The organism is Streptosporangium sp. LJ11, from assembly GCF_051918945.1.
Taxonomy (GTDB): Bacteria; Actinomycetota; Actinomycetes; order Streptosporangiales; family Streptosporangiaceae; genus Streptosporangium.
Window position 1 is genome coordinate 169,650 of sequence record NZ_JBPXMB010000002.1, and the last position, 230,686, is coordinate 400,335.

General features: G+C 72.2%; 171 protein-coding genes, 1 tRNA gene, 2 pseudogenes and 1 riboswitch (1 of these 175 running past the window's edge). Of the genes and pseudogenes, 110 read left to right on the forward strand and 64 right to left on the reverse strand.

Going from position 1 to position 230,686, the window contains the following annotated elements; translation table 11 throughout:
• Positions 1–141 precede the first annotated feature (141 nt).
• The 8 genes from ACTOQ3_RS03340 (at position 142) to ACTOQ3_RS03375 (ending at position 11,085) form a co-directional block, all read left to right on the forward strand.
• Complete coding sequence (locus tag ACTOQ3_RS03340) at positions 142–2,301, forward strand: primosomal protein N' (protein WP_440081931.1); 2,160 nt, start codon at positions 142–144, stop codon at positions 2,299–2,301.
• A 64-nt stretch (positions 2,302–2,365) separates the two neighbouring features.
• Positions 2,366–4,009 (forward strand): hypothetical protein, encoded by a 1,644-nt coding sequence (locus tag ACTOQ3_RS03345; protein ID WP_440081932.1) that lies wholly within the window; start codon positions 2,366–2,368, stop codon positions 4,007–4,009.
• Positions 4,010–4,049: 40 nt separating this feature from the next.
• Positions 4,050–5,426, forward strand: coding sequence for a hypothetical protein (locus ACTOQ3_RS03350; RefSeq protein WP_440081933.1), 1,377 nt, complete (start codon positions 4,050–4,052; stop codon positions 5,424–5,426).
• Between the two features lie 225 nt (positions 5,427–5,651).
• On the forward strand, positions 5,652–6,200 hold the full coding sequence (gene def / locus ACTOQ3_RS03355) for a peptide deformylase (RefSeq protein WP_440081934.1): 549 nt from the start codon (positions 5,652–5,654) through the stop codon (positions 6,198–6,200).
• A gap of 5 nt (positions 6,201–6,205) precedes the next feature.
• Complete coding sequence (fmt, locus tag ACTOQ3_RS03360; protein ID WP_440081935.1) at positions 6,206–7,135, forward strand: methionyl-tRNA formyltransferase; 930 nt, start codon at positions 6,206–6,208, stop codon at positions 7,133–7,135.
• A gap of 5 nt (positions 7,136–7,140) precedes the next feature.
• A complete protein-coding gene (locus ACTOQ3_RS03365; RefSeq protein ID WP_440081936.1) occupies positions 7,141–8,745 on the forward strand; it encodes an RsmB/NOP family class I SAM-dependent RNA methyltransferase in 1,605 nt (534 codons plus the stop codon).
• A gap of 156 nt (positions 8,746–8,901) precedes the next feature.
• The gene (gene asnB / locus ACTOQ3_RS03370) at positions 8,902–10,755 is read left to right on the forward strand and encodes an asparagine synthase (glutamine-hydrolyzing) (RefSeq protein ID WP_440081937.1); all 1,854 of its coding nucleotides are present in this window, start codon (positions 8,902–8,904) and stop codon (positions 10,753–10,755) included.
• A gap of 105 nt (positions 10,756–10,860) precedes the next feature.
• Positions 10,861–11,085: a twin-arginine translocase TatA/TatE family subunit gene (locus tag ACTOQ3_RS03375; protein WP_440081938.1), complete on the forward strand. Its 225-nt coding sequence runs from the start codon at positions 10,861–10,863 to the stop codon at positions 11,083–11,085.
• 84 nt (positions 11,086–11,169) lie between these two features.
• Here ACTOQ3_RS03375 and ACTOQ3_RS03380 read toward each other — a convergent pair whose 3' ends face one another.
• Both ACTOQ3_RS03380 and ACTOQ3_RS03385 read right to left on the reverse strand, forming a co-directional pair.
• Positions 11,170–11,931, reverse strand: coding sequence for a hypothetical protein (locus tag ACTOQ3_RS03380; RefSeq protein ID WP_440081939.1), 762 nt, complete (start codon positions 11,929–11,931; stop codon positions 11,170–11,172).
• Entirely contained in the window at positions 11,928–12,101 is a 174-nt protein-coding gene (locus ACTOQ3_RS03385) for a hypothetical protein (protein ID WP_440081940.1), read from the reverse strand. The genes ACTOQ3_RS03380 and ACTOQ3_RS03385 overlap by 4 nt, the downstream gene beginning before the upstream one ends.
• Before the next feature lie 270 nt (positions 12,102–12,371).
• Between ACTOQ3_RS03385 and ACTOQ3_RS03390 the strand changes: the two genes are divergently transcribed.
• The gene (locus ACTOQ3_RS03390; RefSeq protein WP_440081941.1) at positions 12,372–12,641 is read left to right on the forward strand and encodes a hypothetical protein; all 270 of its coding nucleotides are present in this window, start codon (positions 12,372–12,374) and stop codon (positions 12,639–12,641) included.
• 780 nt (positions 12,642–13,421) lie between these two features.
• Positions 13,422–14,078, forward strand: coding sequence for a ribulose-phosphate 3-epimerase (rpe, locus tag ACTOQ3_RS03395; RefSeq protein ID WP_440081942.1), 657 nt, complete (start codon positions 13,422–13,424; stop codon positions 14,076–14,078).
• A 196-nt stretch (positions 14,079–14,274) separates the two neighbouring features.
• On the opposite strand, the gene ACTOQ3_RS03400 is transcribed toward rpe, so the two are convergent.
• The 5 genes from ACTOQ3_RS03400 to ACTOQ3_RS03420 all read right to left on the reverse strand — a co-directional run bounded on the left by ACTOQ3_RS03400 (position 14,275) and on the right by ACTOQ3_RS03420 (position 20,263).
• Positions 14,275–15,333, reverse strand: a complete 1,059-nt coding sequence (locus ACTOQ3_RS03400; RefSeq protein ID WP_440081943.1) for an ABC transporter ATP-binding protein — start codon at positions 15,331–15,333, stop codon at positions 14,275–14,277.
• Positions 15,330–16,340 (reverse strand): ABC transporter ATP-binding protein, encoded by a 1,011-nt coding sequence (locus tag ACTOQ3_RS03405; RefSeq protein WP_440081944.1) that lies wholly within the window; start codon positions 16,338–16,340, stop codon positions 15,330–15,332. The genes ACTOQ3_RS03400 and ACTOQ3_RS03405 overlap by 4 nt, the downstream gene beginning before the upstream one ends.
• A 5-nt stretch (positions 16,341–16,345) precedes the next feature.
• Positions 16,346–17,326, reverse strand: coding sequence for an ABC transporter permease (locus tag ACTOQ3_RS03410; RefSeq protein WP_440081945.1), 981 nt, complete (start codon positions 17,324–17,326; stop codon positions 16,346–16,348).
• Positions 17,327–17,449: 123 nt separating this feature from the next.
• Entirely contained in the window at positions 17,450–19,243 is a 1,794-nt protein-coding gene (locus tag ACTOQ3_RS03415; RefSeq protein WP_440081946.1) for an ABC transporter substrate-binding protein, read from the reverse strand.
• 18 nt (positions 19,244–19,261) lie between these two features.
• Positions 19,262–20,263, reverse strand: coding sequence for an ABC transporter permease (locus tag ACTOQ3_RS03420; protein WP_440081947.1), 1,002 nt, complete (start codon positions 20,261–20,263; stop codon positions 19,262–19,264).
• 342 nt (positions 20,264–20,605) lie between these two features.
• Between ACTOQ3_RS03420 and ACTOQ3_RS03425 the strand changes: the two genes are divergently transcribed.
• From ACTOQ3_RS03425 to ACTOQ3_RS03450, 6 genes are all read left to right on the forward strand, one after another.
• Complete coding sequence (locus ACTOQ3_RS03425; protein WP_440081948.1) at positions 20,606–21,421, forward strand: oxygenase MpaB family protein; 816 nt, start codon at positions 20,606–20,608, stop codon at positions 21,419–21,421.
• Positions 21,422–21,553: 132 nt separating this feature from the next.
• Positions 21,554–21,684, forward strand: a riboswitch (FMN riboswitch).
• Positions 21,685–22,099: 415 nt separating this feature from the next.
• Positions 22,100–22,744 carry a riboflavin synthase gene (locus ACTOQ3_RS03430; protein WP_440081949.1) on the forward strand — a complete coding sequence of 215 codons (645 nt, stop codon included), beginning with the start codon at positions 22,100–22,102 and terminating at the stop codon, positions 22,742–22,744.
• A 143-nt stretch (positions 22,745–22,887) separates the two neighbouring features.
• Positions 22,888–24,105, forward strand: coding sequence for a bifunctional 3,4-dihydroxy-2-butanone-4-phosphate synthase/GTP cyclohydrolase II (locus ACTOQ3_RS03435; RefSeq protein ID WP_440081950.1), 1,218 nt, complete (start codon positions 22,888–22,890; stop codon positions 24,103–24,105).
• Between the two features lie 46 nt (positions 24,106–24,151).
• Positions 24,152–24,622, forward strand: coding sequence for a 6,7-dimethyl-8-ribityllumazine synthase (gene ribH / locus ACTOQ3_RS03440; RefSeq protein ID WP_440081951.1), 471 nt, complete (start codon positions 24,152–24,154; stop codon positions 24,620–24,622).
• A 137-nt stretch (positions 24,623–24,759) separates the two neighbouring features.
• Positions 24,760–25,218 (forward strand): PH domain-containing protein, encoded by a 459-nt coding sequence (locus tag ACTOQ3_RS03445; protein WP_440081952.1) that lies wholly within the window; start codon positions 24,760–24,762, stop codon positions 25,216–25,218.
• Between the two features lie 331 nt (positions 25,219–25,549).
• Positions 25,550–27,778: a glycoside hydrolase family 9 protein gene (locus ACTOQ3_RS03450; RefSeq protein WP_440081953.1), complete on the forward strand. Its 2,229-nt coding sequence runs from the start codon at positions 25,550–25,552 to the stop codon at positions 27,776–27,778.
• 276 nt (positions 27,779–28,054) lie between these two features.
• Here ACTOQ3_RS03450 and ACTOQ3_RS03455 read toward each other — a convergent pair whose 3' ends face one another.
• Together ACTOQ3_RS03455 and ACTOQ3_RS03460 are read right to left on the reverse strand one after the other, a co-directional pair.
• The gene (locus ACTOQ3_RS03455) at positions 28,055–28,723 is read right to left on the reverse strand and encodes a potassium channel family protein (protein ID WP_440081954.1); all 669 of its coding nucleotides are present in this window, start codon (positions 28,721–28,723) and stop codon (positions 28,055–28,057) included.
• Positions 28,716–30,056, reverse strand: a complete 1,341-nt coding sequence (locus ACTOQ3_RS03460) for a TrkH family potassium uptake protein (RefSeq protein ID WP_440081955.1) — start codon at positions 30,054–30,056, stop codon at positions 28,716–28,718. Before ACTOQ3_RS03460 ends, ACTOQ3_RS03455 begins: the two co-directional genes overlap by 8 nt.
• Positions 30,057–30,257: 201 nt before the next feature.
• Here ACTOQ3_RS03460 and ACTOQ3_RS03465 point away from each other — a divergent pair, with 201 nt between their 5' ends.
• From ACTOQ3_RS03465 to ACTOQ3_RS03480, 4 genes are all read left to right on the forward strand, one after another.
• Positions 30,258–31,154, forward strand: a complete 897-nt coding sequence (locus ACTOQ3_RS03465) for an AAA family ATPase (RefSeq protein WP_440081956.1) — start codon at positions 30,258–30,260, stop codon at positions 31,152–31,154.
• 133 nt (positions 31,155–31,287) lie between these two features.
• Positions 31,288–32,358, forward strand: coding sequence for a vWA domain-containing protein (locus ACTOQ3_RS03470; RefSeq protein WP_440082175.1), 1,071 nt, complete (start codon positions 31,288–31,290; stop codon positions 32,356–32,358).
• On the forward strand, positions 32,351–33,457 hold the full coding sequence (locus ACTOQ3_RS03475; RefSeq protein ID WP_440081957.1) for an XdhC family protein: 1,107 nt from the start codon (positions 32,351–32,353) through the stop codon (positions 33,455–33,457). Before ACTOQ3_RS03470 ends, ACTOQ3_RS03475 begins: the two co-directional genes overlap by 8 nt.
• A gap of 134 nt (positions 33,458–33,591) precedes the next feature.
• A complete protein-coding gene (locus tag ACTOQ3_RS03480; protein ID WP_440082176.1) occupies positions 33,592–34,209 on the forward strand; it encodes a nucleotidyltransferase family protein in 618 nt (205 codons plus the stop codon).
• On the opposite strand, the gene ACTOQ3_RS03485 is transcribed toward ACTOQ3_RS03480, so the two are convergent.
• Positions 34,189–35,082, reverse strand: a complete 894-nt coding sequence (locus tag ACTOQ3_RS03485; protein WP_440081958.1) for an endonuclease/exonuclease/phosphatase family protein — start codon at positions 35,080–35,082, stop codon at positions 34,189–34,191. The genes ACTOQ3_RS03480 and ACTOQ3_RS03485 overlap by 21 nt on opposite strands.
• Positions 35,083–35,284: 202 nt before the next feature.
• Between ACTOQ3_RS03485 and ACTOQ3_RS03490 the strand changes: the two genes are divergently transcribed.
• From ACTOQ3_RS03490 to ACTOQ3_RS03520, 7 genes are all read left to right on the forward strand, one after another.
• Positions 35,285–36,325, forward strand: a complete 1,041-nt coding sequence (locus ACTOQ3_RS03490) for an LLM class F420-dependent oxidoreductase (protein ID WP_440081959.1) — start codon at positions 35,285–35,287, stop codon at positions 36,323–36,325.
• 222 nt (positions 36,326–36,547) lie between these two features.
• On the forward strand, positions 36,548–37,696 hold the full coding sequence (locus tag ACTOQ3_RS03495) for a M24 family metallopeptidase (protein ID WP_440081960.1): 1,149 nt from the start codon (positions 36,548–36,550) through the stop codon (positions 37,694–37,696).
• A gap of 25 nt (positions 37,697–37,721) precedes the next feature.
• The gene (gene efp / locus ACTOQ3_RS03500) at positions 37,722–38,282 is read left to right on the forward strand and encodes an elongation factor P (protein ID WP_362848715.1); all 561 of its coding nucleotides are present in this window, start codon (positions 37,722–37,724) and stop codon (positions 38,280–38,282) included.
• Positions 38,282–38,692 carry a transcription antitermination factor NusB gene (nusB, locus tag ACTOQ3_RS03505; protein ID WP_362676410.1) on the forward strand — a complete coding sequence of 137 codons (411 nt, stop codon included), beginning with the start codon at positions 38,282–38,284 and terminating at the stop codon, positions 38,690–38,692. Before efp ends, nusB begins: the two co-directional genes overlap by 1 nt.
• 457 nt (positions 38,693–39,149) lie before the next feature.
• A complete protein-coding gene (locus ACTOQ3_RS03510) occupies positions 39,150–39,908 on the forward strand; it encodes a class I SAM-dependent methyltransferase (protein WP_440081961.1) in 759 nt (252 codons plus the stop codon).
• Positions 39,909–39,945: 37 nt separating this feature from the next.
• Positions 39,946–41,184 (forward strand): DNA polymerase IV, encoded by a 1,239-nt coding sequence (locus tag ACTOQ3_RS03515; RefSeq protein WP_440081962.1) that lies wholly within the window; start codon positions 39,946–39,948, stop codon positions 41,182–41,184.
• Between the two features lie 147 nt (positions 41,185–41,331).
• Positions 41,332–41,745 carry a DUF3040 domain-containing protein gene (locus tag ACTOQ3_RS03520; RefSeq protein ID WP_344747391.1) on the forward strand — a complete coding sequence of 138 codons (414 nt, stop codon included), beginning with the start codon at positions 41,332–41,334 and terminating at the stop codon, positions 41,743–41,745.
• A 266-nt stretch (positions 41,746–42,011) separates the two neighbouring features.
• Here ACTOQ3_RS03520 and ACTOQ3_RS03525 read toward each other — a convergent pair whose 3' ends face one another.
• The 3 genes from ACTOQ3_RS03525 to ACTOQ3_RS03535 are packed head-to-tail and all read right to left on the reverse strand — an operon-like array spanning position 42,012 to position 46,680.
• Positions 42,012–44,453: a transglutaminase family protein gene (locus ACTOQ3_RS03525; protein WP_440081963.1), complete on the reverse strand. Its 2,442-nt coding sequence runs from the start codon at positions 44,451–44,453 to the stop codon at positions 42,012–42,014.
• A complete protein-coding gene (locus ACTOQ3_RS03530) occupies positions 44,450–45,706 on the reverse strand; it encodes a DUF58 domain-containing protein (protein WP_440081964.1) in 1,257 nt (418 codons plus the stop codon). The genes ACTOQ3_RS03525 and ACTOQ3_RS03530 overlap by 4 nt, the downstream gene beginning before the upstream one ends.
• Positions 45,703–46,680, reverse strand: coding sequence for an AAA family ATPase (locus ACTOQ3_RS03535; RefSeq protein ID WP_362676400.1), 978 nt, complete (start codon positions 46,678–46,680; stop codon positions 45,703–45,705). The genes ACTOQ3_RS03530 and ACTOQ3_RS03535 overlap by 4 nt, the downstream gene beginning before the upstream one ends.
• A gap of 490 nt (positions 46,681–47,170) precedes the next feature.
• On the opposite strand from ACTOQ3_RS03535, the gene mraZ reads away from it, so the two are divergent.
• The 18 genes from mraZ to ACTOQ3_RS03625 all read left to right on the forward strand — a co-directional run bounded on the left by mraZ (position 47,171) and on the right by ACTOQ3_RS03625 (position 69,070).
• Complete coding sequence (mraZ, locus tag ACTOQ3_RS03540) at positions 47,171–47,602, forward strand: division/cell wall cluster transcriptional repressor MraZ (protein WP_362848730.1); 432 nt, start codon at positions 47,171–47,173, stop codon at positions 47,600–47,602.
• A 226-nt stretch (positions 47,603–47,828) separates the two neighbouring features.
• Positions 47,829–48,821, forward strand: a complete 993-nt coding sequence (rsmH, locus tag ACTOQ3_RS03545) for a 16S rRNA (cytosine(1402)-N(4))-methyltransferase RsmH (RefSeq protein ID WP_362848776.1) — start codon at positions 47,829–47,831, stop codon at positions 48,819–48,821.
• Between the two features lie 43 nt (positions 48,822–48,864).
• Positions 48,865–49,335, forward strand: coding sequence for a hypothetical protein (locus tag ACTOQ3_RS03550; RefSeq protein WP_440065092.1), 471 nt, complete (start codon positions 48,865–48,867; stop codon positions 49,333–49,335).
• Positions 49,336–50,273: 938 nt separating this feature from the next.
• Entirely contained in the window at positions 50,274–52,109 is a 1,836-nt protein-coding gene (locus ACTOQ3_RS03555; protein WP_440081965.1) for a peptidoglycan D,D-transpeptidase FtsI family protein, read from the forward strand.
• 40 nt (positions 52,110–52,149) lie between these two features.
• Positions 52,150–53,694 carry a UDP-N-acetylmuramoyl-L-alanyl-D-glutamate--2,6-diaminopimelate ligase gene (locus ACTOQ3_RS03560; protein WP_440081966.1) on the forward strand — a complete coding sequence of 515 codons (1,545 nt, stop codon included), beginning with the start codon at positions 52,150–52,152 and terminating at the stop codon, positions 53,692–53,694.
• Positions 53,695–53,706: 12 nt separating this feature from the next.
• Positions 53,707–55,317 carry a UDP-N-acetylmuramoyl-tripeptide--D-alanyl-D-alanine ligase gene (locus tag ACTOQ3_RS03565; RefSeq protein WP_440081967.1) on the forward strand — a complete coding sequence of 537 codons (1,611 nt, stop codon included), beginning with the start codon at positions 53,707–53,709 and terminating at the stop codon, positions 55,315–55,317.
• Entirely contained in the window at positions 55,314–56,372 is a 1,059-nt protein-coding gene (gene mraY, locus ACTOQ3_RS03570; RefSeq protein WP_440081968.1) for a phospho-N-acetylmuramoyl-pentapeptide-transferase, read from the forward strand. Before ACTOQ3_RS03565 ends, mraY begins: the two co-directional genes overlap by 4 nt.
• Before the next feature lie 40 nt (positions 56,373–56,412).
• Positions 56,413–57,825 carry a UDP-N-acetylmuramoyl-L-alanine--D-glutamate ligase gene (gene murD, locus ACTOQ3_RS03575; protein ID WP_440081970.1) on the forward strand — a complete coding sequence of 471 codons (1,413 nt, stop codon included), beginning with the start codon at positions 56,413–56,415 and terminating at the stop codon, positions 57,823–57,825.
• The gene (gene ftsW / locus ACTOQ3_RS03580; RefSeq protein ID WP_440081971.1) at positions 57,822–59,156 is read left to right on the forward strand and encodes a putative lipid II flippase FtsW; all 1,335 of its coding nucleotides are present in this window, start codon (positions 57,822–57,824) and stop codon (positions 59,154–59,156) included. Before murD ends, ftsW begins: the two co-directional genes overlap by 4 nt.
• A 14-nt stretch (positions 59,157–59,170) precedes the next feature.
• Positions 59,171–60,259 carry an undecaprenyldiphospho-muramoylpentapeptide beta-N-acetylglucosaminyltransferase gene (murG, locus tag ACTOQ3_RS03585; protein WP_440081972.1) on the forward strand — a complete coding sequence of 363 codons (1,089 nt, stop codon included), beginning with the start codon at positions 59,171–59,173 and terminating at the stop codon, positions 60,257–60,259.
• 122 nt (positions 60,260–60,381) lie between these two features.
• Entirely contained in the window at positions 60,382–61,788 is a 1,407-nt protein-coding gene (murC, locus tag ACTOQ3_RS03590; protein WP_440081973.1) for a UDP-N-acetylmuramate--L-alanine ligase, read from the forward strand.
• A 40-nt stretch (positions 61,789–61,828) separates the two neighbouring features.
• A complete protein-coding gene (locus tag ACTOQ3_RS03595) occupies positions 61,829–62,497 on the forward strand; it encodes a cell division protein FtsQ/DivIB (protein ID WP_440081974.1) in 669 nt (222 codons plus the stop codon).
• 235 nt (positions 62,498–62,732) lie between these two features.
• Positions 62,733–64,139, forward strand: coding sequence for a cell division protein FtsZ (gene ftsZ / locus ACTOQ3_RS03600; protein ID WP_440081975.1), 1,407 nt, complete (start codon positions 62,733–62,735; stop codon positions 64,137–64,139).
• 90 nt (positions 64,140–64,229) lie between these two features.
• The gene (locus ACTOQ3_RS03605; protein ID WP_440081976.1) at positions 64,230–64,934 is read left to right on the forward strand and encodes a YggS family pyridoxal phosphate-dependent enzyme; all 705 of its coding nucleotides are present in this window, start codon (positions 64,230–64,232) and stop codon (positions 64,932–64,934) included.
• A 120-nt stretch (positions 64,935–65,054) separates the two neighbouring features.
• Entirely contained in the window at positions 65,055–65,558 is a 504-nt protein-coding gene (locus ACTOQ3_RS03610) for a cell division protein SepF (RefSeq protein WP_329093101.1), read from the forward strand.
• 82 nt (positions 65,559–65,640) lie between these two features.
• Positions 65,641–65,928: a YggT family protein gene (locus ACTOQ3_RS03615; RefSeq protein WP_440065077.1), complete on the forward strand. Its 288-nt coding sequence runs from the start codon at positions 65,641–65,643 to the stop codon at positions 65,926–65,928.
• A 49-nt stretch (positions 65,929–65,977) separates the two neighbouring features.
• The gene (locus ACTOQ3_RS03620; protein ID WP_440081977.1) at positions 65,978–66,835 is read left to right on the forward strand and encodes a DivIVA domain-containing protein; all 858 of its coding nucleotides are present in this window, start codon (positions 65,978–65,980) and stop codon (positions 66,833–66,835) included.
• A 42-nt stretch (positions 66,836–66,877) separates the two neighbouring features.
• Entirely contained in the window at positions 66,878–69,070 is a 2,193-nt protein-coding gene (locus tag ACTOQ3_RS03625) for a hypothetical protein (RefSeq protein ID WP_440081978.1), read from the forward strand.
• Positions 69,071–69,265: 195 nt separating this feature from the next.
• Here the strand turns inward: ACTOQ3_RS03625 and ileS are convergent, their stop codons facing one another.
• Entirely contained in the window at positions 69,266–72,424 is a 3,159-nt protein-coding gene (ileS, locus tag ACTOQ3_RS03630; protein ID WP_440081979.1) for an isoleucine--tRNA ligase, read from the reverse strand.
• Positions 72,425–72,905: 481 nt separating this feature from the next.
• Between ileS and ACTOQ3_RS03635 the strand changes: the two genes are divergently transcribed.
• Genes ACTOQ3_RS03635 through ACTOQ3_RS03645 form a run of 3 tightly spaced genes read left to right on the forward strand, consistent with a single transcriptional unit; the run spans position 72,906 to position 74,867 of the window.
• Positions 72,906–73,325: a TraR/DksA family transcriptional regulator gene (locus tag ACTOQ3_RS03635; RefSeq protein ID WP_362842902.1), complete on the forward strand. Its 420-nt coding sequence runs from the start codon at positions 72,906–72,908 to the stop codon at positions 73,323–73,325.
• Complete coding sequence (locus ACTOQ3_RS03640; RefSeq protein WP_440081980.1) at positions 73,289–73,945, forward strand: signal peptidase II; 657 nt, start codon at positions 73,289–73,291, stop codon at positions 73,943–73,945. Before ACTOQ3_RS03635 ends, ACTOQ3_RS03640 begins: the two co-directional genes overlap by 37 nt.
• A complete protein-coding gene (locus tag ACTOQ3_RS03645; protein ID WP_440081981.1) occupies positions 73,938–74,867 on the forward strand; it encodes an RluA family pseudouridine synthase in 930 nt (309 codons plus the stop codon). The genes ACTOQ3_RS03640 and ACTOQ3_RS03645 overlap by 8 nt, the downstream gene beginning before the upstream one ends.
• A gap of 137 nt (positions 74,868–75,004) precedes the next feature.
• On the opposite strand, the gene ACTOQ3_RS03650 is transcribed toward ACTOQ3_RS03645, so the two are convergent.
• From ACTOQ3_RS03650 to ACTOQ3_RS03680, 7 genes are all read right to left on the reverse strand, one after another.
• Positions 75,005–76,606 (reverse strand): protein kinase domain-containing protein, encoded by a 1,602-nt coding sequence (locus ACTOQ3_RS03650; protein ID WP_440081982.1) that lies wholly within the window; start codon positions 76,604–76,606, stop codon positions 75,005–75,007.
• 43 nt (positions 76,607–76,649) lie between these two features.
• Positions 76,650–78,026: an acetyl-CoA carboxylase biotin carboxylase subunit gene (locus ACTOQ3_RS03655; protein ID WP_440081983.1), complete on the reverse strand. Its 1,377-nt coding sequence runs from the start codon at positions 78,024–78,026 to the stop codon at positions 76,650–76,652.
• Positions 78,023–78,541: an acetyl-CoA carboxylase biotin carboxyl carrier protein gene (locus tag ACTOQ3_RS03660; protein WP_440081984.1), complete on the reverse strand. Its 519-nt coding sequence runs from the start codon at positions 78,539–78,541 to the stop codon at positions 78,023–78,025. Before ACTOQ3_RS03660 ends, ACTOQ3_RS03655 begins: the two co-directional genes overlap by 4 nt.
• Positions 78,534–80,219 carry an acetyl-CoA carboxylase carboxyltransferase subunit alpha gene (locus ACTOQ3_RS03665; RefSeq protein ID WP_440081985.1) on the reverse strand — a complete coding sequence of 562 codons (1,686 nt, stop codon included), beginning with the start codon at positions 80,217–80,219 and terminating at the stop codon, positions 78,534–78,536. Before ACTOQ3_RS03665 ends, ACTOQ3_RS03660 begins: the two co-directional genes overlap by 8 nt.
• Positions 80,216–80,554, reverse strand: coding sequence for a TcmI family type II polyketide cyclase (locus ACTOQ3_RS03670; RefSeq protein ID WP_440081986.1), 339 nt, complete (start codon positions 80,552–80,554; stop codon positions 80,216–80,218). The genes ACTOQ3_RS03665 and ACTOQ3_RS03670 overlap by 4 nt, the downstream gene beginning before the upstream one ends.
• Before the next feature lie 280 nt (positions 80,555–80,834).
• Positions 80,835–81,509, reverse strand: a complete 675-nt coding sequence (locus tag ACTOQ3_RS03675; protein ID WP_440081987.1) for a response regulator — start codon at positions 81,507–81,509, stop codon at positions 80,835–80,837.
• A complete protein-coding gene (locus ACTOQ3_RS03680) occupies positions 81,488–82,342 on the reverse strand; it encodes a sensor histidine kinase (protein ID WP_440081988.1) in 855 nt (284 codons plus the stop codon). Before ACTOQ3_RS03680 ends, ACTOQ3_RS03675 begins: the two co-directional genes overlap by 22 nt.
• Before the next feature lie 647 nt (positions 82,343–82,989).
• Between ACTOQ3_RS03680 and ACTOQ3_RS03685 the strand changes: the two genes are divergently transcribed.
• The 9 genes from ACTOQ3_RS03685 (at position 82,990) to ACTOQ3_RS03725 (ending at position 90,208) form a co-directional block, all read left to right on the forward strand.
• A complete protein-coding gene (locus ACTOQ3_RS03685; RefSeq protein ID WP_440081989.1) occupies positions 82,990–83,343 on the forward strand; it encodes a SchA/CurD-like domain-containing protein in 354 nt (117 codons plus the stop codon).
• Entirely contained in the window at positions 83,340–84,086 is a 747-nt protein-coding gene (locus ACTOQ3_RS03690) for an SDR family oxidoreductase (protein ID WP_440081990.1), read from the forward strand. Before ACTOQ3_RS03685 ends, ACTOQ3_RS03690 begins: the two co-directional genes overlap by 4 nt.
• Entirely contained in the window at positions 84,083–84,481 is a 399-nt protein-coding gene (locus ACTOQ3_RS03695) for an antibiotic biosynthesis monooxygenase family protein (RefSeq protein ID WP_440081991.1), read from the forward strand. The genes ACTOQ3_RS03690 and ACTOQ3_RS03695 overlap by 4 nt, the downstream gene beginning before the upstream one ends.
• Positions 84,478–85,644, forward strand: a complete 1,167-nt coding sequence (locus tag ACTOQ3_RS03700) for an FAD-dependent monooxygenase (protein WP_440081992.1) — start codon at positions 84,478–84,480, stop codon at positions 85,642–85,644. The genes ACTOQ3_RS03695 and ACTOQ3_RS03700 overlap by 4 nt, the downstream gene beginning before the upstream one ends.
• Positions 85,641–86,510 (forward strand): SAM-dependent methyltransferase, encoded by an 870-nt coding sequence (locus tag ACTOQ3_RS03705; RefSeq protein ID WP_440081993.1) that lies wholly within the window; start codon positions 85,641–85,643, stop codon positions 86,508–86,510. Before ACTOQ3_RS03700 ends, ACTOQ3_RS03705 begins: the two co-directional genes overlap by 4 nt.
• A gap of 123 nt (positions 86,511–86,633) precedes the next feature.
• On the forward strand, positions 86,634–86,879 hold the full coding sequence (locus ACTOQ3_RS03710) for a phosphopantetheine-binding protein (RefSeq protein ID WP_440065052.1): 246 nt from the start codon (positions 86,634–86,636) through the stop codon (positions 86,877–86,879).
• 16 nt (positions 86,880–86,895) lie between these two features.
• Complete coding sequence (locus ACTOQ3_RS03715; RefSeq protein WP_440081994.1) at positions 86,896–87,732, forward strand: cupin domain-containing protein; 837 nt, start codon at positions 86,896–86,898, stop codon at positions 87,730–87,732.
• Positions 87,729–88,991, forward strand: coding sequence for a beta-ketoacyl-[acyl-carrier-protein] synthase family protein (locus ACTOQ3_RS03720; protein ID WP_440081995.1), 1,263 nt, complete (start codon positions 87,729–87,731; stop codon positions 88,989–88,991). Before ACTOQ3_RS03715 ends, ACTOQ3_RS03720 begins: the two co-directional genes overlap by 4 nt.
• Positions 88,988–90,208, forward strand: a complete 1,221-nt coding sequence (locus tag ACTOQ3_RS03725) for a beta-ketoacyl synthase N-terminal-like domain-containing protein (protein ID WP_440081996.1) — start codon at positions 88,988–88,990, stop codon at positions 90,206–90,208. The genes ACTOQ3_RS03720 and ACTOQ3_RS03725 overlap by 4 nt, the downstream gene beginning before the upstream one ends.
• A 76-nt stretch (positions 90,209–90,284) precedes the next feature.
• Here ACTOQ3_RS03725 and ACTOQ3_RS03730 read toward each other — a convergent pair whose 3' ends face one another.
• On the reverse strand, positions 90,285–92,468 hold the full coding sequence (locus tag ACTOQ3_RS03730) for an MMPL family transporter (protein WP_440081997.1): 2,184 nt from the start codon (positions 92,466–92,468) through the stop codon (positions 90,285–90,287).
• Between the two features lie 121 nt (positions 92,469–92,589).
• Between ACTOQ3_RS03730 and ACTOQ3_RS03735 the strand changes: the two genes are divergently transcribed.
• Both ACTOQ3_RS03735 and ACTOQ3_RS03740 read left to right on the forward strand, forming a co-directional pair.
• Entirely contained in the window at positions 92,590–93,276 is a 687-nt protein-coding gene (locus ACTOQ3_RS03735) for a response regulator transcription factor (RefSeq protein WP_440081998.1), read from the forward strand.
• Positions 93,276–94,454: a sensor histidine kinase gene (locus ACTOQ3_RS03740; protein ID WP_440081999.1), complete on the forward strand. Its 1,179-nt coding sequence runs from the start codon at positions 93,276–93,278 to the stop codon at positions 94,452–94,454. Before ACTOQ3_RS03735 ends, ACTOQ3_RS03740 begins: the two co-directional genes overlap by 1 nt.
• A gap of 42 nt (positions 94,455–94,496) precedes the next feature.
• On the opposite strand, the gene ACTOQ3_RS03745 is transcribed toward ACTOQ3_RS03740, so the two are convergent.
• From ACTOQ3_RS03745 to ACTOQ3_RS03775, 7 genes are all read right to left on the reverse strand, one after another.
• Positions 94,497–94,808, reverse strand: a complete 312-nt coding sequence (locus ACTOQ3_RS03745) for an AzlD domain-containing protein (RefSeq protein WP_440082000.1) — start codon at positions 94,806–94,808, stop codon at positions 94,497–94,499.
• On the reverse strand, positions 94,805–95,485 hold the full coding sequence (locus ACTOQ3_RS03750) for an AzlC family ABC transporter permease (RefSeq protein ID WP_440082001.1): 681 nt from the start codon (positions 95,483–95,485) through the stop codon (positions 94,805–94,807). The genes ACTOQ3_RS03745 and ACTOQ3_RS03750 overlap by 4 nt, the downstream gene beginning before the upstream one ends.
• A gap of 23 nt (positions 95,486–95,508) precedes the next feature.
• Positions 95,509–96,345, reverse strand: coding sequence for an AraC family ligand binding domain-containing protein (locus ACTOQ3_RS03755; protein ID WP_440082002.1), 837 nt, complete (start codon positions 96,343–96,345; stop codon positions 95,509–95,511).
• The gene (locus ACTOQ3_RS03760; protein ID WP_440082003.1) at positions 96,342–98,399 is read right to left on the reverse strand and encodes a protein kinase domain-containing protein; all 2,058 of its coding nucleotides are present in this window, start codon (positions 98,397–98,399) and stop codon (positions 96,342–96,344) included. The genes ACTOQ3_RS03755 and ACTOQ3_RS03760 overlap by 4 nt, the downstream gene beginning before the upstream one ends.
• 44 nt (positions 98,400–98,443) lie before the next feature.
• Positions 98,444–100,990, reverse strand: a complete 2,547-nt coding sequence (locus tag ACTOQ3_RS03765) for a protein kinase domain-containing protein (protein WP_440082004.1) — start codon at positions 100,988–100,990, stop codon at positions 98,444–98,446.
• A gap of 589 nt (positions 100,991–101,579) precedes the next feature.
• On the reverse strand, positions 101,580–102,188 hold the full coding sequence (locus tag ACTOQ3_RS03770; protein ID WP_440082005.1) for a hypothetical protein: 609 nt from the start codon (positions 102,186–102,188) through the stop codon (positions 101,580–101,582).
• Between the two features lie 98 nt (positions 102,189–102,286).
• Entirely contained in the window at positions 102,287–102,610 is a 324-nt protein-coding gene (locus ACTOQ3_RS03775) for a PadR family transcriptional regulator (RefSeq protein WP_440082006.1), read from the reverse strand.
• 169 nt (positions 102,611–102,779) lie between these two features.
• On the opposite strand from ACTOQ3_RS03775, the gene dnaE reads away from it, so the two are divergent.
• Positions 102,780–106,301 carry a DNA polymerase III subunit alpha gene (dnaE, locus tag ACTOQ3_RS03780; RefSeq protein WP_440065035.1) on the forward strand — a complete coding sequence of 1,174 codons (3,522 nt, stop codon included), beginning with the start codon at positions 102,780–102,782 and terminating at the stop codon, positions 106,299–106,301.
• A gap of 134 nt (positions 106,302–106,435) precedes the next feature.
• Here dnaE and ACTOQ3_RS03785 read toward each other — a convergent pair whose 3' ends face one another.
• Positions 106,436–107,191 carry an SDR family oxidoreductase gene (locus tag ACTOQ3_RS03785; protein ID WP_440082007.1) on the reverse strand — a complete coding sequence of 252 codons (756 nt, stop codon included), beginning with the start codon at positions 107,189–107,191 and terminating at the stop codon, positions 106,436–106,438.
• 680 nt (positions 107,192–107,871) lie between these two features.
• On the opposite strand from ACTOQ3_RS03785, the gene ACTOQ3_RS03790 reads away from it, so the two are divergent.
• The 3 genes from ACTOQ3_RS03790 to ACTOQ3_RS03800 all read left to right on the forward strand — a co-directional run bounded on the left by ACTOQ3_RS03790 (position 107,872) and on the right by ACTOQ3_RS03800 (position 111,390).
• Positions 107,872–108,582 (forward strand): sensor histidine kinase, encoded by a 711-nt coding sequence (locus ACTOQ3_RS03790; RefSeq protein ID WP_440082008.1) that lies wholly within the window; start codon positions 107,872–107,874, stop codon positions 108,580–108,582.
• 28 nt (positions 108,583–108,610) lie between these two features.
• A complete protein-coding gene (locus ACTOQ3_RS03795; RefSeq protein ID WP_440082009.1) occupies positions 108,611–109,819 on the forward strand; it encodes an ATP-binding protein in 1,209 nt (402 codons plus the stop codon).
• 320 nt (positions 109,820–110,139) lie between these two features.
• Positions 110,140–111,390 (forward strand): serine hydrolase domain-containing protein, encoded by a 1,251-nt coding sequence (locus ACTOQ3_RS03800; protein ID WP_440082010.1) that lies wholly within the window; start codon positions 110,140–110,142, stop codon positions 111,388–111,390.
• A gap of 94 nt (positions 111,391–111,484) precedes the next feature.
• On the opposite strand, the gene ACTOQ3_RS03805 is transcribed toward ACTOQ3_RS03800, so the two are convergent.
• Together ACTOQ3_RS03805 and murA are read right to left on the reverse strand one after the other, a co-directional pair.
• Complete coding sequence (locus ACTOQ3_RS03805) at positions 111,485–113,791, reverse strand: transglycosylase domain-containing protein (protein WP_440082011.1); 2,307 nt, start codon at positions 113,789–113,791, stop codon at positions 111,485–111,487.
• Positions 113,792–113,843: 52 nt separating this feature from the next.
• Entirely contained in the window at positions 113,844–115,160 is a 1,317-nt protein-coding gene (murA, locus tag ACTOQ3_RS03810; RefSeq protein WP_440082012.1) for a UDP-N-acetylglucosamine 1-carboxyvinyltransferase, read from the reverse strand.
• Between the two features lie 107 nt (positions 115,161–115,267).
• Between murA and ACTOQ3_RS03815 the strand changes: the two genes are divergently transcribed.
• On the forward strand, positions 115,268–115,819 hold the full coding sequence (locus ACTOQ3_RS03815; protein ID WP_440082013.1) for a hypothetical protein: 552 nt from the start codon (positions 115,268–115,270) through the stop codon (positions 115,817–115,819).
• A gap of 30 nt (positions 115,820–115,849) precedes the next feature.
• Here ACTOQ3_RS03815 and ACTOQ3_RS03820 read toward each other — a convergent pair whose 3' ends face one another.
• Positions 115,850–117,238 (reverse strand): amidase, encoded by a 1,389-nt coding sequence (locus tag ACTOQ3_RS03820; protein ID WP_440082014.1) that lies wholly within the window; start codon positions 117,236–117,238, stop codon positions 115,850–115,852.
• A 136-nt stretch (positions 117,239–117,374) separates the two neighbouring features.
• Positions 117,375–117,875: a Cys-tRNA(Pro) deacylase gene (ybaK, locus tag ACTOQ3_RS03825; protein WP_440082015.1), complete on the reverse strand. Its 501-nt coding sequence runs from the start codon at positions 117,873–117,875 to the stop codon at positions 117,375–117,377.
• A gap of 99 nt (positions 117,876–117,974) precedes the next feature.
• Between ybaK and hisD the strand changes: the two genes are divergently transcribed.
• The 8 genes from hisD to hisF all read left to right on the forward strand — a co-directional run bounded on the left by hisD (position 117,975) and on the right by hisF (position 123,957).
• Positions 117,975–119,282 (forward strand): histidinol dehydrogenase, encoded by a 1,308-nt coding sequence (gene hisD / locus ACTOQ3_RS03830; protein ID WP_440082016.1) that lies wholly within the window; start codon positions 117,975–117,977, stop codon positions 119,280–119,282.
• Positions 119,283–119,491: 209 nt separating this feature from the next.
• Complete coding sequence (locus ACTOQ3_RS03835) at positions 119,492–120,562, forward strand: histidinol-phosphate transaminase (protein WP_440082017.1); 1,071 nt, start codon at positions 119,492–119,494, stop codon at positions 120,560–120,562.
• A 5-nt stretch (positions 120,563–120,567) separates the two neighbouring features.
• A complete protein-coding gene (gene hisB, locus ACTOQ3_RS03840) occupies positions 120,568–121,188 on the forward strand; it encodes an imidazoleglycerol-phosphate dehydratase HisB (RefSeq protein WP_362842915.1) in 621 nt (206 codons plus the stop codon).
• A gap of 49 nt (positions 121,189–121,237) precedes the next feature.
• Positions 121,238–121,393, forward strand: a complete 156-nt coding sequence (locus ACTOQ3_RS03845; RefSeq protein WP_440065022.1) for a hypothetical protein — start codon at positions 121,238–121,240, stop codon at positions 121,391–121,393.
• Positions 121,390–122,025 carry an imidazole glycerol phosphate synthase subunit HisH gene (gene hisH / locus ACTOQ3_RS03850; protein ID WP_440082018.1) on the forward strand — a complete coding sequence of 212 codons (636 nt, stop codon included), beginning with the start codon at positions 121,390–121,392 and terminating at the stop codon, positions 122,023–122,025. Before ACTOQ3_RS03845 ends, hisH begins: the two co-directional genes overlap by 4 nt.
• Positions 122,026–122,107: 82 nt before the next feature.
• Positions 122,108–122,449, forward strand: coding sequence for a hypothetical protein (locus tag ACTOQ3_RS03855; RefSeq protein ID WP_440065021.1), 342 nt, complete (start codon positions 122,108–122,110; stop codon positions 122,447–122,449).
• 4 nt (positions 122,450–122,453) lie between these two features.
• Positions 122,454–123,176 carry a bifunctional 1-(5-phosphoribosyl)-5-((5-phosphoribosylamino)methylideneamino)imidazole-4-carboxamide isomerase/phosphoribosylanthranilate isomerase PriA gene (priA, locus tag ACTOQ3_RS03860; protein WP_362842794.1) on the forward strand — a complete coding sequence of 241 codons (723 nt, stop codon included), beginning with the start codon at positions 122,454–122,456 and terminating at the stop codon, positions 123,174–123,176.
• Positions 123,177–123,186: 10 nt separating this feature from the next.
• Complete coding sequence (gene hisF, locus ACTOQ3_RS03865; protein WP_362676280.1) at positions 123,187–123,957, forward strand: imidazole glycerol phosphate synthase subunit HisF; 771 nt, start codon at positions 123,187–123,189, stop codon at positions 123,955–123,957.
• A gap of 24 nt (positions 123,958–123,981) precedes the next feature.
• On the opposite strand, the gene ACTOQ3_RS03870 is transcribed toward hisF, so the two are convergent.
• Positions 123,982–124,389 (reverse strand): nuclear transport factor 2 family protein, encoded by a 408-nt coding sequence (locus ACTOQ3_RS03870; RefSeq protein WP_440082019.1) that lies wholly within the window; start codon positions 124,387–124,389, stop codon positions 123,982–123,984.
• A gap of 498 nt (positions 124,390–124,887) precedes the next feature.
• Between ACTOQ3_RS03870 and ACTOQ3_RS03875 the strand changes: the two genes are divergently transcribed.
• From ACTOQ3_RS03875 to ACTOQ3_RS03895, 5 genes are all read left to right on the forward strand, one after another.
• Entirely contained in the window at positions 124,888–126,051 is a 1,164-nt protein-coding gene (locus tag ACTOQ3_RS03875) for a ricin-type beta-trefoil lectin domain protein (RefSeq protein WP_440082020.1), read from the forward strand.
• A 472-nt stretch (positions 126,052–126,523) separates the two neighbouring features.
• On the forward strand, positions 126,524–128,086 hold the full coding sequence (locus tag ACTOQ3_RS03880) for a protein kinase domain-containing protein (RefSeq protein ID WP_440082177.1): 1,563 nt from the start codon (positions 126,524–126,526) through the stop codon (positions 128,084–128,086).
• Positions 128,083–130,938: a BTAD domain-containing putative transcriptional regulator gene (locus tag ACTOQ3_RS03885; protein ID WP_440082021.1), complete on the forward strand. Its 2,856-nt coding sequence runs from the start codon at positions 128,083–128,085 to the stop codon at positions 130,936–130,938. The genes ACTOQ3_RS03880 and ACTOQ3_RS03885 overlap by 4 nt, the downstream gene beginning before the upstream one ends.
• A 76-nt stretch (positions 130,939–131,014) precedes the next feature.
• Complete coding sequence (locus ACTOQ3_RS03890) at positions 131,015–131,650, forward strand: hypothetical protein (protein ID WP_440082022.1); 636 nt, start codon at positions 131,015–131,017, stop codon at positions 131,648–131,650.
• Entirely contained in the window at positions 131,634–132,194 is a 561-nt protein-coding gene (locus ACTOQ3_RS03895) for an OmpA family protein (RefSeq protein ID WP_440082023.1), read from the forward strand. Before ACTOQ3_RS03890 ends, ACTOQ3_RS03895 begins: the two co-directional genes overlap by 17 nt.
• Before the next feature lie 834 nt (positions 132,195–133,028).
• Here the strand turns inward: ACTOQ3_RS03895 and ACTOQ3_RS03900 are convergent.
• The 3 genes from ACTOQ3_RS03900 to ACTOQ3_RS03910 all read right to left on the reverse strand — a co-directional run bounded on the left by ACTOQ3_RS03900 (position 133,029) and on the right by ACTOQ3_RS03910 (position 135,725).
• Positions 133,029–134,426, reverse strand: coding sequence for a glutamine synthetase family protein (locus ACTOQ3_RS03900; protein WP_440082024.1), 1,398 nt, complete (start codon positions 134,424–134,426; stop codon positions 133,029–133,031).
• Positions 134,427–134,520: 94 nt separating this feature from the next.
• Positions 134,521–135,144: a putative Ig domain-containing protein gene (locus ACTOQ3_RS03905; protein WP_440082025.1), complete on the reverse strand. Its 624-nt coding sequence runs from the start codon at positions 135,142–135,144 to the stop codon at positions 134,521–134,523.
• A gap of 419 nt (positions 135,145–135,563) precedes the next feature.
• Positions 135,564–135,725 carry a hypothetical protein gene (locus ACTOQ3_RS03910; RefSeq protein ID WP_362676260.1) on the reverse strand — a complete coding sequence of 54 codons (162 nt, stop codon included), beginning with the start codon at positions 135,723–135,725 and terminating at the stop codon, positions 135,564–135,566.
• Positions 135,726–136,282: 557 nt separating this feature from the next.
• Here ACTOQ3_RS03910 and ACTOQ3_RS03915 point away from each other — a divergent pair.
• Complete coding sequence (locus tag ACTOQ3_RS03915) at positions 136,283–136,576, forward strand: hypothetical protein (RefSeq protein WP_440082026.1); 294 nt, start codon at positions 136,283–136,285, stop codon at positions 136,574–136,576.
• Between the two features lie 168 nt (positions 136,577–136,744).
• Here ACTOQ3_RS03915 and ACTOQ3_RS03920 read toward each other — a convergent pair whose 3' ends face one another.
• Positions 136,745–137,374 carry a TIGR03085 family metal-binding protein gene (locus ACTOQ3_RS03920; RefSeq protein ID WP_440082027.1) on the reverse strand — a complete coding sequence of 210 codons (630 nt, stop codon included), beginning with the start codon at positions 137,372–137,374 and terminating at the stop codon, positions 136,745–136,747.
• A 152-nt stretch (positions 137,375–137,526) separates the two neighbouring features.
• Between ACTOQ3_RS03920 and ACTOQ3_RS03925 the strand changes: the two genes are divergently transcribed.
• The gene (locus tag ACTOQ3_RS03925) at positions 137,527–139,335 is read left to right on the forward strand and encodes an ABC transporter ATP-binding protein (protein WP_440082178.1); all 1,809 of its coding nucleotides are present in this window, start codon (positions 137,527–137,529) and stop codon (positions 139,333–139,335) included.
• 94 nt (positions 139,336–139,429) lie between these two features.
• Complete coding sequence (locus ACTOQ3_RS03930; RefSeq protein WP_362676254.1) at positions 139,430–141,202, forward strand: ABC transporter ATP-binding protein; 1,773 nt, start codon at positions 139,430–139,432, stop codon at positions 141,200–141,202.
• On the opposite strand, the gene ACTOQ3_RS03935 is transcribed toward ACTOQ3_RS03930, so the two are convergent.
• From ACTOQ3_RS03935 to ACTOQ3_RS03950, 4 genes are all read right to left on the reverse strand, one after another.
• Positions 141,199–141,672 carry a GNAT family N-acetyltransferase gene (locus ACTOQ3_RS03935; RefSeq protein WP_440082028.1) on the reverse strand — a complete coding sequence of 158 codons (474 nt, stop codon included), beginning with the start codon at positions 141,670–141,672 and terminating at the stop codon, positions 141,199–141,201. The genes ACTOQ3_RS03930 and ACTOQ3_RS03935 overlap by 4 nt on opposite strands.
• Positions 141,673–141,821: 149 nt before the next feature.
• On the reverse strand, positions 141,822–142,820 hold the full coding sequence (locus ACTOQ3_RS03940; RefSeq protein WP_440082029.1) for an ABC transporter substrate-binding protein: 999 nt from the start codon (positions 142,818–142,820) through the stop codon (positions 141,822–141,824).
• Between the two features lie 79 nt (positions 142,821–142,899).
• Complete coding sequence (locus tag ACTOQ3_RS03945) at positions 142,900–143,664, reverse strand: amino acid ABC transporter ATP-binding protein (RefSeq protein ID WP_440082030.1); 765 nt, start codon at positions 143,662–143,664, stop codon at positions 142,900–142,902.
• A complete protein-coding gene (locus ACTOQ3_RS03950) occupies positions 143,661–144,740 on the reverse strand; it encodes an amino acid ABC transporter permease (RefSeq protein WP_440082031.1) in 1,080 nt (359 codons plus the stop codon). The genes ACTOQ3_RS03945 and ACTOQ3_RS03950 overlap by 4 nt, the downstream gene beginning before the upstream one ends.
• 364 nt (positions 144,741–145,104) lie before the next feature.
• Here ACTOQ3_RS03950 and ppk2 point away from each other — a divergent pair, with 364 nt between their 5' ends.
• From ppk2 to ACTOQ3_RS04020, 14 genes are all read left to right on the forward strand, one after another.
• A complete protein-coding gene (gene ppk2 / locus ACTOQ3_RS03955; RefSeq protein WP_440082032.1) occupies positions 145,105–146,061 on the forward strand; it encodes a polyphosphate kinase 2 in 957 nt (318 codons plus the stop codon).
• Positions 146,062–146,127: 66 nt separating this feature from the next.
• Positions 146,128–146,475: a phosphoribosyl-AMP cyclohydrolase gene (gene hisI, locus ACTOQ3_RS03960; RefSeq protein WP_440065001.1), complete on the forward strand. Its 348-nt coding sequence runs from the start codon at positions 146,128–146,130 to the stop codon at positions 146,473–146,475.
• Positions 146,472–147,074, forward strand: coding sequence for a TIGR02234 family membrane protein (locus ACTOQ3_RS03965; protein WP_440082033.1), 603 nt, complete (start codon positions 146,472–146,474; stop codon positions 147,072–147,074). Before hisI ends, ACTOQ3_RS03965 begins: the two co-directional genes overlap by 4 nt.
• Before the next feature lie 141 nt (positions 147,075–147,215).
• A complete protein-coding gene (locus ACTOQ3_RS03970; RefSeq protein WP_440082034.1) occupies positions 147,216–147,662 on the forward strand; it encodes a DUF4190 domain-containing protein in 447 nt (148 codons plus the stop codon).
• Positions 147,663–147,837: 175 nt separating this feature from the next.
• Positions 147,838–148,269: a DUF2752 domain-containing protein gene (locus ACTOQ3_RS03975; RefSeq protein WP_440082035.1), complete on the forward strand. Its 432-nt coding sequence runs from the start codon at positions 147,838–147,840 to the stop codon at positions 148,267–148,269.
• Between the two features lie 170 nt (positions 148,270–148,439).
• Positions 148,440–149,249, forward strand: a complete 810-nt coding sequence (trpC, locus tag ACTOQ3_RS03980; RefSeq protein WP_362676234.1) for an indole-3-glycerol phosphate synthase TrpC — start codon at positions 148,440–148,442, stop codon at positions 149,247–149,249.
• Positions 149,250–149,276: 27 nt separating this feature from the next.
• Positions 149,277–150,497 (forward strand): tryptophan synthase subunit beta, encoded by a 1,221-nt coding sequence (gene trpB / locus ACTOQ3_RS03985; RefSeq protein ID WP_440082179.1) that lies wholly within the window; start codon positions 149,277–149,279, stop codon positions 150,495–150,497.
• A gap of 66 nt (positions 150,498–150,563) precedes the next feature.
• Positions 150,564–151,358: a tryptophan synthase subunit alpha gene (gene trpA, locus ACTOQ3_RS03990; RefSeq protein ID WP_440082036.1), complete on the forward strand. Its 795-nt coding sequence runs from the start codon at positions 150,564–150,566 to the stop codon at positions 151,356–151,358.
• A gap of 205 nt (positions 151,359–151,563) precedes the next feature.
• On the forward strand, positions 151,564–152,097 hold the full coding sequence (locus tag ACTOQ3_RS03995; protein ID WP_362676230.1) for a MauE/DoxX family redox-associated membrane protein: 534 nt from the start codon (positions 151,564–151,566) through the stop codon (positions 152,095–152,097).
• Positions 152,097–152,861 carry a DsbA family protein gene (locus ACTOQ3_RS04000; RefSeq protein ID WP_440082037.1) on the forward strand — a complete coding sequence of 255 codons (765 nt, stop codon included), beginning with the start codon at positions 152,097–152,099 and terminating at the stop codon, positions 152,859–152,861. Before ACTOQ3_RS03995 ends, ACTOQ3_RS04000 begins: the two co-directional genes overlap by 1 nt.
• Before the next feature lie 26 nt (positions 152,862–152,887).
• On the forward strand, positions 152,888–154,276 hold the full coding sequence (lgt, locus tag ACTOQ3_RS04005) for a prolipoprotein diacylglyceryl transferase (protein WP_440082038.1): 1,389 nt from the start codon (positions 152,888–152,890) through the stop codon (positions 154,274–154,276).
• A 148-nt stretch (positions 154,277–154,424) separates the two neighbouring features.
• Positions 154,425–155,144 carry a VIT1/CCC1 transporter family protein gene (locus ACTOQ3_RS04010; RefSeq protein WP_440082039.1) on the forward strand — a complete coding sequence of 240 codons (720 nt, stop codon included), beginning with the start codon at positions 154,425–154,427 and terminating at the stop codon, positions 155,142–155,144.
• Complete coding sequence (locus ACTOQ3_RS04015) at positions 155,141–155,983, forward strand: hypothetical protein (protein ID WP_440082040.1); 843 nt, start codon at positions 155,141–155,143, stop codon at positions 155,981–155,983. Before ACTOQ3_RS04010 ends, ACTOQ3_RS04015 begins: the two co-directional genes overlap by 4 nt.
• A gap of 218 nt (positions 155,984–156,201) precedes the next feature.
• Complete coding sequence (locus ACTOQ3_RS04020) at positions 156,202–156,816, forward strand: hypothetical protein (RefSeq protein WP_440082041.1); 615 nt, start codon at positions 156,202–156,204, stop codon at positions 156,814–156,816.
• Here ACTOQ3_RS04020 and ACTOQ3_RS04025 read toward each other — a convergent pair.
• Positions 156,791–158,596, reverse strand: a complete 1,806-nt coding sequence (locus ACTOQ3_RS04025; protein WP_440082042.1) for a bis-aminopropyl spermidine synthase family protein — start codon at positions 158,594–158,596, stop codon at positions 156,791–156,793. The genes ACTOQ3_RS04020 and ACTOQ3_RS04025 overlap by 26 nt on opposite strands.
• Positions 158,597–158,870: 274 nt before the next feature.
• Between ACTOQ3_RS04025 and gltB the strand changes: the two genes are divergently transcribed.
• The 8 genes from gltB to ACTOQ3_RS04065 all read left to right on the forward strand — a co-directional run bounded on the left by gltB (position 158,871) and on the right by ACTOQ3_RS04065 (position 176,055).
• The gene (gltB, locus tag ACTOQ3_RS04030; RefSeq protein WP_440082043.1) at positions 158,871–163,376 is read left to right on the forward strand and encodes a glutamate synthase large subunit; all 4,506 of its coding nucleotides are present in this window, start codon (positions 158,871–158,873) and stop codon (positions 163,374–163,376) included.
• A gap of 118 nt (positions 163,377–163,494) precedes the next feature.
• On the forward strand, positions 163,495–164,973 hold the full coding sequence (locus ACTOQ3_RS04035) for a glutamate synthase subunit beta (protein WP_440082044.1): 1,479 nt from the start codon (positions 163,495–163,497) through the stop codon (positions 164,971–164,973).
• Between the two features lie 390 nt (positions 164,974–165,363).
• A complete protein-coding gene (locus ACTOQ3_RS04040) occupies positions 165,364–167,139 on the forward strand; it encodes a S8 family peptidase (RefSeq protein ID WP_440082045.1) in 1,776 nt (591 codons plus the stop codon).
• A 158-nt stretch (positions 167,140–167,297) separates the two neighbouring features.
• Positions 167,298–168,728 carry a pyruvate kinase gene (pyk, locus tag ACTOQ3_RS04045; RefSeq protein ID WP_362842710.1) on the forward strand — a complete coding sequence of 477 codons (1,431 nt, stop codon included), beginning with the start codon at positions 167,298–167,300 and terminating at the stop codon, positions 168,726–168,728.
• Positions 168,729–168,922: 194 nt separating this feature from the next.
• On the forward strand, positions 168,923–169,321 hold the full coding sequence (locus tag ACTOQ3_RS04050) for an acyl carrier protein (protein ID WP_440082046.1): 399 nt from the start codon (positions 168,923–168,925) through the stop codon (positions 169,319–169,321).
• On the forward strand, positions 169,318–174,189 hold the full coding sequence (locus ACTOQ3_RS04055) for an amino acid adenylation domain-containing protein (RefSeq protein WP_440082047.1): 4,872 nt from the start codon (positions 169,318–169,320) through the stop codon (positions 174,187–174,189). The genes ACTOQ3_RS04050 and ACTOQ3_RS04055 overlap by 4 nt, the downstream gene beginning before the upstream one ends.
• A 64-nt stretch (positions 174,190–174,253) precedes the next feature.
• A complete protein-coding gene (locus ACTOQ3_RS04060) occupies positions 174,254–175,039 on the forward strand; it encodes a thioesterase II family protein (RefSeq protein ID WP_440082048.1) in 786 nt (261 codons plus the stop codon).
• Positions 175,018–176,055 (forward strand): LLM class F420-dependent oxidoreductase, encoded by a 1,038-nt coding sequence (locus tag ACTOQ3_RS04065; protein WP_440082049.1) that lies wholly within the window; start codon positions 175,018–175,020, stop codon positions 176,053–176,055. Before ACTOQ3_RS04060 ends, ACTOQ3_RS04065 begins: the two co-directional genes overlap by 22 nt.
• A 189-nt stretch (positions 176,056–176,244) precedes the next feature.
• Here the strand turns inward: ACTOQ3_RS04065 and ACTOQ3_RS04070 are convergent, their stop codons facing one another.
• Positions 176,245–177,624, reverse strand: a complete 1,380-nt coding sequence (locus tag ACTOQ3_RS04070; protein ID WP_440082050.1) for an FAD-binding oxidoreductase — start codon at positions 177,622–177,624, stop codon at positions 176,245–176,247.
• A 42-nt stretch (positions 177,625–177,666) separates the two neighbouring features.
• Entirely contained in the window at positions 177,667–178,218 is a 552-nt protein-coding gene (locus ACTOQ3_RS04075; protein ID WP_440082051.1) for a dihydrofolate reductase family protein, read from the reverse strand.
• A gap of 155 nt (positions 178,219–178,373) precedes the next feature.
• Here ACTOQ3_RS04075 and ACTOQ3_RS04080 point away from each other — a divergent pair, with 155 nt between their 5' ends.
• Entirely contained in the window at positions 178,374–178,796 is a 423-nt protein-coding gene (locus ACTOQ3_RS04080; protein WP_440082052.1) for a MarR family winged helix-turn-helix transcriptional regulator, read from the forward strand.
• 277 nt (positions 178,797–179,073) lie between these two features.
• On the opposite strand, the gene ACTOQ3_RS04085 is transcribed toward ACTOQ3_RS04080, so the two are convergent.
• The gene (locus tag ACTOQ3_RS04085) at positions 179,074–179,439 is read right to left on the reverse strand and encodes a hypothetical protein (RefSeq protein WP_440082053.1); all 366 of its coding nucleotides are present in this window, start codon (positions 179,437–179,439) and stop codon (positions 179,074–179,076) included.
• A 65-nt stretch (positions 179,440–179,504) separates the two neighbouring features.
• On the opposite strand from ACTOQ3_RS04085, the gene ACTOQ3_RS04090 reads away from it, so the two are divergent.
• Complete coding sequence (locus tag ACTOQ3_RS04090) at positions 179,505–179,660, forward strand: hypothetical protein (protein ID WP_440082054.1); 156 nt, start codon at positions 179,505–179,507, stop codon at positions 179,658–179,660.
• A gap of 108 nt (positions 179,661–179,768) precedes the next feature.
• On the opposite strand, the gene ACTOQ3_RS04095 is transcribed toward ACTOQ3_RS04090, so the two are convergent.
• Complete coding sequence (locus tag ACTOQ3_RS04095; RefSeq protein WP_440082055.1) at positions 179,769–179,966, reverse strand: DUF397 domain-containing protein; 198 nt, start codon at positions 179,964–179,966, stop codon at positions 179,769–179,771.
• Between the two features lie 23 nt (positions 179,967–179,989).
• The gene (locus ACTOQ3_RS04100; protein WP_440082056.1) at positions 179,990–180,847 is read right to left on the reverse strand and encodes a helix-turn-helix domain-containing protein; all 858 of its coding nucleotides are present in this window, start codon (positions 180,845–180,847) and stop codon (positions 179,990–179,992) included.
• Between the two features lie 126 nt (positions 180,848–180,973).
• Here ACTOQ3_RS04100 and ACTOQ3_RS04105 point away from each other — a divergent pair, with 126 nt between their 5' ends.
• A complete protein-coding gene (locus ACTOQ3_RS04105; RefSeq protein ID WP_440082057.1) occupies positions 180,974–181,276 on the forward strand; it encodes a hypothetical protein in 303 nt (100 codons plus the stop codon).
• Positions 181,273–181,725, forward strand: coding sequence for an ATP-binding protein (locus tag ACTOQ3_RS04110; RefSeq protein ID WP_440082058.1), 453 nt, complete (start codon positions 181,273–181,275; stop codon positions 181,723–181,725). Before ACTOQ3_RS04105 ends, ACTOQ3_RS04110 begins: the two co-directional genes overlap by 4 nt.
• 81 nt (positions 181,726–181,806) lie before the next feature.
• On the opposite strand, the gene ACTOQ3_RS04115 is transcribed toward ACTOQ3_RS04110, so the two are convergent.
• Complete coding sequence (locus ACTOQ3_RS04115; RefSeq protein ID WP_440082059.1) at positions 181,807–183,933, reverse strand: alpha-L-fucosidase; 2,127 nt, start codon at positions 183,931–183,933, stop codon at positions 181,807–181,809.
• Between the two features lie 564 nt (positions 183,934–184,497).
• Between ACTOQ3_RS04115 and ACTOQ3_RS04120 the strand changes: the two genes are divergently transcribed.
• Positions 184,498–188,919, forward strand: coding sequence for a molybdopterin-dependent oxidoreductase (locus tag ACTOQ3_RS04120; protein WP_440082060.1), 4,422 nt, complete (start codon positions 184,498–184,500; stop codon positions 188,917–188,919).
• Between the two features lie 86 nt (positions 188,920–189,005).
• Here the strand turns inward: ACTOQ3_RS04120 and ACTOQ3_RS04125 are convergent, their stop codons facing one another.
• The 14 genes and pseudogenes from ACTOQ3_RS04125 to ACTOQ3_RS04190 all read right to left on the reverse strand — a co-directional run bounded on the left by ACTOQ3_RS04125 (position 189,006) and on the right by ACTOQ3_RS04190 (position 228,219).
• The gene (locus ACTOQ3_RS04125; RefSeq protein ID WP_440082061.1) at positions 189,006–189,815 is read right to left on the reverse strand and encodes a maleylpyruvate isomerase family mycothiol-dependent enzyme; all 810 of its coding nucleotides are present in this window, start codon (positions 189,813–189,815) and stop codon (positions 189,006–189,008) included.
• Positions 189,816–189,997: 182 nt separating this feature from the next.
• Complete coding sequence (locus ACTOQ3_RS04130) at positions 189,998–191,404, reverse strand: MFS transporter (RefSeq protein WP_440082062.1); 1,407 nt, start codon at positions 191,402–191,404, stop codon at positions 189,998–190,000.
• Positions 191,385–192,698 carry a thioesterase domain-containing protein gene (locus ACTOQ3_RS04135; protein WP_440082180.1) on the reverse strand — a complete coding sequence of 438 codons (1,314 nt, stop codon included), beginning with the start codon at positions 192,696–192,698 and terminating at the stop codon, positions 191,385–191,387. The genes ACTOQ3_RS04130 and ACTOQ3_RS04135 overlap by 20 nt, the downstream gene beginning before the upstream one ends.
• 165 nt (positions 192,699–192,863) lie before the next feature.
• Positions 192,864–194,108 (reverse strand): annotated as a pseudogene (locus ACTOQ3_RS04140) (AMP-binding protein); the annotation flags it as partial.
• Positions 194,085–195,332, reverse strand: a pseudogene (locus tag ACTOQ3_RS04145) (condensation domain-containing protein); the annotation flags it as partial. The pseudogenes ACTOQ3_RS04140 and ACTOQ3_RS04145, both read right to left, overlap by 24 nt.
• Positions 195,329–202,156 (reverse strand): amino acid adenylation domain-containing protein, encoded by a 6,828-nt coding sequence (locus tag ACTOQ3_RS04150; protein WP_440082063.1) that lies wholly within the window; start codon positions 202,154–202,156, stop codon positions 195,329–195,331. The pseudogene ACTOQ3_RS04145 and the gene ACTOQ3_RS04150, both read right to left, overlap by 4 nt.
• 184 nt (positions 202,157–202,340) lie before the next feature.
• Entirely contained in the window at positions 202,341–205,631 is a 3,291-nt protein-coding gene (locus ACTOQ3_RS04155; RefSeq protein WP_440082064.1) for a non-ribosomal peptide synthetase, read from the reverse strand.
• On the reverse strand, positions 205,628–205,837 hold the full coding sequence (locus tag ACTOQ3_RS04160) for an MbtH family protein (protein ID WP_440082065.1): 210 nt from the start codon (positions 205,835–205,837) through the stop codon (positions 205,628–205,630). The genes ACTOQ3_RS04155 and ACTOQ3_RS04160 overlap by 4 nt, the downstream gene beginning before the upstream one ends.
• Positions 205,834–211,395 carry an SDR family NAD(P)-dependent oxidoreductase gene (locus ACTOQ3_RS04165; RefSeq protein ID WP_440082066.1) on the reverse strand — a complete coding sequence of 1,854 codons (5,562 nt, stop codon included), beginning with the start codon at positions 211,393–211,395 and terminating at the stop codon, positions 205,834–205,836. Before ACTOQ3_RS04165 ends, ACTOQ3_RS04160 begins: the two co-directional genes overlap by 4 nt.
• Positions 211,396–211,715: 320 nt before the next feature.
• The gene (locus tag ACTOQ3_RS04170; RefSeq protein ID WP_440082067.1) at positions 211,716–216,812 is read right to left on the reverse strand and encodes an amino acid adenylation domain-containing protein; all 5,097 of its coding nucleotides are present in this window, start codon (positions 216,810–216,812) and stop codon (positions 211,716–211,718) included.
• 308 nt (positions 216,813–217,120) lie between these two features.
• Positions 217,121–220,381 carry a non-ribosomal peptide synthetase gene (locus ACTOQ3_RS04175; RefSeq protein ID WP_440082068.1) on the reverse strand — a complete coding sequence of 1,087 codons (3,261 nt, stop codon included), beginning with the start codon at positions 220,379–220,381 and terminating at the stop codon, positions 217,121–217,123.
• A complete protein-coding gene (locus tag ACTOQ3_RS04180; RefSeq protein ID WP_440082069.1) occupies positions 220,382–227,038 on the reverse strand; it encodes an amino acid adenylation domain-containing protein in 6,657 nt (2,218 codons plus the stop codon).
• Between the two features lie 146 nt (positions 227,039–227,184).
• Positions 227,185–227,787 carry a GNAT family N-acetyltransferase gene (locus ACTOQ3_RS04185; RefSeq protein ID WP_440082070.1) on the reverse strand — a complete coding sequence of 201 codons (603 nt, stop codon included), beginning with the start codon at positions 227,785–227,787 and terminating at the stop codon, positions 227,185–227,187.
• A 355-nt stretch (positions 227,788–228,142) separates the two neighbouring features.
• Positions 228,143–228,219: transfer RNA gene (locus ACTOQ3_RS04190), tRNA-Leu, on the reverse strand.
• A gap of 113 nt (positions 228,220–228,332) precedes the next feature.
• On the opposite strand from ACTOQ3_RS04190, the gene ACTOQ3_RS04195 reads away from it, so the two are divergent.
• From ACTOQ3_RS04195 to ACTOQ3_RS04205, 3 genes are all read left to right on the forward strand, one after another.
• Positions 228,333–228,935 (forward strand): ANTAR domain-containing response regulator, encoded by a 603-nt coding sequence (locus ACTOQ3_RS04195; protein ID WP_440064950.1) that lies wholly within the window; start codon positions 228,333–228,335, stop codon positions 228,933–228,935.
• 354 nt (positions 228,936–229,289) lie between these two features.
• A complete protein-coding gene (locus tag ACTOQ3_RS04200) occupies positions 229,290–230,444 on the forward strand; it encodes a branched-chain amino acid ABC transporter substrate-binding protein (RefSeq protein WP_440082181.1) in 1,155 nt (384 codons plus the stop codon).
• A 160-nt stretch (positions 230,445–230,604) separates the two neighbouring features.
• Positions 230,605–230,686: the start of a branched-chain amino acid ABC transporter permease gene (locus ACTOQ3_RS04205; protein WP_440082071.1), read on the forward strand. It continues 887 nt past the right edge of the window; only the first 82 of its 969 coding nucleotides appear in the window; the start codon lies at positions 230,605–230,607; its stop codon lies off the right edge, out of view.

Sequence of the window (230,686 nt, forward strand, 5' to 3'; positions counted from 1 at the left end):
GCGTTCTCGAGCTCCACCTGATCCGTCAGACCGGCTGCGGCGGCGATCCCGCCGGAGCCGCCCCCCGTCTTCCCGGCCCGGGAGCCGGCCACCTCGCCCGCCGTCGTCTGGGCGGGTGCCCGGGTCTGGTAGGACAGGTGGGTGACCCACGCCAGCCCCTCGCCGGACGACGACGCCCTGCTGCCGCTCGACGCCGTCCGTGAGCGGTCCGCGCCCGGCGGTCCGGCGAGGGCGCGGGGCGGCGCCGTCAGGTCCGGCAGGACCTCCAGAGTCGTCAGGGCCGCCGGGACGGCCAGGACGGCCGGGGTGGCCGAGCCGGTCAGGGGGGTGCCGAAGCCGGCCGCCGAGCTTCCGGTCGCCCGGGTCGTCGTCGACACGCCGCTGCCGCACCTCGACCGGTTGTTCGACTATCTCGTCCCCGCGCCCCTGGACGCCACCGCCGTGCCGGGGGTCAGGGTCCGCGTCCGGTTCGCGGGCAAGCTCGTCGACGGCTTCCTGCTGGAACGGGCGGAGAGCACCGAGCACGAGGGCAGGCTGACCCGCCTGGAGAGGGTCGTCTCCGCCGAGCCCGTGCTCACCCCGGAGATCGTCGCGCTGGCCCGCGCCGTGGCAGACCACTACGCCGGGACCATGGCCGACGTCCTGCGCCTGGCCGTCCCGCCCCGCCACGCCAGGGTCGAGGCGGAGGCCCCCGCCCCGGTCCCCACGGACCCGGCACAGCCGGTGGGGGCGGGACCGGGACCGTGGGCGGACTATCCGGAAGGGGAGACTTTCCTGGCCGCCCTGGCGAAGGGAGGTTCCCCCCGCGCGGTGTGGACCGCCCTGCCGGGAACCGGCGAGGGCGGGCCGGGGTGGCCGGAGGCGGTCGCCGTCGCCGTACGGGAGACGCTGCGCGGGGGCAGGGGCGCCCTCGTGGTGCTTCCCGACGGCAAGGACGTGGCCCTGCTCGACGCGGCCCTGAGGGACGTCCTGGAGCCCGGCGCGCACGTGGCGCTCACGGCCGACCTCGGGCCCGCCGAGCGCTACCGGCGGTGGCTGCGGGTGGCCAGGGGGCAGGTACGGGTCGCGGCCGGGACCAGGGGCGCGGCGTTCGCCCCGGTCAGGGACCTCGGGCTCGCGATCATCTGGGACGACGGCGACGACCTGCACTCCGAGCGGCTCGCCCCCTACCCCCACGCCAGGGAGGTCCTCGCCCTGCGCGCCCACCGGGCGCGGGCGGGCCTGCTCATCGGGGGGTACGCCCGTACGGCGGAGGCCACCCAGCTCATCGCGGCGGGCTGGGCCGGGCCCATCGTCGCGGCCCGCGGGACGGTCAGGACCAGGGCGCCGAGGGTCCGCCCGGCGGGGGAGGACGCGGAGCTGGCCAGGGACGAGGCCGCCAGGGCCGCCCGGCTGCCCAGCCTCGCCTGGCGGACCCTGCGCGCCGGCCTGGAGAGCGGTCCCGTGCTGGTGCAGGTCCCCCGGCGGGGCTACCTGCCCGCGCTGGCCTGCCAGAGCTGCCGGGCCCCCGCCCGCTGCGGGCACTGCGGCGGCCCGTTCGCGCTGCGCGCCGGCCACGTGGCCCCGTACTGCCGCTGGTGCGGCCGGATCGCCGGCGAGTGGCGCTGCCCGTCCTGTGGCGGTGCCCGGGTGCGGGCCCAGGTGGTCGGCGCCCGGCGCACCGCCGAGGAGCTGGGGCGGGCCTTCCCCTCGGTGCCGGTCAGGACGTCGGGCAGGGACGGGGTGCTCGCCACGGTCGGCGCGGGCCGTGCCCTGGTGGTGGCCACCCCGGGGGCCGAGCCGGTGCCCGAGGGAGGGTACGCGGCGGCGGTGCTGCTGGACGGCTGGGCACTGCTCGGCAGGCCCGACCTGCGCGCCGCCGAGGAGACGCTGCGCCGGTGGATGAACGCGGCGGCCCTGCTGCGGCCCTCGGCCGAGCTGGTCGTGCTGGCCGACTCCTCGCTCGCCGCCGTACAGGCTCTGCTGCGCTGGGATCCGGTCACCCATGCCGAGAGGGAACTAGCTGACAGGACAGAACTCGGTTTCCCCCCGGCGGTGAAAATGGCGACGCTCACCGGATCCCCGGCCGCGGTCAGGGAAATGCTCGGCGAGATGACCCTGCCACCGGAGGCACAGGTGCTCGGTCCCGTCCCGGTGGCCGCTCCCAAGGGGGATCAAGTGCGGGAACGCGCCATGGTGCGGATCGCGCGGGGCTCCGGATCGGCACTGGCCGCGGCGCTGAAAGGGGCCGCCGGAGTACGCTCCGCGCGCAAGGCTCCGGAGGTGGTCAAGGTATGCATTGACCCTCTAGATGTGATTTGAGTAGTTTCCCCGATTCGCGGTGCTGGCAGTAAGCCGTTAATTTTCCCCTGTGTCGATCGAATGGGTGAATCGGGCCGTAGACGACCTGCGCGCGTGGGGGCGTGCGCACGGCCTTGACGTTGACGTGGACGAGGTACGGCTGCTCTGCGACTACGCGAGTGACTATCTGGACGTGAACGAGCTGGGTGACTTCACCCCTGTCGCCTTCGAGGAGCTGCTGCTCAACATCTATCCGCGCAAGGTCATCGCCCCCCCGGAGAGCGCGCCGGAGACCGTCGCCGCCGCCCGTACCCTGGTCGACTTCCTGCTCGCCACCGAGGAGATCGGCGGCAAGATGGCGGTCCGGATGAGGAGCGTCCTCGACCGGATCGAACCCGAGATGCCCATCGCCCTCGCCGACACCTCCCGGTTCGGCATGGCCAAGAGCCTCTTCAGCGCGATGGGCGCCGACTCGCTGGAGCAGGACGCCGGAAGCGCGATCCTCTCCGTCTCCGCGGTTCAGGAGGAGCCCGCCGTCGAGCACTGCGACTGCCCCGGCTGCTCGCCCCTCCCCGCCGTGCGCCTGGCCCCCCGCGAGGTGCTCGCCCGGAGCGCCCTGCGGGTGCCGCTGATCACCGACGCGCGCAGGCTGGTCCAGTGGATGCTCGCCGGGGGCCGCACCCCGACCGTCAAGGGCCGGCTCAGGGTCCGCGACGCCGCCGAGGCGACCGCCCAGCTCTCGGTGACCGACCCCGGCCTGCTGTGGGAGCTCGCGGTGCACACCGGCCTGGTCACGGTCGAGGGCACCGCCATCTTCGACGGCGAGGACTTCGACCCGCTCGACATCTGGGCCGCGACGGTCGAGTTCGTCGTCGAGAAGGAGACCGGCGGCGCCGTGACGGGCGACGTCTCCCTCGACGAGGAGCTCTACGGCCTGTGCGACATGCTCTACCGCCTCCAGGCCCCCGTGCCGATCCCCCTCGTCAAGGAGTACATGGAGGAGATCGGCCTGGTCGAGGGAGGCGAGATCGACATCCCCGAGGCCGTCAGGCGGCTCGCCTACTGCGGGATGGCCGAGCCGGGCGAGGAGCTGCTCGAGCTCACCCCGCTGGCCCTGTGGGGACTGCACGAGCTCTACACCGACCTGGGCATCGAGGCGCCCGAGGCGCCCGACCTGACCACCGCCGACGCGCCCGAGCTCATCGAGGGGCTGCTCTCCGGCATGCCCGCCGAGATGGCCGAGGCCGACATCGGGGGCTGGCTGGAGAACAGGACCCCGGCGCAGGCGGTCACCGAGCTGCTCGGCTCCGTCTCCGGCGCGCCCTCGGTCGCCAGGGGCGTCGCGGTGACGATCGTCGACCGCCTCGGCCCCGACGCCGAGGAGGCGGTGCGCGCCTTCCTGGAGGAGCCGGAGCTGCGCCCGCACGCCATCCACTGGCTGAGCACGCGAGGCCTGGCGGCCCCCGCCCTCACCCAGGAGGAGGTGCTCTGGATGAGCGTGGACATGCTCGCCCTGGCCATGCCCGCCGCCGAGGAGGATCCGGAGACGTTCGCCGAGAACATGTCAGCCTCCGGCCCCCCGTCACACGTGATCGAGGAGATGTGGCGGGTCGACCATCCCGAGGTCGTCGACGTCCTTGAGCTGCTCGGACGCTCTCTGAGAGATCACGGAGCGGCCAAGGCGGCCCGCAAGGCGGCTTTCAAGGCGCGTTCCCGCGCCATCGGCTGAGCCGTGTATGCGTGAGGCGCGAGTGCAGTAAGTTTCACGGGTGGCAAAGAGCGGGAACAGTGGGAACGTCTTCGACATCGGCGAACTGCGCAGGCTGGTCGACGAGCTGGGAACGGCACCCCGCGAGCTGCGGGCGGCCGTTCTGGAGGAGTCCGTCACCGCCACGGGCCGCGAGTGCCCCCCGCGCGGCGACGCGCTGAGCTTCCCCCCCGTCGACCTCGCCGCCGACACGGAGCTGGCCGCGCTGGTGCCGCACGTGCCGCTGGTGATCGACGCCCGGCGCCTGGCCGCCTGGACCGGCACCCGCCAGGTGACCCCCGAGGGCCTGCTGCCCGACCCGTTCGCGCCGTGCGCCGAGCTCGGCCTGCCCGGCCCCGCCCGGCTGCACCTGCTCTGGGTGGTCGCCGTCAACACCGGCATGCTCCGCATCTCCCGGGGCCGGGTGACGCCCGGCCCGCTCGTGCTCTCTCCCGACCTGCCGCCCCGGGCGCTGCTGGGGTTCTGGGACGGAGTGGTCATGGACGTCCTCGACCGCGCCGACGACGACCTCACCGGGTCCCCGGTGATCGACGACCACCTGGCCGAGATGCTCGCCACGCTGTACGCCGTGCGCGAGGGTCTGTCCACCGCGACCCTGGTCAAGGGCATCCTGCAGTCGCACCAGGTGGCCTGCGGGGCCCGCCAGGCGGAGATGCGGGTGCTGGCCCGCGCGCTCCCGGCCCAGCTGGAGTCGGCCCTGTCGCTCCTGGGCTACTGCGGGCTGGTCGAGACCTCGGAGGAGGGCCGGCCCCGGCTGACCCCGCTCGGCATGTGGGCCGTCCGCCAGGACCTGATGCGCGAGGGCCACGACGCGCCGACGGGCGCCGAGGTCGCCGTCTTCACCGACCTCGGCGCGGCCGAGCTGGTCGAGGCGATCATGAAGGGCTCCGCCGCGCCCAGTGCCGTCACCGTGTGGCTGGAGTCCCGCCATCCCGAGGCCGCCGCCCGCGAGCTGGTCAAGGTCGCCGCCTCGGGCACGGCCGGCCGCCGCGGCGCCGCGGGCACGATCCTGGAGGAGCTCGGCCCCGAGGCCGAGGCCCCGCTCAGGGAGGCGCTCTCCGAGCCCGCCATGTGGCGCTACGCCGCCTCCTGGCTGCACATCCGGGACCTGCCCGCGCCCGCCCTCACGCCCGCCGACAACACCTGGCTGGCGGTCGACTCGCTCGCCTCGCTCCTGGAGCGCGGCGACGCCTCCGAGGCGATCTGCGAGTTCGACGCTCTCGAACCCGGCGAGGACCTCGTCCGCGTGATCGAGGAGATGGCCATGGTGGACCACCCCGACACCTTCGCCGTCCTGGACCTGCTGGGTTCCCGCCACGGCGACGCGGCGGTGGCCAAGTCCGCACGCAAGGCCGCCATGAAGGCCCGCTCCCGCTGACCTGACCGGGTCTCCTCCCGCTCCCGGCGGCGGCCCGCCGGGCCGGTCCCGTGCCCGCTCCGGGAGGAGATCCGGGGCCGGTCCAGGTGGAGGCCCGTGCCCGCTCCGGGTGAAGGCTCGGGGCCGATTCTGGAGAGAGCCCGCGCCCGGTCCGGGTGAAGGCCCGGGGGAGGCGGCCGCCGCCCTTAGACTGGGGCAATCCCCTGAAGCGTGAGGAGATCCCTGTTGGCCATTCAGCCGATCCGCCTTTTCGGCGACCCGGTACTGCGCACCGCGGCCGAGCCGGTCAAGGACTTCGACAAGGAGCTGCGCAAGCTCGTCAAAGACCTCACCGACACGATGATGGACGCGCCGGGAGCCGGTCTGGCGGCGCCGCAGATCGGAGTCGGGCTGCGGGTCTTCACCTACTACGTGGACGACCAGCTCGGGCACCTGATCAATCCCGACCTCGACCTGTCGGACGACAAGGACGAGGAGGGCGAGGAGGGCTGCCTGTCGTTCCCCGGCCTGTCCTTTCCCACGCCCAGGTCGATCCGGGCCGTGGCGACCGGTTTCACCATGCACGGCGAGCCGGTGACCATCGAGGGCACCGACCTGATGGCCCGCTGCTTCCAGCACGAGACCGATCACCTGGACGGCGTGCTGTTCATCGACCGGCTGGACCTCAAGCAGCGCAAACTCGCCATGAAGGCGATCCGCGAGGCCGACTGGAACGGGGGGTCGGCCCCCGCGTTCAAGATCTCCCCGCACCCCACCCAAGGGAAGGCTCTGTAGGAACCTTGCGCCTGGTCTTCGCCGGAACCCCGGACACCGCCCTGCCCTCGCTGCGGGCCCTGATCGACTCGCCTCGCCACGACGTCGTCGCCGTCGTCACGCGCCCGGACGCCCAGTCGGGCCGGGGCCGCAAGGTCCATCCGAGCCCCGTCGCCGAGCTCGCCGAGGAGGCGGGCATCGAGGTGCTCAGGCCGCCCAAGGCGGGTGACCCGGAGTTCCTCGACCGGCTCAGGGAGCTCGGCCCCGACTGCTGCCCGGTGGTCGCCTACGGCGCGCTCCTGCCGCAGGCAGCCCTGGACATCCCCCGGTACGGCTGGGTCAACCTCCACTTCTCGCTGCTGCCGGCCTGGCGCGGCGCGGCACCGGTGCAGCACGCCGTGCTCCACGGTGACGCGATCACCGGCGCGGCCACCTTCCAGATCGTCAAGGAGCTGGACGCGGGCCCGGTCTACGGTGTGGTCACCGAGGAGATCCGCCCCGCCGACACCAGCGGCGGGCTGCTCGCCCGGCTCGCCGAGTCAGGCGCCGGGCTGCTGGCCGCCACCCTCGACGGGATCGAGGACGGCAAGCTGGAGGCCGTGCCGCAGCCCGCGGAGGGGGTGAGCCTCGCCCCCAAGATCGGCGTCGACGACGCCAGGGTCGACTGGGCCGCGCCCGCCATGCGGGTCGACCGCCTGGTCCGCGCCTGCACCCCCGCTCCGGGGGCGTGGACCGAGTTCCGCGGCCAGCGCGTCAAGATCGGTCCGGTGCGACCGGTTCCCGACGCCTCCGGCCTGGCCCCCGGCCAGATCGCGGCGTCCAAGAACTCCGTCCTGGTGGGCACCGCCACCTACCCGGTCGAGCTGGGCGAGGTGCAGCCGCAGGGCAAGCGCCTGATGGGCGCGGGGGAGTGGGCCCGCGGCGTGCGGCCCACCGACGAGGATCGGCTGGCCTGAAGATCATGAGCAGTGGTAACGGCCGTAACGTCCCGCGCGGCGGGGATCACGGCCCGGCGGGCCGCTCACGCGGCGCCGGGGGCAGGGGCGGCGGCAGAGGCGGGCGCCCGCCCAAGCCGGTCCGCGACGAGGCGCGCAACGCCGCGTACGACCTGATGCGCGCCGTCGACGAGCGGGACGCCTACGCCAACCTGCTGATGCCCGCGCTGCTGCGCGATCGCCGCCTCTTCGGGCGCGACGCGGGCCTGGCCACCGAGCTGGCCTACGGCACCCTGCGCGGCCTCGGCACCTACGACGAGATCATCGCGGCCTGCAGCGACCGGGCGCCGGAGGACGTCGACCCGCCGCTGCTCGACGCCGTCCGCCTGGGCGTGCACCAGCTGCTCAAGACGCGGGTCCCCCCGCACGCCGCCGTCGGCACCACGGTCGACCTGGTGCGGCTGCGGGTGGGCATCGGCGCCTCGAAGTACGCCAACGCCGTGCTGCGCAAGGTCTCCACCCGTTCCCTGGAGCAGTGGATCCCGATCGTGGCGCCCGACCCGGCCGACGACCCGGTGGGGCACCTGGCGGTGGCGTACAGCCACCCGAGATGGATCGTCAACGCCCTGCGCGACGCGGTGGGCGGCGACTTCGACGAGACGGCCGCCCTGCTCGCGGCCGACAACGAGCGTCCCAAGGTGACCCTGGTCGCCCGTCCCGGCCGCTCGTCGGTGAAGGAGCTCCTCGACGCGGGCGCCGAACCCGCCAGATACTCCCCGTACGCGGCCTACCTGCCCGAGGGCGACCCCGGTACGGTCCTCGCCGTGGCCGAGTCGCGCGCGGCCGTCCAGGACGAGGCCAGCCAGCTCGTCGCGCTCGCCCTGACGCGGGTCCCGGTGGAGGGATCCGACTCCCGCTGGCTCGACCTGTGCGCGGGTCCCGGCGGCAAGGCGGGCCTGCTCGACGCCATCGCGACCCGCGGCGACGAGGCGGGCCTGGGCGCCGGTGCCGGGGTGCCCGTGCCGGCCGCGGCGCCTGCCCCGGTCGCGGACACGGCCTCGGTCACGGGCACGGTCACGGGTTCCGGCGTGCTCCCCGTCGCGGGTTCCGGTCCGGGCGCCGGGCCGGTGGCCTTCCCCGGCGGGGCGCGGCTGCTCGCCGCCGAGCTGCAGTACCACCGGGCGCGGCTGGTGTGGCAGACGACCCGGCAGGCCGCGGTGATCACCGCGGACGGCACCGCGCCCGCCTGGCGGCCCGGGGCCTTCGACCGGGTCATGCTCGACGCCCCCTGCACCGGCCTGGGCGCGCTGCGCCGCCGCCCCGAGGCCCGCTGGCGCCGCGATCCCCGGAGCCTCCCCGAACTGGGCAGGCTCCAGCGCGCCCTGCTCGACTCGGCGATCGACGCGGTCCGGCCCGGCGGCGTCGTCGCGTACGTGACCTGCTCGCCGCACCTGGCCGAGACCGTCACCGTGGTCGGCGACGTCCTGCGCCGCCGCGACGACGTCGAGGCGCTGGACGCCCGCGACCACCTCCCCGAGGTGGAGGGGCTGGGGGAGGGGCCGTACGCGCGGTTCTGGCCGCACCGGCACGGCACCGACGCCATGTTCCTGGCCCTGTTGCGCCGCCGCTGAGCGGGGCGCAGGCTCCCGGCCCCGCTCCCCGGAGAGGGGCGCCGGGAGCGCCGGGAGCATCGTCGCAGCTCAGGGCGTTCTGCCTGGGCATATATGGGCACTTTGCGCCGTTCGACTGGATATAACTGCTTCCGAACGGGACGCGGGGGTGTCCGGATGTGCGGAATCTGTGGATGGGTGGACTTCGAGCGCGATCTCCGGGAATCAGGGGCCGCCGCGCAGGCCATGACCGACACCATGGCCTGCCGCGGACCCGACGACGAGGGGTTGTGGCTCGCCCCGCACGCGGCGATGGGTCACCGGCGTCTGGCGATCATCGACATCGAGGGCGGACGCCAGCCGATGATCGCCGATGAGGACGGGCAACCGCTCGCCGTCCTCACCTACAGCGGCGAGATCTACAACTACGTCGAGTTACGCGCGGAGCTGACCGCCCACGGCCACCGCTTCCGGACGCGGAGCGACACCGAGGTCCTCCTGCGGGCCTACCTCGAGTGGGGCGAGGACCTCGCCGAACGGCTGAACGGCATGTTCGCCTTCGGGATCTGGGACACCCGCAAGGAGGAGCTGCTGCTCGTCCGGGACCGGATGGGCATCAAGCCGCTGTACTACTACCCGCTCCCGAGCGGCGTGCTGTTCGGCTCCGAGCCCAAGGCGATCCTGGCCAACCCCCTCATCGGGACGCCCACGGTCGACGCGGACGGCCTGCGCGAGCTGATCGCCTTCGTCAAGACCCCGGAACGCGCCGTCTACCAGGGCATGTACGAGGTCCGCCCCGGCCACACCGTCCGGGTGACCCGCGACTTCCTGTGCCGCCGCCCCTACTGGCGGCTGGAGTCCCACGACCACCCCGACGACCTCGCCACCACCGTCGGGACGGTACGCGAGCTGCTGGACGACATCGTCACCCGCCAGCTCATCTCCGACGTGCCGCTGTGCACCCTGCTCTCCGGCGGCCTCGACTCCAGCACCGTCACGGCGCTCGCCGCGCTCGGCCTGGAGGGACACGGCGCCGGGAAGGTCCGGTCGTTCTCCGTCGACTTCACCGGATACAGCGAGAACTTCAAGCCCGACGAGATGCGCGACACTCCCGACACGCCGTACGTGCACGACGTCGTGCGGCACATCGGCGCCGACCACACCGACATCGTCCTGGACTCCTCCGATCTCATGGACCCCGCGGTGCGCGCCGCGGTCCTGAGGGCACGTGACCTGCCGATCGGCATCGGCGACATGGACACCTCTCTCTACCTGCTGTTCCGCGCCATCCGGGGCCATTCCACGGTGGCGCTGTCCGGCGAGTCCGCCGACGAGGTCTTCGGCGGCTACCGGTGGTTCTTCGACCCCGAGGCGGTCTCCGCGGACACCTTCCCGTGGCTGGTGTCCCCCGGGTTCGGGCGGTTCGCCGGGGTGGGGGCGCTCCTCGACGAGGACCTGACCCACAAGCTGGACATTCCCGGCTACCGCGCGGACAGCTACCGGCAGGCGCTCGACGAGGTGCCCCGGCTGCCGGGCGAGGATGGCCTGGAGCGGCGCATGCGGGAGATCTCCTACCTGCACCTCACCCGGTTCGTGCAGATCCTGCTGGACCGCAAGGACCGCATGAGCATGGCCGTCGGGCTGGAGGTCCGGGTGCCGTTCTGCGACCACCGGCTGGTGGAGTACGTCTTCAACGCCCCCTGGGCGATGAAGACCTTCGACGGGCAGGAGAAGAGCCTGCTGCGCGCCGCCGCCGCGGACGTCCTGCCGCCCTCGGTCGTCGGGCGCCGCAAGAGCCCCTACCCCTCGACGCAGGACCCCTCCTACGAGGAGGCCGTCCGCGCGGAGGCCTCCCGGCTGCTCGGCGACGGGAACCTGGCCGCCGCCCCGCTGATCGATCCGGACAAGGTACGGGCCGTGATCGACCGGCCCGAGGCGGCCGGTGGCCCCCCGGGCAGCCGGGCGTCGCTGGAGGGGCTTCTCCAGTTCAACGCCTGGCTGGAGAGGTACCGCGTCCGGGTCGACATCTGACCCGCGCCCCCGTGCCGCCCGCCCGCGGCGGCACCGCGCCGAACCCCCGTCCCGGCCGGCTCCGGCCCCCGGGGCGGGAACGCACCACCGGAAGGAGGTCGCCTCATGGCCGACCTGGGACTGCCCGAGCTGCTCATCATCGTGGCGGTGTTCGTCCTGCTGTTCGGTTCCGCGAGGCTGCCCGACGCCGCCAGGTCGGTGGGCCGCTCCCTGCGCGTCTTCAAGACCGAGGTGAACAGGCCGGACGACGCTCCACCGCCTCCCGGCGAGACCGGAGAGACCGGCGGACGGGACGAGCCGCCGCTCGTTCCGCCCGCTTCCCCCGTATGACCCCGGGCGACCTCGGGTGACCGGGTGACCTCGGGCGACCGGATGATCCCGGGTGACCGGATGACCCCGGTTGACCCCGGACCGTCAGCGCGGCCGGGGCGTGTAGAAGAGCCTCATCCCGTCCCTGCCGGCGGAGCCGCCCCGGGCCAGGTCGGTGAGGATCCGGCCGTGGATATCCATCACGCTCGCCGCGTGGCCCTCGCCGTGGCGGCGCCACACCAGCAGATGGTCCTCGTCGTACCAGCGGATCGGATACCGCATGCTCGTCTCGATCCGGACGAGCGCGGCCCCGGTGGCGGCGTCGTGCACGCAGAGCTCCCGGGGACGGTCCGGGCACCACCCGGCCAGCCGCCGCCCACTGGGAGAGTACGGGTCGAGGATCTCCCCGTCCGGCCTTCCCAGCCCGGGCACGGCGGACGGTGGGGCGCCGTCGGTGCCGAACGTGCGCAGCTCGTAGGAGTCGTACCCCTCACCCAGGTCGGTGTAGGGGTCGCCGAGGCCGAGTCCCTCCCGGTGCCGGAGCACCGCGCCGGTCCGGCGAGCAGGCGGCGGCGGTCGGGGCCGGAGGTGACGGCGCGGGGGGAGGGCGAACGATATCGCCTCCTTCTCCGGGGAGTAGACGATCGCGCTGATCCGAGGCTCCCGGTGGAACTCGCGCCACTGGTCCTGCGCCCACGACCAGCCGGTCACCACGGCACCCGCGATGATCGTCGCGAGTCCTCCGGCGACGGTGAGCCCGAGCCACTTGAACGGCCGGGCGGCCTTCGCCGGCGGGGTCTCCTCGGCGGCGTCCCCGGCCGGTCGCTCGTCTCCGGCCGGTTGCCCGGAGGACGTCCGCGTCGTCACGGATTCCCCTTCCCCGCCGGGTCCGGCTCGCGCAGGCGCCCGCTCACGATCCGCCCGGCGTGCCGGAGCAGGGCACGGTCGCCGAAGGCCTCCACCGTGACGATGACGCGGCCCTCCCTGAGGATGACCGCGTCCTCGGCCGCGTCGAAGTAGCCGGCGTGCTCCGCCACACCCGACCCGTCCCGACGACCGGCTGATCGACCTGACCCCCACGAGATCGCCCTGTCCGTCGCCCGAGAGGATCAACGCCTCGTCGGTGACCACCCGGGAGGGGGCGTGGTGGACGAGGGCGTCGGCGAGGACCAGGCCGCTCCCGTCCACGACCGTGATCGCGCCGGGGAACGTCACGAAGGAGACGCCCTCGTCCAGGACCAGTTCCGGGTCGCCGGACGGGGGGCCGGTGTCGCCAGCGGACGCGTTCGGTGGCGGGGTCGAGGCCGGTGAGCGAGGTACGGCGGTCCTCGCACCGGCCCAGCGCGACCGCCAGCCTCTCGTCCGCGAGCGAGTACGACCGGACGACGCCGTTCTCGCCGGCCCTGGGCAGGGCGGCGCTCACGCAGTCGCCGGGCAGGGCCGTCTCCCGCACGACCGTCCCGTCGTGCGGGTCCAGCGCGCGCATCGTCCGGAGGGCGGGGACCTCGACGAGGACCTTCCCCGCCGCCGCGCCCACGAGGTGGAAGAACGGCCGTGCCGGGCCGTCCCCGGCGTAGCCCGAGAGGACGCTCCAGGTTCGCAGGCCGGTCAGGGCATCGATCACGGTGATGCGCCGCCGGTCGTCGGGGCGGTGCGGGTCGCCCGGCCCGGACGTGGTCTCGATCACGAGGTGGCGGCCGGTGGAGGCGGTGTTCGGTTCTTCCTCCCAGCGGTCCTCCCCCGCGTTCACGGACTTCCCGAACTTCTCCACCAGCACGTCGAACGTGTCCGGGGATTCGTCTTCACAGGCGCTTTTCCACAGGATCCGGCCGGTGCCGAAAACCCTCGCGCTGACGATCCTGTCCTTTTCGGAAACGCGGATTCCGGCGATCGGTGACGGTTCGACGGTGCGTGGCCGGGACGCCGGAGCCCCGGCGGGCACGGCGAGGAGGACGACGGCGACGGCCGCGAGGGCGAGGGCCGAGCGCAGGCGGTGGCGGTGGCGGAGAGGGGGCATTGCCGTCCGGTTCCGGTGGGCGGGACGGGGTGGAGGCCGCCGGACCTCGCTCCCGTCTCTTTCGATGACTTTCGGATAATCCGGAAGGGAAATTACCCCAGCGGTTCGCGGTTCGCGGTTCGCCGGGAGATTGTGAAATCGCGTCCGGTGGAATTTCCGGCCGCGCGTGGATTCGATAATTAAAATGTCTTGTTTATAATGATTTTTAGTAAATAAGGGATTGGTGGACGTGGCCGCTCACCCGCCGCGCCGCCCGGCCCGCGAGGTCTTCGCGCCTCGGCCCGGCTCCGCCCCACGGGAAGGACGGGCGGCGGGCCCTCGCCGCTAGAATCGGCGAATCATGGCCGTACAGATCTCGCCCAGCATCCTGTCCGCCGACTTCGCCCGCCTCGCCGAGGCGGCCGCGGCGGTGCCCAACGCCGACTGGCTGCACGTGGACGTCATGGACAACCACTTCGTGCCCAACCTGACCCTCGGGCTGCCGGTCGTCGAGTCCCTGCTCAAGGCGACCTCGACGCCACTCGACTGCCACCTCATGATCGAAGACCCGGATCGCTGGGCCCCCTCGTACGCCGAGGCGGGGGCCGGGAGCGTCACCATCCACGTGGAGGCGGCCAAGGCGCCGGTTCGCACGCTGCGCCAGATCCGCCGGGCGGGCGCCCGCGCGGGCCTGGCACTGAACCCCGCCACCCCCGTCGAGCCGTACGAGGACCTGCTCGGCGAGCTCGACATGCTGCTGCTGATGACCGTCGACCCCGGTTTCGGCGGGCAGAGGTTCCTCGACATGGTGCTGCCCAAGATCCGCAGGACCCGCGAGCTCGTCGACCGGCACGGCGGCCAGGTGTGGCTCCAGGTGGACGGCGGCGTCTCCGACGAGACGATCGAGCGCTGCGCGGAGGCGGGCGCCGACGTCTTCGTGGCGGGCAACGCCGTCTATGGCGCCGAAGACCCGGCCCGCGCGGTCGACGGCCTGCGCGCCCTGGCCACCAGGAGCTGACCGGGAGACCGGCCGAGCGACGACGAGACGACGAAGGGCGGGCCCGGACGGGCCCGCCCTTCGTCGTCGGAGACTCATCGCGACCTTCTGGCCCGCCTGGCCCGCCTGGCCCGCCGCGACCTCCGGAAGACCGCGATCGGACACGGTGGACCGGAGACGCGGGCTGGGGGACGCGGGCGGGGGAGAGGCGGCGCGGTCAGCCCTGCAGCGCCGGGTCCAGCACCACGTCCCGGCCGTGCACGGTCGGCTGCTCGGGGAAGTGGCAGGCGGTCAGGTGACCCTCCTTGTTCCCCTCCAGCCTGACCAGCGGGGGCTCCTCGGTCGCGCACTTGTCCTGGGCCTTCCAGCAGCGGGTGCGGAAGCGGCAGCCGGACGGCGGGTTGATCGGGGAGGGGACGTCCCCGGCCAGGCGGATGCGCTCGCGCGGCTCCCCGTCCTCCATCACCTCGGGCACCGCCGACAGCAGCGCGTGGGTGTAGGGGTGGCGGGGGTGCTCGTACAGGGAGGCGCGGTCGGCGATCTCGACGATTTTGCCGAGATACATGACCGCGACCCGCTGGGAGAAGTGCCGCACGATCGCCAGGTCGTGCGCGATGAACAGGAACGCGATGCCCATGTCCCGCTGGAGCTGCTGGAGCAGGTTGACGACCTGCGCCTGGATGGAGACGTCGAGGGCGGAGACCGGCTCGTCCGCGATGATCAGCTTGGGGTTCAGGGAGAGCGCTCGGGCCACCCCGATGCGCTGCCGCTGGCCGCCGGAGAACTCGTGCGGGAAGCGGTTGAAGTGCTCGGGGTTGAGCCCGACGATCTCCAGGAGCTCGCGGACCCGGTTGTCCCTGCCGCCAGGGGGGTTGATGCCGTTGATCTCCATCGGGCCGCCGACGATGGTGCCCACCGTGTGCCGGGGGTTCAGCGACGAGTACGGGTCCTGGAAGATCATCTGGATCTCGGCCCGGATCGGCTTCAGCTCCTTGCGCCTGGCGTGGCCGATCTCCCGTCCGGCGTACTTGATGCTGCCCTCGGTGGGCTCCAGCAGCCGGGACGCCAGCCGTCCGGCGGTGGACTTGCCGCAACCGGACTCGCCGACCAGGCCGAGCGTCTCGCCGGCGTGCACGGTCAGGTCGATGCCGTCCACCGCGTGGACCTTGCCGACCTGGTGTTTGAAGATGACACCGCCCATCACCGGGAAGTGCTTCTTCAGGCCGGACAGCTCCAGCAGCGCCTCGCCGCGGGATTCACCGGTTGTCTCGCTCACTTTTGGATCTCCCTCTTCTGGGCGAGGGTCAGGTAGCACGCGTCGCCGTGGCCGCGGTGCGGGGACAGTTCGGGCCGCTCGGAGCGGCACAGCCCGGGACCGGCCAGCTCCATGTAGTCGCACCGGGGGTGGAAGGGGCAGCCGGGCGGGACGTTGATCAGGCTGGGCGGGGTGCCGCGGACCGGCCGGAGCGGTATGTCCACCGAGGCGTTCAGGCGGGGCATGGAGGCCAGCAGGCCCCAGGTGTAGGGGTGGCGGGGCTCGTGGAGGACCTCCCTGACGGTCCCGCGCTCCACCGCCCGCCCGGCGTACATCACCAGCACGTCGTGCGCGGTGTTGGCGACCACGCCGAGGTCGTGGGTGATCAGGATGATCGAGGCCCCCGTCTGGTCCTGGAGCTCCTTGAGCAGGTCCAGGATCTGGGCCTGCACGGTCACGTCCAGGGCGGTGGTGGGCTCGTCGGCGATCAGCAGGTCCGGGTCGCACACCAGCGCCATCGCGATCATCGCGCGCTGCCGCATGCCGCCGGAGAACTGGTGGGGATAGTCGTCCACCCTGGTCTTCGGCTGGGGGATGCCGACCCGCGTCAGCATCTCGATCGCGCGGTCCCTGGACTCGGCGCGGCTCGCGCCGGTGTGCTTGCGGTAGACCTCGGAGATCTGCTTGCCGATGGTGTGGTACGGCGAGAGCGAGGTCAGCGGGTCCTGGAAGATCATCGCGACCTTGTTGCCGCGCAGCTTCTCCATGGTGGAGCGGGAGGCGCCGATCAGCTCCTCGCCGTCCAGCCGGATCTCCCCGCCGATCTTGGTGGTCTCCGGGTTGTGCAGGCCGAGCACGGTCAGGTTGGTCACCGACTTGCCCGAGCCGGACTCGCCGACGATGCCCAGCGTGGTGCCCTTCTCCACGTCGAAGGAGAGCCCGTCCACCGCGTGGACGACGCCGTCCTCGGTGTGGAAGTCGACGGTCAGGTCACGGACCGAGAGGAACGGAGTTGACGCTTTCTTCAAGGCTCCTAGCTCAGCCGCACGCGGGGGTCGATGAAGGCGTACATGATGTCGACGATGATGTTGAAGACGACGATCGCGGCGGCCGCGACGAGCACCGTCGCCATCAGCATGGGCAGGTCGGAGTTGGTGACCGCCTTGACCGACAGCTGGCCGAGCCCCTGGAGGCCGAAGGTCTGCTCGGTGATGATCGCGCCGCCGATCAGCGCGCCGAGGTCCACGCCGAAGATCGTGATGATGGGGGTCAGCGTGCCGCGCATCGCGAAACGCATCACCACGCTGCGGCCGGACATGCCCTTGGCCCGCGCGGTGCGCACGTAGTCCTCGCTGAGCTGTTCCACCATCGTCGAGCGGGTCATGCGGGTGTAGTTGGCGGTGAAGATGATCGCCAGCACCAGCCACGGCAGCAACAGGCCGGTGGCCCAGCCGACGGGGTCCTGGGTGAACTCCACGTACTTGGGACGCCAGAAGATCTGGTTCTGGTAGACGAGGAAGTACAGGGCGAGGGTGCCGATGAAGTAGATCTGCACGGAGGCGCCGATGAGGGACGACACACTGGCGATCTTGTCCAGCGGCTTGCCCTGCTTGAGCGCCGCGATGATGCCGGTGGCCACGCCGAAGGTGAGGAAGACGACCGCCGCGCCGATGGTGAGCGAGATGGTCAGCGGGAGCCGGTCCAGGATCGTCTCGAACACCGGTGCGCGGTTGACGAAGGAGAAGCCGAGGCAGGGGGCGGGGCAGTCGCCCAGGCCCCCGTAGTCGCGGCCGACGAAGATCCCGGCCAGCCAGGCCACGAACTGGGCGAACAGGGGCTGATCCAGTCCCAGGTTGTGCCGCGCCTGCTCCAGCAGCTCCGGCGGGCAGACCTTGCCGCAGGCGAGTCTCGCCGGGTCGGCGGGCACGGCGAAGAAGAGGAAGAACGTGACCGCGGAGATGATCACGAGTGTGACCGCGGCGCCGAGCATGCGGCGAGTGATGAATGGAAGCATTGCCTGTTTTCCCGAGGTGGCTGGGACCGTTGGGGCCGGGGAGGCCCTTGGCCGTGGCCTCGCGGGGATGTCGTCATCCCCGCGAGGCCACGGCCGCCGGTTCTCCTACGGTTTCGCGAGCCGCTACGGCTTCACGAAGATGCTGTTGGGCGAGACGACCCACGACTGCGGGTCGATCTCGGCGCCACCGACCTTGGAGCCGTGCAGGGTGTTGGCGATCCGGTTCTCGGCGACGACCAGCGGGGTGATCGTCTCCTGGATCTTCTTGTCCAGCGCCATCCACGCCTTGTTCTGGGCGTCGATGTCGGTCATGGCGGTGATCTCCTCCATCTCCTTGGTGATGGCCTCGTCCTTCAGGTGCGAGTAGTTCGGCGCACCGTCGGCGATCGGGCCGAAGATGACGGGCAGGACCGTCGTGCCGGACGGCCAGTCGGCGCCCCAGCCACCCCAGTAGAGGTCGAACTCGTTCTTCACCTTGCCGATGGAGTCGTAGTAGGTCTTACGGTCCAGGGGCTTGACCACGACCTTGATGCCGGCCTTCTCCAGGGCGTTCTTGATCACGACGGTGACCTGCTCCTGGACGGGCGTCTGGTTGTAGGCGTAGACGATGGTCGGCGTCGGGTTGGTCGACTCGGCGAGCAGTTGCTTGGCCTTCTCGACGTCACCCTCGGGCTTGGCCGCCTTGCCGAACAGGTCGTAGGACTCGTAGCCGACCGTGGTGTTCTCGTTCAGGATCGTGGTGGGCAGCGCCGCCGCGGCCGGGCCGCCCATGACCTGCTGGATCTGCTTGGACGGCCACACGTGGTTGATGGCCTGGCGGATCTTGATGTCCTTCACCCGGTCAAGGTTGAAGTAGTAGTAGTTGCCGTACGGCGAGGGGCTCTTCATCAGGCGGGGGGCCAGGCTGGCGTCGCCGAGGACCTGCTGCAGACGCTCCGGCGGGACGGTCGCGTAGAAGGTGAACGCGGTCTGGTCCGGGCCGGTGTCGGCGATCAGGCGGTCGGTGATCTGCAGGTTCTCCTGGCCGAACTCCAGGCGCCACTTGTCGGGGTAGGCGCCGCGGATCGGGTCGGTGGCCGGGTCCCAGTTCGGGTTGCGCTCCAGGTCCATCGACTTGTCGACGACGTGGCTCTTGATGATGTACGGGCCGCTGGAGACGGGCTTCTTGTCGTACGCCTCCTTGGTGTCCTTCTCCTTGGGCACGATGCCGTAGCCGCCCATGGCGAAGGCGTAGTTGGCGTCGGCGTGCGGGGTCTTGAACTTGTAGACGATCGTCTTGTCGTCCGGCGTCTCGATGCTGTCAAGACGCTTGCCGTCGTACGGGCCCTGGTAGGCCTTCTTGTGGTCGACCTCGGTCAGCCACTGCTGGATGTAGGTCGGGCCCTGGGTGACGAACGGGGCGAACGTCCGCTCCATGCTCCACTTCACGTCCTCGGACGTGATCGGGGTGCCGTCCTCCCACTTCACGCCGTCCTTGAGGGTGAAGGTCCAGGTCTTGCCGCCCTCGGACGAGGTGCCGGAGTCGGTGGCCAGGTCGCCGACCAGCTTGTAGTCGCCGGGGCCGACGCGCTTGTAGCCGGTCAAGGTACGGCCGATGAGCAGGCCGAAGTTCGACATGGTGTTGACGTAGACCTGCGCGGGGTCGAGGTGGCCGATGTCGTCACGGTCGATCATCGTGACGGTGCCGCCCTTGACGACGCCCTCGGGCTCGATGGCAGGGCCCTTGGAGTCGTCGGCCGTGCCGACGGTGATCGTCGGCGGCTTGTAGGACGCCGCGGGGGCCGGCGCGCCGGACTCGCCGGACGCCGCGCCGCTGGGGGCCGCGGGCGCGCCCTGGTTGCCCTGGGCGCAGGCACCGGTGAGTGCGAGCGCGCCTATGGCGAGGACGGCCATCGCTGACCGCGTACGGACTTTCATCTTTCTCCTATTTCCGATCTAGCGCTTGAGCTTGGGGTCGAAGGCATCGCGAACCGAGTCACCCAGGAGGTTGAACGCGATCACGAAGATCAGAAGGGCGACACCGGGGAATATCAGATAGGTGATGTCGTTCTGATAGATCTCGGTGCCGCGGCGGAACATGCGGCCCCAGTCGGGGATGGGCTCGATCATGCCGACGCCCAGGAAGGAGAGCGCCGCCTCGGCCGTCACCAGCGCGGGGAGCAGCAGCGTCGACTGGATCAGGATCGGGGTCCAGAGGTTCGGCAGCAGCTCCTTGAACACGATCCTGGCGGGAGAGGCCCCGGTGACCTTCGCGGCCTCGACGAACTCCCGCTCGCGCAGGGAGAGCACCTGGCCGCGCAGCAGCCGCGCGAGGCCGGCCCACTGGAACACGGTCAGCGCGATCACCAGGGTGACCGCCCGCAGCCAGATCGGCGTCTCCTCGTCCGGCCTGACGAACAGGTTCTCCACGACCGGCATGAACGCGATGATGAAGAGCACCGAGGGGAACGACAGGACGATGTCGATCAGGCGGCCGATGAAGTAGTCGGTCTTGCCTCCGGCGTACCCGGCGACGATGCCCATCACGATGCCGATCGCCGTCGCGATGATCGTCGCGGTCACCGCGATCGACAGGGAGGTCCTGATCCCGTAGACGAGCTGGGTGAACACGTCCCGGCCCAGACCGGGCTCGATGCCGAACCAGAACTCCGAGCTGATGCCGCCGTTGGGCAGGATCGGGTAGCCGTAGTCGTTCAGCAGGCCCGGCATGTCCTGGCCGTACAGGACGTAGGGGTCCTTGCCGTACAGCCAGGCGATGACCGGAGCGAGGAGCGCGACCAGGAAGAAGAAGATCACCACCGCGGCCGAGACGATGCCGGTACGGTCGCGTCGGAAGCGCAGCCACATCAGCTGCCCGGGTGAGCGGCCCACCGTCTCCGGTGTCTTCGCCGCCGGCACCTCCCCGGTCGTGGTCGTGGCTGGTGCAGGGATGGTCATCGTGCGGGGGCTCCCAACGAGCATGGTGAGCGGGATCCCTGGAACCATTGCAAAGCAGACCAGGACAATCAATGGCCTGGTCATTACTCATTTTTTTGTTGTATAACGTCCACCTGTTTGTGGCTGCAATTCCGTTGACGTGGACAGGGGGTGACGTGGGATGATAGGGCTCCCGAAGGCCGGTATTCACGGATTTGTGACACATTCATGACGTGGCCGTGACGGCTTTGTCCGGGTATAACCCTGCTTGTGTCACAAGCCCGATACAGTGTTACAGGCTTAATACACGAGGTGTGTCGGACCGCTTCGCGGGGTAACCCTCCACTCGCCGGGAGGTGGAGCATGGATCACGGCCTGTTCGGACCCGATTCGGTGACCTGGAAGGTGATGGGCGAGCCGATCCTGCTCGTCGGGGGCTTCCGCGCGCTGCTCATGCAGGGCCTGCACCCCCGGGCGATGCGCGGGGTCGCCCAGAACTCGTCGCTCATGGACCCGGCCGAGGCGTGGTCCCGCTTCGTGCGCACCACCGAGTTCGTCCGGGTGCGCACCTACGGCACGACCAGGGAGGTCGCCCGCGCCGGGGCCAGGGTCAGGAAGATCCACGCGAGTCTCACCGCCCTCGACCTCGACACCGGCGAGCGGTTCCGCCTCGACGACCCCGACGCACTGCTCTGGGTCCACGTCGGCGAGGTCGACTCCTACCTGTCGGTCGCCCGGCGCGCGGGAGTGCGCCTGACGGACGACGAGGCCGACAGGTTCGTCGCCGAGTGGCGTCGCGCGGCCGAGGTGGTCGGCCTGCGTCCCGAGGACGTGCCCGGCTCGGTCGGCGAGATGGACGACTACATCCGGGCCTGCCGCCCCGGCCTCTACTTCGCCCCCGAGGTGCCCCACCCGCTCCGGCGGTCGCTCAACGCGCCGCTCCCGGCCCGCCTGACCCCGCTCAAGCCGATGTTCCCCATGCTCACCGTGCTCGCCTTCGCGACCCTGCCGCGCTGGGCCCGCAGGCTGTACGGCCTGCCCGCGACCCCGCTGGGCGATCTGTGGGCGACGGCCTCCCTGCGGGCCCTGCAGACCGGGATCGGCCTGGTGCCCGCGCCGGTGCGCTACTCCCCGGACGCGCGAAGGGCGCGGAAGGCGGTCGCGGAGCGCGCGGCGTGATCACAGCAAGTGCCCGCTTGTTCCACATCATGGAAGGTGTGTCGTCCGGTTTTCCGGACATGGCACACTGGTAGTGGTAGTGGAGGGTGAACCGTCCGCGGTGCGCCCTCCGCGAGAACGAGCAAGACAGAGCAGCGTGCTCCGGGGTCGGTGAAATTCCGAGCCGGCGGTTACAGTCCGCGACCCGGTCGAAGCCATCGACCGGTTGACCTGGTGAAACTCCAGGACCGACGGTTAAAGTCCGGATGGGAGGAAGCGCGCGAGCGGAGAGTGTCTTCGGGCACCCTCCGCTGATCGGGTGTATGCACCCGTTGATCCCCCGGGGCCCGCCGTGGCAAAAAGCTACTGGCGAGTAGGAGACCTCGGGTGACTGATCCGGCGCGGACGCGCCAGGCGGTCGGGCGTGCCCCTCATGGGCGCGGCGCCGTCGGCCCCCACCATTCCCCACATTCCCCGCATTCCCCGTCCCGCCGCACCCGGTCCGGGCGCGGCGGCACATCCCTCTTTTCCGGCGCGCCCCGCTTTCCCGGCGCACGCCCTTCCGGGCCCTGTATCTCCGGGCCCCGTACCTCCGAGTCCCGTACCTCCGAGTCCCGTACCTCCGGACCTCGTGTTTCCGGACCTCGGACGACCTTCCCGTGCCCGGCCGTCCGGGCGATCCCCCAGAAGGAGCTGTGAATGTTCACCGGAATCGTCGAAGAACTGGGGGAGATCGCCGGGATCGAGCCGCTGAGCGACGCGGCCCGGCTGTCGATCCGCGGCAAGACGGTCACCGCGGACGCCGGGCACGGTGACTCGATCGCCGTCAACGGCGTCTGCCTGACCGTGGTGGACGTCGCGGGCGAGGTGTTCACCGCCGACGTGATGAAGGAGACCCTCGACCGCAGCTCCCTCGGCGCGCTGAGCCCCGGCTCCCCGGTCAACCTGGAGCGCGCGGTCCGCGCCGACCAGCGGCTGGGCGGCCACATCGTGCAGGGCCACGTGGACGGGACGGGTGTCCTGCTGTCGCGGGAGCCCGCCGAGCACTGGGAGGTCGTCCGGATCTCCCTCCCGCCGGAGCTCGACCGCTACGTGGTCGAGAAGGGCTCGATCGCGGTCGACGGCATCAGCCTGACCGTCATGAGCGTGGGCTCCGGCGGCTTCGCGGTCAGCCTGATCCCCACCACCCTGAGCCTGACCACCCTCGGCGCGAAGCGGCCGGGCGACCCGGTGAACCTCGAGGTCGACGTGATCGCCAAGCACGTGGAGAAACTCGTCGGCGCGTACGCCCCGGCCGGTGGGCCCGCCAGGGACGCCGCGACGGACCAGGGAGAAAGGCCGTGAAGCACCTTGAAACGGAATCCGAGGCCGCCGAGACCGGAAGCCTCCGGAGAGACCGGGCCGGAAGCACCGGACGCACCGGCCGGACGCGTCAACCGGCTCAAGGAGTACCGGCCGAAGGCCGTGCTCGTCATCGAGGAGATCTTGTGATCAAGCTGGACCCGATCGAGCGGGCGATCGCCGACATCCGCGAGGGCAGGGCCATCGTGGTCGTCGACGACGAGAACCGCGAGAACGAGGGCGACATCATCTTCGCCGCGTCCAAGGCCACCCCGGAACTGCTGGCCTTCACCATCCGGCACAGCAGCGGCGTGGTCTGCGTGCCGATGCGCGGCGAGGACCTCGACAGGCTCGGCCTGCCGCTGATGGTGTACGACAACAAGGAGCGCCTGCGCACCGCGTACACGATCAGCGTGGACGCCAGGGACGGGGTGAGCACCGGCATCTCCGCCGCCGACAGGGCCCGCACGATCCGTACCCTGGCCGACTCGGCGACCGAGCCGTCCGAGCTGGTACGGCCGGGGCACGTCTTCCCGCTCCGCTACCGGGAGGGCGGCGTGCTGACCCGGCGCGGACACACCGAGGCGTCCGTGGACCTGGCCAGGCTCGCCGGGCTGAGCGAGGCGGGCGTGCTCGCCGAGGTCGTCAACGACGACGGCACCATGATGCGGCTGCCGGAGCTGCGCGACTTCTGCGACGAGCACGACCTGGCGCTCGTCTCGATCGAGCAGCTGGTGGAGTTCAGGCGCCGGACCGAGCGGATGGTGACCAGGGTCGCCGAGACGCGGCTGCCGAACAGGTACGGCGAGTGGCGGGCCTACGGCTTCGCGAGCTCGCTGGACGGCGGCGAGCACCTGGCCCTGGTCCTCGGCGACATCGAGGACGGCGAGAACGTCATGGTCCGGGCGCACTCCGAGTGCCTGACCGGCGACGTGCTCGGGTCGCTGCGGTGCGACTGCGGGGTGCAGCTCGACCACGCCATGTCGCGGATCGCCGCCGAGGGGCGGGGTGTGGTCGTCTACCTGCGCGGGCACGAGGGACGCGGGATCGGGTTGCTGGCCAAGCTCAGGGCGTACAGCCTCCAGGACGGCGGCAGCGACACCGTCGACGCCAACCTGGAGCTCGGGCTGCCGGTGGACGCCCGGGAGTTCTCCAACGCCGGGCAGATCCTCGCCGACCTGGGCGTGAAGTCGGTCCGGCTGCTGACCAACAACCCGGCCAAGCTGCGCGGCATGGACGGTTACGGCATCAAGGTGCTCGGCCGCGAGCCCATGCCGGTGGCGATGAACCCGTACAACGAGAAATACCTGTCGGCCAAGCGCGACCGCCTCGGCCACGAGATCCCCAGGGAAGAAGAAGCATGAGCGAACGATCAGGCCAGGCGGAGCGGAGCGGGTACGAGGTGATCGCGTGAGCGGGGACGGGCGGCCGGTGGCCGGGGCCGTCGAGGCCGAGGGGCTGACCGTCGGCGTCGTCGCCGCCCGCTGGCACGAGAAGATCACCGATCAGCTCGTGGCGCGGGCCGAGCAGGCGGGCAGGGACAGCGGCGCGGCGGTGACCGTGGTGCGGGTGGCCGGATCGCTGGAGATCCCGGTCGTGGCGCAGGTCCTGGCCAGGAAGTACGACGCGGTCGTCGCCCTCGGGGTCGTGATCCGCGGCGAGACCCCCCACTTCGACTACGTGTGCGACTCCGTCACCTCGGGCCTGACCCGGGTCTCCCTCGACGAGGAGGTCCCGGTCGGCAACGGCGTGCTGACCTGCGAGTCCCTCGACCAGGCCCTCGACAGGTCGGGGCTGCCGGGCAGCCACGAGGACAAGGGCTACGAGGCCACCGTCGCAGCCCTGGGGACGGCGCTGCTGCTGCGGGAGCTCCGCGCCTAGCGCCGCCGCCGTACGGGCCCGCCCCGCCGTGCCGTGTGATCGGCCCGGCGGGGCCGTGCGGTAGGTTTCCCTCGGCGCCGTGACCAGCGGTCGCAGCCGTTCCGACCGGTGGTCTTCCAAAGGATCGTGATCTGAGAGTGAGCCCGGAGAGCGTCTCCCCGCCCCCGCTGCCCGTCGTGTGGCGGCCCAGGAAGGGCCGGATCGCGGCATACGGCTTCGCGGGCCTGATCATGCTCGGCGCGGTGCTGATGGCGGCCTTCCTGTCCGAGCCGTTCACCCTGGCCGACAGGCTCGCGATGGTCGGGCTGGGCGGGGTGGTCGCCTGGGTCCTGCACCTGCTGGGACGGGTCCGGGTGGAGGCCGACGAGGAGGGGGTCACCGTCGTCAACCCGCTGCGGGTGCATCGCTACGAGTGGCCCGAGGTGCTCGGGGTATCCCTGGTCGACCACGAGCCCTGGGCGAAGATCGACTTCGCCGACGGGGCCACGGTCGGCGCGATGGGCCTGCAGGGGTCGGAGAAGGAGCGTACGGTCCGTCAGGTCCGCGAGCTCGCCGCCCTCATCAGGGAGCGCGGCGAGGCGTCGGAGACCCGCTGAGCCGTCGTACGGGGGCTCAGGGTCCTTGTGGCCTGCCGGGCCTGCCGGGCCGAGCCCTCTCGGGAGTCCCGGCACCGGCGGGCTTGGCGATGCGCGCGAGCGTGACCTCCTGGCGGGGACGCGGGGATGCGTGGATGCGTCCGGGTCGTGGGAAAAGCGGGCACGCCGAGATTCTGCGAATCGCCGAAACCCATGAAAGTTACACGGTCATTCGCCGGGAGTATCGCTTCGAGCTGCACGAAATGCCGTGCTCAATGGCGGCGGCTGTCTTTTTCCGGCCTGAGGGTTCCAAGATGCGAAGCCCACGTAGTACAGGCCGAGAGGACTCCACGTGAACACGTCAGGCCGGATTCGGCTGTCGGCGGCGGCGCTGGCCGCAGCCTTGGCCGCGGCATCGATCACCGCGGTCGTCACCACAGGAACCGCCAACGCCCTTGTCCGACCGGCGCTCGGCCAGAACATCAAGGTCAACCAGGTCGCCTACGCGCCCGGCGCGGCCAAGCAGGCGACCGTGATCAGCAACTCTGGATCGCCGCTGGCCTGGAGCCTGCTGGACGGTTCCGACCAGGTGGTGGCCGGCGGCACCACGACCGTCTTCGGCGCCGACTCCCCCTCCGGCGACTCCGTCCACAAAATCGACTTCTCGTCCTACACCGGGACCGGCACCAACTACGTGCTCACCGTGAACAACGAGTCCAGCCACCCCTTCGACATCGGCACCGCGGCCTGGAAGAAGCTGCCCTACGACGCGCTGGCGTTCTTCTACCACCAGCGCAGCGGCATCGCGATCACCTCCCAGTACGCCGGCGGCAACCAGTACGCCCGCGCCGCCGGCCACCTGAACGTCTCTCCCAACCAGGGTGACAACAACGTGCCGTGCCGCAGCGACTGCGGCTACCGGCTGGACGTGCGCGGCGGCTGGTACGACGCAGGCGACCACGGCAAGTACGTGATCAACGGCGGCATGTCCGCCTGGCAGCTGGTCAACACCTACGAGCGGGCCAGGAACGTCCCCGGCGCCGACACCGGAGCCTTCGCCGACGGCACCATGTCCATCCCCGAGCGCGGCAACGGCGTGCCCGACATCCTGGACGAGGCCCGCTGGGAGATCGACTTCCTGCTGAAGATGCAGGTCCCCGACGGCCGCCCGCTGGCCGGCATGGCCCACCACAAGATCCACGACGCCAACTGGACCGGGCTGCCGCTGCTGCCCGCCCAGGACCCCGAGGCCCGGGTGCTGTCGGCGCCCAGCACCGCCGCCACCCTGAACCTGGCCGCCGCGGCCGCCCAGTGCGCCCGGGTGTGGGCGTCCATCGACTCCGCGTTCTCCGCCCGCTGCCTGACCGCGGCGGAGAAGGCCTACACCGCGGCCAAGGCCAATCCCTCGCGGTTCGCCCCGGCCTCCGACGGCACCGGCGGTGGCTCCTATGCCGACGGCAAGGTGACCGACGAGTTCTACTGGGCCGCCGCCGAGCTGTACGCCACCACCGGCAAGCAGGCCTACCGCACCGACCTGACCTCCTCCTCGCTGTACTACGGGCGCAGTTTCACGAACGAGGGCGCCCTGTGGGCGGAGGTCGGCAGCCTGGGCGACATCACCCTGGCGCTGGTGCCCAACGGCCTGACCTCCTCCATCGGCCAGCAGCTGCGGGCCTCCTTCGTCTCGGCCGCCGACGGCCTGCTGAACGTGATGCGCGGCCAGGGCTACCCGGTGCCCTTCCAGCCGCCCGGCGGCGGCTACATCTGGGGATCCAACAACCTGATCCTCAACAACGCCGTCGTGCTGGCCCTGGCCCACGACTTCTCCGGCGCCGAGCGGTTCCGCACCGGGGTGTTCGAGACGATGGCGTACCAGCTCGGCCGCAACCCGATGGGCTACTCCTACGTCACCGGCTACGGCGACAAGCCCTCCCGTAACGTCCACCACCGGTTCTGGGCCAACCAGATCAACTCCGCCCTGCCCATCGCGCCGCCCGGCGCCCTGGCCGGCGGCCCCAACAGCGGCCTGGAGGACCCGGTCGCCCAGCAGCGCCTCAGCGGCTGCCGGCCGCAGAAGTGCTACCTGGACGACATCGACGCCTGGTCGGTGAACGAGGTCGCCATCAACTGGAACGCGGTCCTGGCCTGGGTCGGCGCCTGGACGGCCGAAAAGGCCGGCACCGGCGACCCGACCCCCACCCCGACCCCCACCCCGACTCCCACGCCGACCCCGACGCCCACGCCCACCCCGACCCCGACGCCTACTCCGGGCGGAAAGGCCTGCGCCGCGACCTACACCGTCACCAACCAGTGGCACGACGGCTTCGGAGCCAGCGTCGAGGTGAAGAACACCGGCACCACCGCGCTCACCGGCTGGACCGTCGCGTGGACCTTCCCCAGCGGCCAGACCATCACCCAGCTGTGGAGCGGCTCGCACACCGTGAGCGGCTCGGCCGTCACCGTGGCCAACCTGTCCTGGAACGGCGCGCTGTCTTCGGGCGGCACCACCTCCTTCGGCTTCAACGGCGCCTGGTCCGGGGCCAACACCGCCCCCGCCGGGGTGACCTGCACCGCCCGGTAGGCGGCGCGGCGGGAACCCGCCGGTGCGTGACGGAGCCGAGTTCCGGTCCGCACCGGCGCGTTCCCCACCCTGTGATGCCGTCCTGGGCTCCGATGCCCGGGCCGGTGCCGCCGGCGAACGCCCTCCCTGAGGCGTCGTCCCCCGCCAGGACGACCGGGACCCGGCGACGCAGGTGACGTCCACGACGCCACGGCATCCAGCTCCAGGCCAGAGCCATGTCCGGCCCGATTTTCCGCGAATGCCACGGCACCCCTGCGAGGGCTCGGGGGCCCGCGCTCAGGTCTCCTCGGCGAACCGCTCCGCCTTGTCGGTCTCGCCCGCCACGAGCAGGGTGTCGCCGCCGTGGATCACCGTGTCGGAGGTGGCGTACGTGAACCTGCCGCCGGGTTTCTTGATCCCGACCACGGTGACCCCGTACTCGCTGCGGATGCCCAGGCTGCCCAGGCTCTTGCCGTCCGCCCACCGGGGCGCCATGGTCTTGATCAAGGCGTAGTCCTCGTCGACCTCCACGTAGTCGAGCATCCGCCCGGTGACGAGGTGCGCGACCCGCTCGCCCATGTCGTGCTCGGGCTGCACCACGTGGTGCGCGCCGACCCGCTGCAGGATCCGGCTGTGCTGCAGGCTGATCGACTTGGCCCAGATGTCGGCCACCTCCAGGTCGGCCAGGATCGAGGTGGTCAGGATGCTCGCCTCGATGTCGGTGCCGATGCCGACGACGGCCCGGCCGAACTCCCCGATGCCCAGCTGGTCGAGCGCGTCGGGATCGGTGGAGTCGGCGCACACCACGTGGGTGAGCCGCCCGGAGAAGTGCTGCACGTTCTTGGGGTCGCTGTCGACGCCGAGCACCTCGACGTCGCGGCCCGCCAGCTCCACCGCCAGCGCGCCGCCGAACCGGCCGAGACCGATCACCACGACCGCGTCGCCGCGGTTCCTCTTGTCAACCAACGAGGGGACGCTCCTCCGGATATCGGAACCGACGGGTTTGGACGTGCAGCGCCAGCGCGGCGCCCAGGGTCACCGGCCCGAGCCGCCCGACGAACATCAGGAGGGTCAGGATCAGGTGTCCCGCGGTGCCGACGTCGGCGGTGATCCCGGTCGACAGCCCGACCGTGCCGAAGGCCGAAATCACCTCGAACAGTACGCGGTCCAGCTTGAACGGGGTCACCGTCATCATCGCGAACGTGCCCACGGCGACCGACGCCACACTCAGCAGGGCGATCGTCAGCGCCTGCCGCTGCAGCTGCTCGGGAATGCGGCGGCGGCTCGCCGAGACGTCGGGCTCGCCGCGCAGCTCGGCCAGGATCACGAACCCGAGGAGCGCGAACGTCGTCACCTTGATGCCGCCCCCGGTGCTCGCGCTGCCCGCTCCGATGAACATCAGCACGTCGCTGATCAGCCAGGAGTTCTCGCTCATCTGGGAGGTGTCCACGGAGTTCAGGCCGCCGCTCCGGGTCATCGCGCTGTGGAAGAACCCGGCCATGATCCGCAGGCCGGGGGACAGGGCGCCCATCGTGCCGGGGTTGTTCCACTCGGTGGTGGTGATGGCCACCGCCCCGCCGAACAGCAGGACGGCGGTCATCCCCAGCGTGATCTTGGCGTGCAGCGTCCAGCGGGACGGGCGGCGCCAGTTCTGCCGCAGCACGGCGTAGACGGGGAAGCCGAGACCTCCGGCGACCACCGCCGTGATGAGCGGGAGGCAGATCCACGGGTCGGTGACGAACCTCATCATGCTGTCCGGCCAGAGCGCGAACCCGGCATTGGTGAATGCCGAGATCGCATGAAAAATCCCGTAATAGGCGGCGCGGCCGACCGGTTCCCCGTACCCGATCACGAAGCGGGCGGCGAGCACCGCGGCGGTCAGCGCCTCGGCGACCAGCGTGACCTTGGCGACCCCCACGATCACCCGTCGTACGTCGCCGGGACCGAGGGTCTTGGTCTCCGCCTGGGTGTTGAGGCGGGCGCGCAGGCCGAGCTTTCCTGAGACGATCACCGCGAGGATCGAGGAGAGCGTCATGATCCCGAAGCCGCCGATCTGCATCAGCGCCAGGAGCACGATCTCGCCGAAGAGCGACCAGTGCGTCGCGGTGTCGTGCACGGCGAGCCCGGTCACGCACACCGCGGAGGTGGCGGTGAACAAAGCCGACGTCCACGAGGCGCTCTGGTCCCCCTCGACCGCGACCGGCAGCGACAGCAGCCCCGTACCGGTGAGGACCACGGCCAGGAACGCCAGCACGACGACTCTGGACGGGGTGTTGATCTGGTCGAGCAGGTTCTTCACAGGGGGTGACAATACTTCTTCGAGGGAGAGCGGCGGCGTTCCCACCGGATTTCCGCCCGGCTCCCGGCTCCCGGTTTTCGGGACCTCGTGAGCCACCCGCCGCGAGGTCGGCACCGGCGTGCCGCGGGATTCCCGGAGAGCGCCGGATCCAGGGAGGGTGTGATCACGCGAGGACCCGGCCTCCGGGCGTAGCCTGAGGTGGTGGTGAGGCGGACAATCGAGGCATCCGATGTGGAATCGCCCGCGCAGCTGGCGGAACTGCTCGACGAGCGGTCGTACCTGGCCGGTGCGGGGCTCGTCACGGCGGCCTTCCTCGCGCTGCGGATGGGCCGCCCGCTGCTGCTCGAAGGCGAGGCCGGAGTCGGCAAGACCGAGCTGGCCAGGACCCTGGCCGAGGTGCTCGGGGCGCCGCTGATCCGCCTGCAGTGCTACGAGGGGCTCGACGCCTCCCAGGCGCTCTACGACTGGGACTTCGCCCGCCAGCTCCTGCACCTGAAGGCGGCGGAGGCGGGCGGCGTCACCGACGCCGCCCGGCTGGAGGGCGAGGTCTACGACCGGAGGTTCCTGATCGCCAGGCCGCTGCTGAGGGCGATCGAGACCCAGCCCGCGGTGCTGCTCATCGACGAGGTCGACCGGGCCGACGTGGAGTTCGAGGCGATCCTGCTGGAGGTGCTCTCGGACTTCGCGATCTCCGTCCCCGAGCTCGGCACGATCCGCGCCGCCCGGCCGCCGGTGGTCGTGCTGACCTCCAACCGCACTCGCGAGGTGCACGACGCGCTGAAGCGGCGCTGCCTCTACCACTGGCTGGAGCACCCCTCCTTCGAGCGGGAGGTGGCGATCCTGCGCAGGCGGCTCCCCGAGTGCTCGGGCAGCCTGGCCGAGCAGGTGGCCACGGCGACGGGACGGCTCCGCGAGGCCGATCTGATCAAGCCGCCGGGGATCGCCGAGACCCTCGACTGGACCGAGGCGCTCCTGGCACTCGGCGCCCGCGAGCTCGACCCCGACGTGGCGGCCGCCTCGCTGGGCGCCCTGCTCAAGCACAGGGAGGACCACGAGACGGTGCTCGGGAACGGATTCTTCGGTGCGTCCCGGCGCTGACGGCCCTCCCCCCGCCGGAGTGCCCTCCGCCACGGGGGCTCCCGCCACGGCTTCCCCGGTCTCCCGCGTTTCCACGGCTTCCACGGCTTCCACGGCTTTCCCGGCCGGGACCGGGGAGGACCTGGTGGCGGTCATGACCGGTTTCGCCAGAACCCTGCGCGCCGCGGGGGTGCCCGCCGACCACGAGCGGACCCAGAACCTGCTGCGCGCGCTGTCCCACCTGGACGCCTCCAGGCCCGACGACGTCTACTGGGCGGGCCGGGTCACGCTGTGCGCCTCGGCCGACGACCTGCCCCGCTACGACCGGGTCTTCCGGGCCTACTTCGGAGGGCTGCGCGCGGGCCGCGCGAGAGCGGCGGCGGTCACCGTCACCCGGCACACCGCGGCGACGCCGGGGGCACGCCCTGACCGGGGGGAGAACGGCGAGCCCCCGGCCCTCGCGGCGACCGCGAGCGCGACGGAGGTGCTGCGCACCCGGGACGTGGCCGCGATGACGGCGGCGGAGCTCGCCGAGGCGCACCGGCTGCTCGCCCTGCTGCGGGCGGGCAGGGAACGGCGCGCGTCGCGGCGCTTCCGGCCCGCCCGCAAGGGGCGGCTGGACGGCAGGGCGACCATCCGCGAGACCCTGCGCAGGGGCGGGGAGACGGCCGGGCTGCGTTACCGCGCGCGCCGGACGAGGCCCCGCAGGGTCGTGCTGCTGATCGACGTCAGCGGTTCCATGACCCCGTACGCGGACACGCTGCTCCGGCTCGCCCACGCGCTGGTCAGGTCGGAGCCGAGGGCCACCGAGGTGTTCAGCGCGGGCACCCGGCTCACCCGGCTCACCTCCGAGCTGCGCCACCGCGACCCGGCGGCCGCGATGGCCGCCGTCTCCCGGGCCATTCCCGACTGGAGCGGCGGCACCCGCCTGGGTGAGGAGCTCCGGCGGTTCCTGGCGCTGAACGACGCGGCCGGAGCGGTGGTGGTGATCGCCTCCGACGGATGGGAGCGCGGCGACGTCTCGCTGCTGGGGGCGGAGATGGCCCGGCTGTCCAGGACGGCCCACCGGGTGATCTGGGTGAACCCGCACAAGGGCCGGGAGGGCTACCGGCCGCTCACCGCGGGGATGCGGGCCGCGCTTCCCCACATCGACGACTTCGTGGCCGGGCACAGCCTGGCCGCGTTCGAGGAACTGGCGACGCTGCTGGGAGGCACGCATGCGTGACGTGTTGTCACAGATCCTGAGGTGGTGGGAGGCGGGAGAGACGTTCGGCCTGGCCACCGTGGTCGACACCTTCCGCAGCGCGCCCCGCCCGCCGGGGGCGTCCATGGCGGTGCTCGGCGACGAGGCCGAGGGCAGCGTCTCCGGAGGCTGCGTCGAGGGCGCCGTCTACGAGCTGGCCCGGGAGGTGATCTCCTCGGGCACGCCCGTCCTGCAGCGGTACGGCGTGAGCGACGACGAGGCCTTCTCCGTCGGACTGACCTGCGGCGGCATCCTGGACATCCTCGTCGAGCCCGTCTCCAAGGAGACCTTCCCCGAACTGGGGGCGGTCGCCGCCTCGGTGCTGCGGCGCGAGCCGGTGGCGGTGGCGACCGTCCTGTCGGGGCCGGGCGTGATCGGCACCCGCCGGGTCATCTGGCCGGACCGCTCCTCCGGCTCGCTGGGCGTGACCCGGCTGGACGACGCGGTGGACGACGACGTCCGGGGCATGCTGGCGCAGGGGCTGACGGGCGTCCGCAGGTACGGGGCGCGGGGACAGCGGCGGCTCGACGAGCTGTCGGTCTTCGTCCAGTCCTTCGCGCCGCCGCCCCGGATGCTGGTCTTCGGCGCGATCGACTTCGCCGCCGCGGTCGCCAGGGTCGGCAAGTTCCTCGGCTACCACGTGGTCGTGTGCGACGCCCGGCCGGTCTTCACCACGGCCAAGCGCTTCCCCGAGGCCGACGAGGTGATCGTCAAGTGGCCGCACGACTATCTCACCTCGACCGTCGTGGACGAGCGGACCGCGATCTGCGTGCTCACCCACGACCCCAAGTTCGACGTCCCCCTGCTCGAGGTCGCCCTGCGCACCCCGGCGGGCTACGTCGGCGCGATGGGCTCGCGCCGCACGCACGAGGACCGGCTGGCCAGGCTCGCCCAGGCGGGTCTGGGGGAGGCCGAGCTGAAGAGGCTCCGCTCGCCGATCGGGCTGGACCTGGGCGCGCGTACGCCCGAGGAGACGGCGATCTCCATCGCCGCCGAACTGATCCAGCTGCGCTGGGGCGGCTCCGGCCGGCCGCTGACCGACGGTTCCGGCAGGATCCACGGCGAGGGGCCGGGCGCGTGAGCGAGGAGGCGAAGACCTCGGCGGAGACACGGGCGGCGGGGACACCGGCGGAGATCCCGGCGGGGGACGGGGAAGGGGACGCCGAGGGGAGCGCGGAGGAGATCCCCGCGGGATCGGCGGGCGGGCGCCCGCCGATCGCCGGGCTGCTGCTGGCCGCCGGGTCGGGCTCGCGGCTCGGCACTCCCAAGGCGCTGGTGGAGTTCCGCGGGGAGCGGCTGGTGGACCGGGGGGTCAGGACGCTCCACGACGGCGGCTGCCGTCCCGTGGTCGTCGTGCTCGGCGCGGCCACCGTACGGGTGCGGGGAGCGGTGACCGTCCACAACCCGCGGTGGGACTCGGGAATGGGCTCCTCGCTCAGAGCCGGCCTGGACGCGATCCCCGCGACCGCCGAGCACGTGGTGATCGCCCTGGTGGACCAGCCGTTCGTCGGCCCGCGGGCGGTGCGGCGGCTCGTCGACGCGGCGGCGGAGGGCGCCTCGGTGGCCGTCGCCACCTACGGCGGCGCGCGGCGCAACCCGGTGCTGATCGCCAGGGAGCACTTCGGGGAGGTCGCCCGGCTCGCGACCGGCGACGCCGGCGCCCGCCCGTTCCTGAGAGCCCATCCCGAACTGGTTGTCGCGGTCCCCTGCGACGACGTCGCCGACCCCGCCGACATCGACACCCCGGCCGACCTGTCCGCGCTCCTGGCCGCTCGGGCTCCCGGATCTCCAGGCGGCCGGGAGGCCGGGCGGCTAGGCGGCCAGGCGCAGTGAGGCGACGGCCGCGCGGTGGTCGCTGCCCGCGGCCCGCTCGACGCCCGCCCTGGTGGCGACCATGCCGCGGTAGAGGATGTGATCGGGCCGGGTGACGGGGAAGGACGCGGGCCAGGTGAAGCCGAAACCCGTACCGGCCTCCTGCTGGGCGTCCGACAGCGGCGGCACCAGGCCGGAGCGCTTGCGGTCGGTGGTGGCGGTGTTGAGGTCGCCGAGCAGCAGCAGGTGCCGGCTGTCGTCCCTGTCGACCATCCTGCGGGCGTGGGCGAGGGTCTCGTCGCGCTGGGCGGTCTGGCCGGGCCGGGCGGAGGCGAGGTGCATGACGTACACGGTCAGCCTGCCCTTGGGGGTGACGACCACCGCGCGCAGTGCCCGCGCCCAGTCGAGGCCGATGTCGGCCTTGCGGGCCTCGGCGATCGGGAACCGGCTCCACAGGCCGACCGTGGCGATCCGGTAGCGGTAGGGGAAGCGTTCGTTGAGGGCCTTCGCCGCCGGGCCGCCGGCGGTCAGCTCCTGCACCGCGACCAGGTCGCGGTCCCTGGAGACGGACCGTATGGCGTCGGCCGAGTCGGCGTTGGTCGCGCCGACGTTGAGCGTGGCGACCGACAGGTCGCTGGGCCCGCCCGGCGGGCTGCGCAGCAGCGTCGGGCCGAACATGAGGCCCCACACGGTCGCCGGGACCATCGCGGCGAGGACCACCTGCCACGAGCGGGTGGCCAGCGCGCAGACCAGCAGGACCGGTACGGCGACCCCGAGCCAGGGGAGGAGGCTCTCCAGCACGGGTGTGAAACCGCCAAGCTCCGGCAGGAGCCGATGCCCCCCGAGGATCAGGGCGAGCGCTCCCGCCGTCACGATGATCGACCGCCTCAGCACATCGCTCCTCGTCCACCCTCCGGCGGTCACCTGCCCCCGGAACGCCAGCCCTCCCGGGGTCCCCTACCCCGGAATGCGTAGGCTACCGGCCCGGCGGCGGCGGCGCGGGGCTTGGTGCTTCGGCGGTGAGTCGATAACCTTTGTTGCCGAGACAACGGAACAACATTCGGTTTCGTCGGCACCGCGGAAGGACGATCTCACGATGCGCATCGGTATGGCCCTGAACTACTCGGGGGGCTTCAAGGAGACGGTGGCCGAGCTGGCCGACTACGAGAAGGCCGGTCTCGACATCGTCTTCGTCGCCGAGGCCTACAGCTTCGACGCGGTCAGCCAGCTGGGCTACATCGCCGCCAGGACCGAGAGACTGCAGATCGCCTCCGGCATCCTGCCGATCTACTCCCGCACCCCCGCACTGCTGGCCATGACCGCCGCGGGCCTGGACTACGTCTCCGACGGCCGCTTCACCCTCGGCCTGGGCGCCTCGGGCCCGCAGGTCATCGAGGGCTTCCACGGCGTCCCGTACACCGCGCCGCTCGGCCGCACCCGCGAGGTCATCGAGATCTGCCGCCAGGTCTGGAGGCGCGAGCGCCTGACCTACGAGGGCAGGCACTACACCGTCCCGCTCCCCGCCGGCCAGGGGACCGGCCTGGGCAAGCCGCTGAAGCTCATCAACCACCCGGTCCGCGACCGCATCCCCGTCGTGATCGCCGCCATCGGTCCCAAGAACGTCGAGCTGTCCGCCGAGCTGGCCGAGGGCTGGGAGCCGATCTTCTACGTGCCGGAGAAGGCCGCCGACGTGTGGGGCGCCTCCCTGGCGGCGGGCAAGGCCAGGCGGGACCCGGCGCTGGGCGAGCTGGACGTGATCGCGCAGGCCTCGCTGGCCATCGGCGACGACGTCTCGGGCTGGCTGGAGCTGGGCCGCCCGATGGCGGCCCTCTACATCGGCGGGATGGGCGCCAAGGGCAAGAACTTCTACAACGACCTCGCCCGCAGGTACGGCTACGAGAAGGAGGCCGAGCAGATCCAGAACCTCTACCTGGAGGGCAAGAAGGACGAGGCCGCCGCGCTCGTGCCGTACGAGCTGCTGGAGAAGATGTCCCTGATCGGCCCCGAGGGACACGTCCGCGAGCGCCTGCAGGCCATGCGCGAGTCGGGCGTCACGACCCTGAACGTCGCCCCGCTGGCCGGCACGCACGAGGAGCGCGTCCGGCTCATCGAGAAGGTCAGGGAACTCGCCTCCTGACCCCCCTCGCCCGCGGACGGGCACGCGTCCGCCTCTCCCGCCTCCCGCTGGACGAGTGCGCGGCCAACGTGGGCGCGGCCAGGACGGGCGCGTGACCAGGACGGGCGCGCGGCCGGCGTGGGTACGAGGCCAGGACAAGCGCGCGATCGGGCGGGAGGGTGGCGGGACCGGGCACGACCACGGTGACGACATCCGGTCAAAGCGGTTAATAGCATGCGTGTCATGACCGCCACCCATGCCCGCCGCCGCGCGAACCTCGCGGCCCTGCTGCCCGCTCACGAGGTGGACGCGCTCCTGGTCACCGGCGGCGTGAACGTGCGCTACCTGACCGGCCTGGCCAGCTCCAACGCGGCCGTCCTGGTGCGGGCGGACGCCACCGCCACGCTGGCCACCGACTCCCGCTACATCGGGGCCGCCCGGCGCGTCTGCGCCGACATCGAGGTGGTCGAGGAGTCCGACGTCGCCGGGGCCCTGCTGCCGGAGAGCGGCCGGACGGGCATCGAGGCCGACCACATGTCCGTCGCCGGCTACTTCCGGCTGGGCGGGGAGTCCCTGCGCCTGTCCGGGGTGGTGGAGTCGGTGCGCATGGTCAAGGACGACGCCGAGCTCGACCTGATCCGCACCGCGTGCGAGATCACCGACCGCGCCTTCGCCGAGGTCCTGCCCGAGCTGCGCCCCGGGCTGACCGAGAAGGAGGTCGCCAGGTCGCTGGAGCGCCGCATGATCGAGCTGGGTGCGGACGGGCTCGCCTTCGACTCGATCGTCGCGAGTGGGCCCAACGGCGCGATCCCGCACCACTCGCCCGCGGACCGGCCGCTGGAGCGCGGGGACCTGGTCACCATGGACTTCGGGGCGCTGTACCGGGGCTACCACGCCGACATGACCAGGACCGTGGCGATCGGCGAGCCCGCGGGGTGGCGGCGCGAGCTGTACGACCTGGTCCAGGCCTCCCAGCGGGCCGGCGTCCTGGCCGCGAGGGCCGGCGCGGCGCTCCACGAGGTGGACGCCGCCGCCCGGGACCTGATCGGGGAGGCGGGGTACGGGGAGTTCTTCAAGCACGGCCTCGGCCACGGCGTCGGGCTGCAGATCCACGAGGCGCCGTTCCTGTCCCAGAGAAAGCCGGAGGACCGCCAGGCAGGGCCGGAGGACCACCCGGGGGAGCCGGCGGACTCCCCGCAGCCGGAACGATCTTCACGAGAGCCGGAGCGCGACCATGGGCACGCTAGACTTGAGGATCGAGTTCCGGTAACCGTTGAACCTGGGGTTTACCTTCCCGGCAGGGGCGGCGTCCGCATCGAGGACACGCTCGTGGTGCGCGATGGCGGGCCGGAACTTCTCACACGGACGACCAAAGAGCTGCTCGTCCTTTAAGAGCGGCCGTACGCAGGAGAGACTAGTGGCGACGACGAACGACCTCAAGAACGGCCTGGTGCTCAAGCTCGACGGCGGTGAGCTCTGGGCCGTCGTGGAGTTCCAGCACGTCAAGCCCGGCAAGGGCGGCGCGTTCGTCCGCACCAAGCTCAAGAACGTGCTATCGGGCAAGGTCGTCGACAAGACCTTCAACGCGGGCGTCAAGGTCGAGGTGGCCAACGTCGACAAGCGCGAGATGCAGTTCTCCTACATGGACGGCGACGACTACGTCTTCATGGACACCGAGAACTACGACATGCTCCACGTCACCAGGGTGGCGGTCGGCGACGCGGCCAACTACCTGCTGGAGAACATGCTGGCCACCGTGGCGATCAACGAGGGCAACGTCCTCTACGTCGACCTGCCCGCGGCCGTCGAGCTGATCGTCGCCGAGACCGAGCCCGGCCTCCAGGGCGACCGCTCGACCGGCGGCACCAAGCCCGCCACGCTGGAGACCGGCGCCGAGATCAAGGTGCCGCTCTTCATCACCACCGGCGAGAAGGTCAAGGTCGACACCCGCACCGGCGATTATCTCGGCCGCGCCTGATGTCGGCACGGGGTAAGGCGCGCAGGCGCGCGCTGGACATCCTCTTCGAGGCCGAGGCGCGTGGCGAGGACCCGCTCGGCGTTCTCGCCGAGCGCCTCGCGCGGGCCGAGCCGCCCGTGAACGAGTACACCACGACGATCGTCGAGGGCGTGTGCAGGCACCGGGCGCGCATCGACGAGCTGATCACCACCTACTCCGAGGGCTGGACGCTCGACCGCATGCCGGCGGTCGACCGCAACCTCCTGCGCGGTGGCACCTACGAGCTGCTGTGGATGCCCGACGTCCCCGAGGGCGTCGTCATCAGCGAGTGGGTCAGCCTGGCCTCCGAGCTCTCGACCGACGAGTCGCCGCAGTTCGTCAACGGCCTGATGGCCCGTTTCAAGCAGCTCAAGCCGTCCCTGGCGCTCTAGACGCCGCCACGGGGAGCCCGGAGCCCCGGTCTCCCCGCGCGGTGCCCCCTCCGCCGGAGGTGTCCCCTTTCCTCCGGGCTTGCCCGCGGGGGCGGTCCGCGTCCGGAAAAAGACTCGATCAAGCGCGAGTATGGATAAGTCCTTGGGCCGCGCCGGGGGACGCGCGACGTAGGCTGGGCTTGTCGTTGGACAATCAGGATGAACACCCTGTCCTTCGGGCAAGAAGGAAACCCTTCTCGCCCTGCCGGTTCAACCCGTTAGGGTTGGGGGGTCCCGCGGCAGCCAGGTGGGACTTGTGGTTTCAAACGCGGCAGGGCGTGCCGTGTCTGCGCGGGGAGGCTTCGGGGTTACCCGGGCCGGTGAACCGCGAACCGACAGACCCGACCGGCGGTCGGGTGCTGAAATCCGGGGCTCTCGGGCCGTGGAGGACGTCAACGTACGAGGAGGCGATCTGAAGTTGCACGCCGTAGGCATCTCACGGCAGCCGGGCACTCCCGCGGTCCGCACAGCGGTCGTGTGGGACGTCCTGAGTGCCGTGCTGGCCGAGCGGGTGGCCGCGACAGGCCGTGAGCGGCTCGACATCGTCGACGCCGGAGGCGGTACGGGGGGTTTCGCCGTTCCCCTGGCCGGCCTCGGGCACGCCGTGACGGTCGTCGACCCCAGTCCCGACTCGCTCGCCGCGCTGGAGCGCCGCGCGGCGGAGGCGGGGGTGGAGGTCCGCGCCCTGCAGGGTGACGCCGCGGACCTGGAGGAGCTGCTCCCGACCGGCGGCACCGACCTGGTGCTCTGCCACAGCGTGCTGGAGTACGTGGAGGACCCGGCCGGCGCGGTGAGGGCCATGGCAGGCCTGCTGCGCGAGGGCGGCGTGATCAGTGTCCTCGCCGCCAACCCGCTGGCCGCCGCGCTCCACCGCTCCATCGCCGGCAGGTTCGACGAGGCCCGCCAGGTGCTGGACGACCCCGAGGGCCGGTGGGGCGACCGCGACCCCACGCCCAGGCGTTTCACCCGCGAGGCCCTGGAGCGGCTCCTCGCCGTGACGGGCTTCGCGCCCGGCGAGGTCCACGGTGTGCGGGTCTTCGCCGATCTGGTGCCCAGCAGGCTGCTCGACGGCGAGCCCGGAGCCGCCCGCGCCCTGGTCGCCCTGGAGCAGGCGGCGGCGGCGCACCCGGTGCTCCGCGACATCGCGACCCAACTGCACGTGCTTGGCCACCGGTGAACGCCGCGTCGAACGTCTGTTCCCGTAGGATGGCGCCGTGTCGAGAAAGCAGCAGATACCGCGCCCGGGCTCCGATCTGGGGGCGGACGACACCGGCTGCCCGATCCTTCACGTCGACATGGACGCCTTCTACGCGGGCGTCGAGCTGCGCGACCGTCCCGAGCTCCGGGGCACCCCCGTCATCATCGGCGCGCCCGGGGCGCGCGGGGTGGTGCTCAGCGCCACCTACGAGGCCCGGAGGTTCGGGGTGCACTCGGCCATGCCCATGACCCGGGCCCGACGGCTCTGCCCCCAGGCGGTGATCATCCCGCCCAGCCGGGGCAAATACGCGGAGGTCTCCCGGCGCGTCATGGAGATCTTCCAGACCTTCACCCCCGAGGTCGAGCCGATCGCCTCCGACGAGGCGTTCCTCGACGTCGGCGGGGCCCGCAAGCGTCTCGGGCCGCCGACGGCGATCGCCCGGATGATCCGTGAGCAGGTCGAGCGCGAGCAGGGCATCACCTGCTCCGTCGGGGTCGCCAACAGCAAGTTCGTGGCGAAGCTCGCCTCCCAGCACTGCAAGCCCGACGGCCTGTTCGTGGTGCCCGCCGACAGGGTGGTCGACTTCCTGCACCCGCTCCCGGTGGCGGCGCTGTGGGGCGTCGGGGAGCGCACCGAGCAGTCACTGGCCCGCCTCGGCATCAAGACCGTCGGCGACCTCGCCCGGGTCCCGGTGGACACGCTCCAGCGGGAGCTGGGCCAGGCGGCGGGCGCGCACCTGTCGGCGCTCGCCTGGGGGCGCGACGAGCGCCCGGTGACCCCGGACGTCCCCGACAAGAGCATCGGCGCGGAAGAGACTTTCGCCACAGACATCGCCGATCCCGCGGAGATCCGCAGGGAGCTGCTCCGGCTCTCGGAGCGGGTCGCCGCCCGGCTCAGGAAGGGTGGCAGCGTCGGCCGCACGGTGAGCGTCAAGCTCCGCCGCGCCGACTTCACCACCATCTCCCGGTCGCGAAGCCTGCGTGAGCCCACCGACGTCGCCAAGATCCTGTACGACGTCTCCTGCGCCCTCTACGCCGCCTCCGGCCTGGAGAACGTCCGCCTGAGGCTGGTCGGCGTACGGGTGGAGAACCTCAGCCCGGCCGCCGGGGCGACCCGGCAGCTCGGTCTCGGAGAGCGCGAGACGGGCTGGCGGGAGGCCGAGCAGGCGATGGACAGGGCGGTCCGGAGATTCGGTCATGATGCCGTCCTTCCGGCCTCCCTTGTTCGCCCTCCGTTTGATGGAATAGATCCATGATTCCGCCTCCGGTTTGGACTACGTTGGACGTTTTCTTTCGTCTACGTCTACAGCCTCGTATTCTGGGGATAACCGACCGCGAGGTTCGGACACCCCGTGTCGTCCGTCACCGTCTTCCCCGTCCTGGGGCTGTCCTTGGGAGGCGCCGTGCCGCTCTCTGAGCACGAGCAGCGCTTGCTCGACCAGATCGAGCAGGCCCTCTACGCCGAGGACCCGAAGTGGGCCAATACCGTCAGGATCAGTGATCCTCGCAGCCACTACAGGCGCCGCCTGGTGAAGGCCTTCATCGGTTTCATCCTGGGCGTCGTCCTGCTGATGGTCGGCGTCGTGATCAACAACGTCCCGCTCGGCATCCCGCTCGGCGTCGGCGGTTTCGTGGTCATGCTCGCCGCATGCCTGTGGGGTCTGTCCAGCTGGAAGCGGATGAACGGTTTCGGCGAGGCCAACGCGGCCACGCCCGCCGATCAGCCGCGAGGCAAGGGAGGGCGCCGTGCCGGCTCCCGCCAGAGCTTCATGGAGCGAATGGAGGAGCGCTGGCGCCGTCGACACGACGAGCGCTAGCCCGGCAGGGCCCGCCGCCGTCCGCGGCGGGCTCCCTCCCTGACGGATCCCCCTGTGCCGGCGAGGGCCACTCGCGGCGTGCGAGCGGCCCGCGTCATCCACCGGCCCCTCGTCCGCCGATTCCCCGCGCGCTCAGCGATCGTTCGCCACCCCGTCCTGAGGGTTACTGTTCCGTACCCTCCCGGCGGCCGAGGATCCCGGCCCGGCGCCTCGATCGTCGTCCCCGGTGATCGGGACGCGGTCGTGCGTCCCGATCACCGGGGGCGCTAGGCGCCCTTCCTGGCGGGCCTGCGGAACCGGATGTTCTCCAGACGGTCGAAACCGTCCAGCACCCGCCCGCCCAGCGCCCGCATCCGCAGGAGCGTGGAGGGCGGCAGCAGCACCGCTCTGATCCGCCTGCCGCGGGTCGCGGTCGCCGTCAGCGCCCGGCGCACGCTCCGCATGTCCTCGCGCAGGGTACCGATCTCACCCGGGGTCCTGGCGTAGAGCGTCCGCTCCACCGCCGCGGCGATTCTCGCCAGCGCGGCGGCGGCCTCCGGCTCGAACACGTACTGCTCCGCCAGCCGCCCGGCCAGCGCGCGCGGGCTCTCGCTCGCCTGCCGGGACATCCCGTAGTCGCACAGGGCGTCGTCGAGTTCGGTCCACGCGGCCGTCACCGCCGGCTCCCGGCGCCCCGCCCTGACTCCCGTGGGGGAGGCGGTACCGCCGGGATCCGCAGCGGCCGGCGCCCCGTCGGCCGGGTCCCCGGCCCGCCGTGAGTATGACCTGCGGCGGCTGACCCGCAGCTGCCAGCGGATCAGCGCGGGGATCAGCGCGACCAGCAGCGCGATCGCGACCCCGATGCCGATCCGGCCGGCCGGCGGCATCCCCTCGTCCACCGGGGTCAGCGCTCCGCCGAACTCCCTGTCGAGCATCTCGTCGCGGCGGTCGTTCGCCGGCCCGGTCGGCGAGTCGGAGCCGGTGGGGTCCGACGACGGTGCCGCGCTCGGCTCGTCGGGGGTGTCCGGCGCCACCTCGGGGCGGGTGTAGGACGGCACCGTCGCGCTGCCCTGGCCCGCTCCGCCCGCCGGGGTGGGTTCGAAGCGGAGCCACCCGGTCCCCTCGAAGTACAGCTCGGGCCAGGCGTGCGAGTCGTGGGTGCGGACCTGCCACCCCGCGGAGGTGACGCTGCCCCCGGTGTAGCCGATGGCGACCCGGGAGGGGATGCCCAGGACGCGCGCCAGCACCGCCATGGAGGCGGCGAACTGCTCGCAGTAGCCGGTCCTGTTGCGGATCAGGAAGTCCGTCAGCGCCGGGCCGTTGTGCCCCTGGGTGGCCAGGCTGTAGGTGAACCCGCCGCTCTTGGTGAAGAACTCCTGCAGCTGGATCGCCTGCTCGTACGGGCCGGCGTCCCGCTCGGTCTCCTGCAGGGCCAGCCGCCTGATCTCTTCCGGCAGGCTCTCCGGCAGCGTCAGGTACCGTTCCCTGATCGCCGTCGCGGGCGGGGCCGCCGTCTTGAGCCGGTCGGCCGTGGGCTCGGGCTCGGCGGTGACGGCCTGGTACGTCAGGCCCCCGGCGGTGTTCCGCGTGGAGAAGACCATGAGCGTGTCGCGGTCGGGCCGCCAGTCGCCCGCCACCGTGACCTTGGACACCGGATAGGGCAGGGGGAGGAAGCTCAGCCTCCTGACCTGGTCGCTCACCGTGACGGTGAGGGTCGCCGGGGTGACGGGCACGCCCGCGCTCTGGCCGGGGGGCGGGGGCATCGGCGCGTCGGACGTCCGGTCCTCCGGACGGCCCCTGGGCTCCGACATCGTCCACTGCTCGCCGTCGAAGATGTCGAGCGAGTACATCCTCAGGTAGCGCGGCGTGCTGTCGCTGGCCTTGTAGGTCAGGACGGTGGAGTTCTCCGGCAGCGACAGCTGGCCGCGCAGGTTGACCATGGGGTTCGGGATGCTGATCGAGTTGCCGCCGCCCCTGCCGTTGCCCACGCCGAAACCGAACAGCGGGTTGGGCTCCATGGTGGGCAGCAGCGCGGGCAGCAGGACGGCCAGCACGATCGCGGTGAAGCCGATGCGCTTGCCGGAGAGCCGCAGGGCCCCGCTGTCGGAGGACGCGGGCCGGGTGACGGTGAAGGACGACGTGCGGCGCACCAGCACCGCGCGGCCCCAGCGGCTGACCCGCTCCCGCCCGTCGGCGACGAGGACGCCCAGGTAGCCCAGGGCCCCGATGATGAACGCCGGCCAGCTGATCGGCTCGGCGACCACCGCCGCCGGGACCGTGAACAGCGCCAGCAGCGGCAGCCCGGTGAGGGCCGCCCTGCGCAGCCGCGCGGCCAGCAGGTCCACCAGGACGGCGATCAGGCCGACGCCGCCGCAGGTCAGCAGGACGATGCCGGTGCTGTCGGGCACCGGGGCGGCGAACCGCTGGATGTCGGCGAAGCCCGTCGTGAGCAGCCTGTCCAGCCTGGCGACCGAGTCCCAGGTGGGGACCACCCTCGCCCACGCCTCGTCCCCGGCGAACACCGCCGTCAGGTAGATCCACACGCCCAGCACCTGCGCGGGCGGCGCCAGCCAGCCGGGCAGCGTGTAGTGGCCGGCCAGCACGCCGATCCCGGTCACGACCAGGATGACGCCCAGGCTCGACCAGAACCAGGCACCGCCCTGGAAGAGCGGGTAGAGCGCGATCGCGACCGCTCCGGTGGCCACGCCCGACGCGATGGAAAGTCTCATGAGCCACCCCTGCTCGCCGCGAATCGTCCGCGCTGCGCGACGTCCTGCCACACGCTCGCGACGGAGGCGCCGGCGGGCAGCCGCACGACGCGCCAGCCCGTTCCGGTGAGCACCGACCGCGCCGCCTGGAACTCCTCGTCCTCGCCCAGCTCGGGATGCTCCCACGCCTCCACGTCCAGCATCACGGCCACGCCGGTCACGTTGCCGTGCCTGGCCCTGGACAGCTCCTGAGCCTGTTCGAGGTCCATCTTGCCGAGCACGGCCACGATCAGGCCGTCGCCGCCGCCCTGTCGCAGCGCGCCGACGCCGTACTCCAGCGACCGCGCCGTGCTGGCCCGTACGACGGCCAGGGTGTCCAGCAGCGACAGGCTCAGCCCGCTGTCGGTGAGGTGCTCGGCACCCTGGTCGGTGACCAGGCGCAGGCCGAGACCCTCGTGGGCGAGATGCACGCCGATGGAGGCCGCGGCCGAGACCGCCGCCTCGAACGACGAGCGCGGGCCCTCGCCCCGGTGGGCGTAGCGCCGGGTGTCCAGCAGCAGCGCACCCCTGCTCTGCCACTGCTGTTCCTCGCGCCGCACCATCAGCTCGCCGTGCCTGGCGGTCGAGCGCCAGTGCACCCGCCGCAGGTCGTCGCCCTGGCGGTACTCGCGCGGCGCGACGTCGTCGTCCCCTGCCGCCGCCACGCTCCTCGTACGGCTGTCGCCGCCGCCCGTCCACTCGCCGGCCAGGCGGACGTGGGGCAGGGCCACCACCTGGGGCGTCACCATCAGCGTGTCGCTGATGGTGAACGACCTGGTCAGCTCGACCAGGCCGAAGGGGTCGCTGATCCGGATGGAGAGCGGTCCGATGCCGAAACGCCCGCGCAGGTCGGAACGGACCCGGTAGTCGATCTCCCGGATTCCCTGCGCCTCCACCCGGTCCAGGACGAACCTGGGGCGGGCGCCGAGGGCGTAGGGAACGGTGTCCTCGATCATCAGCAGGCCGGTCGGCAGCCGGGTGACGTTCTCCAGCCGCAGCGTCACGGTGGCCTCGCTGCCCACCTCGGCCCTGGGCGGGTCCAGGCGCCGGGCGCAGCTCAGCCGGTAACGGGTGCGGGCGACGACCATGGCCGCCAGCAGCGGCAGCGAGATGACCAGCACGCCGATCCTGAGCAGGTCGTGCTCGCCGAGGATGAAGGCGCACAGCAGCGCCGCGACGCCGGACGCGAGGAAGGACCGGCCGCGGGCGGTGAGCGCCTTGAGGCCGGAGGTCACCGGGTCTGGGCCTCGGGCACGGGCACCCGGCGGACCAGGTCGGCGATCACCTGCTCGGGCGGGCGGCGCTGCCCCTGGGCCTCGATGCTGGGCAGCAGCCGGTGTGCCAGGACGGGGACGCACAGTTCCTGCAGGTCGTCGGGGATGACGTAGTCGCGGCCCGCGAGCGCGGCGTGCGCCCGCGCGGCCCTGACCAGCTGCAGGGTCGAACGGGGGGAGGCGCCCAGCCGCAGGTCGGGGGACTGGCGGGTGGCGGTCACCAGGTCGATCGCGTACTTCTTGATCGGCTGGGAGACGTAGACCCCGCGCACCGCCTCGATCAGCGCCTTCACCTGCTCGGTGGTGGCCACCGGCTCCAGCTTGTCCAGCGGGGAGGCGGCGCCGTGCACGTCGAGCATCTCCAGCTCCGCGGAGGGCGCGGGGTAGCCCATCGCGATCCGGGCGGTGAACCGGTCGCGCTGTGCCTCGGGAAGGGGGTAGGTGCCCTCCATCTCGATCGGGTTCTGCGTCGCGATCACCATGAAGGGGGAGTCCAGCCGGTAGGTCGCGCCGTCGACGGTGACCTGATGCTCCTCCATGCACTCCAGCAACGCCGACTGGGTCTTCGGCGACGCGCGGTTGATCTCGTCACCCACCACGATGTTGGCGAAGACCGGGCCGGGCTTGAACTCGAACTCCCTGGTCTGCTGGTTGTAGGCGCTCACTCCGGTGATGTCGCTCGGCAGCAGGTCGGGGGTGAACTGCACGCGGCGCACCGGGCAGTCGATGGACCGCGCCAGCGCCTTGGCGAGCATGGTCTTGCCGACTCCGGGCACGTCCTCGATGAGGAGGTGCCCCTCGGCGAGCAGTACGGTCAAGGTCAGGCGGACGACGTCGCTCTTGCCCTCGATCACGGATTCGATCGACTGGCGGATCCGGTGCGCGGTGACAACAAGATCATCGAGCTGTGGTGAGACGTCATGGGTTACTGCCACCAGGCCTCCATGAGGGTGCGGCGGTTGCGCGCCGGGGGGTTGCCGTTGCGGAATCTTTGCGATCCCGTAACTCATTCTGCTTACCGACACTACGGCGCCGTGCGTTCCCTCGGCGACTTTATGCGGTCATCAGGGCTGATTCCGGGTAAACAGCCATAGTGTGTGCCGCCGCTGTCGCGGTCCTGTACGGGTGGCGTGCCGATCCGGTGACGGGGCGGGGTTCGGCCTTCCATCATTCTTCACCGCGCTCCGGTTTATTTCATGATCTTTAGCCTATTCGGCGGGCCTACCCGACACGCCCAGGGCGTACGAGGGGCCGCTTACCCCCTCCACTCCGCACCACCCCATTTGAACTGGGGAAATGGCGGTGAAACCCGTCGTGAAGAGGCGTGGAATCAGTTGACGGTGGAGAGAAGTGGAGTATGGTGGTGCGCAGTGGAGGGCAGGGCTGTGACGCCTGGCGCTCCGCTGGGCACGGGAGGTGAGGCCGGTGTTCCTCGGCACCCACCACCCGCGTCTCGATGACAAGGGACGGCTGTTCCTGCCGGCGAAGTACCGCGAGGAGCTGGCGGAGGGTCTGGTGATCACCAAAGGCCAGGAGCGCTGCCTCTACGTCTTTCCCGTAGAGGAGTTCCAGCGCATAACCGAGGCTCTGCGCACCGCGCCGGTCACCGCCAAGGCGGTCCGTGACTACAGCCGTGTCCTCTTCGCCAGCGCGTCCGACGAGGTCGCCGACAAGCAGGGCCGGATCACCGTTCCACAGGCTCTGCGCGAATACGCCAGCCTGCGCCGCGACTGCGTCGTCATCGGGGCCAACACCCGGCTGGAAATCTGGGACGCGCACGCCTGGAGCGCCTATCTGGCCGACCAAGAGCAGGCTTTTGCCGATCTGTCGGAGGAGGTGCTGCCAGGGATTCTGTGACTCCACGGTCGACTCATCGGTAAAACGTCGTTCGGCGAGGTCTCCACCCGCAACCACCTGCCCGTCAGCTGATGCACCTTCCCCGGTGTCAGGTGACGGGCGGACACGCGGGTGCGGATGGGGACCTGGCCGGACGGCCCCGGGGGTGGGGGCCAGTTTTCAAGACACCGGTGAGCGTCCGCCGCGCGTCCACGGGACGGGGCGGGAAAGAGGGGGGTTGCGCTTCATGCGCGCCGAGAACCACAACCATGATCTCCAAACGCCCGGGGGTCACGTCCCCGTCATGCTCGACCGGGTGCTGGAGTTGCTCGCTCCGGCGCTGGCCCGCCCCGCCCCCGTCCTCGTCGACGCCAACCTCGGCCTCGGCGGTCACGCCGAGGCGCTGCTCGCCGCGCACCCCTCGCTCCACCTGATCGGGATCGACCGCGATCCCACCGCCATCGAGCGTTCCACCGCCAGGCTCGCCCCGTACGCCGACCGGATCACGCTGGTCCGCGCGGTCTCCGACGAGCTTCCCGAGGTGCTGGCCGAGGTGGGTCACCCTCGCGTCGACGCGGCGCTGTTCGACCTGGGCGTCTCCTCCCCGCAGCTGGACGAGGCCGAGCGGGGTTTCGCCTACTCCTACGACGCGCCGCTGGACATGCGGATGGACCGCGACGAGGAGCTGACGGCCGAGGTCGTGGTCAACACCTACCCGGCCGCCGAGCTGATCCGGATCCTGCGGGATTACGGAGAAGAACGATTCGCCCCGCGTGTCGCGCACTTAATCATCAAGGAAAGGGCCAGGGAGGCCATAACGTCTACCAAGCGGCTTGCGGAGATCGTCAGGACGGCGATCCCGGCCGCTACTCGCAGGACCGGGGGAAACCCCGCCAAAAGGACTTTCCAGGCGTTGCGGATCGAGGTGAACGCGGAGTTGACGGCGCTGGAACGCGCGCTCCCAGCCGCGCTCGACGCATTGACGCTGGGCGGGCGCGTCGTCGTGCTCGCCTACCACTCCCTTGAGGACCGGCTGACGAAGCAGGTCATCACCGCGCGGACCAGGGACACCGGCCCTCCCGGCCTGCCGGTCCCGCTGCCGGCTCACCAGCCGCGGTTCGCGCTCCTGACAAGGGGAGCCGAGCTTCCGAGCGAAGAGGAGGTGGCCCGCAACCCGCGGGCGGCCTCCGCCCGGTGTCGGGCGGCAGAGAGGATCCGTGAGGCAGTTGACGAGGAGTGAGACAGACGTCCGTCGCGCCGCGCCCAGCCGCGGCGCGCGCCCTGTGCGCGTCCCCCGCGCGGTGCCGCAGGGATACGGGACCAGGCCGGCCAGGCCGGCGCCCGCCGTCGCTTCGGCCGCGCAGGTCAAGGCCGCGGCACCCGGGGCCGCAGGGCCTCCCGCGGCCCGTCGCGCCCGGCCGCCGAGGGCTCCTTTCCTGCTGCTCGTGGTCGGCCTGCTCTGCGGCGGCCTGGTGAGCCTGCTGCTGCTGAACGCCGTGCTCGCCCAGGACTCCTTCAGGGCCAACGGGCTGCGCAAGGAGATCAGCGACCTGCGCATCCAGAAGGAGAGCAAGAAGAGCGCCAACATGCGGCGGGAGATGCCGGACGCGGTGGCGAGGAGCAACGAGCTCCAGGGACTGGGGCCCGACTGGGACACCGCGCGCGTCATCGACCCCGACAGGCCCGCCGTCGGGGTCGCCGGCGACGTCCAGACGCCCGCGGGGCAGGAGCGAGCGCCGGGCACGGGCCAGTGAGGGAGACCGGCGGCCAGACCGGCGGCCCGGGTCCTGGACAGGGCCGCGGCGGTTCCACCGGAGGGCCGGTCGGAGGCTCGGGCCGCCGCTCGCCCGGCGGCCCCGGCCGTACGGCCAGGCCCGGCGGTTCCCCCGACGTTCCCGGTAAGCCCGGAAGACCCGGTTCCGGTGACGCCGGGGCTCCCGGCGTGCCCGGCGGCCCCCATGGACCCGCCCCGCGCAGGTCCCCGGCCCCGGGCACCCCCGGTTCGGGAGCCGCCGGAGGTTCCGGCCGTGCGGGTTCCTCCGGGGGGGCGCGGGAGGCCGAGGGGCCGGGCAGGTCCGGCTCGTCGGGCAGGCCCGGTGCCGGCCGTGCGGGTTCCGCCGACGGGGCGGGCTCTTCGGGCAGGCCGCCCGCGGGTTCCGGCAGGGGGCAGGGGGCCGAGGGGCCGGGCAGGCCGGGCTCCTCCAGGGGGCGGCCGTCCCCGGCCGACGGCCCCGGTAAGGGACGGGGAACCGGCAGGCCACCCGCGCCGGGTGGATCCGGCCGGGCGTCCGCCTCCGGCGGGTCCGGCAGGCCGCCGGCCCCGGAAGGTTCCAGCAGGTCCGACAGATCAGATAAACACGACAAATCAGCCAGGCCGGGCAGGCCTGGCTCCCCGTCGAGGCCGTCGGCCGCGGGCCCGTCCGGCAGGTCCGGTTCCCCGGGCAGGCCGGGTCCCACCGGCAGGTCCGGTTCCGGCGCGCGACCGCCCGCTCCCGACGGGCCGGGCAGGGGAGGGCGGCCGGACGGCAGGGGTGGTGTTCCCGGCGCTCCCGGCAGGCCCGCCCGCCCCGAGGCGCCGGGCAGGACCTCCGCCTCCCGGCCGGGCGGTCCGCCGGGTCCCGAGGCGCCGCGCGGGCCGGTGCGGTCCTCGCGCTCGGAGGAGCCGCCGGACCCGCTGGGCTGGGTACGGTCCGTGCCGAGGCGCGGGGCCGGGCGGCCCGGGGATCGCGAGCACACCCGCGCGGCGACGCGTGGCGGCGGTGGCAGGCCGCCACGGCCCCCGGCGCGCCCGTCCGCGGTGCTGCGCCTGGGCAACCCCCGCAGGCGCATCGGCATCGGCCTGATGGCGATGACCTTCGTGCTGTCCATCTTCGCGGGGCGGCTCATCCAGCTCCAGGGCCTCGACTCGAAGGTGTACACGGCGGAGGCGGCCAAGCAGCGCGTGCAGGGTGAGAAGCTGCCCGCCAGACGAGGCTCGATCACCGACGTCAACGGTCACGAGCTCGCGCTGACCCTGGAGGCCCGCGAGATCTTCGTGGACCCGTCCGAGGTCTCCGCCGCGCAGCGCGACCGGGTGGCCACGATCCTGGCCAAGGAGCTGGGCACGCCCAAGGAGTCGATCGCCGCCAAGCTGGCCCAGAGCACCAGCCACTACCAGCAGCTCGCCGCGGCCGTCGACCCGGCGCTCGCCCAGCGGATCATGACGTACGACCTCAAGGGGGTCGGCAGCAAGCACCGCTACCGGCGCGACTACCCGGGCGGCGACCTGGCGGGCACCTTGCTGGGTTTCGTCGGCACCGACGGCACCGGGCTGGCCGGGCTGGAGAGCACCTACGACAAGCTGCTCGCGGGCCGCGACGGCGAGCAGATCATCGAGACGGGCGCCAGGGGGCAGCGCATCCCGATGACCCGCAGCACCGTCCGGGCGCCCGTCGAGGGCAGGGACCTGCGGCTCACCATCGACCGCGACGTCCAGTGGGCCGCGCAGAAGGCGATCAGCGAGCAGGTCAAGGCGACCGGGGCGCGCACCGGCAGCGCCATCGTGATGGACACCCGGACCGGCCGGGTGATCGCCATGGCCAACGCGCCCGAGCTCGACCTGAGGAACTGGATGAACTCTCCCGGCGCCGACCGGGTCAACCGGTCGGTCACGGACGTGTTCGAGCCGGGCAGCACCAACAAGGTCATCACCGCCGCGGCGGCCCTGGAGTCGGGAGCCGTGCGGCCGGACAGCCTGTTCACGGTCGACGACGAGATCAGGTGCGCCGACCGGGTGCTGAAGGACTCACACCCGCACCCCACCGAGCGCCTGACCTTCTCCGGCATCGTGGCGACCTCCAGCAACGTGGGCACGATCCTCGCCACCCAGAAGATCGGCGACGAGAAGCTCCACTCGATGCTCCAGCGCTTCGGGTTCGGCACGAAGCCCGGCACCGGGCTGCCGGGGGAGGAGGCCGGGCTCCTGCCCGACTGGAAGAACTGGTCGGGCAGCCAGCGCTGCACGATCGCGTACGGCCAGGGGGTCTCGGTGACGGCGCTGCAGACGGCCAGCGTCTACCAGACCATCGCCAACGGCGGGGTGCGCGTCACCCCGCAGATCGTGGCCGGCACCACCGGGGAGAACGGCGTGTTCACGCCGTCCCCGCCGGGCAAGCAGACCCGGGTGGTCGGCGAGCGTACCGCGCGGGAGGTCGCCACCATGCTGGAGGCCGCCGTGAGCGAGGAGGGCACCGGGAACCTCGCCGCGATCGACGGCTACCGGGTGGCGGGCAAGACGGGTACCGCGATGCGCTACGACACCAGATGTCAGGGCTACTGCGGATACACCGCGACATTTGTTGGTTTCGCCCCCGCGGACAAGCCCCGGCTGGTCGTCCTGGCGGTCCTCCAGGACCCCCAGGAGGGCCACTACGGCGGGGAGATCGCCGCCCCGGTCTTCAAGAAGGTGATGACGTTCGCGTTGAAGAGCGGGAAGATCCCGCCGACCGGAACCAGGCCGTCCCCGGTGCGGATACGCGCCGGAGAGTGACGAGTGAAGGTACGCTCTCGCCGTGCATCCCCCGTCGTCAATGCGACCCTCAACCAGTTCACCCCGTCCGCTCTCGGGGCTGGCGAGCCTCATCGGCGCGCCCTCGGGCACGTCGCGCGCTCCGCTGGCCGCGGTGTCCGGGATCACCATCGACTCGCGCCAGGTGTGCCGGGGAGATCTCTACGTCGCGCTGCCGGGGGCCACGGCCCACGGGGCCGACTTCTCCGCCCAGGCCCTCGCCGCGGGTGCCAGCGCGATCCTGACCGACGAGGCGGGCAGGCGGGCCGCGGTCGCGACCGGCCTTCCCGTCCTGGTCGTGCCCGATCCGCGCGCCCTGCTCGGGCAGGTCTCCGCCTGGGTGTACGGCAACCCGGTGGCGGACGTGATGGTCGTCGGGGTCACCGGCACCAGCGGCAAGTCCACCGTCACCTTCATGCTGGAGGCCGGGCTGCGGGCCGCGGGGCACACCCCCGGGCTCGTCGGAGGCGTGGAGATCCACGTCGGTGAGCTGCGCTTCACCCCGAAGCTCACCACGCCGGAGGCCAGCGACCTGCAGGCCCTGTTCGCCCTGATGCGCGAGCGGGGCGTCACCGCCGCGGCCATGGAGGTCTCCAGCCACGCGCTGGCGCTCGGCCGGGTCGACGGGGTGTTCTACGACGTGGCGCTGTTCACCAACCTGTCCCAGGACCACCTCGACTTCCACCGCGACCTCGACGACTACTTCGCGACGAAGGCCCGGCTGTTCACCCCCGAGATGAGCCGCGTGGGGGTCGTCAACATCGACGACGCCCACGGGCGGGAGCTCCGCGGCATCGCGAAGATCCCGATGACCACCTTCTCCGCCGAGGGCGCCGTCGAGGCCGACTGGCGGGCCGTGGACGTGCGCCTGGGCCCCGAGGGCAGCACCTTCACGGTCGTGGGCCCCGGAGGCGTCGAGGAGGCCGCGTCGGTCGCGCTGCCCGGGCCCTTCAACGTGGCCAACGCCCTGGGCGCGATCGTCGCGCTGGTGGAGGCGGGTGTGCCGCTGCGGGCCGCGGTGGCGGGCGTCGGTACGCTGGCGGGGGTTCCCGGCCGGATGGAGCGGGTCCCCGGCGGCGAGGACTTCCAGGCCATCGTCGACTACTCGCACAAGCCCGGCGCGGTCGAGTCGGTCCTGCGCTCGCTGCGCGAGGTCACCGAGGGCAGGCTCATCGTCGTGCTCGGCTGCGGAGGTGACCGTGACCGTGGTAAACGCCCAATGATGGGAGAAGCCGCCGCAAGGTTGGCAGATGTGGCTATTCTCACCAGCGACAACCCCCGCTCCGAGGACCCCCTGCGGATCCTCGCGGAGATGATGGACGGAGTTCTCGGCGTGTCCCAGGACGGGCGCGCACATGTGATCATTGAGCCGGACCGCGCCGCGGCCATCGACCTGGCCATCGGCCGGGCGGGTCTCGGTGACGTCGTCGTCGTGGCCGGCAAGGGCCACGAGCAGGGCCAGTACGTCGGCGACCAGGTGCTTCCTTTCGACGACAGGCAGGTCGTGGCCGACGCGATCGTCAGGCGCAGGAACCGCACCGGGCGCCGAAGCACGTATGGAGAGTAGGGAAGACGCATCATGATCCCGTTGCCGCTGGCCAGGATCGCCGAGATCACCTCGGGGGCCCTCGCGGGCATGGCCGACCCACGCGCGGTGGTGCGCGGCCCGGTCGTCACCGACTCCCGCGCCGTCGAACCGGGGTCGCTGTTCGTCGCGATCAAGGGCGAACGGGTCGACGGGCACGACTTCGCCGCCCAGGCCGTCGCGGCCGGGGCGGTCGCCGTGCTGGCCTCCCGGCCCGTCGACGCCCCGGCCGTCATCGTCGGCGACACCGTGGCCGCCATGACGGCCCTGGCCACCGCGGTCTGCGCGGCCCTGCCGGCGACCACGGTCATCGGCCTCACCGGCTCCGCGGGCAAGACCACCACCAAGGACCTGCTGGCCAGGCTCACCGCCAGGATCGGCCCGACGGTCGCCACGACCGGCTCGTTCAACAACGAGATCGGCCACCCGCTGACCGTGCTGAAGTCCGGCGAGGACACCCGCTACCTGGTGCTGGAGCTCGGCGCGAGGAACGCGGGGCACATCGCGCACCTGACCCGCGTCGCCCCGCCGACGATCGGCGTGGTCCTCAACGTCGGCACCGCCCACCTGGGCGTCTTCGGCGGCAAAGAGGAGATCGCCAGGGCCAAGGGCGAGCTGGTCGAGGCGCTGCCCGCCGAGGGCGTGGCCGTGCTCAACGCCGACGACCCGCTGGTGGCCGCGATGGCCGGGCGCACCGGCGCCCGCGTCACCTGGTACGGCCGGGCCGAGGGCGCGACCGTGCGGGCCGAGAACGTGACCGTCGACGAGCGCGGACGCGCCTCCTTCACGCTGCGCACCCCCTCGGGCGCCGCCCCGGTCGGCCTGCGCCTGTACGGCGAGCACGCGGTGGAGAACGCGCTGGCCGCCGCCGCGGCCGCCTACGAGCTCGGCCTGCCGGTCGCCACCATCGCCGAGGAGCTGTCGGAGGCCGAGCCCCGCAGCCGCTGGCGGATGGAGGTCACCGACCGCGCGGACGGCGTGACCGTGATCAACGACGCCTACAACGCCAACCCCGACTCCATGCGGGCCGCCTTCGGCGCCCTGGACGCGCTCGCGGGCGACCGCCGCCGCTTCGCCGTCGTCGCCGCCCTGCGCGAGCTGGGTGACGAGAGCGTCGCGCTCAACGAGGGCCTGGGGCGCCTGGCCGGGGGCGCGGGCCTCACGGGCCTGTTCGTCGTCGGTCCCGACGCCGACCCGGTCCTGGCCGGGGCCAGGGCCGCCGTACGGGCCGCGCGGGAGGCCGCGGGACCCGTACCGGCCGGTGTCCCCGCCGCCCCTCTCGCGCACGCCGGAGCGGTCTCGCACGCGGTCGCCCCGCACGGGGCGCCCCACGGGGCGGGGGAGCCGCCGGGCGGCGGCGCGGGCGAACCGCCCGGCACCGGCACGGCCGGCCGTCTCTCGCCCGTCGCCGCGTTCGGAGAGGACGCCGCGGCCGGCGGCGGGGTTCCGGTCGCCACCCAGGTCCTGCACGCCGCCGACGCGGCCCAGGCGGGCGCGGAGTTGTCGGCGATGCTGGCACCGGGAGACGTCGTACTGGTCAAGGGACCGCGCGCCGCGGGCCTCGAACGCGTGGCCGCGGCGCTGCTCGGAGGTGACCGCCGATGAGGGAGATCCTCGTCGCGGCCGCGGTCAGCCTGCTGCTGTCCATGCTGGGCACGCCGCTGGCGATCCGCCTGTTCTCCCGGCGCGGCTACGGGCAGAGCATCCGGGAGGAGGGACCCTCCGGCCACCACGACAAGCGCGGCACCCCCACCATGGGCGGCACCGTGATCGTGATCGCCGCGCTGGTCGGCTTCGCCTGTGCCCACCTGTACAGCTTCACGCCCCCCACGGTCTCCGCCGTCCTCGTGCTGTTCCTGATGACGGGACTGGGCGCGGTCGGCTTCCTCGACGACTTCATCAAGATCTACAAGCAGCGCAGCCTCGGTCTGCGGAGCGGTGCCAAGGCGCTGGGCCAGCTCATCGTCGGCGCGGTCTTCGCGGTCCTGGTGACCCGTTTCCCCAACGCCTACCTGATCACCCCGGCCGAGACGCGCCTGTCGTTCCTGAGGGACTTCGGTCCCTCCATCGGCCTCATCGGGTTCATCATCTGGGTGCTGATCATGATCGTCGGCTTCTCCAACGCGGTGAACCTCACCGACGGCCTCGACGGCCTGGCCAGCGGCGCCACCGGCGTGGTGCTGGCCTCGTACGTGCTGATCGGAAACTGGCAGCTGCGCAACAGCTGCACCACCCAGCTCGGCCCCAACTGCTACTGGGTCCGCGATCCGCTGGACCTGGCCGTGGTCGCCGCCGCGGTGCTCGGCGCGCTGGTCGGGTTCCTGTGGTGGAACGCCCCGCCCGCGAAGATCTTCATGGGCGACACCGGCTCGCTGGCCCTGGGCGGCGTGCTCGCCGGGCTGGCCATCACCACCAGGACCCAGCTCCTGCTGATCATCCTCGCCGGGATGTGCGTGCTCATCACCATGTCGGTGATCATTCAGGTCGGATCCTTCAAGATGACCGGTAAACGGGTCTTCAGGATGGCCCCGCTCCAGCACCACTTCGAGCTGAAGGGCTGGGCCGAGACGACCATCGTGGTCCGCTTCTGGCTGATCGCCGCCCTGTGCGCGGCCGCCGGGCTGGGGATCTTCTACGTGGAATGGATGCCCAGGCTGTGAACGAGCGGACGAGGCGGACGAGCGCGGCCGGGGAGGGCGCGTGATCTGCGTCGCGGGGCTGGGGGTCTCGGGCACCGCCGTCGCCCGCACGATGGCCGGGCGCGGCGAGAAGGTCGTCGTCCTGGAGGGCCGGGACGGCGAGCGGGCCAGGGCGATCGCCGGTGAGCTGGCCGCGCTCGGCGTCGAGGTCCGCTTCGGCGAGCCCGCCGAACCTCCCGCGGGCACCTCCCTGATCGTCACCACCGGCTGGCCGCCGCACCACCCGCTGCTCGCCGCCGCCGCGGCGGCCGGCATCGAGGTGATCGGCGAGGTCGAGCTGGCCTGGCGGATCCGCCCCGAGGGCGCCGCCCCCTGGCTGGCGCTGACCGGAACCAACGGCAAGACCACCGCGGTGCGCATGCTCACCTCGATGCTCTCGGCCGCGGGCCACCGGGCGCTCGCCGTCGGCAACGTCGGCACCCCGGTGGTGGAGGCCGTCACCGGGCCCGCGGACGTGCTGGCGGTGGAGCTGTCCAGCTTCCAGCTGCACCGCGCGCCGGGCATCGTCCCGTACGCGGCCGCGGTGCTCAACGTGGCGCCCGACCACCTCGACTGGCACGGCTCCATGGAGGAGTACGCCCGCGTCAAGGGGGAGATCTTCGCCAGGGCCGGGACGGTCGTGCACAACGCCGACGACGAGTGGGCGGCCCGCCTCGCCGCGCCGTACGAGGACGCGGCGCGCGCGGCCGGGCGCGGCGGCGCGGTGCGGAACGTGGGTTTCACCCTCGGGGTGCCCCGGCCCGGCCAGCTGGGCGTGGTCGAGGACCTGCTGGTGGACCGGGCGTTCGTGGCCGAGCCGGAGAGCAACGCCGAGGAGCTCGCCTCGCTCGCCGACGTCCGCCCGTTCGCCCCGCACAACGTGGCCAACGCGCTCGCCGCCGCGGCCCTGGCCAGGGCCTACGGGGTGCCCGCCGCCGCCGTACGCCAGGGGCTGCTGGACTTCGTGCCCGACCCCCACCGGATCGCGCACGTGGCCAGGGTCGCCGAGGTCGACTACGTGGACGACTCCAAGGCCACCAACCCGCACGCCGCCGCCGCCTCGCTGGCCGCCTACCCGTCGATCGTCTGGGTCGCCGGAGGACAGCTCAAGGGCGCCGACGTCGGCGAGCTGGTGCGCCGCGCCGCGCCCCGCCTGCGCGGCGCGGTGCTCCTGGGCGCCGACCGCGAGCGAATTCGCGAGGCTCTGGCGCGACACGCCGGGAATGTTCCGGTGGTGGAGGTCGCGGGGCAAGACACTGGGGTCATGGACCGTGTCGTCACCGAAGCCGCCAGGCTCGCCGCCCCCGGAGACACCGTGCTGCTTGCCCCGGCCGGCGCCTCTCTGGACATGTTCGCCGGTTACCCCGCCCGAGGGGAGGCGTTCGCCCGGGCCGTGCACCGTCTCGCCGAGGGGCACGACGGGGGAGCGGCGTGAGCGCGACCACCCACGAAGGCGCACCCGCCCACAAGGGAACGCCCGCCCACAAGGGCGCGCCCGCCCGGGAGGGCGCGCCCGCGCGCCCCGACGGGTTCCGCGAGCACCTGCTCGCCTTCCGTGAGCTGCTCAACCGGCCGCTGACCTCGTACTACCTGATCCTGGGGTGCAGCGCCCTGCTGCTCACCCTCGGCCTGATGATGGTGTTGTCGGCCTCCAGCATCGAGGCGCTGCAGGAGATGGGCGACCCCTTCTACTGGTTCTTCAAGCAGTCGATCTCGGCCGCGCTCGGCCTCCCGCTGATGTGGATCTGCGCGCAGCTGCCGCCGAGGTTCTTCAGGCTCGCCGGATACCCGCTGATGGCGCTGGCGATCCTCGGGCTGGTGCTGGTGCTGTTCGTCGGCACCTCCCAGCTCGGCGCCCAGCGGTGGATCGACCTCGGGCCCATCTACCTGCAGCCGTCCGAGCCCGCCAAGCTCGGGCTGATGCTCTGGGGCGCCGACCTGCTGGCCCGCAAGGCGCGCAACGGCCTGATCGAGTGGCGCAGCCTGTTCATCCCGCTGATGCCGGGCACCGCCATCCTGGCCGTCATGGTCATGCTGGGCAGCGACCTGGGCACCACGCTGGTGCTGATGATGATCTTCCTGTCGCTGCTGTGGGTGGTGGGGGCGCCGCTGAAGCTGTTCGGCGGGATTCTCGCGGTGGCCGTGCTCGCGACCATCGTCATGATCAGTACGGAGGGGTACCGCTCGGAGCGGATCACCGGGTGGCTCGACCCGTGGGGCAACGCCCAGGGTTCGGGCTTCCAGGCCGTGCAGGGACAGATCGCCATCGGCAGCGGCGGCTGGTTCGGGCTGGGCCTGGGCTCCAGCAGGCAGAAGTGGAGCTGGATCCCGCACGCCGAGAGCGACTTCATCTTCTCCATCCTCGGCGAGGAGCTCGGCCTGATGGGCACGCTCGTCGTGGTGGCCCTGTTCGGGCTGCTGGGCTACGCGGGGCTGCGGGTGGCGACCAGGGTCAAGGACCCGTTCGTCAGGCTCGCCTCCGCCGCCGCGGTCGCCTGGATCGCGGGCCAGGCGATCGTCAACATCGGCGCGGTCATCGGCGTGCTGCCCATCACGGGCATCCCGTTGCCGCTGGTCTCCTACGGTGGATCGGCCCTGCTGCCCACCCTCGCCGCCCTCGGCATGCTCCTGTCGTTCGCCAAGCACGAGCCCGGCGCCCGCGAGGCTCTCGCGGCCCATGGCCCCGGACCGGTGGCGCGGGGCCTAAGCTGGCTTGGCCTGGGTGGTCCGGCCGGAAGACGACGGCCGGGCCGCGGAAGACGATAAGCGAAAGGACCGACATGAGGGTGGTCCTCGCCGGTGGCGGGACGGCCGGTCATATCGAACCGGCGCTGGCTCTGGCCGACGCGTTGCGCCAACTCGACCCGAACATCGGGATCACCTGCCTCGGCACCGAGCGCGGTCTGGAGACCAGGCTGGTGCCCGCCCGGGGATACGACCTGCAGCTGGTGCCCGCGGTGCCGCTGCCCCGCGCCCTGACGCCCCAGTTGCTGAGCGTGCCCGGCCGCCTGGCCGGCGCCATCAACGCGGCCGCCGGCATCATGGACCAGGTCCGGGCCGACGTCCTGGTCGGCTTCGGCGGCTACGTGGCGACCCCCGCCTACCTCGCGGCGCGGCGGCGCAACGTGCCGATCGTGGTGCACGAGGCCAACCCGCGCCCCGGTCTGGCCAACCGGCTGGGCGCGCGCCTCACCGAGCACGTGTTCACCGGGCACCCCGACACCCCGCTGAACCGCGCCGAGCACATCGGGATCCCGCTCCGCAGGGAGATCGTCAACCTGGACCGGCTGTCCATGGGCGACAAGGCCCGGTCCTGGTTCGGCCTGGAGGCCGACCTGCCCACGCTGCTGGTCACCGGCGGCTCCCAGGGAGCCCGCTCGCTCAACCGGGCGGCCCTGGCCGCCGCCCCCGCGCTGCGCCGGGCCGGGGTGCAGGTGCTGCACGTCATCGGCCTGAAGAACACCCTGGAGGAGGAGCCGCCGCCGGGTGACCCGCAGTACGTCGTGCTGCAGTACGTCGACCGGATGGACCTGGCCTACGCGGCGGCCGACTTCGCCCTGTGCCGCAGCGGCGCGATGACCTGCGCCGAGATGACGGCCGTGGGCCTGCCGGCCGCGTACATCCCGCTGCCGCACGGCAACGGCGAGCAGCGGCTCAACGCCACCCCGATCGTGCAGGGCGGCGGCGGTCTGATGATCGACGACGCGGAGCTGTCGGCGGAGTGGATCGTCCAGAACGTGCTGCCCATCCTGTCCGACCCCGATCGCGTGGGCACCATGTCGGAGGCGGCCTCCAGGATGGGCAGGAAGGACGCCGACGTGACGCTGGCGCGCAGGGTGCTGCAGATCGCGGCGCGGGGGAGGGGCTGAATGGGCGCGGAGGGGATCACGGAGCGGATCCGGCGCGCCGGGCGCGAGGCCGGGGAAGACGGAAGACGGCCGGACGCGGCGCGGACGCGCCCGCGCGGCGAACGAGGAGAAGTGAGCGGCCGATGAGCCTGGTCAAGCTGGTGGATCCGGTCGCGGCCGGTGACCTGGGACGGGTCCATTTCATCGGGATCGGCGGTTCCGGGATGTCCGGGATCGCGCGCATCCTGCTCAAGCGGGGCGTGCCGGTCTCCGGCAGCGACGCGCGAGGCTCGGACATGGTGACGGAGCTGCGGGATCTGGGGGCGAGGGTCCACATCGGCCACGCCGCCTCGCACATCAAGCACGTCGACACCGTCGTGGTGTCCACCGCGATCCGCGACTCCAACCCCGAGCTGGGCGAGGCGCTGCGCCAGGGCCTGCGGGTCATCCCCAGGGCCGCGGCGCTCGCCTCCGTGATGGCGGGCAAGACCGGCGTCGCGCTGGCCGGCACCCACGGCAAGACCACCACGACCTCGATGCTCACCGTGGCGCTGCAGAAGTGCGGCACCGACCCCTCGTACTGCGTGGGCGGGCAGCTGGTGACGACGGGCCTGGGTGCCGACGAGGGTTCGGGCGAGGTGTTCGTCGCCGAGGCCGACGAGAGCGACGGCTCCTTCCTGATGCTCGCCCCCGACATCGCCGTGGTGACCAACGTCGAACCCGACCACCTGGACAACTACGGCGACCCGCGCGCGGTCCACGACAGCTTCGCCAGGTTCGTCGAGCGCGTCACCGGCACCATGGTCGTCTGCGCCGACGACCCCGGCTCCGCCGCGCTGATCCCGATCGCCCGCGCCCGCGGCCTGAAGGTGATCACGTACGGTGAGGCGGAGGACGCCGACCTGCGGGTGAGCGGGATCGTCCCCGAGGGGCTGGGCATCACCTTCACGATCGTGGGACGCGGGGAGGTCAGGCTCGCGGTGCCCGGCCGCCACAACGCGCTCAACGCCGCCTCCGCCATCGCCGTGGCGGGTGAGCTGGGCGTCTCCTTCGACGAGATCCGCGACGGCCTGGCGGCCTTCACCGGTGCCAAGCGCCGCTTCGAGGCGAAGGGGGAGGCGGGCGGGGTGGCGGTCTTCGACAGCTACGCCCACCACCCGACCGAGCTCGCCGCCGACCTGCGCGCGGCACGGGACGTGGTGGCGTCCTTCTCGGGCGACGGCAGGGTCATCGCGGTCTTCCAGCCGCACCTGTACTCGCGCACGAGGTTCTTCGCCGACGAGTTCGGCGCCGCGCTCGGGCTGGCCGACGAGGCCATCGTCCTGGACGTCTACGGAGCCCGCGAGGACCCCGAGCCCGGCGTGTCGGGCGCGCTGGTGGCGGGCAAGGTGCCGCTGCCCGCGGAGCGGGTGGCCTACGCCCCCCACCGTGACAGCGTGCCGGCCCTGGTGGCGGGACGGGCCAGGCCCGGCGACATCGTCCTGACCATGGGGGCGGGCGACGTGACGGAGCTGGGCCCCAGGATCGTGGCGGAGCTGGCCGCGCGGTGACCCACGTCGGCGGGCGCGGGTCGCCGGAGGGGGAGTGGCGATGAACGGGGTCTGGCGGTCGGCCTTCCTGGCCCTGCTCACCGTGGGGGTGGTGGGCATCGCGGCGTGGCTGGTGTTCTTCTCCCCGGTGCTCGGGGTGCGGGACATCCAGGTGGTCGGCAACGCGGGCCTGTCCGCCGAGCAGATCCGGCGGGCGGCGGAGGTGGCCGCGGACACGCCCCTGGCCACCGTCGACGTGGCCGAGGTCGAGGGCAGGGTCGGCAGGATCCCGCAGGTCGAGTCGGTGACGGTCAGCCGCGGCTGGCCGGGCACCCTGCGCGTCGAGGTCGTGGAGCGCGAGCCGGTCGCGGTGGTGCCGGTCGGTGAGAGGTCCGCGCTGATGGACCGCCACGGGATGGTCACCGAGGTCAAGGACGTCGCGCCCCCGGCGCTGCCGGTGCTGCGGGTCTCGCGCCCCGGCCCGGCGGATCCGGCGACCGCGGCGGCGCTCACCGTCATCACCGCGCTGCCGGAGAATCTCGCCCGCAAGGTCGCGGAGGTGCTCGCGCCGTCGGCGGAGACGGTCTCGCTGCGCCTCAAGGACGGCCGCGCGATCGTGTGGGGCGGCGGTGACCGGCCCGCCGACAAGGCGCGGATCCTTGTTACGCTGCTCAAGCGCCCGGCCGACACCTATGACGTCAGTTCGCCTGACGTCGTGACGGTCAGGTGATCTCATCGGATGGCGGGCGTTCCCGGAGCGTTCCCGGAAAAGGGCGGCCCGCGACACGCTGAACGCGCTGCGGCGCGGTTAGTTGACCCGCCAGGAGCGCAACTCCTACTGTCCGTATCACTCCTCAGGTTGACATAAAGCTAAATCTCAACTTGAGGGTGAGGGTTTTGGAAACGACGGCACGGGCCCCGTGCCGCATGAAATTGCAAGTCAACGAGCGGAAAGGCCCCTCGTCGTGGCAGCACCGCAGAACTACCTCGCGGTCATCAAGGTTGTAGGAATCGGCGGAGGCGGAGTCAACGCCGTCAACCGGATGATCGAGGAGGGACTCAAGGGCGTCGAGTTCATCGCCATCAATACCGACGCCCAGGCGCTGCTGATGAGTGACGCCGACGTCAAGCTCGACGTCGGGCGCGAACTCACCCGTGGCCTCGGCGCGGGGGCCAACCCCGAAGTCGGGCGCAAGGCGGCCGAGGACCACCGCGAGGAGATCGAGGAGGTCCTCAAGGGGGCCGACATGGTTTTCGTCACGGCCGGTGAGGGCGGCGGCACGGGCACCGGCGGCGCCCCGGTGGTGGCCAACATCGCCCGTACGCTGGGCGCGCTGACCATCGGTGTGGTGACCCGGCCCTTCAGCTTCGAGGGGCGGCGCAGGGCGATGCAGGCCGACGCCGGCATCGAGACCCTCCGCGAGGAGGTCGACACCCTCATCGTGATCCCGAACGACCGGCTGCTGTCGATCTCCGACCGGCAGGTGAGCGTGCTGGACGCCTTCAAGGCGGCCGACCAGGTGCTGCTCTCCGGTGTCCAGGGCATCACCGACCTGATCACCACGCCAGGCCTGATCAACCTCGACTTCGCCGACGTGAAGTCGGTCATGTCCGGGGCGGGCTCCGCCCTGATGGGCATCGGCCACGCCCGCGGCGACGACCGCTCGGTCGCGGCGGCCGAGATGGCCGTCTCCAGCCCGCTGCTGGAGGCCAGCATCGACGGCGCGCACGGTGTGCTGCTGTCGATCGCCGGCGGCTCCGACCTCGGCCTGTTCGAGATCAACGAGGCGGCCCAGCTCGTCTCCACCGCCGCCGCGCCGGACGCCAACATCATCTTCGGTACGGTCATCGACGACGCCCTCGGCGACGAGGTGCGCGTCACCGTGATCGCGGCCGGGTTCGACGAGCCCGCTCCCGAGCCCAAGCCGCTCGCGCAGCCGGCCGCGCGCCCGCAGTCCGTCTCGCGCCCGGCCCAGCCGCCCTCGGCGACCTCTCCGGTCCGCCCGCTGGCGCCCACGGTCAAGGCCGAGCCCCGCCCCGAGCCCCGCCCCGAACCGCGTCCCGAGCCCAGGGTGGAGCACGCGCCGCCCCCGCCGATGCGGCCGGTCTCCAGCCCGCAGTCCGCCCCGGCGGAGCCGGCGCCCCAGCCGCAGCAGATCTACCCGGTCCAGCAGGCGCAGTCCTCGGCGGAGCATGCCGAGCCGCACCGCGTGGAGGAGCCGCACTCCCCGCCGTTGTCGATCCCGCGCCCGGCTCCCGAGCCCTCGCAGCCGACGCCGATCTCCGCCAGGGCCACCGACCCCGCCCGGCGCCGGCCGGTGATCTTCGAGGAGCAGGAAGAGGAGCTGGACGTCCCCGACTTCCTGAAGTGACATCTCTCACGGTGGGGGCGGTGCCGGACCGCCCGGCCGTGCCGGGAAGAATGGGCTCCGCCGGTTTGCCAGTGTCCGAGCGGCGGAGATGTGACGGAAACAACACGACGTGACGAGATCGCGGCCGGGCTGGCCCGGGTCGAGGCGGAGATCGCCGAAGCCTGCCGGGCCGCCGGCCGTCGCCGTGAGGAGCTGACCCTCATCGCGGTGAGCAAGACCTACCCCGCCTCCGACGTGCGGTTCCTGGCCGAACTCGGGATCACCGACGTCGGGGAGAACCGAGACCAGGAGGCCTCCGCCAAGGCGCGCGAATGCGCCGGGCTCGGTCTCCGCTGGCACTTCGTCGGCCAGTTGCAGACCAACAAGGTCCGCTCGGTGGTCGGCTACGCGGACGTCGTCCACTCGGTCGACCGCCCGCGCCTGGTCACCGCGCTCAGCAGGGAGGCCCTCGCGGCGGGACGCCCGGTCACCTGCCTGGTGCAGGTCGCACTCGACGGCGATCCCGGCCGGGGCGGGACGAGGCCCGGGGAGGTGGAGGCGCTGGCCGACGCCGTCGCCGCGGCGGAGGGGCTGGAACTGGGCGGGGTGATGGCGGTCGCGCCACTGGGCGAGGAGGCGGGCGCGGCGTTCGCGAGGCTGAGGGAGATCGCGCGGTCGGTCCAGAAGACCCACCCGGGCGCCGATGTCATCTCGGCGGGAATGAGCGGGGACATATCCCAGGCTATCGCCAACGGCGCGACACACCTGCGTGTTGGTACGGCGTTGCTCGGTCGCAGGAAGCCCTTCGTCAGGTAATGTCCCTTCAAGTGGGCCTTGGCGTCCGCGTATCCGGACAGCGGTCGAACGGTGGTGAGCTCAAGGCGGTCGGGCTGGCCCCTCGGGCACATCTGAAGTAAGACGGAGGAAGAAGTAGCGATGGCCGGCGCGATGCGCAAGATGGCGGTCTACCTCGGTCTTGTTGAGGACGACCGCTACGAGAGATACGACAGCTACCCCGACGACGAGTACGAGGAGTTCGACGACGCGCGCCGCGAGGGCGACGAACGCCCTGGCACGGTCCACGACCTCCAGGACGACACCGATCCCGGCGTGCCCGCTCCGAGGCCCGCGACGGCCCTCCTGGAGCGCCGTACGACCGATCTGGCGCGCATCACGACGCTTCACCCCCGTACGTACAACGAGGCGCGAACCATCGGCGAGCACTTCCGTGACGGCACTCCCGTCATCATGAACCTGACCGAGATGGTTGACAGCGACGCCAAGCGGCTCGTCGATTTCGCGGCAGGTCTGGTCTTTGGCCTACACGGCAGCATCGAACGTGTTACCAACAAGGTGTTCCTGTTGTCCCCAGCCAATGTCGAGGTGACCGCCGAGGACAAGGCCCGAATCGCGGAACGCGGATTCTTCAACCAGAGTTAGAGTTCCACCATGAACAGTGACCGGCCCGACAGGTCCCGACGGGACAGAGGACGGCAGAGCGGAGTGGAGGCGGGTACGGACCGTGGGGATCGTTAGCGGGACCTTGGTCTTCATCCTGTCCATCTATCTCATCCTGCTGATCGGCAGAATGATCTTCGAGACGGTGCAGGCGTTCGCACGTCAGTGGCGCCCCACCGGCATCGTCCTGGTGCTGGCGGAAGCCGTGTACACGGTGACCGATCCACCTCTCAAGTTCCTCCGCCGTTTCATTCCACCACTCCGGTTGGGTACGGTGGCCTTTGACCTAAGCTTCACAGTGCTGTTCATTGTGGTCTTGGTCTTGATCCAACTCGTGTCCGCGCTTCGTTGATCGGGTACCGTCCCCCCGGACAGACTCCAAGCGCGCCAAGGAGACCGAAATGCCGCTGACGCCCGCCGACGTGCGGAACAAGCAATTCAGTACGACCCGACTCAGGCCGGGTTACGACGAGGAAGAGGTAGACGCCTTCCTCGATGAGGTCGAGTCCGAGTTGGACCGTCTCATTCAGGAGAACGAGGAGCTCCGCGCCAAGCTGGCGGAGTGCCTGCGGGGCAAGGTCCCCGGCGGTATGGGCATGGCCATGGCGCCCGCCCCCATCGCCGAGCCCAAGCCCGAGATGATGATGCAGCAGCCGGAGCCGATGCGCGCTCCCGAGCCGGTGCAGCATCAGCAGCCCGTTCCCGTCGGAATGGGGATGCCTCCGGCCGAGGACAACATGGACACCGCGGCCCGGGTGCTCGCCCTCGCGCAGCAGACCGCCGACCAGGCCATCGCCGACGCCCGCCGGGAGGCGGACGAGACGGTGACCCGGGCGCGCCGCGAGGCCGACGACATCCTCGGCAAGGCACGTCGCCAGGCCGAGCAGGTCATCGGTGACGCACGTGCCCGAGCGGAGACGCTGGAGCGCGACGCGCAGGAGCGGCACCGTCAGGCCATGGGCTCCCTGGTGCAGACCCGCGACGAGCTCGAGCGCAAGGTGGAGGAGCTTCGCAGCTTCGAGCGCGAGTATCGCAGCCGTCTGAAGCTGTACCTGGAGAACCAGCTTGCCGAGCTGAACGTGGCTGCCGAGGGCAGCGGCGGGTTCCCGATCGTGAGCGGGCCTCCGGCCATGTCCCACGCGGTGGCTCAGGGCGGTCAGCAGACCCTCCAGAGCGCGCCCAACCCGTTCGGCGGCGACCCCTCGCAGCATTCTGGCGCCTTCCAGGGCGTTGACGGTCCTCACAACGACCGCCGCTAAGGTGTCGGGTCATCCCCTTGGCCCGCATCCGGGAGTCTCTCTGTGATCCTCATCAGCGCCGGTTTGGTACTCACGGCCATCGTCCTGCTCATCGCGGGGTTCGTGTTGGCCAAGCCGTTCCTGGTCATATGGTCGATCGCGGTCAGCATGCTGTCCGCAGTCTTCCTGGTGATCGGGGCGTTGTTGCGCCGCCACGAGTTGTTCCCCGGCGGGGACGCCGGGGCCTCTCAGCCCCTTCCCCCGAAGGGACCGATGCCGGCCGGGCCACTCCCGGCGCCGCACGGTATGCCGGCCCAGTCGCACGGCATGCAGGTCCAGATGCCCAACCAGCCCTCCGCACCGCAGCAGATGATGGTGCGGCACGGGATGCCGCAGGTGCCCGCCCCGACCCAGCCGCGACGCGGCCCGGTGGCCGGGCCGGCCACCGCCGCCGCGGCGAGGCGGGGCGCCCTGGACCCCGAGGCGATCGTGCTGGTCATCCCCGGACGCAAGCGCTACCACGTCGCGGGATGCCGCCAGCTGGCCGGCAGGGATCATGAGGAGCTCACCTGCGAGGAGGCGCGGGAGGAGGGCTTCACGCCCTGCACCACGTGCCTGCCCGCCGACGCCGGCTCCGCGCCCCAGCAGCGGGAGACCTCGCCCGGGGTACGCGAGCCCGAAGCGCCGCTGAACGTCTCCCACGAGTCCGGCTCCCTCGGCGACGCTCGCGAGCCGGGCCCCCAGGAGGCCACCGCCCGCTTCACCTCCCCGTACCGCCCCGTGCAACCCCCCGTGCAGCCCACGGCCCCGTCCGGCGGACAGCAGGCCCTCGGAGCGCGGCCCGAGTCCCAGCGGCCCGAACACCGACGGTCCGAACCTCAGCGGTCCGAAGTCCAGCGGTCCGAACCTCAGAGGTCCGGAGGCGAGGCCCCGCAGGCCCGCTTCGAGGCTTCGCAGACCAGGAGCGAGTCTCCGGCGTCTCCGGTCTCTCCGGCGTCCTCGACCTCTCCGGCCGCCGGACGCGACGCCGCACCCGCCGGGCCGGAAACCTCCGCGACCGGGCGCGAGAGCACCGCGTCCCGCCAGGAGGCCGCGTCCCGGCAGGAGACCCAGCGCCCCCCGCAGGAGCCCGTCGTCCCGGTCGCCCGGCCCTACGTCCAGTCTCCCGAGCCGCAGGGGCGGCCCCAGGAGACCGCGAGCTCCCCGGCCCGCCCGGCGGAGCAGCCGACCCGCCCGGCGATCCGGCTGCCGAGGATCCCCGAGATCCCGCACGCCGCGTCCGAGGCCACCAGCTGGTTCAGCCGCGACGTGGTCGCGCAGGCCTCCGGGCAGGAGGGCACGGAGACCTCCGCGAGGGCCGACTCCGCGAAGGCCGGATCCAAGACCGCCACGTCCGGCCAGGACCGGCCCGCCGAGACCGAGCCCACGGTCTCCGGCTCCTCCGGGACGCCCGCCACGGCCGCGAGCAGGGCCGAGGCGCCCGAGCCCGACGAGCCGGGCACTGCCGGGGTCACGTCCGCGAAGCCCGGGTCCGAGCGTGCCGAGGCCGAACCCACCGGGCTTGCCAAGACCGGGTCCGTGAAAGCCGAGGCCGCAGGAAGCGGTCCGGCCGAGGTGGGGTCCGCCGCCGCTGAGCCCGCGAAGCCCGAGCCCGCCGACGGGAAGGCCCACGCCGGGGCCGTCTCCGGCGGTGGGGCCTCCTCCACGGAGGCGGAAGCGGAAACCACGACCGCCGCCGGGCGGGACGTCTCCCCGGAGCCCTTGGGTTCCGCGCGAGAGGCGGCCGCCGAGGGCGGCGCCCCCGAACCGGTGGAGCCGGCCGAGACCGCACCCGGGCGCGCCGGGCGGCAGGTAGCGGCCGACTCCACCTCCGCGGAACGCGTTCCGGCCCCCGAGGCGGCCCCGGCCGGCGGGACGTCCAAGGCCACCGTGGCCGGGGCACCCGCCACCGGTGCCTCCCGCGGTGACCGTGACGCCCGCGACGACCGTGACGCCCCCGATGACCGCGGCGACGACACCTCCCCAGGTGGTGTCCCCGCGGTCGAGGAGCGGCCGCGTCCCGCGCCCCGGGAGCGGGAGGCGGACGGCGAGACGGTCACGGTCATCGTCGGCACCCGCCGCTTCCACGATTCCGACTGCCCCCTCGTCAAGGGCGCCAGCATCGGAGGCAGCGGCATCGAGACCATGTCCCGGGCCGAGGCCGAGAAGGCCGGGCTGAGCAACTGCCCGATCTGCCGGCAGAACCGCCGGACGTGAACTGACCGGGCACCTCCGAGCCATCTGAGCCATCCGAGCCATCCGGGCATCGGGCCCGTCATCGTCGTGAACCAGGACGGCCGGGGTTCCCGGGAGACATCCCCGCGACCCCGGCCGTGTTCGATCTCGCCGGCCTTCCCGGGCCGGCCTGAACGGGTCTGACCGGTCCTGACGGTCAGACCCGTTCGAACCGGTTCAGACCGTCGTCGTCGTGCGGCGGAGCTGGAAGGTCAGGCCCAGCTCGGCGTCGCTGTGGGCGGGGAGGTCGTCGGCGCCGCCCTCGGTGAGGGAGACGGCGAGGACCTCGTCGGCCACCGCCTGACCCTGGGTCCGCAGAGCCTCGGCCAGGTCGGCGTCATCGGTGGACCACCACACGTCGATCCGGTCGGTGATCGACAGGCCGGTGGACTTGCGGGTGTCCTGGAGCAGGCGGATGACGTCGCGGATCAGGCCCGAGCGGCGCAGCTCGTCGGTGATGGTCAGGTCGAGGGCGACGGTCTCACCGGCGCCGGCCTCCACCGCCCAGCCGGACCTGGGCTGCTCGGTGACGATCACGTCGTCGGCGCCGAGCTCCACGGTGCCCAGCTCTCCCGCGTCCACCGAGACCGGCGAGCCGGCACGGAGCGCGCGGGCGAGCTCGGCGGGGTCGGCGGCGGTGACGGCCGAGGCGACGAGCTTGGTCTGCGAGCCGAACCGCTTGCCCAGCGCCCGGAAGTTGGGCTTCACGGTGAAGGACACCAGGTCCGCCCCGATCCCGGACAGGTCCTCCAGGTCCTTCACGTTGAGCTCGTCGGCGATGAGCTCGCGCAGCTCCGGGGGGAGCGCGGCCCAGCCGGGGGCGCCGACCAGGGCGCGGCCGAGCGGCTGGCGGGTCTTGACCCCGCTGGAGGCGCGGGCCGAACGGCCCAGCTCCACCAGGCGGCGGACCAGCGCCATCCGCTCGGACAGCTCCGGGTCCAGCAGCTCGCCGTTGACGTCGGGCCAGGTGGCCAGGTGGACCGAGGAGGGGGCGTCCGTGTCGCGGAGCACGTCCCAGACGTAGTCGGTGGTGAACGGCACCACCGGTGCCATCAGCCGGGTGACGGTCTCCAGGCACTCGTACAGCGTGGCGAACGCCGCGGGGTCACCGGTCCAGAAGCGGCGCCGGGAGCGTCGCACGTACCAGTTGGACAGGTCGTCGAGGAACTCGGCGAGGCGCCGCCCGACGCGGGCGGTGTCGAAGACGTCCAGCGACGAGGTGACCTCGGCCACGGTCCGGTGCAGCTCGGCGAGGGCCCACCGGTCGATCAGCGGGCGCTCGTCGTACGCGGGCGCCTCGGCGAGCCGGGACGGCGACCAGGACTCGGCGTTGGCGTACAGGGTGAAGAACGACGTGGTGTTCCAGTAGGTGAGCAGGACCTTGCGGACGATCTCCTCCAGGGCGCCGTGTCCCACCCTGCGGGCCGCCCACGGCGAGCCGGAGCAGGCCATGTACCAGCGCAGCGCGTCGGCGCCGTGCTGGTCCATCAGCGGCATCGGCTTGAGCACGTTGCCCAGGTGCTTGCTCATCTTGCGGCCGTCCTCGGCCAGGATGAGGCCGAGGCAGAGCACGTTCTCGTACGAGGACCTGCCGAAGACGAGCGTGCCGACCGCCATCAGCGAGTAGAACCAGCCGCGGGTCTGGTCGGTGGCCTCGCAGATGAACTGCGCCGGGTAGGCCTTCTCGAGCATCTCCTCGTTCATGTACGGGGCGCCCCACTGGGCGAACGGCATCGAGCCGGAGTCGTACCAGGCGTCGATCACGTCGGGCACCCGGCGCGCCTCGTTGCCGCAGGTGGGGCAGGGCAGCGTGACGTCGTCCACGTAGGGGCGGTGCGGGTCGAGCGCGGAGACGTCCTGGCCGGACAGGCGGCCCAGCTCGTCCAGCGAGCCGACGCAGGTGACGTGCGACTCGTCGGCCGTGCAGATCCACAGGGGCAGCGGGGTACCCCAGTAGCGCGAGCGCGACAGCGACCAGTCGACGTTGTTGCGCAGCCACTCGCCGAACCGGCCCCACTTGATCGTCTCGGGGTACCAGCTGGTCTTCTCGTTCTCGGCGAGGAGCTGGTCCTTGATCGCGGTGGTGCGGATGTACCAGGCGGGGAGGGCGTAGTAGAGCAGCGCGGTGTGGCAGCGCCAGCAGTGCGGGTAGCTGTGCTCGAAGTGGCTGCCCCGGTAGAGCAGGCCGCGCTCGCGCAGGTCGGCCGTGAGCCCCTCGTCGGCGTCCTTGAAGAACTGGCCGCCGACCTGGGGGACGCCGTCGAGGAACCGGCCGTCGGGGCCGATCGGGTTGACCACGGGAAGCCCGTACCGCTTGCAGGTCGTCATGTCGTCGGCGCCGAAGGCGGGCGCCTGGTGGACCAGGCCGGTGCCGTCCTCGGTGGTGACGTAGTAGCCGAGCACCACGTAGTGCGCGCCGGGGATGTCGACCAGGTCGAACGGGCGCGTGTAGGTGGTGTGCTCCAGGTCGGCGCCCTGGAAGGCGGCCAGCACCTCGGCGCCCTCGCCCAGCGCGGCGGCCAGCAGCGGCTCGGCCACCACCAGGACCTCGTCGGACCCGGCGGGGCGGGCCGCGACGTAGGTCACGTCGGGGTGCACGGCCACGGCGGTGTTGGAGACCAGGGTCCACGGGGTGGTGGTCCAGATCAGCAGCGAGGCGCCGAGGTCGGCGAGCGGTCCCGAGGTCGCGGGCATGCGGACGTAGACCGACGGGCTGGTGACGGTCTCGTAGCCGCCCGGCTGGCCCAGCTCGTGGTCGGACAGGCCGGTGCCGCAGCGGGGGCAGTACGGGGTGATGCGGAAGTCGCGGGACAGCAGGTCCTTGTCGAAGATGACCTTGAGCGACCACCAGACGGACTCCACGTAGGCCGGGTCCATCGTGCGGTAGGCCTGGGACAGGTCGATCCAGTACCCCATCCGCTCGGTCATCTCCTCGAAGGCGTCCACGTGCTTCAGCACGGACTCACGGCACCGGTCGTTGAACTCGGCGATGCCGTACGCCTCGATCTCCTTCTTGCCGGAGAGGCCGAGTTCCTTCTCGACGGCGACCTCGACGGGCAGCCCGTGGCAGTCCCAGCCCGCCTTGCGGGGCACGTTGAAGCCGCGCATCGACTTGTAGCGGGGGAAGAGGTCCTTGAAGACGCGGGCCTCGACGTGGTGGACGCCGGGCATGCCGTTGGCGGTGGGCGGACCCTCGTAGAAGACCCAGTTGGGACCGCCGGCGTTCTGCTCGACCGAACGCTCGAAGACCTTGCCGTCCCGCCACCGGTCGAGCACCTCGTGCTCGAGCGCGGGAAGATCGACCTGCGCGGGAAGAGAACGGAAATAGGCGGACATGATGGGCTGGACCTCCACGCTGGAACCGGCTGTGGCGTGGAGGGACGAGGCCGTCGGGGCCCCGCGGTACCACCCTCCTTGACCTCGCGTGCGCGCGAGGCCCTCTTCCTTCGGCCTGCTGCCGGGTCTACTGGGCCGCCGCGGGCCTGATGTCGGGTCGTCGCGGCCGTTCTTCCGGCGGCTCCGGGGTGATCGTGCCTTCGCGCCTCGCCCCGGGCTCGCACCGTCCCCGGGTCGCTCGTGCGAGGTGATGCGGAGGTTGCTGTCCCCATCAACGCCTTGCAGGCTCACACGATAACGCACCCGCCCCCCTGGAAGCTTCCCCGTATTGAGGTCCGCTGGGCGGAATCAGGGGGAAGCGACCGGATGTTACGTGAGTGGTAAAGAATGCGGCGGGTCGTTTGCCGTTCTGTTATGGGAGACCTAAGCTGCCCGCACCGTTTACCACATCGGAGACGGTCCATCGAACAAGGAGGCCGCCATGGCCGCGACCGTGCGCGCAGACAACAGCGCGGTGGCGCCGTCCCAGGACGGTGCCGTCGTCACCTGGTCGGCCGAGGAGCTCAAGGAGGTCCGCAGGCAACTGGCCACGGAGATCCACGAGCTCACCGAGGAGATCGCCAAGGCCGAGACGGAGATCGCGTCGAGCGACGTCACCGACGGTGCGGGAGACGATCAGGCCGACGCCGGAGCCCGGACGTATGAACGCGAGCGCGAAATCGCCCTTACCCTGAACTCGCGCGACCTGGTCGCGCAGAACGAGCGAGCGATCGCCCGGATCGACGCGGGGACCTACGGAGTGTGCGAATCGTGCCATCAGCCGATCGGAAAGGAGCGCCTTCAGGCGTTTCCGAGGGCGACGCTGTGCGTGGCCTGCAAGCAGCGGGAGGAGCGCCGCTGACGGGCGACACCGAGGAGGGGGCGGCGGTCTCGGCCGCCCCGCTCCCGGCACGGCGGATCGCCGTGCTCGCGACGATCGTCCCCATCGTCTACGCCCTCGACCTCGCCACGAAGACCCTCGTGCTGAGGACCCTGGAGGGCAGGGAACCGCTCGTGGTCGTCCCGGACCTCCTCCAGTTCCGGGTGATCTTCAACTCGGGGGCCGCCTTCAGCCTCGGCACCGGGATGACGATCATCTTCACCTGTGTCGCGACCGCCGTCGTGGTGGCGATCCTGCGCACCGCGCGCAACCTGCGCAGCCTGCCCTGGGCGATCACGCTGAGCCTGCTGCTCGGCGGGGCGCTCGGCAACCTCACCGACCGGATCTTCCGCTGGCCCTCGGGCTTCGGCCCGGGCAGGCCCTCGCCGCTCCAGGGGCACGTGGTCGACTTCATCGAGACCTTCCCCGGTCACTTCCCGGTCTGGAACATCGCCGACTCGGCGATCGTCTGCGGCGGGATCCTGGCGGTCCTCCTCGCCTGGCGGGGTTACCAGATCGACGGCACGCGCGACACGGGAGCCGCGAAGACCACGAAGGACACGAAGGACACGAAGGAAAGCAAGGAGAACAACGATGGCTGACCGGCGAAGCCTCCCCGTCCCCGACGGGCTGGAGGGCGAGCGCCTCGACGCCGCCCTGTCACGCCTGTTCGGCCTCTCCCGTACGCGCGCGGCCGAGTTGATCGTCGCCGGCGACGTGCTGGTGGACGGTGCGACCGCGATCAAATCCGACCGGGTCCACGGTGGCGCGTGGCTGGAGGTCACCCTCCCGCCGCCGCCCACCACGCCGATGCCGGTGGCCGAGCCGGTGCCCGGGATGCACATCGTGTACGAGGACGACGACATCGTCGTCGTCAACAAGCCCATCGGCGTGGCCGCCCACCCGACCACCGGCTGGACCGGGCCCACCGTGATCGGCGGCCTGCTGGGCACCGGCCACCGGGTGGCCACCAGCGGCGCGGCCGAGCGCCAGGGCATCGTGCACCGGCTGGACGCCAACACCACCGGCGCGATGGTCGTCGCCAAGAGCGAGCACGCCTACTCCCACCTGAAGCGGGCCTTCAAGGAGCGTACGGTCGACAAGCGCTACCACGCGCTGGTCCAGGGCCACCCCGACCCGCACCGCGGCACCGTGGACGCGCCGATCGACCGCCATCCCGTCGGGGACGGCCGCTGGGCGGTCGTGTCCGGGGGCAAGGACTCGATCACCCACTACGACACGATCGAGGCCTTCCGCGCGGCGTCGCTGCTGGACATCAAGCTGGAGACGGGCCGCACCCACCAGATCCGGGTCCACATGTCGGCGCTGCGCCACCCGTGCGTCGGCGACATGCTGTACGGGGCCGACCCCACCCTGGCCGCGCGCCTGGGGGTGAGCCGGCAGTGGCTGCACGCGGTCTCCCTGGCCTTCGAGCACCCCTCCACCGGCGAGTGGGTCTCCTTCAGCACCGCCTACCCCGACGATCTGGCCAACGCCCTGACGATCGTGGCCGCCGAGTCCTGACGCGGTCCGCCGTTCCCGGGTGATCCACCGGGTCCGGACGGCCGGGACCGGGTGGTGATCTTCCGGGTTCTCCGCCCTCGGGGCCTCGGGGCTTCGCCGGTCCCCGGACCTTCCCGGCCCCACCGCCGGGCCTTCCCCTAGCGGGCCGCCCCGGCCCTTCCGATCTCGCCCTCGCCCCCGGTGCCCGTCTCGAGCGCGGCCGTTCCGGCGTTGGGGTCGACCTGGTCGGATGAGTCGCCCTGCTGGCCCTCGCCCGGGGTGTCGTCCTGCCCCGAATCCTCGCCGGTCCCCCCGCCCTGGTCCTGCTCCTCGCCCTCCCCCTCGTCGGCGGGATCCTCCTCGGGCTCGTCCGGGGGTGCCTGCGTCGGCTTGTCCGTCGGCTTGTCCGTCGGCTTCTCCGTCGGCTTGTCCGACGGCCTGTCCTGCGGGGCGGGGTCGCCGTTCTCCGGCCTCTCCGGGGCCGGGCGGCCGGAGGTCCCGCCCTCGTCGTTCTGGGTGGGGGCGTTACGCGCGGGCACCTTCGCCTGCTCGGGCTCGCCCGAGGGCTTCCCCTCGTCGGGCGCCACGCTCGCCGAGGTCGACGGCTCCCTGGGGATCGGGGGCGAGGAGTTGGAGGCGACCCACGCCAGCCCTCCCGCGCTCGCGGCGAGTGCGACGGCCGCCGCGACCAGGGCGGCCATCGCCGGGCGCCGCCGTCTGGGAGAGACCGAGACCGGAACCGGCTCGGGTCCGGAGCCGGGCGGTGCGGGGGGCGGCGGGGGCGGTGCGGCTCCCGCCGGGGTGGTGGGGACGCCGTCCGGGACGGCGGCGAACGCGGGGATCACCGCGGACGGCCCGGTCGACGGCCCGGCCTGCGTACCTGCCGTCGGCTCGGCGGGAATCCCGGCCGGAATCTCGATGGGCATGGTCGGCTGCGGCGCGGTCCCGTTCACCAGCGAGGTCAGATGGACCTGCACCTCGCGGGCGGACATGCGCCGCGCCGGATCCTTGTGGAGCAGGCCGTGGATCACCGGGGCGAGCGGCCCGGCGAACCGCATCGGTGACGGCTCCTGATGCATGACGGCGCTGAGCGTCGCCAGCGGGTGAGCCCGCTCGAAGGGAGAGCGTCCCTCGACGGCCACGTAGAGCGTCACGCCGAGCGACCACAGGTCGGAGGCGAACTCGGCAGGTCCGCCGCTCGCCCGCTCCGGCGCGATGAACGCCGGGGTGCCGATGAGCGAACCGGTCCTGGTGATCGACGAGTCGCCCTCCAGGACGGCGATGCCGAAGTCGGTGAGCACGGCCCGCCCGTCCGCGGCGATCAGCACGTTGTCCGGCTTCACGTCGCGGTGCAGGACGCCCGCGTGGTGGGCGGCGAGCAGCGCGCCCAGCACCTCCAGCCCGATCCGCGCCACCCGCATCGGCGGCAGCGGCCCGTCCTCCCTGATCACCGCTCCGAGCGTGCGGGAGTCGACCAGTTGCATGACGATCCAGGGACGCCCCTGCTCCTCGATCACGTCGTAGACCGTCGCCACCCCGGGGTGGCCGATCCGCCCGGCGGCACGGGCCTCCCTGAGGGTCCGTACGGTGAAGACCTCGCGTTCGGGACCGGTGAGGTCGGGGGAGGGGATGACCTCCTTGACCGCCACCTCGCGGCCCAGGACCTCGTCGCGCGCTCGCCAGACCGTTCCCATGCCTCCTCGGCCGATGCGTTCGAGCAGGCGGTAGCGGGCTCCGATGATCCCCTGAGAATCGGTCATGTGGTGGCGAGTACCCCGGATTTACGTCAGCATTCAGAAAAGTTTACGCAGACCAGCGTATATGTCCCTGCTCGCTCATGAACGTGTCCACAAATCCGGTGCTGTGCTCACCCGCGGCGAACCGCGGTTGTGCGAGCAGCTCGCGCAGCAGCGGGATGGTGGTGGCCACCCCCGGCCCCTCCACGGCGAACTCGGCGAGCGCGCGATCGGCCCTGGCGATGGCCTCCTGCCGGGTGGGCGCCCAGACGACCAGTTTCGCGATCATCGAGTCGTAGTCCGGCGGTATCGTGTCGCCCTGGACGAACCCGGAGTCGACCCGCACGCCGGGCCCGCCGGGCGGGCGGAAGACCGTCAGGCGGCCGGGGGCGGGGCGGAACCCCGCGCCGGGGTCCTCGGCGTTCACCCGGCACTCGATGGCCGCGCCGGTGAAGCGGACCTGCTCCTGGGTGAAGGGCAGGCGCTCGCCCGCGGCCACCCGGATCTGCTCCCTGACCAGGTCGACGCCGGTGAGCATCTCGGTGACCGTGTGCTCGACCTGGATGCGGGCGTTGATCTCCATGAAGGTCGCCTCCCCGGCCGGGTCGACCAGGAACTCCATCGTCCCCGCGCCGGTGTAGCCGACGTGCCGCGCCCCGGCCACCGCGTACTCGCCGAGCAGCCCGCGGACCTTCTCGGGCAGCTCGGGGGAGGGCGCCTCCTCGACGAGTTTCTGGTTGCGCCGCTGCAGCGAGCAGTCGCGCTCTCCCAGGTGGACGACGGTCCCGGCGGAGTCTCCCAGCAGCTGCACCTCCACGTGGCGGGCCACCGGCACGAACCGCTCGATGTAGACGTCGCCGTTGCCGAACATCTGCCGGGCGAACGCGGTGGTGCGCCGGTGGACGTCGCGCAGCTCGGCCCGGTCGCGCGCCACCTCGATGCCCCGCCCGCCGCCGCCCGCGGCGGCCTTCACGATGACCGGGTAGCCGATCTCGGCGCCGATCCGCTCGGCCTCGGCCACCGAGGGTACGGCGCCCTCGCTGCCGGGCAGGACGGGCAGCCCGGCCTCGGCCATCAGGGAGCGCACCCGCGCCTTGTCGCCGACGCACTCCATGACCTCGGGGGTGGGGCCGACGAAGGTGATCCCGTTGTCCGCGCAGACCCTGGCGAAGTCGGCGTCCTCCGACAGGAAGCCGTAGCCCGGGTGGATCGCCTCCGCCCCGGTCTGCAGGGCCGCCTCGATGACGGCGGGCACGGAGAGGTAACTGCGCCGGGCCGGGGCCGGGCCGATGTGGACGGCCCTGTCGGCGTAGGCCACGAACCGGGCGTCGCGGTCGGCGGTGGAGTACACGGCGACGGTCTCGATGCCCATCTCGCGGCAGGTCCTGGCCACGCGCAGCGCGATCTCGCCCCGGTTGGCGATGAGCATCCTCGCGAAACTCATGCGTCGTCCGTCCGTAGCCGTATCAGGACCTGCCCGTACTCCACCGGCTCGCCGTTGCCCGCGACCACCTCGACGACCTCGCCCGCCCGTCCGGCGACGACCGGGTTCATCAGCTTCATGGCCTCGACGATGCCGATCGTCTGGTCGGCGTCCACCCGGTCGCCCGGCTGCACGAAGGGCGGGGCCCCCGGCTCGGCGGCGACGTAGAAGGTGCCGACCAGGGGAGCGGTCACCGCGTGCGACGGGGAGTGCTCCCGCGCCGCGTCGAGGGGGCCGGTCTCCGCCGGTCGCGCGGCCTGCCCGGTGGCGGCCACGGCGACGGGCCGCGGATCCGGCGCGGCGGCCTGCGGGGAGGCCCAGGTCACCTCCAGGGCGCACTCGCCCAGGCGCAGGGAGATGGCCGCCACCGGGCCGGGAACGGTCTTGACGAGGTTGCCGACCTCCTCGCGCAGCAGCCGCATCGCCGCGTGCGCGTCCTCCTCGGAGCCGGGTCTGCCGGCGATCCGCTCATCCACCTTCGATCACTCCCAGCCCGCGGAACCGCTCGTGGCGATGCTTGCGCAGCTCGTCGCCGCTCAGCCCGGACAGCTCGCGCAGCGACTCCAGGACGGCCGCCTTGAGCGCGTCCATCGCCGCCACCGGATCCTCCTGCGCGCCGCCCCGCGGTTCGGGCACGACCCCGTCGACGACGCCGAGCCGCAGCAGCTCCGGCGCGGTGATCCGCAGGGACTCGGCCAGCTCGGGAGCGTGCGAGGGGTCGCCGTACAGGATCGTCGAGCAGCTCTCCGGGCTGATCACCGAGTAGACGGCGTGGCGCAGCATCAGCACCCGGTTGGCCACCGCCAGGGCCAGCGCCCCGCCGCTGCCGCCCTCGCCGACCACGGTCGCGACCACCGGGACCGACAGCTCCGACATGCCGGCGAGGCACTCGGCGATCGCCCAGGACTGGCCGCGTTCCTCGGCCCCGACACCCGGGGCGGCGCCCTGGGTGTCGACGAGGGTCACCACCGGCAGGCCGAGCCGGTCGGCCATCGACATCAGCCGCAGCGCCTTGCGGTACCCCTCGGGGTGGGCGAGGCCGAAGTTCCTGGCGACCAGCTCCTTGGTGTCATGACCCTTCTGGTGGCCGACGATCATCACGGGCCTCCCGCCGATCAGGCCGGTGCCGCCGACGATCGCCGGATCGTCGCCGTGCGTGCGGTCCCCGTGGAGCTCCACGAAGTCCGAGCACAGGTGCCAGATGTAGTCGAGGGCGGTCGGGCGCCGGGTGTCGCGGGCCAGCCGCACGGTCTCCTGGGCGGTCAGCACGCCGGACAGCTCGCCCGGATCGCGGATCACCGCCGCGGGCCCGCCGGGAGGCGGCTCCTGGGCGTGTCCGTCCCCGGTCCGGCCGGTCGTGGACAGCAGCCGGGCGAGCAGGGGACGCAGGCCGTCGCGGGGCTCGACCCGGTCGAGCATGCCGCGCCCGGCGAGATACTCGGCGCTCTGGAAGCCCCGGGGGAGCTTCTCCCGGGTCGCCGAGGCGATGACGCGCGGCCCGGCGAAGCCGACGAGCGCGCCGCGCTCGGCGATCAGCACGTCCCCGAGGGTGGCGAACGAGGCGGTGACCCCGCCGAAGGTGGGGTCGGTCAGCACGCAGACGCTGAGCACGCCCGCTCGCCGCAGGCGCCGCATCGCCTGGGCGGTCTTGCCCATCTGCATCAGGGACAGGCCGCCCTCCTGCATGCGGGCGCCGCCGGAGGCGATGGCCAGGACCAGCGGGACGCGCTCGTCCAGCGCCTGCTCGCAGGCGCGGGTGACGGCCTCGCCGACCGCCGACCCCATGCTGCCGCCGAGAAAGGAGAAGTCCATGACGGCGACGACCACGCGGTGGCCGCCGGCGGTGGCGGTGCCGTGGAGGACGGCGTCGTCCAGGCCGGTGCGCCCGCGCGCCTGGGCCAGGCGCTCGGCGTAGGGCCGGGAGTCGGCGAAGCCCAGCGGGTCGCCGCCGCGCACCTGCGGGGCGGCGCGGAAGGAGCCGTCGTCCACCAGGGTGCGAAGCCGCTCGACGGCGTTCAGCCGGTGGTGGTGACCGCACTCGGGGCAGACACGCTGCGTACGGGCCAGGCGGGGGGCGTACACGATGGCGGCGCAGCCGGGGCAGCGCGCCCACAGTCCGGGCGCGGTGGCCGGCGCGGCGGGTGAGATCGTCACAGGGCGCGCTCCTCGGGAGTCCAGTGGTAGAACCGCCGCGCCATCGCGTCGGCGGGGCCGCGCCAGGTGTCCGGGTCGTACGGCCTGACGTGCGGGTCGAGGTCCTCGCTCAGCCGCAGGAAGTCCTCCCGCCCGCGGGCGATCGCCATCGCCTCGGCGGCGGAGCCCTCGAACTCGACGTGGTGGAAGTAGAGGTCCCGGTAGAGGAACAGGTCGCGGCGCGTCACCCCGAGCGCGCGGGGGAGCTCGCCGGCGTCGGACTCGCCGAAGAGGCGGGAGACCTCGCCGGAACCGCCGGGACTGAGGCGGGCGACGATCAGGATCTGGTCGGGCACGGGCACTCCTCGGTGGCCGGTCGATCGGGTCCGTCCCACCGTAGGAACCCGGCCCGGCCGGTGTCGCCCGCCGCCGGCGTGAACCCGGGGCTCCTCCGGGGAGGGGACCGTCTCCTTCCCCGAGGGGAGCCGGTCCGCGTTCGCGTGGCCTCGAAGGACCGGTCCGCTGTCGCGAAGGTTCCCCGAGGGGAGCCGGCCCGTGTTCGTGAAGGCGGGCCGGACGCGAGGCGGGCCGCCTCCCCGCGGGGGAGACGGCCCGCCTTCGCGCACCGGAGCCGCGTCAGCCCCGGGGAGTGGCCGCGACCAGGCCGTTCTCGTACGCGAAGATCACGATCTGCACCCGGTCGCGCACGCCGAGCTTCTGGTAGAGGTGCTGGACGTGCGACTTGATCGTGCTGTCGCCGAGCACGAGCGCGCGTGCGATCTCGTCGTTGCCGTATCCCCGTACGAGCAGCTGGAACACCTCGCGCTCCCGCTCGGTGAGCTGGTCGAGCACCGCGGTCGGCGCGGCCGAGAGCACCGGGCGCCTGGCGAACTCGTCGATGAGCTTGCGCGTCACCGAGGGCGACAGCAGGGCGTCGCCCTCGGCGACCTCGCGCACGGCGTCCACCAGCCGGTCGGTGGGCGTGTGCTTGAGGATGAAGCCGCTTGCACCGCTGCGCAGCGCCTCGAAGACGTGCTCGTCCTGGTCGTAGATGGTCAGGATGACGACCTTCGCGGGATAGGCGGCACCCAGCTTGCAGATCTCCCTGGTGGCGGTGATGCCGTCCATGCGCGGCATGTTGATGTCCATCAGCACGACGTCCGGGCGGAGTGTCTTGACCGACTGCACCGCCTGCACCCCGTGCCGTGCCTCCCCGACCACCACGATGTCCGGCACCACGTCGAAGACGGCATGCAGACCGCTGCGGATCAGCGGCTGGTCGTCGGCGATCAGGACGCGGATCTTCCGCATGGCTCGTCCTCTCTGAAGATGGCGGGAGTCACCGGAATGACGGCCCGGGTGACGAATCCGCCCCCGGTCAGCGGTCCTGACTCCAGGTGACCTCCCTGCTCGGCGACGCGTTCCGACAGGCCCCGCAGCCCCGTGCCGCCGCCCTGCCTGCGGGGAAGGGGCATGGCCACCGCCATCACACCGGGGGGGCGCGTCTCGTTGACCACCGAGACGCTCAGCTTCTCGCCGAAGCAGACCTCCAGGTGGACCGGGCCGGCGTTGTGCTTGAGCGCGTTCGTCAGGGCCTCCTGGGCGACGCGGAACGCCGTCCGGGCGACCTCGGGCGGTACGTGGCGTTCGGCGGCGACGTTGCGCAGCCGTACGGCCAGGTCGGGAAAGGGAAAGCGCCCGGCGAGCTCGGTCAGCCTGGCCGACAGGAGCACGCCGTCGTCGTGGCGCCGCGGCTCCTCCCCCGGGGGGAGGTCGTGCCTTCCCCCCGGGGGAGGCGGCTCGTGCCGCAGGTCGGTCAGGGTCCCCCGTAGGTCGGTCAGGGTCGCCTGGACCGTCTCCTCGATGATCTGGGCCACGTGGTGGGCCGTCGCCGGTGAGCCGGTCAGCCGCCGGGCCTGGAGGGCGATGACGGTCAGGCCGTGTCCCACCCCGTCGTGCAGGTTACGGGCGATCCGGCGCCGTTCGCGCAGTGTCGCGGCGCTCTCGCTCCTGGCCAGTATGGACTTGGTGTGCCGGCGGGTGCCGAGTGTGAACGACGCGATGGCCAGGAGCGCCGCCACCGTCGAGCACAGCAGGTCGGTCCAGCTCAGCTCTGAGACGAGATAGCCGAGGAAGGTGCTCATCGAACCCACCCCGTCGGGATCCGCTGAGATCGGCTACTCGCTAAACATGAGAGGTGCTTGCATTCTTGGGTTGTTTTGCCCCGTCGTTCCCCCATGAAAGGTGAGCGTAGTCAGAAAAAGCGACTATATCAAGCAAATCATATGGGCTGTCACAGACTTCGTTAAGATTCTATTCTTTGACTATTGAGGACGTCTGTCAGGCCCGTTCCTGAACCCTCGGGATGGACGTCGGGGGACTTAACAGCCTCCCGTCAGCGCGTACCACCAGTGCCTGTGTCGCCCGACCGTTCTATGGGTTCTCACAGAAGTAGCTCAGAGATTCTTAAGGTCTATCAGGATAAATCATATTATCTGCGAACGATTGACGCGCAGGTGGAATATTTGTGAATTGCGATGTCCGCAATTCAATTAACCAGGGTTTCGATCAAGCGTAAAGCAGCTGGTTGCTTGGGCGAATGTGATTCTGTTCCGCGCGGACGGAGGCCGGGGACCGCCGGTGAGGAGCGACGGGCTCCCGCCCGGGGCGGAGAGGACCCCACCGCCGGGGGAGCGCAGGTTCGGCCACGTGGCGGAAGACAGCCCGGCCCCTCGCGAACAGTCTGGTCCCAGAAGGCGGCGGACGGCCGCCCCTGACCCAAGGAAGCCCGATGCAGCGCTACGCGATCACCTTCCAGATCAGGCCCGGTACGGAGGCGGCGGTGCGGGAACTGCTGTCGAGTTACGCTCCCCCCGAGTGGGAGACCCCCGACGGAACCCGGCTGCTGAGCACCTCGATCTTCATGAAGGACACCACGGTCATCCGTCTCATCGAGATCGACGGCAACCTGCCGAGCGTGATGGCCCACCTGTCCAGGCAGCCGGGCATCCAGAGACTGGAACGCGAGCTGGACGCCTACCTCGCGGTCCCGCGCGACATGAGCAGCCCCGAGGGCGCGCGATCCTTCTTCCTGTCGGCGCTGATGGACCACGTGACCACCCGGGTCGCGGAGCCGGTCCGATGACCGCCCCCGTCTTCCTGATCACCGGGGCGACCGGGCAGCTCGCCGAGGCCGTGATCGAGCTGCTCGGCGCCCGGGGGGACCGGCTGCTGCTCACCGGCCGCGACAAGGACCGCCTCGCCCTGCTGGAGCGGCGGCACGGCGTCGCGGGGCGGATCGAGACGCTGGCCACGGACGTCTCCGATCCCGAGGGCGCCCGCCTGGCCGCCGAGGAGGCCGTCAGGCGCTTCGGCCGGCTCGACGGCCTGGTCCACATGGTCGGCGGCTTCCGGGCCGGGCCGCTGTTCCTGATGGACACCGGCGTCTACGAGCAGATGCTGCGGGACAACTTCCTGTCGGCCGTCACCGCCACCCGGGCGATCCTGCCGCACCTGACCGAGGGGGCGCGGCTGGTCTACTTCAGCACCCCGCTCGCGGACGAGCCGCTGCCCGCGCTGTCGGCGTACGCCGCCGCGAAGGCGGCCCTGGTCGCCTGGGTGCGCTCCATCGCGCACGAGGTGAAGCGGAGTGGCATCCACGCCAACACGGTCGTGATGACCATGGCGGACACCCCGGACAAGCGACGGGAACGCCCGGGGATGAACTTCGACCACACCGTCACCCCGGACCTGGTCGCCAATGTCGTGGCCTTCCTGACCAGCGAGGCCGCGGACGGCCTGTACGGAAGCAGCGTGCCGGTGCTGGGCAGGTTCGAGTTCACCTCCGAACTCGGCGGACCACCGCCCGGTGTGGGAGGCCCCCGGTGAGGGCCCGGATCGTCTTCCTGGTCAGGGTGCCCGCCGAGCGGCGGGAGGACTTCCTGGCCGCCTACGAGAAGATCCGGTACCAGGTGTCCGGCGGCGTACCCGGGCACCTCAAGGACCAGGTCTGCCAGTCGCTCACCGACCCCGAGCAGTGGCTGATCACCAGCGAGTGGCGCCGGCCTGCCGACTTCCTCGCCTGGGAGGCCACCGAGGAGCACCGCGAGCTCGTCCGGCCGATGCGGGAGTGCATGACCGAGGCCCGCTCCCTGCGCTTCCTGGTCCGGGCGGAGACGGAGGCGGGCGCGCCGGTGGGGGACGAAACCCCGGCGGGGGAGGAGGCGGACGCCCCGCCCGGAGCGGAGCCCTCCGCGGCGGCCGTCGAGCGGGGCCCCGCGTGAGGGTGGTCGTCGTCGGGGGCGGCATCGGCGGGCTGACCGCGGCGCTGGCGCTGCGGGCCGCGGGAGCCGAGGTCAGCGTGCACGAACGCGCTCCCGGGCTGCGCGCGGCACAGGCCGGACACGGGCTGGTGCTCTGGCACAACGCCGTGCTGGCCCTGCGCGAGCTCGGGCTGGAGCCCGGGGTCCGCAAGGCCGGGCACGAGTTGCACCGGCACCTGTTCAGGGACGCGCGCGGCCGCCGGATCGCGGAGTGGTCCATGGCGCGCATGTCCGGACCTCTCGGCGCACCCGTCTACAGCGTCAGCCGCCCCGAGCTGCACGCCCTGCTCGCCGGCCAGGTGGGGGACGACCTCGTGACGGGCTCCCGGTTCACCGGCCTCACCGTGACGGGCGACCGTGTCGTGGCCCGGTTCGGCGACGGCCGCGAGGAGCGGGCGGACCTGCTCGTCGGCGCGGACGGGCTGCGCTCGGCCGTACGCGCCGCGCTGCTCCCCGGGGACCCGCCGCCCCGCTACGCCGGGTTCACCGCCTTCCAGGGGGTGATCCGGCTGCCGGGTTCCGGGGTGCCCGCGAACACCTTCCTCAGCACGTGGGGCCGCGGCCGGTGGTTCGTCTGCTACCGGCTCGCCGGCGACCACGTCTACTGGGACGGGGTCCTCGGCGACCGGGTCGCCCCGAGGCTCGGGGTGAGCACCCTCGACATGCTGGCCGCGGAGTTCGCCGGCTGGCCCGACCCGATCCCCGGCCTGATCGCGGCCACCGGGGCGGACGACGTCACCCCGGTGCACGTCTTCGACCGGCCCCCGCTGCGGCGCTGGAGCCACGGCCCGGTGACGCTGCTGGGGGACGCGGCCCACCCCATGACGTTCAACCTCGGCCAGGGCGCGGGCCAGGCGATCGAGGACGCCCTCGTGCTGGCCGACGAGCTCACCGGCGGCGACGTGCCGCGGGCGCTGGCCGGCTACGAGGCCCGGCGGGTGGACCGCACCACCCGGATGGTCCGGCGGTCGCGGGTCAACGGCGAGCTCACCCGCTGGCGGCACCCGGTCGCCTGCGCGGCGCGTGACGCGTTCATGCGCCTGACCTTCGACCGGCTGGTCTATCGCGAGACCTACCGGCTCACCATGGCCATCGACTTCATCGGCGACAGGAGCGAGGAATGACCCGACCCACCGGAGAACCCGGCCTGCCCACCGGCGTGAGCCGCACCGCGGTGGTGATCGCCCAGGCCAGGGAGGCCGAGAGCACGCGGCCCGACCGGCTCTTCGACGACCCGCTGGCGGGTCCGCTCGCCGACGCCGCAGGGCGGATCGCCGGGCTCAGCGAGGCGGGCCGCCGCGCCGGGGAGCACTTCGTCCTGCGCACCCGCTTCTTCGACGACCGGTTGCGCGAGGCCGTGTCCGCGGGACCGCGGCAGGTGGTCCTGCTCGCCGCCGGCCTGGACACCCGCGCGTTCCGGCTGGAATGGCCCGAGGGCACCCGCCTGTTCGAGGTCGACCTGCCGGACCTGATCTCCTTCAAGGAGAAGGCACTGGCCGACCAGGGGGCCCAGCCCGCCTGCGACCGTACGGTCGTCCCCGCCGACCTGCGCGAGGACTGGCCGGCGCCGCTGCTGGCCGCGGGCCTCGACCCGGACGAGCCCATCGCCTGGCTGATCGAGGGCGTGCTGATGTACCTCACGCCGCAGGACGGCGCGCGCGTCCTCGGCCGGGTCTCCGAGCTGTCGACCCCCGGCAGCAGGCTCGCCGTCGAGCACGTCAACCGGGCGTACGTCGAGCTGCCGCAGATGCGGCCCGCCATGAGCAGGCTCGCCTCCACCCAGGCCGCCTGGCGGTCCGCCGTGGAGGACCCGCAGGCGTGGCTCGCCGGGTACGGCTGGCGCGCCTCGGTGACCCACCAGGCCGACCTCGCCCGCGAGCTGGGCCGTCCCGTCCCCGCGATGGCGGACCCGCGGGCGGTCGGCGCGGCGCGGATCTGGCTCGTCGACGCCGTGCGCGACGACAGCCGGCACCCGGGGACGCCGGCCTGATCCTCCCGCGGCACCGGCGGGGACCTCCGTGACACCGGCGGGCACTTCGGAGACATCGGCCCGCACTTCCGAGACACCGACCCGCACTTCCGCGACACCGACCGACGACAGGAAACGACGACGATGCCATTCACCGAAGAGAACGTGCGCGAACTGCTGCTCGCCGTGGGCCTGGACCCCGCCACCGGGGACGACGCCCTGGAGCTCAGCTTCGACGAGCTGGACCTCGACTCGCTGGCCCGGGTGGAGATCGCCACCCGGATCCAGGACCGGTTCGGGGTGGACGTGGAGGAACAGCTGACGGCCGAGGCCACGCCGTCCCTGATGAGAGAACTCGTGACCGAGCGGCTGGCGGCGGCCGGCGCCTGAGGGGAGAACGCACATCATGATCGGACACACCGACAACGCGATCGAGATCGACGCGCCCATCGGATTCGTCTGGGACCGGACGAACGACGTCCAGACCTGGCCGGAGCTCTTCTCCGAGTACGCCAAGGTGGAGGTGCTCGCCGAGTCGGACGACTCGGTGACCTTCCGGCTCACCATGCACCCCGACGAGCAGGACCGCGTCTGGTCCTGGGTGTCGGAGCGCTCCTGGGACCGCGACACCTGGACGGTCCGGGCGCGCCGGGTGGAGACCGGGCCGTTCGAGTTCATGAACATCACCTGGGTCTACGAGGAACTCGGTCCCGACCGCACCCGCATGCGCTGGGTGCAGGACTTCCACATGAGGCCCGAGGCCCCGGTCGACACCCGGGAGATGACCGACCGGATCAACGCCGGCTCCGCGGTCCAGATGTCGCTGATCAAGGAGAAGGTGGAGCGGCGCCGCCGCCGCGTCGTGGGCTTCCACGACGTGCCGTCCAACACCAAGCGCGGTGGCGACCTGCGCACCCTGGTCTCCCCGGCGACCTGCGGTTCCTCGTCGGGCTTCTGCGGGGCCGTGCGGCTGGCGCCGGGTGAGGGGATCTCCGAGCACTACCACCCCTACTCCGAGGAGTACGTGTTCGTCGCGACCGGGACGCTCAGGGTGGACCTCGACGGCGAGCCGCTCACCGTCGGCGCCGAGCAGGCGCTGCTCGTCCCCCGCGAGGTCAGGCACCGTCTCACCAATGTCGGCGAGGACGACGTGCTCGTGGTCTTCCAGCTCAGCCCGCTCGCCCCGAGGCCCGAACTCGGGCACGTGGACACCGAGCCCTATCCCGGGAAGGTGGGAACGTGAGACGGGTCGTCGTCACCGGCATCGGGGTGATCGCCCCGGGCGGGGTGGGCCGGGAGGAGTTCTGGAACCGGATCGTGGACGGCAAACCGGCCATCCGCCGGGTCACCGCCTTCGACCCGTCCCCGTTCCGCTCCCAGATCGCGGCCGAGGTCGACTTCGACCCGGCCGCCCACGGGCTCACCCCGCGCGAGACCCGGCGGATGGACCGCTTCACCCAGCTCGCCGTCGCCTGCGCCGACGAGGCACTGGCCGACTCCGGCCTCGACCTCGGCGCGGCCGACCCCGAGCGGGCCGGGATCAGCCTCGGCTCGGCCGTGGGGGCCACCATCACCCTGGAGGAGGAGTACGTGGTCGCCAGCGACCGCGGCAGGGACTGGGAGGTGGACCACCGCCACCTCAAACCGTTCCTCTACCAGTCGCTGGTGCCCTCCAGCGCGGCGGCCGAGCTCGCGGTCCGGTTCGGCGTGAACGGTCCGGCCGCCGTCGTCTCGACCGGCTGCACCTCCGGCATCGACGCGATCGGCCGGGCCTACCGGCTCATCCAGGACGGCGAGGCGGACATGATGATCACGGGGGCGTCGGACGCGCCGATCTCCCCGATCACCGTGGCGTGCTTCGACGCCATCCGCGCCACCAGCCCGAGCAACGGCGAGCCCGAGACGGCCTCGCGGCCCTTCGACGCCGGGCGCAAGGGCTTCGTCCTCGGCGAGGGCGCGGCGGTGCTGGTGGTGGAGGAGCTGGAGCACGCCCGCAGGCGCGGCGCCCGCGTCTACTGCGAGGTCACCGGCTACGCCGCGCGGGCCAACGGTTTCCACATGACCGGGTTGCGGCCCGACGGTCTCGAACTGGGCGAGGCCATCGGCGACGCGCTCGGCCAGGCAGAGCTCAACCCCGAGGACATCGGCTACATCAGCGCCCACGGGTCGGGGACCAAGCAGAACGACCGGCACGAGACGTCCGCCTACAAGCGGAGCCTCGGCGACCACGCCCGACGGGTGCCGATCAGCTCGATCAAGTCGGTGATCGGCCACTCGCTCGGCGCGATCGGCTCGATCGAGATGGCCGCCTGCGCCCTGGTGCTGCAGCGGGGCGTGGTCCCGCCCACCGCCAACCTGACCGTTCCCGACCCCGAATGCGACCTGGACTACATTCCCCTGGTCGCACGCGAGGTGACCGCCAGGCACGCGCTCTCCGCCGGCAGCGGCTTCGGCGGCTTCCAGTCCGCGATGATCTTCTCCGAGCCGGGGGCGGGCCGATGAGCGACCGTAGAGCCGTGATCACCGGAATCGGCGTGGTCGCCCCGACGGGGATCGGCGTGGTCGAGCACTGGGAGGGATCCCTGACGGGGCGGAGCCGGATCGGCCCGGTGACGTCGTTCGACGCCACCGGGGCGCCGATCAGGCTGGCGGGGGAGGTCACCGGCTTCGACGAGCGCGAGTTCGTCGACAGCAAGCTGCTGGTGCAGACCGACCGGTGGACCTGGTTCGCCCTCGCCGCCACCGAGCTCGCCCTGGCCGACGCCGCCCTCGACCCCGCGAGGGAGGACCCGTTCGACCTGTCGGTGGTGACCGCCGGGGCCTCCGGAGGGAACGCCTTCGGGCAGCGGGAGATCCAGGCGCTGTGGAGCAAGGGGCCGCGGGCGGTGAGCGCCTACCAGTCCATCGGCTGGTTCTACGCCGCCGGCAGCGGCCAGCTGTCCATCAAGCACCAGCTCAAGGGCGCCTGCGGGGTGCTGGTCGCGGACGCGGCCGGGGCGATCGACGCGCTGGCCGAGGCGGCCCGGCTGATCCGCCGGGGCACCGAGGTCGTCGTGACCGGGGGCACCGAGGCGCCGCTGTCGCCGTACGCGCTGGCCTGCCAGGCCGGTGAGGCGACGGTCGGACGCGGGAGCGACCCGGCCGTGGCCTACCGGCCCTTCGCCCCCGACGCCGGCGGCCACGTCCCCGGCGAGGGGGGTGCGATCCTCGTCGTGGAGGACCGGCACAGCGCCCTCGGCCGGGGCACCCCCACGGTCTACGCCGAGATCGCCGGGACCGCCTCCACCCACGACGCCCACCACGTGGCCGACCCGGCACCCGGCCACCGCCAGTACGCCAGGGCCATGCGCGAGGCGATCGCCCGCGCCGGGCTCGGCCCTGACGACATCGGGGTGGTCTTCGCCGACGGCGCCGGCGATCCGGTCAGGGACGCCCAGGAGGTGGCGGCGCTGCGGGAGGTGTTCGGCGGCCGCCGCGTGCCGGTGACGGTGCCCAAGACGATGACCGGTCGCCTGTGTTCCGGCGGCGCGGCCCTCGACGTCGCGTGGGCGGCCCTGTCCCTGACCGGCGGGATGATCCCGCCGACCGTCGGCACCGCCGCCGTCGAGGGCGTGGACCTGGTCACCGAGGCCAGGATCGTGAACGGGCTGTCGGCCGCGCTGGTCGTGGCCCGCGGCTCCGGTGGCTTCAACTCCGCGGCCGTGCTGACCGCCGTCTGACGGGCCGGGCAACGGGGAGACACGCGAACGGCCACCGCCTCTCGGAGGCGGTGGCCGTCTCGCCGTCCGCGGGACCCTAGACCGGTTCCGGGACCCGGACCGGTTCGGGGTTCTCCCTCCTCAGCGGCGAGGGCTCCACCCGCAGGAGCCGCGCCGCCCAGACGGGCAGCCACCAGTTCCACCGGCCCATCATCGCGACCACCGCCGGGACCAGGATGCCGCGGATCAGGGTGGCGTCCAGGAAGATGCCCAGGGCGAGGCCGCTGGCGAACACCTTCACGTCCAGCTCGGGGGTCATGGCCAGCGCGGTGAAGGAGATGAACAGGATCAGCGCCGCCGAGGTGACCAGCCGCCCGGTGCGGCCCACGCCCTCGATCACCGCGTGCTCCGTGCTGCCCGACCTGTCGTACTCCTCGCGCATCCTGGCCAGGATGAACACCTCGTAGTCCATGCTCAGGCCGTACAGGAAGGCGAAGATGGTGAGCGGCACGAACTCGCCGATCGAGCCGGTGGGCTGGATGCCCAGCAGTTCCCTGGTCCCCCAGCCGAACTGCCACAGCACCACCATCGCGCCGATCACCGCGCCCAGCGAGAGCAGGTTCAGGACGATCGCCTTCAACGGCAGCAGCAGCGAGCGGAACGCCCGTGCCAGCATGACGAACGTGACCAGCGCGATCAGGCCGAGCATCCAGGGGAACGCCCCGTAGGTGCGCTCCTGGAAGTCCATGCTCTGCGCCGCGTTGCCGCCGACCCGCGCGCCGGCCGGTGCCGCCTCGCGCACCCGGGTGATGGTCGCCTCGCCCTCCTCGGTGCCGTTCTCCGCGGCCGGGAGCACGGTGACGACGGCGGTGCCGTCGCGGCGCCAGGACGGGCCGTCGGGGGCGAGCACGGCCGACACGCCCTCCACGCCCCGCAGCCTCTCGGCGGTCCGGGCGGGGTCGCCGGTCACCAGGACGTCGAACGGGGTGATCGAGCCGGCCGGGACGCCCGCCTGGCGCAACGCGGACAGCCCCTCGTGGCCGGGCCCCGAGGTCAGCAGGTTCCTGCTCTCCGGCAGGCCGAGGTTGACGCCCAGGGCGGTCACCGTCAGCGCCACCAGCAGCCCGCCGGTGAGCAGGGCGGCGGGCCACCGCAGCCGCACCACGCCGCGCGCCCACGCCGACCAGGCCCGCCCGGCCCGCGCCTCACGCCGGAAGGGAGGCTCGTCCCGGCCGTCGCGGGCGCGCCTGCGGTCGAGCCGCTGCCCGGTGAGGGCGAGCAGCACCGGCAGCACGGTCAGCGTCGTGGCCACGCTCACCGCCGCGATGATCATCCCGGCGAGGCCGAGGCTGCGCAGGAACGGCACCGGCAGCACCACCATGGTCACCAGGCCGATCGCGACCGCGACGCCGCTGAACAGCACCGCCCGCCCCGCGCCCGCCATGGCCCGGTGCACGGCCTCGTCGCCGCGGTGCCCGCCCGCCTGCTCCTCCCGCCAGCGGGCCACCAGCAGGAGCGAGTAGTCGACCGCGATGCCCAGACCCAGCAGGGGCATCGTGGTGAGGGCCACGTCGTGCACGGTCGTCACCAGCGTCAGCGCCAGGATCACGATGAACGACACGAAGATGGACAGGACCGCGATGAGGAGCGGTACGAAGGCCAGCGCCGAGCGGAACACCAGCAGCAGGACGAGCACCGCGGCGATCACCCCGATGCCGATCTTGGCGGGCACGTCCACGCCGCCCGCGTCCACGCTCGGCGCGAGGGTGTCCAGTCCCGTGACGTGGACGCTCGTGCCCGGCGGCAGCACCGGGGTCATCGCCTCGACGATGACCGGGCTCTCGTCCGGCGTCTCGCCGAGGCCGCCGCCCGGCGGGCTGCCGTCGGAGTAGGTGCCGGGGAAGACCAGCCCGAACGTGGTCCGGCCGTCGGTGCCGACCAGCCGGGGGTCGCCGGTGCTCGCGTACGAGACCACGCGGGCCTCGGGAAGCCTGGCGGAGACGGCGGCGAAGGCGCGGCCGAGGGTCTCCTTCTGCGCGTCGGCGCGCATTCCCTCGGGGAGCACGACCACCGGGACGAACGGCCGCTGGTAGCCGCCGTTCCCGTAAATTCTGACAATTTCCTGATTGGCATCGAAAGCGGGCATTCCCGGATGTGAGTATTCCTCGGAGAGCCGCTGAATCGCGATCGGCGTCGCGCCCATACCCACCAGGAACCCCAGCACGGCCAGCAGGGCGACCAGCCCTTTGCGTCGCAGTACGAAAACCGAGATTCTCTCCATGCCACCCAGTGCAACAAAAAGATCTTCGACGCCCGTGTGCCCGTCCTTAGAGCGGCATGTGAATCGCTCTTCACAGAGTTTTCTATGGTCTTTCCAAGATCTTCTGGGTGAGACTTGTCGGGTGAGCCGCATACTGGTCGTAGATGACGAGCCATATCTCGCCGATCTGGTCGCAACCGCCCTTCGCTACGAGGGATTCGAGACGGCGATCGCCGGAACCGGCGCCGCGGCGGTGTCGCTGGCCGAGACCTTCGATCCCGACCTGATCGTCCTGGACGTGATGTTGCCCGACGTGCTCGGCACGGAGGTCTGCCACCGGATCAGGATGACGGGTTCGGAGGTGCCGGTGGTCTTCCTGACCGCGCTCGACGCCACCGAGGACAAGATCGGCGGGCTGACCGTGGGGGGTGACGACTACGTCACCAAGCCGTTCAGCCTGGAGGAGCTGATCGCCAGGATCCGCGCCGTGCTGCGCCGGACCCAGCGGGCCGGTGCCGAGGGCGGCAGGGTGACCTTCGCCGACCTGGTCATCGAGGAGGACGCCCACGAGGTGTGGCGCGACGGCCGGCGCGTCGACCTCACCCCGACGGAGTTCAAGCTGCTGCGCTTCCTGGTGGCCAACGCGGGCAAGGTCGTCTCCAAACGGCAGATCCTGGACCACGTGTGGGAGTACGACTTCGGCGGCAACGACGGGGTGGTGCAGACCTACATCAGCTACCTGCGCCGCAAGGTCGACGCGTCACACCCGCCGCTCATCCACACCGTGCCCAGGGTGGGATACGTCGTGCGCCTGCCCAGGGAGGACTGATGTCGCTGCGGACCCGCCTCGTGCTGACCGTCGTGGGCCTGGTCGCCCTGGCTCTCGGGACGGCGGCGGGGGCGACGTTCGGCGCGCTGCAGGACTGGCGCGGCCACGGCAGCGCGCGGCTGCTCGCCCTGACCACCCCCGAGGCGCTGGTGGCCGCCTCCGACGAGCTGACCGAACGCGTCGCCCTGGTGATGATCGGCTCCTCGGTGTTCGCGCTCGCCTGCCTGACCCTGCTCGCCACCCACCTGATCCGCCGGGGACTGCGCCCGCTGGACCGCATCGTCGAGACCGCGGCGGCCATCGGCGACGGCAACCTGGAGCGCCGCATCGAGGCGGCGCCGGCCACCGGGGAGGTGGGCCGCCTGGGCCACGCGCTCAACCAGATGCTCGCCCAGATCGAGGAGGCGTTCCGCGAGCGGGAGGCGTCGGAGGACCGGCTGCGCCGCTTCGTCGCCGACGCCTCCCACGAGCTGCGCACCCCGATCGCCTCCATCCGCGGCTACGCCGAGCTGTTCAGGCGCGGCGCGGCCACCCGGCCGGAGGACCTGGCCAAGGCCATGCGCAGGATCGAGGCCGAGGCCACCCGGATGGGCTCCCTGGTCGACGAGATGCTGCTGCTGGCCCGCCTCGACCAGGGCCGTCCCCTGGAGCGCTCCCCGGTGGAGCTGACCTCGCTCGCCGCCGACGCGGTGGCCGACACCCTCGCCATCGAGCCGCTCAGGCCGCTCTCGCTGGAGTGCGAGGGACCCGTCGAGGTGCCCGGCGACGCCGCCAGGATCCGCCAGATCGTCGGCAACCTGCTGGCCAACGTGCTCAGCCACACCCCCGAGGGGACCCCGGCGGTCGTCAGGATCCGGGTGGACGGCGAGCACGCCGTGGTCGAGGTGGCCGACGAGGGACCCGGTCTCACCGAGGAGCAGGGCGCCCTGGTCTTCGAGCGTTTCCACCGGGCCGGTCCTCCCCGTGACGGCGCCCGCCAGGGGGGTGCGGGCCTCGGGCTGTCCATCGTCGCCGCGGTCGCCGCCGCGCACAGCGGTGACGCCACGGTGACCTCGCGCCCCGGAGCCGGCGCCACCTTCCGCGTACGGTTCCCGCTTGGCACGGGCGGTCCCGGCACCGCCCAGGACGCGGCGCGAGGTGACGACCTCGGCGCGGCGGGCGGCGTGATGCGGCGGTGACGACCTCGGCTCGTCGAGTGGCGTGGTGCGGCGGTGACGAGCTCAGTTCAGCAGGTGGCGCAGCGCGGCGGTGACGACGGCCGCCGCCGCGAGGACGACCAGGAACGGGGCGCGCAGCAGCAGGGCCACGACGGCGGCGCCCATCCCCGCGGTGCGCGGCCAGTCGAGGTGCAGCGCCTGCCCGTCGCCGAAGGTCTGCACCGCGATCAGCGCCGCCAGCAGGGCCGCCGGGACCAGTGTCGCGAAGCGCTGCACCCCGGGATGGTCGAGGACCCGGCGCGGGGCCGACAGCCCGGCGAGCTTCAGCGCGTAACAGGCGGCGCAGGTGGCGACGACGGCCCACCAGATGGTCACTTGGGTCTCCTCAGGATCACCGCGAGCACGGCCACGGACGCGAGCAGCACGGGCACGCCCGGCGGGGTGAACGGGGTCGCGGCCAGCGCGACCGCCGCGCCGCAGCCCGCGATCAGGCGCAGCGCGCGGGCCTCGGCGCCGCTCCCGGTGAGCCGGGGCCACAGGATGGCGAGGAACGTCGCGGGACCGACCGCGTCCAGGCCGAACACCGCGGGGTCGGCCACCCAGGAGGTGCCCAGCGCGCCGACCAGGGTGGTGACGTTCCAGGTCAGATAGAGGCTGACGAAGGTGACCAGGAACGCCGTCCTGGCCGACTCCTCGTCCGGCTGGGCCAGGGTGACCGCCGTCGTCTCGTCGATCACCCCCTGGGCCGCCAGCGGCCGGCGCCAGCCCCGGATGTCGAGCACCCCGGCCATGCGGAGGCCGTACAGGCTGTTGCGGGCGCCCAGCAGCATCGCGCCGGCCGTGCCCGCGACCAGGTTGCCGCCGCCCGCGACGACGCCGACCAGGGCGAACTGCGAGGCGCCGGTGAAGGCGAACAGGCTCAGCACGCACGCCTGCGTCACGCTGAGCCCCGCGGTGACGGCCGCGGCGCCGAAGGCCACCCCCGCCAGGCCGACGGCGACCCCCACGCCCAGTCCGTCCCTGATCGCGGAGGAACGAGTGGTTGTTTCCATGGCAGGTGAGCTTAAATCCGGTTTCAAGCCCCGGTCTTGTACGTTCCTGCGCGCTGGTACGCGGCCGGCGGCACGCCCACCGTCCGGGTGAAGTGCCTGCTCAGGTGGGCCTGGTCGGTGAACCCCACATCCCCGGCGACCTGCGCGGGAGGTGTGCCGGCCTGGAGCAGCCGCCGGGCCCGGATGATCCGCAGCGTGTTCAGGTAGGCGTGCGGGGGAAGCCCGGTGGCCGCCTTGAAGGCCCGGATCAGGGTGAAGGGCCTCGCGTCCACCGCCCGCGCCAGGTCCTCGATCGTGGGCGGGTCGACGAGCCGCTCGTGCAGGATCTCCCGGGCACGCCGTACCGCAGGGTCGCCGTCCCGGTGGTACGGCGTGTCCGCGGGGCGGCGGGCGGCGTGCCGGCTGAGCAGGGCGGCGAAGGCCGTGCGGGCCAGCGTCGAGGAGGCGAGGTCGTCGCCTCCCTCCGCGGCGTCGTGCGCGGCCCGCAGCAGCGCGACGGTGGGCCGGTGGTAGGTGACGGTCTCGGGGAAGCAGGGCGTGCCGTGCCCGGCCATCAGCTCGGCGGCGATCCCGGAGACGAACTCGACCGAGGGGTACAGCACCCGGTAGGACCACCCGCCGGGAACGCCCGCGTAGCCGTCGTGCGCCTCCTCGGGGTTGAGCGTGCTGAGGCTGCCGGGGCCCGCGCGGTGCAGGGTGCCCCGGTAGGCGAACTCCTCCACCCCGGACAGGACCATCGCGATCGCGTAGCCCTCGTGCGCGTGCGGCGGGAAGCGGTGGGTCACGTATCTGGCCTTGAGGAGGTCCACCCCCGGCAGGGCCGGGGTGCGCCAGAAACGCGCCCTCTCCAGGCCGCTCACGGCCGGAAGGTCCTGGTGAACGTGTCGAAGAACGATCGGTCCCACCTGGACGCCGGGCTCTCCCAGTAGATCGCGTACGGCTTGTCGGCGAGGGTACGGAAGCCCCGGTCCAGGACGCGGGTGCGGACCCCGTTCTTGAGGTAGGTGAACTCCCAGTCGGCGGCCGGCACCCCCCGGTACACCAGCGGGGTGATGCCGATCCGCCGGTAACCGGGCCAGACGTTGTCGGCCGTCCCGGCCTTCTCCACCTTCTGCCAGTGCCTGACCGGGTTCTTCTCCGGGTCGTCGGTCGACTCGATCCACAGGAAAGCGCTCGCGCCGGGGGCGCGGAACTCCACCCTGTCGCGGCCGGCGAACCGCTTGACCCGCCAGTTGCCGGGCACCGCGACGGAGAAGCCCATCGGGTCGCGGTGCAGCCGCCAGCCCGCGGGGAGGGTCCTGGCCGGACGCGGCGTCAGCGTCGGGGCCGGCTCCGGAGTGGGGGTCGTCTCCGGCGGCGAGGTGGGCGAGGTGGGGGTGGGGTCGGTGGTCGGGGGCGTGACCTCGGCCTGGCCGTCACCGGTGTCCACCGTGGCGTCCATCTCCTGGAGGAACAGCCACCCGCCGACCCCGATCGTCACCGCGAGCGCGGGCACCCCGGCCAGGAGCGCCAACCGCCCCGCCCTCGCCCGCCGCACGGGCTCGGCCCCCGCGTCCGTGGGCTGCTCCCGCCCCGGCCGGGAACCGGGAGGCGATGGCTCGTGACCGTAGGCCTGCCGCCCGGGACGCGTGTACGGGGACTGGTCGTGGTACGGAGGCTGCTCGTGGCGCGCGTACGGCTCGGGAGGCGTGTACGGGGGCTGCTCGTGGCGCGCGTACGGCTCGGGAGGCGTGTACGGGGGCTGCTCGTGGCGCGCGTACGGCTCGGGAGGCGTGTACGGGGGCTGCTCGTGGCGCGCGTACGGCTCGGGAGGCGTGTACGGGGACTGCTCGGGCCACGTGCGCGGGGCCGGGGGGTGGGACCCCTCGGGCTGCGTGTGCCCGGCCGCGTACGGCGACCGCCCCGGGTACGTGGGCGCGGCCGGGTGCGGCGGTCGCCCCGGACCGCTCGGGGAGTCCCCGTACCCCGGCTGCCACGCGCCGCGCGCCGGGTCCTGACGCGGGGACGGGTCGGCGCGCGGCGGGTTGGTGTGGAACCCGGGAGAGGCGGGGGAGGCGTACGCCCGCTGCCCGGGATGCGCCGTTCGCCCGGAGACCGGCCCGGTGGAGGGGGAGGAGGCGCGGCCGAGCAGTGCCTCGACCTGGTCGGGGACCATCCGGGCGGCGGGGTCCCTGGCCATCAGGCCGAGGATCGCCGTCGGCAGCGGCCCGGAATGGGCCATGGGACTGGGCTCGCCGTGCAGGACGGCCATCATGGTGGCGGCGGCCGTGGCCCGCTCGAACGGAGGGCGGCCCTCCAGCGCCGCGTACAGCGTCGCGCCGAGCGACCACAGGTCCGACTCGGGGGTGGCGGGCAGCCCGTGCAGCCGCTCGGGCGGCAGGAACGCCGGGGTGCCGACCATCGCGCCCGTACGGGTGATGCCGGTCTCCTGCGTCATGGAGGCGATGCCGAAGTCGGTCAGCACCACCCGGCCGTCGTCGGCCAGCAGCACGTTCTCCGGCTTGACGTCGCGGTGCAGCACCCCCGCGGCGTGCGCGGCCCGCAGCGCGCCCAGCACGTGCAGCCCCACCGAGGCGACCCGCTCGGGCGGGAGCGGCCCGCCCGAGCGGACGATCTCACCCAGCGACCGGGACCGGACCAGCTGCATGACGATCCAGGGACGCCCGTCCTCCTCGACCACGTCGTGCACGATGACCACGGAGGGGTGGTCGAGGCGCCCGGCGGTCCTGGCCTCGCGGATGGTGCGCCGGTTCAGGTCGGTGCGCGCGGCCTCGTCGACCCCCCGGTAACGGACCTCCTTGACGGCCACCACCCGGTCGAGGAGCTCGTCGTGGGCGCGCCAGACGATGCCCATGCCGCCCTCGCCGATGTGTTCGAGCAGCCGGTAGCGGCCCGCCACCTTTCTCTCCGCCATCCCGCCCTCCCAAGCTCACTGACCGCGGGCGGTAGGGCTCCCGCTCACTTCTTCGAGGAGAAGGTCGCGGTGAACCCCTCGAAGAGGTGCATGTTCTTCTTCGCGTTCTTGGCCAGGGTATGCCAGTAAATCGCATACCCCCGGCCGCCCTTGGTGACGAATCCCCGGTTGATCACGCGGGCCTTGCCCGAGCTGGTGTTCCAGGTGAACTCCCAGTCGGCGGCCTTCTCCATGTACTTGACGTTCGCGATCCGGACCCGCTGGTAGCCGGGGAACTTGCCCCGGACGGCCCCCTCCTGGTTCTCCCAGTCCTTCTTCGGGTCGGGGCCCGCCTTGTCGACGTACTCGACGAAGACGAAGCTCGTCCGGTCGGGACCGCGGAACCACACCTGCTGGCCGGGCCGTTTCTCCACGGCCCACCCCTTGGGCAGGCCGATCGAGAAGCCGTTGCTGTCCTTGTGCATCTTCCAGCCGGAGGGGAGGGGGGACTTCTCCTCCGTCTTGGTGGGGCTCGGGCTGGACGAGGGGGACTCCGAGGGAGACTCCGACGGGGACGCCGAGGAGGACGGCGGCGACGTCTCCGGATCCGGCGAGCCCTCCGGGGTCGTCTCGGCGGTGCCGCTCGGGGCGTTCGACGCGCTGGACGCGCCCGGGTCACCCGGCCTGGCCTGCGGGGTCTCGTCGCCGTCGCCGCTGCGCAGGCCGAGCCAGCCGGCGATCCCGCCGACGACGAGCAGCGCGGGCAGCAGCACCAGCAGTCCCCGCCTCACCGGGGAGCCGCCCGACTCTCGCGAGGCGAGCGTGTCGTGGTTCCCGGCGTAGGCGGGCGAGGGCTCCTCCCACGGAGCGGGCTCGGCCCTGGAGGCGGAGACGGGCGCCGCGGCGGGCTCCGGCCTCGGCGCGGGCTCGCGCCCCACGGGCGGGAAGGGGTTGGGGCGCGCGGCGGGCCTCTGGCGCGCGGCTTCCGGCTCCCCGGCCGGCGGGGCGTCCTCGCGGCTCGCCCGGGGTGCGGGCTTCTTCCCGGCCGGGGCGCCGGGAGCCGCGCCGGAGGGCGCGGAGGACGCCGTGCCCGGCTTCGCCTCGCGGGCCGGTACGACGCCGGCGACGGGTTCGGGCTTCGGGTCGGCGGCGGGTCTCGGCTTGGGGGCGAACCTGGGCAGGACGGGGGACGCCGGGGACGCCGGGGACGCCGGGGACGCCGGGGACGCGGCCGCAGCCCCGGGCTTGGGACCGGGTTCGGGCTCCGGGGTGGGCCCGGGCTTCGGAGTGGTGGCGGGTCTCGGCTTGGGGGCGAACCTGGACAGGATCGGCGGTGCGGCCTCGGCGGGGGCCGCCGGGGACACGGGCGCGCCCTTGCCGGCGGGGCGGCCGGCCTTCGAGCCCGCCCCCGCCTTGGAACCCGGTGAACCCGCTCCGGCATCCGGGACGGGGGAGCCGGCTTCGGCCGCGGCTTCGGAAGCCCGGCCGCCCTTCGCGCCGGGTGCGTCCTTCGCCGGTGCCGGCTCGGCCTTCTCCCCGGAAGCGGCCGCCGCGGGGGCGGACTCCTGCCGTGCGTCCGCGGCGGGCGCCTTCGCGGCGGCCTTCCGCTGCTCCTCGCGGCGCGCGGGCGGGGGAGAGGCGTCCTTCTTCGCACCCGGGCGCGCGGCGTCCAGCTTCGCGCCCGTCTCGGGGACGGCGCCGGGCTGGAAGCCGATCCCGGGGTCGGTCTCGTCCGCCGGGTTCACGGCCGGCATGACGGCGGTCCTGGCGGGCCGGTCCCGGTTGCCCTCGCCCTCGGCCACCCTGCGCAGCAGCCGCTCGGCCTCCTTGTAGGGCATGCGCAGCGCCGGGTCCTTGCGGAGCAGCCCTTCGAGGACCGGGGCCAGCGGCCCGGCGTGGAGCGGGGGTTCGGGCTCGTCGTTCAGGATGGCGTGCATGGTCGGCAGCGCCCCGCCCCGGTCGTGCGGCGGCTTGCCCTCGACGGCGGCGTACAGGGTCGCGCCGAGCGACCACAGGTCGGACTCGCGCTGCGCGCTGCCGCCCTTGATGCGTTCCGGCGGGATGAACGCGGGGGTGCCCGCGATGCCGGTCATGGTCAGCGCGGTCTCGGCCTCGAGGGTCGCGATGCCGAAGTCGGTCAGCACCACCCGGCCGTCGTCGGCCAGCAGGACGTTCTCCGGCTTGACGTCGCGGTGCAGCACTCCCTGGGCGTGGGCGGCGCGCAGCGCCTCCAGCAGCTTGAGGCCGATCTCCGCGACCCGCTGCGGCGGCAGCGGCCCGTCCTGGCGCAGCACCTTGCCGAGGGAGCGCGACTCCACCAGCTGCATGACGATCCAGGGACGCCCGTCCTCCTCGACGACGTCGTGGACGACCACCACGTTCGGGTGCGTCAGGCGCCCGGCGGCACGCGCCTCGCGCTTGGTGCGCCGGTTGAAGTCCTCCTGGTTGTCCTCGCCGAGCATGTCGGCGTAACGGACCTCCTTGATCGCGACCTCACGGTCGAGGAGCTCGTCATGGGCCCGCCACACGATGCCCATGCCACCCCGGCCGATGGCTTCGAGCAGCTGGTAGCGGGAGGCGACACGGCGCCCCTCGGGCTGTGCTTCGGCCATCAACCGGCTTACCTCCTTCTGAACCCCCGAATACTCTCATAGCCCGGTAAAGTGATCGACTCACACGCCGTAGAAAAGTCCACATCCTGAGATTTGATGTCCAGTACGTGGCGGATGTCGGGAAGATGGCCTGGGGTCGGGTGCCTGACCTGTCACTTCGCGGTAACCAGGCCGGCGCCGGGGAGCCGGTCGTGACAGTGTCGAACCGGCGACCGGCCGGAGCCGGCGCGAGGCGGAGACGCGAGGTCCCTGCCCTTCTCTCATTTCCGAAGTCCCTTTCCGCGCGATCGCCGGCTCGTGAGACGCGCCGGGCGAACACGGGGAGCCTCGTGTCGTCCCCATGTCGTCCACCGCACAGTGCACGGTACACATGAAACACGCGGCGGTACGGCGTGGCGCGCTCACGGTTGGCGCGGGACCGGCAGTGGTGGTCGGCGCGGCCCGAATGCGCGACACCGGGGATACCGGCCCGAGCCGGGACATGCCGAATGGCCGCTCGCGGCCGTGAAGCGGCGGGCGGCCGGGGGCCGGACGGTTCGGATCGGTCAGACCGGATGGTTCGGGGCCGGAAGGCTCGGGAGCGGTCGGCTCAGGAGCGGACAGGGCCGGACGAGCCGTCGGGGCCAGGTGAGCCATCGGGGAGCAGGCCGTGCTTGGCGAGCATCCGATGGCGGAGGATCTCCCGCCGGAACCTGGCCGCCAGGTAGCTGACCAGTAGGAAGAAGCCCATGTAGAAATACCACAGGCCGTTGTGGAGCCGGGGGCCCAGGAACGTTTCGGACAGGCCGGTGAGCTCGAGCAGCAGCAGGGGGGCGCCGACCACGAGGATCGTCCACAGGAACTCGCGCTCGACGAGGAGGCGGCCGGCGAGATCGTCGCGGACCCAGCCGAGGTGTCGGGCGGGCAGTCGCACGCGGAACAGGCGGTAGAGCGCCAGTCGCCACTCCGGGGGACGCTCGCGCAGGCGTTGGAGCAGACCGCCGCGCACGACGTCGAGGATGTCGCGGAGGGAGGGCGCGTTCCGGCCGGGCTCCGCGAGCTCCAGCAGGGTGGCGACGATCTCCTCCCCCCGGGTCTTCCGGTAGCGCGGAGGGTAGGCGCGTATCAGCCGTCGGCAGCGGCGTTCGTAGGCGTTCGTCTCGCCCTCGTTCGGGAGGTCGCTGTTCGAGAGGTCGCCGTTCATCTCGTCCCCGTTCATCTCGTCCTCGTTTGGAAGGTCTTCCTGTGGAAGGTCCTCGTTCGGAAGGTCCCGGGCCGGTGAGCCGCCGGAAGCGCCCGGGTCACGGAGCCCCCGGATCACAAGGTGCCCGGCCGGAGGTCGAGCCGGCGCCGGGCGGTGGCGGCGAGGCGGGTCAGCCGGGAGGTCTCCTCGGCCAGGACCGTGCGGCCCTGGCCCTTGAGGCCGTAGTAGCGCCGGTGGCGGCCGTCGACGACCTCCTCGTTGACCACGGCGACCAGGCCCTCTCCCGCCAGGCGGTCCAGGGCGCCGTAGAGGGTGCCCGCGCCGAGCCGCACGCGGTCCTCGGACAGCTCGCGCACCGTCTTGATCACGCCGTACCCGTGCAGCGGGCCCTCGGACAGGGCCAGCAGGATCAGGTAGCTCTGCTCGCGTAGTACCATATACGATATATATCGTTATCCGTACTATGAATCAAGGGTAGGCCTCGCGCCGGGAGCGTCCCGGGCCCCGCCGGGGGAGAAGCGACCCGGAGCGCATGAGTCACTTTCGAAACTCAGATTTGGATACGCTTTCCCCGCCGACGGTGCGACTAGGGGAGGACGGGGCCGCATGTCAGACTCGTTTGTGCATCTGCACGTTCACACGGAATACTCCATGCTGGATGGAGCCGCCCGTTTGAAGCAGATGTTCAAACAGGTCGGTGACCTGGGCATGCCGGCCATCGCGATCACCGACCACGGCAACATGCACGGCGCCTACGACTTCTACAAGCAGGCGACCGGTGCCGGGATCAAGCCGATCATCGGCATCGAGGCCTACGTCGCCCCCGCCTCCCGGCACCAGAAGAAGCCGGTGCTGTGGGGCGAGCCGCACCAGAAGCGCGACGACGTCTCGGCGGGTGGCTACTACACCCACATGACCATCTGGGCGAAGAACGCCACGGGCCTGGGCAACCTGATGAAGCTCTCCTCGCGCGCCTACACCGAGGGCTTCGTCCGCAAGTGGGCCCGGATGGACGCCGAGATCCTCGCCGAGCACTCCGAGGGCCTGATGGCCACCACCGGCTGCCCGTCGGGCGAGGTGCAGACCCGCCTGCGCCTGGGCCAGTACGACGAGGCGGTCGCCGCGGCGGCCAGGTTCCAGGACCTGTTCGGCAAGGACAACTACTACCTGGAGATCATGGATCACGGGCTCGACATCGAGCGCCGGGTCCGCGACGGCCTGACCCGCATCTCGCGTGAGCTGGACATCCCGCCGCTGGTCACCAACGACTCCCACTACACCTACGAGTCGGACGCGACCTCCCACGACGCGCTCCTGTGCATCCAGACCGGCAAGCAGCTGTCCGACCCCGACCGCTTCCGCTTCGACGGCAGCGGTTACTACATCAAGAACGCCGACGAGATGCGCGCCGTCGACTCCTCCGACCTGTGGGCCGAGGGCTGCCGCAACACGCTGCTGGTCGCCGAGAAGGTCGACCCGACCGGCATGTTCGGCTTCAAGAACCTGATGCCCACCTTCCCGATCCCCGAGGGGGAGACCGAGGAGAGCTGGTTCCGCAAGGAGATCTGGCGGGGCATGGAGCGGCGCTTCCCCGAGGGCGTCGACGAGGAGCACCGCGCCCAGATCGAGTTCGAGATGAACGTCATCCTGCAGATGGGGTTCCCCTCCTACTTCCTCGTGGTCGCCGACTTCATCATGTGGGCCAAGAACAACGGCATCCGGGTCGGACCTGGCCGTGGTTCGGCGGCGGGCTCGCTGGCCGCGTACGCGCTGGGCATCACCGACCTCGACCCGCTGCCGCACGGCCTGATCTTCGAGCGGTTCCTCAACCCCGACCGCGTCTCCATGCCCGACGTCGACATCGACTTCGACGAGCGCCGGCGCGGCGACGTGATCCGCTACGTGACCGAGAAGTACGGCGCCGACAAGGTCGCCATGATCGCCACCTTCGGCACCATCAAGGCGAAGGCGGCCATCAAGGACGCGGCCCGCGTCCTCGGGCACCCGTACGCGCTGGGCGACAAGGTCTCCAAGGCGTTCCCGCCCGCGGTGATGGGCAAGGACATCCCGCTGTCGGGCATCTTCGACAAGGACCACCCGCGCTACAACGAGGCGGGCGAGCTGCGCAGGCTGTACGAGGAGGACGTCGACGTCAAGTCGGCCATCGACCTCGGCAGGGGCCTGGAGGGCCTGATCCGGCAGACCGGCGTGCACGCCGCCGGCGTGATCATGTCCTCGGAGGTGCTGACCGACTACATCCCGATCATGCGCCGCGACTCCGACGGTGTGATCATCACGCAGTTCGACTATCCGACCTGCGAGACGCTCGGCCTGCTGAAGATGGACTTCCTGGGCCTGCGCAACCTCACGATCATCGACGACTGCCTGAAGGCCATCGAGGTCAACACCGGCACCAAGATCGATCTGCTCGACCTGCCCCTGGACGACGTCAAGACCTACGAGCTGCTGGCCAGGGGTGACACGCTCGGCGTGTTCCAGGTCGACGGCGGCGGCATGCGCTCGCTGCTGCGGCTGATGCGTCCCGACAACTTCGAGGACATCTCGGCGGCGCTCGCGCTGTACCGGCCGGGTCCGATGGGCGCCAACTCCCACACCAACTACGCGATGCGCAAGAACGGCCAGCAGGAGATCACCCCGATCCACCCCGAGCTGGAGGAACCGCTCAAGGAGATCCTCGACACGACCTACGGCCTGATCGTCTACCAGGAGCAGGTCATGGCCATCGCGCAGAAGGTCGCCGGGTTCTCGCTCGGCAAGGCCGACCTGCTGCGCCGCGCGATGGGCAAGAAGAAGAAGTCGGAGCTGGACAAGCAGTACGAGTTCTTCGAGCAGGGCATGAAGGACAACGGCTACTCGGCCGCCGCGATCAAGGCCCTGTGGGACATCCTGCTGCCCTTCTCCGACTACGCCTTCAACAAGGCGCACACCGCCGCCTACGGCCTGGTCTGCTACTGGACCGGCTATCTCAAGGCCAACTACCCGGCCGAGTACATGGCCGCCCTGCTGACCTCGGTCAAGGACGACAAGGACAAGTCGGCCCTCTACCTCAACGAGTGCCGCCGCATGGGCATCAAGGTGCTCCCGCCGGACGTCAACGACTCCGACTTCGACTTCACCCCGCGCGGCACCGACGTCCGGTTCGGCCTGTCGGCGATCCGCAACGTCGGTGGCAACGTGGTCGACGGGATCATCGCCGCGCGCAAGGAGAAGACCCGCTTCGCCGACTTCAAGGACTTCCTGCGCAAGGTTCCCATGGTGGTCTGCAACAAGCGGGTCATCGAGTCGCTGGTCAAGGCCGGTGCGTTCGACTCCTTCGGGCACGTGCGCAAGGGCCTGGTGATGATCCACGAGCAGGCCGTCGACAGCATCATCGGGATCAAGAAGAACGAGGCCCAGGGACAGGACTCCCTGTTCGGCGCCGTCGAGGGCGCCGAGGACGAGACCTTCGACGTGCAGATCCCGCTGGGCGAGTGGGACAAGAACACCCTGCTGCAGTTCGAGCGGGAGATGCTCGGCCTGTACGTCTCCGACCACCCGCTCTTCGGCGTGGAGCACATCCTCGCCTCCGGCGCCGACTGCTCGATCGCCTCGCTGCAGGACGAGCACCGTACCGACGGCCAGGTCGTCACCGTCGGCGGCATCCTGAGCGGCCTGCAGCGCAAGGTCACCAAGAAGGGCGACACCTGGGTCCTGACCCAGCTGGAGGACCTGGAGGGCGCGATCGAGGTGATGATCTTCCCGTCCGCGTACCAGCTCTGCGCGACGGTGCTCGCCGAGGACGCGATCGTGTTCGTCAAGGGGCGCCTGGACAAGCGCGAGGACGTCGGGAAGATCATCGCGATGGAGGTGACGGCCCCCGACCTGACCCGCGAGGCCGGTGGCCCGCTGGCCGTCAGCCTCGCCCTGGCCCGCTGCACCCCGCCGGTGGTCGGCCGCCTCAAGGAGGTGCTGACCGCGCACCCCGGCACCACCGAGGTGCACCTTCAGGTCCACAACGGTCCGAAGACCACGATCGTGCGCCTCGACGACCGCCTGCGGGTGTCGCCGTCCCCGGCCCTGATGGGCGACCTGAAGCAGCTCCTCGGCCCCGCCTGCCTCGGGGCCTGAGAGCCGGCGGGCCCGCGTCCTCGCGCGGGGGGCGGGCAGGCGCCGGACGGCGCGGTTCCGCCCCCCGCGGCATGGTGAGCGCCGCCTGTCAGGCGGTTGATCTCAACCTGGGCATGGAGCCGCCTTTCGTCGGCCTACTTTCCGGTGGCGCTCCGGTCGAGCCAGTCGCGGTAGCGGATCCGCCCCAGGGAGGCGCCGTCATCGGGCACCAGCGTGCGCTCGCTCGGCACGCTGCCGAAGTAGTGCGCCTGCGGGTCGGTGACCACCTCGCGCGGGTCGCCCCAGGCGGTCAAGGCCTCCCGGAAGAAGTCGTCCATCCGGAACCGCTCGGGCCCGCCGACCTCCATCCTGCCGTTCAGCGGCGATCCCACCGCGACCCGGCCGACCGCCTGGGCGACGTCATCGCCCGCCATGGGCTGGAAGAGCACGGGCGCCATCCGCACCCGGTCGCCGTCCGTGGCCTCGTCGGCGATGCGCCGGACGAACTCGAAGAACTGGGTCGCGTGCACGAGCGAGAACGGGATCGACGACTCCGCGATCAGCTTCTCCTGAGCGATCTTCGCTCGGAAGTAGGCGTTGCCGGGCGGCCGTTCCGTACCCACCACCGACAGCGCGACGTGGTGGCCGACGCCGGCCTCCGCCTCCGCGGCGAGCAGGTTGCGGGTGGAGGTGGTGAAGAAATCCATCACGGCGGTTTCCTCGAAGGAGGGGGAGTTCGACACGTCGATCACCACCTGCGCGCCCTTCAGCACCTCGGCCAGCCCTTCACCGGTGAGGGTGTTGACTCCGGTGTTCGGCGCCGCCGCCACCGCCTCGTGACCGTGCTCCCTCAGCTTCGTCACGAGCTTCGACCCGATGAGACCGGTCCCGCCGACTACCACGATCTTCATGGTGAACCTTTCCGTCCGCCGGGGCGCTCGCTCGCCCTCGGTCTCCAGCTAGGACAGGACGGCCCTGCGGCCTGTGACAGATCCTGCGGAAAGTTTTCAGTGCCCACGCCGCCCACGCCGCCCACGCCGCCCACGCCGGGGTGTGGCCGGGCCGGCCCCTGCCGAAGGCGTTGCTCACCGGTGGCGGGCGGCGGGCGCAGTGTGCCGCGGCTCCCGCCGCCCGAGGGCACGGTGTGGACGACGAGCGTCAGGGACCGGCCGGGACCGATCACCGTCTGACGGCGCCACCCGCCACCACGATTGTTCGCGTACCTGTCACAGGACGATGACCTGCCCTGTCATGACTTATGACGGGCGGCGGCGCGTGTCCGGCGACAGAGGTTCGTCACGAACATCTGTGGTCCGCGGGACCGGCGTGATCGGGTCCATGCCGTGACGAAGCCCGCCGTGCAGGGCCCCGGGCGGTGGCCGCCCCACCGGACATCGCCGCCAACGGTGTGCCGCATCTGCCCCGCGACGGCTATCGGCTGGTATCTCCCACAAAATCGCATATCCCCCGCAAAATCGCTTGAAAGGAAGTCTGTGTCTTGACAGCACACTCAGGACCCCGTTTCGACCGTGGGGCTCCCCGCCAGGCTGGTGAAGGCCAGATTGCGCAGACGATCCGGATCCCCTCGGACATGGTGCGCGAGCTACAGCGCGAACTACAGAAAAAACAGCGTTTCGCGTCCGACGCCTCGCACGAGCTGCGCACGACGGTCGCGGGGCTGCGCACGGAGTTGGAGGAGGCCCGCCTGCATCCCGACGAGACCGACCTGTGCGACCTGCTCGCCAACGCGCTGAGGAACGTCGAGCGGCTGAACGCGATCATCACCGATATGCGCATCCTCGCCGAGATGGAGGCCGGCCCGCCCAACGAGCCGCAACGGCTCGATCTCGCCGAACTCGTCCATGACGAGATCGGCCGCAGGGCCGACTGCATCGCGGTCCGGCACCGGCTGGAAACCGGGGTGACCGTTGTGGCCATCCCGATCCGGATCAGCCGAGTGCTCACCAACCTGCTGGACAACGCCCAGCGGCACGCCCAGCAAATGATCGAGGTCCGGGTGAGCCGCGACGGCGACAGCGCCGAGCTGACGGTCACCGACGACGGCGAAGGAGTCGCGGAATCCGAACGAGAACGCATCTTCCAGCGCTTCACCCGTCTGCAGGCCGCGCGCCGGCTCGACCACACCGGCACCGGACTGGGTCTGGCCATCGCCCGCGACATCGCCCAGGCCCACATCGGCAGCCTGCACGTCCGGGAGGCCGAGAACGGCGGCGCGTGCTTCGTGCTGCGACTACCCCTGGCGGGTTCGGTTGCCCCGGTGGGCACACCGCTGGATCCATGAGCTCACCGAGCGTCGGAAGAGGACTCTGATGGCACACGACATCAACGTCGCCGCCCTGTTCACGGCCGTTTCCGGCCCCTGCCTGGTCATGACACTGGATATGATCATCTTGGCCGTCAACCAGGCCTATCTTGACCTCTGCGGACGCCGGCGGGAGGACGTGCTGGGCCGGCATGTGTCCGACCCGTTCCCCCAGGACCGCACCGATCCCGGTCACCGGTGCGCGCTGCGGCACCTCGAAGCGTCGCTGGGCCAGGTTCGTGCGGCCGCCGAGGCGGTGACACCGCAGAAGCACGCCGCGGTGCCCTCCGGCGGCGCGCCCCGGAACCGGTACGGGAACATGATCGACTCTTCCGTCCTCGGCCCGGGCGGAGCGGTGATGCTGTTCGTCCACCGCACGCAGGAGGCGACCGGGCTCGGCCAACAACCCCCGCGTGCAGGTTCCCCCGTGCTCGGCCCGTGCTCGGGTGAGGAGGCGGTGGAGGCGTTGGAGGCGGCGGAGGCGCGGCTCTGCGCACGCTCCACGAAACTGCGGACGCTGAACGAGCAGGTCAGGGAGGCCCGAACGCACGCCGAGCAGGTACTGGACCGGCAACGTCAATTCGCCGCCGACGCCTCGCACGAGCTGCGTACGCCGCTCGCCGCGCTGCGCGTGCAAGTCGAGGCGGCGCAGCTGCACCCGGACGACATCTGCCTGCCCGACCTGCTGGACCACGTGACGAACGACCTTGACCGGTTGGAGAGCATCGTCGACGACCTGCTCCTGCTGTCCACGATCGAGTCCGACCTCGACAGAACGCGGGAAGAAGTGGACCTGACCGCCCTGGTCGAGACGGCGGCGGCCCGGTGGACCGACGGTCATGACGTACGGCTCAACGTCGAGCCGGCGGTGACCGTGGAAGCCGCGCCCTGGCAGCTCTCCCGTTTGCTCGCCAACCTGCTGGACAACGCCCGGCGTCACGCCACCCGCAGGCTGAAGGTCGACCTGCGCCGCGCAGGCGGCCACGCGGAGCTGGCGGTGGCCGACGACGGAAAGGGAATCGCCCCGGCCGACCGCGAACGCGTGTTCCAGCGATTCGTCCGCCTGGACACCGCCCGCAGCCGCGGCTGCGGAGGCACCGGCCTGGGCCTGGCCATCGCCCGCGACATCGCCCAGGCCCACCGGGGCAGCCTGCACGTCGAGGACGTGACCGAGGGCGGCGCCTGCTTCGTGCTCCGCATCCCGCTCGTCCGCTAGAGCGTGCCGGACAGTTCGAGGTGGCGGAGCCGGAGCATCAGGGCGCCGGCGAGCCTGCCGAAGCGGGTGGCGATCGCTCGCCGCTGCTCAGTCCTGGCGCGGGAGCAGGGCGGCCCGGCTCGCCCGTCATGACATTTTGCATCGGAGCGCGCTCCCGGCCTTCGTCCTGGCGGACCAGAGACAGGTCGTCCGCGGTGAGGAGGGAGAAGCGGGCCGGAATTGCGATGATCGTCTTGTCGTATATTCCGGATCTGAGGAGCTGACAGCCGATGACTCTCGCGCGGTCTCCCCACCGCGGACGGACGATCGCCGGCCTCGGGTTGAGCGCGATACTCGTGACCTGGGCCGCCGCGCCTCCCGCGTCCGCCGGACCCGTCCCCGGGCCCGCGGTGCCGGCCGGTCAGGAGGCCGGGCTCGACCGCGAGGCGCTCCGGCGGAGCCTCGACGCGATCCACGAGGCCGGCATGTACGGCACCTACTCCGCCGTCCGGGACGGCGGCGCGCGATGGCTGGGGGCGGCGGGCGTCGCCGACGTGCGGACCCGGCGGCCCGTCCACCCCCGGATGGTCCACCGGGTGGGCAGCGTCACCAAGACCTTCACGGCCGTGGCGATCCTCCAGCAGGTCGGGCGGGGCCGCGTCGAGCTGGACGCGCCCGTCGCCCGCTATCTCCCCGGCCTGCTGCCGGACGAGCTCGGCCAGAAGATCACGGTCCGGATGCTGCTCAACCACACCAGCGGCATCGGCGACTACGTCGCGGGGGCCTTCCCCTCCCTCGTTCAGGGATCCCCGCAGAGTCTCGACGACCACCGGTTCCGCAGGATCAGCCCGCTGGAGCTGGTGAGGTTCGGGCTGGAGGCGCCGCGCACGGGCGAGCCGGGGCAGCTGTGGTCGTACTCCAACACCAACTACGTGATCGCCGGTCTGCTCCTGGAGAAGGTGACCGGCACCGGGGCGGAGGCGTACATCACCCGCCACGTGATTCGCGCGGCCGGGCTGCGCGACACGTCCTTCCCGCGTACACCGATCATCCCCGGGCCGCACTCCAAGGCGTACGAGGCGCTGTACGGCTACATCGACCCGCCGCGCGACTACAGCGTCTACGACATGTCGTGGGCGGGCACGGCGGGCGCCGTCGTCGCGACCATGGAGGACCTCAACCGCTTCTACCGGGAACTGCTGGGCGGCGGGCTGCTCGCCCCCGCGCAGCTTGCCCAGATGCGGACGACGGTGCCGGTCACCGACGCCCAGGGCAACGTCGTGATGAACTACGGTCTCGGCATCTACGCCCAGGACCTGCCCTGCGGCCGGTTCTGGGGCCACGACGGGGGAGTGTTCGGCATGGGCACGATCTCCATGTCCGGCGAGGACGGCCGGCGCCAGCTCTCCCTGGGGTTCAACCTCATGAAGTACCAGCAGCTCGACGCGAACGGTTACCCGCAGCCGCACGCGATCGACTACGCGATGGGCGACCACTTCGTCCGGGCGCTGTGCGGCCCGTCCGCGGCGGCGGCGAAGAGCGCCCGGCCTCCGGTGCTCCTCCCGACCCGGCAGGTGCTGGTCAAGCGCTGACGCGCCAGCCGGTCCATCAGGTGCTCACCGCCACCCGGGCGCCGGTTCGCCGGCCGCCCCCCGTCCCGGCGATGGGACGGGGGGCGGCCGGCGGTCAGCGCGGGCGGCCGCGGTACCGGCGGTGCGCGCCGTTGTCGCGGTATCGGCGCTCCCCCCGATACCGGCGCTCCTCCCGGTACGTGCGCTCCTCGCGGAAGCGGCGTCCGCGCTCCCCCCGGGCGCCGCGGTCCTCGCGCTCCCCCCGGGCGCCGCGACGCCTGCCGTCCTCGCCGTCCTCCTCGCGTTCCCTGGCCAGGGCCTCCTCCATGCCGGGGGTGAACCCGCCGCCGAACCGGCCCATGTCGGGGTGGTGGAAGCGGGTCTCGCGCGTACCGTCGAGAGCCGCCGACATCGACGAGACCCAGATCGGTCCCGGCAGGGAGGCCCCCTGGACCGCGCCGAAGTACTCGTCGCCGATCTCGACGTCGGTCAGCGGGTAGCGGTAGGAGCCCCGGATGTCGCCCACGCTGACCGCCGCGGCCAGGTCCGGGGTGTAGCCGGCGAACCAGGCCGACGTGTAGCCGTTGTTGGTGCCCGTCTTGCCCGCGGCCGGGCGACCGATGCTCTGGCCGGTCATGGTGCCCTTGGTGAACACCCCGGCCAGGAGGTGGTTGACCGCGTCGGCCACGTCGCGCTCGATCGCCCGCGCGCAGCTGGGCGGGATCTTGAAGCGCCTGCCGTCCCGCTCGACGATCTCGACGATGGCCATCGGGCGGCAGTAGCGGCCCCGCGCCCCGAACGCGGCGAACGCGGCCGCCACGGTCACCGGGTCCATCTCGTTCACGCCGAGGGTGAAGGTCGGCACCTCCCGCAGGGGGGTGCCGTCGGCGCGGGCGATGCCCATCGCCCTGGCGGTCGTGACGACCGGGCACAGGCCCACCCGCTGCTCCAGCATCATGTAGAAGATGTTCACCGACTTCCAGGTGCCGGTGGACAGGCTCTGCGGGCCGCCCTTGCCCTCGCCGCTCGCGTTGAAGATCTCCGCGCGAGGGTCGTTGACCTTGCGGCCCCGGCAGTCGGTGAAACCGCTGTCGGGTACGAAACTGCCGGGCGTCATGAAGCCCTGGTCGAACCGCCAGCCCTGGGCCAGCGCGGTCGCCAGGGTGAACACCTTGAACGTCGAGCCCGCCTGGAAGCCCTGGCCGCCGCCGTGCGCCATGTCGGCGACCAGGTTGTAGGTTGTGTCGGGGCCGGTGTTGCCGTTGCCGTTGTTGCTGCCGTACCTCTTGCTCGCCGCCATGGCCCGGATCCGCCCGGTGCCCGGCTGGATCATGGCCTCGGCCGCGACCTCGGTGTCCTTCCTGCCGACCCGCGCGGCGATGGCGCGTTCCGCCGCCCGCTGCGCCTTCGGCGCCAGGGTGGTGCGCAGCACGATGCCGCCCCTGGCCAGGCGGCGTTCCCGCTCCGCGCGGGTGTGGCCGAAGGCCCTGTTGGTCAGCAGCTCCCGGTGCACGTAGAGGCAGAAGTAGGGGTAGACGCTTCCCTGGCAGCCGCCGGGTTCGGGCTTGAGGCGGATGGCCAGCGGGCGCCTCTTGGCGGCCTCGGCCCGCGCCGGGGTGACGTACGACAGCTGGGCCATCCGGTCCAGGACGATGTCCCTGCGCTCGCGCAGCCGCTCCCTGCGCTTGACGTCCAGCGACGGGTCGGTGGCGTACGGCGTGCGGACCGCGCCGGCCAGCGTCGCCGCCTGGGGCAGGGTCAGCCGGGCGGCCGGGACCGAGAAGAACCGCTGGGCGGCGGCCTCCACCCCGAAGGCGCCCGCGCCGAAGTAGGCGATGTTGAGATAGCGCTCCAGGATCTCGGCCTTGCTGTACTTGCGCTCCATCGCCAGCGCGTACCGCAGCTCGTTGATCTTGCGCTGGATGCTGGGCGCGCGGGCCTGGGCCCGCTCGGTGTCGCTCTCGGAGTTCTCGACCAGGATGTTCTTCACGAGCTGCTGGGTGAGCGAGGACCCGCCCTGCCGCACCTCGCCCGCCTTGGTGTTGGTGACCAGGGCGCGCAGGGTGCCCTTGATGTCCAGGCCCGCGTGCTCGTAGAAACGCGAGTCCTCGATCGCCACGATCGCGTCACGCATGACGGGGGCGACCTGGGAGAGCGTCACCACCGTCCGGTTCTCCGTGTAGAACTGGGCGAACCGCTTGCCGTTCCTGTCCAGCAGCACGGTGCGCTGGGGGAGCGGGTTCTCCCGGGGGCTCGGGGGCAGGTCGGTGAGGGTCCTCGCGACGTTGTTGACGGTGAGCCCGGCCGTGCCGACCAGTGGCAGCGCGGCCAGGGCGGCCAGCAGCCCGCCGAACACCCCGCAGGCCACCAGCCCGCGCAGGCACGCGCCGGGACCACGTCTCACCTCTGGGCGCGATGTCACGCATAGTAACGTGCGACCAGGTGATCACCCACAAACACCCGATTGCCAATCCTTACCCGTTCTGCACCTTTTCTCGACTGATCTTCAGCCCGAGCGAGGCGAACTGCTCGAACGGCCGGTGGTAGCCCCGCTCGATGTGGTGCACCCCGCGCAGCGTGGAGGTGCCCTCGGCCGCGGCGGCGGCCAGCACGGCCGAGAACCCGGCCCGGATGTCGGGCAGCGTCACGTCGGCGCCGCTCAGCCTGGACACGCCGCGCACGACCGCCGAGTGCTTGGCGTTGGTGTCGTGGTAGCGGCAGGCGGGGCCGCCGAGGCAGACGTCGAACACCTCGATCTCGCAGCCCATCTTCTGCAGCGCGGGCACGTAGACCAGGCGGTTCTCGAACACCGTCTCGTGCAGCACCGACATGCCCTGGGCCTGCGTGAACAGCACCATCAGGGGGGTCTGCCAGTCGGTCATGAACCCCGGGTGCGTGTCGGTCTGCACCGCCGCGGCCCGCAGCCCGTGCGGCGCGGACGCCGACAGGTAGTCGTCGGTGATGTCGACCTCGGCGCCCATCCTGGCCAGGGTGGTGATCGCGGTCACCAGCCGGTCCTGCGGGCAGCCGTGCACCCGCACCTGCCCGCCGGTGATCAGACCGGCCGCCAGGTAGGAGAACGCCTCGATGCGGTCGCCGTTGAGCCAGGTGGAGGCGCCGTGCAGGCGCTCCACGCCCTCGATCACGATGCGCCGGTCGGGGCTCAGCTCGATGCGGGCGCCCATGCGCTGCAGGAACAGGGCGAGCTCCACTACCTCGGGCTCCATCGCCGCGCCCTTCAGCACGGTCTTGCCCTCGGCCAGCACCGCCGACATCAGGATCGTCTCGGTGGCTCCGACGCTGGGGTAGGGCAGCTCGATCCGGGTGCCGCGCAGCCGCTTGGCCTTGGCGTACACCCCCGTGTCGCTCACCTCGACCTCGGCGCCCATCGCGCGCAGCGCCTCGACGTGGAAGTCGACGGGCCGGCGGCCGATCGGATCGCCGCCCACCAGCGGCACGAACGCCTCGCCCGCCAGGTGCAGCAGCGGGCCGAGCATCAGGATCGGGATCCTGTTGAGACCGGTGAACGCCGCGGGGACGTGCGGGTTGATCTGCTTGCCCGGGGCGACGGAGATCTCCCCGGCGCTGATCTCCACGTCGATGCCGAGCGCCCGCAGCATCTGAGCGGTGATCCCCACCTCGCCCACGTCCGGGGCGTTCTGGATCGTGCTCTCACCGGTGCCCAGCATCGCGGCGACCATGTGCTTGGAGACGCCGTTCTTGGAGCCGCGGACCTCGACATCGCCGCGCAGCGGCCCGGAGGGTTCGATCAGCCATACCTCTTCATTCACCCCGCCAGAGTAACGGGATTCGGTCGAAGCCTCGGATGGCGCCGGGCCGAGGGCTATGTAACATCGGGCACATCTGCACAGAGGGTGAGGGAACCATGGTGCGCGGCATGCGTGACTTTGTGATCACCGTGCTGGTGCTCGCGCTGGCCGGGGTCGTCGCCGGGGTCCTGTGGTCGCTGGCGGCGCCGCGCGCCCCGTACGTCGCGACGAGCCGGGGACCGCTGCTGGCGGACCCCTCCACACAGGCGCTGATCGCCGCCGACGGCTGGTTCGCCGTGATCACCGGCGCGCTCGGGCTCGTCTGCGGAGCCGTCGGTTACAGCGTGTCGCGCGGGGGCCGGCCGCTGCCGGTGGTGATGGGCCTGGCCGCGGGCGGCCTGTGCGGCGCGTACCTGGCGCTGGTGGTCGGGGAGGCGGTCAACCTCGGGGCCGTGAGCGTCACCGCCTCGGGGACGTCCAGGCCGCTGATCGCGGGGCCGCTGGCGCTGACCGCCAAGGGGGTGCTGTTCGCGTGGCCGACGCTGGCGGCCGGTCTCTTCTTCGCCCTGGAGGGCATCGCGGGTTACCGCGACTCCCCGCTGCGCCGTCCGTTCGGCGGGAACGACCCCTACGGGCCGCTGTCGTCGTACGACATCAGCGGCCGGATCGGCGACCGGTAGGCGCCGATCCGGGGTCCGAGGGGGCCGGGGTCAGAGGGGCGGCCTGCGCGAGCTGTGGCCGGTGGCGCGCTCGAACGCGTGGGCCAGCCGCAGCACCGCCATGTCGGCGAAGGGACGCCCGATGATCTGCACGCCCACCGGCAGCCCGCCGGGGGTGAACCCGCACGGCACCGACGCCGCCGGGGTGTGCAGCACGCTGACCCAGTAGGCCGAGCGCATCCACGCCAGGTAGTCGGGCAGCGCCTCCCCGTTGATCTCCGAGACGTACGGGGCGTCCACCGGGAACGGCGGCACCTGGCTGACCGGCGCGATCAGGAAGTCGTAGGTGTCGAAGAAGGAGTTCATCCGCTGGTAGAGCCCGCTGCGCAGCCGCTCCGCGCGGGCCAGGTCGGCGCCGGTCACCTCGCGGCCCCGCTCGACGTTCCAGCGCACGTTCGCCCCCAGGCTCTCCGGCGGCAGGTCGCCGTAGGACAGCGCGTAGTACCACGCGCGGTAGATCCGGAAGGCGTCCTCGGCGGCGGACAGGTCCAGATCCACCCGCTCCACCCGCGCGCCCAGCCCCTCGAGGGCGGCCGGGGCGTCCGCGGTGACCTCGGCCGTCTCCGCGTCGACCGGCAGCCCGCCCAGGTCGGGGCTCCAGGCCACGCGCATCCCGGTCAGGTCGAGGTCCAGCGGCCCGGCGAAGGCGGAGCCGCTCCCGATGATCGACAGGGGGGAGGCGGCGTCGAACCCCGCCACCGCGCTCATCAGCAGCGCCAGGTCCTCCGCGGTACGGGCCATGGGGCCCGGCACGCCGAGGGTGAACCAGGCCGCGACGGGCGACGGGGAGGGGACCCGCCCCGGGGTGGGCCGCAGCCCCGCCACGTTGCAGAAGGAGGCCGGGTTGCGCAGCGAGCCGCCCATGTCGGAGCCGTCGGCCAGCGCCACCATGCCGGTCGCCAGCGCCGCCGCGGCCCCGCCGCTGCTGCCCCCGGCCGACCTCGACAGGTCGTAGGGGTTGCGGGTGGCGCCGAAGATCTCGTTCACGGTGTGCGAGCCGGTGCCGAACTCCGGGGTGTTGGTCTTGCCGACCGTGATCGCCCCGGCTTCGCGCATCCGCCGCACGATCGGCGCGTCGGTGTCGGGGACGTGGTCGGCGAAGATCGGGGAGCCGTACGTGGTGCGGATTCCCGCGGTGTCGGCCAGGTCCTTGTGCGCGACCGGCAGGCCGTGCAGCGGCCCCCGCCACCGGCCGCGGGCCAGGTCCCGGTCGGCCTCCTCGGCCTCCCGCCTGGCACGCTCGGCCACCAGCGTGACGATCGCGTTGACCTCCGGGTTGACCTCCTCGATCCGCCGCAGGTGCGCGTCGAGCAGCTCGACCGCACCGACCTGCCTGGTACGCAGCAGCTCGATCATCTCGGTGGCGGTCAAGTAGTGCATCTTCCCCCCGGATGTCCCTGGTCAGGTGTGTCCTGTCGTACCGAGTCTGACCGAATGTCACCGCGCGCCGCGTCGGCAACCTTCGACAGGACCTGGCGGGGGGAGCGGGTCCGTCTTGTGGGACCTCGCGAGGCGGTCAGCCGGGTTTTCCGATGGGGGCGGTGACGGCCTGGGTGAGCCGGACCAGCTCCGAGGGGGCGGTCTCGATCTGCAGCCCGCGCCGCCCGGCGGAGAAGTAGATCGTCGCGAAGCCGAGCGCGGAGGCGTCGACCACGGTCGGCAGGCGCCTGCGCTGCCCGAGGGGGCTGATGCCGCCGACCACGTAGCCGGTGACCCGCTCGACCTTGGCCGCGTCGGCCATCGTCGCCCGCTTGCTCCCCAGTGCCGCCGCGAAGGCCTTGAGGTCGAGCTTGCCGGCCACCGGCACCACCGCGACGGCCAGCCCGCTCTCCACCTCGGCGACCAGGGTTTTGAAGATCTGCCCGTACGGCACTCCGAGGGCGTCGGCCGCCTCCTCGCCGTAGGCCTGCGCGTTCGCGTCGTGCTCGTAGGGGTGCAGGGTGAAATCGACCTTGGCCTGGGCCAGGGCCACCGTCGCGGGGGTTCCCTGCCCGCCCTTGCTCTTGCTCTTGCTCACCGGGGAAGCGTAGCGGCTGGTTAAAATCTACATAGTAAAGGCATCGTCCGGATGATGGACGGGACGATATCGGGTGGCGGACCTCCGTAGACTGAACGGGTGATTTCGCGTACCGACCTGCGAGGGCCTCTGCCCGAGGACCTTCGCGACGTGCTGCCCCGTGCCGACCTCGACGTCGAAGCCGCCCTGGAGAAGGTGCGGCCCATCTGCGAGGACGTGCATCATCGCGGGGTCGCCGCCGTGCGCGAGCTGACCGCCAGGTTCGAGGGGGTCGAGCTGGAGTCCACCCGGGTGTCCGCCGAGGCGATCACCGGGGCGCTGGAGAGGCTCGACCCGAAGGTCAGGGCGGCGCTGGAGGAGTCGATCCGCCGCACCCGCCTCGTCCACCGCGACCAGCGGCGCGCCGACGTCACCACCCAGGTCGTGCCCGGCGGCACCGTCACCGAGCGCTGGGTGCCCGTCGACCGCGTGGGGCTGTACGTCCCCGGCGGCCGGGCGGTCTACCCCTCCAGCGTGGTCATGAACGTCGTCCCCGCCCAGGAGGCGGGGGTGCCCTCCCTGGCGGTCTCCTCGCCCGCGCAGCGCGAGTTCGGCGGGCTGCCGCACCCGGCCATCCTGGCGGCGTGCGCGCTGCTCGGCGTGGACGAGGTCTACGCGGTCGGCGGCGCCCAGGCGGTGGCGATGTTCGCGTACGGCACCGAGGAGTGCCCGCCGGTCACCATGGTCACCGGCCCCGGCAGCATCTGGGTCGCCGCCGCCAAGCGTCTGCTCAAGGGGCGCATCGGCATCGACTCCGAGGCCGGTCCCACCGAGATCGCGATCCTCGCCGACTCCACGGCCGACCCCGTGCACGTCGCCGCCGACCTGATCAGCCAGGCCGAGCACGACACGATCGCCGCCGCCGTGCTCGTCACCGACTCGGTGGAGCTGGCCGAGGCCGTCGAGCGGGAGCTGCCCCGCCAGGTCGCCGCGACCAAGCACGCCGAGCGGATCACCGAGGCCCTGTCGGGGCGCCAGTCGGGCATCCTGCTGGTCGACGACATGGAGGCCGGGCTGCGCGTCGTCGACGCGTACGCCGCCGAGCACCTGGAGATCCACGCCGCCGGGGCGCACGCGCTCGCCGCCCGGGTGCGCAACGCCGGAGCGATCTTCGTCGGCTCCTACGCGCCGGTCTCGCTGGGCGACTACATGGCCGGCTCCAACCACGTGCTGCCCACCGGCGGCTGCGCCTGCCACTCCTCGGGACTGTCGGTGCAGACGTTCCTGCGCGGCATCCACGTCGTCGACTACAGCCGCGAGGCCCTCGCCGGTGCCGCCGCCCACGTGTGCGTGCTGGCCGACACCGAGGACCTCCCGGCGCACGGCGCGGCGATCCGCGCGCGATTCGACTGGGAGGTGCCCTCGTGAGGACCTCCCGGCCCGTGCTCACCGGGCGCGCGGCGATCCGCGCGCGATTCGACTGGGAGGTGCCCTCGTGAGGACCTCCCGGCCCGTGCTCACCGGGCGCGCGGCGATCCGCGCGCGATTCGACTGGGAGGTGCCCTCGTGAGGACCTCCCGGCCCGTGCTCACCGGGCGCGCGGCGATCCGCGCGCGATTCGACTGGGAGATTCCCTCGTGAGGCTCGAAGACCTGCCGATCCGCGACGACCTTCGGGGGCGCACGCCGTACGGTGCCCCCCAGATCGACGTCCCGGTCAGGCTCAACACCAACGAGAACCCCTACGGGCCCTCCGCGTCCCTGGTCGCCGGCCTGGCCGAGGCCGTACGCGCCCAGGCGGGCGAGCTCAACCGCTACCCCGACCGCGACGCGCTCGCCCTGCGCGGGGAGCTGGCCGCGTATCTGGGGCACGGCCTGGCCGTGGAGCGGGTCTGGGCGGCCAACGGCTCCAACGAGGTGCTCCAGCAGATCCTGCAGGCCTTCGGCGGCCACGGCCGCGTCGCGATGGGCTTCGAGCCCTCCTACTCGATGCACCCGATCATCACCACCGGCGCCTCGACCGAGTGGATCTCCGGGGCGCGCGAGGACGACTTCGGGATCGACCCGGACAAGGCCGTCGCCGCGATCGAGGAGCACCGGCCCGACGTCGTCTTCCTGACGTCGCCCAACAACCCGACCGGCACTGCCCTGGACCCGGCGGTGATCGCCAGGATCGTCGAGGCGGCGCCGGGCATGGTGGTGGTGGACGAGGCCTACTTCGAGTTCGCCCGCACCGGCACGCCGTCGGCGCTGACCCTGCTGCCGGACAACCCCCGGCTGATCGTCACGCGGACGATGTCCAAGGCGTTCGCCATGGCCGGGACCCGGCTCGGCTACCTGGCCGCCCACCCGGCGGTGATCGAGGCGCTGCTGCTGGTCCGGCTGCCGTACCACCTGTCCACGCTCACCCAGACGGCGGCGCGGGTCGCGCTCGCCCACGGCGCCGAGTTGCTCGGCGCGGTCGACGCGCTGCGGGCCGAGCGGGACGCCACGGTGGAGTGGCTGCGCGGCCGGGGGCTGACGGTCGCCGACTCGGACGCCAACTTCGTGCTGTTCGGGCTCTTCGAGGGCCGGCACGCGGTGTGGCAGGGCCTGCTGGATCGCGGGGTGCTGATCCGCGAGGTGGGACCGCCCGAGTGGCTGAGAGTTTCGATCGGTACCCCCGAGGAGATGGCGGCGTTCCGCGCCGCCCTGGAGGAGATCCTGTGAGCAGCATCACCGGCGGCGCCGGTATCGAGACCGCGCCGCGTCGCGGTCGCGTCGAGCGTGTCACCAAGGAGACCTCGGTGCTGGTCGAGGTCGACCTCGACGGCACCGGGAACGTCGAGGTGTCCACCGGTGTCGGGTTCTTCGACCACATGCTGAACCAGCTCGGCAAGCACGGCCTGTTCGACCTGACGGTGAAGACCGAGGGCGACCTGCACATCGACGCCCACCACACGATCGAGGACACCTCGCTCGCGCTGGGAGCGGCGTTCCGCGAGGCTCTGGGCGACAAGTCGGGGCTGCGGAGGTTCGGCAACGCGTCCTGCCCGCTGGACGAGTCGCTCGCGGAGGTCACGGTCGACCTGTCGGGGCGCCCCTACCTGGTGCACAGCGAGCCCGAGGGCATGGCTCCCATGATCGGCCCGGAGTACGACACGACGATGACCAGGCACATCCTGGAGTCGTTCGTCGCCCAGGCCGCCATCTGCCTGCACGTGCGCGTCCCGTACGGCCGCAACGCCCACCACATCGTGGAGGCGCAGTTCAAGGCCCTGGCCAGGGCGTTGCGGGCGGCCTCGGAGCGCGACCCGCGTGCCACCGGGGTGCCCAGCACGAAGGGCGTGCTGTGACCGTTTCCCGTGCTGTGACCGTTTCCCGCGCGGGGAGGAGGACGCGCCGGTGAGTGACAACTGGACGGCCGTCGCGATGGCCTTCGTGGCCCTGTTCCTCGTCGGCGGGATCGTCTCATTCCTCAAACAGGGTCTGAGGAAGGGCGCGCTGCTGCTCGCCGCCCTCGCGGCCCTGGCGACCACGGCGGCGGTGCTCTGGTGGTGAAGAAGAAGGTAACCGTTCTCGACTACGGCTCGGGCAATCTCCGCTCGGCGGAGCGCGCGCTGGCCCGGGTCGGCGCGGAGGTCACGGTGACGGCCGACTACGAGGCCGCGATGGAGGCCGACGGCCTCGTCGTGCCGGGTGTGGGGGCGTTCGCCGCGTGCATGGCGGGGCTGCGCGCCGTGCGCGGCGAGCGGATCATCGCGCGGCGCCTGTCGGCCGGGCGGCCGGTCCTCGGCATCTGCGTCGGCATGCAGATCCTCTTCGAGACGGGCGTCGAGCACGGCGTCACGACCGAGGGCTGCGGGGAGTGGCCGGGCACGGTGGAGCGCCTGGAGGCTCCGGTCCTGCCCCACATGGGCTGGAACACGGTCAAGGCGCCCGCCGAGACCGTGTTGTTCGCCGGGCTCGACGCCGGCACGCGCTTCTACTTCGTGCACTCGTACGGCGTGCGCTCCTGGGAGCTCCAGGCGGGACCGGGTTTCGCCGATCCGCTGGTCACCTGGTCCGAGCACGGTGTGCCGTTCGTCGCGGCGGTGGAGAACGGCCCGCTGGCGGCCACCCAGTTCCACCCGGAGAAGTCGGGCGACGCCGGAGCGCAGCTGCTCACGAACTGGCTCGGGACCGTCACGTGATCTCGCGGGCCGCGGGTGGGTTTCCGGCCGGGGGTCCGGCCGGGGTCTCGTTCGGGTTTCCGGTGCGCCCGGTGGGTTCCCCATGAGCAAGGAGCGGGCCAGGCGCAGGGCCGAGCGGGAGGCCGAGCAGGCGCGCCAGGCGGCTCTGCGCGCCGAGCGGGAGGCGCGGCTGGCGCGCCGGCGCGAGCGGGTCGGCAGGGTGGTCGCGCTGCTGCCGGGCAGGCCCGTCCGCATCGTGTCCCAGGGCGGCATCATGGCCCGCCGCCGCCGGACGCAGAACGGTGTCGCGGCGGTGCTGTTCCTGATCGTCCAGGTGATCGTCTGGCTGCTGTGGTCCTCGTGGGCGGCCCGGTTCGGGGCTTTCGTTATCTCTTTGCTGTTCGTACCGCTTTTTCTCACCCTTGTCTTCGACCGGAGGTCTTGAACCGATGTCGCTTGAGCTGCTCCCCGCCGTGGACGTCGCCGACGGCCAGGCGGTCCGCCTGGTTCAGGGCGCGGCCGGCACCGAGACGTCGTACGGCGACCCCCTGTCCGCGGCACTCGCCTGGCAGGAGGCCGGTGCCGAGTGGATCCATCTGGTCGACCTCGACGCGGCCTTCGGCCGGGGCAGCAACCGCGAGCTGCTCGCCACCGTGGTCGGCGCGCTCGACGTCAACGTGGAGATGTCCGGCGGCATCCGTGACGACGCCTCCCTGGAGATCGCGCTGGCCACCGGCTGCCGCCGGGTGAACATCGGCACCGCGGCGCTGGAGAACCCCTCCTGGTGCTCCAAGATCATCGCTGAGTACGGTGACCGGATCGCGATCGGGCTGGACGTGCGGGGGACGACCCTGGCCGCCCGCGGCTGGACCCAGGAGGGCGGCGACCTGTGGGAGGTCCTCGCCCGCCTGGAGGGCGACGGCTGTCCCCGCTACGTCGTCACCGACGTCACCAAGGACGGCACGCTGCGCGGCCCCAACCTCGACCTGCTCCGCGAGGTCTGCTCCCGCACCGACAAGCCGGTGGTCGCCAGCGGCGGCGTCTCGTCCCTGGACGACCTGCGCGCCCTGGCCTCGCTGGTCCCGATCGGCGTCGAGGGGGCCATCGTGGGCAAGGCCCTGTACGCGCAGGCCTTCACCCTCGAAGACGCCCTCGCCGCCGTGAGTTCCTGAGGGGTTGCAGATGACTGTCGCGGTACGAGTGATTCCCTGCCTGGACGTGGACGCCGGGCGGGTGGTCAAGGGCGTCAACTTCGAGAACCTCCGCGACGCGGGCGACCCGGTCGAGCTGGCCCGCCGCTACGACGCGGAGGGGGCCGACGAGCTGACGTTTCTGGACATCACGGCCTCCAGCTCCGACCGGTCGACGATGTACGACGTGGTCAGCCGGACGGCCGAGCAGGTGTTCATCCCGCTGACCGTGGGCGGAGGGGTGCGCTCGGTCGAGGACGTCGACAGGCTGCTGCGGGCCGGTGCCGACAAGGTGGGCCTGAACACGGCGGCGATCGCCCGGCCCGAGTTGCTGACCGAGGCGTCGCGGCGGTACGGGGCGCAGTGCATCGTGCTGTCGGTGGACGCCCGCCGGGTCGTCGACGGGCCGCCGACGCCGTCCGGTTTCGAGGTGACCACGCACGGCGGCCGCCGGGGCACCGGCATCGACGCGGTGGAGTGGGCTCGCCGGGGCGAGGAACTCGGGGTCGGCGAGATCCTGCTCAACTCCATGGACGGTGACGGCACCCGCGACGGCTACGACCTGGAGATGATCCGGGCCGTGCGTGCCGCGGTGTCGGTTCCGGTCATCGCCAGCGGCGGGGCCGGTTCCGTCGAGGACTTCCCTCCCGCGGTCGAGGCGGGGGCGGACGCGGTGCTGGCGGCGTCGGTGTTCCACTTCGGGCAGCTCAAGATCGGTGACGTCAAGGACGCGCTGCGGGGGGCGGGGCATCCGGTTCGCTGACGTCGTCGAGTGTCGCGGATGCCCTCACTCCACTTCCTCGGGTGCGAAGTAGTCGCGTAGCAGAGCGATCTTCCCGTCACGGAGGCGGAAGATCTGCACCAGCGACATGGTCGTGGGCCCGGCGCTTCCGTCGAAGGCGGTGTCGATCTCGGCGACGAACACGTCGGGGTCGGTGGTGGTGTGCAGCGCGTACCGACTCCCGGCCACGTTCAACGTGCGGTCGGTGCGCACCGGCCGCTTGTAGTACGCGGCCATCGCCTCGCGGATCTCCTCGCGCCCCTCAAGGCGCCTGGGATAGGGATGGCCGGCCGGGACGAGCGGCGCCTCGATGACGCCGTCCACGGTGAACAGCTCGGCCAGTGCCGCGGCGTTCCGGGTCATGGCTCCGGCCCGGACGTACCGTTCGAAGATCTCCTGGGGGGTTTCGGGCACAGCGTGCTCCTTCGCTCGGAGGGAAACGCGGAATCAGCGCGATCCGGTCTGACGGCGGTGCTGTCGACCGTACCGGATCTGTACGCCTGATGATTTGCCGGCGTTACAGCGGGTTCATGGGCGACGTTCGGCGAGTGCGTTCTGCGGGTGGCTTTATGTCTCGCCCGCGACCTCGTCTGTCTCGGGGCGCCGTGTGGCGTGGTCCGCTTCCGCGTGGTCGAGCGCCTTGGCGGTACGCGATGGCCGGGTTCGGCCTGGTCGGCGTTGCGGAACCGCCGGTCGGGGCGAGGCGGGGCGGCGTATCGTGTGCTGTGCCGGAATGGTGACGGCCTCGGCCGGGTGATGTTGTCTCCGGCGATTTCTCGGACGTCCAGATTTCTCGGCTAATGATGTCAGGTGCGAGTATATATGCCTGTTCCAGCGGATTCCAGAAAGAAGAGAGGATTCGTATGGGATCGACGCTTTCTCGATATCGGGAAATGCGCGCTTGTTATTACTTTGGGCAACCTGTTCGTCAACTGGACGACCGGTGACGTCGAGTTCCGGGTCGGGTTCTTCCTCTGCGCGCTGATCCTGGCCGGAGTCCTGGCCTGGTGGCAGGAGCGGGATCGGGCCGGACCTGAGGCGGGGGCGGTGGTGCCCGTGTCGTTCGGTGTGTCGCGGCAGGGCGCCGTCGTGCTCTGTGTCGCCGGGGCGGTGGCGGTCACGCTGGGGGGTGCGGTCGCCGTGTCCCGGTCGCTGTCCGCGCCCGACTTCGAGGCGCGGGGGGTCACGGTCGTCTCCCGGTTCGCGGTGGGACAGCCCATGGTCTACGGCGGCGAGTCGGTGAAGCGGGTCCGGATCGGCGAGTCACTGGCCTACAAGGAGCCGAAACCCGAACGCAGCTGGGATCTTCAGCCCGTCCGGCACGAGGGGATCCTGCACCACCGGATCGTCAACGTCGAATCGAGGCTCTGCCTGGACGTGGATGCCAGGCTCCCCCGCCAGTCCTCCTATCTCACCAACTCCCTGTGCGACGAAGCCTCTGACGGGCAACTGTGGCGTCTGATCGACGGCACCTCACAGGGCAGGATCGCCTCCTACGGCGGTGAACTCTGTATCGACATCGAGCAGGCGGTCCGCGATCCCGGGGTCGCACTGGTCCTGCGGAACTGTTCCGGCCGGGCCGGCCAGTACTGGCAGATCACCAAGGGCCTGCCGCCCGGCACGGGCAGCGCGATCGCCAGCGCCCAGAACGGGGACTGCGTCGACGTTCCCTTCACCGGCGGCCGGCTCCTGCGCTGGGACTGCCACGGCGAGTCCAACCAGGCGTTCACCTACCAGGAGGTCTCCCCGGGGCCGGGGACGTACGTGATCCGCAACGGGTCCGGCTGCGTGGTCCCCCAGGCGGGCGGCGACGCGGCGGGGGTCGTCCGGCGGCCGATCTGCCCGAGAGGGGACCCTCCGGCCGACGCGATCTGGGACTTCGGCGCGCGGGACACCAGGCGCGAGTGGCAGTACTGGGAGATCAGGCATCGCCTGACCGGCCGCTGCCTCCGGGTGGAGGGCGAGTCGCACGAGGCTGGAACGGAACTCACCCTCCGGGCCTGCGATCGCACGGACAACCACCAGCAGTGGCGCACCCCTCTATGGGCCCGCTACCCCGACGCGCCCCGCACGTGATCGGCCTGCGCGCGGCGGGAACGTGACGCACCGCCTTTCAGGCGAGGGTTCCGGGGTCGATCGTCAGGGGGACGGGGCCGGGCAGGGTGGCGGCGGTACCGGGGGCGGAGCTCGGAGCGGGTGTGGTTCGCGCTGCGGCGGGCCGGTGCTCCGGGCGGCCGTCGTGGCCGACGTCTGGTGATCTCGGCCTTCGGCCTGCTCGGGCGCACCGGTTGCGGGCTTCTTTCAAGCCGCCCGGAACACCGGCCCGCCTCCGCGCACGGCGGTTCCGTCCTGCGGGGGTGCGGGCCGTAGCCGCTTCGTTTCCGGCGGCCCAGGACGCGTTCCCGCGCTGAAGCCTTCGTGCGGGGTGGTTCGAGGGCTGGTCGCCGTAGCCGAAGCGCCCCCGGGGGAAGGAGTTCGGGGCTGAGCTCTTTGGCGTACAAAATGCCAGTGTGCGCGGATTTGACGGCATAAGGTGGCTCCGGTGAACATGATCGGCGGCTACGTGCTCAGGCGTGAGCTGGGCCAGGGCGGCATGGGCGTGGTGCACCTCGCCACGACCCCGACGGGGGGCCTGGCCGCGGTGAAGGTGATTCATCCGCAGCTGGCCCGCGACCCGGCCTTCCGGCGGCGTTTCGACCGCGAGGTCGCGGCGGCGCGCAGGGTGGCCAGGTTCTGCACCGCTCCCGTGCTCGACGCCGGGGTCGAGGACGGCGTCGCCTACCTCGTCACCGAGTACGTCAGGGGACCCGACCTGGCGCAGGCCGTACGCGAGCAGGGGCCGCTGACCGGTGCCAACCTGGAGGCGCTCGCGGTCGGGATCGCCACCGCGCTCCACGCGATCCACGGAGCGGGAGTGATCCACCGCGACCTGAAACCGTCGAACGTGCTGCTGTCGCCCCTCGGCCCGCGCGTGATCGACTTCGGCATCGCGCAACTCGTCGACACCCAGAGCCTGGCCAGCCAGACGATCCTGGGCACGCCGGCGTTCATGGCGCCCGAGCAGGTGCGCGGCGAGCCGCTGACGCCCGCGGCCGACGTCTACGCGTGGGGCGGGGTGATCGCGTTCGCCGGCACGGGACGGTTGCCGTTCGGCGGCGGCGCGCCGTCCGAGGTCCTCTACCGGATCGTCAACGAGGGACCGAACCTCGAGGGTCTCGACGAGCGCGTGCGTGCCGTCGTCGAGGGGGCCATGGCCAAGGACCCCGCGCGCCGGCCGAGCGCGCAGCGGCTGCTGGACGAGCTGGTCGGCGGCAGGCCGACCCCGGCGACGGCCAGTCAGGCCGTCGAGCGCGCCTGGACCGGCGGCGGAGACGAAGGCGGGGGCGGCAAAGAGGGCGCGCCAGGCGGACCGGCCCCGCCCGGGGAGCCGGGCGTGCCCGGGAGACCCGCCGGGGCCGGCGCGGCGACCGGGAGGCGGCGGTGGCCGTGGATCGCGGGTGCCGCCGCGCTCGTCGCGGTCCTGGCGGGCGGATGGACGTTCTACGCCGGTCTCGGCACGTCCGCGTCGTCCTACCGGGCCGGCTTCGCCGACTCCTGGGCCGTCGGCGCGTCCGACGGCGGTAGGGCCCGGCTGGACGGCGAGACCTACCGGCTGACCGCCAACCCCGGGTGGCGGCTGTGGAAGTCGGCCCCCTTCTCCGAGGGGTCGGCCGGGGGCGTCGTGGTCAGCTCCAGAATGCGGCTGGAGGGGGGCTCGGGGGAGTTCGGCGTGTGGTGCCGCGGCGACGTGGGCACCGGCGACCGCTACGAGTTCGCGGTGACCGCCTCGGGCGAGGCCTCGATCGTCAAGCGGCGCGGCGGGCGGGGCGTCGTCCTGCACGGACCGGTGCGGATGGGGAAGGCGGCCGACAACCGTGTCGTCGCCCGGTGCGCGCAGCGGGGTGAGCGGGTCGTCCTCGGCATGTGGCTCAACGAGGAGCCGGTGGGGGAGGCCGCCGACGCGGAGGACCCCTACGGCCCGGGGGCCACCGGCGTCTACGCGGCGCCGGACGCGGCCACGCCCGTCCGGGTCGGGTTCCACACGTTCGAGGTCCGCCCGGCGGAGGGATGAACGTGCGGTTCGGCGTGCTGGGAACACTGCGGGTCGTCGAGGGGGAACGTGATCTGACGCCCGGCCCCGCCAAGCACCGCACGCTCCTGGCCGCCCTGTCGCTGAGGCCGGGACGCACGCTGACCGTCGACCGGCTGATCGCCGAGGTGTGGGGCGAGGAGCCGCCCGCCTCGGCGGAACCGGTGCTGCGGGTGTACGTCAGCGCACTGCGCAAGGTGGTCGGCGGGATCCGCACCGTACCCGGCGGCTACCTCCTCGACGTCGATCCCGACGAGGTGGACGCGCACAGGTTCGAGCGCCTGGTGAGCGCGGGCCGGCGGGCCAGGGACGCGGGCAGGACCGCCGAGGCGGCCGACGGCCTGCGCGCCGCCCTGGCACTGTGGCGGGGGCCCGCGCTGGCCGATGTCGACTCGGCCGAACTGCGGCGGGCGTACGCCCTGCCGCTGGAGGAGCTGCGGCTGACCGCTCTCGAGGAGCGCGTCGAGCTGGACGTGGCGCTCGGCCGCGGCGCCGAGGTGACGGGGGAGCTGCGCGCGCTCGTGGCCTCGCACCCCCTGCGGGAGCGGGCGTGGGCGCAGCTCGTCCTCGCGCTCGGTCAGGCGGGGCGCAGGTCGGAGGCGTTGGGCGCCTACCGGGAGGCGCGGCGGCTGCTCGTCGGGGAGCTCGGCCTCGAGCCGGGTCCCGAGCTGCGGGAGGCGCACGAGCGCGTGCTGGCGGGGGGCGCTTCCGCGCGGGCCCTGCCGAACGAACCGGCGGGGGGCGCTCCCGCGCGGGCCGTGCCGAACGAGACACCGCCCGACGTCGCCGACTTCACCGGGCGCGAGCACGCGCTGGAGTGGATCCGCCGGTCCGTGCCCGTCGCCGGGACCGCGCCCGTCCACCTGGTGCTGCACGGTCCCGCGGGGACGGGCAAGTCCGCGCTGGCGGTTCACGCGGCCGCCGGGCTCGACTTTCCCGGCGGGCGGCTGCACGCCTCGCTCGGTGCCAGGACGCCGGGCGCGGTGCTGGAGGACCTGCTGCGCTCGCTCGGCTGCCCGGAGGGGGCGGTGCCGCCCGGCCTGGCCGAGCGGACGCGCCTCTACCGCAGCATGGTGAGCGGCCGGCGGCTGCTGGTGGTGCTGGACGACGCGGCCGACGAGGCTCAGGTGCGCCCGCTGCTGCCCGCGGGGCCCGGCTGCATGACGCTGGTGACCAGCCGCTCGCCGCTGTCCGGCCTGGAGGCGGCGCGCGCCTTCGAGCTCGGCGTGTTCGACGCGGACGAGTCCGTGGAGATGCTGGCGCGGGTGGCGGGGGAGCGGCGGGTGCGGGCCGAGCCGCGGGCGGCCGCGCGGATCGCGACGCTGTGCGGGGGGCTGCCGCTGGCGCTGAGGATCGCCGGTTCCAGGCTCGCGCGGCGGCCGAGCTGGACGCTGGAGCACCTGGCGGGACGTCTGGAGGACGAACGCGGCCGCCTCGACGAGCTCAGCGCGGGGGACCTGGCCGTGCGCGGCAGCCTGGCGCTCGGCTACCGCGCGCTCTCGGAGCGGGAACGGCTGCTGCTGCGCCGTCTCGGCGCGCTGTCCGCGCCGCACGTCGCCCCGTGGGCGGCCACCGCCGTTCTCGGGGAGCCCGCCGGTCGTTTGCTGGAGGCGCTGGCCGAGGCGGGTCTGCTGCGGGCGCGCGGGCTCGACGCGAGCGGCCAGGAGAGGTACGACTGGCATGACCTGACCAGGCTCTACGCCGCCGAGCGGCTGGCCGCGGAGGAAGGGCCGCCCGCCCGGGTCCTCGCCGCGGCCGCCGGGGAGATCCTCGACCGCGCCCGGCGGGCCAGGGCACTGCTCCTGCCCGCCGAACCGGGCTCCGGCCGGACCGTGGCCCGTACGGCGGAGCAGGCCGCGGACCTGGACACCGCGCGGCTGCGGGAGTCGGCCCGCTGGCTCGCCGCCGAACGGGGCTTCCTCGTCGCGACCGTCGCCGACCTCCAGCGGGCCGGCCTGGACGAGGCGACCTGGCGGCTGGCCTTCTACCTGACCCCGTTCCTCGAACTGGGCGCGCACCGCGAGGACTGGCACGTGGTCGTGCGGCTCGGCCTGCGGGCCGCGCGGCGCACCGGCCACCGCCACGGCGAGGCGCTGCTGCTGCGCTCCCTGGCCGACCTGCACCGTACGGAGGGCCGTCTGGAGGAGGCCGCCGACCTCCTGCGGCGTGCGCTTCCGCTGGCGGAGGCGCACGAGGTGCCCCGTACCCGCCACCGGCTCGGCCTGGTACGCCTCGCCCAGGGACGGCTCCCGGAGGCGGAGGCCTGCTTCGTGGCCTGCCTGGCCGCGTTCTCGGCGGCGGGAGACCGGCGCGGCAGGGCCGACGCGCTGCGCGCGCTCGGCGGGGCGCGGCAGGCCGAGGACCTGCTGCACGGGAGCCTCGCGGCCTACCGCGAACTGGGCGATCCGCGCGGCGAGGCGGCCGTCTCGCTCGACCTCGCCGGGCTCGACCTCGACCGGAAACGTCCCTCGGAGGCGCGCGAGCGGGCCGAACGCGGTCTCGGTCTGGCCAGGCGCCTGGGGGACCGGCTCCCCGAGGCCGCGGGACTGGTGCTCATCGCCAGGGTGGCCCTGGCCGAGGGACGGCCCGACGCCGCCCGCGGGGCCGCGGAGGAGGCGCTGGGGACGTTCCGCGAGTACGCGGACCGCCGGGGCGTCGCGCGGGCGCTGTTGACCCTGGCGGCGGCCCTGCTGGATCTCGATGAGGTGGCTGAGGCGGTTGATGCCGTATCGGACGCTGTGGGAGAGTTTGACGCTCTTGGTGACCGGCACGGCCTCACCGAGGCCGAAGAGCTCGCCCGTGAGGTGTCGCGGCGCCGTGGCCTGCGCGTATAGCGCGCTATGCGAGTCCTGAAGGTGGCCCGCGTACGGTCGGGCTCGATGCGATCCACGACGGGCGGAGAAGGACGAGATGCGAAGAGGGTTCACGCCGGGGGCGGTCGCGGTGGTGCTGGCGGCCACGTTGAGCGGCTGCGGGATGCTTCCCGGGCAGCAGGGGGGCGGCGGGGAGGAGCGGGTGACGACGACGCTGGAGGTCGCGGACCCCGTTGACACCGCGAAGCCGACGGAGGCCACGGCGACGACGGGGGCCGGCGATCCCGCCGAGCCCTCCGGGCAGGTGGACGCGCCCGCCGAGAGCGAGCGGGTGATCGCCCGCAGGGAGGTCAAGGCGAGTGGCGCCGACCTGACCGTGGAGATCACCGGCATCCGGCGCCAGGGCCGGCTCTCCACGCTGACCTGGACGGTCACCAACAACGGTGACGAGCGGTGGCAGATGAACAGCGACATGGGCGACACCCCGGGCGGTCTCGGCCTGACCGTGGCCGGGGTCAGCCTGGTCGACCCGGTCAACGGCAAGCGGTACGTCGTCGCGCGCACCGGGAGGTACCCGAAGGCCAAGTGCCTGTGCTCCGAGTACGACGTGTTCACCGAGGCCGGTGAGGTGCTGTCCCTGCACGCCACGTTCGCCGCTCCTCCGCCGGACGTCACGAAGATCAATGTGGACCTCAAGGTGCTGGGTGTGTTCACCGATGTCCCGATCTCCTGAACGCCTCACGGCCCTGGCACTCGGGCTCGCCCTGGCCGCTGGCCCCGCGACGGCCGCGTGGGCGGATCCGGGAGGCGACATCACGGCCGGGGTGGAGGACGTCGTCGCCCCCGTCGAGGACGTCGTCGCCGAGGTGGAGTCGCTCGACGGCGCCGAGAGCGAGGCGCGGCAGGGCGAGCAGGTCACCGTGGCGATCGCCGGCGACGTGCTGTTCGCCCTCGACAGGGCCGTGCTGACACCGCGGGCGCGGCAGCGGCTGGGGCGGGTCGCCGCGAAGGTCCGGGCGGACTCCGCGGGCGGGACGGTCAGGATCGAGGGGCACACCGACGACCAGGGCGACGACGCCTACAACACCGCGCTGTCGCTCAGGCGGGCGCAGGCCGTGCGGCAGTCCCTCCAGGGGACGTTGACGGGGGTGGTCTTCCAGGTCGCGGGCTTCGGCGAGAGGCGGCCCCGGGTGCCCAACGTCGTCCAGGGGCGGCCGCTGGAGGAGAACCGGGCCAAGAACCGGAGAGTGGAGATCGTCTTCACCGCCAGAGGGTGATGATCCTTGGGGGTACGCCGAGCGGCTTCCGGGATGCTTCGCGGTTGAGGGTGTCTTGCCTGTTTCGCGCTTGAGCGTGTGTCGCGGTGTTTCGTGGTTGAGCGTGTCTTGCGGTGCGGTTTCTGCGTGTCAGGTCTTTTCGTGCTCGCCGCCGTGCCGGAGTTCGACCCCGTGACCGCCAACGACCCGGTGCGGCTGGGGGAGAACCGCTCACGTCCGACCTGTGCCGGTGCTCCGGGGCGGGGTTCGCGCTGCGGCGGTTCCCTCCTACGGGGATGCGGGCCGTAGTCGCTCCGTTTCCGACCGCACAGGAGACGTTCCCGCGCTGAAGCCTCTGTACGGGCTGATTCGAGGGTTGGTCGCCGTAGCTGAAGTGTCCCTACGGTAAAGGAGCGCAGGACTGGGCTCAGACGAGCATGGTTGACGGGGGACCAGGTCAGCGCCAGTTCGTCCCGTCCGTCGCCGTCGTAGTCGGCCGATGTCCGGGGAAACGCCGGGCGGTCGTCGGGGCGCAGCTTCCGGCCGGCCGGGTCCGTGGCCGGTCCGAGCCGGCGGATCGTCCTCCCGCCGCGCCGCAGCCCGTTCCCCCCGCCGCGAAGCCGTCGCCGTTGACGTCGCCGGGGGGGTCAGTGACGGCGACGGTGACGGCGCCGGTGGCGGCGGCTCGGGGAGCAGCGCCGACGGTGTCACGTACGGGACCGGGGAAGCGTCCCGCCCGTCTCCGAAGCCACATCCGCCGAGCAGGAGGACGAGTACCAGGGCCGTTCCGGTTCTGCTTTTTATCGCGCACTCCCATATATGCGGGGATGTACGGCGATATTAGGGCTTAAGGATTTAGAAGACCCGGGAGTGGTGGAACAGCTCGTAGGCGGCGTTCTGGGCGGCGAAGGACCTGGCCTCGGAGCGTTTGACGGCCAGGTAGGCGGAGGCGCGCAGGGGGCCGAGGGCGTTCATGAGGACGTCGTCGGCCTCCAGGGCGTCCAGGGCCTCGTCCAGGGAGGCCGGGAGGCGGCGGACGCGTCCGGCGGGGAGGGTGGCGGGGTCGACGTTGACGGGGTCGCCGGGGTCGAGGCCGCGGCGGATGCCGTCCAGGCCCGCGTGGATGACGGCGCCCAGCGACAGGTAGGGGTTGGCCGAGGAGTCGGAGGGCTTGAGCTCCAGGTTGGCGGACGCCGCGGCGTCGCGTCCGGTGGGGGAGCAGATCCGCACCGCCGCCTCACGGTTGTCCATGCCGTAGCAGGCGTACGCGCTCGACCACGACCTCGGTGTCAGGCGCCGGAAGCTGTTCACCGATCCGCAGGTCAGCGCGGTGAGTGCCGGGAGGTGGGCGACCAGGCCGCCGATGAAGCGATAGGCGGCGGCCGACATGCCGTAGCGGTCCGAGGGGTCGCCGAAGGCGTTGACCCGGAGTCCGGGGTCCCAGAGGGAGACGTGGAGGTGGGCGCCGTTGCCCGGCTGGCCGGCGAGGGGCTTGGGGGCGAGGGAGGCCCACATCGACATGCGCGCGGCGACGCCCCTGACCGTCTCGCGGTAGATCACGTGGTTGTCGGCGGCTTGGAGGGCGGGGGCGTGGTGGATCGACAGTTCGTGCTGGCCGTGGCCGAGTTCGGGATGGTAGTGCTCGGGCCGCAGGCCCTGGCTCTCCAGGGCGTGGAGCAGGGTCATCGTGTAGTCGTGGAGCCGGTTGAAGCCGGCGGTGGAGTAACACAGGCTGTCGTCGGCGGGGACCAGCCGGTCCAGGCCGCCCGCGGGGTCGGGTTCGCGGCGGCCCAGGGTGAACTCGGGTTCGAAGGCGGCGACGAGGGCGTGCCCCTCGGCGGCCAGGGCGGCGACGGCCTCGCGCAGGAAGGTGCGCGGGCAGACGGGCCAGGCGGAGCCGTCGACCTGGCGCAGGTCCGCCAGCATGGCCGCGGCGCCGGGAGCGTAGGGCAGGTGGACGAACGTGGCCGGATCGGGGACGAGACGGACCTCTCCCACCGGGCCGAGGCCCTCGACGTCCTGGAGTTCGTCGAGCATGTTCATCGCCATCATCGCCACGGTGTGCCCGATGCCGGTGTGGAGCCGCTCCGCCAGCCGGGAGCGGGAGGTGGCCTTGCCCCTGATCACGCCGCCGTGGTCGGCGTACAGGAAGCGGACCAGCTCGGCGCCCTCGGTGTCGGCGCGTTCGACGACGCGACGCGCCGCGGCGGTGTCGAGCGGGTGGGGGCCGGTCATGGCCTGCTGATCTTCCATGCCTCCTGCGTAACACGTCCTCGGGGGGAGGGGAAGCACCCCGGGGCGCTCGCCCCGGGAGCGGTCCGGGGCGGTCGCGAGATTCCGCCCGCGGTCATGCGGTGGTCACGTCACCGCCGGAGCCGCCGTCGGAGCAGGGCGCACCGGCGAGGGAGGGAGCAGGGGAGGGCGAGCGGGCGCACTCGCAGGTGATGGTGATCGTCACCGTGCCGGTGGCGCAGCCGCCGGAGGCGACGCACGCCTCGATCGGGACCGTCCAGGTGCCGGGTACCCGGGAGGCGCCGCCGAGCAGGCCGTCGGCGTCGAGCGTGATCCCGGCGGGCAGGAGGGCGGGGTTGACCAGCCTGAAGGCGATCGTCTCGCCGGTCGGGCCGGCCAGCGTGATCCTTCCTCGCAGCGGCCGGTCGACGGGAGCGCCGAAGTGGCCGAGGGACGGGTGGGCCGAGAGGGACGAGGAGCCTCCCGCGAGGGGTCGCCCGGTCCCGCCGCCGATCGATGTCCGTACGGAGGCCTGCACCGGCGCCGGGACGGGAGCCTGGACCGGGGCTTGGGCCGGTGCCGGTGCCTGGACGGGTGCCGGTACCTGGACGGGTGACGGAGCCGGAGGCGGGTCCGGTACCGGGATCGCGAGGGCGACCCGTGGGGTCGCCAGCACGCCGCACACGACGGCTCCGGCGACGACGGCCCCGATTCCGGGGAAACCCCGCTTGCCACGCATGAACGATCCCCCCGTACGAGAAACGGACTTCCCCCAGGGTGCCGGAAAGATCATCAAGGGAGTGCCGTGATGTCTTCCGCGGTCATCCATGATCGGGTCAGGACGTTCGCCGTACGGGTGGTCTCCGTGTCATGTCACCTGGGTGTGGTCCGTACCGCCCTGGTTCCGTACCACTCTGTACGGCATTCCGTACCACGCTGTACGGCGGGGCCGCGCGACTTCGGGCGGCGGGGCGCGGGGGTGACCTCGTGGCTGGTTCGCGGGTACGGGGGTGTCGTGGCGGCTTCCGGTGATCGCCGCGATACGTTTCCGGGATCGGCGGGGCCGACGGCATGGCGTTCGACGCGGGTGCGCGCTCCCCTGTGGGTCAGCCGGGAACGCGGGTGACGCGGTTCGGGCGGGGGGACCCCGCCGGGCGGTTAGGTGAGCACTCGGGTGAAGAACAGAGCCAACTGGTCTGCTCCCCTGATGATCCCGTCGAAGACTCCGTTGACCGCATTCGCCGCTTCGGCGGGTTTGGTGAACAGATAGAAGACCACGAAAGCTACCGCGAGGTAGGTGAGGATCTTCTTGACCTGCATGGGGGCCTCCTGGCAGTTCCAATCCCAGCCGTATATACCCGAATTTTATCGATCTTTGGCATCTGCGGCCCGGGTGGCTCCCGGATTTTGATGATCATACCCGTCTCGCGGGGGCGAGCCGCGGTCTGGTCGCGAGTTTGGCATAGGTCACACCCGCCATCGTGCGGTCGCGAGACGCTCCTGTCCAATCTTCATTGCCAGGTATACCGGTAGGGCTAGCCCGGCGCCGGACGTACGCCGAGCGCGGGGATTGTCTTTGCTGGTCACCACCGATCCGGTGACCGGTCGTTCACGCCGGGAGTCCGGTGTTGCCGGCAGATGTCAGGAAACGCACGGCCTGCCGCCGGACGGGCCGGGGCACGCCGCCCCGGGGCCGTTCGCCGGTGACGCCGGGGGAGGGCGGCGGGCGACCGGCGCGTCCTTCCCGCCCCGCCCGGGTCGCCGCGTGGGACGGGCGGCACGTAGGCGGCTGGTGCGGCGTTTGTGGCTTCAAAAAGGGGGAATTGGTCGATGTATAGTAACTATACGTAATTATTCATAAGCAAGGAGTGAGGACGATGACATCACCCGTCGGAGGCCAGCCAGGTGATCGGTCGCGGAGTGCCGGCTCTCGCGGGTTGTCCGGTGAGACGAAACCGGCGTTCCAGACCACCGAGTTCATCGCCTACGTCGTCATCCTGGTCGCGATCGTGATCACGGCCTTCGTGGTCGGCGGTGACTCGCGCGGTTACGGTGACCCCTTCGGGGCGGAGCACGCCATCAAGTACATCACCGTTCTCACGGTCGGTTACATGATCGCCCGAGGTCTGGCGAAGGCCGGAAGCCGGGACCGGGGCGACGGCGTCCGCTAGCCCGCCCGGTTTCCGGCCGCCGACAGGCGGCTGATCGCCGGTCGTCCGGCGACAGGCCGTCAGCCGGCCGCCAGCCGGCCGACGCGGTCGCGAACCGTCGACGCCCGGACCGAGGTGGTCCGGGTCGTCGCCCACGACCTCTTCCCGCTCCCCGGGGAGCGGTCCCGCTCAGACGCCCAGGGGGGCGTCCATCAGCCGGGCCACGGTCTCCTCGTCGCCGCTCACGTCGACCTTGGCGTGGGACTGGCGGCCGAAGCAGAACAGCAGCAGTTCCCCGGCCGTGCCCGTCACCTCGACCTGCGGTCCCTGCTTGGGGCCGCCGATGGCGACGCCCCCGCCGATGCGATGCAGGACCACCCGGACGGGAGAGCGGCGCAGGAACAGCCGGGCGCCGCCGTGGACCTGCTTCCAGAACCTCTGCTCCAGCTCGGCGGGCAGCTCCCGCGGCTCCCAGACCCGCTGCGCCCGCCGCACGTCCTCGTGGTGGATGAAGAACTCCGTCGTGTTGACCGCCTCGTCCAGGCCGGGCAGGCGGTAGACCCCGGAAGGCCCGGAACGCACGAGTTCGACGAGGCCCGCGTACCCTTTCCTGGTCTTCGTGGACTCCTGCACCCTGGCGGTGTACCCGGCCAGTGGTTTGAGGAGGATGCCTCCGGCGGCGTCGGGGCGGCTCTCGCGGACGACGAGGTGGGCGGCGAGGTCGAAGGTGGTCCAGCCCTCGCAGAGCGTGGGCGCATCCGGGCCGAGCCGGGCGAACAGGTCACTGAGCGCGGATCGTTCGGCGCGGGCGTAGTTCATTTCAGGTCCTAACAAGCCGTTGTGTGAGCAACCGGAGGTGTCACCGTGACACTAACCGAAGGTGGTTCGGGAATAACCGGATGATCCACAGTGATAGGGACTTAGGTAGCAACGTTCCCCGTCGAAAGGACACCCCCCGCGTGGCGAGCAAGATGACCACCGCAGTCATGCGCAGGGGACTCGGGGTCCTCGGGGTGGCCATCCGGGCGGAGAAGGCGATCTTCTCCGCCGCGGTGCTGTCCAGTGCCCTGTACGGCGTGATGACCGTCGCCGCGGCGTGGGCACTGGGCTGGGCCACCGACCACGTCGTGCTCCCGGCCTTCAGGGACGGGCGGATCACGACGGGCACCCTCACCCTCGGCGCGCTCCTCATCCTCGGGGTCTCCCTGCTCAAGGCACTGGGCGTGGCCGGGCGGCGGTATTTCGCCGGGGTCATGCAGTACCGGATGCAGGCCCGCTCCCGCCGTGACGTCACCCGCCAGTATCTGAGGCTTCCCCTGGCCTGGCACCACAGGCACCCGACCGGGCAGCTGCTGTCCAACGCCGGGTCCGACGTGGAGGCGGCCTGGGCGCCGCTCGCCCCGCTGCCGATGGCCGTCGGCGTGGTCGTGATGCTGGTGACCGCCGCCGTCGCAATGGTGATCACCGATCCGATCCTCGCTCTCGTCGGCTTCCTGGTCTTTCCCGCGATCGCCGTGCTCAACCTGGTCTACCAGCGCAGGCTCAACCCGCTGGCCACCCGCGCCCAGCAGTTGCGCGCCGAGGTCAGCGAGATCGCCCACGAGAGCTTCGACGGCGCCCTGGTCGTCAAGACCCTCGGCCGCGAGGACGAGGAGACCGCCAGGTTCCAGGCCAAGGCGAGCGAGCTGCGCGACGCCAACATCGCCGTGGGCCGGGTCCGCGGCCTGTTCGACCCGATGCTGGAGGCGCTGCCCACCCTGGGCGTGCTCGCCGTGCTGCTGATCGGCGCGATGCGGCTGGAGAGCGGCGCGATCGGTTCGGGCGTGCTCGTCCAGGTCGCCTACCTGTTCACCCTGCTGGCCTTCCCGATCCGCGCGCTCGGCTGGGTGCTCGCCGAGCTGCCCCGGGCCGTCGTCGGCTACGAGCGGGTCCAGGCCGTGCTCGAGGCCACCGGCTCCATGGAGCACGGCGCCGTCGAGCTGCCCGGCACCGAACCCGCCAGGCTGGAGGTCCGCGACCTCGGTTACGCCTACGGCGACGGTGAGTTCCCCGTCCTGCGAGAGGTGAGCCTGGAGGTCGGGCCCGGCCGTACCGTCGCCCTGGTCGGACCCACCGGCTCCGGCAAGTCGACGCTCGCCCAGGCCCTCGTCCGCCTGGTCGACCCGGCGGAGGGCGTCGTGCTGGTGGACGGCACGGACCTGCGCGACGTCGCCAGAAACGGGGTCAGCGACGCGGTGGCGCTGGTGCCCCAGCAGACGTTCCTGTTCGACGACACCGTACGCGGCAACGTCACCCTCGGCCGGCCGATCGGGGACGAGGATGTCTGGGCGGCGCTGCGCCTGGCGCAGGCCGAGGGGTTCGTCAGCGCCCTGCCCTCGGGACTGGACACCCGGGTCGGCGAGCGCGGCACCACCCTGTCGGGCGGCCAGCGCCAGCGGATCGCCCTGGCCCGCGCGCTGGTGCGCCGCCCGCGGCTGCTCGTCCTGGACGACGCCACCTCCAGCGTCGACCCGCAGGTCGAGGCGAGGATCCTGTACGGACTGCGGGACGCGGCCCAGGTCTCCACCGTGGTCGTCATCGCCTACCGGATGGCCACCATCGCCCTGGCCGACGAGGTCGTCTACCTCGACCACGGCCGGGTCGTCGACCGGGGCGGCCACGCGGAGCTGCTCGCCCGCTGCGAGGGCTACCGCAACCTGGTCACCGCCTACGAACGCCAGGGCGCCGAGCGCGAGGCGCTCGCCGCCGAGCAAGAGGAAGAGGAAGAGGTCAGCGCGTGAGGAAGCACCACCGGCCGGGGGAGCACCCCGCCGGGACGACGCGGGGCGAGCGGGGCCGAGGTCCGCTGGGGCCGGAGCTGGGAGGACGGTGCCGGTGAGCTCGTTCCAGGGAGTCGAGCGCTCGGGGCTGGCCACCGTCAGGCACGGCCTGTCGCTCACGCCGGAGTTCCGCAAGGGGCTGGCCGGTACGCTCGCGCTGGCCGTGGTGGCCACGGTCGGCAAGATCATCGTGCCGATCGCCGTCCAGCAGACCATCGACACGGGGCTCGCGAAGGGGGCCCCGGACGTGGCCTACGTCCGCACCGCCGTGCTGCTGTGCGCCGCCGCCGTGGTGTTCACCGCGCTGTGCGCGTACCTGATGAACGTCCGCCTCTACCGGGCCACCGAGTCCTCGCTCGCCACGCTCAGGGTGCGCGGCTTCCGGCACGTGCACGACCTGTCGGTGCTCACCCAGAACTCCGAGCGGCGCGGCGCCCTCGTCTCCCGGGTCACCGGCGACGTCGACCAGATCAGCGTGTTCATGCAGTGGGGCGGGCTGATGATCATCATCGCCCTGGGCCAGCTCCTGGTCGCCACCGGGCTGATGTTCGTCTACTCCTGGCAGCTCGCCCTGCTGGTGTGGCTGTGCTTCCTGCCGCTCATGGTCGTCCTGCCGCGCTTCCAGCGGTGGCTGTCCGGCGCCTACACGCGGGTCCGCGAGCGCACCGGCGACATGCTCTCCGCCGTCAGCGAGTCGGTCGTGGGCGCGGCCGTGATCAGGGCCCACGGCTCCGAGGCCCGTACGGCCGAGCGGCTCGACGTCGCGATCGACGCCAACATGGCGGCGCAGGCCCGCACCCAGCGGATCGTCGCGACCGTGTTCCCGCTGACCGAGATCGTCGCCGCCGTCACCCTGGCGGCCGTGGTGCTGGTCGGAGTGCGGCTCGGGCTGGCGCAGGACATCACCGAGGGGCGCCTGGTCGCCTTCCTGTTCCTCATCACGCTGTTCGTCTCGCCGATGCAGATCGCCACCGAGGTGCTCAACGAGGCGCAGAACGCCGTCGCCGGGTGGCGGCGCATCCTCGGCGTGCTCGACACCCCCGCCGACGTCGCCGACCCGGGCCCGGAGGGCGTCGAGCTGCCGCGCGGTCCCATCTCGGTCTCCTTCGAGGACGTGGAGTTCTCCTACCCCGGCGGGGTCCCGGTGCTGCACGGGGTCTCGGCGGACATCCCGCCGCGCTCGCGGATCGCCGTGGTGGGGGAGACCGGTTCCGGCAAGACGACCTTCGCCAAGCTGCTCACCCGGCTGATGGACCCGGTCTCGGGGCGGATCACGGTCGACGGTCACGACCTGCGGACCGTCCGGTTCTCCTCGTTGCGCAGCCGCATCGTCATGGTGCCGCAGGACGGCTTCCTGTTCGACGGCACGCTGGCGGAGAACATCGCCTTCGGCCGCCCCTCGGCGACCGAGGCGGAGATCCGGCTCGCCATGACCGAGCTGGGGCTCACCGACTGGCTGGAGGGACTGCCCGCCGACCTGTCGACCAGGGTCGGCCAGCGCGGCGAGTCGCTGTCGGCGGGCGAGCGCCAGCTCGTCGCGCTCGCCCGCGCCTACCTGGCCGACCCCGACCTGCTGCTGCTGGACGAGGCCACCTCCGCGGTGGACCCGGCGACGGAGGTGCGGCTGGCCCGCGCCCTGGAGGGCGTCACGCGGGGCCGCACCGCCGTCTCCATCGCCCACCGGCTCTCCACCGCCGAGGCGGCGGACGAGGTGTTCGTCTTCGACAAGGGGCGGATCGTGCAGCGCGGCCCGCACGCCGAGCTGGTACGCCGGCCCGGCGTCTACGCGGACCTGCACGCCTCCTGGGTCTCGGCCGCCCGCTCCTAACCTCCCGGGCGGGATGTCCACCCCGAGCCCTCGATGATCTTCTCGAAGGGGTGGGGGCCGACCGTCTCGGGGTCGGCCCCCAGGTCGTAGAGCGGGGTGTATCCGGTCGACAGGTACAGTCCCGCCGCCTCGGGCTGCCGGGGGCCGGTGGTCAGGTAGATCCTGCGGTAGCCCTGCCGCGCGGCCTCCCGCTCCAGCTCCCGTACGACGGCGACGCCCAGGCCGCGCCGGCGGTGGTCCGGGTGGGTCCAGATCCGCTTGAGCTCGGCGGTCTCCTCGTCGTGCCGGAAGAACGCGCCCCCGGCGACGGTCAGCCCGTGCTCGACGAGGACGAGGAACGCGCCCCCGCGCTCGGGGGTGAACCGCTCGCCGGGATAGCGGTTGATCTCGTCGTTGGGACCGTACCGGCTGGTGTACTCGGCGTGCAGGCCCTCCAGGAGCGGTTCGACCTCGGGGTCGGGAACGGCCACGTGCCGCACCTGGAGGGGGGCGGCCGGAGCCCGCGGGGAACACCCGCCCGGTGCCGGTGCCGGTGGCGCGTGCTTCGTGTACGGGGACGGGGGCGGCGGGGGCGGGGGACGTTCGGTGCCCGGGGCGGCGGGCCTCGCGGAGTCGATCGTCACTTGGGCTGCCTCGGCAGGCCGGGCGGGTTGATCCTCGACGTGGGCAGTGCCTCGTTGTCCAGGCCCCAGCGCTTGAGCACCTCGGCGTACTTGCCGTTCTCGATGAGCGTGTTGATCGCCTCGTTGACCGGCTGGACCAGGCCGTTGCCCTTCAGGGTCATGACCGCGATGAGGCCCTCGACCGACCCGCCGCCCGAGAGCGTCCCGACGATCCTGCTGTCACCTCCCACCGCGACCTGGTAGGCGATGGGAGGGTTCGGGCCCAGGTAGGCCTGGACGCGGCCGGACTTCAGCGCGAGCAGGACGTCGCCGTACTTCTGGTAGTACTGGATGTTCGCGGCCTTGAGCCCGGCCTTCTGGTTCTGCGCGTCCCACTCCAGCAGGATCTTCTCCTGGTTGGTGCCGGATCCGACGGAGACGTTCAGGCCGGCGATGTCGGCGGCCTTCTCGATCTTGGTGATCGGGCTCTCCCCGCTCACCTGCCAGGCGAGCTGGTCCACCCGGTAGGTGGCGAAGTCGTAGATGTCCTTGCGCTCCTCCGTCACCGTGACGTTGTTGAGCACCAGGTCGTACTTGCCGGACTTGACCGCGAGGAACAGGTTCTCCCAGGAGGTGTTCTCCTCCTTCAGGGGCAGTCCCAGCACGTCGGCGATCAGGTGGGCGAGGTCGGTCTCCACGCCGACCAGGGTGGTGTCGTCGTCGGCCAGGAACACCAGGGGCGGGGCGCCCTCGCCGTTGAAACCGGCGGTGAGCGCGCCCTTGGACCGGATCGCCTCGGGGACCTTGGCGGCGATCGCCTCCACCTTGCCGGCGCGGACGCGGTTCTGCTCGGGCGAAGTGTTGATCTTCGTCCCGCCGGTTCCCGGCGGGGCCGCGGCCGGGGCGGCCTCCGCCCTGTCCGTGGTGGCGGCCGGGGTCGCGGCGCCGCCGCAGGCGGCGGCGAGGAGGAGAGGCAGGGCGGCGATGGCGGGGGCGAGCCTCGATATGAACGACATGTCGGTCCTTGCTGGGGTCGGGTGGCGGGTGGCGCCGGGAAGTTCGTGAGGGGTCTTCGTGAGGGGTCCGCGCGGGGAGTCAGAGGACCTTGCTGAGGAAGAGGCGGGTGCGCTCGTGCCGGGGGGCGTCCAGCACCTCGGCGGGAGTGCCCCGCTCGACGATCCGGCCCTCGTCCATGAAGACCACGGTGTCGGCGACCTCGCGGGCGAAGCCGACCTCGTGGGTGACGACGATCATGGTGGTGCCGCTCCCGGCGAGGCCCTTCACCACGTCGAGCACCTCGCCGACGAGCTCCGGGTCCAGCGCGGACGTCGGCTCGTCGAAGAGGATGACCTTGGGCTCCAGGGCCAGGGCGCGGGCGATGGCCACCCGCTGCTGCTGACCGCCGGAGAGCTTGCGGGGGTAGGAGTGCGCCTTGTCGGAGAGCCCGACCCGCTCCAGCAGCCGGGTCGCCAGCGCGTCCACCTCCGCCCTCGGCCTGCGCTGGGCCGACAGGGGCGCCTCGGTGACGTTCTGGTGCACGGTCAGGTGCGGGAAGAGGTTGAAGTTCTGGAAGACGAAACCGATCTTGGTCCGTTGCCGGAGGATCTCGCGCTCGGGCAGCTCGTACAGCCTGTCGCCGGACCTGCGGTAGCCGACCAGCTCGCCGTCGACGCTGACCGACCCGCTGTCCACCTTCTCCAGGTGGTTGACGGTACGGAGGAGCGTGGACTTCCCCGATCCCGACGGGCCCAGGATCACCGTGACCTCGCCCGGGGCGACCCGCAGGTCCACCCCGCGCAGCACCTCCAGCGACCCGAAGCTCTTGCGCACGCCCCGCAGCTCGACCATCGCGGAGCTCATGCGCGGCCCTTGCCGTAGTGCCGCTCGACGTAGTGCTGCGCGACGGACATCACGGAGGTCATCACGAGATACCAGATGGTCGCCACCAGCAGCAGGGCGATGACCCTGCCGTTGCGGTTGTAGATCACCTGTACCTGGTAGAAGAGCTCGGGCAGGGCCATGATGTAGACGACCGAGGTGCCCTTGACCAGGCCGATGATCTCGTTGCCGGCGGTCGGCACGATCGACCGCATGGCCTGCGGCAGGACGATCCGGAACAGCTGCCTGGCCCTGGGGATGCCCAGCGCCGCGGCCGCCTCCCGCTGGCCGTGGTCCACCGAGAGCAGCCCGGCCCGGACGATCTCCGCGGCGTAGGCGGCCTGGTGCAGGGCCAGGCCCAGCGCGGCGGCGGTGACCGGGCCGATCAGGTCCATCGTCCCGATGTCGAAGAACGCCGGGCCGAACGGCACGCCGAAGGAGATCCTCGGATACAGCAGGGCCAGGTTGTACCAGAACAGCAGCTGCAGGATCAGCGGTACCGACCGGAACAGGGCGATGTAGCCCCAGGCGACCGAGTTGAGCAGCGGATTCCCCGACAGCCGCATGAGCGCCAGGACCGTGCCGAGCAGGAAGCCGAAGACGATTCCCAGCGCGGTCAGCTCCAGCGTGAACACGACCGCCCGCAGGACGGAGGGCGCGAACAGGTACTCCCCGACCACCTCCCACTCCCAGGCCGGGTTGGTGACCAGCGCGCTGGCCGCCATGGCCAGCAGCACCGCGACGCCCAGGGCCGCCACCCACCGCCCGGGATGGCGGGTGGTGACCACCTTCGGCGGGGGCTCACCGGCCGCCGCGTCTCCCGGGCCGCCGGGGGGCTCGCTCACCGGGGGAGTGGCGGCCAGGATCACGCGGGGCCCGGCGGATCCGCCGGGCCCGCCGGGGGCGGACGCGGAGACGAGCCGGGCCCGGCTCCACGTGTACCCGCGGTGCGCGCGCTCCCGGCCACCCGTCACCGGGGGCGGTGCCTTCGCGGGAGCCGCGAGGGCCGCGGGATCGCGTGTGTCACCGCCGTCGGCGCCTGAGAATTCGACGGGCATGGTTGAGGCCTTTCTGGCTGGTCGTACCGGACGGGGGCGGTGCGGGGCGCGCTCCGCGGGCGGAGCGCGGGAAGGTCGGCGGCGACGCGGGTCAGCGGCGACAGGGGAGGGGTCGGGCGTGGCGCGGGGCGACGTGCTCGCCCGCCACCGGCGGGAACTCTGGGCGCACGGCATCACTTCAACACACGTTCCTAATCCCGTCAAGACCTACTGGTTTAGTAGGTTTTTTGCCGGGACGGATCGCCCGGCGAAGAGGGGACGGATCACCCGCGAAGAAAGGGATGCCCGGGAAGGATTAGCCTGTTCAGAGGGTGGTAGTGGCAGGACGGAGGCGGGCCCCACGCCCGCCCGAGGGAAGGGACCGATGGCAGAGTTGGTTGGCGGGGAGCCGTCGGACGGCCAGTTCCCCGTGGTGGACGTCCACGCGGCGATAGACCGCAGCGATCTGCTCGACGAGCTGACCGACCTGCGGGTCAACGACGATGACGACGACGATCCCGTTCTGATCCGCAAGGACGGCAGCCCGGTCGACACCTGGCGGGAGAGGTACCCCTACGGCGAGCGGATGGGGCGGGCGGAGTACGACCGGATCAAGCGGCTGCTCCAGATCGAGCTGCTCAAGCTCCAGTACTGGATCAAGGACACCGGGGGACGCATGGTCGTCCTCTTCGAGGGGCGCGACGCCGCGGGCAAGGGCGGCACGATCAAGCGGTTCATGGAGCACCTCAACCCCCGGGGCGCGAACGTGGTGGCGCTGGAGAAGCCGAGCGAGCGCGAGAGCACCCAGTGGTACTTCCAGCGCTACATCTCCCACCTGCCCGCCGCCGGCGAGATGGTCTTCTTCGACCGCTCCTGGTACAACCGCGCCGGGGTCGAGCGGGTGATGCGCTTCTGCACCCCCGAGGAGTACCTGGAGTTCCTGGAGCAGGCCCCCGAGTTCGAGCGGATGCTCGTCCGCGACGGCATCCACCTGGTGAAGTTCTGGTTCTCGGTCTCGCGGTCCGAGCAGCGCACCCGGTTCGTGATCCGCCAGGTCGACCCCGTGCGGCAGTGGAAGCTGTCGCCGATGGACCTGGAGTCGCTCGACAAGTGGGAGGACTACACCGCCGCCAAGGAGGACATGTTCGTCAACACCGACACGGAGGAGGCCCCGTGGACGGTGATCAAGAGCAATGACAAGAAGCGGGCCCGGATCGAGGCCATGCGGCACGTCCTGAGCCTGTTCGAGTACGAGAACAAGGACCACGAGGTCGTCGGCGCCCCCGACCCCAAGATCGTCGTCCACGCCGCCGACGTGCTCGACGACGACCGCGGCTACTGAGCCGAAGGCCGGCCGCGAGACCGGGCCGGACGCGACCCCTCCTCCCGGTTGCGGCACAATTGCCGCATGTCCCTTGACCTCGCCATCGCGGCCCGGCTGAAGCGCACCGCCGACGGGCTGGTTCCCGCCGTCGTCCAGCAGTACGACACCGGCGAGGTGCTCATGCTCGCCTGGATGGACGACGAGGCGCTGCACCGCACGCTCACCACGGGAAGGGCCACCTACTGGTCGCGCAGCCGCGGAGCCTACTGGGTGAAGGGTGACACCTCCGGCCACGTCCAGCACGTCAAGTCCGCCGCGCTCGACTGCGACGGCGACACCATCCTGCTTAGGGTCGACCAGGTGGGCGCCGCCTGCCACACCGGCGACCGGACCTGCTTCGACGCCGGCGAGCTGACGGTGACCCGGGCGTGACGGGCAGGCGGGAGCTGTGGACCTGGCTGGCGGCGTGCGTGGCGGGCGCCGCGCTCGTGCTCCTCGCCGCCGGGCGCGACTGGTTCACCGTGACGTACGACACCCGCGAGGTGGCGGTCTCCGCCGCCGAACTGGTGCCCGCGCTCGGCCCCGCCGCCTGGGCGGGGCTCGCCGCGGTGGTCGCGGTCCTCGCCACGGGAGGCGTGTGGCGCGGGCTCGTCGGAGCGGTGATGGCGCTCGGCGGGGCCGGGATGATCGCCGGTTCCTGGTGGGGGAGCGGCGCGAGCGCCGCGCTGCGGATCTCCGCCGAGCAGGCGCCGATCTCCGCCGGCACCACCCCGCAGGTCGCGTCGGCCGTCGTCTGGCCGATCCTCGCCTCCGCCGGAGGGCTCCTGCTGCTGGCCGGAGGAGTGGCGGTGATCCTGCGCGGCGGGCGCTGGCCGGGCATGTCCGGCCGCTACGACCGGCAGGGGGCCGGTCCCGGGGGTGCCGCGAACCGTCCCGCTCCCGCCGAGAGCGCCCTCGGCGAGCGGGCGCTGTGGGACGCCCTCGACGAGGGCACCGACCCCACGGCCGACCCGGACCCCCGCGAGCGCTGACCTACGGCGAGCGCTGATCCTCGGCCTGCGCCTTCGGCCACGACTTGCTCACAACGGGCTCACGAGCGCGAACGGATCCTCTCCTTCCGGGAGCATTTTCGCTAGGATTTCGCCCGCAACTCGGATAATTGGGGGTCATTCATGAGCTATGGCAATCACTCGGATGGCTATGGCCAGACCCCAGGGGGCGGCGGTTACGGCCCCCCGGGCGGCTACGACTCGTCCGGCGGTTACGGCACCGGAGGGCACGGCGGTTACGGCCAGCCCGGTGGCGGTTACGGCCAGCCCGGCGGCTACGACCCCTACGGGGGGTACGGCAAGCCGCCCAAGGGCAACAACGGCATGGCCATCGCCGCGCTGATCATGGGCATCGTGGGGTTGTTCAGCTGCGGGCTCCCCTCGATCGTTGGTGCGGTGCTCGGCCACATCTCGCTGGGACAGATCAACCGGACGGGCGAGGAGGGCCGGGGCATGGCCGTCGCGGGCCTGGTCCTGTCCTACTTCGGCATCCTGTGCTGGCTGGGCGTGGTGTTGCTGTTCTGGCTGATCGGGGCCGGCGCCCTCATCGGCAGCGGTGTGAGCTACTGACGCGGGGCCGGGCATCCGGCGCCGATCCCGCCGGGACCCGCGACCGGTCCCGGTTCCCGCGGGGGTTCGCGCCCGGCGGCGCGGTGGCGGCGTGAGTAGGGTGACCGGTGAGGGCCGGTGGGGAACGGCCACCGGCGAAGGATGCTGACGGGCCAGGCGACGGCATGGTGACGGCGTGGTGACGGGGAAGATCGAGGGTCCGCGCGGGGCGCGTGCGGCGGCCGTGCTGGCGCCGCTCGGCGTCGCGCTGGCGGCGGGCGCGGCGGTGGCGTTCGTGGGGGCGGTGGATCCCGGCGAGCCGGGCCACTACCCGACCTGCCCCTTCCTCATGCTCACCGGCCTCTACTGCCCCGGCTGCGGCGGCCTGCGAACGGTGTACGCGCTCGTCCACGGGGATCCCGCGGCGGCTCTGGGGCTCAATCCGCTCGTCGCGCTCATGATCCCGGTGCTGGTCGTGCTCTGGGGCCGTTGGACGCTGCGTGCCTGGTCGGGCGGTGTGCCCGCCGGGAAATCCATTCACCCGGCGTACGTGTGGTCATTGCTCGCTTTGATGGTCGTGTTTTGGGTAGTGCGAAATCTTCCTTTTGGGGAATTCCTGGCCCCATAGTCACCGATAGGTCTCACCCCGTGGCGGAGCGACCCCGGCAGGGCCGATAGCATCGGCGGAACAAGGGCAGTCGATTCGGGAGGGGCCTTACTCGTGAGCGAGCGGAGCGAGCGAACCACGGATACGGCAGCGTTCGCGAACCTGGCCCCGGAGCTTCGCGAGGAGGGCAAGTGAGCGTGCTCGAGGAGATCCTCGAAGGAGTCCGCGCCGATCTGGCCGAGCGGCAGGAGAAGGTGACGCTGGCCGAGCTCAAGGAGCGGGCCGGGCGGGCACCGGCCCCCCGTGACGCGTACGCGGCGCTGGGCGGCGACCAGGTGGCGGTCATCGCCGAGGTCAAGCGCTCCAGCCCGTCCAAGGGCGCCCTGGCCGCGATCGCCGACCCCGCCGCGCTGGCGGGTGACTACGAGTCGGGCGGCGCCCACGTCATCAGCGTGCTCACCGAGCGGCGTCGCTTCGGCGGCAGCCTCGACGACCTGGCCGCCGTGCGCGCCGTCGTCGACATCCCGGTGCTGCGCAAGGACTTCATCGTCACCTCGTACCAGCTCTGGGAGGCCCGTGCCTACGGCGCCGACCTGGCGCTGCTGATCGTCGCGGCGCTCGACCAGAACGCGCTGGTCTCGCTGATCGAGCGGGCCGAGTCGATCGGGCTGGCCCCGCTGGTCGAGGTGCACACCGAGGAGGAGCTCGACCGGGCGCTCGCCGCCGGAGCGAAGATCATCGGTGTCAACGCGCGGAACCTCAAAACCCTCGAGGTCGACCGCGAGGTGTTCGCCAAGCTGGCTCCCAAGATCCCCGACGGCGTCATCAAGATCGCCGAGTCGGGCGTGCGCGGCCCCCACGACCTGCTCGCCTACGCCAGGGCGGGAGCCGACGCCGTCCTGGTCGGCGAGAGCCTGGTGACCGGCAAGGACCCGCGGGCCGCCGTGGTCGACCTGGTCACCGCCGGTGCCCATCCCGCATCCCGACCCGAGGGGCAGTAAGCAGTGACAACGCACGACGGAACCGTCATCACCACCGCCGACCTCGCGGGCAACGCCGCGCACGGCAACGACCCCGACATCAACGGCAAGTTCGGCGTCTTCGGCGGGCGCTACGTGCCCGAGGCGCTCATCCCGGCGCTGGACGAGGTCGCGGCGGAGTACGACAAGGCGAAGAACGACGAGGCGTTCCTCCGGGAGTTCGACCACCTGCTGCGCACCTACGCCGGGCGGCCGACCACGCTGACCGAGATCCCGCGCTTCGCCGAGCAGGCGGGCGGCGCCCGGATCATCCTCAAGCGCGAGGACCTGACCCACACCGGCGCCCACAAGATCAACAATGTGCTCGGCCAGGCCCTGCTGACCAAGCGCCTGGGCAAGACGCGGGTGATCGCCGAGACCGGCGCCGGCCAGCACGGCGTCGCCACCGCGACCGCCGCCGCCCTGATGGGCCTGGAGTGCGTCATCTACATGGGTGCCGTCGACTGCGAGCGCCAGGCGCTCAACGTCGCCCGGATGAAGCTGCTCGGCGCCACCGTCGTCCCGGTCACCAACGGCAGCCAGACCCTCAAGGACGCCATCAACGAGGCGTTCCGCGACTGGGTCGCCAACGTCGACCGTACCCACTACCTCTTCGGCACCATCGCGGGCCCGCACCCGTTCCCGGAGATCGTCCGCGACTTCGCCCGCATCATCGGCGTCGAGGCCCGCCGCCAGATGCTGGAGCTCACCGGCGGGCTGCCCGACGCGGTCGCCGCCGCCGTCGGCGGGGGATCGAACGCCATCGGCATCTTCCACGCCTTCCTCGACGACCGGGACGTCCAGCTGCACGGCTACGAGGCGGGCGGCCGGGGCCTGGAGAGCGGCGAGCACGCCCTCACCCTCACCGCGGGCTCCGTCGGCGTGCTGCACGGCTCGCGCACCTACGTGCTGCAGGACGACGAGGGCCAGACGATCGAGTCGCACTCGATCTCGGCCGGGCTCGACTACCCCGGCGTCGGCCCCGAGCACGCCTGGCTCAAGGACAGCGGCCGCGCCACCTACCACGGCATCACCGACGCCGAGGCGATGGACGCCTTCGCGCTGCTCGCCCGCACCGAGGGCATCATCCCCGCGATCGAGTCCTCGCACGCGCTCGCCGGAGCCCTCAAGCTCGGTCGCGAGATGGGTCCCGAGGCGACGATCCTGGTCAACCTCTCGGGCCGGGGCGACAAGGACATGAGCACCGCGATGAAGTACTTCAACCTCTGACCCTCTGACGACCGACTTGCTTCCCCTCCGGCGGCCCGGAGGGGACGAACCGCAACGGAAGTAACGATGACGACTCTCCAGACGGTGTTCGCCAAGGCGAAGGCGGACGACCGCGCCGCCCTCATCGGATACCTGCCCGCCGGGTTCCCCAGCAAGGACGGTGCGATCGCCGTCGCCACCGCCATGGTGGAGGCGGGCTGTGACGTGATCGAGATCGGCCTGCCCTACTCGGACCCCCTCATGGACGGTCCGACGATCCAGGACGCCGTCCACCGGGCGCTGACCAACGGCACCCGCATCGCCGACGTGCTGCGCACGGTCGAGGGCGTGGCCGCCACCGGCGCCGCCACCCTGGTCATGACGTACTGGAACCCGATCGACCGCTACGGCGCCGACCGCTTCGCCCGGGACCTGGCGAACGCGGGCGGGGTGGGCACCATCACGCCCGACCTGACCCCCGAGGAGGCCGGTCCCTGGCGCGAGGCCAGCGCCGCGGCCGGGATCGACACGGTCTTCCTGGTCGCGCCGAGTTCCACCGAGGCCCGCATCAAGGCCGTCGTCGACAGCTGCACCGGCTTCGTCTACGCGGCGTCGCTGATGGGCGTCACCGGTGCCCGCGAGTCGGTCGGCGAGGCCGCGCAGGGCCTGGTCGAGCGCACCCGCCCGCACACCTCCCTGCCGGTGTGCGTCGGCCTGGGCGTCGGCACCGGGCGGCAGGCCGCCGAGGTCGCCGGCTACGCCGACGGCGTCATCGTGGGGTCGGCGTTCATCCGCCGCGTCCTGGACGCTCCCGACGAGGCCTCGGGCCTGGCGGCGGTCCGCGAGCTGGGCGCCGAGCTGGCGGCGGGCGTCCGAGGCTGAGGACTCACCGGGGCGCGGTTCCCTCGCGACGGGGCCGCACTCTGGTCTTTTGCCTGTCAGGCAGGCTTATTCAACGCTTATCCAGCCCGTGATGAGGTTTCCTTCGGATACCTTGCGTTCGCCGGAGACGTCCGTGCCCGGGGCCTGGAATAGGAGAATGGTGCTCGTGACCTCTGATAACCCCGCGCCCAATAGGTCGCGTATCGTGATTTCGGCGCTACCCTGGGTAACGACCGTCTCGCGGCTGGTGCTGGCGGGCGTGCTGATCGTCGCGGGTTGGGGCAAGATCGGCACCCCGGTGCTCTCGGTTCAGGCGGTCGAGGCATATGAACTGCTCCCTGAATCGCTCGCCACGGCGGTCGGCTACGGCCTGCCGATCCTGGAGATCGTCGTGGGGGTGTTGCTGGTCGTCGGGCTGCTCACCCGGGCGGCGGGTGTCATCTCGGCACTGCTCATGCTGGCGTTCGTCATCGGGATCGCCTCGGCGTGGGCGCGCGGGCTGCGCATCGACTGCGGCTGCTTCGGCGGCGGCGGTCAGCTGGCGGCCGGGGTGGAGCCCGACTACCTCATCGACATCCTGCGTGACTTCGGTCTCTTCGGGCTCGGCGTGCTCGTCGCCTGGTTTCCTCCGGGCCGCTTCGCGCTGGACTCCGCCCTGGGACTCACCCCGGGACGGGAGCCGTACGACGACCCTGACGGCGACGACGAGGAGGAGCACCAGGAAAAGGAGACTGACTGATGGGCAAGGCCGCGCGGGAGCAGTCGGCGCGTGATCGGATCAAGGCACAGCGCGAAGAGCAGATGGTGAAGGAGAGGCGCAAGCGCATGGCGACCATCGGAACGGCCGCCGTCGTCGCGATCGCCGCCGTCGGGGCAGGCTGGTGGTTCGCCGCCCAGAGCAGCAAGTCCGAGCAGGTCGGCGCCGCGCTCGCGCCGGTCACCGTCGCCGCGGACGGCTCGGTGGTCATGGCCAAGGCGGGCGTGGAGAAGCCGGTCCTGGACGTCTTCGAGGACTTCCAGTGCCCCGCCTGCGAGGCGCTGGAGAGGACCAGCGGCGCCACGATCAAGAACCTGGCGGCCGAGGGCAGGGCCAAGGTGGTCTACCACCCGATCACGATCTTCTCGGAGCAGACCAACAAGGGCATCACCCGGGGCAACTCCGTGCGCGCCGGGGCCGCCTCCCGCTGCATCGCCGGAGGCGCGCCCTGGAGCAGGTTCCACGACAGGTTGTTCGAGGAACAGCCGTCGGAGAGCGTGGAGGGCTTCACGATCCCCGACCTGATCGCCTGGGGCAAGGACGCCGGGGTGACCGACGCCGGCTTCGAGAAGTGCGTGACCAGCCAGGAGAAGGCGTCCGCGCACCTCGCCTACAGCGCCGAGGTTCTGAAGAGCCAGAAGCTCACGGGCACCCCGACGCTGAAGCTCAACGGCACCGAGGTGGACACCGCGGTGGCTTTCAAGCCGGCCGAGCTACGCCAGGCCGTTCTTGATGCCGCCAAGTAGCGCGCGACACGGTAACGTCACCTGACATGCCCCTCGCCTCGATTCCCAGCCCCTCCCAGGGGGTCTGGCACCTTTTCGGCGTGGTCCCCATCCGGGCCTACGCACTGTGCATCGTGCTCGGCGTCGTCGTCGCGGTCGTCATCGGCGAGCGCCGCTGGCGCGCCCGCGGCGGTGTCCCCGGAACGATCGTGGATCTCGCCGTCTGGGCCGTGCCGTTCGGCCTGGTCGGTGGCCGCCTCTACCACGTCATCACCGACTGGCAGCTCTACTTCGGGCCGGACGCGCCCAACGAGCCGATCGAGGCGCTGTTCATCTGGAACGGCGGCCTGGGCATCTGGGGCGCCGTCGCGCTCGGCGGCGTGGGCGTCTGGCTGGGCTGCCGCGGCCGGGGCATCTCCCTGACCGCGGTGGCCGACACCGTGGCTCCCGGGATCGCGGTGGCCCAGGCCATCGGCCGCTGGGGCAACTACTTCAACCAGGAGCTGTTCGGCAGCCCCACCGACCTGCCGTGGGGCCTGGAGATCGACCCCGACCGGCCCGGCACGGTGCCCGGTGAGGACACCTACCACCCCGCGTTCCTGTACGAGTCGATCTGGGACCTGGGCCTGGCGCTGGTCCTCATCTGGCTCGGCCGCAAGTTCGTGCTCCGGCACGGCCGCCTGTTCGCGCTCTACGTCGCCGGTTACACCGTGGGCCGCTTCTGGATCGAGGGCCTGCGGGTCGACACCGCCCACCACATCCTCGGCCTGCGGCTCAACCAGTGGACCTCGATCATCCTGTTCGTCGGGGCGATGGCCTACTTCTGGTACGCCAGGAACAAGACCGACGAGGAGCGGGTCATCCCGGCGACCGACCCCGACGGCCTCGAGGGCGGGGCCGTCGTTCCGGGCGAGGACGAGAGCGCGGATCCGGCGAAGGGCGAGGACAAGGACGGAGACGCCGCCGCACCGGCCGGCGCCCTGGCCGCGTCGGACGTGGGAGACGGCACGGGGGGTCCCGTCGACCCGGCCCACCCGTCCGACCAGGCCGACCCGGCCGAGAACGACGGCGAGAGCGGGCAGGGCGCCGGGGCGCGGCCCGCCTCGGCGACGCTCGCGACCGGAGACCCGGGCACGGCCGGAGGCGCGGTCGATCCCGCCCACCCGTCGGACCAGGCCGAGCCGGTGGAGAGCGACCGGGACGGGAGCGACCCGGTCGACGACGAGCCGGGCAGAACGGTTCGGGCCGCCGCCTCGGACAAGATCACCCCGGACAGCACCACCCCGGACAGCACCACCCCGGACAGCGCCGCCTCGGACGACACCGCCCCGGACAGCACCGCCCCGGACGGGGCCGCTTCCGACACGGAGAGAGACGATCCGCGCGGGGAGGCCGCGACGAAGGGTGTTCCCGAAGGCGAGAAAGAACGACGTTGACATCCTCCCCACGGTCGAGGCCCCGGGGCCCCGGACGCGCCGCCGGATCGTCCGGCACACCGGCGTATCCCCTCTCCGGGGCCGAGGCCGGCGGCCCGCCGCCTCCCCCGCGCGCCGAGTCCCCGGGGCCGTCTCTCGAAGGACCGGAGTGAGCCCGGACGCCTTCGGGGGGCGCGCCGAGATGCACCACCGGCATCGCGACGTCAACGGCGGCTGGCTGCGGCCGTCGGTGTTCGGCGCGATGGACGGCCTCGTCTCCAACTTCGCCCTGATCGCCGGTGTCGCCGGCGGCGCCGCCGGCACCAGGGTCATCCTGCTGGCCGGCATCGCCGGACTGGCCGCGGGCGCGTTCTCCATGGCCGGTGGCGAGTACGTCTCGGTGGCCAGCCAGCGGGAACTCGCCCTGGCCGAGATCGACGTCGAGCGGCGCGAGCTCGAGCGCCACCCCGAGGCCGAGCTGGAGGAGCTCGCCAAGCTCTACGAGGAGCGGGGTGTCGATCCCGAGGTGGCGGCCGAGGTGGCCAAACAGATCTCGATGGACCCGGAAAGGGCCCTGGAGGTGCACACCGAGGCCGAGCTCGGCGTCACCCTCCGTGACCTGCCCTCGCCCAGGATCGCCGCGGTCTCCTCCTTCCTGTCGTTCGGCGTGGGCGCGCTCCTGCCCCTCCTGCCGTACCTGTTCGGGGTCACCAGCCTGGTGACCTCGGCGGTGATCTCCTGCCTGGCGCTGTTCGGCGCGGGCGCGCTGGTCTCCCGGGTCACCGCGCGCAGCTGGTGGTACAGCGGGCTGCGCCAGCTCGTCGTCGGCGCGGTCGCCGCCGGCCTGACCTTCGCCCTGGGCACCTTCCTGGGAGGAACCGCACTGTGACCCCTCCACCTCCGACCCCCACCCCGACCCCCGGGCGCAAGCGTCGCCGTACCTCCGGCAAGGCGCAGACCTGGAGCGTCCCCCTGCTGGAGGAGTGGGGGCTGACCCGGACCCAGCAGCGGCTGGTGCTGGTGTTCGGATCGCTGGCGGGCGTGCTGGTCGCCGCGCTCGCCCTCACCCTGGCGATCTCCGCGATCGGCAACGACTTCGTGCCCGAGCGGGCCACCGCCTCGGTCATCGGCACCGAACCCCGGCCGGACGTCTACCGGGGATGGCCCTCCTCCAAGGTGTTCGCGCCGATCGCGGAGAGCAGGGCCGACCCCAAGCCGCTGACGGTCAAGGATCTCTTCGCCAAGACCCTCAAGGAGGGCAGGACCACACTGAGACTGGCGGGCAGCCCCAAGCTGGAGACCGACTGCGTGGCGGCGACCTGGGGCCAGGGGCTCGCCGACCTGCTCACCCAGGGAGGGTGCACCCAGGTGGCGAGGGGCCTGTACGCCAGCGCCGACGGCCGTTACGTCGCCCAGTACACCATGTTCAACCTGCGCGACACCGCCTCCGCCGACGCGCTGGCGAAGACGCTGACCACCCTGCACCGGGGCGGCTGGGTCCGGCCGCTCCAGACGCTCAAGGTCGCCTTCCCCGCCGGTGGCCACACCGAGGCCAGCGGTCACGCCATGGGGCACTACGCGGGCCTGGTCTGGATCGGCAGGACCGACGGAGCGGAGCCGGGCCCGAGGGACGACTTCGTCTCGCTGTCCCTGACGGTCCGCGCCACGGAGAAGGCGATCTTCCGTCGCATCGTCGCCGCCTCCCCGGCGCCCGCCCCGGCCGAGTAGTTCCCGTACGCCGGGTCGTTCCCCGGATTTTCCGGCCGGGCGCCGCCGAGCCGGCCGAGCCGGCCGAGCCGGCGGGGTCCGGCCGCCCCGGAGGCCGGGGCGGCGGCGCGGGGAGCCCGCCGGCCGCCGGGCGGGGTCACCGACCGTGAGCCGCTGATTCCGGTCGGGAATCCCGGTTCTTCGAGGACCGGGGAGATCTCGAAGTAAGCTTTTTCCCCATGCGCAAGTGGATCATCATTGTCGTGCTGGCCGGGGTCGCCGGGGTGGGAGCCTTCCTGTGGCTGGGCAACGAGCCCGCCCCGCGCGCCGCGGTCCTGCGCGCGGAGTCCGGTACGGCCCACTACGCGCCCATAGCGACCCGTGCCCTCGACCCCAGGCCGCTCACCGTCGCCGAGATGTTCCCCGGCCCCTCGGTGTCGGCGGGCACGACCAGGCTCGCGCTCAAGAGCACCGAGGCCCTCGCCGACTGCGCAGAAGCGGTCTGGGGGAGCGCCGAGGACGCGCTCGGCGGGTGCACGCAGGTGCTGCGGGCCCGTTACGAGACCGAGGACGGGACGGTCTCCGGCCAGTTCCTGATCTTCAATCTCGCCGACTCCGCCGCCGCCGACAGGCTCGTGGCGGCGCTCAAGGCCGGGGGCTTCGTCCGGCCCGCCCCCTACACCCCCGACGGCTTCGACGGCTCGCGCAGCTGGGCCCAGGTCCGCGGCCTCGGGCACTACGTCACGGTGAGCTGGGTCGCCCCCGTCCTGCCGGGGAGCAAGGTGGATCTCACCTATCCGCAGGTCGCGATGGACGGCCTCGGCCTGGTCATCCAGCGTCGGCTGGTGCCCTGAGGGAGCCCTCCACCGCGGCGCGCAGCTCCAGCAGCCGGTGGGCGGGCAGTTCGAGGACGGTGACGTCGCCCGCCCACGGGGCCACGGCGGTGACGACCGCCCTGGCCTGCCTCTTCGTCAGGTCACCCCTGACCCTGATCAGGGCCTCGCGCCAGGTGTTGGCGAGCTTGCCGTGCGCGTTGTCCAGGACGCGGCGCAGGATCCTGGCCGCGTCGTCGCCGGTCTCGCCGGTCCCTGTGTTCCCTGCGGGTGGCGCCACCCGTACGGCGCGGACGGACGCGCCTTCGGCGGTGAGCTCGTAGACGAGGGCGAGCAGGTCGGCGGGAAGGTCCTTCGGGGCCGTGGCCAGCGTGACCCGGACCTCCGCGGCGCGGGTGGCGAGCAGCAGGCGGGGCAGCGCGGCCTCCAGACCGGCGGGTACGGAGATCGCCACCCTGGCCGGGTCGCTGGCGTAGGGCTTGGCCAGCCAGGTCGCCAGGCGCGCTCTGGGCGCCCTGGGCAGCACGTCACGGGGCCATTCGCCCACCAGCACCTCCGGGACGAACCCGTCGCCGGAGTCCGCGGCCGGGGCGGCGGAGGGGGGCGCCGACTCCACGGACTGCGGGCCCTGCGTGTAGATGGCGGTGCCGGAGGCCTCGGTCCTGGCGGCCGCGGCGGGCCAGGTTCTCGTCGTGGGACGCAGGACGTACAGGTCGGCGGCCGAACCGATGGCCTCGGCGCCGAGGTAGCGGTTGAAGTCGGGATAGATCGCCTCGTTGACGAGGTTGAGCTGCGACAGGGCCTGCTGCACCTTGAGGGCGAGCGCGGGGGTGCGCTCACTGGCGCCGTACGCCAGCATGATCCGGCCCTGCTCGCGGTCGCGCAGCCCCTCCGCGCAGCGGGCGACGAACAGCCCGACGCCCTCGGGGGTGTAGGGAGGGTCGGTGATCGCCAGATCGGCCCAGGACTGCGCGGAGGCGGGCAGTCCCAGGCGCAGGTCGGCCCACCGGGTTCGCACGGCCAGGCCGAGCCGGTCGGCCTGCCCGGCGATGTAGGCGAGGATGCGCTCGTCGACGTCGACGACGGTCACCTCGACGCCCGGGTGCAGCATCGCGGTGGCCAGCGAGGTCAAATCGTGGTCGCCCACGCACAGCAGCCTGGCTCCGTCCAGCCAGAACCGGGCGTCCAGCAGCAGCGCCCGCCTGACCACGGTCTCGCCGGTCGCGGCGACGTGGTCCAGCGTGTGGCGGCCCCTGGGCGCCTTGGCGATCAGCTCGTCCATGCGCGCGACCAGGTCCGCGTGGCCGGGAAGCAGGTGGGCCACGGGATCCGCCGGTCCCAGGGCGCTCCCTCCCGGTCCGGCGGGCGGGAAGGCGCTCTCCCGCCGGGCCGGGCCCGGCTGGTCCCGGCCCACCGGAACAGACCCCGGCCGGGCGGGCTCCAGCCAGGCCGGCGGGGCCGGGAGCCTGAAGCGGTCGCCGGACCGCTCCAGCTCCCCGTCCACCTCGCGCAGCAGCGCCTCGATGGTCCGTCGCGACGTCGCGGTCTCCCTGACCAGGTCGGCGAGCGTCCACCAGCGGCCGTCGCCCAGGGCGGCGAGCGCGTTCCGCAGCCGCCTTCCGTCGACGCCCGCCCGCGCGACGAGCGCCTCGGCCCCGGTCCCGGCTCCGGCCTCGCTCACGGCTCCGGTCCCCGCCCCGGCCCGGGACCCGACTCCCGCGCCGGCTCCGGCCAGGTCGCCGGTTTCGCCGGTTTCGCCGGGGGTGCCGGGGGAGTCCGGTGCGCCGGACCGCCTCGACACGCCCGGGATGTTCGGAGTGCTGGTGTCTGTCAGATCGGTGGGGCCACCCGGGCCGACGGGGTCGCTCGGTTCCATTGGGCCACCATAGAGCCCGGACCTGGAATGTTGCGCCACCGTTACGTGTTAAACGAACCGGGCGAACCGGCACTAATTCGGCGCGATCTCACCGGGTAGGTAGGTATCCGGCAGGGTACGGTAATCTCTACCCACCACGCAGCAGGGCCAACGTCGTCCCTTGCTTGTTCGAAAGAAGCAAGACGACGGGAGGGATTCAATGCCTGCTGCCCACCTCGGCTTTCCCGAGCCTCAGGGCCTGTACCACCCCTCGCACGAGCACGACGCCTGCGGTGTCGCCATGGTCGCGGACGTCGCCGGCCGCCGGAGCCACGACATCGTCGCGAAGGCATTGACCGCGCTGTGCAATCTCGACCATCGGGGAGCCCAGGGTAGCGAACCGGACACCGGCGACGGGGCCGGGATCCTGACGCAGATCCCCGACATCTTCTTCCGCGTGGTGGCGGACTTCCCCCTGCCCGCGGCCGGTTCCTACGCCGCCGGCATGGCCTTCCTGCCCGTCGAGGCCCAGGCCCGCGAGACCGCCGTGCGGCTGATCGAGGAGATCGCCGCGGAGGAGGGCCTGACGGTCCTCGGCTGGCGCGACGTTCCGACCACCCCCGACCTTCCCGGGCCGAGCGCCCGCGCGGTGATGCCGTTCTTCGGCCAGCTGTTCGTGGCGTCCCCGGACGGCGAGACCGGCCTGGAGCTGGACCGGCTGGCCTTCTGCCTGCGCAAGCGGGCCGAGCACGAGGCGAACGTCTACTTCCCCTCGCTGAGCTCCCGGACCATCGTCTACAAGGGCATGCTCACCCCGCTGCAGGTCGAGCAGTTCTTCCCCGACCTGAGCGACGAGCGCTACGAGACCGCGATCGCGCTGGTCCACTCGCGTTTCTCCACCAACACCTTCCCCTCGTGGCCGCTGGCGCACCCGTACCGCTACGTCGCCCACAACGGTGAGATCAACACGGTCAAGGGCAACCGCAACTGGATGCGCGCCCGCGAGGCCATGCTGAAGACGGCGAACCTGCCGGGCGACCTGTCGAGGCTCTTCCCGATCTGCGACCCGGCCGGTTCCGACACCGCCTCCTTCGACGAGACGCTGGAGCTCATCCACCTCGCGGGACGCAGCCTGCCGCACGCGGTGCTGATGATGATCCCCGAGGCGTGGGAGAGCCACACCGAGATGGACCCCGCGCGGCGGGCGTTCTACGAGTTCCACTCCACGATGATGGAGGCCTGGGACGGCCCGGCCTCGATCACCTTCTCCGACGGCACCCTCGTCGGCGCGGTGCTCGACCGCAACGGCCTGCGGCCTGGCCGGTTCTGGGTGACCGCGGACGGCCTGGTCGTGCTGGCCTCCGAGGCGGGCGTGCTGGACATCGCCCCCGAGGACGTGGTCCGCAAGGGCCGCCTGCAGCCCGGCAAGATGTTCCTGATCGACACCGAGCTCGGCAAGATCATCGAAGACGACGAGATCAAGGCGGAGCTGGCGGCCGAGCTGCCGTACGCGGACTGGCTGCACGCCGGGCTGGTCCGTTTCGAGGAGCTGCCCGCACGCTCGCACGAGGTCCCCTCGCACGAGGCGCTGATCAAGCGGCAGCAGACCTTCGGCTACACCGAGGAGGAGCTGCGGATCATCCTGGCGCCGATGGCCAGGGCGGGCATCGAGCCGATCGGCTCGATGGGCACCGACACCCCGGTCGCGGTGCTCAGCGAGAAGCCCCGGCTGCTGTTCGACTACTTCAGCCAGCTGTTCGCGCAGGTCACGAACCCGCCGCTGGACGCGATCCGCGAGGAGCTCGTCACCTCCCTGGCCAGCACCATCGGCCCCGAGGGCAACCTGCTCGACCCGGGACCGGCCTCCTGCCGCCAGCTCGTGCTGCCCTACCCGGTGCTCGACAACGACGAGCTCGCGAAGATCATCCACATCAACGACGAGGGCGCGCTGCCGGGCTTCCACCCGCACGTGGTCTCCGGCCTGTACGAGGTCGCGGGCGGCGGCGAGGCGCTGCTGCGCCGCATCGAGGAGATCCGCGCCGAGGTCTCCTCGGTGATCGAGGGCGGGGCGCGGATCATCGTGCTGTCCGACCGCGGCTCCTCCGCCGCCCTGGCGCCGATCCCCTCGCTGCTGCTCACCGGCGCCGTCCACCACCACCTGATCGCCGAGAAGACCCGCACCAAGATCGGTCTGGTCGTCGAGACCGGCGAGGCGCGCGAGGCGCACCACATGGCGCTCCTGGTCGGCTACGGGGCGGGCGCGGTCAACCCGTACCTCGCCATCGAGACCGTCGAGGACATGGTCGACTCCGGCGTCCTGAAGGTCGACCGGCACAAGGCCGTGCGCAACCTCATCAAGGCGTACGGCAAGGGCGTGCTGAAGGTCATGTCCAAGATGGGGGTGTCCACGGTCGCCTCCTACACCGGGGCGCAGATCTTCGAGGCGCTCGGCCTGAGCCAGGAGGTCGTGGACGCCTGCTTCACCGGGACCACGTCCCGTCTGGGCGGCGTCGGCTTCGACGTCCTGGCCGAGGAGGCGGCGCAGCGTCACCTGCGCGCCTACCCCCGGGCCGAGAACGCCCACCGCCGCCTGGAGGTCGGCGGCGAGTACCAGTGGCGCCGCGAGGGCGAGCCGCACCTGTTCAACCCCGAGACCGTCTTCAAGCTGCAGCACGCCACCCGCTCGCGCCGCTACGAGATCTTCAAGGAGTACACCGGCCTGGTGGACTCCCAGGCGGAGAAGCTGATGACGCTGCGCGGCATGTTCAAGCTGCGGGAGGGCGTCCGCGAGCCGGTGCCGATCGACGAGGTCGAGCCGGTCAGCGAGATCGTCAAGCGCTTCTCGACCGGCGCGATGTCGTACGGCTCCATCTCGATGGAGGCGCACGAGACGCTCGCCATCGCGATGAACCGGCTGGGCGGCAAGTCCAACACCGGTGAGGGCGGCGAGGACCCCGAGCGGCTGCACGACCCGGCCCGCCGCTCGGCCATCAAGCAGGTGGCCTCCGGCCGGTTCGGTGTGACCTCGGAGTATCTGGTCAACGCCGACGACGTGCAGATCAAGATGGCCCAGGGCGCCAAGCCCGGTGAGGGCGGCCAGCTGCCCGGCCACAAGGTCTACCCGTGGATCGCGAAGACCCGGCACTCCACCCCGGGCGTCGGCCTCATCTCGCCGCCGCCGCACCACGACATCTACTCGATCGAGGACCTCGCCCAGCTCATCCACGACCTGAAGAACGCGAACCCGGCCGCCCGGGTGCACGTCAAGCTCGTGGCCGAGGTCGGGGTCGGCACGGTCGCGGCGGGCGTGTCCAAGGCCCACGCGGACGTCGTGCTCATCTCCGGCCACGACGGCGGCACCGGCGCGTCCCCGCTGACCTCGCTCAAGCACGCGGGCTCCCCCTGGGAGCTCGGCCTGGCCGAGACCCAGCAGACGCTGCTGCTCAACGGCCTGCGCGACCGGATCGTCGTGCAGGTGGACGGCCAGCTCAAGACCGGCCGCGACGTGGTCATCGCCGCGCTGCTCGGTGCCGAGGAGTACGGCTTCGCCACGGCCCCGCTGGTCGTCTCCGGCTGCGTGATGATGCGCGTCTGCCACCTGGACACCTGCCCGGTCGGCGTCGCCACCCAGAACCCCGAGCTGCGCAGGCGGTTCACCGGCAAGCCCGAGTTCGTGGTCAACTTCTTCGAGTTCGTCGCCGAGGAGATCCGCGAGTACCTCGCCGCGCTGGGCTTCCGCAGCATCGAGGAGGCCGTCGGCCACGCCGAGCTGCTGGACACCACCCCGGCCGAGAACCACTGGAAGGCCTCGGGGCTGGACCTGGCGCCGATCCTGCACCAGCCCGAGCTGCCCGCGGGCGCCTCGCTGCGCCGTACCGTGGAGCAGGACCACGGGCTGGACAGGGCGCTGGACAACACGCTGATCCAGCTCGCCGAGGGCGCGCTCAAGGGCGGTTCCAGGGTCACGCTCGACCTGCCCATCCGCAACGTCAACCGCACGGTCGGCACCATGCTCGGCCACGAGGTGACCAAGCGGTACGGCGGGGCGGGCCTGCCCGACAACACCATCGACGTGCGCTTCACCGGCTCCGCGGGCAACTCCTTCGGCGCCTTCCTGCCCAGGGGGATCACCCTGCGGCTGACCGGCGACGCCAACGACTACGTGGGCAAGGGCCTGTCCGGCGGCCGGATCACGGTCCAGCCGCACGACGCGGCCCCGCTCGACGGGCACATCATCGCCGGAAACGTCGGCCTGTACGGCGCGACCTCCGGTGAGGCCTTCATCCGCGGCGTCGTGGGGGAGCGGTTCTGCGTCCGCAACTCCGGCGCCACCGCGGTGGTCGAGGGCGTCGGCGACCACGGCTGCGAGTACATGACCGGCGGCAAGGTGGTCGTGCTCGGCCCGACCGGCCGCAACTTCGCGGCGGGCATGTCGGGCGGCGTCGCCTACCTGCTCGACCTCGACGCCGAGCGGGTCAACCGGGAGATGGTCGAGATCGAGGAGCTGGACGAGGCCGAGTCCGAGGCGCTGCGCGAGATCGTCGAGGCCCACCTGACCGAGACCGGCTCCACGGTGGCCAAGGCGATCCTCGCCGACTGGGACCCGTCCCGGTTCGGCAAGATCATGCCGACGGACTACAAGCGGGTCCTGCGGGCCGCCGAGTCCGCCCGGCTGGAGGGCCGCGACATCGACGAGGCCGTCATGACCGCCGCGGTCCAGGGGTGAGGCCGATGTCCGTTCCGATGGCGAAGACCGTTCATGTCGCCCATGTTTCCCGGCTGTTCCGGGGTTCCCGGGCTCTCCAGGCTTTTCACGGATTTCACGGATAAGGGAGGTACGACCGATGGCTGACCCCAAGGGTTTCCTCGCTCACGGACGCGAGCTGCCGGCGCGCCGCCCGGTGGACGTGCGCATCCGCGACTGGCGGGAGGTCTACGAGGACTTCCCCAAGCCCGCGCTGACCAAGCAGGCCGCGCGGTGCATGGACTGCGGCATCCCGTTCTGTCACAACGGCTGCCCGCTGGGCAACCTGATCCCCGAGTGGAACGACCTGGTCTACCGGGACGACTGGCGGGAGGCCATCGAGCGCCTGCACGCCACCAACAACTTCCCGGAGTTCACCGGCCGGCTGTGCCCGGCTCCGTGTGAGGCCGCGTGCGTGCTCGGCATCAACTCCGACCCGGTCGCGATCAAGCGGGTCGAGGTCGAGATCATCGACCGCGCCTTCGACGAGGGCTGGGTCACCCCCCAGATCCCCGCCTCGAAGACCGGTAAGCGGGTCGCGGTCGTCGGCTCGGGTCCGGCGGGCCTGGCCGCCGCGCAGCAGCTCACCAGGGCCGGGCACGACGTGGTCGTGTTCGAGCGGGCCGACCGGATCGGCGGCCTGCTCCGCTACGGCATCCCCGAGTTCAAGATGGAGAAGCGGCACATCGACCGCCGGCTCGACCAGATGCGGGCCGAGGGCACCGAGTTCCGTACCGGCGTCAACGTCGGCGTGGACATCACGGCGGCGCGGCTGCGCGAGGAGTTCGACGCGATCGTCCTGGCCGGCGGCGCGACCCAGTGGCGGGACCTGCCCGTCGCCGGACGCGACCTGGCGGGCGTCCACCAGGCGATGGAGTACCTGCCGCCCTCCAACAAGGTCCAGGAGGGCGACTTCCCGGTCTCGCCGATCAGCGCCGAGGGCAAGCACGTCGTCGTGATCGGCGGTGGTGACACCGGCGCCGACTGCATCGGCACCGCGATCCGCCAGGGAGCCGCCTCGGTCACCCAGCTGGAGATCATGCCCCAGCCCCCGGCGGACCGCCCCGGCAGCCAGCCGTGGCCCACGTTCCCCATCCTGTTCAAGATGGAGAGCGCCCACGAGGAGCTGGCCGAGGGCGGCGGCGACCGGGTCTACGCGGTCTCCACCACCGAGTTCGTCGGCGACGCCGACGGCAACGTCCGGGCGCTGCGCCTGGTCGAGGTGGAGGGTCCCGCGGCCGGGTTCAAGCCGGTGCCCGGCTCCGAGCGGGAGATCCCGGCCGAGCTGGTCACACTGTCGATGGGCTTCGTGGGCCCGGAGAAGAAGGGCCTGCTGGAGGAGCTCGCCGAGGTCGCCGGAGGCGAGTTCTTCGACGCCAGGGGCAACGTCGCCAGGGACAGGGGCTACATGTCCTCGGTCGACGGCGTCTTCGTCGCCGGGGACATGGGCCGCGGCCAGTCGCTGATCGTGTGGGCGATCGCCGAGGGCCGCTCGGCCGCCTCGGCCGCCGACCGCTACCTCACGGGCCAGACGGCCCTGCCGGTGGCGATCCCGCCGACGGCGCGGCCACTGGTCTGAGCGGTCGCCGGTCCTGGACGGTCGCCGGTCTTGAACGGCGACTGGTCCAAGCGGTCGCCGGCTGACATGTCATGGCCGGTCCGGGTGTGTCATGGTTGGTCAATGCACTCCCGGACCGGTTCATGCATGTCATGGCCGGTTCGTGGATGTCATGGCCGGCCCGGTCAGACCGGGCCGGTCCGGCGGGAACACGGCGGGAACACGGCGGGTTCGGGCACGTCACGGGTCACCCGGGGGCGGCGTCGCCCGCCACGTCCGGGAACCGTCCGGCGTGGCAGATGTCTTACCGGCGGCTTCAGGTAAAAATGCGCAGAGCGGGTGTTCAGATTGCTTTGTCGTACATATGCCTGAAAGATATTTCTTCTTGATCAGGCCAGGTGCGGAGGATCGATGAATCGCGGGATCAGAAGCCTGACGGGCACGGCGGCGGTGCTCGCCCTGGCGGCGACCCTCACGGCGGGAGCCCTGGGCGGCGGGGCCACGACAGACGCGGGTCAGAACCGCGAGTACCTGGTCTTCTACGCGGACGGAGCCCGCGACCGGGCGATCGAGGCGATCGCCGCGAGCGGCGGTACCGCCCTGTCGACCGACACCAGGATCGGCTACGTCCTCGCCGACGGTCCCGGTCCCCGCTTCGTGGAGAGCCTGGCCGGCAGCGACGCCGTCGAGGGGGTCTCCTCCGACCGCAGGATCGGCTCCGCCACCGCGGTCGCCCCCGCGACCGCCGCCTCCACGGCCGGGACGCCCGCCACCGCCCCCGCGGCCGGGGTTCCCGGCGCCGGGACCGCCTCCCGGGCCGGGACCCCGCTCGCCTTCCCCTCCGCGGACGCTCTCGGGCGGGCGGGCACCCCCAGCGCCCCCACGCCCTCCACCGGCACGCCCGAGCCGCTGGCCGGACGGCAGTGGGACATGAAGATGATCGGCGCCACCGTGGACGGCTCCTACGCCACCGAGCCCGGTGACAAGCGGGTGCTGGTCGGCGTCATCGACACCGGGGTCGACGGCAAGCACCCCGACATCGCCCCCAACTTCAACCGAACCCTGAGCCGCAACTTCGTGACCGACCGGCCCAAGGACCCCAACGGCAAGACCCTCGACGGGCCCTGCGAGTTCAAGAGCTGCAAGGACCCGGTCGACTGGGACGACGACGGCCACGGCACCCACGTGGCCAGCACCATCGCCTCGCCGCTCAACGGCGTGGGCATCGCCGGGGTCGCCCCCCAGGTGTCCCTGGTGAACCTGCGCGCGGGCCAGGACTCCGGCCTGTTCTTCCTCAAGCCCAGCATCGAGGCGCTCACCTACGCCGCCGACGCCGGGATCGACGTGGTCAACATGAGCTTCTACGTCGACCCGTGGCTGTTCAACTGCAAGGCCAACCCCGCCGACTCCAAGGCCGAGCAACTGGAGCAGCGCGGCATCATCACCGGCATGCAGCGCGCCCTCGACTACGCCCGCAAGCGCGGCGTCACCCTCATCAGCGCCATCGGCAACGGCGCCACCGACCTCGGCAGGCCCAGCAAGGACGCGACCAGCCCCGACTACCCCAAGGACACCGAGCGCACCCGCAAGGTCGACAACTCCTGCCTGAACGTCCCGGCCGAGTCCAAGGGCGTCATCTCGGTCACCTCGGTGGGCCAGAGCGGGCGCAAGGCCTACTACTCCGACTACGGCGTCGAGCAGGCCGACCTGGCGGCCCCCGGCGGGGACGAGTTCGACGGCGGCGGCACGTACGACCCCACCCGGGGCATCCTGGCCGCCGCGCCGGAGAACGCGCTCAAGGCCAAGGGGCAGCTCGCCGCCGACGGCGCGCCGAAGTCCCCGTCGATCGTGCGGGAGTGCGAGGGCGGCACCTGCGCCTACTACCAGTACCTCGTCGGCACCTCCATGGCCGCCCCGCACGCCACCGGTGTCGCCGCCATCCTGATCAGCCGCTTCGGCAAGCCGGGCAAGGGCGGCCTCGCGCTGCCCGCCGCGGACGTCCAGCGCCTGATGTACTCCACCGCCACGGAGAAGGCCTGCCCCTCGCCGCGCGAGTACGCCTACAAGATCGACCTCGTGGTGGACGAGGTCCACAAGTGCGAGGGTCCCAAGGCGCACAACGGCTTCTACGGCCGCGGCGTCATCAGCGCCGCCAACGCCGCCAAGGCCACCCCCTCCACTCCCTGATCCGATCCCGCCCGTTGCGACATGTGGTCTCAAAGTCTGAGAAAAAGGGCGATTCGCAACCTGCCGTTCATCCGGGGTAGCTTTGTGTCACCGATTTTTTCATCGGCGCTCTGACCAACGTCACGACCAAGTGGTCTGTACCAATTAGGGTGGGATCCGTGACTCGTCGCGCGAAAATCGTCTGCACTCTCGGCCCTGCCACCTCTTCTCCCGAACGCCTCCGCGAACTGATCGCGGCCGGGATGGACGTGGCCCGTTTCAACCTCAGCCATGGCAGCCACGAGCTGCACAAGGAGGTTTACGACAGGGTGAGGGAGGCCGCCGCCGAGCTCGGGCGTGGCGTGGGTCTGCTGGCTGACCTCCAAGGCCCCAAGATCCGGGTCGGCAAGTTCGGTGAGGGCCCCGTCCGCCTCGGCTTCGGTGATGTCTTCACGATCACCACTGAGGAGGTTCCCGGCGACCGTGACCAGGTCTCCACGTCCTATCTGGGGCTTCCCAAGGACGTCAGTCCCGGGGACAACATCCTGGTCGACGACGGCCGCGTCCGGCTGGAGGTGACCCGGGTCGACGGCCAGCGCGTCACCACCCGGGTGATCATCGGTGGCATGATCTCCGACAACAAGGGCCTCAACCTGCCCGGCGTCAACGTCAGCGCCCCCGTCCTGACCGACAAGGACGAGACCGACCTTCGCTGGGCCCTGCGCACCGGCTTCGACCTGGTCGCCCTCTCCTTCGTCAGGCGTCCCTCCGACGCCGACGTGGTGCGCAACATCATGGAGCAGGAGGGCATCCGCCTCCCGCTGCTCGCCAAGATCGAGAAGCCGCAGGCCGTGGAGCGGCTTCCGGAGATCATCGAGGCCTTCGACGGCATCATGGTCGCCCGCGGCGACCTCGGGGTCGAGCTGCCGCTGGAGGAGGTGCCCATCGTGCAGAAGCGCGCCATCGAGCTCTGCCGCGAGAAGGCCCGCCCGGTCATCGTCGCCACCCAGATGCTGGAGTCGATGATCACCTCCCCGCGGCCCACCCGCGCCGAGGCCTCCGACGTCGCCTACGCCGTCATGGACGGCGCCGACGCGGTCATGCTCTCCGGCGAGACGTCGGTCGGCAACTACCCCGTCGAGGTCGTCGAGACGATGAGCCGCATCGCCACGACCGCGGAGAAGAGCTCCCTGCAGGCCACGCACAGCCTCGACCGGCTGCCGGAGACCACCGGCGGCGCCATCGCCCGCGCCGCGGCGGAGGTCGGCGCCATCGTCGGCGCCAAGGCGCTGGTGGCGTTCACCATGTCCGGTGAGACGGCCCGCCGCCTGGCCCGCTACCGCTCGCCGATCCCGCTGCTGGCGTTCACCTCCGCCAGCCACGTCCGCAACCAGCTCGCGCTGACCTGGGGCGTGGAGACCTTCGAGGTGCCGTTCGTCCACCACACCGACGACATGGTCCGCCAGGTGGAGGCCTCGCTGCTCGCCAACTCCCGCCTGGAGAAGGGCGACAAGGTCGTCATCGTCGCCGGTTCGCCTCCCGGCACCGCGGGTTCCACCAACGCCCTGCGCGTGCACACCATCGGCGCGGCGGTCTCCAACCCCGGCTGATCTGCGCGATCGCGTACGGCCACCGCTGCGGCGGTGGCCGTTCGCGTTTCCGGGGCTTTTTCACGCGGCTGCGGATTCAAAAATGCCGAAAAATACGCTCTTGTCGTGTCCGAATAGGTGTCAGAGGATCGGTGCATGGCGTGCCCGGACGGGGCCCGTCTGATGAACCGGACAAACTCAACGAAAGGCGCCGGATGATCCAGGGCAGTCGGCCGGTGGGAGCGGAGCGGCAACGCGAGGAGGCCGAGGGGCGGCCTCCGGGTCCACCGGGGCCGCGCGTCTCGGCCGCCGACACGGTCGCGGAGATGATCGAGGCCCGCCTGGGCCGGGCGGTCGACCCCGACGAGAACTTCTTCGAGGCCGGGCTCAACTCGATGGCACTGGTCGAGCTGCACGCGGACATCACGGGGGTGCTCGGCATCGACATCCCGGTCACCTCGATGTTCACCCGGCCGAACGTGCGGGCGCTCAGCCGCCTCGTCGAGGGCGCGCGGGAACCCGTCAGGAGCGAACCCGCGCGCCTGCGCCCCGTCGGGGGCAGCCGCAGGGACGTGCGCGCCCGTATCCGCCGGGACGGCGGGGCGCCTCGGTGACCGATACCGCGTCGATCGCCGTGATCGGCATGGGCCCGCGTGCCCCGCTCCCCCCTCCCGGTGTCGTCCTGCGGGAGACCGAGGAGGGCGCGCTGGAGAACGCCGGATACGACCCCGCGCGCTCCCCGGGAGTGTTCGCCGGCTACGAGCCGGCCGAGGAGGCCTGCCTGGCCCTCGCGGTCGGTGACTGCGACCTCGTGGTCTCGGTCTCGGGACCGAGCCTCGACGCTCTCGCGGAACCGGGCACCACGATCGTGCTCAAGCGCCTGGACGACGCTCTCCTCGACGGCGACCTCGTGAGCGCCGTGATCGAGGCGGTGATCGAATCCCCGCCCGGCCTCGCTCCCGCCCGCATCGTTTCCACCAGGACCGTTCCCGCCCGCACCGTTCCCACCCGCAGTGGGCGCGGTGGTTGGCGCGGAGGCGGCTCGGCCGCACGCCTGCGGGAACCGCTGAGGGTGAAGGAGGGCTTCCCCCCGGTCCACCTCCCGGGGGACTCCCGGCCCCGCGTCGTCGCCTGGTCGGGACGCACGCCGGCGGAGGCCGACGCCGTGAGGAAGAGCCTGGCGGGGTTCTTCGCCACCCTCGGCGCCGACCGGTTCGCCGACGCCGTGGCCGTCCTCCATCTGGGCCGCCCCCAGCGTCCCGTCCGGGGCGCGGTCGTGGCCGCCACCCCCACCGAGGCGTCCGCGGCCCTCGCCACGGCCGTCGCCGTGACTCCCGAGGCCTCACCAGAAGGAACGACGCTCAGGTATGTGCCGCTTTTCAAGGGTGCGGCCGGCGAGGTGAGGTTCGTCTTCCCCGCCGGGGGCGCCGGGCGGCTGGGGGCCTCGCTGTACGGGGCCGAGCGGCTGTTCAGCGAGGCGATGGACGTCTGCCTGGAAGGTTTCGAGCGGCACGGCGTCGATCTCTACGACGCCTGGCTCGCCGGGGAGCGTGACGACGACCCGGTGACGTTCGCGGTGACCTACTCCCTGGCGGCGACCCTGACCGGCTGGGGCGTCACACCCGTGGGATGCGCGGGAGAGGGTGTCGGCGAGCTCACCGCCGCCGCCTTCTCGGGAACGCTGGAACTGGACGAGGCGATCGCCCGGGTCGCCGCCTCCGTCGCGGTGCCTGAGCAGGTGCCTGAGCAGGGACCGGGACAGGCGCCGGAGCGGATGGCCGAGCGGGCGCCCGGACAGGTGCCCGAACCGGTGGCGGACGACGCGATGGCGGTGTCCGAGCCGGTTCCGGACGGCCTGACGGTGCCCGAGTCGGTACCGGCCGACATCGTGGCGCCCGAGCCGCTGCCGGGGCATGAAACGTTCCACGAACCGGAGACTCCTCACGAGGCGGTCCCTGCGCGGGAGTCCTCGCCCCGGGTGGAGGCCGGACCGGAGTCCACCGGTGCGGAAGGCACGCTGTCCCTCCTGATCGGGACGGCGGGGGCGCCCTCGGACGAGGGGACGATCGACTGCGGGGACGACCGCCGGGGCCTGCTCGCGGCGCTCGCCCGGCTGTGGACACTCGGCTGCCCGGTGGACTGGGCCGCCCTCGACCCCGACCACCCCCTGCAGCGCCTGCCCGTCCCGGGAGGGCACCGCTACGCCCCGGCGTCGGTCGTTCCCGTTCCCCCGCCGGGCGTCCCCCCGCTGGCTTCCGCGCCGCGGGAGCGCGAGGGCGCGTCGCGGGTCCCCGAGGGCCTGCCCGAGCCCGCCGAGCCGCTCCGCAAACCCGGGGCGGTCCCGTACTCGTTCTGGGTGCTGGAGCAGCTCGCCGGGTCGAGCGGGGTGTCCAATCTGGCGGTGGCGTTCAGGACCCGCGAGCCGCTGCGCAGATTCCCGCTGCAGATCGCGGTGAACCGGCTGCTCAAGCGGCATCCGGCCCTGCGCCTGCGGTTCCCCGTGGTGGACGGCGCGCCCGTGCGGCACCTCACCGCCCCGCAGGACGCGCAGATCAAGCTGGTGAACGGGGAGACCACCGAGGAGACGCTCGTCTCCGACCTCCAGGGGTTCCTGGACGAGCCCTTCGACCTGGGCCGCGACCTGCTCTTCCGGGCCGGGCACTTCGCGCTGCCCGACGGCGGGGGGAGCGTGGTCTGCCTGGTGGCCCACCACATCGTCATCGACGCCACCTCGATGCAGTTCCTCGTCGAGGAACTGGGCGGCTTCTACGACGCGCAGACGAGCCAGGAGCCGCTCCCCGCCGCGCTCTCCGGCGTCGCGCCCATGCTGGAGCCGGGGGAGGCGTCCCGGGAGTCGCTGGACTACTGGCTCGACCGGCTCAGGGACGTCGATCCGGCCGCGATGGTGCTCCCCGGCAGCAGGCCGTCGCCCGCCCGGCCCACCTTCGCCGGGCACACCTGCTCCTGGGAGGTGGACGCCGACACGCGGCGGGCGCTCGACACGCTGCGGACCGGCCTGCGCACCACCGACAACATCGTGCTGGCCGCCGCGTTCATGCTCACCCTGCGCGCCCACGGCGCGGGTCCCGAGCTGGTGGCCGCGATGCCGGTCACCACTAGGACGGCCGCGATGCGCGGCCACGTCGGCTACGGCGTCAGCACCCTGCCGATGCGGGTGCGCGCCGACCCGGACGAGGGTTTCGCCGCCCTGGTCAGGCGGGTCGAGGACGTCTTCTTCGAGGGGGTCGAGCACGCGGACGCCTCGGTGGAGGCGGTGCTGGTCGAGCGCGGGCACGGCACCGGCGACTGGAGGGTGCCGCTGTTCCGGCACATGTTCAACTACCGGCCGTGGACCGACGACCAGGTCAGCATCCTGGGCTCCGTCCCCGAGTACGTCGAGGACCTGTTCGACCGCAGCCGCCTGGACCTGCAGTGCATCGCGGTGCAGGAGCCCGGCAGGCTCACGCTCAGGGTCTGGCACAGCACGGAGGTCCACGACGAGGCCGAGATCGCCGCGTTCGTCGCGCGGATGACCGCCCTGCTGCGGCGGGCCGCCGAGGACGCGCGGCGCCCGCAGCGGGAGCTGGACTCCCTCTCCGCGGCCGACCGGCGGCTGCTCGACCGGCTCAACGACACCGCGCGGACCTGGGAAGGACCGGCCACGCTGCTGGAGCGGATCGTCGCCCGCACCGGAGGCGTCCACGAGCCCGGTGGCGGCACGGGGATCCGTGAGGGCGACCGGGAGGCGACCCGCGAGGCCCGCACCGGTACGGCGATCCGCGACGGCGACCGGGAGGTCACCTACGACGAGCTGCTCACCTGGGCGGCCGCCGTCAGGGACACCCTCGTCTCGCACGGCGCGGGCTCCGGCGACATCGTGGCGCTCGGCCTGGGCCGTTCGGCGGAGACGGTCGCCGCGGTGCTCGGCGTCTGGGCGGCCGGGGCCGCCTACCTGCCACTGGACCCGCGCCAGCCCGAGCTGCGCCTGGCCTACCAGGTGGAGGACTGCGGGGCCCGCCTGGTCATCGCCGACTCCGAGGCTTCCTGGGCGGGGGAGGTCCCCGTACTCTCCATGCCGCAGGCCCCCGGAGCCGGGGCGGCGGATCAGGCGGACCGCGACGGCGCGCCCGCGCGACGGCTGGATCCGGCAGAGATCGCCGCGGCGGTCACCGGGGAGTCGATCGCCTACGTGATCTACACCTCGGGATCCACCGGGAGGCCCAAGGGGGTGGCCGTCACCCACGGCAACCTGGCCAACCTCGTCCTCGACTTCGCGGACAGGCTCGGGGCGGGCGCGGGCGACGCGGTGCTGTGGTCCACCACGACCTCCTTCGACATCTCGGCACTGGAGTTGATGCTCCCGCTCACCGTCGGCGGCACCCTGGTCGTCGCCTCCGACGACGACCAGCTCCAGCCGCGCAGGTTCCTGGAACTCATCGCGGCACGGGACGTACGCGTCGTGCAGGCCACCCCGACGGCCTGGCGGCTCATCGCCCCCGAGGCGCGCGACGAGCTGGCCGGGCGCATCGTGCTCTGCGGCGGGGAGCCCATGCCCGCCGCGCTCGCCACGGACCTGCTGGGCCTCGGCTGCCGGTTGTTCAACGTCTACGGGCCGACCGAGACGACCATCTGGTCCACCGCCGCCGAGATCCTCGCTCCTCCGGCCGACCCGGTGCCGATCGGGGTGCCGCTCGCCAACACCCGGATCTTCGTCAGGGACGCCGACGGGCGCGAGGCCCCGCCGGGCGTACCCGGCGAGCTGTGCGTGGCGGGCGACGGGGTGAGCGCCGGGTACGTCAACCGGCCGGAGCTGACCGCCGAGCGGTTCGGCGAGCACCCCCGCCACGGGCGCTTCTACCGGACCGGGGACATGGCCAGGCTCAGGCACGACGCGACCCTGGAGCTGCTGGGCCGCGACGACCGCCAGATCAAGCTGCGCGGGCACCGCATCGAGCTGGGCGAGATCGAGGCGGTGCTGCACCACCACGACGCCGTCAAGGTCGCGGCCGTCATCGTCCACGACGACAGGCTGGTGGCGTTCGTGCAACCCACGGACCTGCCCGACGGGGAGACCGGGGCCGCGCTGCGCGAGGAGCTGTGGCGGTACGCGGGGACGCGGCTGCCGGACTACGCGGTCCCCTCGGGGATCGTCCTGGCCGACGAGTTCCCGACGACCGCCAACGGCAAGATCGACTATCGAGGGCTGACCGTCCCCGAGGACGAGCCGCCGTCCGCCTCCCGCGCCCCGGCGAGCTCGGAGCTCGCCGAGGGGGTGCTGCGGCTCTGGCGGGAGGCACTGCGCCGCCCGGGGCTCGGCGAGCACGACAACTTCTTCCTCAACGGGGGGCACTCGGTGCTCGCCGTACGGCTGATCGCCCCGCTGGAGGAACTCGCGGGCCGGGCGATCAACGTCCGCGCGGTCTTCGACCATCCCACCCCGGCCGAGCTGGCCGCGTTCATCCAGGAAGGGGCGGGCTCTTGATCGTCTTCCCGAGGCCGGGAGCCCCGGAGCCCGCACCCGACGTCCCCACGATGGAAGGACCCAGATGACCGCGCCGTGGTTCGTACCGGTGGGGGAGCGGCCGGGGGGCCGGATCCGCCTGTACACCTTCCCCAACGCGGGCAGCGGCCCCGCCTCGCTCACCGACCTGGCCGAGCGGTTCCCCGACGAGGTCGGCGTGTGGTCGGTGAACCTCCCCGGCCGCCAGGCCAGGCTGGCCGAGCCGCCGGTCGAGGACCTCGACAAGCTGGTCGACGACCTGGCCCGCGACCTGCTGGCGAACACCCGCGAGCCGTACGCGCTGTTCGGCTACTGCAGCGGTGCGCTCCTGGCCTACCTGGTCTGCCGCCGCCTGGTCGAACTCGCCCCGGACGGGCCCGGACTTCCGGCCGGGTCAGCGGGGCGTTGGCCGGAACGGCTGCTCGTGGGGTCCTTCGCCGCGCCGGACGTCACGCTCCTGCTGCGCAGGCTGCCGTCCCTGCCGTCGTGGCTGTTCTGGGACCAGCTGATCGAGCTGGGCGGCGTACCGGCGGAGGTGGCCGAGCGCGAGGTGCTCAGGCCGATCCTCGAACCCGCCCTCCGCGCCGACTTCGGGATGCTCGCCCGGTACCGGCACCGGCAGGGGCCGCCGCTGCCCGTGCCCGTCACCGTCCTGTACGGCAGCCGCGACGGCTCCATGTCGCGCGGCGGGCTGCTCGGCTGGCGCAGGCAGAGCGTCGCGCGGCCGTCGATGCGCGAGCTCGACGCATCGCACTGGCTGGCCGAGGAGACCCCTGACCTGCTCGCCACCGTCATCGCAGAGGAGATCGGATGCGTCTCGGTTACAGCATGAGCTACTGGGGCGGGGCCGGGCTCGGTCCCGCCGACCACCTCGCCCTGGTCCGCGAGGCCGAGCGGCTGGGCTACGAGTCGGTGTGGGCCGCCGAGACGTACGGCACCGACCCGGCGAGCCTGATGGCGTGGATCGCGGGCCAGACCGAGCGGATCGCGCTGGGCACCGGCGTGCTGCAGATGTCGGGCCGCAAGCCCGTGGTGGCGGCGATGACGGCCGCCACCATCGACCAGGTCTCCGGCGGCCGGGCCCGGCTGGGCGTGGGCGTGTCGGGGCCGCAGGTCGTGGAGGGCTGGCACGGGGAGCGCTTCGACCGGCCGGTGGCCCGAGCCCGCGACTACCTGTCGGTGCTGCGGCTGGCCCTGGAAGGCCGCCCGGTGAGCTACTCGGGCGAGACCATGACGCTGCCGCTCCCCGGCGGGCAGGGCAAGGAGCTGTCCCTGGGGGTCTCCCCGGTCCAGAAGCACCTTCCCGTCTATCTCGGCGCGATGGGCCCGGAGACGACCGCGCTCGCCGGGGAGCTGGCCGACGGCTGGCTCGCGATCCACTTCCCGCCCGAGCACCTGGCCGAGCGCACGGCCCACCTGCGCGCGGGCGCGGCACGGGCCGGCCGCAGCCTGGACGGCTTCGACGTCGCGCCGATGATCCTCACCCTCGTCGACGACGACGAGGAGCTGGCCTACGACATGATGCGGCCCATGCTCGCCCTCTACCTGGGCGGCATGGGCTCGCGCCGTACCAACTTCTACAACCGCCTGGCCCGCTCCCTGGGCTTCGAGAAGGAGGCGGAGGCGATCCAGGAGGCGTTCCTGGGCGGGCGCCAGGGCGAGGCGATGTCGCTGCTCCCGGACGGCCTGGTCGACGCGATGACCATGTGCGGGCCGCCCGGCAAGCTCCGCGAACGGGTCGCCGCCTACCGCGAGGCGGGTGCGACCTCCCTCGTCGTCGGCCTGGTCACCCCGACGCTCAGGCTCCGCCTGGAACAACTGGGACTGGTGGCGGAACTGGTGACCTGACCTGCCAAGACCCCGATGTCCTGGGCCGGCGCACGCGGCCGGCCGCCGACTTCGTCACAGACGCGGCGAACAGCCTGCTGGACCTCGGACTGGTCCAGGACCACGGGGTTGAGGAACAGCTGGACGGTCATCGGCGGTGAACCGCCGCGCCGCAAGTCGCGGAAGACGGTCGGCCTCGCCTGCTGACCCTCAGGCGGGAACCGCCGGAGACGGAGCCCACTTCGATGACGCCGGACGGGCGGTGGCGAGCGGTGCCGGCGGGATGTTGTGTGTGACACCGAAGGTGTTGTCAGGGTCGTACAGGCGCTTGACGGAGCTCAGCCGCCGGTGGTCGGCGGCGGTGTAGGCGTCCGCGGTCCGGGTCGAGTCGTGCAGGAAGTTCAGGAACGCCCCACCGCTGGTGTGCGCGCGCAGGGCGTCGGCCAGGACCGGAGAGCCGGCGTCGGCGATCACCGACAGGCGGGTGGCGCGGTGGCCGACCGGACCGGCGTCGGGGCCGGGGCGGCCCATGGCGCCGCCCCAGTGCCGGATCTCCACGGCCGGTCCGTCGTACGGCTCGGCGACGCGTATGATCGCCGCGATCGCCGAGTCCGGCAGTTCCTTCAGGAGTTCGACCTGGCTAGGGGCGGTGCCGCCCATGGAGGCCTCGGCGTACGGCATGGTGTGGAAGTCCTCGATGAGCGCCGGGCCCGCGGCTCGCCGCAGCGGCCGCAGCAGCCGCCGGCCATGGTCGGCGCTCCCCGCGTACAGCGCTTTGAACCGCAGGACGCGGCGGCCGCGCACGAGTGGGGGCACCTCTGGGGCGTCGGGCATCGAGGTCAGTGACAGTGCGGTGCTGAGCTCGTCGGGCAGCCCGGTGATCCAGTCCCGGTAGAAGGTCATGATCTCGCCGGCGCGTTCGATCGGGAAACAGGCGGCGCCCGTGAAGACCTGGGCCACCGGGTGCAGCCGGAACTCCAGTGAGGTGACCACGCCGAAGTTGCCGCCTCCGCCGCGCAGCGCCCAGTACAGATCGGGGTGGCTGTCGGGAGCGGCGGTCACGAGCCGCCCGTCGGCTGTGACGACCTGGGCGCGCAGCACGCTGTCGGCGGCGAAGCCGTACGCGCGGGAGAGCCAGCCCAGGCCGCCGCCGAGGGTGTACCCGGTCACGCCGACGTCGGCGTGCGAGCCCGACAGAGGGGCCAGTCCGAACGGCTCGGCGGCCGTCATGACCTGGCCCCATCGGGCGCCGGGGCCGACGCGGGCGATGTGCCGGCGAGGATCGAGGAGTACTCCGTTCATAGGGGACGTCCTCAATAACAGGCCGCCGTCGCAGGGCGCGTGAGTGCCGTGCCCGGTCGCCTGCACAGCCAGTGCCAGGCCGGCGTCCCGAGCCGCCACGACCGCCGCCCGTACGTCCTCGGCGCTGGTCGCCTCGGCTACCAGCGCGGGTCGCTGGTCGATCGGTGTGAACAGCGGGCGCCGGTGCTCTTCGTATCCGGCTTCGCCGGGAAGATGCACAGCGCCGGCGAAGCCCGCGTGCAGACGGCGTGCGGGGGTGGGGGTGTTCCTCGATCCGGTCAGGATCATGATGACCGTTCCCTTCTGGGTGTTCGCCGGTCCTGCGATGAACTAGGCGGAGGGCTCGGGGCGGTAGGTGAGGACGACGGTGCCGCCGGCGAAGGTGGTGGAGTCGGTCAGGGTCAGGGTGGTGGCGCTGTCGACGCGAAACAGGGGCTCGCCCTGGCCCTTGATGACCGGGAAGATCCACACTTTGTACTCGTCGAGCAGGCCGGCTTGGACCAGGGCGTCGGTGAGGCGGCCGCAGCCCCAGATCAGGATGTCCTTGCCGTCCTGTTCCTTGAGCTTGGTGACCTGCGCCACGAGGTCATCACCGGGGATCACCGTCGTGGAGTTCCACGCGGAGGTGTCGACCGGCTGGGAGGCGACCACGTACTTGGGAACGGAGTTGACGTGGTCCGCGTAGGGGTTGCCGGACATGTTCGGCCAGGCATGGGCCATGCCCTCGTAGGTGATGCGGCCGAGCAGCAGGGCGTCGGCGCCGAGTGTCATGGACAACGCGTAGTGCTGGGACTCGGCGCCGGAGTAGTGCAGCGACCACTCGTGCGGGTTGTCGATGAAGCCGTCGAGGGTGGCGTAGGTGGATGCAATGATCTTGCGCATGGTCTGCCTCTTTGGATCAAAGGGTGAGATCAACTGGGATTTACGATATAGTCACGATCAATGATCGTCAATGATCGTGACTAAAAAATTCGGAGAGGACTTCCATGGGTACCACCGGCAGAGGCCCAGACCTGGGCATGCTTACAGGTCAGCTCATGCGGGCCATCCAGGAGGAGCTGTTCCACACCCTGGCCGAGCAAGGACACCCCGACGTGAGCCCGCGGCACGGAACGGTCCTGGCCTTCCTCGACCCCGACGGCACCCGCGCGACCGATCTGTCAGCCCGGTCCGGCCAGCACAAGCAGATCGTCGGCACGATCACCGACGAACTCGCCCGCCTCGGCTACGTCACCCGCCAACCCGATCCCGCCGACCGTCGCGCCAAGCTCATCGTCCCCACCGGCCGCGCCCTGGACGAGGTCGCCAAAGCCCGCGCCATCCTCGCCGCGATCGAAGACCGCTACGAACAGGCCCTCGGCGCCGACCGGTACACCGCCTTCAAGGACACCCTCCAGCAGATCACCCGCCACCAGCGTGCCTGGAACGAGGCCGCCGCGGCAGCGCGGCCGGTGACCTGACGCGGTGGGCGGAGCTGAGCCGATCATGCTCGTTCGGCATCGGACTGCCAGTGTCGCCACGACGGGCGAAGTGGCGGAACGGCCGAAAGCCGGGTCCAGCTGAGATGCGGGGAAAACCGGCCATGGGTCGATCTTGAATGCGGTTGTGGCCGGTGGAACCCGCGATTAGCAGTCGATCGTGATCAGTTTCCTGTGTCCTGTCCGATTCCGGGAAGCAGGTGTTGTTCTTCGGCATCGCACAGGCCTGGATCGCGGTTCGTCTTTTCTGGGCGGGGTTTTATCCTGGCGGGGTTATGCCCCATTTGTCTTGCTCTCGCATGCGGCGATCGCTTTCGTCTATTTCTATTATGCTAGCCACTATGTATCCACCGTAATCTCGCCCGCGGACGATCAGAAGGTCATCCAGGTTCAGGCGAGACCCAAGCTGGGCAGCGACGGAGCGGATCGATTTCGAGTCGGGTTTCCCGATCGTAAGGCCTTCCATCGACACGGGCAGGCTGACCGCCAGGACGCCCCCGAAAGCGATGTCGATCCGGGATGTGCCGGATGTTTCCAGGCCGCTGCGGAGCAGCAGTTTGGAATGCGTCGGCACATAAATCCACAGACGAAATATCCGCTCCGGGTAGTCTATGTCCAGTTTCACGTCTGCCCGCACCCTTCCGTTCGTCCCTGCTCTTCTCGAGATAAGAACATGGGCATCAAACCGCCGTGGTTCAGACGATGTGCGGGCCGCCGGGGAAGCTCTGTGAACGGGTCGCCGCCTACCGTGAGGCGGGCGCAACCTCCCTCGTCGCCGGCCTGGTCACCCCGACCCTCCGCCTCCGTCTGGAACAACTGGAACTGGTCGCGGACCTGGTCGCCTGACTCGCAGGCCCCTGCCGGGATCGTGCGGCCTGTGGTCGGTACGATCCCGGCAGACCACCCTGAGGTTCCCCGACCGTCGAGGCGAGCGGTCGTCTCCCGTCTCGGGATCTACGCGTCGTTCTTCAGCTGTGTGACGAAGGTCGACCAGGTGGCGCGGGTGAAGGCGAGGGTGGGGCCGCCGGGGTTCTTGGAGTCGCGGACGGCCACGACGTCGCCCAGGTCCGCAACCTCCACGCAATCGCCGTTGCCTCCGCTGAGCGAACTCTTGCGCCACGCGGCGTTGGTCAGGTCTACCGGGTCGGACATCGCGCGCCCCTTCGGCTGGACACTCACGCCAGGTTGTTCGGCGCGTTCATCAGCATAGTCGCGGTGTCGGCGGGACTGAGGGCCGCTGCCCTGAGGTAGTCGAACACCGAGACGTAGCGACGGACGTCTGTGGCGTCCTCCAGATACAGGCCGCTGGACATGTTCTCCAGATAGATGACGTCCTGGTCGCTCGAAGCGGGAAAGCCCACGACGGTGAACGATCCGGTCATCGCCGGATGCGCCCCGGCCCGGTAGGGGAGGATCTGGAGCATCACGTTGGGCCGACGGCCGATCTCGCCGAGGTGTTTGAACTGGTCGGCGGTGATCTGGGCCGTTCCCACGTGCTGACGCACCACGCCCTCGCCGAGAACGACGGAGAGTTCCAGCGGATTGTCGTCCGTGAGCCGTTTCTGGCGCTCCATCCGCACGGAGACCCTGCGCTCGACCTCTTCCGGCGTGTCACCGGGACGCGTGGCCGCGATGACCGATCGCGCGTAGTCCGCGGTCTGCAACAGTCCGGGCACCAGCGTCTGCTGGTAGGTCCTGAGCGACGTCGCCTCGGCTTCGAGGCCGATGAGCGTCGCGTACTCGCCGGGGAGCACGTCCCCGTAGTTCTGCCACCATCCCCGCTGCCGTGCCTCCCTGGACAGGGCGAGCAGCGGCTCTCGATCCGCTTCGGGCACCCCGTACATGTCGAGGAAGGCGCGGAGGTCTCGCGGCCGGATGCCCCTGCGGCCTGTCTCGATCCGGCTGACGGAGGCCGCCGTGAGCTCCATGCGTTCCGCCACCTCCTGCATGGACAGTCCGTGCTCGATGCGCAGTCGTCGCAGCTCCGACGCCAGGCGTCGTCTGCGCACGGTGGGACTCGTGTCGGCGGCCATGGCCCCCCTTTCTTCGAGGCTCGCGTACGAAAACTTCCTTTGGAAACTTCCAAAGGTAACTACCAAACGTATACAACCTACGGTAGCTTCCGAATTGTAGTCGGTCGACTACAGGGAGGTGCGAAGATGGCGACACCGGCGCGAAAGCGCGACCCGCAGCAGGAGCAGTACATCCATCTCGTACGGCTGAGCTGGGATCTGCGGGTCCTCGGGATCTCCACGTCGGTGGTCGTCCCCGCCACCGGGCCGCCGGTGCTGGAGATCATGTCCGTGTCCGGGGTGCGGCTTCGGGTCCGGGTCGTTCACCGCGCGTGGGGCTGGGCCTTCACCTGGCGGCCGTGGTGGTCGGTGCTGTGGCGGCGGAGCGACTGGGTCTGGGCCGAGGCGGACAACGCGGCCGACATGATCGTGTCGGCGGTGCGCGTATGAGCACACACGAGCGGGTCGGCCATGGTGCGGACAGGCTGCGCGTTGTGGGCCGACGGGATTTTCCTGGTGTCGCGCGGTCGGCGGGGGCCGCTCGCAAATGGGTGGTGGAGCTTCTGCACGCTCAGATGGCCGCCGAGACGCTGGAAACGGCCGAACTGCTCGTCAGTGAGGTGGTGACCAACGCGATCCTGCACAGCGACTCGGCCGGGCCCGGCGGGCTCATCACGGTCCGGGTGGGGCTGAGCGGCGACCTCGTTCATATCGAGGTGGTCGACGACGGCTCGGCCGTCAATGTCCCCGCGATCCGGACCACTGACGACGACGGTCTCAGCGGGCGCGGTCTGAGCTGGGTGGATCGGCTGGCCGTCACCTGGGGCGCCGATCGCGGCGACGAGGTGGGCGGGGTGGTCTGGTTCCGGCTCCCACGCGATGGATCGGCGACCTTTTAGGTCCTTGCTTCCACGTTCGCCATGTCGAGTTCGGGATCTGGTGGCCGACGGGGGGAACCACCCCGCCGGTCACCTGGGCTGCTAGAAGGTGATGTCGAAGCGGTCGACGAGCATGTAGGTGCCCGATCGTTTGACGCCGCGCAGGGTGTGTGTCCCCTGCGACAGCCCGCGGACGCTGTAGATGACCTGTTGGGTCAGACGGGTGCCGTTGCCGGTGTCGACGGTGGCCCGGAGGACATCGTCGAGGTATATGTCCACGAGACCCTGATCGGAGTTGCGTTCCGACAGGTAGTCGATGCCGGTGCCGGTGAAGGCGAAGGTGAACGACGCGCCGTTGGTGGTCGTGTACCGCACGTCGTCGTTGTAGTCACCGAAACCCCGGTCGCTGCTGGTCGCCCAGCCGGTGCTGTAGGTGGCCGCGTTGTCGTTGAACCGCTGGACTGTACTTACGGTGGGATACAGCTGCGACCGCGGCACGATCTGGGCCGGTGTGCTGGGGCTCGCCCAGGCGAGCTTCATGAACGCCTCGCCGCCGCGTTCGGTGTGTTCCAGGCGGATGTCGTAGCGGCGACCGGCGACGAGGGTCACGCTGCCCTGGTCGACGGCCGCCGTGTGCGGGGTGGTGTTGTCGATGACGAGCTGTCCGTCGATCCACAGCCGCACGGTGTCGTCGGAGGCGGTGGTGAAGGTGTAGCGCTCGGAGTATCGCGGCTCGATGGAGCCGGTCCAGCGGCCGGAGAAGTTGTCGACGCCGATCGAAGGCGCCGGGGAGCCGGTGAAACGCCAGGCGTAGTTGACGGTGGGATCCGTGCGGGTGACCGCCGGTGTGCCGGTGAACGTGGTGTTGTTCCAGAACTCCGCCTTGAGCCCGGAACCGGTACCGGCCGCCGTGGGCGCGGTGGTGGTGATGTCGGCCTCGATGACGGTGGCGATGCCGTTGGTGGCGCCGCCGCCGGGCAGGAAGTCGTAGCCGTTGCCGGCGGTCCGTACGGTCACGGGTGACGTGCTGCCGAGCACCCGCGCGCCGGTGACCGTGAACGGCGAGCGCCGGCTGAGGTGCAGGGTGCCGGCCCAGGAGTTGACGATCAGGTAGAGCTTGTCGCCCTTGCGCGTGACGCGGCCCCAGGCCGGCTGATTGACCAGGCCCGTGTGGCCCGCGCCGGTGATGGCCGCCCCATTGGCGGCCATCCACGTTCCCATGCCGCGCAGGCCGTCGGCCTGCCCGGCGGTGACCGCGCCGGTGTCGGTGGGGCCGATGTTGAGCAGCAGGTTGGCGCCGTTGCTCGTCAGGGTCGCCAGGTCGCGCACCATCGTGGCCGGTGACTTGAAGTTGGTGTCCCAGGCCGCGTACCCCCACGTGTTGTTGATCGTGATGCAGGATTCCTGCAGCTGGATCGACGGCGGGGAACCGGCGAGCGCCTGCTCGGGGGTGCCGAAGTCACCGTCGACGGCGCGGCGTTTCCCCACCCGGTTGTTGATGACGACCTGCGGCGAGATGCCACGGACGAACCGCTCCAGATCCTCGCCGTCCTGGGCCGACCACGGGTTGGTGGGGTTGGTCTCGGCCCATTCGCCGTCGAACCACAGTACGGCGGGGTCGTAGCCGGTCACCAGCTCCCGGAGCTGCGCCTTCATCCTGGTGACGTAGGCCGGGAAGTCGCCGACGAAGTCCGGGTCGTGCCAGTCCCAGATCGAGTAGTAGAAACCGAGCTTGATGCCGTTGGCGGTCGCGGCGGTCTTGAGCTCGCGCAGGATGTCGCGTGAGAAGCCGGAGTGGTCGCGGAGGTTCCACCGGTTGACGGCGGTGGGCCACATGGCGAATCCGTCGTGGTGCTTCGAGGTGATGACGATGTACTTCTGGCCGGCCTGCTTGGCCAGCTGCACGATGGCGTTCGCGTCGAACGAGGCGGGGTTGAAGGTGGCGGCCTTCGCCTCGTACTCGCTCCACGGGATGTCGCACTGCCGTTTGATCCACTCGGCGTCGCGGCACGCGTTGTACTGGCCCTTGTACATGGCGTACGGGCCGAAGTGGATGAACATGCCGAAGCGTGCCTCGTCGAACCAGTGGGTGCGCGTTGAGGTCAGCGCGTCGTCGGCGACGTAGTTGTCGCCCGGCCCGGCGGCGACCGCCGGTGCCGACGGCGCGACGACCGTCGCCGCCAGCGCCAATAGCAGGGACAGTGCTGCTCGTACGAGTGTTGACCGCATGAAGTCCTCTCCTGTGGGTGGATGCGATCAGCTCGCCGCTGCGCGCACGCTGTTACGGGCCGCAGCGAACCGGACGAAATGCGTGGACACCTCCAAGCCGCCCAAGACGTCCCGATGAGATGTCCTAAAAATTAACCAATTGATTGATCTCCCGAAACATCCGATCTGTCAAGGGTGTGGCGAGGGTGGATTGGGACGCGTGTACGCGCTCAACTCTCGGCCGCTCAGGTCGCGTGGCCTGACATTGGCCGTGACCGTCCTCTCGGTGGCTCGCTACGCTGCGGAGACACATCGGATGTCTTCGGAAGATCAGCCGGGCTCCGCCATGACCGCGCTCTCCGTCCCCGCCGGAGAGCGCGACCCGCCACCGAGCTGGGATCTCTCCGGACGTGGCCGGGGGAGATCGGCGGTTAGGCGGATGTAACAGCCGAGCGCTGACATCTGTGACATCTACGTAACGCCTGTTTCTTATGTTTCCGTCGTTGGATCCGCCCGATGCGGCTTTGGCGTTCCCGCTGTCCGGCGGAGGGCGTCAGGGGCCCCTGCTCAGGGAGAAGGGACTCTATGGCGGCGTCAGAGAGAGTGAAGACGGTCTGCTCGTACTGCGGTGTCGGCTGCGGGATCGTCCTGGAGGTGGACGGGCGGCGCCGGGTCGTCAAGGCCTCCGGCGACAAGAGCCACCCGGCCAACGCCGGCCGGCTGTGCACCAAGGGAGCCACGACCTCGGACATGCTCGCCGCCCCCGGCCGCCTCGAGAGCGGGCTGGTCAGGCCGGAGCGGGGCGCCGAATTCGCCCCGACCGGCGTGGACGCGGCGATCAGCGAGACCGCCCGGCGTCTGAGGCGGATCCTGGACGAGCACGGGCCGGACGCGCTGTCGTTCTACGTGTCCGGCCAGATGACGCTGGAGGCGCAGTACCTGGCCAACAAGCTCGCCAAGGGCTTCGTCGGCACCAACCAGATCGAGTCCAACTCCCGGCTGTGCATGGCCAGCGCGGGCAGCGGCTACAAGCTGTCGCTCGGGTCGGACGGCCCGCCCGGCTCGTACCGGGACTTCGACCACGCCGACCTGTTCTTCGTGATCGGCGCGAACATGGCCGACTGCCACCCGATCCTGTTCCTGCGGATGATGGAGCGGGTCAAGGCCGGGGCCAAGCTCATCGTGGTCGATCCGCGCCGTACCGCCACCGCCGACAAGGCCGACCTGTTCCTGCAGATCAGGCCCGGCACCGACCTGGCCCTGCTCAACGGGCTGCTGCACCTGCTGGTCGAGGGCGGCCACGTCGACCACGAGTTCGTCGAGCGCCACACCGACGGCTGGGAGGCGATGCCGGACTTCCTGCGGGACTATCCGCCCGAGACGGTCGCCGCCCTCACCGGCATCCCCGAGGACGACCTGCGGCAGGCGGCCGAGTGGATCGGCGCGGCGGGGGAGTGGATGAGCTGCTGGACGATGGGGCTCAACCAGAGCACGCACGGCACCTGGAACACCAACGCGCTGTGCAACCTGCACCTGGCCACCGGCGCGATCTGCCGCCCCGGCAGCGGCCCGTTCTCCCTGACCGGCCAGCCCAACGCCATGGGCGGGCGCGAGATGGGCTACATGGGTCCCGGACTGCCCGGCCAGCGTTCGGTGCTGGTGGAGGAGGACCGCCTCTTCACCGAGGAGCTGTGGAACCTGCCGCCCGGCACCCTGCGCACCGACGTCGGCCAGGGGACCGTCGAGATGTTCTCGCGCATGGCCGAGGGCGAGATCAAGGCGTGCTGGATCATCTGCACCAACCCGGTCGCCAGCGTCGCCAACCGCAGGACCGTCATCGCCGGCCTGGAGGCCGCCGAGTTCGTCGTCACCCAGGACGTCTTCGCCGCCACCGAGACCAACGCCTACGCCGACGTGGTCCTGCCCGCGGCCATGTGGGCCGAGACCGAGGGCGTGATGGTCAACTCCGAGCGGAACCTCACCCTGCTCCGGCAGGCCGTGGAACCGCCGGGACAGGCGCTGCCCGACTGGCAGATCATCGCCCGCGTCGCCTGCGAGATGGGCTTCGAGGACGCCTTCTCGTACACCTGCGCGGAGGAGGTGTTCGAGGAGATCAAGCGGACGTGGAATCCCAAGACCGGCTACGACCTGCGGGGCGTCACCTACGAGCGGCTGCGCGAGACCCCCGTCCAGTGGCCGAGCCCGCCGGGCGGCGGTGACCGCAATCCCGTCCGTTATCTCAACGACGGCACCAGCCAGGCACCGCTCATCCGGCCCGACGGCAGCCGCCCGCGCCTCGCCTTCGCCACCCCGAACGGCCGGGCCGCCTTCTTCCCCCGCCCGCACCTGCCCGCCGCCGAGCTGCCCGACGACGCCTACCCTTTCGTCCTCAACACCGGCCGGCTGCAGCACCAGTGGCACACCCTGACCAAGACGGGAAGGGTCGCCAAGCTCAACAAGCTCAACCCCGGGCCCTTCGTCGAGATCCACCCCAGCGACGCGGCCGGGCAGGGGATCGGCGAGGGCGACCTGGTGGAGATCGCCTCCCGGCGCGGCAGGGCCGTGCTGCCCGCCCGGCTGAGCGACCGCGTCATGCCGGGCAACTGCTTCGCGCCGTTCCACTGGAACGACCTGTTCGGCGAGTACCTCAGCGTCAACGCGGTCACCAGCGACGCCGTCGATCCCATCTCCTTCCAGCCCGAGTTCAAGGCGTGCGCGGTCTCCCTCACCAGGGTCGCCTCCGAGGCGTCCCCGGCATCCCCGATGGCCTCGAACCCCGCCGGGACGGCGGGGCTCCCCGCGATCTCCGAGCAGGCCCGGACGATCGCCTTCCCCATGGGGCCGGAGTACGCGGTTCCGGAGGCCGCCGGAACGGCGCCGGAGGCCGCTCGGCCCGCCCGGATCGCCGCGCTGGCCGACCTGCTCGGGGTGACCGACCTGACACCGCCGTCGCTCGCCGACCACGAGCGCCGCTACATGGCCGGTTTCCTGTCCGCCCTCGACAGCACGGCATCCGTTCCCGACAGCACGGCATCCGTTCCCGACGGCGCGGCATCCGCCCCCGGTGGCATGGGGTCCGCCGGTACGGTCGTGCCGGTCCTGCCGGAGCACGCGCCCGTCGAGCCCGCCCACGCCCTGTGGATCAACGGGGTGCTGGCCGGCATGTTCTCCCGCACTCTCGCGCCGCCGCCCCAGCGAGTGACCGGCGACCCGGTGTCGCCGGCGCGCGACATCGTCGTCCTGTGGGCCTCCCAGACCGGGAACGCCGAGGAGTTCGCCGTCGCCAGCGCCGACCGGCTCACCGGCGCGGGGCGAGCCCCCCGGCTGATCAGCATGGCCGACTGCGCCCCGGACAGCATTCCCCGTGGTGCGGACCTTCTCGTCATCTCCAGCACCTTCGGCGACGGCGAGGCACCCGACAACGGCGTCGGGTTCTGGGAGGCCCTCATCGGGTCCGGCGCCCCCCGGCTCGACGGCGTGCGCTATGCCGTCCTCGCCTTCGGCGACTCCAGCTACGACGACTTCTGCGGCCACGGGCGGCGGCTCGACCAGCGCCTCGAGGAGCTGGGCGCCCAGCGTCTGGCACCCCGCGTGGACTGCGAGCCCGACGACCACTCGCGGGCCCTGGGCTGGCTCGAGCAACTGCTCACGACCCTCGCCGAGCCTTCCCCGCCTTCCGCGCCGTCCCCGGCGAGCTCGGAGCCCGGACCGACGCGGGCGGATCCCGGATCGACGCCGGACCCCGGGCCGGTGTTCCCGGGCCGCACGGACCCTGGGGCGACACCGGGCCCCGAGCCGGCGCCTTCGGACCCCGGATCGGCGTCCCCGGGTCCCGAACGGCCCCTCCCAGGCATCGGGCCGACGTCCCCGGAGCCCGAGTCGTCGACGGGATTCGGCAGGGCCGCGCCGTTCAGCGCCCCCCTGACCGGCAACCGGCTGCTCAGCCTGCCGGGCTCGGCCAAGGAGGTACGGCAGTTCACCTTCGACACCGGCGGCGAGCTGGCCTACCAGGCCGGTGACGCGCTCGGGGTGATGCCGGTCAACAGCGCCGGCCTCGTCGCCGAGTGGCTGACCGTGACCGGTCTCGACCCCGCCGACACCGTCGAGATACCCGGCCTCGGCCCCGTCCCGTTCGGTGAGGCCCTGCGAAACCACCTGGAGATCACCAGGATCACCTCCGGCCTGCTCAGGTTCGTCGCCGAACGTACCCGCGACCGCGATCTCACCCGGTTCCTGCGTTCGGGCAACGGGGGAGAGCTGGCCAAGTGGACCTGGGGCCGCCAGGCCGTCGACGTGGCCGGCGAACTCCGCGTCCGGGCCACGGCCCAGGAGTGGGCGGACGTCCTCAAACGCCTGAAGCCGCGCCTGTACTCCATCTCCTCCAGCCCGCTGGTCGATCCGCACCGGGTGCGTCTGACGGTCTCGGTCGTCCGCTTCGACAACCCGCGCGGTACGGCGCGCAAGGGGGTGTGCTCGTCCTTCCTCGCGGACAGCCCCGGGCACGCCTCCGTACCCGTCTTCGTCCAGCGCAACAGGCACTTCCGCCCACCGGCCGATCCGGCCGTCCCGATGATAATGATCGGCCCGGGTACGGGCGTCGCGCCCTTCCTCGGCTTCCTGGACGAGCGCCGGGCCCTGGGCCACTCCGGCCGCAACTGGCTCTTCTTCGGTGAGCAGCGGCGCTCCAGTGACTTCTACTACCGCGACGAGCTCAACGATTTCTACCAGGACGGGCTGCTGACCCGGCTGGACCTCGCCTTCTCCCGCGACCAGCGTGCCAAGGTCTACGTCCAGGACCGGATGCGCGAGCACGGCGGCCGGCTCTGGTCCTGGCTCCAGGACGGCGCCCACCTGTACGTCTGCGGTGACGCCAGCCGGATGGCCAAGGACGTCGACCAGACCCTGCGCGAGATCGCCACCGTCCACGGCGGCCTCGGCGACGACGAGGCCGCCGTGTACGTCAAGCACCTGGCCGCCAGCAGGCGCTACGTACGCGACGTGTACTGATCCTTGTCGTTCGCGCGGCCGGGCCGCGGCTGCCCGCGGGCGGCGCGGCGGGAGGGCGCCGCCCGCGGGCACGGGCCGGGCGGTCGTCAGAAACCGGGGAACACCCGGCGGAGGTCGTCCAGGGTGACGCCGTCGCCGGTGACGGTCACCGACGGCGGGGTGTGCTCGGGTGCCAGCCTGCCGCCGAGCAGGCGCGTCCAGGCCTCGCTGGGAAGCGCCAGGGTGACGTCGGCCGGCTCCGGGGCCTCGCTGAAGCCGACGGTCTCCCCGAGGGTGAGCCCCTGGAGGTTCCCGGGGTCGGTCGTCTCGACCCGGAGGGTGGTGGCCAGGCGCGGGTCCAGGCCGTCCGGCCTGCCGATGAAGCCGATCAGGAAGTCGAGCGGCCCGGCGTACAGGTCGGTCAGCACCCCGGCGGCGTCCCGCCCGACGGTCGCCTCGGGATCGAAGGCGACCTTGACGTCCCAGGCGTGCAGGGCGGCCTCGTTCAGGCGCATCCCGGCCACCAGCGCGACGCTGCCCGGCATGGGGAGGAATCCCAGCTTGATCTGCAGCCGCTCGCGGGCGCCGGCGTCGAGGCTCTCGAACGCCGAGACGATGTCGGCGTCGGCGGCGAGGAAGTCCTCGGCCTGCTCCTTGGGCTCCTTCGCGTTCCAGCGGTCCCACACCGGGTGGTTGAAGTCCTGGCCCGGGGCCTCCTTGCCGTCCTGCGCCGCGCGCAGCGTCGCCAGAGCGATCTCGGCGCCGCTGCCGAGGTGGCTGAGCACCTGGGCGACGCTCCACTCCGAGCAGCCGGAGGGCCGGGTGAGGTCGGCGTCGTCCAGCCCCCGGACGAGGGCCGCCAGCTCGTCGTGGGTGGTACGCAGAGCCGCGATGGTCCTGTCGGCGAGTGTGGTCATGGTTCTCCTACCGGGTGGAAGCGGGATGTGAAGGACGATGGCACCGTAGGTCGCGCGATCGAGCCGGGCGGCCGCCCGGGGTCTTCCCTCGGCCGTGCCCGCCGCCTGGCCTACCATCATCCTCTCCCGTACCGGCGCCCGTCCCCGGTGGGGCCCGGGGACGGGCGCCGTCGCGCGGGCGGTCAGGTGCCGGGGATCTCCTTCACCTTGGGGATCGGGGAGAAGACCAGCAGCAGGATCGGCAGGATGGCTCCGGCGATCACCGCGAGCAGGATGGCCGGGCGCAGGCCGAGGGTCTCGCCGAGCAGGCCCGCGCCCAGGGCGCCGAGCGGGGCCGGGATCAGCCCGAGGGAGTAGATCGTGCCGATCACCCTGGCCTGGAGGTGCGGCGGGGTGATCGACTGCACCAGCGTCATGTTGCTGACGAAGAAGACCTGGTTGCTCGCCCAGACGACGAACTGGGAGAGTCCGAGCATCCCGGCGGCCAGCCAGACCGGCCCCGACGCGAACGGCACCAGCAGCAGCGCGCAGTTGCCGATGATCGTGCTCCACAGCAGCGTCGGGCCGATCCCCATACGGCGCATGGTCCGCACCGACAGGGTCGCGCCGAGGATGGCGCCGACGCCGCCGGTCGCCATGACGATCCCCACCCATTCCACCGGCAGGTCGGGGCCGCCCCGCAGCAGGAACAGCACGTAGATCGACTGCATGGCGCCCATGACGAAGAACGAGTACAGCCCGCTGGCGATGGCCAGCGGCCGGATCATCGGCTGGTCCATCACCCACCGGAAGCCCGCCCAGATCGCCCGGTGCACGCTCACGGCCGTCTCGTCGTCCGGGGTGGGCACCTCCTCGCGCTTGCGGATGAGGAGGATGGCGATCGCGGAGAACAGGTAGGAGAGCACATCGATCATGATCAGCAGTGGCGCGGCCACCACCTTGATCAGCGCCGCCGCCGCGCCGGGCCCGGCGGTCTGCGCCAGCGACTCGCTCAGCTGCAGCTTGCCGTTGCCGTCGCCCAGGTGCCGCAGCGGCACCAGCGACGGGAAGTAGGAGCGGTACGCGACCTGGAACAGCACCGACAGCAGGCTCAGGACGAACACGACCGCGTACAGCACCCCGAGCGTGAGGCTGTCCATCACGTACAGCAGCGGCACCAGGGCGAGCACCGCGGCCCGGCCCAGGTCCGACCAGATCAGCACGGGCCGCTTGCGCATCCGGTCGACGTAGACGCCGAACAGCAGGAATCCGAGCATCGGCAGCCGGATCAGCGCCCCGAGGACGCCCATCTCGGTCGCGCTCGCGCCCAGGGTGACGACGGCGATCAGCGGGATCGCCACGTACGAGATCTGCGAGCCGAACTGGGAGAGGGTCTGGCCGGTCCACAGCCGCAGGAAGTCCTGGTTGCGCCAGAGACCGTCGCCGCCGGTCCCCTCGGGCCGTTTCTCGCCCCCGGGGGCGCCGTGGTCCCCGGAATCCTCGGGTCCTCCGGGTCCTCCCGATCCTTCGGAGGTCGCGGGACCGGCGGCTTCGGGAGGAGCCTCAGGGGCTCCGGCGCTCTTGGGGCTCTCAGTGTCCGGTGACACCATGGTCGATCCAACTCCTCAGCTTGGCGGCCGCCTCGGCGACCAGGGGTTCGAACAGGATGACCACGCGCTCGCCGGGAATCGCCTCGATCGCGAGATTCCCCTTCACCACGCCGCTCCAGCCCAGATCGGGCCGGTCACCGGCGGGGGCGAACAGCGCCACGTCACCGTCGTACGGCTCGTGCCGGTAGCGGCCGACCGCGTGGGCGTTGGCCCGGAACACCCGCAGGAAACGCCGGGCCTGCTCGACGTCGGCGGTGTCGGGCGCCAGCCGCCGCTCCCGCCCGGCGGCGGCGATGACCGCCATCAGCATCTCCTCGGGGTCGAGGCAGGCGAACTCCGCGGTGTCCGTCTCCAGCGGTCCTCCCGCCAGCGCGTGGGTCATGAGCGAGGCGTCGTCCTCCAGCGAGCTGGTGATCACCGGCTCGTCCGCGTCGGAGTAGAACAGCACCAGCAGCGGGACCTCCTCGCCGAGGTCACGCAGCCGCCTGGCCATCTCCAGCGCGATGTTCCCGCCGATGCAGAACCCGCCCAGCACGTACGGCCCGCTGGGACGGACGGCGCGCAGCCGGTCGACGTAGTCCTCGACCATGTCGGCCATCGTGGTGTGCGGTTCCTCGCCGGGCGCCAGGCCGCTGGCCGCGATCGCGTAGACGGGCTGGTCGGGGCCGAGCCTGCGGGCCATCGGGTGGTAGCGGAAGACCTGCCCGCCCAGGGCGTGCACCAGGACGATCGGGACGCGGTCGCCGTCCGCGTTGAGCGTCACCACCCGCTGCTCGCCCAGGTCCTCCGGGCGGCGCAGCACGTCCGCCAGGCCCGCCACGGTCGGCGAGGCGAGCACGGTCGCCACGGGCAGTTCCCTGCCGAACTCCTGCCTGATCCGCACGGCCAGCCGGAGCGCCAGCAGCGAGTGCCCGCCCAGGTCGAAGAAGTCGTCGAACACCCCGACCATGGGGACGTCGAACAGCTCCTCCCAGATCGCCGCGACCCGCCCCTCGACCGGGTCCCTCGGCGGCACCCGGAATCCGTCCGCGCCCGCCGGGTCCGGCGCGGGCAGGGCCTTCCTGTCCAGCTTGCCGTTGGAGGTGAGGGGGAGCTCCTCCAGCGTCACCCAGGCCGACGGGATCATGTGGTCGGGCAGCCTGGCCCGCAGCCTGGCCCGCCAGTCGACCGCCGGCCCCGCCTCGCCGGTCACCACGTAGCCGATCAGGCGGTCGCCGTCGGCGACGACGGCCGCCGCGCGGACCTCGGGCTCGGAGAGCAGCGCGGCCTCGATCTCGCCGGGTTCGACGCGCATGCCGCGGATCTTTACCTGGGTGTCGAGGCGGCCGAGGTATTCGAGCTCGCCGTCGGGCCGCCATCGGGCCCGGTCCCCGGTGGCGTACAGGCGGGAACCCGGCGGTCCGTGGGGATCGGGGACGAAGCGCTCGGCGGTGAGGCCCGGCCGGCCCAGATAGCCGCGGGCCAGCTGGACCCCGCCGATGAACAGCTGCCCCGGGGTGCCCACGGGCGCCCGTCCGAACCGCTCGTCGAGCACCTCCAGGCGGGTGTTGTCGACCGGACGGCCGATCGGCACCGCCTGCTCGGCGGGGTCGCACCGGTGCCAGGAGACGTCGACCGCGGCCTCGGTCGGGCCGTAGAGGTTGTGCAGCTCCACCCCGGGAAGCCGTTCGGCGAAGCGCCGCACCAGGTCGGCGGGGAGCGCCTCGCCCGAGCACACCACCCTGCGCAGCCCGCCCGCGCCCGGCCCGTCCACAGCCGGCCCGCTCACGTCCGGCCCGTCCACCCGGTCCATGACCGGGGTGTCCGCGTTCGGGACGCCCAGGGCCTCCAGGCCGGGAGTGTCGAGGAACGGGTCCAGCATGGACGGCACGAAGTGCGCCGTGCTGACCCCCTCGCGAGCGATCAGCTCGGTGAGGTAGCCGGGCTCGTAGTGCCCGCCGGGCCTCGCCACCACCAGCCCCGCGCCGGTGACCAGCGGCCAGAACAGCTCCCACACCGACACGTCGAACGAGACCGGCGTCTTGTGCAGGACCCGGTCGGCAGGGGTGAGCCCGTACGTCGCCTGCATCCAGCGCAGCCGGTTCACGATCGCCCGGTGCGACACCCCGACGCCCTTGGGCCTCCCGGTCGACCCCGACGTGAAGATCACGTACGCGAGCGAGTCCGGCGGATCCTCCCGCGAGGAGATCTCGGTGGGAGCCTCCGGGGAAGCCGCCGAGACGGTGGGCAGCAGGACGACCCGCGTACCCTCAGGAGCCTCGCCCGCCAGGTCGGCGGAGGTCAGCAGTATCGAGGCGCCCGCGTCGTCGAGCATGCCCCGCGTCCGACCGGCCGGGTGGCCGGGCTCCAGCGGCAGGTAGGCGCCCCCGGCGGCGAGGACGCCCAGCAGCGCGGCGGGCAGGTCCGCGCTCCGTTCGAGCAGCACCCCCACCGGCTGATCGCGTGACACCCCGGCGCGGCGCAGTTCCCCGGCGATCGCCAGGGCCCGACCGGCCAGCTCGCGGTAGGTGGTCCACGAGCCCTCGAAACCCACGGCCGGAGCATCGGGCGTCCGCCCCGCCTGGGCGAACACCAGGCCGTGCAGCGTGCCGCCCGGGTGCTCGCGCCCGGTGGCGTTCCAGCGGTCGATCGCGTCGTTCTCCGCCTCGCCCACGCCCGGCTCGCCGGTCAGGGCGTCGATCACCCGCCCGGCCAGGGACTCCATCTGCTCCGCCGGGAACTGGGAGGCGTCGTAGGAGACCGTGAGGGTGAGGCCGCCGCCGGGCACCCGGACGAAGGCCACCGTGCACGGCATGTCGGTCTGTTCGAAGAACTCCTGCCCGGTGATCGCCACGCCGTCACCGGACAGCCCTCCGTACACGTGGAAGTCCCGGAAGTCGAACAGCGTGTCCAGCAGCGGCGAGCGGCCCGCGATCCGCTGGATCTCGAACAGCGGGTAGCGCCGGTACGGCACCGCGGCCACCTCGGCCTCGAAGACCCGCCTGACCAGCCCGGCCCGGTCGGCCCGGTCGTCGGCGTCGAGGCGGACCCGCAGCGGCAGCGTGTTGAGGAACAGCCCCAGCACCTCGCCGCCCCCCTCGGTCTCCGGCCTGCCGTGGCTGAGCACGCCGGTCATGACCTCCCGCTCGCCGGTGACCAGGCCCAGCGCCGTCACGTACGCGGCCAGCAGGGTGGTGCGCAGCGGGACCCGCAGCTCGCGGCTCTGCCGCTCCAGCGCCGCCACCGTCTCGTGCGGCACCGGTACGGCGACCACCTCGGCGGCGCGCGGCCCGCCGGCCGGGAACCCGGGCAGCCTGGGCAGGCGGCTCTCCGGGGCGTCCTCGACCCGATCCCGCCAGAACTCCCGCGCCGCCGCCGAGCCCACCGCGGCCCGCTCGGCCGCCACGAGATCCCTGAACAGGGCCCGGGGCGGGGCGGGTTCGCGCGAGCCGCGGGCGGCGTAGCGGCCCAGCAGCTCGGTGACGAGCGCCGCGACGCTCCAGCCGTCGAGGACGGCGTGGTGGAAGCTGAGGCTCAGTGCGAACTCGTCGTCGTCCAGCACGTGCGCGTACGCCCGCAGCAGAGGCGGCGACGACCAGTCGAACCCGGTGTGCTTCTCGGCCTCCCGCCACGCGGCCAGCCGCTCCCGGGGGCCGTCCCCGTCCGGACCGTCCCCGTCCGATCGCAGGTCGGCGACCTCCAGCGGGATGGTGGCGGTGTCGTGGACGAGCTGCAGCGGCTCGCTGAACCCGGTCAGGTCGAACGAGGTGCGCAGCACCGGGTGCCCGGCCGCGACCCCGGCCAGCGCCCCGGTCAGCGCCGGGACGTCCAGGGCGCCGCGCAGAGTGACGGTCATCAGGTCGTGGTAGGTGGGACTGTCCGGTTCGAGCTCGCTGTGGTAGAGCATCCCCGCCTGCAGCGCGGCCAGCGGGTACGCGTCCTCGATCATCGCTCGCCCTTCCTGAGCTTGGCCAGATCCGCGGCGCCGAGCATGCCGAACGCCTCGGTCGCCCCGGTCGCGGCCTCCGGCTCCGGGGTCGCCGTCGCGGCGGGCCCGGTGTCCGGTGTGTCCAGTACGGAGGCCAGTTCGGCCACGGTCTGGTGGGTGAACAGCTGCTGCAGGTCGAGCCCGTAGCCCAGGTCCCGCAGCCTGGCCACCACCGAGAGGCTGCGGATCGAGTCGCCCCCGACGCCGAAGAACCCGTCGTGACGGCCGACCTTGTTCAGGCCGAGCACGTCCTGCCACACCTGGGCGACGGCGCGTTCCGCGTCGGTGCGCGGCGGCTCCCAGGGGAGGTCGCCCCGGCCGGGCGGTGGCGGCAGGGCGGCCCGGTCGAGCTTGCCGTTGGGGGTGAGCGGGAGGGCCTCCAGCGTCACCCACGCGGTGGGGATCATGTGCTCGGGCAGCTCGCCCCTGAGCCACTCGCGGGGATCGGCGTCCCCAGCGTCCGCTGTATCCGCTGTGTCCCGCGTCCCCTCGCGCCGCACCCCGTACCCGACCAGCCGGGCTCCGGCGCCGTCGTGCCACACGCCGACGGCCACGGCGCTCAGGTCCGGGTGCCCGCCGAGCACGGCCTCGATCTCGCCGGGCTCGACGCGCATGCCGCGGATCTTGACCTGGGCGTCGAGGCGGCCGAGGTACTCGATCTCGCCGTCACGCCGCCATCGCGCCCGGTCCCCGGTGGCGTACAGGCGGGAGCCCGGCGGGCCGTAGGGGTCGGGGACGAACCGTTCGGCGGTGAGACCCGGCCGCCCCAGGTAGCCGCGGGCCAGCTGGACCCCGCCGATGAACAGCTCGCCCGGCGTCCCGGCCGGTACCGGGCGCAACGCCCCGTCCAGCACGTACAGGCGGGTGTTGGCCACCGGGCGGCCGATCGGGACGACCTTCTCGCCCGGCGTGTAGCGGTGCCGGGAGACGTCGACCGCGGCCTCGGTCGGCCCGTAGAGGTTGTGCAGCTCCACCCCGGGCAACCGCGCGGTCAGCCGCTCCGCCGCCCCGGCCGTCAGCTCCTCGCCGCTGCAGATCACCCGGCGCAGCGAGCCGCACTCCTCGATCCGCTCCTCCGCGGTGAAGGCGGCGAGCATCGAGGGGACGAAGTGCACCGTCGTGATTCCCCGCTCGACGACGAGGTCGCGCAGGTAGGCGGTGTCCCGGTGGCCGTCGGGGCGGGCGAGCACCAGGCGGGCCCCGCTGATCAGCGGCCAGAAGAACTCCCACACCGACACGTCGAACCCGGCGGGGGTCTTCTGGAGCACGGCGTCGCCCGCGTCCAGGCCGTACGTGTCCTGCATCCAGCGCAGCCGGTTGACGATCGCCCGGTGCGGCACCCCGACGCCCTTGGGCCTCCCCGTGGACCCCGAGGTGAAGATCACGTACGCGAGCGAGCCGGGCGGATCCCCCGCCCGGCTGCCCGCGTCCGCCGGTTCCGCTGAGGCGTCGAGGGCGGCGGTGAGTTCCACGGCCCCGGCGTCGGCGAGCATGGCCTCGACACGGCGCTCGGGCAGCCCCGGATCGAGGGGAAGGTAGGCGGCCCCGGCCTTGAGCACGGCGAGCAGCCGTACGGGCAGGTCGATCGAGCGCTCCGCCCGCACGGCGAACACCCGCTCCGCCTTCTTGCCGGCACCGGCGCGCAGCCGCGCGGCGAGCAGGTCGGCGCGGTCGTTCAGCTCCGCGTAGGTCAGCGTCTCGCCCTCGAAGACCACGGCCGGGGCGCCGGGAGTCCGCGCGGCCTGCGCCTCGACGAGACCGTGCAGCGTCTCCTCGGGCGGGTACGCGGTCTCGGTGGCGTTCCAGCCCGTCAGCACCAGGTCCCGCTCCCCGGGGGAGAGCATCTCCAGGTCGCCCACGCGGGTCCCCGGAGCGGCGACGGCCGCGCGCAGGAACGTCTCGAAGGACGCGGCGAGCCGCTCGACGGTCTCCGGCAGGAACAGGTCGCGGTTGTAGACGAACCTCGCCGCGAGGCCGGCACCGGTCTCCGAGGCGTACAGCTCCAGGTCGAACCGGGTCGAGGTGGTGTCCGGCACGAACGGCTCGGCCACCGGCCCTCCCGCCCGCTCGGCCGTGGACCCGGTCGTCCGCCCGGCCGCCGCCGCCGCGGCCCCGGTCCCCTCCCCAGGGGTGGACACCACGGGCCCGGCCACCGGTACGGGCCGTCCTGCCGGGACCGTGCCGCCCAGGTAGCTCTGCAGGGCGAAGAGCACCTGCACCACGGGCGGGCGGGTGGCGTCCCTGGCCAGGTCCAGTTCGGCGACCAGCTTCTCGAACGGCAACTCCTGGTGGCCGTAGACCTCCAGGGCCGCGTCGCGGGTGCGGCCGAGCAACTCGGTGAACGTGGGATCGCCCGCCAGGCGGGCCCGGAGCGGCAGCAGGTTCACGAACAACCCGACCACGTCCTCGAACTCCGTCAGGTCGCGACCGGCGACCGGCGAGCCCACCGCGAAATCGTGCTGTCCCGACCAGCGGGACAGCACGGCCTGGAACCCGGACAGCAGCGCCATGTAGAGGGTCGCGCCGCGTTCCCGCGCCAGGTCGCCGAGCGCCCCTGTGAGCCCGGCGTCCAGCCGCAGGTCGTGCCAGGCGCCCCGGTGCCCCTGCCGGACCGGCCGGGGCCGGTCGAGCGGAAGGTCGAGCGGGGGCAGCGCGGCCAGCTCCTCCCGCCAGAACTCCAGGTGCCGTTCCAGGCGCGGTCCGGCCAGGCGCTCGCGCTGCCAGAGCGCGTAGTCGCCGTACCCGACGCGCGGCTCCGGCCGGCCGGCGCGCTCGTTGCGGCCGTCGTGCCCGGAGAGCAGCTCGTCCAGCAGGAGTTCCGCCGACCAGCCGTCGGCCACGATGTGGTGGACGGCGACCAGCAGCACGTGGTCCGCCGGGGCGAGCCTGACCAGGGTCACCCGGAGCAGCGGGCCGTCGCCGAGGTCGAAGGGGCGTGCCGCGTCGGCGCTGACGACCCGCCGTGCCTCCGCCTCCGCCTCCGCCGCCTCCGTCCCGGAGCCGGCCGTCGCGGCCGGTCCCGTCGAAGCGGTCCCCGCCTCGACGACACGGATCGCGATTCGTGCCTCCGGGTCCCCGGCCGGGACGACCCGCACCTCGGGCCTTCCGTCGGAGGAGGCGGGGAAACGCATCCGCAGGCTCTCGTGCCGCGTCACGGCGGCGTCCAGCCGCGCGTCCAGCGCCGCGAGGTCCAGCGGCCCGCGCAGCCGTGCCGCGGCGGGCAGCACGTAGGCGCCGGTCCCCGGGCTGAACTGCTCCATGAACCAGAGCCGTTCCTGCGCGAACGACAGCGGCGGCGCCGTGCCCTCGGGCCGCCGTACCGGTCCGGGCCCCGCTTCGGGACCCGCGCCGGGCCCGGCCTCCGCCAGCGCGTCCAGCGCCTGCGCCAGCCTCCGTACGGACGGGTGACTGAAGGCCAGCTTCAACGGCACGTCCAGCCCGGTCGCCGCGGAGAGCCTGGCGATCGTCCTGGTCGCCAGCAGCGAGTGGCCGCCGAGCTGGAAGAAGTCGTCGAGCGCCCCCACCCGCTCCACTCCCAGCACCTCGGCCCACACCGAGCACACCAGCTCCTGCGTGGCGGTCTCCGGGGGCAGGTACCCCTCGTCCGAGCGGTGCTCGGGGGCGGGCAGCGCGCCCTGGTCGACCTTCCCGCTCGGGGTGAGCGGGATGCGCGCGACCTCCACCACGGCACTCGGCACCAGGTGCGGCGGCAGTTCCGCCGCGAGGTACTCCCGCAGCTCCCCGCCGTCGGGCCGGTGCCCGGACCGCTCGCGGGCACCTTCCGCCCGCTCATCGGCCACCCGCTCATCGGCCGCCTGCCCGCCGGCGGTCCGGTCGTGCCGTACGACGTAGGCGACCAGGCGGCGGTCGCCGGGGGTGTCCTCCCTGACCGTCACGGTCGCCCGGCCCACCCACGGGTGGGCCAGCAGGCGGGCCTCGATCTCGCCGGGTTCCACGCGGTAGCCCCGGATCTTCACCTGGCGGTCGAGGCGGCCGAGGATCTCCAGGCGCCCGTCGGGCCGGAACCTGGCCCGGTCGCCGGTGCGGTACAGGCGCGAACCTGCCGGGCCGTAGGGGTCGGGCACGAAGCGTTCCGCCGTCAGGGCGGGCGAGCCCAGGTAGCCGCGGGAGAGCCCGTCGCCGCCGACGCACAGCTCGCCGGGCGCGCCGGCGGGCACCCGGGCGCCGTGCTCGTCCAGCACGTGGACGCGGGTGGCGGACAGCGGGTGACCCACGGTCGGCCGCCTGGACGCCTCGGCAGGGTCGAGCTCCCCGGCGGTGGCGATGATCGTCGTCTCGGTCGGCCCGTAGCTGTTGACCAGGGTGACGCGCTCGCCGTGCGCCTCGTACCAGGCGGCGAGCGCCGGTCCCGGCAGCGGGTCGGCGCCCAGGATCAGCAGGCGCAGCGCGGGCGGCCAGGAGGTACGGGCGGCGACCAGCTCCTGCCAGTAGGAGGTGGGCAGGTCCATCACCGTCAGCGACGCGCCCCGCGGGGTCCGCAGGAAGTCGGGAAGCGGCTCGTCGGGGGCGAGCACCAGCTCGGCCCCCGAGGTGAGCGCCGGGTAGATCTCCTCGGCGTGCGTGTCGAAGCCCACGGAGGCGAACTGGAGCACCCGGTCGTCCGGCCGGATGCCGTACTCGGCGCGCATCCACGCCACCCGCGCGTCCAGCGCCCGCCGCTCGACCTGCACGCCCTTCGGGGTGCCGGTCGAACCGGAGGTGTAGATCACGTACGCCAGGTTCCCCGGCCCGCCGGGCCTCGTCACCCGGCCCTCCCCGGCGGACGTCGGGGCGCCGGGCTCGCCCGGCCCGTGAAGGCGCGCGCCGGACGGTGAGCCGTCCGCGGCATTCGGATCCTCTGCGGCCTTCCGGTCCTCCCCGGCGGCGGGGCCGTCCGCGACGCCGTCGAGCGGGATCGTCGGCAGGTCGCACTCCGGCGGGCCGCCCTGGGACAGCAGCAGCGCGGCCCCGCTGTCGCGCAGCATCCAGCGCAGCCGCTCGGCCGGGTAGGCGGGGTCGAGCGGGAGGTAGGCGCCTCCCGCCATGGCCGTCGCCAGCAGTGCCACGACCAGCTCGGGACCGCGCCGGGCGCACACCGCGACCACGGTCTCGGGGCCGGCCCCCTCAGCGGCCAGCCGCGCCGCCAGCCGCGCGGCGCGCTCGCGCAGCTCGGCGTAGCTCAGCCGCCGGTCGCCGTGGCTGACGGCGACCGCGTCCGGCGCCAGCCGCACCCGCTCCTCGAACAGCTCGACCACCCCGGCCGGACCGGCGGGATCGAGGGGTGAGGGAAGGGCGGTGGACAGGGACGCGGTGACCGCGGGCAGGCGGTCCTCGGGGAGCAGCATCGCGGCCCGCAGCCGGGACAGCGGGATGTCGGGATCGTCGGCGACGGCCTCCAGCACGCGCTCGTACCTGCGCAGCATCCTGGCCACCGTGTCCGGCTCGAACAGGTCGGCGTTGTAGGACAGCAGCGCGTACAGCGAGTCCGAGCGAGGCGTCACGTCGAGCATCAGGTCGAACTTGGCCTGCCGCGCTCCCGGATCGAACACGTCGGTCTCGATGCCGGGCATGACCAGCTCGGACGCCTCCTTGTCCTGCATCACGAACATCGCCTGGAACAGCGGCGTGGTGCTCAGGTCGCGTTCGACGCGCAGCTCGTTGAGCAGCCGCTCGAACGGGATGTCCTGGTGGGCGAAGGCGTCGAGCACCGTCGCCCGGACGCGGCCCAGCAACTCCCTGAAGCCGGGATCGCCCGACAGGTCGCCGCGGAGCGCGAGCGTGTTGGGGAAGAACCCGACGATCTGCTCCAGCTCGGGGCGTTCCCGTCCGGCGATCACCGACCCCACGCACACGTCGTCCTGCCCGGAGTGGGCGCCGAGCAGCGTCTGGAAGGCGGCGAGCAGCACCATGAACTGGGTGCACCGCTCGTCCCTGGCCAGCCGGTCCAGCCGGGCGGTCAGCTCCCGCCCGATCCGCCGCGCCGCGTAGTCGCCGTTGGACGACTTCACCGGCGGCCTGGGCCGGTCGGCGGGGACGTCCAGCGCGGGCACCCCGGCCAACTGCCCGCTCCAGTAGTCGAGCTGGCGGCGCACCCGCTCCTCGTCCAGCAGCCCGCGCTGCCAGGCCGCGTAGTCGGCGTACTCCAGCACCGGCGCCGGCAGGTCCGCCTCGCGTCCCTCCAGGTGCGCGCCGTAGCAGGCGGCGAGCTCGCCCAGCAGGATCTTCAGCGACCAGCCGTCGGCCACGATGTGGTGCAGCACCACGCACAGCACGTGGTCGGTCCCCGACATGGTGATCAGGTGGACCCGCAGCAGCGGCCCGGCCGCCAGGTCGAACGGGCGGTTGGTGAGGTCGGCGACCAGCTCGGTCGCGCGGGCCTCCCGCTCGGCGACGGGCAGCCGGGTGAGGTCGATCAGGTCGGGCTCGACCGGCAGGGGCGGCCCGATCTCCTGCACCGGGCTGCCCTCGTGCGAGGTGAAGCGGGCGCGCAGGGTCTCGTGCCGCTCCACCAGCCGGCCGAGCGCGTACCGGAGCGCCCCGATCGAGACGTGCCCGCGCAGCCGCTGCACCATGAACATGTTGTACGAGGCGTCGGAGGGGTCCAGCTGCTGCAGGAACCACAGGCGCTCCTGGCCGAACGACAGGGGAGGCGGCCCCCCGCCGTCCGCGCGCCGGGGGATGCCCGACGGCCGCTGCCGCGGCGGCGGCTGCCGCCGCAGCCTCTCCTCCAGCGCGGCCCGCTGTTCCGGGCTGAGCCGCGCCAGTTTCGCCCTCAGGTCACTCATCGGCGAGGCCCTCCAGCGCGGTGAACAGAGCCGCCGGTTCCTCTTTCGCCCTCAGGTCACTCATCCGCAGGGCCCTCCAGCGTGGCGAGCAGAGCCGCCGGTTCCTCTTTCGCCCTCAGGTCACTCATCCGCGGGGCCCTCCAGCGCGGTGAACAGAGCCGCCGGTTCCTCTTTCGCCCTCAGGTCACTCATCCGCGGGGTCCTCCAGCGTGGCGAGCAGCGCCGCCAGCTCCTCGTCGTCGTCCCCGAGCTGCAGCTCCAGCACGGCGAGGGCGTGCTCGGTCACCGTGGTGATCTCGAAGCACCGCCGCAGCGGCATCTCCACGCCGTACGTCTCCCGGTAGCGGGTGACCAGCAGCACCGCCAGCAGCGAGTGGCCGCCGAGCTGGAAGAAGTCGTCCTCGACGCCGATGCGCTCGCGGCCGAGCAGCTCGCTCCACAGCGCGCACAGCTCGGTCTCCAGCGGGGTGCGCGGCTCCGTGTACGGCGTTCCGAGGTCGGCCCGGCCCGAACCGGTCGGCGCGGGCAGCGCGCCCCGGTCGAGCTTGCCGCTGGGGCCGAGCGGGATGTGGTCGATCCCGACGAACGCCTGCGGGATGAGCGCGGCGGGCAGCTTCTTGGCGAGCGTCCTGCGCAGCTCCGCGGTGAGCGCCGAGGCGTCTCCCGACCAGTCGACGTATCCGACCAGCCCGCGCCCGCCGGGGGCGTCGTCGCGCAGCGCCACGACCGCCCGGCGCACCTTGGGATGCTCGGCGATCACGGCCTCGATCTCGCCGAGCTCGACTCGCCAGCCGTGCACCTTCACCTGGTCGTCCAGCCGCCCCAGGAACTCGATGTCCCCGTCGGCGCGGACCCTGGCCAGGTCGCCGGTCGCGTACAGCCGCGAGCCGGGCGGCCCGTACGGGTCGGGCACGAACCGCTCGGCCGTCAGGCCGGGGCGGCCCGCGTAGCCGCGCGCCACCTGGACCCCGCCGATGTGCAGGTGCCCGGGCACGCCGACCGGCGCCGGCCGGAGCAGGTCGTCCAGGACGTGCAGGCGGTTGCCCGGCATCGGCGGGCCGATGGGCAGCGTGTGCAGCGCGTCCACCCCCTCGGGCTCGACCCGCCAGGCGGTCACGTCGACCGCCGCCTCCGTCGGCCCGTACAGGTTGTGCAGCTCCACCCCGGGCAGCCGCTCGAAGAAGCGGGCGGCCAGGCGCGGCGGCAGCTCCTCGCCGCTGCAGATCACCCGCTTCAGCGAGTGGCACGACTCGATGCCGGTCTCCTCCAGGAACAGGGCCAGCATCGAGGGGACGAAGTGCGCGGTGCTCACCGAGTGCGCCTTGATCAGGTCGCGCTGGTGGTTGGGGTCGCGGTGCCCGCCCGGCCGGACCGGTACCAGGGACGCCCCGGTGACCAGCGGCCAGAAGAACTCCCAGACCGACACGTCGAAGCTCGTCGGCGTCTTCTGCAGGACCGCCTCGGCCGGGGTGAGGCCGAACCGGTCCTGCATCCAGGCGAGCCGGTTGACGATGCCCCGGTGGGTGTTGACGACGCCCTTGGGACGCCCGGTCGAACCCGAGGTGTAGATCACGTACGCGGCGTCGTCCGGGCCGGTCGCCGGAAGCGGCGTTCCCGGGGGCTGCGGTCCCCAGGTGTCGGGCGCGTCCAGCAGCACCGGTTTGACGGCGCCCTCGGGGAGCAGGTCGCGCAGGTGACGCTGGGTCAGCATCACCCGGGCCCCGCTGTCGGCCAGCATGAACGCCAGCCGCGACGGCGGGTACTCCGGGTCGAGGGGGACGTACGCCCCGCCCGCCTTGAGCACCGCGAGCAGGCCGACGACCAGCTCGGCCGACCGCTCTGCGCACACCGCCACCGGGCTGCCCCGCCGCACCCCGATCCCGCGCAGCCAGCGGGCCAGCTCGGTGGCGCGCCCGTCCAATTCCGCGTACGTCAGCGTGGCGTCGCCGGTGACCACGGCCGGCGCGTCCGGTGTCCTGGCCACCTGAGCCTCGATCAGAGAGGTCAGCGTCGTACCGGCCGCAGAGGTCCCGGAGGTCCCGGAGGTCCCGGAGGTCACGGAGGTCACGGAGGTCACGGCGTCCCGCGCGCCCGCCAGGAGGTCCACGACGCGCCCGGGGTCCTCGCCGGCGCCGAGCGCGACGACGTGGTCCCGCTGGGCGGGGGTCAGCAGCGGCAGCCGGGAGATCGGCGTCCCCGGGGCGGCGACCGCGGCCTCGACCAGCGTCTCCAGGCAGGCGCCGAACCGCTCGATCGTGGACCGGTCGAACAGGTCGGTGCTGTACTCCAGCCGGGTGTGCAGCCGCCCCTCGCGCATGTTGAGGTCCAGCTGCAGGTCCACCTTGGCGGTGCCGTTGGCGATCTGGCCCTCGTTGGTGTCGGCGGCCAGGTTGAACATCACCTGGTAGATCGGCGGCACGCTCAGGTCCCTGGTCGGCTGCAGCGCCTCCACCAGCCGCTCGAACGGCAGCTCCTGGTGGTCCAGGGCCTCGGCGACCGTGGTGCGCACCCGCCCGGCCGCCTCGGCGAACGTCGGGTCGCCGGTCAGGTCGGCGCGCAGCGCCACGGCGTTGACGAACATGCCGATGACGGGTTCGGTCTCCGGCAGCAGCCGCCCCGCGATGGGGGTGCCCACCACCACGTCGTACTGCCCCGACCAGCGGGCCAGCACGGTCGCGAACGCGGTGAGCATGACCGTGAACAGCGTCGAGTTCAGGTCCTTGGCCAGGCGCTCGATCCCGGCCGACACCTCAGGGGAGAACGCGCCCAGCTGCATCTCGCCCCGGTAGGAGCGGCTGCGCGGGCGCGGCCGGTCGGCGGGCAGGGCGAGGTCGGCCGGGATCCCGGCCAGCCGCTCCCGCCAGTGCGCCAGCTCCTCCTCGACGAACCGCCCGGTCAGCCGGTTCCGCTGCCAGACGGCGAAGTCGGCGAACTGGATGGGCAGCTCCGCCAGCTTGGGCTCGCGCCCCTCGCCGATGGCGTCGTAGCACTCCTCCAGCTCGTTGACGAAGACGTGGCTGGAGACGCCGTCGAACACGGTGTGGTCGAACACGCAGATCAGCCGCAGGTCGTCGTCGCCCATCCGCACCTGCCGCAGCCGCCACAGCGGCGCCTGGTCCAGCACGAACGGCGTGACCGAGTCCGATTTGGCCAGCCTGGCGAGCTCGGCCTCACGCTCGCCGGCGGGCAGGTGGGTGAGGTCGGTCTCGGTGATCCGCACCGGGGGGACGGCGCCGCTGACGATCTGCACCACCTGGCCGTCCCTGAACTCGAAGACGGTGCGCAGCACCTCGTGGCGGCGTACCACGTGGGCGACGGCGGCCTCCAGCCGGCGCGGATCGACCGGCTGGCGGGCGCTCATCGGCATGAGCATGCCGATGTTGTAGACGGCGAGCTCGGGTTCGAAGCGGGCGAGGAACCACATCCGCTCCTGCCCGGAGGAGGACGGGAAGACGTCCACCACCTGTTCTGTCATCCCGCGTCTCCCGCTTTCATCGCCTCGCGCAGGCTGCGCGGACGCATGTCGGTCCAGACCTGCTCGATGTGGGCCAGGCACTCGTCCCTGGTGCCGGTGAAGCCCGCGTCGTGCCAGCCGTCCGGGTTGTCGCGACCCGAGGGCCAGATGGAGTACTGCTCCTCGTCGTTGAGGACGACCTTGGTGTCGGGAAGGGGTTCGCTCACTGCTGCTCACTCCTGCGGGGGAGACGGGGGATCATGGTCTGGTTCGCGGCCGGGGCGGTCTCCGCCGCCGGCGCGGTGGCGCGTGCCTGCTCGATCAGCGCGGTGACGCCGGCCACCGTGGGCTCCTCGAAGAGGCTGCGCATCGGCAGCCGCACGCCCAGCTCCTTGCGGATCAGGGCGATGAGCTGTACGGCGATCAGCGAGTTGCCGCCGAGCTCGAAGAAGTCGTCGTCGACGCCGATGCGCTCGCCGCCGAGCACCTCGCTCCACAGCCGGGCGATGGCGGTCTCGACGTCGCCGCGCGGTGCCACGTAGTCGTCGGAAGCCGCGCCGCCGGGACGGGGGCGGTCCGACACGGCGGCCGGGTCCAGCTCCGTCTCGACCGTTTCCTGGGTGACCGATCCGACACCGGCCAGGTAGGCGGCCACCGGGGTCGCGGCGATCACCACCTGCGCGCCGAGAGGGGTGGCCAGCAGGCGGTGGAACGCCTCGGCGCCCTCGGCGGGGCGGATGCCGACCGCGTCGGGACCTCCGGCGGTCGTCGCGACCTGGCCGCCCTGGTCGGGGACGGTGACCGTGCCCGCCCGCTGGGCTCCGGCGTCGGCCGTCACCCCGGCCACCACGGCGTCGGTGTTGATGCGGCGCAGCACGTAGTCGGAGATCTCGGTGACGATCCTGCCGCCTGCGTCGATGAGCGTCACGTCGACCGCCAGCACCTCGTCGGTGCCGCTGTCGCGGAAGCGCATGTGGCTCCAGAACCTGCCGGGCAGCCGGTCTCTGACGGTGATGCGGCCGTAGCCGAGCGGCAGGTAGTGGCCGACGACGTCGATCCAGGTGAAGGAGGTGGCGCTGTCCAGCAGCGCCGGGTGCAGGCCCCAGCCGTCCAGGTCCTCCGACAGCTCCGCGGGCAGCTCGAACAGGCCCAGGGCCTCGTTCTGGCCGATGTACCACTTGCTCATGTGGCCCCAGTGGGGGCCGAGCGTGAGCAGCCCGGACAGCGGCACGCCGCCCTGCTCCTCGGACGCCGGGGTGCAGCGCTCGATGATCGCCGTCACGTCGGCGTGCCCGGCCGGCCCGGCGTCGACCTTGGCCGCGGTGCCGCGCGCGTGGGTGCGCTGCTCGCCGCCGATGACGCTGCGCACCTGGAAGTCCGCGCCGTCGGCCTCGGTGCTGAACGTCACCCGTATCTCCGCGGAGGACCCGTCGGCCACCGACAGCGGCTCGACGAACACCACGTCGCGCAGCTCGACGACGCCGGGGCCGGGCAGCACCACCTCGCCGGCGCAGCGGGCCAGCTCCAGGTGGCCGGTGCCCGGCAGCACCGGCACCCCGGAGATGCGGTGCCCGTCGAGCGCCCAGTGGGTCTCGGGGGAGAGGCTGCCCCCGGCCCAGCCGAGCTCCTCACCGTCGGCCTCGTGCCAGGCGGAGATCACGGGGTGGTCGACGGCCCTGATCCGGTCGCCGCGCTGCAGCGCCACGAACCCGGCGGGCGCGGCGACCTCGGCCGCCATGCCGACCTCCAGCCACTTGCCCCAGTTGGCGGAGACGACCGTGGCCGAGCCCCAGCCGTGCTCACCCCTGGCGTGCGCGTCGAGGAAGTTGTTGGCCGCGCAGTAGTCGACCTGGCCGAAGCCGCCCGCGACCGCGGTGATCGACGAGCAGAGCACCACGGCCTCCAGGTCGAGGTCGGCGAAGGCCTCGCGCAGCGCGAGCGTGCCGACCACCTTGGGCGCCAGCACCTCCTCGGCGGCGGCCCGCTCCTTGATCTCGGCCATGCCGCCGCCGGGCAGTCCCGCGGCGTGCACGATCACGTCCACCCGGCCGAACCCGGCGATCGTCTCCTCCCGCACCCTGCGCATGTCGGCGGGAGAGGTGACGTCGGCGGCGAGCACCAGGACCTCGGCCCCGGCCTCCTCCATCCTGCGGATCGCCGCGATCGCCCGGCCCGCGCGGCCGGCCTCGTGCGCGTCCCACTCCGCCCGGTCGGGCAGCCCGGACCTGGACAGCAGGACCAGCCGTACCCGGGCCCGCGCGGCGAGGTCCTCGGCGAGCGAGATGCCGATGCCGCCCAGGCCGCCGGTGATCAGGTAGACCTGCCCGTCCCGGGGGCCCGCCTGCCCGCCGACCGCCTCGGCCGTCTCCGGCGCGGACGCCCCGGCCGCGGGCACCTCCAGCTGCTCGTAGTGCTGCAGCCAGCGGCGGCCGCCCCTGATGCTCACGGTGGGCAGCAGCCCCGCCTCGTCCGGCTCGGGCCTCCTGCCCAGCTCCGCGGCGGCGTGCCTGGCCCAGTCGCGTCCCTCGACGTCGACGTGGCGCACCCGCAGCCACGGGGTCTCCAGCGGCACCACCCGGGGGAACCCGGCGAGGGTCGCGTGCTCAGGGCGGAGCAGGTCGCCGCCGGTGACGTCCTGGGCCCCCGAGGTGAGCAGCGTCAGCTCCACCCCGTCGGCGGCGTCGGCGGGCTGCGCCGCGGTCAGCGCCTGCACCAGGGCCAGCACGCTGAAGAAGCCGCGGTCCTGAGCCTTCCAGGTCCCCTCGGTCCCGGCGGCGGGCTCACCGCCGACGGTCCACGCGTGGACCACCCGTCCCGGCACCTCGCCCACGGCCGACAGCAGCGCGTCGTAGTCGGCCCGCTCGGCGGGACGCACGGTGTGGACGCCTTCCGGGTTCTCCGAGGAGAACCCGTCGCCGGGCCGCACCTCGATCACCTCGGTCCCCGTCGCGCGCAGCGCGTCCACCAGCCCGGCCGAGCCGTCGTCGGCGAACACCAGGGCCCGGGTGACCGGCGACAGCGGCGCCGGTCCCGGCGGGACCTGCCGCCACACCGGCACGCTGAACCAGCGGTCCAGCGGCAGGTCGTCCTCGACCGGCGCGGGGTTGGCCACGCCGCCGACGAACGCGCCCTGCGGGTCGGGGTCGATCCAGGCGCGCTGGCGCTCCCACGGGTAGGTCGGCAGCGAGACCCGGTTGCCCTCCTCGCCGAACGCCTCCAGCGCGACGCCGTTCACCCACAGGGTGCCGTACGCGGCCGACAGCACGGCAGTGTCTCCGGTGTCGCCACCGGCGTCCTTGGGGCCGGGCAGGGAGGGCAGCGGCGCGACCGCGCCCGGCGGGGTCTGCGCCCTGGCCAGCCCGGACAGCTGCCTGCCGGGGCCGCACTCGATCATGATCCAGTCGCCGTCGGCGAGCAGGGCCGCCACGCAGTCGCCGAACAGCACCGGCTCGCGCATGTGCCGGGCCCAGTACGACGGGTCCGTCGCCTCGTCCGCGGTGATCCAGGTGCCGGTCACGTTCGACAGGAACGGCAGGCTCGGCGCCGACCGCTCGACCCCGGCGACCAGCGCGTGGAACTCGCCCAGGATCGGGTCCATCATCGAGGAGTGGAAGGCGTGGGAGGTGCGCAGCTCCATCCTGCCGACGCCCTCCTCCTCCAGCAGGGCCGACAGCTCGGCGATCGAGGCCGGGGGACCGGCCACCACGCACGTGCCGGGCCCGTTGACGGTCGCCACCGACACGCCGTCGGGCAGCAGCGGCCCGATCTCGTCCGGCGCGAGCTGCACGGCGAGCATCGCCCCGGCGGGCATGCCCTGCACCAGGCGCCCCCTGGCGGCCACCAGCCGCAGCGCGTCCGGCAGGCTGAAGACCCCGGCCACGGTCGCCGCGACGTACTCGCCGATGCTGTGGCCGATCATCCCGGCGGGCTCGACGCCCAGCGAGCGCCAGAGCGCGGCCAGGGCGTACTCCACGGTGAACAGGGCGGGCTGGGTCAGCGCGGTCTGCCGCAGCCGCTCGTCGGCGTCCTCGCCGGTGGCGAAGATCAGCTCGCGCAGGTCCTCGCCCAGCACGGGCCGCAGGATCTCGGCGCACTCGTCGACCGCGTCCCTGAAGACCTCCTCGGTGCGGTACAGCTCGGCGCCCATGCCCGCGTACTGCGAGCCCTGCCCGGAGAACAGGAACGCCGGGCGCGGGGTGCGCCGTGAGGCGGCACCGGAGACCGTGCGCTTGGGGTCGCGGAGCGCGGCGACCGCGTCGGCGACGTCGGAGGCCACCACCGCGCTCCTGCGCGACAGCTCCCTGCGCCCCACCCGCAGGGTGTGGGCGACGTCGGCCAGGTCGGCGTCGGGGTGGGCCTCCAGGTGCGAGGCCAGGCGCTCGGCGGCTGCGGCCAGCGCGGTGTCGGTCCTGCCCGACAGCCGCAGCAGGTGCGCCGGGCGGGGCTCGCGCCCCTCGCGCTCCTGGCGGGAGGGCGCCGGCGCCTCCTCCAGCACGATGTGCGCGTTGGTGCCGCCGATGCCGAACGAGCTGACGCCCGCCCGCCGGGGGAAGCCGTTGCGCTCCCACTTGGTCGGCGCGCCCGTCACGTAGAACGGGCTCCGCGCGAAGTCGATCTTCGGGTTGGGGCTCTCGTAGTGCAGCGTCGGCGGGATCAGCCCGTTCTCCAGGGCCAGCACCGCCTTGATGATGCTGGCGATGCCCGCCGACTGGCCCAGGTGGCCGATGTTGCTCTTGACCGAGCCGATGCCGCACCACTGGGTGTCGTCGGTGTCCTGGCCGAACACGCTGCTCAGCGCCGCGACCTCGATCGGGTCGCCCAGCGCGGTGCCCGTGCCGTGCGCCTCGACGTAGGTGACGGTGCGCGGGTCGACCCCGCCCACCCCGAGCGCCTGGGCGATCACCGCGGCCTGGCCGTCCATGCTGGGCGCGGAGAACCCGACCTTGCTCGCGCCGTCGTTGTTGATCGCGTTGCCCAGGATGACCGCCCGGACGTTGTCGCCGTCCTCGATCGCCTCCGACAGCCGCTTCAGCACGATCACGCCGCCGCCGCTGCCCCAGATCGTCCCGGCCGCCTTGGCGTCGAAGGCCCGGCAGTGGCCGTCGGGGGAGACGATCCCGTCCTCGTCGTACACGTAGCCCTGGCCCTGCGGCAGGTCGAGCATCGCGCTGCCCGCCAGGGCCATGTCGCACTCGCCGTTGCGCAGGGCCTCGGCGGCGACGTGGATCGCGACCAGCGAGGTCGAGCACGCGGTGTGCAGGGTGTAGCTCGGGCCGCGCAGGTCCAGCTTGTACGACGACAGCGTGGCGCAGTAGTCGACGTGGTTGCCGACCATGACGGCGAGCCAGCCCGCGTTCGCGTGGGCCTGCGCGTTGCTCCTGATGTTGATCCACTGGTAGAAGTCCCCGCCGGAACCGGCGTAGACGCCGATCTCGCCCGGATACCTGAACGGGTCGTAACCCGCGTCCTCCAGGGCCGTGTGCGACAGTTCGAGGAAGAGCCGGTGCTGCGGGTCCCGGATCTCCGCCTCCCTGATCGACATGCCGAAGAACGCGGCGTCGAACCCCTGGTGGTCGTCGAGCATCATCGCGGCCGGTACGAAGTCCGGGTCGTCGAGGATGTGGTCGGGCACGCCGAGCGCCCGCTGTTCCTCGCGGGTGAAGTGCGTCAGCGACTCGACTCCGTCGGCGAGGTTGCGCCAGAACTGCCTGGCGTCCCCGGCTCCCGGCACCCGGCACGAGAGGCCGATGATCGCGATCGGTTCGACGGTGGGCTCCTCGGCCATGCGGGGGTCCCTTTCTTCCATGCCTGGCGCGGTCGGCGCCGGTGCGGGGGGTTGGACGGGGATCGGTGCGGTTTCCGGTGCGCGAGGTCGTGCGGGTGGCGACGGGATCGCCGGCTCGGTCGTCGGGTGGGTCACCGGCCGGGTTCGCGCTCCGGGAGGTCGTGCGGTAGCCGGTTCGGTCTCGGATGTGAGGGGGTGGACGGGTGTAGGTCCGGCCTCGGGGGCCGAAGGGGGTGCGGATGTCGGTTCGGGTGCGGGCCCGGATTCGGCTGCGGGGCCGCGTCCGGGCTCGGATTCGGGTGCGGGTGATTGCGCGGTTGTCAGCTCGGCTTCCTTGAGCGGTCCTTGAGGCGGTCCCGCCGCACGGCGAGCCGCCGTGCGGCGCGGTCGAGGCCCGGAGTGGGGCCTCCACCGTCGAGATGCGCGGCGAGCGCGCGGATGGTCGGGTGGCGGAACAGGTCCACGATCGGGATCTCCCGGCCGAGGGCCGAGCCCAGGCGGGCCTGGACGGCGGCGATCGCCAGCGAGTGGCCGCCGATCTCGAAGAAGTTGTCGGCCGCGCCCACCCGCGGCACGCCGAGCACGGCCCGCCACACCTCGGCCACGGCCCGCTCGGTCGGGCCTGACACCTCCCCGCCCGCCTCGCCTCCCGGCCGGGACGCGGGGCGGCGCAGCGCGGCGCGGTCGACCTTGCCGTTGGGGGTGAGCGGCAGCGTGGGGACCACGATCACCTCGGCGGGCACCGCGTGCTCGGACAGCACCGCGCGCAGGTGGTCGAGCAGCCGCGGCGCGGCCAGCCCGGGCCTGCGGGGCACCGCGTAGGCGTGCAGCACCGTCTCGCGCCGCTCGTCCCGGTCGGCCACCGCGGCGGCGGCCCGGACCTCGGGGTGCGCGGACAGCGCCGCCTCGACCTCGCCGAGTTCCACCCGGAAGCCGCGGATCTTCACCTGGTCGTCGCGCCGTCCGGCGATCGTCACCGTGCCGTCGGGGTTGAGGCGGCCGAGGTCGCCGGTGACGAAGGCGTCCCCGGTGAAGCGGAGCCGGGTGAGCCCGGCGTCGAGATAGCCGGTCGCCAGGTTGGCGCTGCGCACGACCACCTCGCCCAGCTCGCCCACCCCGGCCCGGCCGCCGTGCCCGGCGACCACGACCAGCTCGCTGCCCTCGACACCGCGCCCCGCGGGGACGGGTTCCGCGCTCTCGCGCACCCCGGCGGGGATCTCGTACCAGGCGTGGGCCTGCGGGGTCTCGGTGGTGCCGTAGAAGGCCACCAGGCGGGCGGCCGGGACCAGGCGGCGCAGCCGCGCGGCGTCGGCGTGGGTGAGCCGGTCGCCGCCGGTCGCGACCAGCCGGACCTCGGGCAGCGCCGCGCCGGTCCCGCAGAGCATCCTGGCCAGCTGCGGGGTCAGGTGCAGGACGGTGACGCGGTGCTCGCGCAGCCACGCGACCAGCCGGACGGGGTCGCGGAGCAGTTCCCGCTCCGGCACGCACAGCCGGGCGCCGGTGGCGAGCGGCACGAACACGTCGCGCAGCGCGGGGTCGTGCGCCAGGCCCGACAGCAGGGCGAAGCGGTCGGCCGGGGTCACCGCGAAGGTCGCCGCGTACCAGGCGACGAAGTGCGCGAGCGGCCCCTCACCGGTCACCACCGGCTTGGGGTCGCCGGTGGTCCCCGAGGTGAGCGACAGGTAGCCCCGCTCGGGGTGCGGGTCCCGCGGCGCCTCGCCCGTCCCCGGCGTCCGCGTGCCGGACGGCCCGGTTCCGGACGGCCCGGTCTCCGGGAGCGTGATCTCCGGGAGGCCCTCCAGGGAGGGCGCGCCCGGGCAGCGCAGTGCCGCCACGGCCCCGGCGGCGGCGGCCTGGCGGGCCAGCACCGGCGCCGGGTGCGCCGGGTCGAGGATCACCCAGCGGGCCCCGCCGGCCAGCACCCCCAGCAGCAGCCCGGGAAGCTCGGGGACCCGCGCGGCGAGCACCGCGACGGCCTGGCCCGGCTCCACCCCGGCCGCACGCAGCGCCGAGGTCGTCCGATGGCGCAGCGCGGTGAGCTCGGCGTGCCCCAGGACCCGCCCCGCGCCCTCCACCACGACGTCGCCGTGCAGGGTGTCCAGCGGCCCGGGACCGTCCCAGACCGGCAGCGCGGTGGGTGGTTCCTGCGGGGCCAGCCGGGCCTCGCGCGCGGCCCCGCCCGGGTCGGCGAGCAGGTCGCCCAGCAGGTGCGCGTAACCGGCCAGCAGGGCGTCCATCCTGGCGGCGGAGAACAGGTCGGGGTTGTAGACGAGCTGCAGGGCATATCCGTCGCCGCGCTCGCTGACGTACATCGTCAGGTCGAACAGCGCGCCCGGCAGGCCGGCCGGCAGCGGCTCGGTCACGCACCCGGGCAGGTCCAGCTTGGGCTCGGCGAAGTTGTACATGTTGAACAGCACCTGCGTCACCGGGTTGCGCCCCAGGTCGCGCGGCACGCGCAGCGCCTCCACGACGCGCTCCAGCGGCACGTCGCCGTGGGAGACGACCTCGGCGAGCTCGTCGCGGCAGCGGACCACGTGCTCCTCGAACGAGGCCTCGGGGTCCTGGCGCAGCCGCAGCGGCAGCATCCGCACGCACATGCCGATCAGCGACTCGAACGCGACGTGCCCCCGGTCGGCGTACGGGGTGCCGACGAGCAGGTCCCGCTGCCCCGACAGCCTGGCGAGCAGCTGCGCGAACGCCGCCAGCAGCACCGGGTACGGGGTGACCCCCAGCCGGACCGCCAGCTTCCTGACACGGTCCCCGATCTCGGCGTCAATCTCCGCTGTTCGGAGCGCTCCAAAAAAAGTTTGCACAGGTGGGCGGGGGGTGTCCCTGGGCAGGTCGAGCACCATGGGGGCGTCCCTGAGGTGCTCGCGCCACCAGTCGACCCCGTCGCCGTCCGAGCGCTCCCTCGACCAGCGCGCGTAGTCGGCGAACGACGCGCCCGCCGGCACCCGGGGCTCGCCACGGTAGGCGGCGCTCAGGTCCCGGTAGAAGACGTCCTGGGACCAGCCGTCGAAGACGATGTGGTGCGCGGTCACCGCGAGCACGTGGTCGTCCTCGGCCAGCCGGATCAGCCTGGCCCGCACCAGCGGGTCGCGCGCCAGGTCGAACCGTGTCCGCGCCTCCTTCTCCAGCGCCGCCTCCAGCGCGGCCTCGGGGCGGGGGAGCGCGGAGAGGTCGTCGAGCGGGAGCGGCACCTCGCCGGGCGGGACGACCGTCACGTGGGGCACGCCGTCGCGGGAGGTGATCCGCCAGCGCAGCGTCTCGTGCCCGGCCACCACGGACTCCAGGGCCTCTCGCAGCGCGCGGTGGTCCAGCGGGCCGCGCACGCGCTCGGCCATCGCGATGTTGTGGGCGGGGGTGTCGGGGGCGAGCCGCTCCACGAACCACATGCGCCGTTGCGCGGGCGACAGCGACGGAGGCTCGCCCGAGAAGGAGGACCCCTCGGCGTCCCGCGAGGGGGCGTTCTCGACATCGGACGAGAGGGCGCCGTAGGTGCGGGCCGCGTAGACGTCCTCGACCGAGATGTCCCGGCCGAGCTCCGCCCTGATGGCCGACACCAGGCGCATCGCCCGCAGCGAGTGCCCGCCGCGCTCGAAGAAGTCGTCGTCGGGGCCGGGGGCGGGGGCGTCGAGCACCCGCGCCCAGATCCCCGCCAGTCCCGAGGCCCCGGCCGCGTTCCCGGCCGTGTTCCCGGTGATGTTTCCGGCCGTGTTTCCGGCGGCGTTCCCGTTCGTGCCCCCGGAAACCCCGGAGGCGTTCCCGGCGAGGCCGCGCAGGGCGGCGAGGTCGACCTTGCCGGAGGCGTTCAGCGGCAGGGAGGGAACGTGCACCACGCGGGTGGGCAGCATGTAGACCGGCAGCCGCCCGGCGCAGTGCACCCGCAGGGCGGCCAGCCCCGGCGCGTCCAGCGGCGCGACGTAGGCGACCAGCTCGCCGGGGGCGTCGACCACCGCCTGCGTCACCCCGGGGTGCGCCCGCACCACCGACTCGACCTCGCCGATCTCGACCCGCTGCCCCTGGATCTTCACCTGCCGGTCCAGCCGGCCCATGAACGCGATCCGGCCGTCCTCCTGCCAGGCGACGTGGTCGCCGGTGCGGTAGAGCCGCGCCCCGGGCACGCCGCCGAACGGGTCGGGCACGAACCTCTCGGCCGTCATGCCGGGCAGGCCCAGGTAGCCGCGGCTCACCTGGGGCCCGCCGATGTACAGCTCGCCGGGAACGCCGACGGGACACTCGCGCATGTCCTCGTCCAGGATGTGCGCCCGGCAGCCGCGCAGGGGGTACCCGATCGGCAGCGACCGCTCCCAGGTCCCCGACAGCTCGGTGCCGACCACGCAGACGGTGGTCTCCGTGGGGCCGTACCAGTTGTGGAAGCGGGTGTGCGCCGACCAGCGGGCCACCTGCTCGGGACCCGGCGGCTCGCCGGCCGTGACCAGGTCGCGCAGGTGCGGCAGCCGGGCCGGGTCGACCAGCGGCAGCAGGGCGGGCGGGACGAACCCCCAGGTGACGTCGTGCGCCTCCAGGAACCGCTGCAGGCGGGCCGGGTCGGTCCTGTCCTCGTCCGGCACCAGCTGCACGCAGCCGCCCACGGTGAGCGGCGCGAGCATGTCGAGCACCGAGACGTCGAACCCGAGCGCGGAGAACGCGATCGACCGGCAGGTGCCGTCCAGGCCGAAGTGGGCCGCCGCGGCCGAGGCGAACGCGACCACGGAGGCGTGGCTCACGACCACGCCCTTGGGCCGCCCGGTCGATCCGGACGTGTACAGAACGTAGGCGGCGTTCCCCGGCAGCGCCGGGCCACCGCCGACGATCTCGGCGGCGCGCTCCGCCGCGATTTCGGTCAGGTTTCCGGCCGGGGTTCCGGCGGCGATTCCGGAGCTGGTTTCGGACACGGTTCCGGTCGCGGCGCGCGTTTCCGGCTCGATCAGGGGACGCCCGCATCCGTCCAGCAGCATGCGGCCGTGGCCGTCGGCCACGACGACCGCGACGCCCGCGTCGTCGAGCACCTCCTCGAGCCGCCGGCGTGGATGCGCCGGGTCGAGGGGGACGTACGCGCCGCCCGCCATCATGATGCCGAGGACGGCGACGGTCATCAGCGGTGTGCGCCTGGCACAGAGCCCGACCCGGTCCTCGGGACGGACCCCGAGGACGCGTAGCCGCAGCGCAAGCGCGGTGGCGGCGCCGATCAGCTCGCGGTAGGTGAGGCTGGTCTCCCACTGGCGGATCGCCGGCGCGGAGGGCGTCCGCGCCGCCTGGGCGGCGACGAGGTCGCACAGCAGCGCGTCCGGGGCGATGTGGGATGGTCCGGCCGTCCAGGCGGCGGGAGCGGGAGCCGTCGGCGGCACCGGTGGAGTGGACGACGGACCGTGCAACGAGGCGGACGACGAGTCCCCCCGCATCGCTTCGAGCATTCACCCCCCATAGCCCTAAACAGGGTTTTTGCCCTGTCAAGTATTCACAAGCGATAAGCCAGATCATTCCTATTATTTGCGCCATCGGCAGTCAAGGATTGAAAATTAAACGTGTGTCGGAATGCCGGTTTCGGCCGCACGGGAAGATCGTTGGCCGTTCTCACGCTCCGATATCGCCGCAGTTCACGGCGATATCGGGAACGGAAGGTGACCTGCCGCTTCCCTGCGTCGTGAGCCGTCTCACTCTGTGGACACCGAATGTGGCGGGAGGCTACCAAGAGCAAGTGTCCAAAATGCCAATTTCGGCCTTAGTTCACCGAGCTGTCATTTCGGTCGTACTCTTCGGCGATCCGCTCGGCCTCCTCGTCCGTGAGATCGTCGATCTCCGCGGCCAGGCACTCCTCCACCACCAGCGCCAGCCCGCGGACCGAACGCGTGGTGAACAGGGCGTTGAGCGGCAGGTCGATGCCGACCGCCGAGCAGATCCTGGCGACGACCTTGGTGCCGAGCAGCGAGTGCCCGCCGACGTCGAAGAAGTCGTCGTCGATCCCGATGCCGTTCCTGCCCAGCACCTCGCACCAGATCTCGTGCACCAGCTCCTCACTCGCCGTGACCGGTCCGGCGGGCGCCGCCGACGCCTCCTCCGCGACGGGGGAGGGCAGCGAGGCACGGTCGAGCTTGCCGTTGGGCAGTCGGGGGAAGTCCCGCACCGGCACGAAGAGGCTCGGCACCATCGTGGCGGGCAGCCGCGACGCCAGGAACGCCCGAAGCTCCCCGGCCGTCACCTCCGCGCCCGTTCCCGTTCCCGCGCCCGTTCCCGTTCCCGCGCCCGTTCCCGTTCCCGCGCCCGTTCCCGTTCCCGCGTCCGTGCTCGCGCCCGTTCCGGCGCCCAGGTCCGCACCCGCACCGGCACCGGCACCCGCGCCCGCGCCCGTGTCCACGTACGCGACCAGTGCCCGGCCGCCGGGGGCGTCCTCCCTGACCGCGGCGACCGCCCGCCGCACGCCCGGGTGCGCCGCCAGCGCCGCCTCCACCTCGCCCAGCTCGATCCGCACCCCCCGCACCTTCACCTGGTCGTCCACGCGCCCGAGGAACTCCAGGGTCCCGTCCGGCAGCCGCCGGACCAGGTCGCCGGTCCGGTAGAGGCGCCCGCCCCGGCCGAACGGGTCGGGGAGGAACCGCTCGGCGGTCAGTCCCGGCCGTCCCCGGTAGCCGCGGGCGACCCCGTCACCGCCCAGGAACAGCTCCCCGGCCACCCCCGCGGGCACCGGCTCCATCGCCTCGTCCAGCACGTACGCGGTGGTGCCCGCGACCGGCATGCCGATCGACATCGACTCCGCGCCCTCCGGCACCCGGTGCGCCAGCGACCAGATCGTCGTCTCCGTCGGCCCGTAGAGGTTCCACAGCTCACCGGCCACCCGGTGGATCCGCCCGGCCAGCGACACCGGGAGCGGCTCCCCGCCGCTGAACACGCGCGGCAGCCCGGCGGGCAGCCGCTCCAGGATCTCCTCCAGCACCGACGGCGGCGCCTGCACCGTCGTCACCCCCGCCTCCGCCACCAGCTCGCCCAGCCCGCCGTTGCCGTACGGGGGAGCCAGGACCACCGCGCCGCCCGCCGTCAGCGGGCCGAAGATCTCCAGCGCCGCGATGTCGAACGACAGCGAGGTCAGCAGCAGCATCCGCTCCCGCTCGGTGAACCCGAGCCCGGTGACCAGGTTCACCACCCCGCGATGCGGCACCACCACCCCCTTGGGCACTCCCGTCGACCCCGAGGTGTAGATCACGTAGGCGGGCGAGTCGGGAGAGACCGGGCCGGGGACGAAATCGGACGCCCCGTTCATCGGCAGCGCGTCCAGCAGGATCGCCGGGGGATGGTCGGCCGGCAGCCGTTCCACCAGCGTCGAGCGGGTCAGCAGCAGCGGGCTGCCCGAGTCGGCCAGCATGAACCCCAGCCGCTCCGCCGGGTAGTCCGGATCCAGCGGCACGTAGCAGCCGCCCGTCTTCAGCACCGCCAGCAGCGCCACGATCAGCTCGGGGCTCCTCGGCAGGCACACCGCGACCGGCGTCTCCGCCCCCACCCCCCGCTCGCGCAGCCGCCGGGCCAGCGCGCCCGCCCGCTCCTCCAGTCGCCCGTAGGTGAGGGTCCCCTCGGAGGAGACGACCGCCGGGGCGTCCGGCGTCCGCTCCGCCCGCTCGGCGATCAGCTCGTGCAGGCAGCGCTCGGGGTAGGAGGCCTCCGGGCCGTGCCAGGAGGCCAGCAGCCCGGCCCGCTCCCGCCCGTCCATCAGCGGCAGCCGGGAGATCGGCAGCTCCGGGTCGTCGACGGCCGCGCCGAGCAGCGTCAGGAACGCCGACACCAGGCGGTGGATCGTGTCCTCGTCGAACAGGTCCGTGCTGTACTCGACCCAGCCCTCCATCCGCCCGTCCGGGTTGTGCAGCTCCATGGTGAGGTCGGCCTTGGAGGTGCCGTTGTTGTACCGGCCGCGCCCGTCCGCCGCGACCTGGTTGAAACCCACCTGGAACAGCGGCGTCCTGCCGGGGTCGCGGGGCGGGCTCAGCACCTCCACCAGCTTCGCGAACGGCACGTTCTGGTGGTCGAACGCCTCGAGCACGGTCGTGCGGACCCGGTCCAGCGCCTCGCCGAACGTCGGGTCGCCGCCCAGGTCGGTGCGGAGCGGCAGGGTGTTGACGAACATGCCGATCAGCCCGTCCAGCTCCGGCAGCTCCCGCCCGGCGACGGGGGAGCCCACCACGACGTCGGTCCGCCCGCTCCAGCGCGCCAGCAGCACCGAGAACGCCGTCAGCAGCACCGTGAACGGCGTGGTGCCCCGCCGCCTGGCCAGCGCGCCCACCCGCTCGGTCAGTTCCTCGGGCACGGCGAAGTCCAGCGCCGAGCCCACGTACCTCATCTCCGCAGGGCGCGGCCGGTCGGACGGCAGCTCCAGCGGAACGCTCCCGCGCAGCCGCTCCCGCCAGTAGGCCAGGTCGCCGTCCAGCTCGCCGCCGCCCAGCCGGTCGCGCTGCCAGACCGCGTAGTCGGCGTACTGGATCGCCAACTCGGGCAGCTTGGGCTCGCGGCCCTCGCGCAGCGCCCGGTAGACCTCGGTCAGCTCCCGCCACAGGACGCCGGCCGACCAGGCGTCGAAGATCGTGTGGTGCAGGACGAGCAGCAGCCGGCACTCCCCGCCGCCCAGCGTCACCAGCCGCACCCGCCAGAGCGGGGCACTGTCCATCCGGAACGGCGCGCGCGCCTCCTCCGCGGCGACCCGCTCGAACTCCTTCGCCGCCGCCTCGGGGGGCAGCTCGGACAGGTCGGTCCTGGCCACCGAGACCGGCACCCGGTCCGCGATCGTCTGCACGACCCGCTCGTCGCGCAGCTCGAACGCCGTCCGCATCGACTCGTGCCTGCCCGCGAGCACCGCCAGCGCCCGCTCCAGGAGGTCGGGGTCCACCGGCCGCAGGTCGGCCGCCTCCGAGCGGATCGCGGTGTTGTAGACGGCCAGGTCGGGCAGGAGCTCGTGCAGGAACCAGATCCGCTCCTGGGCGAACGAGGCGGGAAAGACGTCCATTCAGACTTTCTCCTTCAGGCACTCGCGAAGCTGTTCCGCGATCACGGGCAGGGCGGCCGTCTCGCCCAGGGTGGCCAGCCAGTGCCACTGCTCCAGGGCGTGGCAGAGCCGGTAGAAGGCGAGCCGCTCCTGCCAGTCGCCCTGCAGGTCGCCGTACCCCTCCAGCAGGTACCGCCGCCGCTCCTCGTCGCCCCTGACCGCGAAGTAGTCGGTCCGCGCCAGGTCCATCAGCGGGTCGCCGCCCAGCGCGTTCTCCATGTCGATCACCCCGGTCATCCGCAGCGGGCCCCCCGGCCCGCCCTCCTCGGCGACCATGACGTTGCGCTCGTGGAAGTCGTTGTGGCACAGCACGGCGGATTCGCAGCGCGCCGCCAGGTGGCGGTGGCGCGCGACGTACGCGGAGAGCTCCGCGTGCAGCTCCGGATCCCCGCCGAACTCGGTGAACTGCGACAGCCTCAGGTCCAGCTGCCCGCCCACGTACGCCTCGTTGGAGCTCTCCTGCGGCCCGTCGATCGGCCCGAACCCCTCCACCCGCACGCCGTGCACCGCCCGCAGCGTCCGGCCCATCTCCCGGTACAGGCCCGCGACCTCCCCGGCCGCGAGCCCGCCGGAGACCTCCGACAGCGGCCGGCCCGGCACCTTCGTCATCACCGCGTACGCGTGCGGCAGGTCGCGCCGCGAGACGTCCCAGTGCACCATCTCGGGGCAGGAGGCGCCGCTGCCGCGCAGCAGCTCGTAGACGCGCGCCTCCTTGTGCAGCCGCGCCGCCAGCACGTCCGGGTAGATCTTCACGATGAGCTCGCGGTCGGCGCACCTGACCTCGTACACCGCGCTGATCTCCCCGCCGGTCCGCAGCACCACCTCCCGCACCTCCGCGTCCGGGTACGGGGTGCGCAGCACCGCCTTCGCGCGCTCCAGCGGCAGCGGCATCGTGATGGCCTTGGCGAACGCCGGGGCGGTCCAGGACACGCTCACCCGGTTGCCCACCCGCTCCCGCAGGATCTGGGCCCCGACCAGGTCGTCCGCCGGGGCGTCGGGCATCTCGTCGTCGAACCGCGACAGCACCCGCGTGCGCATCGAGATCAGCACGTGCACCGCGATGCCCAGGCCCAGCACGATGTACATGAACGCCACGCCACGGCCCGGGCCGACACCGATCACCGCGCCCACCGTCGGCGCCAGCGCGCCGCCGGGCACCAGCAGCGGGTTGAGCAGCCGCTCGCCCAGCGGCGCCACCACCGCCATGCCGATCGGCAGCGTCGACCACGACACCATCTGGTTGAGCGACTGCACGCGGCCGTGGAAGCGCTGCGGCACCTTCGTGTGGATGATCGTCAGGAAGGTGCCGTTCACGATCGACAGGCAGCCCCACAGGCCGAACGCCCCGATCCCCACCACCCACGCGACGGGCTGCGACCCGGTGATCACCGCGAACACCGACAGTCCCAGCGTCGCCAGCATCACCCCGCGCATCCGCCGCCGCCTCGGCCCGCCCCACAGCGCGATCACCATGCCGCCCAGCGCCCCGCCCAGGCCGCCGACGAAGGAGATCTGCCCGGCGACGGTCAGCGTGGAGAACGACAGCACCAGCGGCGTGATCGACAGCAGCAGCGCCGAGAGCATCACGTTGAGCGTCGCGAAGTAGATCATCGCCGCCCGCAGGTGCCGGTTGCCGATCGACATCCGCAGTCCCTGCGCGATCTCCTTCGACAGGGGCTCCCTGGGGGAGTGCGCCATCGTGTCCGGGAAGCGGATCAGCAGCAGCGCGCCCAGCACCAGCGCGAAGCTCGCCACGTCGACCACGAGGATGCCGCCCAGGCCGATGGTGGACAGCAGCGCGACGGCCACCAGCGGCGCCGCGAACTGCGCGGTGCCGATCACCATCTGCACCACCCCGGCCGCGTGTCCCATGTACTCCTTGGGGACGAGCTGGGGGAGCGCGGTGGTGAAGCCCAGCCGCTGGAAGATCAGCGCGATCGACAGGCACGCGGTCAGCGGGTAGATGTGCCAGATCTGCAGGGTGTCCGTCCAGAACAGGGCACCCAGGACGAGCTGCGTGCCACCGGCCATGCAGTTGCCGAGGATCATCATCGAACGGCGGCTCGACCGGTCCACGATCGCCCCGGCCAGCGGCGCGATCACCACCCCCGGCATGATCGACAACGCCACGAACAGGGCGAAGTCCACCAGCGACCCGGTGGTCAGGTAGATCCACACCGGGATCGCGAAGTCCGTGATCGCGGTGCCCACCATCGACACCAGCTGGAACGCCGCCACCACCAGGAACCGCCGCAGGCTGGGCGGCGGCGCCTTGACCCTCGCCCTTGCCTTCGCCCTGGTCTCGTCGGTCCCGGCCGGTCTCTCCCGTACGGCGGGCCGCTCGGGAGCGGGGGCCTCCTCCGCGGGGTCCGTGGCGGGGGAGCCGGCGAGATCTGTGGCGGAGGAGTCGACGGAGACCGCCTCGACCCACCAGCCCGCCCCGGGACCCCGCGAGGACCGGTCGAGCGTGCCCGCCGCGCCGTACCCCATGGCGATGTGCGTGTTGGTGAGGATCTCCGACAGCTCGGCAGCCCGATATTTCAGGAAATAGTGACCTGCCTCGTCCAGGATCACCAGCGCCGTCGTGTCACTCAGGAAGTGCCACTCCCGGTAGCGCTCCTGGTAGTAGTCGGTCGTCGGATCCTGCTCGCCCACCACCGAGATGACCGGCGCCCGCAGCCGCTCCACGCGCTCGGCCAGCACCCGCGTGAAGATCTCCTCCGCGATCAGGGTGTCACGCCGCTGGTTGCGCACCATGAACCGGATCTGCTCGTCGTCCAGCCCCGAGATGTCGGTGCCCATCGACTTCATCCGGTTCTCGTACACCCGGTCGCCGCGCAACCGGTCGTAGCGCGTCAGCCGCGCCAGCGGCCCGGCGATCCGGCCCCGCGGCCTGGCGAACGGGAAGATCGCCCCGATGTACACCGCCTCCAGCGCGCGGCCCCGCTCCTCCAGCCGGCGCGCCACCTCCACCACCAGCGCGCCGCCGATGCCGCAGTGCCCGTACAGGGCCAGGGGACCCTCGACGTTCTCCAGGATCTCGGTCACGCACAGGTCCGCTACCTCGTCGATCGGCCTGGTCTCCTCGTCCGGCAACCCGGGGTCGTGCCCGGGGAAGGCCAGCGCGTGCAGCGAGCACCCGTCAGGCAGCGCGTCGGCCAGCGGCTGGAAGATCAGCGGGCTGCCGCCGCCGTACGGCACGCACACGTACGTCATCAGCGCGGGCCCCGGCCTGGTCAGCTCGTACAGCAGGCTCCGCGGCCCCGCGGGACCGGCGGGCCGCTCCACCAGGGCCGCCAGCTCGCGCACCGTGGGGTGCTTGAACAGGTCCATCACCCCGACCGCGCGCCCGCCGACCACCGGCAGCGCCTTGCGCATCCGCGCCACCGCCTGGATCGCGACCAGCGAGTGACCGCCCAGCTCGAAGAAGTCACCGTCGGCGCCGACCGACTCCACCTCCAGCAGTTCCCGCCAGATGTCGGCGATCGCCCGCTCCACCGGCGTCCGCGGCTCGGCCCCCGGCCCCGCCGCCTCGGCACCCCGCCGGTCCGGCGCGGGCAGCGCCCCGCGGTCCAGCTTGCCGTTCGGGCTCAGCGGCAGCGCGTCCAGCACCACGAACGCCGACGGCACCATGTGGTCGGGCAGCGTCACCTTCAATGCCCGCCGCAGCTCCGCCCCGTCGAGTCCCGCCCCGGCCGCGCCCGCGGGCACCACGTACGCGACCAGCCGCCTGTCGCCCGGCGCGCCGTCCTCCCGCACCGTCACCACCGCCTCGCGCACCCCCGCGAGCCCGCGCAGCACCGCCTCGATCTCGCCCGGTTCGATCCGCTGCCCACGGATCTTCACCTGGTGGTCGATCCGCCCCAGGAACTCGATCGCGCCGTCGCGGCGCAGCCGCACCAGGTCGCCCGTCCGGTACAGGCGCGCCCCCGCCGTCCCGAACGGGTCGGGCACGAACCGCTCCGCCGTCAGGCCCGGCCGGGCGTGGTAGCCCATCGCCACCTGCGCCCCGCCGATGTGCAGCTCGCCGGGGACCCCGAAGGGCACCGGCCGCAGGTGCCGGTCCAGCACGTACAGGGAGGTGTTCTCCACCGGGTGCCCGATCGGCACCGTCGCGTCACCCGGGCGGCACCGCCACAGGCTCACGTCGATCGCCGCCTCCGTCGGCCCGTACAGGTTGTACAGCCCCGTCCCCGGCAACCGCCCGAAGAACCGCTCGGCCACGTGCGCGGTCAGCTCCTCGCCGCTGCACACCACCCGGCGCAGCGACCCGCACGCCTCGACGCCCTCCTCCTCCAGGAACGCCGCCAGCATCGACGGGACGAAATGCGCGGTCGTCACCCCCCGGTCCACGATCAGGTCACGCAGGTACGCCGCGTCCCGGTGCCCGCCGGGACGGGCCAGCACCAGCCGCGCGCCCGTCACCAGCGGCCAGAAGAACTCCCACACCGACACGTCGAAACCCGCCGGGGTCTTCTGCACCACCACGTCGTCGCCGGTCAGCCCGTAGACGGCCTGCATCCAGCCCAGCCGGTTGCGGATGCCCCCGTGCGTGTTGGGCACCCCCTTGGGCCGTCCCGTCGACCCCGAGGTGTAGATCATGTACGCCGCGTCCGCCGACGTCGCCGACGGCTCCACGGGCGTGTCCGGCCCGTCCATCGGGTCGTCCAGCACGACCGTCACCACCCCGCCGCCCCGGGGCGCCTCCCCCGCCGAGCCCGCGCCCGCGTCCGGCACCCCGGAGGCGGCGTGCGGAGCCGCGCCCCGCAGGTCCCCGGGGAGCACGTCGAGCACCGCCCGCTGCGCCAGCAGCACCGGCACCGCCGCGTCGGCCAGCATGAACGCCAGCCGCTCCGGCGGATACTCCGGATCCAGCGGCACGTAGGCACCCCCGGCCTTCACCACCCCCAGCAGCGCCACCACCAGCTCGACCGACCGCTCCGCGCACACCGCCACCAGGGTGCCCGGACCCACCCCCAGCGCCCGCAACCGGTGCGCCAGCCGGTTGGCCCGCGCCTCCAGCTCCGCGTACGTCAGGCGCTCGTCCTCGAACTCCACCGCCACCGCGCGAGGCGTCCGGGCCACCTGGGCCTCGAACATCCCGCCCAGCGTCGCCCCGTCCGCGTACGGCTCGCCGGGGCCCGTCGCGCACGCCAGCACCCGCTCCCGCTCCTCGGCGGGAAGGACGTCCAGCTCCGAGATCCGCGCCGACGGAGCCGCCACCACCGCCCTCAGCAGCGTCTCCAGCTGCGCGGCCATCCCCTCGACCGTGGCCGTGTCGAACAGGTCGCGGTTGTAGACGAACAACCCGCCCATCCCGTCCGGCTGCTCGGTCAGGAACAGCTCCAGGTCGAAACGCGTCGCCCTGGCCTCGAACACGAACGGCTCCACCGACAGGCCGGGCCAGCGCGTCCCCTCCCTGCGCCCGTAGCTCTGCAGCGCGAAGACCGCCTGGAACACCGGCGACCTGCTCACGTCCCGCTCGATGCCCAGCTCCCCGACCAGCTGCTCGAACGGCAGCTCCTGGTGCGCGTACGCCTCCGTCGTGGTCCGCCTGACCCTCTCCAGCAGTTCCAGGAACCCCGGGTCGCCCGACAGGTCCGCGCGCATCGCCAGCACGTTCACGAACATGCCGATCGCGCCCTCCAGCTCCCGCCGGGGACGCCCGCCCACCGGGGAGCCGACCGCGAAGTCGTCCTGGCGCGCGTACCGGCCCAGCAGCACCTGGTACGCCGCCAGCAACACCATGTACAGGGTCGTGCCGGACCCGCGTGCCAGCCGCGTCAGCCCCTCCACCAGCTCCCGGTCCATGTTGAAGCCGTGCGAGGCCCCCGCGAACGTCTGCTCGCCCCGCCGCCGCCCGTCCACGGGGAGCTCCAGCGGTACCACCCCGGCCAGCTGCGACCGCCAGTACGACAGGCCGGCCTCGGAGACGGGCCGGTCCCGCTGCCACAGCGCGTAGTCGCCGTACTGCAACGGCGGCTCGGGAAGCTCCGTCCCCGAGTAACAGGCCCGCAGCTCCTCGGCGAGGATGTCGGTGGACCAGCCGTCACCGCAGATGTGGTGCAGCGCCACCAGCAGCACGTGATCCTCAGCGCCCTCGCCGCCCTCGCCGCCCTCGCCGTCCCCGGCGCCCACCCGCACCAGCAGCGTCCGCAGCAGCGGTCCCCGCGCCAGGTCGAACGGCAGCGCCGCCGCGTCGCTCACCAGCCGTATCGCCGTCCGCTCGCCGTCCGCCTCCGCCCTCTCCAGCGGAATCTCGACCCGCTCCTCCACGACCGCCGTCGGACGCCCGTCCTCGTCGGCGGGAAAACGCGTCCGCAGGCTCTCGTGCCTGGCCACCACCGTCCCGATCGCCCGCTCCAGCGCCGCGACGTCCAGCGGCCCCGTCAACCGCAACGTCATCGGAATCGTGTACGCGGCGGTGCCGGGAGCGAACTGGTCCATGAACCACAGCCGCTCCTGCCCGAACGACAGCGGCGCGTCCTGTCCCGGCGGCCGCCGGGGGATCGTGAACACCGGATCCGGCACGCGACGGCGCAGCCGTTTCTCCAGCAGTGCTCGCTTGGCGTCGGAAAGCTGTGTGCTGCTCAGGGACCGGCCAGGCGAGGACGTCACACGTGGCTCACTTTCCGCAGGGGGCTGAGACGCGCTCCGCGGACGGGAAACGCGTCAGGTCTCTCCTAAACCGCTTACCTTTCCTCAGGATTAATGACATTCATACATATCTGTCTGACCGAGTCGAGATCAACAACACAACCCGATTACCCGCGAGGATCGGCCTCCTCGTACTCCCACGTCCGCAACACCAGCGACCGGCCCTTCTCCTCGGAGGGGACGGGCGGCGCGTCCGTCAGGCGGTATCCCGCCGCGCGGGCCACCGCCACGCTCGCCGCGTTGCCGGCCTCGATCTCCAGCAGCAGCCGGGACACCCCCACCGTCTTGCGGGCGAACTCCGTCATCACCCGCACCGCCCCCGACGCCAGCCCCCGTCCCCGGTAGGCGGCCCCCAGGCCGTAACCGATCTCCGCGACGTCCAGGCCCAGCCCGCTCAGCATCAGCAGCACCTCGCCCGCCGGCTCGCCCCCGTCCACGGTGATCGCCAGCTGAACCCGCTCCCCGGCCGCCCGCCGCCGCCGGGCCCGCTCCAGGTAGGCCCGCGCCGCCTCCGGGTCGAACGGCGAGGCCAGCGGCGTCCAGTAGGCCACCTCGGGGTCGTCGAACAGCTCCACCATGGCCGCCAGGTCGCCGTCCTCCCATTCGCGCAGCACCACCCCGTGCCCGCTCAGCCTCACCCGCTCGGGAAGGCACACCCGCCCGACACCGAGATCGCCCCGCTCCGTCCGGCCGTCCCCCGCAGCTCCCACGCCGCCACCTTCCGTCACACCGCTTCACACCGCTTCACGTCGCTTCACGCCGCTTCCGAGCAACCTACTCCGCCCGCGGAGCCGTCATTCGTGTCCGATGTCGGACGTCGCCGGTGCGCCGTTCCCGGACCGCTCGCGCGGGGGCACCGCAAGGTCCGGCCACCGTCGGTCCACGAGGCCGGGCGCCGAGCAGTGACCGTCGAGCAGCGATCGTCGAGGGACGGAGAGCACGGTCGACGGTTTCGCGGGAGTGCGCGGGGCCGCGATGCCAGGCGCCGGCGACGGTTCTCCGGCCGCCACGTGCCGTGCGGGAGATGTCCGGGCCAGCCGGTTCCGGATCGGCCGAATCGGACGGTGGTGCCCCGAGTGGGATTCGAACCCACACTGAATGGATTTTGAGTCCATCGACTCTGCCGATTGGTCTATCGGGGCATTTTTCGTTATTTGTCCGGATCTTGCGCGCCAGCTAAGAGCTTACCTAGAAGTAGATCACTCTCGGGCACCGGCGTGGTCCCAATCTAGCGGACGTCGGTACTCTCTTGCTCGTGAGTACGCAGCGGCGAGTGGTGATCGCGGAAGACGAGGCACTGATCCGCCTCGACCTCAAGGAGATGCTGGAGGAGGAGGGGTATGCGGTCGTCGCGGAGGCCGGGGACGGGGAGTCCGCGGTCAAGCTGGCGATGGAGCAGCGGCCGGATCTGGTGATCCTGGACGTGAAGATGCCCATCCTGGACGGGATCTCGGCGGCCGAGCAGATCGTGTCGCAGCGGATCGCGCCGTGTCTCATCCTCACGGCCTTCTCGCAGCGCGATCTGGTCGAGCGGGCGAGGGACGCCGGCGCGATGGCGTACCTGGTGAAGCCGTTCACGAAGTCGGACCTGGTCCCGGCGATCGAGATGGCGGTCAGCAGGCACGAGGAGATCGCCGCGCTGGAGCGGGAGGTCGGGACGCTCTCGGAGCGGCTGGAGACGCGCAAGCTGGTGGAGCGGGCCAAGGGCCTGCTGATGGAGCGGCACGGGTGGAGTGAGCCGCAGGCGTTCCGGTGGATCCAGAAGGCCTCGATGGACCGCCGGCTGAGCATGCGGCAGGTGGCGCAGATCGTGGTGGCGGACGGGGCGGAGCCCGAGGTGGAGACCCCGGAGGCCTGATCGGGGCTTTCGTCCCCTTTGGGGGGTCGCGCCCGCCAGGCGCCCGCAGGGCGCGTTCCAGGGTGCGGCGCGGCCCTCCAGGCGGTCGGATCGATCCCCGTGGAGACCGTAAGGTTGCCAGTGACCACGGCTTTTGCATCTGATAGCCGAAAAGGATCGGTGTTATAACGAAGCGGCAACGGTGGGCCGTCCTGTATCGACCCGTGACATCCGCTAGTTGTACTAACCGACACAACCCCTGGCCACCCGCCAGGGAAGGGCATCTGTGAACTCGGTCTCGACGAGGGACCGGGCGAAAGGAAGGCAACCTTGCGGCCTAAGACTGCACGCCTCGGTGGAGTGCTTGCCGCCGGTGTGGCGCTCACCCTCGGTCTCGCTGCCTGCAGCAGCGGTGGCACGGAGGCCACGCCGGCTGAGGACGGCTCCAGTGCTGCCGCCCCCAGCACCGTCAAGCTTGGCTTCATGGGAGACCTGACCGGAGCCAACGCCGGTATCGTCATTCCCCCCCGGAACGGTGCGAAGCTCGTCATCGACGAGTACAACAAGACCAACCCGGCCGTGAAGATCGAGCTTGTCGAGTACGACAGCCAGGCGGACCCGTCCAAGGCGGTCGCCCTGGCCCAGCAGGCCATCAAGACCGACAAGATCGTCGGTATGATCGGCCCCGCTTTCTCCGGTGAGTCCGCCCAGGTGGCGCCGGTGCTGGAGGAGGCGAAGCTGCCGAGCATCTCGGCCTCCGCCACCAACGCCGCACTGGCGACGAACGGCTGGAAGTACTGGCACCGCGTGCTGCCCAGCGACAGCATCCAGGGCCCCGGCATCGGTGACTTCATCGCGACCGGCGTCGGCGCGAAGAAGGTCTTCGTCATCGACGACAAGTCCGAGTACGGCAAGCCGCTGTCCGACGCGGTCAAGGCCGCGCTCGAGGCCAAGGGCGTGAAGCCGGAGACCGACTCGCTCGACCCGGCCGAGAGCGACTTCTCCTCCGTGGTGAACAAGGTCGCGGCGGCCAAGCCCGAAGCGATCTTCTTCGGCGGTTACTACGCCGCGGGCGGCAACCTGCTCAAGCAGCTCCGTGACAAGGGCGTGACCGCGAAGTTCCTGTCCGGCGACGGTTCGCTGGACAAGGGCCTGATCGACGGCGCCGGTGCCGAGAACGCCGAGGGCGCCCTGGTCGGCTGCCCCTGCTACATCGCCACCCCGGACGTCACCGACGCCAAGGTGAAGGCCTTCGCCGACGCCTACAAGGCCGCCTACAGCGCCGACCCGGCCATCTACGCGGCCGAGGGCTACGACGCCGCGACGGTCTTCGTCGACGCCATCAAGGCGGGCAACACCACCCCTGACAAGATCAACGAGTTCATCGCCACGGTGGACCTCGCGGGTGTCTCGAAGCAGGTCAAGTTCGAGGCCAACGGTGAGGTCGCGGCGAAGGACATCTACATCTACCAGGTCAAGGATGGCGCGATCGGCCTCCTGGGCAAGGCCACCGAGGCCAAGCTGGGTTAGTCCGGCGCTGAAGGAGATTAGGTAGTCGACGCGCGGGGAGCGGGAACGCCGCGAATGCGTTCCCGCTCCTCGCGTACTTCCAGAGAGTCCACGAGGTTCTGCTGGAGGCGGTGTGCTACCCGGACGTGCAGGCGACCCCCGCTAGAAGTGGTAATCCCTAGTGCTCAATGACTTCATCAATCAGTTCTGGCCGGCGACGATCGACGGCCTGGCCTTCGGCTCGATCTACGCCCTGATCGCGC

Bases quoted from the DNA above. Each gene is read 5' to 3' on its own strand.
- ACTOQ3_RS03365 (WP_440081936.1), top strand. From the start codon at position 7,141: ATGAGCAGTGGTAACGGCCGTAACGTCCCGCGCGGCGGGGATCACGGC.
- asnB (WP_440081937.1), top strand. From the start codon at position 8,902: ATGTGCGGAATCTGTGGATGGGTGGACTTCGAGCGCGATCTCCGGGAA.
- ACTOQ3_RS03375 (WP_440081938.1), top strand. From the start codon at position 10,861: ATGGCCGACCTGGGACTGCCCGAGCTGCTCATCATCGTGGCGGTGTTC.
- rpe (WP_440081942.1), top strand. From the start codon at position 13,422: ATGGCCGTACAGATCTCGCCCAGCATCCTGTCCGCCGACTTCGCCCGC.
- ACTOQ3_RS03410 (WP_440081945.1), bottom strand. From the start codon at position 17,326: ATGCTTCCATTCATCACTCGCCGCATGCTCGGCGCCGCGGTCACACTC.
- ACTOQ3_RS03415 (WP_440081946.1), bottom strand. From the start codon at position 19,243: ATGAAAGTCCGTACGCGGTCAGCGATGGCCGTCCTCGCCATAGGCGCG.
- ACTOQ3_RS03420 (WP_440081947.1), bottom strand. From the start codon at position 20,263: ATGACCATCCCTGCACCAGCCACGACCACGACCGGGGAGGTGCCGGCG.
- ACTOQ3_RS03425 (WP_440081948.1), top strand. From the start codon at position 20,606: ATGGATCACGGCCTGTTCGGACCCGATTCGGTGACCTGGAAGGTGATG.
- ACTOQ3_RS03430 (WP_440081949.1), top strand. From the start codon at position 22,100: ATGTTCACCGGAATCGTCGAAGAACTGGGGGAGATCGCCGGGATCGAG.
- ACTOQ3_RS03470 (WP_440082175.1), top strand. From the start codon at position 31,288: ATGACCGGTTTCGCCAGAACCCTGCGCGCCGCGGGGGTGCCCGCCGAC.
- ACTOQ3_RS03475 (WP_440081957.1), top strand. From the start codon at position 32,351: ATGCGTGACGTGTTGTCACAGATCCTGAGGTGGTGGGAGGCGGGAGAG.
- ACTOQ3_RS03490 (WP_440081959.1), top strand. From the start codon at position 35,285: ATGCGCATCGGTATGGCCCTGAACTACTCGGGGGGCTTCAAGGAGACG.
- ACTOQ3_RS03495 (WP_440081960.1), top strand. From the start codon at position 36,548: ATGACCGCCACCCATGCCCGCCGCCGCGCGAACCTCGCGGCCCTGCTG.
- nusB (WP_362676410.1), top strand. From the start codon at position 38,282: ATGTCGGCACGGGGTAAGGCGCGCAGGCGCGCGCTGGACATCCTCTTC.
- ACTOQ3_RS03525 (WP_440081963.1), bottom strand. From the start codon at position 44,453: ATGAGACTTTCCATCGCGTCGGGCGTGGCCACCGGAGCGGTCGCGATC.
- rsmH (WP_362848776.1), top strand. From the start codon at position 47,829: ATGCGCGCCGAGAACCACAACCATGATCTCCAAACGCCCGGGGGTCAC.
- ACTOQ3_RS03560 (WP_440081966.1), top strand. From the start codon at position 52,150: ATGCGACCCTCAACCAGTTCACCCCGTCCGCTCTCGGGGCTGGCGAGC.
- ACTOQ3_RS03565 (WP_440081967.1), top strand. From the start codon at position 53,707: ATGATCCCGTTGCCGCTGGCCAGGATCGCCGAGATCACCTCGGGGGCC.
- mraY (WP_440081968.1), top strand. From the start codon at position 55,314: ATGAGGGAGATCCTCGTCGCGGCCGCGGTCAGCCTGCTGCTGTCCATG.
- murG (WP_440081972.1), top strand. From the start codon at position 59,171: ATGAGGGTGGTCCTCGCCGGTGGCGGGACGGCCGGTCATATCGAACCG.
- murC (WP_440081973.1), top strand. From the start codon at position 60,382: ATGAGCCTGGTCAAGCTGGTGGATCCGGTCGCGGCCGGTGACCTGGGA.
- ACTOQ3_RS03595 (WP_440081974.1), top strand. From the start codon at position 61,829: ATGAACGGGGTCTGGCGGTCGGCCTTCCTGGCCCTGCTCACCGTGGGG.
- ACTOQ3_RS03610 (WP_329093101.1), top strand. From the start codon at position 65,055: ATGGCCGGCGCGATGCGCAAGATGGCGGTCTACCTCGGTCTTGTTGAG.
- ACTOQ3_RS03620 (WP_440081977.1), top strand. From the start codon at position 65,978: ATGCCGCTGACGCCCGCCGACGTGCGGAACAAGCAATTCAGTACGACC.
- ileS (WP_440081979.1), bottom strand. From the start codon at position 72,424: ATGTCCGCCTATTTCCGTTCTCTTCCCGCGCAGGTCGATCTTCCCGCG.
- ACTOQ3_RS03635 (WP_362842902.1), top strand. From the start codon at position 72,906: ATGGCCGCGACCGTGCGCGCAGACAACAGCGCGGTGGCGCCGTCCCAG.
- ACTOQ3_RS03645 (WP_440081981.1), top strand. From the start codon at position 73,938: ATGGCTGACCGGCGAAGCCTCCCCGTCCCCGACGGGCTGGAGGGCGAG.
- ACTOQ3_RS03650 (WP_440081982.1), bottom strand. From the start codon at position 76,606: ATGACCGATTCTCAGGGGATCATCGGAGCCCGCTACCGCCTGCTCGAA.
- ACTOQ3_RS03655 (WP_440081983.1), bottom strand. From the start codon at position 78,026: ATGAGTTTCGCGAGGATGCTCATCGCCAACCGGGGCGAGATCGCGCTG.
- ACTOQ3_RS03675 (WP_440081987.1), bottom strand. From the start codon at position 81,509: ATGCGGAAGATCCGCGTCCTGATCGCCGACGACCAGCCGCTGATCCGC.
- ACTOQ3_RS03680 (WP_440081988.1), bottom strand. From the start codon at position 82,342: ATGAGCACCTTCCTCGGCTATCTCGTCTCAGAGCTGAGCTGGACCGAC.
- ACTOQ3_RS03685 (WP_440081989.1), top strand. From the start codon at position 82,990: ATGCAGCGCTACGCGATCACCTTCCAGATCAGGCCCGGTACGGAGGCG.
- ACTOQ3_RS03690 (WP_440081990.1), top strand. From the start codon at position 83,340: ATGACCGCCCCCGTCTTCCTGATCACCGGGGCGACCGGGCAGCTCGCC.
- ACTOQ3_RS03705 (WP_440081993.1), top strand. From the start codon at position 85,641: ATGACCCGACCCACCGGAGAACCCGGCCTGCCCACCGGCGTGAGCCGC.
- ACTOQ3_RS03710 (WP_440065052.1), top strand. From the start codon at position 86,634: ATGCCATTCACCGAAGAGAACGTGCGCGAACTGCTGCTCGCCGTGGGC.
- ACTOQ3_RS03715 (WP_440081994.1), top strand. From the start codon at position 86,896: ATGATCGGACACACCGACAACGCGATCGAGATCGACGCGCCCATCGGA.
- ACTOQ3_RS03725 (WP_440081996.1), top strand. From the start codon at position 88,988: ATGAGCGACCGTAGAGCCGTGATCACCGGAATCGGCGTGGTCGCCCCG.
- ACTOQ3_RS03730 (WP_440081997.1), bottom strand. From the start codon at position 92,468: ATGGAGAGAATCTCGGTTTTCGTACTGCGACGCAAAGGGCTGGTCGCC.
- ACTOQ3_RS03740 (WP_440081999.1), top strand. From the start codon at position 93,276: ATGTCGCTGCGGACCCGCCTCGTGCTGACCGTCGTGGGCCTGGTCGCC.
- ACTOQ3_RS03750 (WP_440082001.1), bottom strand. From the start codon at position 95,485: ATGGAAACAACCACTCGTTCCTCCGCGATCAGGGACGGACTGGGCGTG.
- ACTOQ3_RS03760 (WP_440082003.1), bottom strand. From the start codon at position 98,399: ATGGCGGAGAGAAAGGTGGCGGGCCGCTACCGGCTGCTCGAACACATC.
- ACTOQ3_RS03765 (WP_440082004.1), bottom strand. From the start codon at position 100,990: ATGGCCGAAGCACAGCCCGAGGGGCGCCGTGTCGCCTCCCGCTACCAG.
- ACTOQ3_RS03770 (WP_440082005.1), bottom strand. From the start codon at position 102,188: ATGAACGGGGACGAGATGAACGGCGACCTCTCGAACAGCGACCTCCCG.
- ACTOQ3_RS03775 (WP_440082006.1), bottom strand. From the start codon at position 102,610: ATGGTACTACGCGAGCAGAGCTACCTGATCCTGCTGGCCCTGTCCGAG.
- dnaE (WP_440065035.1), top strand. From the start codon at position 102,780: ATGTCAGACTCGTTTGTGCATCTGCACGTTCACACGGAATACTCCATG.
- ACTOQ3_RS03785 (WP_440082007.1), bottom strand. From the start codon at position 107,191: ATGAAGATCGTGGTAGTCGGCGGGACCGGTCTCATCGGGTCGAAGCTC.
- ACTOQ3_RS03790 (WP_440082008.1), top strand. From the start codon at position 107,872: ATGGTGCGCGAGCTACAGCGCGAACTACAGAAAAAACAGCGTTTCGCG.
- ACTOQ3_RS03795 (WP_440082009.1), top strand. From the start codon at position 108,611: ATGGCACACGACATCAACGTCGCCGCCCTGTTCACGGCCGTTTCCGGC.
- ACTOQ3_RS03815 (WP_440082013.1), top strand. From the start codon at position 115,268: ATGCGTGACTTTGTGATCACCGTGCTGGTGCTCGCGCTGGCCGGGGTC.
- ACTOQ3_RS03820 (WP_440082014.1), bottom strand. From the start codon at position 117,238: ATGCACTACTTGACCGCCACCGAGATGATCGAGCTGCTGCGTACCAGG.
- ACTOQ3_RS03855 (WP_440065021.1), top strand. From the start codon at position 122,108: ATGAGCAAGGAGCGGGCCAGGCGCAGGGCCGAGCGGGAGGCCGAGCAG.
- priA (WP_362842794.1), top strand. From the start codon at position 122,454: ATGTCGCTTGAGCTGCTCCCCGCCGTGGACGTCGCCGACGGCCAGGCG.
- hisF (WP_362676280.1), top strand. From the start codon at position 123,187: ATGACTGTCGCGGTACGAGTGATTCCCTGCCTGGACGTGGACGCCGGG.
- ACTOQ3_RS03880 (WP_440082177.1), top strand. From the start codon at position 126,524: ATGATCGGCGGCTACGTGCTCAGGCGTGAGCTGGGCCAGGGCGGCATG.
- ACTOQ3_RS03885 (WP_440082021.1), top strand. From the start codon at position 128,083: ATGAACGTGCGGTTCGGCGTGCTGGGAACACTGCGGGTCGTCGAGGGG.
- ACTOQ3_RS03890 (WP_440082022.1), top strand. From the start codon at position 131,015: ATGCGAAGAGGGTTCACGCCGGGGGCGGTCGCGGTGGTGCTGGCGGCC.
- ACTOQ3_RS03895 (WP_440082023.1), top strand. From the start codon at position 131,634: ATGTCCCGATCTCCTGAACGCCTCACGGCCCTGGCACTCGGGCTCGCC.
- ACTOQ3_RS03900 (WP_440082024.1), bottom strand. From the start codon at position 134,426: ATGGAAGATCAGCAGGCCATGACCGGCCCCCACCCGCTCGACACCGCC.
- ACTOQ3_RS03905 (WP_440082025.1), bottom strand. From the start codon at position 135,144: ATGCGTGGCAAGCGGGGTTTCCCCGGAATCGGGGCCGTCGTCGCCGGA.
- ACTOQ3_RS03910 (WP_362676260.1), bottom strand. From the start codon at position 135,725: ATGCAGGTCAAGAAGATCCTCACCTACCTCGCGGTAGCTTTCGTGGTC.
- ACTOQ3_RS03915 (WP_440082026.1), top strand. From the start codon at position 136,283: ATGACATCACCCGTCGGAGGCCAGCCAGGTGATCGGTCGCGGAGTGCC.
- ACTOQ3_RS03920 (WP_440082027.1), bottom strand. From the start codon at position 137,374: ATGAACTACGCCCGCGCCGAACGATCCGCGCTCAGTGACCTGTTCGCC.
- ACTOQ3_RS03925 (WP_440082178.1), top strand. From the start codon at position 137,527: ATGACCACCGCAGTCATGCGCAGGGGACTCGGGGTCCTCGGGGTGGCC.
- ACTOQ3_RS03940 (WP_440082029.1), bottom strand. From the start codon at position 142,820: ATGTCGTTCATATCGAGGCTCGCCCCCGCCATCGCCGCCCTGCCTCTC.
- ACTOQ3_RS03945 (WP_440082030.1), bottom strand. From the start codon at position 143,664: ATGAGCTCCGCGATGGTCGAGCTGCGGGGCGTGCGCAAGAGCTTCGGG.
- ACTOQ3_RS03950 (WP_440082031.1), bottom strand. From the start codon at position 144,740: ATGCCCGTCGAATTCTCAGGCGCCGACGGCGGTGACACACGCGATCCC.
- ppk2 (WP_440082032.1), top strand. From the start codon at position 145,105: ATGGCAGAGTTGGTTGGCGGGGAGCCGTCGGACGGCCAGTTCCCCGTG.
- hisI (WP_440065001.1), top strand. From the start codon at position 146,128: ATGTCCCTTGACCTCGCCATCGCGGCCCGGCTGAAGCGCACCGCCGAC.
- ACTOQ3_RS03970 (WP_440082034.1), top strand. From the start codon at position 147,216: ATGAGCTATGGCAATCACTCGGATGGCTATGGCCAGACCCCAGGGGGC.
- trpA (WP_440082036.1), top strand. From the start codon at position 150,564: ATGACGACTCTCCAGACGGTGTTCGCCAAGGCGAAGGCGGACGACCGC.
- ACTOQ3_RS04000 (WP_440082037.1), top strand. From the start codon at position 152,097: ATGGGCAAGGCCGCGCGGGAGCAGTCGGCGCGTGATCGGATCAAGGCA.
- lgt (WP_440082038.1), top strand. From the start codon at position 152,888: ATGCCCCTCGCCTCGATTCCCAGCCCCTCCCAGGGGGTCTGGCACCTT.
- ACTOQ3_RS04020 (WP_440082041.1), top strand. From the start codon at position 156,202: ATGCGCAAGTGGATCATCATTGTCGTGCTGGCCGGGGTCGCCGGGGTG.
- gltB (WP_440082043.1), top strand. From the start codon at position 158,871: ATGCCTGCTGCCCACCTCGGCTTTCCCGAGCCTCAGGGCCTGTACCAC.
- ACTOQ3_RS04035 (WP_440082044.1), top strand. From the start codon at position 163,495: ATGGCTGACCCCAAGGGTTTCCTCGCTCACGGACGCGAGCTGCCGGCG.
- ACTOQ3_RS04040 (WP_440082045.1), top strand. From the start codon at position 165,364: ATGAATCGCGGGATCAGAAGCCTGACGGGCACGGCGGCGGTGCTCGCC.
- ACTOQ3_RS04050 (WP_440082046.1), top strand. From the start codon at position 168,923: ATGATCCAGGGCAGTCGGCCGGTGGGAGCGGAGCGGCAACGCGAGGAG.
- ACTOQ3_RS04060 (WP_440082048.1), top strand. From the start codon at position 174,254: ATGACCGCGCCGTGGTTCGTACCGGTGGGGGAGCGGCCGGGGGGCCGG.
- ACTOQ3_RS04065 (WP_440082049.1), top strand. From the start codon at position 175,018: ATGCGTCTCGGTTACAGCATGAGCTACTGGGGCGGGGCCGGGCTCGGT.
- ACTOQ3_RS04070 (WP_440082050.1), bottom strand. From the start codon at position 177,624: ATGATCCTGACCGGATCGAGGAACACCCCCACCCCCGCACGCCGTCTG.
- ACTOQ3_RS04075 (WP_440082051.1), bottom strand. From the start codon at position 178,218: ATGCGCAAGATCATTGCATCCACCTACGCCACCCTCGACGGCTTCATC.
- ACTOQ3_RS04080 (WP_440082052.1), top strand. From the start codon at position 178,374: ATGCGGGCCATCCAGGAGGAGCTGTTCCACACCCTGGCCGAGCAAGGA.
- ACTOQ3_RS04095 (WP_440082055.1), bottom strand. From the start codon at position 179,966: ATGTCCGACCCGGTAGACCTGACCAACGCCGCGTGGCGCAAGAGTTCG.
- ACTOQ3_RS04100 (WP_440082056.1), bottom strand. From the start codon at position 180,847: ATGGCCGCCGACACGAGTCCCACCGTGCGCAGACGACGCCTGGCGTCG.
- ACTOQ3_RS04105 (WP_440082057.1), top strand. From the start codon at position 180,974: ATGGCGACACCGGCGCGAAAGCGCGACCCGCAGCAGGAGCAGTACATC.
- ACTOQ3_RS04110 (WP_440082058.1), top strand. From the start codon at position 181,273: ATGAGCACACACGAGCGGGTCGGCCATGGTGCGGACAGGCTGCGCGTT.
- ACTOQ3_RS04115 (WP_440082059.1), bottom strand. From the start codon at position 183,933: ATGCGGTCAACACTCGTACGAGCAGCACTGTCCCTGCTATTGGCGCTG.
- ACTOQ3_RS04120 (WP_440082060.1), top strand. From the start codon at position 184,498: ATGGCGGCGTCAGAGAGAGTGAAGACGGTCTGCTCGTACTGCGGTGTC.
- ACTOQ3_RS04125 (WP_440082061.1), bottom strand. From the start codon at position 189,815: ATGACCACACTCGCCGACAGGACCATCGCGGCTCTGCGTACCACCCAC.
- ACTOQ3_RS04130 (WP_440082062.1), bottom strand. From the start codon at position 191,404: ATGGTGTCACCGGACACTGAGAGCCCCAAGAGCGCCGGAGCCCCTGAG.
- ACTOQ3_RS04135 (WP_440082180.1), bottom strand. From the start codon at position 192,698: ATGCGCGTCGAACCCGGCGAGATCGAGGCCGCGCTGCTCTCCGAGCCC.
- ACTOQ3_RS04150 (WP_440082063.1), bottom strand. From the start codon at position 202,156: ATGAGTGACCTGAGGGCGAAACTGGCGCGGCTCAGCCCGGAACAGCGG.
- ACTOQ3_RS04155 (WP_440082064.1), bottom strand. From the start codon at position 205,631: ATGACAGAACAGGTGGTGGACGTCTTCCCGTCCTCCTCCGGGCAGGAG.
- ACTOQ3_RS04165 (WP_440082066.1), bottom strand. From the start codon at position 211,395: ATGGCCGAGGAGCCCACCGTCGAACCGATCGCGATCATCGGCCTCTCG.
- ACTOQ3_RS04170 (WP_440082067.1), bottom strand. From the start codon at position 216,812: ATGCTCGAAGCGATGCGGGGGGACTCGTCGTCCGCCTCGTTGCACGGT.
- ACTOQ3_RS04175 (WP_440082068.1), bottom strand. From the start codon at position 220,381: ATGGACGTCTTTCCCGCCTCGTTCGCCCAGGAGCGGATCTGGTTCCTG.